This window comes from Thermotoga neapolitana DSM 4359 (assembly GCF_000018945.1).
In the GTDB taxonomy this organism is placed as follows: Bacteria; Thermotogota; Thermotogae; order Thermotogales; family Thermotogaceae; genus Thermotoga; species Thermotoga neapolitana.
In genome coordinates, this window is record NC_011978.1 from 1,090,441 (window position 1) to 1,321,126 (window position 230,686).

The 230,686-nt window shown below is 47.2% G+C and carries 233 protein-coding genes, 11 tRNA genes, 6 pseudogenes and 1 CRISPR repeat array (2 of these 251 running past the window's edge); of the genes and pseudogenes, 116 read left to right on the plus strand and 134 right to left on the minus strand.

Features of this window, described 5'->3' with window-relative positions:
• Positions 1-515, plus strand: partial view of a DUF981 family protein gene (locus tag CTN_RS05565; RefSeq protein WP_015919610.1) — the 3' portion only. Its footprint begins 70 nt before the window's first position; only the last 515 of its 585 coding nucleotides appear in the window; its start codon lies off the left edge, out of view; the stop codon is at positions 513-515.
• Positions 516-588: 73 nt separating this feature from the next.
• On the plus strand, positions 589-1,914 hold the full coding sequence (locus CTN_RS05570; protein ID WP_015919611.1) for a B12-binding domain-containing radical SAM protein: 1,326 nt from the start codon (positions 589-591) through the stop codon (positions 1,912-1,914).
• Here CTN_RS05570 and CTN_RS05575 read toward each other — a convergent pair.
• The 10 genes from CTN_RS05575 to recJ form a co-directional block, all read right to left on the minus strand.
• Entirely contained in the window at positions 1,902-2,171 is a 270-nt protein-coding gene (locus tag CTN_RS05575) for a rod-binding protein (RefSeq protein ID WP_015919612.1), read from the minus strand. The genes CTN_RS05570 and CTN_RS05575 overlap by 13 nt on opposite strands.
• A 9-nt stretch (positions 2,172-2,180) precedes the next feature.
• Positions 2,181-3,173: a flagellar basal body P-ring protein FlgI gene (locus tag CTN_RS05580; protein WP_015919613.1), complete on the minus strand. Its 993-nt coding sequence runs from the start codon at positions 3,171-3,173 to the stop codon at positions 2,181-2,183.
• Positions 3,174-3,184: 11 nt separating this feature from the next.
• Positions 3,185-3,787 (minus strand): flagellar basal body L-ring protein FlgH, encoded by a 603-nt coding sequence (locus CTN_RS05585; protein ID WP_015919614.1) that lies wholly within the window; start codon positions 3,785-3,787, stop codon positions 3,185-3,187.
• On the minus strand, positions 3,784-4,647 hold the full coding sequence (gene flgA / locus CTN_RS05590) for a flagellar basal body P-ring formation chaperone FlgA (protein ID WP_015919615.1): 864 nt from the start codon (positions 4,645-4,647) through the stop codon (positions 3,784-3,786). The genes CTN_RS05585 and flgA overlap by 4 nt, the downstream gene beginning before the upstream one ends.
• Before the next feature lie 6 nt (positions 4,648-4,653).
• Positions 4,654-5,439, minus strand: coding sequence for a flagellar basal-body rod protein FlgG (gene flgG / locus CTN_RS05595; RefSeq protein WP_038067586.1), 786 nt, complete (start codon positions 5,437-5,439; stop codon positions 4,654-4,656).
• A gap of 17 nt (positions 5,440-5,456) precedes the next feature.
• Complete coding sequence (locus CTN_RS05600) at positions 5,457-6,206, minus strand: flagellar hook-basal body protein (protein ID WP_038067589.1); 750 nt, start codon at positions 6,204-6,206, stop codon at positions 5,457-5,459.
• Between the two features lie 5 nt (positions 6,207-6,211).
• Positions 6,212-7,222, minus strand: a complete 1,011-nt coding sequence (gene mreB, locus CTN_RS05605; protein WP_015919618.1) for a rod shape-determining protein — start codon at positions 7,220-7,222, stop codon at positions 6,212-6,214.
• 59 nt (positions 7,223-7,281) lie between these two features.
• Positions 7,282-7,357 (minus strand) — tRNA-Arg (locus tag CTN_RS05610).
• The gene (locus CTN_RS09705) at positions 7,348-7,971 is read right to left on the minus strand and encodes a RuvX/YqgF family protein (RefSeq protein WP_015919619.1); all 624 of its coding nucleotides are present in this window, start codon (positions 7,969-7,971) and stop codon (positions 7,348-7,350) included. Before CTN_RS09705 ends, CTN_RS05610 begins: the two co-directional genes overlap by 10 nt.
• A complete protein-coding gene (gene recJ / locus CTN_RS05615; protein WP_038067591.1) occupies positions 7,968-10,805 on the minus strand; it encodes a single-stranded-DNA-specific exonuclease RecJ in 2,838 nt (945 codons plus the stop codon). Before recJ ends, CTN_RS09705 begins: the two co-directional genes overlap by 4 nt.
• A gap of 81 nt (positions 10,806-10,886) precedes the next feature.
• Between recJ and CTN_RS05620 the strand changes: the two genes are divergently transcribed.
• The 3 genes from CTN_RS05620 to CTN_RS05630 are packed head-to-tail and all read left to right on the plus strand — an operon-like array spanning position 10,887 to position 14,969.
• The gene (locus tag CTN_RS05620; RefSeq protein ID WP_041437684.1) at positions 10,887-12,299 is read left to right on the plus strand and encodes an HD domain-containing protein; all 1,413 of its coding nucleotides are present in this window, start codon (positions 10,887-10,889) and stop codon (positions 12,297-12,299) included.
• Positions 12,293-14,113, plus strand: a complete 1,821-nt coding sequence (locus tag CTN_RS05625) for a polysaccharide biosynthesis protein (RefSeq protein WP_015919622.1) — start codon at positions 12,293-12,295, stop codon at positions 14,111-14,113. Before CTN_RS05620 ends, CTN_RS05625 begins: the two co-directional genes overlap by 7 nt.
• A complete protein-coding gene (locus CTN_RS05630) occupies positions 14,094-14,969 on the plus strand; it encodes a glycosyltransferase family 4 protein (protein ID WP_015919623.1) in 876 nt (291 codons plus the stop codon). The genes CTN_RS05625 and CTN_RS05630 overlap by 20 nt, the downstream gene beginning before the upstream one ends.
• Here CTN_RS05630 and CTN_RS05635 read toward each other — a convergent pair.
• Positions 14,865-15,755 carry a DUF1385 domain-containing protein gene (locus CTN_RS05635; protein ID WP_038067628.1) on the minus strand — a complete coding sequence of 297 codons (891 nt, stop codon included), beginning with the start codon at positions 15,753-15,755 and terminating at the stop codon, positions 14,865-14,867. The genes CTN_RS05630 and CTN_RS05635 overlap by 105 nt on opposite strands.
• Positions 15,756-15,843: 88 nt before the next feature.
• Here CTN_RS05635 and amrA point away from each other — a divergent pair, with 88 nt between their 5' ends.
• The 22 genes from amrA to lepB all read left to right on the plus strand — a co-directional run bounded on the left by amrA (position 15,844) and on the right by lepB (position 30,369).
• On the plus strand, positions 15,844-16,368 hold the full coding sequence (amrA, locus tag CTN_RS05640) for an AmmeMemoRadiSam system protein A (RefSeq protein WP_038067594.1): 525 nt from the start codon (positions 15,844-15,846) through the stop codon (positions 16,366-16,368).
• A gap of 12 nt (positions 16,369-16,380) precedes the next feature.
• Positions 16,381-17,376 carry an AmmeMemoRadiSam system radical SAM enzyme gene (gene amrS, locus CTN_RS05645; RefSeq protein WP_015919626.1) on the plus strand — a complete coding sequence of 332 codons (996 nt, stop codon included), beginning with the start codon at positions 16,381-16,383 and terminating at the stop codon, positions 17,374-17,376.
• Positions 17,343-18,392: an FAD:protein FMN transferase gene (locus CTN_RS05650; protein ID WP_041437689.1), complete on the plus strand. Its 1,050-nt coding sequence runs from the start codon at positions 17,343-17,345 to the stop codon at positions 18,390-18,392. The genes amrS and CTN_RS05650 overlap by 34 nt, the downstream gene beginning before the upstream one ends.
• Positions 18,393-18,396: 4 nt before the next feature.
• Positions 18,397-18,747: a NusG domain II-containing protein gene (locus tag CTN_RS05655; RefSeq protein ID WP_015919628.1), complete on the plus strand. Its 351-nt coding sequence runs from the start codon at positions 18,397-18,399 to the stop codon at positions 18,745-18,747.
• Positions 18,741-19,283 (plus strand): Gx transporter family protein, encoded by a 543-nt coding sequence (locus CTN_RS05660; protein ID WP_144399115.1) that lies wholly within the window; start codon positions 18,741-18,743, stop codon positions 19,281-19,283. The genes CTN_RS05655 and CTN_RS05660 overlap by 7 nt, the downstream gene beginning before the upstream one ends.
• A complete protein-coding gene (locus CTN_RS05665) occupies positions 19,213-19,812 on the plus strand; it encodes a Maf family nucleotide pyrophosphatase (RefSeq protein WP_038067600.1) in 600 nt (199 codons plus the stop codon). Before CTN_RS05660 ends, CTN_RS05665 begins: the two co-directional genes overlap by 71 nt.
• The gene (radC, locus tag CTN_RS05670; protein ID WP_038067602.1) at positions 19,775-20,422 is read left to right on the plus strand and encodes a RadC family protein; all 648 of its coding nucleotides are present in this window, start codon (positions 19,775-19,777) and stop codon (positions 20,420-20,422) included. Before CTN_RS05665 ends, radC begins: the two co-directional genes overlap by 38 nt.
• A complete protein-coding gene (locus CTN_RS05675; RefSeq protein WP_015919632.1) occupies positions 20,419-20,967 on the plus strand; it encodes an HD domain-containing protein in 549 nt (182 codons plus the stop codon). Before radC ends, CTN_RS05675 begins: the two co-directional genes overlap by 4 nt.
• A gap of 10 nt (positions 20,968-20,977) precedes the next feature.
• Positions 20,978-21,724 (plus strand): deoxyribose-phosphate aldolase, encoded by a 747-nt coding sequence (gene deoC / locus CTN_RS05680; RefSeq protein ID WP_041437694.1) that lies wholly within the window; start codon positions 20,978-20,980, stop codon positions 21,722-21,724.
• Positions 21,714-22,322, plus strand: coding sequence for a cyclodeaminase/cyclohydrolase family protein (locus CTN_RS05685; RefSeq protein WP_015919634.1), 609 nt, complete (start codon positions 21,714-21,716; stop codon positions 22,320-22,322). Before deoC ends, CTN_RS05685 begins: the two co-directional genes overlap by 11 nt.
• On the plus strand, positions 22,307-23,416 hold the full coding sequence (tgt, locus tag CTN_RS05690; protein WP_015919635.1) for a tRNA guanosine(34) transglycosylase Tgt: 1,110 nt from the start codon (positions 22,307-22,309) through the stop codon (positions 23,414-23,416). Before CTN_RS05685 ends, tgt begins: the two co-directional genes overlap by 16 nt.
• Positions 23,413-24,210: a hypothetical protein gene (locus tag CTN_RS05695; RefSeq protein WP_015919636.1), complete on the plus strand. Its 798-nt coding sequence runs from the start codon at positions 23,413-23,415 to the stop codon at positions 24,208-24,210. The genes tgt and CTN_RS05695 overlap by 4 nt, the downstream gene beginning before the upstream one ends.
• Before the next feature lie 6 nt (positions 24,211-24,216).
• Complete coding sequence (locus tag CTN_RS05700; protein ID WP_041437855.1) at positions 24,217-25,023, plus strand: mechanosensitive ion channel family protein; 807 nt, start codon at positions 24,217-24,219, stop codon at positions 25,021-25,023.
• Complete coding sequence (locus CTN_RS05705) at positions 24,998-25,270, plus strand: acylphosphatase (protein ID WP_015919638.1); 273 nt, start codon at positions 24,998-25,000, stop codon at positions 25,268-25,270. Before CTN_RS05700 ends, CTN_RS05705 begins: the two co-directional genes overlap by 26 nt.
• A gap of 151 nt (positions 25,271-25,421) precedes the next feature.
• Positions 25,422-26,723 (plus strand): signal recognition particle protein, encoded by a 1,302-nt coding sequence (gene ffh / locus CTN_RS05710; RefSeq protein ID WP_015919639.1) that lies wholly within the window; start codon positions 25,422-25,424, stop codon positions 26,721-26,723.
• A 13-nt stretch (positions 26,724-26,736) separates the two neighbouring features.
• Positions 26,737-27,024 (plus strand): 30S ribosomal protein S16, encoded by a 288-nt coding sequence (gene rpsP / locus CTN_RS05715; RefSeq protein ID WP_015919640.1) that lies wholly within the window; start codon positions 26,737-26,739, stop codon positions 27,022-27,024.
• Positions 27,021-27,248 carry a KH domain-containing protein gene (locus CTN_RS05720; protein WP_015919641.1) on the plus strand — a complete coding sequence of 76 codons (228 nt, stop codon included), beginning with the start codon at positions 27,021-27,023 and terminating at the stop codon, positions 27,246-27,248. Before rpsP ends, CTN_RS05720 begins: the two co-directional genes overlap by 4 nt.
• 4 nt (positions 27,249-27,252) lie before the next feature.
• Positions 27,253-27,783, plus strand: coding sequence for a ribosome maturation factor RimM (gene rimM, locus CTN_RS05725; RefSeq protein ID WP_015919642.1), 531 nt, complete (start codon positions 27,253-27,255; stop codon positions 27,781-27,783).
• A complete protein-coding gene (gene trmD, locus CTN_RS05730) occupies positions 27,783-28,520 on the plus strand; it encodes a tRNA (guanosine(37)-N1)-methyltransferase TrmD (RefSeq protein WP_038067605.1) in 738 nt (245 codons plus the stop codon). The genes rimM and trmD overlap by 1 nt, the downstream gene beginning before the upstream one ends.
• On the plus strand, positions 28,514-29,092 hold the full coding sequence (locus CTN_RS05735) for an RNA methyltransferase (RefSeq protein WP_015919644.1): 579 nt from the start codon (positions 28,514-28,516) through the stop codon (positions 29,090-29,092). The genes trmD and CTN_RS05735 overlap by 7 nt, the downstream gene beginning before the upstream one ends.
• Positions 29,093-29,101: 9 nt before the next feature.
• A complete protein-coding gene (gene rplS / locus CTN_RS05740) occupies positions 29,102-29,449 on the plus strand; it encodes a 50S ribosomal protein L19 (RefSeq protein ID WP_081434654.1) in 348 nt (115 codons plus the stop codon).
• Positions 29,449-30,369 carry a signal peptidase I gene (gene lepB / locus CTN_RS05745; protein WP_038067608.1) on the plus strand — a complete coding sequence of 307 codons (921 nt, stop codon included), beginning with the start codon at positions 29,449-29,451 and terminating at the stop codon, positions 30,367-30,369. The genes rplS and lepB overlap by 1 nt, the downstream gene beginning before the upstream one ends.
• Here lepB and CTN_RS05750 read toward each other — a convergent pair whose 3' ends face one another.
• A complete protein-coding gene (locus CTN_RS05750; RefSeq protein ID WP_038067611.1) occupies positions 30,370-32,181 on the minus strand; it encodes an outer membrane protein assembly factor BamB family protein in 1,812 nt (603 codons plus the stop codon). It abuts the gene before it with no gap.
• Between the two features lie 74 nt (positions 32,182-32,255).
• Between CTN_RS05750 and truA the strand changes: the two genes are divergently transcribed.
• The 6 genes from truA to prfB all read left to right on the plus strand — a co-directional run bounded on the left by truA (position 32,256) and on the right by prfB (position 40,044).
• Positions 32,256-32,993, plus strand: coding sequence for a tRNA pseudouridine(38-40) synthase TruA (truA, locus tag CTN_RS05755; RefSeq protein WP_015919648.1), 738 nt, complete (start codon positions 32,256-32,258; stop codon positions 32,991-32,993).
• Positions 32,993-34,309, plus strand: coding sequence for a PQQ-binding-like beta-propeller repeat protein (locus CTN_RS05760; RefSeq protein ID WP_231556045.1), 1,317 nt, complete (start codon positions 32,993-32,995; stop codon positions 34,307-34,309). The genes truA and CTN_RS05760 overlap by 1 nt, the downstream gene beginning before the upstream one ends.
• Positions 34,288-35,091, plus strand: coding sequence for a TlyA family RNA methyltransferase (locus CTN_RS05765; protein WP_015919650.1), 804 nt, complete (start codon positions 34,288-34,290; stop codon positions 35,089-35,091). The genes CTN_RS05760 and CTN_RS05765 overlap by 22 nt, the downstream gene beginning before the upstream one ends.
• Positions 35,088-36,317 (plus strand): hypothetical protein, encoded by a 1,230-nt coding sequence (locus CTN_RS05770; protein WP_015919651.1) that lies wholly within the window; start codon positions 35,088-35,090, stop codon positions 36,315-36,317. The genes CTN_RS05765 and CTN_RS05770 overlap by 4 nt, the downstream gene beginning before the upstream one ends.
• 1 nt (position 36,318) lies before the next feature.
• Positions 36,319-38,934 (plus strand): preprotein translocase subunit SecA, encoded by a 2,616-nt coding sequence (gene secA, locus CTN_RS05775; protein WP_015919652.1) that lies wholly within the window; start codon positions 36,319-36,321, stop codon positions 38,932-38,934.
• A 5-nt stretch (positions 38,935-38,939) separates the two neighbouring features.
• A protein-coding gene (prfB, locus tag CTN_RS05780; protein ID WP_161595588.1) for a peptide chain release factor 2 occupies positions 38,940-40,044 on the plus strand; the annotation gives its coding sequence in 2 pieces (ribosomal slippage) (positions 38,940-39,377 and positions 39,379-40,044; 1,104 coding nt in all).
• Here the strand turns inward: prfB and CTN_RS05785 are convergent.
• Positions 40,036-41,019: a helix-turn-helix domain-containing protein gene (locus tag CTN_RS05785; RefSeq protein ID WP_015919655.1), complete on the minus strand. Its 984-nt coding sequence runs from the start codon at positions 41,017-41,019 to the stop codon at positions 40,036-40,038. The two genes, prfB and CTN_RS05785, sit on opposite strands and share 9 nt — an antisense overlap.
• A gap of 81 nt (positions 41,020-41,100) precedes the next feature.
• Here CTN_RS05785 and CTN_RS05790 point away from each other — a divergent pair, with 81 nt between their 5' ends.
• From CTN_RS05790 to CTN_RS05805, 4 genes are read left to right on the plus strand one after another with little or no spacing between them, the layout of a single operon-like run.
• Entirely contained in the window at positions 41,101-42,240 is a 1,140-nt protein-coding gene (locus CTN_RS05790) for an alkaline phosphatase family protein (protein ID WP_038067621.1), read from the plus strand.
• Positions 42,185-42,697, plus strand: coding sequence for a ribonuclease H-like YkuK family protein (locus CTN_RS05795; RefSeq protein WP_231556046.1), 513 nt, complete (start codon positions 42,185-42,187; stop codon positions 42,695-42,697). Before CTN_RS05790 ends, CTN_RS05795 begins: the two co-directional genes overlap by 56 nt.
• A gap of 15 nt (positions 42,698-42,712) precedes the next feature.
• Positions 42,713-43,753, plus strand: coding sequence for a hypothetical protein (locus CTN_RS05800; RefSeq protein ID WP_015919658.1), 1,041 nt, complete (start codon positions 42,713-42,715; stop codon positions 43,751-43,753).
• Positions 43,747-44,352 carry a ComF family protein gene (locus CTN_RS05805; RefSeq protein WP_015919659.1) on the plus strand — a complete coding sequence of 202 codons (606 nt, stop codon included), beginning with the start codon at positions 43,747-43,749 and terminating at the stop codon, positions 44,350-44,352. The genes CTN_RS05800 and CTN_RS05805 overlap by 7 nt, the downstream gene beginning before the upstream one ends.
• On the opposite strand, the gene CTN_RS05810 is transcribed toward CTN_RS05805, so the two are convergent.
• Together CTN_RS05810 and CTN_RS05815 are read right to left on the minus strand one after the other, a co-directional pair.
• Positions 44,345-45,577, minus strand: a complete 1,233-nt coding sequence (locus CTN_RS05810; protein WP_041437856.1) for a glycerate kinase type-2 family protein — start codon at positions 45,575-45,577, stop codon at positions 44,345-44,347. The two genes, CTN_RS05805 and CTN_RS05810, sit on opposite strands and share 8 nt — an antisense overlap.
• Positions 45,577-46,194 carry a nitroreductase family protein gene (locus tag CTN_RS05815; protein ID WP_038067623.1) on the minus strand — a complete coding sequence of 206 codons (618 nt, stop codon included), beginning with the start codon at positions 46,192-46,194 and terminating at the stop codon, positions 45,577-45,579. Before CTN_RS05815 ends, CTN_RS05810 begins: the two co-directional genes overlap by 1 nt.
• 27 nt (positions 46,195-46,221) lie before the next feature.
• On the opposite strand from CTN_RS05815, the gene CTN_RS05820 reads away from it, so the two are divergent.
• The 7 genes and pseudogenes from CTN_RS05820 (at position 46,222) to CTN_RS05845 (ending at position 49,601) form a co-directional block, all read left to right on the plus strand.
• Positions 46,222-46,596 carry a hypothetical protein gene (locus CTN_RS05820; RefSeq protein ID WP_038067625.1) on the plus strand — a complete coding sequence of 125 codons (375 nt, stop codon included), beginning with the start codon at positions 46,222-46,224 and terminating at the stop codon, positions 46,594-46,596.
• 9 nt (positions 46,597-46,605) lie between these two features.
• Positions 46,606-47,334, plus strand: coding sequence for a GGDEF domain-containing protein (locus CTN_RS05825; RefSeq protein ID WP_081434656.1), 729 nt, complete (start codon positions 46,606-46,608; stop codon positions 47,332-47,334).
• A 33-nt stretch (positions 47,335-47,367) separates the two neighbouring features.
• Positions 47,368-47,442: transfer RNA gene (locus CTN_RS05830), tRNA-Val, on the plus strand.
• Positions 47,443-47,454: 12 nt separating this feature from the next.
• Positions 47,455-47,530: transfer RNA gene (locus CTN_RS05835), tRNA-Phe, on the plus strand.
• A gap of 219 nt (positions 47,531-47,749) precedes the next feature.
• Positions 47,750-48,370 (plus strand): annotated as a pseudogene (locus CTN_RS10100) (ribonuclease H1 domain-containing protein); the annotation flags it as partial.
• A gap of 417 nt (positions 48,371-48,787) precedes the next feature.
• A pseudogene (locus CTN_RS10295) lies at positions 48,788-49,234 on the plus strand (hypothetical protein); the annotation flags it as partial.
• Position 49,235: 1 nt separating this feature from the next.
• Positions 49,236-49,601, plus strand: a complete 366-nt coding sequence (locus CTN_RS05845; RefSeq protein ID WP_015919664.1) for a type II toxin-antitoxin system RnlB family antitoxin — start codon at positions 49,236-49,238, stop codon at positions 49,599-49,601.
• Between the two features lie 216 nt (positions 49,602-49,817).
• Here the strand turns inward: CTN_RS05845 and CTN_RS05850 are convergent, their stop codons facing one another.
• The 4 genes from CTN_RS05850 to CTN_RS05865 all read right to left on the minus strand — a co-directional run bounded on the left by CTN_RS05850 (position 49,818) and on the right by CTN_RS05865 (position 53,031).
• Positions 49,818-50,069 carry a hypothetical protein gene (locus CTN_RS05850; protein ID WP_161595589.1) on the minus strand — a complete coding sequence of 84 codons (252 nt, stop codon included), beginning with the start codon at positions 50,067-50,069 and terminating at the stop codon, positions 49,818-49,820.
• A 538-nt stretch (positions 50,070-50,607) separates the two neighbouring features.
• The gene (locus CTN_RS05855) at positions 50,608-51,153 is read right to left on the minus strand and encodes a YkgJ family cysteine cluster protein (protein ID WP_015919665.1); all 546 of its coding nucleotides are present in this window, start codon (positions 51,151-51,153) and stop codon (positions 50,608-50,610) included.
• Positions 51,154-51,271: 118 nt separating this feature from the next.
• Positions 51,272-52,732, minus strand: coding sequence for a tetratricopeptide repeat protein (locus CTN_RS05860; RefSeq protein ID WP_015919666.1), 1,461 nt, complete (start codon positions 52,730-52,732; stop codon positions 51,272-51,274).
• Between the two features lie 223 nt (positions 52,733-52,955).
• Positions 52,956-53,031 (minus strand) — tRNA-Glu (locus tag CTN_RS05865).
• A gap of 93 nt (positions 53,032-53,124) precedes the next feature.
• Between CTN_RS05865 and CTN_RS05870 the strand changes: the two genes are divergently transcribed.
• On the plus strand, positions 53,125-53,949 hold the full coding sequence (locus CTN_RS05870; RefSeq protein WP_015919667.1) for a DMT family transporter: 825 nt from the start codon (positions 53,125-53,127) through the stop codon (positions 53,947-53,949).
• A gap of 86 nt (positions 53,950-54,035) precedes the next feature.
• Positions 54,036-54,215, plus strand: a complete 180-nt coding sequence (locus CTN_RS05875; protein WP_038067645.1) for a hypothetical protein — start codon at positions 54,036-54,038, stop codon at positions 54,213-54,215.
• A 19-nt stretch (positions 54,216-54,234) separates the two neighbouring features.
• On the opposite strand, the pseudogene CTN_RS05880 reads toward CTN_RS05875, so the two are convergent.
• The 8 genes and pseudogenes from CTN_RS05880 to CTN_RS05920 form a co-directional block, all read right to left on the minus strand.
• Positions 54,235-55,390, minus strand: a pseudogene (locus CTN_RS05880) (acetylornithine transaminase).
• 2 nt (positions 55,391-55,392) lie between these two features.
• Positions 55,393-56,241, minus strand: a complete 849-nt coding sequence (gene argB, locus CTN_RS05885; RefSeq protein WP_015919671.1) for an acetylglutamate kinase — start codon at positions 56,239-56,241, stop codon at positions 55,393-55,395.
• Positions 56,238-57,431: a bifunctional glutamate N-acetyltransferase/amino-acid acetyltransferase ArgJ gene (gene argJ, locus CTN_RS05890; protein WP_015919672.1), complete on the minus strand. Its 1,194-nt coding sequence runs from the start codon at positions 57,429-57,431 to the stop codon at positions 56,238-56,240. The genes argB and argJ overlap by 4 nt, the downstream gene beginning before the upstream one ends.
• Positions 57,432-57,447: 16 nt before the next feature.
• Positions 57,448-58,467, minus strand: a complete 1,020-nt coding sequence (argC, locus tag CTN_RS05895; protein WP_015919673.1) for an N-acetyl-gamma-glutamyl-phosphate reductase — start codon at positions 58,465-58,467, stop codon at positions 57,448-57,450.
• On the minus strand, positions 58,464-59,660 hold the full coding sequence (gene argH / locus CTN_RS05900; protein WP_015919674.1) for an argininosuccinate lyase: 1,197 nt from the start codon (positions 59,658-59,660) through the stop codon (positions 58,464-58,466). Before argH ends, argC begins: the two co-directional genes overlap by 4 nt.
• Positions 59,657-60,886, minus strand: coding sequence for an argininosuccinate synthase (locus CTN_RS05905; RefSeq protein ID WP_015919675.1), 1,230 nt, complete (start codon positions 60,884-60,886; stop codon positions 59,657-59,659). The genes argH and CTN_RS05905 overlap by 4 nt, the downstream gene beginning before the upstream one ends.
• 734 nt (positions 60,887-61,620) lie before the next feature.
• Positions 61,621-61,981: direct repeats of the CRISPR family, unit length 30 nt; unit sequence GTTTCAATACTTCCTTTGAGGTATGGAAAC.
• Between the two features lie 72 nt (positions 61,982-62,053).
• The gene (locus CTN_RS05915; RefSeq protein WP_015919678.1) at positions 62,054-62,824 is read right to left on the minus strand and encodes an ABC transporter permease; all 771 of its coding nucleotides are present in this window, start codon (positions 62,822-62,824) and stop codon (positions 62,054-62,056) included.
• A gap of 4 nt (positions 62,825-62,828) precedes the next feature.
• A complete protein-coding gene (locus CTN_RS05920) occupies positions 62,829-63,806 on the minus strand; it encodes an ATP-binding cassette domain-containing protein (RefSeq protein WP_015919679.1) in 978 nt (325 codons plus the stop codon).
• Between the two features lie 150 nt (positions 63,807-63,956).
• Between CTN_RS05920 and CTN_RS09975 the strand changes: the two genes are divergently transcribed.
• Entirely contained in the window at positions 63,957-64,100 is a 144-nt protein-coding gene (locus CTN_RS09975) for a hypothetical protein (RefSeq protein WP_162828739.1), read from the plus strand.
• Here CTN_RS09975 and CTN_RS05925 read toward each other — a convergent pair.
• Positions 64,081-65,001 (minus strand): hydroxypyruvate reductase, encoded by a 921-nt coding sequence (locus CTN_RS05925; RefSeq protein WP_015919681.1) that lies wholly within the window; start codon positions 64,999-65,001, stop codon positions 64,081-64,083. The two genes, CTN_RS09975 and CTN_RS05925, sit on opposite strands and share 20 nt — an antisense overlap.
• A gap of 5 nt (positions 65,002-65,006) precedes the next feature.
• Positions 65,007-66,161, minus strand: a complete 1,155-nt coding sequence (locus CTN_RS05930; protein WP_015919682.1) for a serine-pyruvate aminotransferase — start codon at positions 66,159-66,161, stop codon at positions 65,007-65,009.
• Positions 66,162-66,369: 208 nt separating this feature from the next.
• Between CTN_RS05930 and frr the strand changes: the two genes are divergently transcribed.
• The 5 genes from frr to CTN_RS05955 are packed head-to-tail and all read left to right on the plus strand — an operon-like array spanning position 66,370 to position 72,080.
• On the plus strand, positions 66,370-66,927 hold the full coding sequence (gene frr, locus CTN_RS05935) for a ribosome recycling factor (RefSeq protein ID WP_015919683.1): 558 nt from the start codon (positions 66,370-66,372) through the stop codon (positions 66,925-66,927).
• Positions 66,924-67,625, plus strand: a complete 702-nt coding sequence (locus tag CTN_RS05940; RefSeq protein WP_015919684.1) for an isoprenyl transferase — start codon at positions 66,924-66,926, stop codon at positions 67,623-67,625. Before frr ends, CTN_RS05940 begins: the two co-directional genes overlap by 4 nt.
• The gene (gene cdsA / locus CTN_RS05945; protein WP_038067659.1) at positions 67,618-68,430 is read left to right on the plus strand and encodes a phosphatidate cytidylyltransferase; all 813 of its coding nucleotides are present in this window, start codon (positions 67,618-67,620) and stop codon (positions 68,428-68,430) included. Before CTN_RS05940 ends, cdsA begins: the two co-directional genes overlap by 8 nt.
• On the plus strand, positions 68,427-71,021 hold the full coding sequence (gene alaS, locus CTN_RS05950) for an alanine--tRNA ligase (RefSeq protein ID WP_015919686.1): 2,595 nt from the start codon (positions 68,427-68,429) through the stop codon (positions 71,019-71,021). The genes cdsA and alaS overlap by 4 nt, the downstream gene beginning before the upstream one ends.
• Before the next feature lie 6 nt (positions 71,022-71,027).
• Positions 71,028-72,080: a hypothetical protein gene (locus CTN_RS05955; RefSeq protein ID WP_015919687.1), complete on the plus strand. Its 1,053-nt coding sequence runs from the start codon at positions 71,028-71,030 to the stop codon at positions 72,078-72,080.
• Here CTN_RS05955 and hslO read toward each other — a convergent pair.
• Genes hslO through CTN_RS05975 form a run of 4 tightly spaced genes read right to left on the minus strand, consistent with a single transcriptional unit; the run spans position 72,036 to position 76,245 of the window.
• The gene (gene hslO / locus CTN_RS05960; RefSeq protein WP_038067661.1) at positions 72,036-72,908 is read right to left on the minus strand and encodes an Hsp33 family molecular chaperone HslO; all 873 of its coding nucleotides are present in this window, start codon (positions 72,906-72,908) and stop codon (positions 72,036-72,038) included. The two genes, CTN_RS05955 and hslO, sit on opposite strands and share 45 nt — an antisense overlap.
• On the minus strand, positions 72,905-73,573 hold the full coding sequence (gene ispD, locus CTN_RS05965) for a 2-C-methyl-D-erythritol 4-phosphate cytidylyltransferase (protein ID WP_015919689.1): 669 nt from the start codon (positions 73,571-73,573) through the stop codon (positions 72,905-72,907). The genes hslO and ispD overlap by 4 nt, the downstream gene beginning before the upstream one ends.
• Positions 73,570-73,866, minus strand: a complete 297-nt coding sequence (locus CTN_RS05970) for a DUF1844 domain-containing protein (protein ID WP_015919690.1) — start codon at positions 73,864-73,866, stop codon at positions 73,570-73,572. The genes ispD and CTN_RS05970 overlap by 4 nt, the downstream gene beginning before the upstream one ends.
• 6 nt (positions 73,867-73,872) lie before the next feature.
• Complete coding sequence (locus CTN_RS05975; RefSeq protein WP_015919691.1) at positions 73,873-76,245, minus strand: ATP-dependent Clp protease ATP-binding subunit; 2,373 nt, start codon at positions 76,243-76,245, stop codon at positions 73,873-73,875.
• A 77-nt stretch (positions 76,246-76,322) separates the two neighbouring features.
• On the opposite strand from CTN_RS05975, the gene CTN_RS05980 reads away from it, so the two are divergent.
• Entirely contained in the window at positions 76,323-77,330 is a 1,008-nt protein-coding gene (locus CTN_RS05980; protein WP_038067663.1) for a lysylphosphatidylglycerol synthase transmembrane domain-containing protein, read from the plus strand.
• Between the two features lie 6 nt (positions 77,331-77,336).
• On the opposite strand, the gene CTN_RS05985 is transcribed toward CTN_RS05980, so the two are convergent.
• Positions 77,337-77,423: transfer RNA gene (locus tag CTN_RS05985), tRNA-Leu, on the minus strand.
• A 109-nt stretch (positions 77,424-77,532) separates the two neighbouring features.
• Here CTN_RS05985 and CTN_RS05990 point away from each other — a divergent pair.
• Positions 77,533-77,607 (plus strand) — tRNA-Val (locus CTN_RS05990).
• Here the strand turns inward: CTN_RS05990 and CTN_RS09715 are convergent.
• The 17 genes from CTN_RS09715 to CTN_RS06075 all read right to left on the minus strand — a co-directional run bounded on the left by CTN_RS09715 (position 77,586) and on the right by CTN_RS06075 (position 89,696).
• On the minus strand, positions 77,586-78,362 hold the full coding sequence (locus tag CTN_RS09715) for a class I SAM-dependent methyltransferase (protein WP_015919693.1): 777 nt from the start codon (positions 78,360-78,362) through the stop codon (positions 77,586-77,588). The genes CTN_RS05990 and CTN_RS09715 overlap by 22 nt on opposite strands.
• Positions 78,359-78,886 (minus strand): 16S rRNA (guanine(966)-N(2))-methyltransferase RsmD, encoded by a 528-nt coding sequence (gene rsmD / locus CTN_RS06000; protein ID WP_038067665.1) that lies wholly within the window; start codon positions 78,884-78,886, stop codon positions 78,359-78,361. The genes CTN_RS09715 and rsmD overlap by 4 nt, the downstream gene beginning before the upstream one ends.
• Positions 78,838-79,410, minus strand: a complete 573-nt coding sequence (coaE, locus tag CTN_RS06005) for a dephospho-CoA kinase (RefSeq protein ID WP_015919695.1) — start codon at positions 79,408-79,410, stop codon at positions 78,838-78,840. The genes rsmD and coaE overlap by 49 nt, the downstream gene beginning before the upstream one ends.
• The gene (locus CTN_RS06010; RefSeq protein WP_015919696.1) at positions 79,404-79,634 is read right to left on the minus strand and encodes a hypothetical protein; all 231 of its coding nucleotides are present in this window, start codon (positions 79,632-79,634) and stop codon (positions 79,404-79,406) included. Before CTN_RS06010 ends, coaE begins: the two co-directional genes overlap by 7 nt.
• Positions 79,631-80,977, minus strand: a complete 1,347-nt coding sequence (locus CTN_RS06015) for a glucose-6-phosphate isomerase (RefSeq protein ID WP_038067666.1) — start codon at positions 80,975-80,977, stop codon at positions 79,631-79,633. Before CTN_RS06015 ends, CTN_RS06010 begins: the two co-directional genes overlap by 4 nt.
• A gap of 12 nt (positions 80,978-80,989) precedes the next feature.
• Complete coding sequence (locus tag CTN_RS06020) at positions 80,990-81,502, minus strand: adenine phosphoribosyltransferase (protein WP_015919698.1); 513 nt, start codon at positions 81,500-81,502, stop codon at positions 80,990-80,992.
• A gap of 1 nt (position 81,503) precedes the next feature.
• Positions 81,504-82,319 carry a 4-(cytidine 5'-diphospho)-2-C-methyl-D-erythritol kinase gene (gene ispE / locus CTN_RS06025; RefSeq protein WP_038067668.1) on the minus strand — a complete coding sequence of 272 codons (816 nt, stop codon included), beginning with the start codon at positions 82,317-82,319 and terminating at the stop codon, positions 81,504-81,506.
• On the minus strand, positions 82,265-82,864 hold the full coding sequence (locus CTN_RS06030) for an NUDIX domain-containing protein (protein ID WP_015919700.1): 600 nt from the start codon (positions 82,862-82,864) through the stop codon (positions 82,265-82,267). Before CTN_RS06030 ends, ispE begins: the two co-directional genes overlap by 55 nt.
• 1 nt (position 82,865) lies before the next feature.
• Positions 82,866-83,255, minus strand: coding sequence for a hypothetical protein (locus CTN_RS06035; protein ID WP_038067671.1), 390 nt, complete (start codon positions 83,253-83,255; stop codon positions 82,866-82,868).
• A gap of 15 nt (positions 83,256-83,270) precedes the next feature.
• Positions 83,271-83,939 carry a 16S rRNA (uracil(1498)-N(3))-methyltransferase gene (locus CTN_RS06040; RefSeq protein WP_015919702.1) on the minus strand — a complete coding sequence of 223 codons (669 nt, stop codon included), beginning with the start codon at positions 83,937-83,939 and terminating at the stop codon, positions 83,271-83,273.
• Between the two features lies 1 nt (position 83,940).
• A complete protein-coding gene (gene serS / locus CTN_RS06045; RefSeq protein ID WP_015919703.1) occupies positions 83,941-85,218 on the minus strand; it encodes a serine--tRNA ligase in 1,278 nt (425 codons plus the stop codon).
• 26 nt (positions 85,219-85,244) lie between these two features.
• Positions 85,245-86,015 (minus strand): ABC transporter permease, encoded by a 771-nt coding sequence (locus CTN_RS06050; RefSeq protein ID WP_015919704.1) that lies wholly within the window; start codon positions 86,013-86,015, stop codon positions 85,245-85,247.
• Positions 86,012-86,800: an ABC transporter permease gene (locus CTN_RS06055; RefSeq protein WP_015919705.1), complete on the minus strand. Its 789-nt coding sequence runs from the start codon at positions 86,798-86,800 to the stop codon at positions 86,012-86,014. The genes CTN_RS06050 and CTN_RS06055 overlap by 4 nt, the downstream gene beginning before the upstream one ends.
• Positions 86,797-87,900, minus strand: a complete 1,104-nt coding sequence (locus tag CTN_RS06060) for an ABC transporter ATP-binding protein (RefSeq protein ID WP_015919706.1) — start codon at positions 87,898-87,900, stop codon at positions 86,797-86,799. Before CTN_RS06060 ends, CTN_RS06055 begins: the two co-directional genes overlap by 4 nt.
• 14 nt (positions 87,901-87,914) lie before the next feature.
• Complete coding sequence (locus tag CTN_RS06065) at positions 87,915-88,922, minus strand: extracellular solute-binding protein (RefSeq protein WP_015919707.1); 1,008 nt, start codon at positions 88,920-88,922, stop codon at positions 87,915-87,917.
• Between the two features lie 54 nt (positions 88,923-88,976).
• Positions 88,977-89,053: transfer RNA gene (locus CTN_RS06070), tRNA-Cys, on the minus strand.
• A 37-nt stretch (positions 89,054-89,090) separates the two neighbouring features.
• Positions 89,091-89,696, minus strand: coding sequence for a histidine phosphatase family protein (locus tag CTN_RS06075; RefSeq protein ID WP_015919708.1), 606 nt, complete (start codon positions 89,694-89,696; stop codon positions 89,091-89,093).
• 41 nt (positions 89,697-89,737) lie between these two features.
• Between CTN_RS06075 and CTN_RS06080 the strand changes: the two genes are divergently transcribed.
• Positions 89,738-90,730, plus strand: coding sequence for a phospholipase C/P1 nuclease family protein (locus tag CTN_RS06080; RefSeq protein WP_422095793.1), 993 nt, complete (start codon positions 89,738-89,740; stop codon positions 90,728-90,730).
• On the opposite strand, the gene sufU is transcribed toward CTN_RS06080, so the two are convergent.
• The 5 genes from sufU to sufC are packed head-to-tail and all read right to left on the minus strand — an operon-like array spanning position 90,708 to position 95,585.
• The gene (sufU, locus tag CTN_RS06085) at positions 90,708-91,124 is read right to left on the minus strand and encodes a Fe-S cluster assembly sulfur transfer protein SufU (protein ID WP_038067694.1); all 417 of its coding nucleotides are present in this window, start codon (positions 91,122-91,124) and stop codon (positions 90,708-90,710) included. The genes CTN_RS06080 and sufU overlap by 23 nt on opposite strands.
• A complete protein-coding gene (locus CTN_RS06090) occupies positions 91,121-92,362 on the minus strand; it encodes a SufS family cysteine desulfurase (RefSeq protein ID WP_038067674.1) in 1,242 nt (413 codons plus the stop codon). Before CTN_RS06090 ends, sufU begins: the two co-directional genes overlap by 4 nt.
• Positions 92,340-93,443, minus strand: a complete 1,104-nt coding sequence (locus CTN_RS06095) for a SufD family Fe-S cluster assembly protein (protein ID WP_038067677.1) — start codon at positions 93,441-93,443, stop codon at positions 92,340-92,342. The genes CTN_RS06090 and CTN_RS06095 overlap by 23 nt, the downstream gene beginning before the upstream one ends.
• 10 nt (positions 93,444-93,453) lie before the next feature.
• Positions 93,454-94,848, minus strand: coding sequence for a Fe-S cluster assembly protein SufB (gene sufB, locus CTN_RS06100; RefSeq protein ID WP_015919713.1), 1,395 nt, complete (start codon positions 94,846-94,848; stop codon positions 93,454-93,456).
• On the minus strand, positions 94,845-95,585 hold the full coding sequence (gene sufC / locus CTN_RS06105; protein WP_015919714.1) for a Fe-S cluster assembly ATPase SufC: 741 nt from the start codon (positions 95,583-95,585) through the stop codon (positions 94,845-94,847). The genes sufB and sufC overlap by 4 nt, the downstream gene beginning before the upstream one ends.
• 121 nt (positions 95,586-95,706) lie before the next feature.
• Between sufC and CTN_RS06110 the strand changes: the two genes are divergently transcribed.
• Together CTN_RS06110 and CTN_RS06115 are read left to right on the plus strand one after the other, a co-directional pair.
• Positions 95,707-95,796, plus strand: a tRNA-Leu gene (locus CTN_RS06110).
• 46 nt (positions 95,797-95,842) lie between these two features.
• Positions 95,843-96,217 (plus strand): cyclophilin-like fold protein, encoded by a 375-nt coding sequence (locus tag CTN_RS06115; protein WP_015919715.1) that lies wholly within the window; start codon positions 95,843-95,845, stop codon positions 96,215-96,217.
• Here CTN_RS06115 and fliE read toward each other — a convergent pair.
• The 9 genes from fliE to CTN_RS06160 are packed head-to-tail and all read right to left on the minus strand — an operon-like array spanning position 96,198 to position 105,266.
• Positions 96,198-96,482 (minus strand): flagellar hook-basal body complex protein FliE, encoded by a 285-nt coding sequence (fliE, locus tag CTN_RS06120; protein ID WP_015919716.1) that lies wholly within the window; start codon positions 96,480-96,482, stop codon positions 96,198-96,200. The genes CTN_RS06115 and fliE overlap by 20 nt on opposite strands.
• Before the next feature lie 6 nt (positions 96,483-96,488).
• Positions 96,489-96,908, minus strand: a complete 420-nt coding sequence (gene flgC, locus CTN_RS06125) for a flagellar basal body rod protein FlgC (protein WP_015919717.1) — start codon at positions 96,906-96,908, stop codon at positions 96,489-96,491.
• Entirely contained in the window at positions 96,908-97,291 is a 384-nt protein-coding gene (gene flgB / locus CTN_RS06130) for a flagellar basal body rod protein FlgB (RefSeq protein ID WP_038067680.1), read from the minus strand. Before flgB ends, flgC begins: the two co-directional genes overlap by 1 nt.
• 16 nt (positions 97,292-97,307) lie before the next feature.
• Entirely contained in the window at positions 97,308-98,357 is a 1,050-nt protein-coding gene (gene prfA / locus CTN_RS06135; protein WP_015919719.1) for a peptide chain release factor 1, read from the minus strand.
• Positions 98,357-99,430, minus strand: coding sequence for a type IV pilus twitching motility protein PilT (locus tag CTN_RS06140; RefSeq protein WP_015919720.1), 1,074 nt, complete (start codon positions 99,428-99,430; stop codon positions 98,357-98,359). The genes prfA and CTN_RS06140 overlap by 1 nt, the downstream gene beginning before the upstream one ends.
• Positions 99,431-99,434: 4 nt before the next feature.
• Positions 99,435-102,191: an isoleucine--tRNA ligase gene (gene ileS, locus CTN_RS06145; RefSeq protein ID WP_015919721.1), complete on the minus strand. Its 2,757-nt coding sequence runs from the start codon at positions 102,189-102,191 to the stop codon at positions 99,435-99,437.
• Positions 102,192-102,209: 18 nt separating this feature from the next.
• Entirely contained in the window at positions 102,210-102,563 is a 354-nt protein-coding gene (locus CTN_RS06150) for a response regulator (RefSeq protein ID WP_015919722.1), read from the minus strand.
• Positions 102,560-104,818, minus strand: coding sequence for a sensor histidine kinase (locus CTN_RS06155; RefSeq protein ID WP_244857334.1), 2,259 nt, complete (start codon positions 104,816-104,818; stop codon positions 102,560-102,562). Before CTN_RS06155 ends, CTN_RS06150 begins: the two co-directional genes overlap by 4 nt.
• Positions 104,766-105,266 carry a Mut7-C RNAse domain-containing protein gene (locus tag CTN_RS06160; protein WP_015919724.1) on the minus strand — a complete coding sequence of 167 codons (501 nt, stop codon included), beginning with the start codon at positions 105,264-105,266 and terminating at the stop codon, positions 104,766-104,768. Before CTN_RS06160 ends, CTN_RS06155 begins: the two co-directional genes overlap by 53 nt.
• A gap of 62 nt (positions 105,267-105,328) precedes the next feature.
• On the opposite strand from CTN_RS06160, the gene CTN_RS06165 reads away from it, so the two are divergent.
• Genes CTN_RS06165 through CTN_RS06210 form a run of 10 tightly spaced genes read left to right on the plus strand, consistent with a single transcriptional unit; the run spans position 105,329 to position 113,711 of the window.
• Positions 105,329-106,753, plus strand: coding sequence for an RtcB family protein (locus CTN_RS06165; protein WP_015919725.1), 1,425 nt, complete (start codon positions 105,329-105,331; stop codon positions 106,751-106,753).
• A gap of 4 nt (positions 106,754-106,757) precedes the next feature.
• Positions 106,758-107,153: a SoxR reducing system RseC family protein gene (locus CTN_RS06170; RefSeq protein WP_015919726.1), complete on the plus strand. Its 396-nt coding sequence runs from the start codon at positions 106,758-106,760 to the stop codon at positions 107,151-107,153.
• 11 nt (positions 107,154-107,164) lie between these two features.
• Positions 107,165-107,509, plus strand: coding sequence for a DRTGG domain-containing protein (locus CTN_RS06175; protein WP_015919727.1), 345 nt, complete (start codon positions 107,165-107,167; stop codon positions 107,507-107,509).
• 1 nt (position 107,510) lies between these two features.
• Entirely contained in the window at positions 107,511-108,461 is a 951-nt protein-coding gene (locus tag CTN_RS06180) for a CBS domain-containing protein (protein ID WP_015919728.1), read from the plus strand.
• Positions 108,439-108,768, plus strand: coding sequence for a DRTGG domain-containing protein (locus CTN_RS06185; protein WP_015919729.1), 330 nt, complete (start codon positions 108,439-108,441; stop codon positions 108,766-108,768). Before CTN_RS06180 ends, CTN_RS06185 begins: the two co-directional genes overlap by 23 nt.
• Entirely contained in the window at positions 108,765-109,454 is a 690-nt protein-coding gene (locus CTN_RS06190) for a PHP-associated domain-containing protein (RefSeq protein ID WP_015919730.1), read from the plus strand. Before CTN_RS06185 ends, CTN_RS06190 begins: the two co-directional genes overlap by 4 nt.
• Complete coding sequence (gltX, locus tag CTN_RS06195) at positions 109,448-110,863, plus strand: glutamate--tRNA ligase (protein ID WP_015919731.1); 1,416 nt, start codon at positions 109,448-109,450, stop codon at positions 110,861-110,863. The genes CTN_RS06190 and gltX overlap by 7 nt, the downstream gene beginning before the upstream one ends.
• Entirely contained in the window at positions 110,860-111,633 is a 774-nt protein-coding gene (locus tag CTN_RS06200) for an alpha/beta hydrolase (RefSeq protein WP_015919732.1), read from the plus strand. The genes gltX and CTN_RS06200 overlap by 4 nt, the downstream gene beginning before the upstream one ends.
• 1 nt (position 111,634) lies before the next feature.
• Complete coding sequence (locus CTN_RS06205) at positions 111,635-112,651, plus strand: AI-2E family transporter (protein WP_015919733.1); 1,017 nt, start codon at positions 111,635-111,637, stop codon at positions 112,649-112,651.
• A gap of 13 nt (positions 112,652-112,664) precedes the next feature.
• The gene (locus tag CTN_RS06210; protein ID WP_015919734.1) at positions 112,665-113,711 is read left to right on the plus strand and encodes a tetratricopeptide repeat protein; all 1,047 of its coding nucleotides are present in this window, start codon (positions 112,665-112,667) and stop codon (positions 113,709-113,711) included.
• Here the strand turns inward: CTN_RS06210 and guaB are convergent.
• The 5 genes from guaB to CTN_RS06235 form a co-directional block, all read right to left on the minus strand.
• On the minus strand, positions 113,702-115,150 hold the full coding sequence (gene guaB / locus CTN_RS06215; RefSeq protein WP_038067689.1) for an IMP dehydrogenase: 1,449 nt from the start codon (positions 115,148-115,150) through the stop codon (positions 113,702-113,704). The two genes, CTN_RS06210 and guaB, sit on opposite strands and share 10 nt — an antisense overlap.
• 11 nt (positions 115,151-115,161) lie before the next feature.
• Complete coding sequence (locus CTN_RS06220; protein WP_015919736.1) at positions 115,162-116,400, minus strand: M16 family metallopeptidase; 1,239 nt, start codon at positions 116,398-116,400, stop codon at positions 115,162-115,164.
• Positions 116,372-118,495 carry a polyribonucleotide nucleotidyltransferase gene (gene pnp, locus CTN_RS06225; RefSeq protein WP_015919737.1) on the minus strand — a complete coding sequence of 708 codons (2,124 nt, stop codon included), beginning with the start codon at positions 118,493-118,495 and terminating at the stop codon, positions 116,372-116,374. Before pnp ends, CTN_RS06220 begins: the two co-directional genes overlap by 29 nt.
• 73 nt (positions 118,496-118,568) lie before the next feature.
• Complete coding sequence (rpsO, locus tag CTN_RS06230; protein ID WP_015919738.1) at positions 118,569-118,838, minus strand: 30S ribosomal protein S15; 270 nt, start codon at positions 118,836-118,838, stop codon at positions 118,569-118,571.
• A 103-nt stretch (positions 118,839-118,941) separates the two neighbouring features.
• A tRNA-Gly gene (locus tag CTN_RS06235) sits at positions 118,942-119,017 on the minus strand.
• Between the two features lie 104 nt (positions 119,018-119,121).
• On the opposite strand from CTN_RS06235, the gene CTN_RS06240 reads away from it, so the two are divergent.
• A tRNA-Met gene (locus CTN_RS06240) sits at positions 119,122-119,198 on the plus strand.
• A 154-nt stretch (positions 119,199-119,352) separates the two neighbouring features.
• Here the strand turns inward: CTN_RS06240 and CTN_RS06245 are convergent.
• Genes CTN_RS06245 through CTN_RS06255 form a run of 3 tightly spaced genes read right to left on the minus strand, consistent with a single transcriptional unit; the run spans position 119,353 to position 121,454 of the window.
• Entirely contained in the window at positions 119,353-119,790 is a 438-nt protein-coding gene (locus CTN_RS06245; RefSeq protein ID WP_012896509.1) for a pyrimidine dimer DNA glycosylase/endonuclease V, read from the minus strand.
• Positions 119,791-119,794: 4 nt separating this feature from the next.
• Positions 119,795-120,487, minus strand: a complete 693-nt coding sequence (locus tag CTN_RS06250) for a hypothetical protein (RefSeq protein ID WP_038067691.1) — start codon at positions 120,485-120,487, stop codon at positions 119,795-119,797.
• A gap of 1 nt (position 120,488) precedes the next feature.
• Positions 120,489-121,454, minus strand: a complete 966-nt coding sequence (locus CTN_RS06255; protein ID WP_012311161.1) for an aromatic ring-hydroxylating oxygenase subunit alpha — start codon at positions 121,452-121,454, stop codon at positions 120,489-120,491.
• Between the two features lie 123 nt (positions 121,455-121,577).
• Here CTN_RS06255 and CTN_RS06260 point away from each other — a divergent pair, with 123 nt between their 5' ends.
• Entirely contained in the window at positions 121,578-121,880 is a 303-nt protein-coding gene (locus CTN_RS06260; RefSeq protein WP_244857327.1) for a hypothetical protein, read from the plus strand.
• Between the two features lie 283 nt (positions 121,881-122,163).
• On the opposite strand, the gene CTN_RS10110 is transcribed toward CTN_RS06260, so the two are convergent.
• The 13 genes and pseudogenes from CTN_RS10110 to CTN_RS06320 form a co-directional block, all read right to left on the minus strand.
• Entirely contained in the window at positions 122,164-122,415 is a 252-nt protein-coding gene (locus CTN_RS10110) for a hypothetical protein (RefSeq protein WP_015919741.1), read from the minus strand.
• A gap of 206 nt (positions 122,416-122,621) precedes the next feature.
• Entirely contained in the window at positions 122,622-122,954 is a 333-nt protein-coding gene (locus CTN_RS06270) for a helix-turn-helix domain-containing protein (RefSeq protein WP_012311164.1), read from the minus strand.
• A 122-nt stretch (positions 122,955-123,076) separates the two neighbouring features.
• Positions 123,077-123,319, minus strand: coding sequence for a hypothetical protein (locus CTN_RS06275; protein ID WP_004083342.1), 243 nt, complete (start codon positions 123,317-123,319; stop codon positions 123,077-123,079).
• Positions 123,320-123,431: 112 nt separating this feature from the next.
• Positions 123,432-125,152: pseudogene (locus tag CTN_RS06280) on the minus strand (ABC transporter ATP-binding protein).
• Between the two features lie 6 nt (positions 125,153-125,158).
• Positions 125,159-125,875, minus strand: a complete 717-nt coding sequence (locus tag CTN_RS06285) for an ABC transporter ATP-binding protein (RefSeq protein WP_004083331.1) — start codon at positions 125,873-125,875, stop codon at positions 125,159-125,161.
• Between the two features lie 9 nt (positions 125,876-125,884).
• Complete coding sequence (locus CTN_RS06290) at positions 125,885-126,697, minus strand: ABC transporter permease (protein WP_004083333.1); 813 nt, start codon at positions 126,695-126,697, stop codon at positions 125,885-125,887.
• A 161-nt stretch (positions 126,698-126,858) separates the two neighbouring features.
• Entirely contained in the window at positions 126,859-128,223 is a 1,365-nt protein-coding gene (locus CTN_RS06295; protein ID WP_011943908.1) for a radical SAM/SPASM domain-containing protein, read from the minus strand.
• Complete coding sequence (locus tag CTN_RS06300) at positions 128,204-129,532, minus strand: radical SAM/SPASM domain-containing protein (protein ID WP_011943909.1); 1,329 nt, start codon at positions 129,530-129,532, stop codon at positions 128,204-128,206. Before CTN_RS06300 ends, CTN_RS06295 begins: the two co-directional genes overlap by 20 nt.
• 112 nt (positions 129,533-129,644) lie before the next feature.
• Entirely contained in the window at positions 129,645-129,734 is a 90-nt protein-coding gene (locus tag CTN_RS10270; RefSeq protein ID WP_081434642.1) for a zinc ribbon domain-containing protein, read from the minus strand.
• A 93-nt stretch (positions 129,735-129,827) separates the two neighbouring features.
• Positions 129,828-130,349, minus strand: coding sequence for a hypothetical protein (locus CTN_RS06305; protein ID WP_011943910.1), 522 nt, complete (start codon positions 130,347-130,349; stop codon positions 129,828-129,830).
• 11 nt (positions 130,350-130,360) lie between these two features.
• Complete coding sequence (locus tag CTN_RS06310) at positions 130,361-130,552, minus strand: hypothetical protein (RefSeq protein ID WP_011943911.1); 192 nt, start codon at positions 130,550-130,552, stop codon at positions 130,361-130,363.
• Entirely contained in the window at positions 130,549-131,310 is a 762-nt protein-coding gene (locus tag CTN_RS06315; RefSeq protein ID WP_342279237.1) for an ABC transporter ATP-binding protein, read from the minus strand. Before CTN_RS06315 ends, CTN_RS06310 begins: the two co-directional genes overlap by 4 nt.
• A complete protein-coding gene (locus CTN_RS06320) occupies positions 131,199-132,104 on the minus strand; it encodes a radical SAM protein (RefSeq protein ID WP_081434643.1) in 906 nt (301 codons plus the stop codon). Before CTN_RS06320 ends, CTN_RS06315 begins: the two co-directional genes overlap by 112 nt.
• Positions 132,105-132,338: 234 nt before the next feature.
• On the opposite strand from CTN_RS06320, the gene CTN_RS06325 reads away from it, so the two are divergent.
• The 3 genes from CTN_RS06325 (at position 132,339) to CTN_RS06335 (ending at position 134,395) form a co-directional block, all read left to right on the plus strand.
• Positions 132,339-133,901, plus strand: a complete 1,563-nt coding sequence (locus tag CTN_RS06325) for a hypothetical protein (RefSeq protein WP_038067710.1) — start codon at positions 132,339-132,341, stop codon at positions 133,899-133,901.
• A 96-nt stretch (positions 133,902-133,997) separates the two neighbouring features.
• On the plus strand, positions 133,998-134,216 hold the full coding sequence (locus CTN_RS06330) for a type II toxin-antitoxin system HicB family antitoxin (RefSeq protein WP_004083352.1): 219 nt from the start codon (positions 133,998-134,000) through the stop codon (positions 134,214-134,216).
• Between the two features lie 29 nt (positions 134,217-134,245).
• Positions 134,246-134,395 (plus strand): type II toxin-antitoxin system HicA family toxin, encoded by a 150-nt coding sequence (locus CTN_RS06335; RefSeq protein WP_227738448.1) that lies wholly within the window; start codon positions 134,246-134,248, stop codon positions 134,393-134,395.
• Between the two features lie 83 nt (positions 134,396-134,478).
• Here CTN_RS06335 and CTN_RS06340 read toward each other — a convergent pair whose 3' ends face one another.
• From CTN_RS06340 to CTN_RS09940, 5 genes are all read right to left on the minus strand, one after another.
• Positions 134,479-136,173 (minus strand): ABC transporter ATP-binding protein, encoded by a 1,695-nt coding sequence (locus CTN_RS06340; RefSeq protein WP_004083354.1) that lies wholly within the window; start codon positions 136,171-136,173, stop codon positions 134,479-134,481.
• Between the two features lie 19 nt (positions 136,174-136,192).
• Positions 136,193-137,911, minus strand: a complete 1,719-nt coding sequence (locus CTN_RS06345) for an ABC transporter ATP-binding protein (protein ID WP_011943915.1) — start codon at positions 137,909-137,911, stop codon at positions 136,193-136,195.
• 5 nt (positions 137,912-137,916) lie between these two features.
• The gene (locus CTN_RS06350) at positions 137,917-139,308 is read right to left on the minus strand and encodes a radical SAM/SPASM domain-containing protein (protein WP_004083362.1); all 1,392 of its coding nucleotides are present in this window, start codon (positions 139,306-139,308) and stop codon (positions 137,917-137,919) included.
• A 101-nt stretch (positions 139,309-139,409) separates the two neighbouring features.
• On the minus strand, positions 139,410-139,505 hold the full coding sequence (locus CTN_RS10210; protein WP_010865309.1) for a Cys-rich RiPP peptide: 96 nt from the start codon (positions 139,503-139,505) through the stop codon (positions 139,410-139,412).
• Positions 139,506-139,581: 76 nt separating this feature from the next.
• Complete coding sequence (locus CTN_RS09940; protein ID WP_004083364.1) at positions 139,582-139,746, minus strand: hypothetical protein; 165 nt, start codon at positions 139,744-139,746, stop codon at positions 139,582-139,584.
• Positions 139,747-139,941: 195 nt separating this feature from the next.
• Here CTN_RS09940 and CTN_RS06355 point away from each other — a divergent pair, with 195 nt between their 5' ends.
• From CTN_RS06355 to CTN_RS10275, 5 genes are read left to right on the plus strand one after another with little or no spacing between them, the layout of a single operon-like run.
• Entirely contained in the window at positions 139,942-141,591 is a 1,650-nt protein-coding gene (locus CTN_RS06355) for a helix-turn-helix domain-containing protein (protein WP_015919755.1), read from the plus strand.
• A gap of 12 nt (positions 141,592-141,603) precedes the next feature.
• The gene (locus CTN_RS06360) at positions 141,604-141,822 is read left to right on the plus strand and encodes a type II toxin-antitoxin system HicB family antitoxin (RefSeq protein WP_004083352.1); all 219 of its coding nucleotides are present in this window, start codon (positions 141,604-141,606) and stop codon (positions 141,820-141,822) included.
• The gene (locus tag CTN_RS06365; RefSeq protein WP_008195297.1) at positions 141,819-142,049 is read left to right on the plus strand and encodes a type II toxin-antitoxin system HicA family toxin; all 231 of its coding nucleotides are present in this window, start codon (positions 141,819-141,821) and stop codon (positions 142,047-142,049) included. The genes CTN_RS06360 and CTN_RS06365 overlap by 4 nt, the downstream gene beginning before the upstream one ends.
• A 22-nt stretch (positions 142,050-142,071) precedes the next feature.
• Entirely contained in the window at positions 142,072-142,284 is a 213-nt protein-coding gene (locus CTN_RS06370) for a type II toxin-antitoxin system HicB family antitoxin (RefSeq protein ID WP_004079908.1), read from the plus strand.
• Positions 142,274-142,423, plus strand: a complete 150-nt coding sequence (locus CTN_RS10275; protein ID WP_081434644.1) for a type II toxin-antitoxin system HicA family toxin — start codon at positions 142,274-142,276, stop codon at positions 142,421-142,423. Before CTN_RS06370 ends, CTN_RS10275 begins: the two co-directional genes overlap by 11 nt.
• Before the next feature lie 70 nt (positions 142,424-142,493).
• Here the strand turns inward: CTN_RS10275 and CTN_RS06375 are convergent, their stop codons facing one another.
• The 8 genes from CTN_RS06375 to CTN_RS06410 form a co-directional block, all read right to left on the minus strand.
• The gene (locus tag CTN_RS06375; protein WP_004079909.1) at positions 142,494-144,236 is read right to left on the minus strand and encodes an ABC transporter ATP-binding protein; all 1,743 of its coding nucleotides are present in this window, start codon (positions 144,234-144,236) and stop codon (positions 142,494-142,496) included.
• Between the two features lie 62 nt (positions 144,237-144,298).
• Positions 144,299-145,069: an ABC transporter permease gene (locus CTN_RS10280; RefSeq protein WP_011943918.1), complete on the minus strand. Its 771-nt coding sequence runs from the start codon at positions 145,067-145,069 to the stop codon at positions 144,299-144,301.
• Between the two features lie 3 nt (positions 145,070-145,072).
• The gene (locus tag CTN_RS06385; RefSeq protein ID WP_004079914.1) at positions 145,073-145,507 is read right to left on the minus strand and encodes an ABC transporter permease; all 435 of its coding nucleotides are present in this window, start codon (positions 145,505-145,507) and stop codon (positions 145,073-145,075) included.
• A gap of 217 nt (positions 145,508-145,724) precedes the next feature.
• On the minus strand, positions 145,725-146,540 hold the full coding sequence (locus tag CTN_RS06390) for an ABC transporter permease (protein ID WP_010865302.1): 816 nt from the start codon (positions 146,538-146,540) through the stop codon (positions 145,725-145,727).
• A complete protein-coding gene (locus tag CTN_RS06395) occupies positions 146,525-147,286 on the minus strand; it encodes an ABC transporter permease (protein ID WP_004079916.1) in 762 nt (253 codons plus the stop codon). The genes CTN_RS06390 and CTN_RS06395 overlap by 16 nt, the downstream gene beginning before the upstream one ends.
• Entirely contained in the window at positions 147,237-148,013 is a 777-nt protein-coding gene (locus CTN_RS06400) for an ABC transporter ATP-binding protein (RefSeq protein ID WP_004079917.1), read from the minus strand. Before CTN_RS06400 ends, CTN_RS06395 begins: the two co-directional genes overlap by 50 nt.
• On the minus strand, positions 148,010-149,338 hold the full coding sequence (locus CTN_RS06405; RefSeq protein WP_004079919.1) for a radical SAM/SPASM domain-containing protein: 1,329 nt from the start codon (positions 149,336-149,338) through the stop codon (positions 148,010-148,012). The genes CTN_RS06400 and CTN_RS06405 overlap by 4 nt, the downstream gene beginning before the upstream one ends.
• A gap of 185 nt (positions 149,339-149,523) precedes the next feature.
• Positions 149,524-149,763: a hypothetical protein gene (locus CTN_RS06410; protein WP_004079921.1), complete on the minus strand. Its 240-nt coding sequence runs from the start codon at positions 149,761-149,763 to the stop codon at positions 149,524-149,526.
• 367 nt (positions 149,764-150,130) lie between these two features.
• On the opposite strand from CTN_RS06410, the pseudogene CTN_RS06415 reads away from it, so the two are divergent.
• Positions 150,131-150,400, plus strand: a pseudogene (locus tag CTN_RS06415) (hypothetical protein); the annotation flags it as partial.
• On the opposite strand, the gene CTN_RS06420 reads toward CTN_RS06415, so the two are convergent.
• Positions 150,391-151,248, minus strand: coding sequence for an aldo/keto reductase (locus CTN_RS06420; protein ID WP_004079927.1), 858 nt, complete (start codon positions 151,246-151,248; stop codon positions 150,391-150,393). The pseudogene CTN_RS06415 and the gene CTN_RS06420 sit on opposite strands and share 10 nt — an antisense overlap.
• Positions 151,249-151,360: 112 nt before the next feature.
• On the opposite strand from CTN_RS06420, the gene CTN_RS06425 reads away from it, so the two are divergent.
• Both CTN_RS06425 and CTN_RS06430 read left to right on the plus strand, forming a co-directional pair.
• Positions 151,361-152,029, plus strand: coding sequence for a ribonuclease H1 domain-containing protein (locus CTN_RS06425; RefSeq protein WP_038053131.1), 669 nt, complete (start codon positions 151,361-151,363; stop codon positions 152,027-152,029).
• On the plus strand, positions 152,026-152,181 hold the full coding sequence (locus CTN_RS06430; RefSeq protein ID WP_008195324.1) for a hypothetical protein: 156 nt from the start codon (positions 152,026-152,028) through the stop codon (positions 152,179-152,181). Before CTN_RS06425 ends, CTN_RS06430 begins: the two co-directional genes overlap by 4 nt.
• Positions 152,182-152,188: 7 nt before the next feature.
• Here the strand turns inward: CTN_RS06430 and CTN_RS06435 are convergent, their stop codons facing one another.
• Together CTN_RS06435 and CTN_RS06440 are read right to left on the minus strand one after the other, a co-directional pair.
• Positions 152,189-152,920 (minus strand): MBL fold metallo-hydrolase, encoded by a 732-nt coding sequence (locus CTN_RS06435; RefSeq protein ID WP_008195326.1) that lies wholly within the window; start codon positions 152,918-152,920, stop codon positions 152,189-152,191.
• A complete protein-coding gene (locus CTN_RS06440; protein ID WP_015919763.1) occupies positions 152,917-155,001 on the minus strand; it encodes an efflux RND transporter permease subunit in 2,085 nt (694 codons plus the stop codon). Before CTN_RS06440 ends, CTN_RS06435 begins: the two co-directional genes overlap by 4 nt.
• Before the next feature lie 51 nt (positions 155,002-155,052).
• On the opposite strand from CTN_RS06440, the gene CTN_RS06445 reads away from it, so the two are divergent.
• A complete protein-coding gene (locus CTN_RS06445) occupies positions 155,053-155,676 on the plus strand; it encodes a class I SAM-dependent methyltransferase (protein ID WP_008195328.1) in 624 nt (207 codons plus the stop codon).
• On the opposite strand, the gene CTN_RS06450 is transcribed toward CTN_RS06445, so the two are convergent.
• Positions 155,677-156,024 carry a cupin domain-containing protein gene (locus CTN_RS06450; RefSeq protein ID WP_011943923.1) on the minus strand — a complete coding sequence of 116 codons (348 nt, stop codon included), beginning with the start codon at positions 156,022-156,024 and terminating at the stop codon, positions 155,677-155,679.
• Between the two features lie 176 nt (positions 156,025-156,200).
• On the opposite strand from CTN_RS06450, the gene metE reads away from it, so the two are divergent.
• On the plus strand, positions 156,201-158,402 hold the full coding sequence (metE, locus tag CTN_RS06455) for a 5-methyltetrahydropteroyltriglutamate--homocysteine S-methyltransferase (RefSeq protein WP_231556058.1): 2,202 nt from the start codon (positions 156,201-156,203) through the stop codon (positions 158,400-158,402).
• A gap of 108 nt (positions 158,403-158,510) precedes the next feature.
• On the opposite strand, the gene CTN_RS06460 is transcribed toward metE, so the two are convergent.
• Together CTN_RS06460 and CTN_RS06465 are read right to left on the minus strand one after the other, a co-directional pair.
• On the minus strand, positions 158,511-159,758 hold the full coding sequence (locus CTN_RS06460) for a 6-phospho-beta-glucosidase (protein WP_015919766.1): 1,248 nt from the start codon (positions 159,756-159,758) through the stop codon (positions 158,511-158,513).
• The gene (locus CTN_RS06465) at positions 159,755-160,714 is read right to left on the minus strand and encodes an N-acetylglucosamine kinase (protein ID WP_038067725.1); all 960 of its coding nucleotides are present in this window, start codon (positions 160,712-160,714) and stop codon (positions 159,755-159,757) included. The genes CTN_RS06460 and CTN_RS06465 overlap by 4 nt, the downstream gene beginning before the upstream one ends.
• A gap of 44 nt (positions 160,715-160,758) precedes the next feature.
• Here CTN_RS06465 and CTN_RS06470 point away from each other — a divergent pair, with 44 nt between their 5' ends.
• The 3 genes from CTN_RS06470 to CTN_RS06480 are packed head-to-tail and all read left to right on the plus strand — an operon-like array spanning position 160,759 to position 165,398.
• Positions 160,759-161,133 (plus strand): hypothetical protein, encoded by a 375-nt coding sequence (locus tag CTN_RS06470; RefSeq protein ID WP_038067727.1) that lies wholly within the window; start codon positions 160,759-160,761, stop codon positions 161,131-161,133.
• Between the two features lie 3 nt (positions 161,134-161,136).
• Positions 161,137-163,410 carry an endonuclease MutS2 gene (locus tag CTN_RS06475; RefSeq protein WP_015919769.1) on the plus strand — a complete coding sequence of 758 codons (2,274 nt, stop codon included), beginning with the start codon at positions 161,137-161,139 and terminating at the stop codon, positions 163,408-163,410.
• Entirely contained in the window at positions 163,407-165,398 is a 1,992-nt protein-coding gene (locus CTN_RS06480) for a cell division protein FtsA (RefSeq protein ID WP_015919770.1), read from the plus strand. The genes CTN_RS06475 and CTN_RS06480 overlap by 4 nt, the downstream gene beginning before the upstream one ends.
• A 14-nt stretch (positions 165,399-165,412) precedes the next feature.
• Here CTN_RS06480 and CTN_RS06485 read toward each other — a convergent pair whose 3' ends face one another.
• The 5 genes from CTN_RS06485 to gatA form a co-directional block, all read right to left on the minus strand.
• Positions 165,413-166,516, minus strand: a complete 1,104-nt coding sequence (locus tag CTN_RS06485) for an ABC transporter ATP-binding protein (RefSeq protein WP_038067730.1) — start codon at positions 166,514-166,516, stop codon at positions 165,413-165,415.
• Positions 166,517-166,518: 2 nt separating this feature from the next.
• Complete coding sequence (locus CTN_RS06490; RefSeq protein WP_011943931.1) at positions 166,519-166,782, minus strand: type II toxin-antitoxin system Phd/YefM family antitoxin; 264 nt, start codon at positions 166,780-166,782, stop codon at positions 166,519-166,521.
• Positions 166,783-166,902: 120 nt separating this feature from the next.
• Positions 166,903-167,637: a hypothetical protein gene (locus CTN_RS06495; protein WP_015919772.1), complete on the minus strand. Its 735-nt coding sequence runs from the start codon at positions 167,635-167,637 to the stop codon at positions 166,903-166,905.
• Between the two features lie 4 nt (positions 167,638-167,641).
• Positions 167,642-169,090, minus strand: coding sequence for an Asp-tRNA(Asn)/Glu-tRNA(Gln) amidotransferase subunit GatB (gene gatB / locus CTN_RS06500; protein WP_015919773.1), 1,449 nt, complete (start codon positions 169,088-169,090; stop codon positions 167,642-167,644).
• Complete coding sequence (gene gatA, locus CTN_RS06505; protein ID WP_038067733.1) at positions 169,087-170,505, minus strand: Asp-tRNA(Asn)/Glu-tRNA(Gln) amidotransferase subunit GatA; 1,419 nt, start codon at positions 170,503-170,505, stop codon at positions 169,087-169,089. Before gatA ends, gatB begins: the two co-directional genes overlap by 4 nt.
• Positions 170,506-170,720: 215 nt before the next feature.
• Between gatA and CTN_RS06510 the strand changes: the two genes are divergently transcribed.
• Together CTN_RS06510 and CTN_RS06515 are read left to right on the plus strand one after the other, a co-directional pair.
• Positions 170,721-171,188, plus strand: a complete 468-nt coding sequence (locus CTN_RS06510) for a type II secretion system protein (RefSeq protein ID WP_041437736.1) — start codon at positions 170,721-170,723, stop codon at positions 171,186-171,188.
• Positions 171,189-171,355: 167 nt separating this feature from the next.
• On the plus strand, positions 171,356-174,424 hold the full coding sequence (locus tag CTN_RS06515) for an endo-1,4-beta-xylanase (RefSeq protein WP_015919776.1): 3,069 nt from the start codon (positions 171,356-171,358) through the stop codon (positions 174,422-174,424).
• A 23-nt stretch (positions 174,425-174,447) separates the two neighbouring features.
• Here CTN_RS06515 and aar read toward each other — a convergent pair whose 3' ends face one another.
• The 6 genes from aar to CTN_RS06545 all read right to left on the minus strand — a co-directional run bounded on the left by aar (position 174,448) and on the right by CTN_RS06545 (position 179,898).
• The gene (gene aar, locus CTN_RS06520; RefSeq protein WP_038067751.1) at positions 174,448-175,587 is read right to left on the minus strand and encodes a bifunctional L-alanine/L-glutamate racemase; all 1,140 of its coding nucleotides are present in this window, start codon (positions 175,585-175,587) and stop codon (positions 174,448-174,450) included.
• 50 nt (positions 175,588-175,637) lie between these two features.
• Positions 175,638-176,684: a [FeFe] hydrogenase H-cluster radical SAM maturase HydE gene (gene hydE / locus CTN_RS06525; RefSeq protein WP_038067754.1), complete on the minus strand. Its 1,047-nt coding sequence runs from the start codon at positions 176,682-176,684 to the stop codon at positions 175,638-175,640.
• 7 nt (positions 176,685-176,691) lie between these two features.
• Positions 176,692-176,937: a hypothetical protein gene (locus CTN_RS06530; protein ID WP_012311185.1), complete on the minus strand. Its 246-nt coding sequence runs from the start codon at positions 176,935-176,937 to the stop codon at positions 176,692-176,694.
• A complete protein-coding gene (hydG, locus tag CTN_RS06535) occupies positions 176,924-178,339 on the minus strand; it encodes a [FeFe] hydrogenase H-cluster radical SAM maturase HydG (protein ID WP_038067757.1) in 1,416 nt (471 codons plus the stop codon). Before hydG ends, CTN_RS06530 begins: the two co-directional genes overlap by 14 nt.
• 5 nt (positions 178,340-178,344) lie before the next feature.
• Positions 178,345-178,593, minus strand: a complete 249-nt coding sequence (locus CTN_RS06540) for a TM1266 family iron-only hydrogenase system putative regulator (RefSeq protein ID WP_038034365.1) — start codon at positions 178,591-178,593, stop codon at positions 178,345-178,347.
• Between the two features lie 141 nt (positions 178,594-178,734).
• The gene (locus tag CTN_RS06545) at positions 178,735-179,898 is read right to left on the minus strand and encodes an ATP-binding protein (RefSeq protein ID WP_012311188.1); all 1,164 of its coding nucleotides are present in this window, start codon (positions 179,896-179,898) and stop codon (positions 178,735-178,737) included.
• A gap of 225 nt (positions 179,899-180,123) precedes the next feature.
• Between CTN_RS06545 and CTN_RS06550 the strand changes: the two genes are divergently transcribed.
• From CTN_RS06550 to CTN_RS06580, 7 genes are read left to right on the plus strand one after another with little or no spacing between them, the layout of a single operon-like run.
• Positions 180,124-180,948 (plus strand): phosphate ABC transporter substrate-binding protein PstS, encoded by an 825-nt coding sequence (locus CTN_RS06550; protein WP_041437741.1) that lies wholly within the window; start codon positions 180,124-180,126, stop codon positions 180,946-180,948.
• Between the two features lie 49 nt (positions 180,949-180,997).
• Positions 180,998-181,825 carry a PstC family ABC transporter permease gene (locus tag CTN_RS06555; protein ID WP_012311190.1) on the plus strand — a complete coding sequence of 276 codons (828 nt, stop codon included), beginning with the start codon at positions 180,998-181,000 and terminating at the stop codon, positions 181,823-181,825.
• Positions 181,822-182,652: a phosphate ABC transporter permease PstA gene (gene pstA / locus CTN_RS06560; protein ID WP_012311191.1), complete on the plus strand. Its 831-nt coding sequence runs from the start codon at positions 181,822-181,824 to the stop codon at positions 182,650-182,652. The genes CTN_RS06555 and pstA overlap by 4 nt, the downstream gene beginning before the upstream one ends.
• The gene (pstB, locus tag CTN_RS06565) at positions 182,636-183,391 is read left to right on the plus strand and encodes a phosphate ABC transporter ATP-binding protein PstB (protein ID WP_012311192.1); all 756 of its coding nucleotides are present in this window, start codon (positions 182,636-182,638) and stop codon (positions 183,389-183,391) included. The genes pstA and pstB overlap by 17 nt, the downstream gene beginning before the upstream one ends.
• 13 nt (positions 183,392-183,404) lie before the next feature.
• Positions 183,405-184,103, plus strand: coding sequence for a phosphate signaling complex protein PhoU (gene phoU / locus CTN_RS06570; protein WP_015919783.1), 699 nt, complete (start codon positions 183,405-183,407; stop codon positions 184,101-184,103).
• On the plus strand, positions 184,078-184,758 hold the full coding sequence (locus CTN_RS06575; protein ID WP_015919784.1) for a response regulator transcription factor: 681 nt from the start codon (positions 184,078-184,080) through the stop codon (positions 184,756-184,758). The genes phoU and CTN_RS06575 overlap by 26 nt, the downstream gene beginning before the upstream one ends.
• Positions 184,739-185,698, plus strand: a complete 960-nt coding sequence (locus CTN_RS06580; RefSeq protein ID WP_015919785.1) for a sensor histidine kinase — start codon at positions 184,739-184,741, stop codon at positions 185,696-185,698. The genes CTN_RS06575 and CTN_RS06580 overlap by 20 nt, the downstream gene beginning before the upstream one ends.
• Here CTN_RS06580 and CTN_RS06585 read toward each other — a convergent pair.
• The 3 genes from CTN_RS06585 to aspC are packed head-to-tail and all read right to left on the minus strand — an operon-like array spanning position 185,691 to position 190,342.
• Positions 185,691-187,499 (minus strand): ATP-binding protein, encoded by a 1,809-nt coding sequence (locus CTN_RS06585; protein WP_038067760.1) that lies wholly within the window; start codon positions 187,497-187,499, stop codon positions 185,691-185,693. The genes CTN_RS06580 and CTN_RS06585 overlap by 8 nt on opposite strands.
• Before the next feature lies 1 nt (position 187,500).
• Positions 187,501-189,234, minus strand: a complete 1,734-nt coding sequence (locus CTN_RS06590; RefSeq protein WP_015919788.1) for an ABC transporter ATP-binding protein — start codon at positions 189,232-189,234, stop codon at positions 187,501-187,503.
• Entirely contained in the window at positions 189,209-190,342 is a 1,134-nt protein-coding gene (aspC, locus tag CTN_RS06595) for an aspartate aminotransferase (protein ID WP_015919789.1), read from the minus strand. The genes CTN_RS06590 and aspC overlap by 26 nt, the downstream gene beginning before the upstream one ends.
• Before the next feature lie 96 nt (positions 190,343-190,438).
• Between aspC and CTN_RS06600 the strand changes: the two genes are divergently transcribed.
• On the plus strand, positions 190,439-191,089 hold the full coding sequence (locus CTN_RS06600; RefSeq protein ID WP_038067763.1) for an HAD family hydrolase: 651 nt from the start codon (positions 190,439-190,441) through the stop codon (positions 191,087-191,089).
• On the opposite strand, the gene CTN_RS06605 is transcribed toward CTN_RS06600, so the two are convergent.
• From CTN_RS06605 to CTN_RS06660, 12 genes and pseudogenes are all read right to left on the minus strand, one after another.
• The gene (locus CTN_RS06605) at positions 191,073-192,803 is read right to left on the minus strand and encodes an NAD+ synthase (protein ID WP_038067766.1); all 1,731 of its coding nucleotides are present in this window, start codon (positions 192,801-192,803) and stop codon (positions 191,073-191,075) included. The two genes, CTN_RS06600 and CTN_RS06605, sit on opposite strands and share 17 nt — an antisense overlap.
• Positions 192,754-193,347: a hypothetical protein gene (locus tag CTN_RS06610; protein ID WP_015919792.1), complete on the minus strand. Its 594-nt coding sequence runs from the start codon at positions 193,345-193,347 to the stop codon at positions 192,754-192,756. The genes CTN_RS06605 and CTN_RS06610 overlap by 50 nt, the downstream gene beginning before the upstream one ends.
• On the minus strand, positions 193,340-194,284 hold the full coding sequence (purM, locus tag CTN_RS06615) for a phosphoribosylformylglycinamidine cyclo-ligase (RefSeq protein ID WP_015919793.1): 945 nt from the start codon (positions 194,282-194,284) through the stop codon (positions 193,340-193,342). The genes CTN_RS06610 and purM overlap by 8 nt, the downstream gene beginning before the upstream one ends.
• Positions 194,281-195,474, minus strand: a complete 1,194-nt coding sequence (purD, locus tag CTN_RS06620) for a phosphoribosylamine--glycine ligase (RefSeq protein ID WP_038067768.1) — start codon at positions 195,472-195,474, stop codon at positions 194,281-194,283. Before purD ends, purM begins: the two co-directional genes overlap by 4 nt.
• Positions 195,475-195,486: 12 nt before the next feature.
• Positions 195,487-196,845, minus strand: a complete 1,359-nt coding sequence (locus CTN_RS06625) for a bifunctional phosphoribosylaminoimidazolecarboxamide formyltransferase/inosine monophosphate cyclohydrolase (RefSeq protein WP_015919795.1) — start codon at positions 196,843-196,845, stop codon at positions 195,487-195,489.
• Positions 196,826-197,443, minus strand: coding sequence for a phosphoribosylglycinamide formyltransferase (purN, locus tag CTN_RS06630; RefSeq protein ID WP_038067771.1), 618 nt, complete (start codon positions 197,441-197,443; stop codon positions 196,826-196,828). Before purN ends, CTN_RS06625 begins: the two co-directional genes overlap by 20 nt.
• Complete coding sequence (purF, locus tag CTN_RS06635) at positions 197,404-198,699, minus strand: amidophosphoribosyltransferase (protein WP_015919797.1); 1,296 nt, start codon at positions 198,697-198,699, stop codon at positions 197,404-197,406. The genes purN and purF overlap by 40 nt, the downstream gene beginning before the upstream one ends.
• A gap of 6 nt (positions 198,700-198,705) precedes the next feature.
• Positions 198,706-200,517: a phosphoribosylformylglycinamidine synthase subunit PurL gene (gene purL / locus CTN_RS06640; protein ID WP_145971578.1), complete on the minus strand. Its 1,812-nt coding sequence runs from the start codon at positions 200,515-200,517 to the stop codon at positions 198,706-198,708.
• A complete protein-coding gene (purQ, locus tag CTN_RS06645) occupies positions 200,517-201,158 on the minus strand; it encodes a phosphoribosylformylglycinamidine synthase subunit PurQ (RefSeq protein ID WP_015919799.1) in 642 nt (213 codons plus the stop codon). Before purQ ends, purL begins: the two co-directional genes overlap by 1 nt.
• On the minus strand, positions 201,155-201,403 hold the full coding sequence (purS, locus tag CTN_RS06650; RefSeq protein WP_015919800.1) for a phosphoribosylformylglycinamidine synthase subunit PurS: 249 nt from the start codon (positions 201,401-201,403) through the stop codon (positions 201,155-201,157). The genes purQ and purS overlap by 4 nt, the downstream gene beginning before the upstream one ends.
• Positions 201,379-202,072, minus strand: a pseudogene (locus CTN_RS06655) (phosphoribosylaminoimidazolesuccinocarboxamide synthase). Before CTN_RS06655 ends, purS begins: the two are co-directional and overlap by 25 nt.
• A gap of 113 nt (positions 202,073-202,185) precedes the next feature.
• Positions 202,186-202,262 (minus strand) — tRNA-Pro (locus tag CTN_RS06660).
• Positions 202,263-202,390: 128 nt separating this feature from the next.
• Between CTN_RS06660 and CTN_RS06665 the strand changes: the two genes are divergently transcribed.
• From CTN_RS06665 to CTN_RS06680, 4 genes are read left to right on the plus strand one after another with little or no spacing between them, the layout of a single operon-like run.
• Positions 202,391-202,828 carry a hypothetical protein gene (locus tag CTN_RS06665; protein WP_038067777.1) on the plus strand — a complete coding sequence of 146 codons (438 nt, stop codon included), beginning with the start codon at positions 202,391-202,393 and terminating at the stop codon, positions 202,826-202,828.
• A gap of 9 nt (positions 202,829-202,837) precedes the next feature.
• Positions 202,838-203,920, plus strand: coding sequence for a redox-regulated ATPase YchF (gene ychF, locus CTN_RS06670; protein WP_015919803.1), 1,083 nt, complete (start codon positions 202,838-202,840; stop codon positions 203,918-203,920).
• The gene (locus CTN_RS06675) at positions 203,913-204,281 is read left to right on the plus strand and encodes a divergent PAP2 family protein (protein ID WP_015919804.1); all 369 of its coding nucleotides are present in this window, start codon (positions 203,913-203,915) and stop codon (positions 204,279-204,281) included. Before ychF ends, CTN_RS06675 begins: the two co-directional genes overlap by 8 nt.
• 9 nt (positions 204,282-204,290) lie before the next feature.
• Positions 204,291-206,237, plus strand: a complete 1,947-nt coding sequence (locus tag CTN_RS06680; RefSeq protein ID WP_041437747.1) for an ATP-dependent helicase — start codon at positions 204,291-204,293, stop codon at positions 206,235-206,237.
• Positions 206,238-206,242: 5 nt separating this feature from the next.
• On the opposite strand, the gene CTN_RS06685 is transcribed toward CTN_RS06680, so the two are convergent.
• On the minus strand, positions 206,243-207,310 hold the full coding sequence (locus CTN_RS06685) for a radical SAM protein (RefSeq protein ID WP_015919806.1): 1,068 nt from the start codon (positions 207,308-207,310) through the stop codon (positions 206,243-206,245).
• Between the two features lie 141 nt (positions 207,311-207,451).
• Here CTN_RS06685 and CTN_RS06690 point away from each other — a divergent pair, with 141 nt between their 5' ends.
• From CTN_RS06690 to CTN_RS06770, 17 genes are all read left to right on the plus strand, one after another.
• Entirely contained in the window at positions 207,452-208,714 is a 1,263-nt protein-coding gene (locus CTN_RS06690; RefSeq protein WP_038067779.1) for an ABC transporter substrate-binding protein, read from the plus strand.
• Positions 208,715-208,757: 43 nt separating this feature from the next.
• A complete protein-coding gene (locus CTN_RS06695; RefSeq protein WP_015919808.1) occupies positions 208,758-209,603 on the plus strand; it encodes a carbohydrate ABC transporter permease in 846 nt (281 codons plus the stop codon).
• Complete coding sequence (locus CTN_RS06700) at positions 209,600-210,397, plus strand: carbohydrate ABC transporter permease (protein WP_015919809.1); 798 nt, start codon at positions 209,600-209,602, stop codon at positions 210,395-210,397. Before CTN_RS06695 ends, CTN_RS06700 begins: the two co-directional genes overlap by 4 nt.
• Before the next feature lie 13 nt (positions 210,398-210,410).
• Positions 210,411-211,478, plus strand: coding sequence for an ABC transporter ATP-binding protein (locus tag CTN_RS06705; protein WP_015919810.1), 1,068 nt, complete (start codon positions 210,411-210,413; stop codon positions 211,476-211,478).
• Entirely contained in the window at positions 211,475-213,970 is a 2,496-nt protein-coding gene (locus tag CTN_RS06710) for a glycoside hydrolase family 38 N-terminal domain-containing protein (RefSeq protein ID WP_015919811.1), read from the plus strand. Before CTN_RS06705 ends, CTN_RS06710 begins: the two co-directional genes overlap by 4 nt.
• Positions 213,967-215,244 carry a mannosylglucosylglycerate synthase gene (mggS, locus tag CTN_RS06715; RefSeq protein WP_015919812.1) on the plus strand — a complete coding sequence of 426 codons (1,278 nt, stop codon included), beginning with the start codon at positions 213,967-213,969 and terminating at the stop codon, positions 215,242-215,244. Before CTN_RS06710 ends, mggS begins: the two co-directional genes overlap by 4 nt.
• Complete coding sequence (locus CTN_RS06720) at positions 215,241-216,383, plus strand: glycosyltransferase family protein (protein ID WP_015919813.1); 1,143 nt, start codon at positions 215,241-215,243, stop codon at positions 216,381-216,383. The genes mggS and CTN_RS06720 overlap by 4 nt, the downstream gene beginning before the upstream one ends.
• Positions 216,367-217,167, plus strand: a complete 801-nt coding sequence (locus CTN_RS06725; protein WP_015919814.1) for a MurR/RpiR family transcriptional regulator — start codon at positions 216,367-216,369, stop codon at positions 217,165-217,167. Before CTN_RS06720 ends, CTN_RS06725 begins: the two co-directional genes overlap by 17 nt.
• A 156-nt stretch (positions 217,168-217,323) precedes the next feature.
• Positions 217,324-219,324: a glycoside hydrolase 5 family protein gene (locus CTN_RS06730; protein WP_015919815.1), complete on the plus strand. Its 2,001-nt coding sequence runs from the start codon at positions 217,324-217,326 to the stop codon at positions 219,322-219,324.
• Between the two features lie 15 nt (positions 219,325-219,339).
• The gene (locus CTN_RS06735) at positions 219,340-220,320 is read left to right on the plus strand and encodes a glycoside hydrolase family 130 protein (RefSeq protein WP_038067940.1); all 981 of its coding nucleotides are present in this window, start codon (positions 219,340-219,342) and stop codon (positions 220,318-220,320) included.
• 13 nt (positions 220,321-220,333) lie between these two features.
• Positions 220,334-221,440 carry an ROK family transcriptional regulator gene (locus tag CTN_RS06740; RefSeq protein WP_015919817.1) on the plus strand — a complete coding sequence of 369 codons (1,107 nt, stop codon included), beginning with the start codon at positions 220,334-220,336 and terminating at the stop codon, positions 221,438-221,440.
• Between the two features lie 131 nt (positions 221,441-221,571).
• Positions 221,572-223,245: an ABC transporter substrate-binding protein gene (locus tag CTN_RS06745; RefSeq protein ID WP_015919818.1), complete on the plus strand. Its 1,674-nt coding sequence runs from the start codon at positions 221,572-221,574 to the stop codon at positions 223,243-223,245.
• Positions 223,246-223,299: 54 nt separating this feature from the next.
• Positions 223,300-224,289 carry an ABC transporter permease gene (locus CTN_RS06750; RefSeq protein WP_015919819.1) on the plus strand — a complete coding sequence of 330 codons (990 nt, stop codon included), beginning with the start codon at positions 223,300-223,302 and terminating at the stop codon, positions 224,287-224,289.
• A gap of 5 nt (positions 224,290-224,294) precedes the next feature.
• On the plus strand, positions 224,295-225,143 hold the full coding sequence (locus tag CTN_RS06755) for an ABC transporter permease (RefSeq protein ID WP_038067783.1): 849 nt from the start codon (positions 224,295-224,297) through the stop codon (positions 225,141-225,143).
• Positions 225,140-226,120 (plus strand): ABC transporter ATP-binding protein, encoded by a 981-nt coding sequence (locus tag CTN_RS06760; RefSeq protein ID WP_015919821.1) that lies wholly within the window; start codon positions 225,140-225,142, stop codon positions 226,118-226,120. The genes CTN_RS06755 and CTN_RS06760 overlap by 4 nt, the downstream gene beginning before the upstream one ends.
• A complete protein-coding gene (locus CTN_RS06765; RefSeq protein WP_015919822.1) occupies positions 226,117-227,064 on the plus strand; it encodes an ABC transporter ATP-binding protein in 948 nt (315 codons plus the stop codon). The genes CTN_RS06760 and CTN_RS06765 overlap by 4 nt, the downstream gene beginning before the upstream one ends.
• Before the next feature lies 1 nt (position 227,065).
• A complete protein-coding gene (locus tag CTN_RS06770; RefSeq protein ID WP_015919823.1) occupies positions 227,066-228,052 on the plus strand; it encodes a LacI family DNA-binding transcriptional regulator in 987 nt (328 codons plus the stop codon).
• A 26-nt stretch (positions 228,053-228,078) separates the two neighbouring features.
• On the opposite strand, the gene CTN_RS06775 is transcribed toward CTN_RS06770, so the two are convergent.
• Together CTN_RS06775 and CTN_RS06780 are read right to left on the minus strand one after the other, a co-directional pair.
• Positions 228,079-229,926 carry an FAD-dependent oxidoreductase gene (locus CTN_RS06775; RefSeq protein ID WP_038067786.1) on the minus strand — a complete coding sequence of 616 codons (1,848 nt, stop codon included), beginning with the start codon at positions 229,924-229,926 and terminating at the stop codon, positions 228,079-228,081.
• 12 nt (positions 229,927-229,938) lie between these two features.
• Positions 229,939-230,686, minus strand: partial view of an NADH-quinone oxidoreductase subunit D gene (locus CTN_RS06780; RefSeq protein ID WP_015919825.1) — the 3' portion only. It continues 359 nt past the right edge of the window; the window shows 748 of its 1,107 coding nt (coding positions 360-1,107); the start codon falls outside the window, past its right edge; its stop codon occupies positions 229,939-229,941.

Below are 230,686 nucleotides of genomic sequence, written 5' to 3' on the forward strand. Positions count from 1 at the left end.
TTCTCAAGGGTTTGAACGATTCTGAGAAGGCAAAACCCTTCGCTCCGGCTTTTGCGGCGGTTGGTCTTCTGGCGATCGCCACAGGACTTCACATGGTTCTGACCTGGCCGCTTCCTGGAAGTCACAACATCGCCTTCGGTGAACCGTTCCTTCTGTACGGGTTCGTCTTTCTGGCGGCAGCCATAGCCGTTGCAAAGGGATGGGACCTCATGCCCACGACGATCTTTGCTCTGTTTGCGGGAATATACGCTATCATAGTCGGTGGTTCCATAATAGGATACGGAATGACAAGACATCCTGCTACCTCTGGACTCGGCTTCATCGTGGCAGGTCTTGTCGGTGTTCTGAGTCCCGTGGTCTGGAAACTCAGGGAAAACAAGGTTATAAGATTCCTTGGTGTCGTTCTTCTTGCGCTGACGCTTCTTCTGTGGTTCATCACCATGTACGGCTCTGTCACGGGACACATGAACCCGCAGGGAAGCTTTGGAAAGTGGACTCCAATTCCCATGAGGTGATAGAGAGGAAAAATCAGAAGGAGGGGCTGAAGCCCCTCTTTTTTTGTAATAGAATAGCCCTGGGGGTGGTTGTATGAGAGTTTTGCTCATAAACCCTTACAGTGGAGGGTACTATTACAGACTCGGGGCGGTTTACCCTCCCCTTGGCCTCATGTACATCTGCTCTTCTCTCAGAAAAAAGGGATACAGTGTGAACTTTGTGGACATGAACGTGGAGAGATTCGACTGGAAGAATTTCGATTTTGGTGAGTACGATGTGGTGGGAATATCCGTTGATACGGTGCGATTTCCTGTGGCAGAAAAGATCGCAGAAAGGGCAAAGGCCTGTGGTACTACGGTGGTGATGGGAGGGCCTCATGCAACGGCTTTTTACGAAACGATCCTTCGGCAAGGTCTGTGCGATTATGTTGTACTCGGAGAGGGAGAGAGGGCTTTTTCAGATCTTGTAGAAAGTATCGCAAACAAAGAAAAACACCCTCACATACCCGGTATCGCTTACGTGAGAGATGGAGATATCTTTGTGCTTCCTTCTCGGTTCATAGAGAACCTGGATGACCTACCTTTTCCTGATAGAGAGAAAGTGTATCTTTACAGGACTAAATTCGCAGGTGAGAGGGCAACGAGCCTGATCACCTCAAGAGGTTGTCCCTTCAACTGTGAGTTCTGCAGTGCCTCTCAGTTCATGGGAAGAAGAATCAGATGGAGAAGCGTTGAAAACGTGGTCGATGAACTGAAGATCTTGAAGAAGATGGGATACGGTTCTGTGATCTTCTTCGATGACAATTTCACGATAAATCCAAAAAGGGTTGTGAATCTATGCGAAGAGATGCTGAGAAAAGACCTTCGTTTCAAATGGTGGGCGTTTTCGAGGGCAGACGAACTCCTCGGGCATGAAGATATGGTGGAGGCGATGTCGAAAGCAGGCTGCAAAATGCTGTTCATAGGTTTTGAGAGTGCAGACGACGAGGTACTGGAAGAGTATGGGAAAAATCTGAAGTCCGGAATAGCCTTCGATGTGGTGAAATTTTTGAAGAAATACAGGATAGACGTGTTTGCAAGTTTTGTGATCGGAGCGCTGAAAGACACGAAAAAGACCATAGAGAAAACCGTGAAGTTTGCCAGGAAATTGAAAGCGTCCATCGTACAGTTCTCAATTCTCACACCGTATCCTGGAACAGCACTCTTTGAAAAACTGAAACATCTGATCGTGGAAAAAGACTGGAGAAAATTCGATGGGACCCATCTGGTGTTCAAGCACCCAAATTTCTCATCGAAGGAGTTGAAAAGACTTTTTATAAAAGCCTATTATGCTGTGTACACGTCTCCGAGGTTGATATTCAGACGGGGTATACCATTTTTGATTCGACTGCTCACTCGTAGAGAGGCCTACTCTCTTTGAGGAAGACTGGAGAATGTCTTTCCGCCGAGGCTCTTCATCACCATCTCCGTGAGCGGGCTCTGCTTTGCGGCCTGCTCTGCGTATTCGTGAAGGAGCATCTCTTTGAACCACTTCTCTGCGCTTGTTTCAGGGATCAGATCGTACTTTGGAATGGAGTTGTACATCTCTTTGAACAGTTTATAAAACAGCTCACTCACAAACTCCACGCTGGCATCCTTCAGATTTTTTATATTGTGGGAAACTCCCAGAACGTACATCCTTTCACCTCACATGATGATGAGTTCACCGAGTATGTAGCCGGATCTGTGAAGCACCTGAAGAATGGCGATGATGTCCTGGGGAGTGGCACCCGCCGCCTTCAGTGCGTTGACAAGGTTGGCCACGGTTGCTTCTTTGTCTCCAATCTTTCCGGCCGACACGCTCACCGTGAAGTTTCCGTACGTGATCACAAAGTCTGAGAGTTTCACGTCTCCTCCGAAGAGAACGGTACCGGTCCTTTCGTTGACCACTATCTTTGCGGGAAGATCCGGCTGCACCTCTATTTCTTCAACGAGTGAGAGAAAGGTGATGAGATCATCCTGAAAGGCACTCGGAACGGTGAGTCTAATCGCCGAGGGATCCACGGCTTTTGCAAGGTCCATCTCGAATTTTTCGTTTATTGCCCTTGCCACTCTCGCTGCGGTGGTGATGTCTGGATTTCTCAGAAGTATCGTCACACTGTCTCCTTCGAGCATCTCAGAAGGAATATCTCTTTCCACTATGGCACCTTCCGGGAGATAGCCGACCACCTTGTATCTCTTTTGAAGGCTGGCTGAAAGCTTCACATCCTCACCGCCAAGGGTCACAGAACCCTGAGCAACAGCGTAGACCTTCCCGTCTGCTCCGTAGAGAGGTGTCTGTATTAGGTATCCCCCGGCGAGAGACTTTGCATCGGCAATGGAGGCTACCACGCAGTCTATCCTCATACCTTCCTTCGCGAAAGGAGGAATGTCCGCAAGAACCATCACAAGGGCGGTGTTTCTCGATCTCAGGTCCTCCTCTGGAACCTGGACACCGAACTTTTTCATCATCTCAAGAAGGAGCGGGGAGTTCACGTTTCCGGAATCTCCCGTTCCGTTGAGTCCAACGACGAGGCCGATTCCGAAGAGCTGGTTGTCACGGGCTCCCCTGAAAAATGCGATGTCCTTTATTCTCGTGGTGATCGAAAAGAGAGAACTGAGAATCGCTAAGAGAAGAACGAGAAAAAGCGTTTTTCTCACTTTTCATCACCTCACGTGAACAATCCTGCAAGGAACGAGAGCACTTTGTCGAAGAAACTTTCCTTTCCTGGTTCCTCGCTGAAAACCAGTTTCCCGTTCACCCATATCTCCGAGTCTGCCAGTTTGGTAGAATCCACCTCGTTTCCTATTTCTATGTCGTCCGGCCTCACCTTTCCCTTTATGATGATCTCCTGGTAGTCCTTGTCCACCTTTATCGTCTTTCTTCCTTCCACCACCAGATTTCCATAGGGATCGACATCGACGACCACAGCCGAAACCTTTGCCACCACCGAAGATTTCATCTCTCCTCCCCGTGTTGTCTGTGGGGAGGGATTGTTGTTTATCGGTATGAAGTTGTTGAGGTTGAAGTTGGCGGCCGCACTCACCACGTTTCCAAGGATGCTCAGGAGGGTCTTCTGAATTTCGAGGCTTTCTCTTTCTGAAGACAGGTTGTTGTTTTCCCGAATCACTATGGTGACTATGTCACCGACTTTCGAGGCCTTTCGGATAGAGAGGAGATTTTTGTACTCCGACTCTCCCGAGGAGTTCCACATGGAGAAGGGAAAGATCGCTGTCGCCAGAAAGAGTATCAGCAGACACCACGCTTTCTTCATTCCGTCACCCCCAGTATTCTCAAAACGGGTCCTTTCTCAACTCTTCCGAAAACGTATTTTCTGCTTTCAACGTTCATGGCTTTCACAGTCTCTCCAAGATGTCCGTTTTCCAGTATCTCCACGAAGGTGGACACCTTTATGCTTCCAAGATCCACGTACGCCGGAACGATCTGCCCTTTCACCACGTCAGGAGGATGCTCTAACATATTCTTTGTGAGAACGGTACCGGATCTCAGGTATCTCTTAGACACCATCCCCACAACTTCTGAAACGTTGTAGAACGGCTCACCGTTGATTTCAAATATATCCCTTTCTTCCACGGTCACAAAGTCTTCCTTTATCACATCTCCCACGTTTATATTTCTCTTCAGGACCACCACATTCCTTTCTTTTTTGAGTACAACGTTCAGGGTCACGTAGGAACCATCGGTGAATTTCAGAAAAACGTTGATCAGGTTCTTCGATATTCTGGTAACTCTCACGTAGGAGAGGTTTAGATCCTGTGGGAACTTTCCGAAGGTTTTCACGACGAACGCTTCGAAGTCTTTCACGCCCACCTTCTTTTCGATTTCTTCGTGTACCACTTTTCTGATTTCGTCGGGACCTTTTACCGTTATCCTTATCTGGTCTGGTCCTGTGAATTCGTGCTCCGGGAACCTGATCTTCAGGAAACTTTGGGAAATAAGGTATTCAAAGCCCGGAAGTAGGACCATCAGGTCTTTGTCTGTATCGATCTTTTCGACGGTGAGGTCGTTCAGAGAAAGAACTCCTGGCGTGGCCAGGAGTGTTTCTTTCAGGGTGAAGGTTTCAGAGAAGAGGAATGAAGAGAGAAACGTCAACAGTATTAAAAAGAATCTCATAGTTCATCATCTCTTCACGTTGGTGGCTGTTCTCAACATCTCATCGGCTGTCTGTATGACCCTCGAGTTGAACTCGTACGCCCTCTGTGCGGTGATCATGTCCACCATTTCCCTGACGACATCGACGTTGGATTTTTCCAGAAAGCCCTGTTTTATGGCTCCAAAGCCGTCCTGACCTGGAACACCTTCTATCGGATCTCCGGACGCGGGCGTTGCGATGTAGAGGTTATCTCCTATCGATTTCAGACCGGATGGGTTCACGAACCTCACGAGCGTGATCGTTCCGAGTTGCTGTATGGTGCCATCCTGAAGTTCAGCCGAAACGATGCCGTCCGGAGAGACGTTTATCGAAACGGCGTTTTCTGGAATGGTTATCTCGGGTACCAGAAGAAGTCCGTTCGAGGTGACAATTCTTCCCTCGCTATCCACCTTGAAACTTCCGTCCCTTGTGTAGGCGATTCTGCCATCCTGAAGTTGAATCTGGAAGAAGCCATCTCCGGCTATCGCCAGATCGAGGGCGTTGCCGGTCTGCTCGAAGTTTCCAAGGGTGAATATTCGTGTCGTTGCCGCCGTCCTCACACCGTGTCCGACGTACAGCCCCGTTGGAAGGGTGGAAGTGGCGGCTGTTGGAGTTCCAGCGTTCTTCACGTACTGATAGAGGAGATCTTGGAATTCTGCCCTCACCTTCTTGTACCCTGTGGTGTCCACGTTGGCGAGGTTGTTCGCTATGGTATCGAGTTTGAACTGTTGTGCAGACATTCCCGTTGCGGCAGAGTAAAGAGATATCATCATACTCAGACACCTCCAGATCACTTCAGAGTAGCCAGGGAGTTGATGAGTTTTCCGTTCAGTTCATCGTTGACAAGGACCGCTCTCTGAGAGAGTTCGTAGTGTCTCATTGCAGAGATCATGTCCACCATCGCCTTCAGGGCGTTCACATTTGATTTTTCTACATAGCCCTGAAGAATCCTAAAATTTTCTGTGGGGGACGGATTTTCTCCGGTGAAGAGGGTGTTTCCAAACTTCTGAGGGTTTTCCACGGTGTACACACCGATTCTTGTTATCACGTTTCCGTTTTCGTCTCTCACATAACCTTCTCCATCCACCGTGAAACCGTCGAAGTACTCTATTCTTTCGCCGTTTTCATCCAGGAGGTATCCTCCGTAGTTTGTAACGATGTATCCACCGCTTCCCACTTCAAACTCTCCGTTTCTGGTGAAGTACTCCTGGCCGTTGAACTCTATCCTGAAAAACCCCTCACCGTCTATGGCGAGATGGTACGGGACCTTTGTTTCCTCGAGGGGGCCCTGGGAAAGATCACTTCTCACCTCGTCCAGCACGACAGCGTACTCGAGGGGACCTATCGGAACCTTTTCTACCCTCTTTTCGATGGGATCTGGCTCCTGTCTGAAGATTTCCCTTCTCAGGTAGGCCCTGAAGGCTTCCCTGTCCTGTTTGTAGCCAGCCGTGTCGACGTTTGCCAGATCGTTGGCTATTCTGTCCAGTTTTGCCATGTCGATCAGCATGCCCATGGAGGCGTTGTAGATGCCCCTCGTCACGAAGATCACCTCGCAAACGTTTCACAGACCGTCTTCAACAACCTTTCATCCTCCAGGAGAACACCCGTTCCTCTCGCAACACACGTGATCGGATCTTCGGCCACAATCGTCTTGACGTGGATTTCATCGTAGATGGTTCTGTCGAGACCTCTGAGGAGGGCTCCGCCTCCGGTGAGGTGTATGCCGTTGTTTATGATATCGGCAGAAAGTTCTGGTGGTGTTCTTTCGAGGACGTTCTTGATCTTTGTGAGAAGGGCCATGATGATGGGTTCGATGGCTTCTCTCACGTCCTCTGAGTTCACCCGATCTGTTCTTGGAAGACCCGTTACCACGTCACGTCCTTTTATTTCGACTTCGTAGTTCTCAAAGGCAGGGTGTGTCTTTCCGATTCTCTTCTTTATCTCTTCGGCGGTGGACTCTCCTATGACGAGGCCGTACTTTTTTCGAACGAACTTTACTATCGCTTCATCCATTGCGTCTCCTGCCATCCTCACCGACTCTCCAACCACCGTGCCGCCAAGGCTGATCACGGCTATGTCCGTGGTTCCACCACCTATATCCACCACCATGTTTCCTTCAGACGCCATGACATCTATTCCTGCACCTATTGCGGCCGCTATCGGTTCGGAAACGATGTGCACCCTTCGAGCCCCTGCGTTGAGACCAGCCTCAAAGACCGCCCTTTTTTCGACTTCGGTGATCTTCGTGGGAACCCCTATGATGAGGGAAGGCTTCATGAAGCTGAACCTTCCCACTATGCGCCTTAGAAAACTTCGAATGATCGCTTCTATGGTTTTGTAGTCCGCTATCACACCGTCTTTCATCGGACGGATAGCTTTCAATCCTTCAGGGGTCTTTCCGAGCATCTTCTTTGCTTCCTCACCGATTGCGACGATCTCTTCCGTCTTCTCCGATATCGCCACAACGGAGGGCTCGTGCAGAACGATTCCTTCACCTCTTTTGTAAACGATGATAGATGCTGTTCCCAGGTCTATGCCGATGTCTCCCTTTGGCATATCGAAAACCTCCTCGTTCTGATTCTTCTTTCTTCAGGTGGGATATTCCTAAAAAAATCTGGTGTGCCTGGCGGGACTCGAACCCGCAACCTCTGGATCCGGAGTCCAGCGCTCTATCCGTTGAGCTACAGGCACACCAGTTCTCCTCTTTCCGATAGATATTTTTTCAGCTGTTCACACTCTTTTCCTGAGATGATAAGATCGTACTTTTTCTCGGGAACGTTTCTTTCAACGAAGAATCCTTTCTTGTAGAAAAAATAAGCAAGAACAGGGTCCTTCGTTACCACATCGATCTCTTTCGAATCCAGTTTCAAAGAAGGATCAGGAAACTCGTACAGAAGAACCTTCCTGTCTGAAACGCTTTCCAGCGAAAGATTTACCTTCTTTCTTCTGTCTTCGATCTTCGTGCATCCCGCTGGATTTTCGACAAAAGACTGAAATATAAGAGCCGCACTCACCGCGTCGTCTCTTTTCGATACCTTACTTGCGATCCTCGTTGTGAGTCTTTCGTCGCACAGATAGGTCTCGTACTTTTTCGAAAAAGACAGGGCAACTTCGACTGTTTTGAACGTTTGCTGTGAGTATCGACCACTCATCGAAAGGGGCATTCCAAAAACTATTTTATCAGGATTCAGTCTCTCCACGAACTTTTTGAGTTCCCTGGTAGGTACGACCACGCTGTCCTGTGGAAGAATCTTTCCAAAGGCTACACCGCATTTTCTCTCACCGTAATCTATCGCAACGATCACCTTATCACCCTGTCCCTGAAGAAGGAGTACAGATCCTTCAGGTCTTCTGTGAGAACAGAAACCGTATCTTCGAAAACCCTCTTTTCAAGATCGCCCTCCAGAACTCTCCATGGAGTTTTCCCGGAACGCAACTCCTCTATCAGGTCCATGTACAGATCCTTCAAAACATTTCCTTTTATTCCGTAATCGCTTTCGAGGATCTTCTCCAGTTCTGTCCTGTCTTTCGTCTTTTCAGTTGCACAGGCTATCTCTTCCAGTTTATCCGGACTGGGGAACAGTCTTTCCAGTTCAGCCCTACGTCTTTTCATGTCCTGAGATGAATAGCACAGGTTGATGACAGCTCTTCTTCTTAGAAGGTCCACGATCTCGTAGATGCTGAATGGAAAGTCGTAGAAAATAATATCACCCCTGATATGGGTGGGCAGACCATCGGTGTTACTCGTGAGAATTGCCTTTCGAGCAGATCCGCTTTCTATCAATCCTACCACTTTCAATTTTTTCTCCAGATCCATGCCTGCGTAGTAAACGACCGCTTTCTTACCGAGTTTTTTGTAGATGTTCGGGATCAGTCTTTTTTCGGAAACCACTATCGAAAAACCGCTGGAACCTGCGAGTGTTTCAAGGTCGAATCGACCTCTCTGATCTGAAAACAGAAACTCTTCGAGTTCATTTGTTTTGAGATCCACAACCTCATATTCGCTGTTTCTCAAGAAGTCTTCAAGGGCCGGATTTTTCATCGAGGAGACGAAGAGAAATTTCCCGGGGTATTTTTCCAGAAGGTTCAGAAACTCCTGAACCTGACTGTTGTGGCTGTAGGATACAAAATCCTGGAATTCGTTTACAATGAACATATCAAAGTCGTTCAGTGGAAGATGTTTCAGGAAACCCACCAGAGTGAAAACAACGATGTCGTTTTCCAGACCCCTGGTGAAGACCGAATTCACATATCCTGATGCGTTCGATGAGCTGTATCTTGCCAGACAACCTGAGACGTTCTGTGCTGAAGCGTTCGTCAGAGAAATGATTCCAAGCCTTCCGCCGGTTTCTTCCTTCACCGAAAGGAGAAACTTCGTCCTGGAAGGGTATGGAATTCTGACCAGCAGTTTTTTCTCTTTTGCTTTTTTCAGAAGAGAACTCACTTCTTTGCTCTTCACGCGAAAAATCGGTTTCACATCCAGCGAAACAAGGTAGTAAGACAGGCCGTCTCCCATGGGCCTCAGGTTGACGACAACGCTACCCCTTGTTGGAGCAACGGGAAGGGCAGAAAACGAGTTCGAGAGACTCTTGAAGTTGTACCCGATCACTTCCAGTTTCCTTTCTCCATCTTTCAGGTGGAGAAAGACATTGCTGTTGTCTTCTCCGAAGAAGTGTATCTTCTCTATGAGCAGGTTGCTGAACAGGAGCACAGGCTCGGGATTTCCCTGACCAAACGGCATGAGAAGCTGAATGTCCTCGATGAACCTTTCATCGACGTCGTTGAGGCTCACTTCGGCATCCACCATCACTTTCTCGTCTTTCATCTCCAGGGCGACATTTTTCATGTACTCTTTGAAAGATTCCAGATGCTCTTTTCGGAGGGAGAATCCTGCAGCAGAAGAATGTCCTCCTATTTCATCGAATATCTCCAGGACGTCACCGGAGAAGGCGTTCATTATGTCGTAGCCGTTGTAACTTCTTATGGAGCCCTTGGCGTACTCATCGCTGAGAGAGACGACCGCCACGGGTTTTTCGTATCTGTTGGCAAGTTTTGCTGCTACGATACCTATAACCCCCACGTGCCAGTTTTCTCCGGCAACCACTATGATGGGATCTTTCCACAGATCGTTCGCCTCGATCTTCTCGACTGCCTCTTTGTATATCTGCCTTTCGATTCTTCGGCGTTCGTTGTTCAGCTCCATCAATCTTTCCACAACGCCTTCGGTTCTGGCAGGATCTTTCATCGTCAGCAGCACAAAGGCATCCGTTGCACTTCCCATACGGCCCGCTGCGTTGAGACGGGGGGCTATCTTGTAACTGATATCGTGTGAAGTGAGCTTCTTCAATCCCAGTTTCTCCAGGAGTTTTTTCAACCCCAGGCGTTCTGTTTTCATGAGGAGTTCTATACCCTTTTTCACGAAATACCTGTTCTCGTCAAGGAGAGACACCATATCGGCGACTGTTCCGAGGGCCACCAGTTCCAGGTACTTTTCGACATCGGGATATTTCAACACCTGGGCGAGGGCCTGTACGAGTTTGTAGGTCACCCCAACACCCGCAAGGTCCCTGAAGGGATAGTCTTCTCCTGGCACTTTCGGGTTCACAACGGCATCAGCGGGTGGAATGTCTCCATTCACCTCATGGTGATCGGTCACGATCACTCTCATGCCGAGTCTTTTTGCCAGGTCTATGGATTCAACGGCCGTGATCCCACAGTCGACCGTCACAAGACAGGAGACTCCCATCTCCTTGAAAGAAAGAACGTTTTCCTTCTGAACGCCGTAGCCTTCTTCGATCCGATGGGGGATGTAGACGTCCACCTTCCAGCCGTTCTCTTCGAGGAACTCTTTCAGCACGACGGCTGACGTTATTCCGTCCACATCGTAATCACCGTGGATCAGAACGAGTTGACCTTCGGAACGAACTTGAAGGAGGGTTTCAACGGCTTTCTCCATGTCTTTGAAGAGGAAAGGGTCATGCTGGCAGGTTTCATCTGTGAACAGAAAAGATCTTGCAGCCTCTTCTGTGTCGATACCACGGTTCACCAGAACCCTTGCGGCTATTTCGCTGAGATCAAAACGCTGTGAAATTCTTTTCACAGCGTGTTCATCAGGGTGTGAAAGTTCCCACTTTTTCATCCTCCGTAGTCTCCTTTTCTTTTTTAATAATTTTACCACATCTTCGAGTGATACAATTTTAGTTGAAAGGTGGTGGTGAAGGTGTTCAAGAAGGTTTCAAGGGATCCTGTACATTCGGAGATATATCTGTATCCTTTGGAAATACTTGTAGCCGATACGAAGGTTGTTCAGAGGTTGAGATTTCTGTCTCAGCTTGCGGGAGCGACGATGGTGTACCCTGGAGCAACGCACACCAGGTTTGCCCATTCCCTTGGAACGATGCACATAGCGGGTATATACGCCAGGAACCTGTTCGACGATCACAGTCGGATCAGGTTGATACGTCTTGCGGCCCTTTTGCACGATGTGGGACACGGTCCTTTCAGCCATCAATTCGACGATGTGGTCTTCAAAAAGTACGGTTACGAAGACGGCCACGATGAGTTCAGGGATAGACTGATCCTTGAGAAACTACCGGAGGAGATGAAGAGGGTCTACAACACTTACAACTCGAGGTTGAAGCGTGCGGTGGAAGAGGATGTGACGAAGACCGTGGGGGACCTTCCCATCGAGGAGGCGTTCCAGGAGATTGCAAAGAGGGTTGTGGAGATTTTCAGGGGGGAAGAGACGGGAAGCGTTGATTTCAACGTGATACAGGGACCACTGGGAGCAGACAGACTAGATTTCCTTCTGAGGGACTCGTACCACAGCGGCGTTGGACACTTTGCGCCGATGAACGTGGACAGGGTTCTCAGAAACTCCCTTGTCAGAGTGAAGGACGGAAAGGAAATCCTGTGCTATCATGTGAAAGTGGTGGACAACATTTACTCCATACTCTTCAGCAGGTTCATGATGTACAAGAACGTCTATTTCCACAAGACATCGCGTGCGGCAGATCTCATGATCCAGGAGATGCTCTCGTACGCCTGTGAAATTCTCAACCTGGAAGAGCGGCTGAAAGACCTGGATGAATTTCTTGAACTCACAGATTACTCCATTCTCAAAGAACTGGAAATGAAGGGTGACGAGAGGGTCAAAAAACTCATAAACAGGTTCAAGAATCGTGACCTGTGGAAGATGGTGGTAGAACGCCCGTTCTCTGCCGAGGGTTTTGATCCATCTGAGCTGAGCCTTTCGGCGGCACAGAATTTGATCGACAGGATAGTTGAGAACATCCGCAGTGTTTTGGAAAGCGGTGATGTAGAGGACGAAGACAAAAAAATCCTTTCCGACATCTGTGAGAGGAAAGACGATTACTTCAGAATCGACACACCCTACAAACTCACAATCTTTCATCCGGACGAATTTCTGCAGAACAACGTGTTCCTTTACGATCCAGGATCTGACGAGGTGCTCACCGTAGACGAATACGTGAAGAAGTATCCTGCTTACAGGTTGATGGTGAGTAACATGATACAGATAGTCAGGATATACGTAACGGAGGATGTGCGAGAGATCCTGTACAGGTACAGAGTCGTGCCGGAGGACGGAAGAAGGGCGGTCACAAGATGGTGAACATGAGGAAACTGTTGCTGTTTCTTCTGGACGCAGGTCTTACCCTCTTTTCCGGTGTGGTGGCACTCTTTGCGAGGTTTGGGTTCAACTTTCAGGAAATGCTGCGATACGATGAATCGATCCTCATATACACGATCGTATCGATGGTTGTTTACGTTCTGAATGGAAACTACTCCGTTGTGTGGGAGTACGCCAACGCAAGAGACTTTCTTCTGCTGATAAGGGGAAGTGTCATATCGTACATCTCTGCTCTCGCTTTTTTCTACTTCTACCGCGATGTCGTTCTTCCTCGCTCCGTTGGTTTTGCCACCTTCCTTGGCTCCATGATTCTCATCGTTCTTAGCAGGATCACCTGGCAGTGGTTGACGTTGAGCCGCAAAGGACGACCCACAGAAAAGAGGATCATGATCATCGGGGCCGGTGACGCGGGTGTTTCCATCCTGGAAGAGTTCGAAAAGCACCCCCACCTTGGAAAAGTGGTTGCCTTCATGGATGACTCACCACGGAAGATAGGAAGAAGGGTCAGGGGAATTCCCGTCTTTGGCCCCATCGACAGAACGATGGAGTACGTTGAAAGGCTGGGTGTGGATGAAGTCATCGTGGCCATCCCGTCTGCCACAAAACAGCAGATGGAACGTATCCTTGGAAGCATTGACCTGAAAAAAGTCAAGGTGAAAACCCTTCCGAGCATCAGAGAGTTGATGGAGGATCGGGTGAGACTCTCTCACCTGAAGGACATATCGATAGAGGATCTTCTTGGAAGAGAAGAGGTAAAGATCGACGTGCGTGGAATAGAGAATCTTTTGAAAGGAAAGAGAATCCTTGTGACGGGAGCTGGGGGGAGTATAGGATCTGAGCTCTGCAAGCAGATAGCGAAGATGAATCCTGAAGAACTCATCCTCCTGGGACACGGTGAGAACAGCATCTACCTGATAGACGAATTCCTCAGTGAGAATTTCCCGAATCTGAAGAAAAAAAGGGTAATAGCGGACGTTGCCTGTGAGAATCTCATGGAGCTTTGGATGTCAAGGCTGAAACCGGATATCGTCTTTCATGTGGCTGCCCACAAGCACGTACCATTGATGGAGGAAAACCCGCTGGAGGCTTTCCGGGTGAACACCCTCGGAACGATCAACCTGGTGGAACTCTCCAGAAAGATGAAGGTGAAACACTTCGTCTTCATCTCCACCGACAAGGCTGTGAATCCCACCTCCGTAATGGGCCTCACAAAAAGGATCTCGGAGCTTTACATTATGACACAGGATACAGACGATACGAAATTTTCGATCGTGAGATTCGGAAACGTCCTGGGAAGCCGAGGGAGTGTAGTGGAGAAGTTCAGGCGGCAGATAGAAAAGGGTGGCCCGGTGACCGTGACAGATCCGAGAATGAAGAGATACTTCATGTCCATACCGGAAGCGGTATCCCTCATCCTCCAATCTCTCCTGTACTCGTCCGGTAACGACCTTTTCATCCTCGATATGGGGGAGCAGATACCCATTGTGAAACTTGCAGAAACGATGATCATGCTCTCAGGATTCGTACCTCACCAGGACATAAAGATCGTCTACACCGGCGTCAGGCCAGGAGAGAAGATGTACGAAGAACTCACCTATCCTTATGAAAGAAAAGAATTCACACCTCACCCGAAGATATTCAGGGTGAAATCTGATTCTCTACCCTCCAGGGAAACGGTCCTTGAAGCGATTCTTTCCATGAAAAGTGCCCTTGAAAGAAAAGACGTGAATGCCCTCCTTTCTGAGATGATGAGACTCGTTCCGGAGGCAAAGTTGAATGACGGAGTTCTTGACTAGTTTTCTTTTGACCTGCGTACTTGCTTATTTTGGAAAAAAGACTGGTTTTCTCGATCGCCCTTCTTCCAGAAAAACCCACAGAAAAGCGGTTCCTCCAGTTGGAGGAATTGCTCTCTTTTTGACGCTTCTGATGTTCGAAAGGGACAATCCGGTCTTTCTCTACTCAACGCCCATGTTCGTCCTTGGGCTTTTTGATGACCTGTTCGATCTGTCGTACAGGCTGAAACTCATAGTCACCGGTCTTGTTTCGCTGTGGTTTGTGGTTTCGGCTTCAACCGGAACTTTCATCTTTGGGCTGGAGGTTCACCCCGTTTTTCTTCTTGTCTGGCTTGTCGGTATGATGAACGCCTTCAACGTGATAGATGGCCTGGACGGATTGCTGGGAGGGATTTCCGTTGTTTCTTCTTTTTTGATAGGTGAGAAAAGCCTGGCCTTTTCTCTTCTTGGTTTTCTTCCCATGAATCTTCCACCGGCGAAGGTCTTTCTTGGAAACAACGGTGCTTTCTTTGTCGGTGCTTTTCTTTCCATGTCGACTGTGAAGTTCTTTCATGGAGACGTGGGATTTGCCACCCTCTTTCTTGGTCTCCCCTTCTACGAGATAGTCTTCAGCTTTTTGAGAAGGGTGATTTCCGGAAGGAACCCCTTTTCCGCCGATGAACTTCACACCCATCACGTGTTCAGCAGAAGGATGGGGAAATGGCATGCACTCATCGTGCTGGTGGCATTTTCTTCTTTTTGCAACCTGCTGGGTTTAGCCGAGAAGTTCCACGTCCTCTTCCTTTTTCTTTTCCTCTGTAGCGTTCTTTTCCTCTCCTACAGCATGTTTCAGAGCAGCGATCGCAACCTCGATCTGTGAGTCGTCCGGTCTTGCCGTGGTCAGGTATTGAAGAAGATACCCTGGAAGATAGAGGACCTTCACCCATCCCCTTCCGTTGAAAAACGCAACGACTTTCAAAAGTTCGTAAGAGATTCCAGCGACAACGGGAAGCAGAATCAACCTCGAAAGTATCCTCGTCCAGGTGGAAAGATTCACCACACTCCCGAAAACGCTGAGAAGAACGATGGCCACGATCAGAAATATCATGAGAAAGTTGGTCCCGCACCTTGGATGTATGGTGGAATACTTCCTCACGTTCTCCACGCGCAGGTCTTCACCACGCTCGAACGCATGGATCGTCATGTGTTCGGCACCGTGGAATTGAAACACCCGTTTCACATCCCGAAACAGGGAGATGATCCACACGTAGAGGAGAAAGAGTCCAAGCCTGATGAAACCCTCAACGATCGAGTAAAGAAATTCTCCCCTTTTCTCCACAAGGAAGTTGGTCAGAAAGATTGGAACGACGATGAAAAGTCCAACAGCAAGTCCAATCGCAAGAAGCAGTGAAAGAATTTTTTCGCTGTTTTTCATCTGTTCACCGGAGGAGATCTCCGAAGAGAGGTTGAGGGCTTTTATTCCGAAGTAAAGAGATACGAACAGCGAATAAAAACCCCTTATGAAGGGAATTTTTGCCCACTTTGGAAAGTTCACCTTTCCCAGATCTCTGACGACGATCTCTCCGTTTGATTTTCTGACGGCCAGAGACACCTTTTTTGCTATCATCAGGACACCCTCGATGACCGCCTGACCTCCAACCTTCACCCTATCCACTCCTTCCGTGGTCTTCATCTTCAATAATACACCAGAATTTTTGTTGCTCCATAGTATAATTGTTCTGGTGGTGAGAATCATGATAGGTGAACATCCCTATGTAAAATGGGCGATAAGAGTGATAGAGAATTATGTGAAGTATGGAAAGATCTTGGAACCAGATGAATCGGTTCCAAGAGAGCTTTTCGAAAGAAGGGCCGGTGCTTTTGTCACCCTTCACAAAGTGGATGGATCTTTGAGGGGTTGCATTGGGACGTACCTTCCCACAAAGCCGAACCTTGCCCTCGAAATAAGGGACAACGCCATCGCAGCGGCCACGCAGGATCCCCGTTTCCCGCCGGTCACACCCGACGAGCTGGACGAGATCGTGGTTCACGTGGACATCCTGAGCCCTCCCGAGCCCGTCAGAGATATCTCCGATCTGGACCCGAAGAAATACGGTGTGATCGTCGTCAAAGGCTGGAGAAGGGGACTGCTTCTTCCCGACATAGAGGGTGTCGACGCCGTCGAGGAGCAACTTCGAATAGCAAAACTGAAGGCCGGTATCCCGGAATGGGACAACGATGTGGAGATATACAGGTTCACCGTTGAGCGCTACAAGTGAGGAGGTTGGGACATGGAGAGGATGGCCATACACTTTGAACCTCTTGAGGGGAAAAAGGTAAAATGCCTTCTGTGCCCACACGAGTGTGTTCTCAGTGAGGGACAGACGGGTCTGTGCGGCGCGAGGAAAAACAAGGATGGTTTCCTTGTGAGTCTGAACTACGGAGAAGTGACCGCCATTGCCATGGATCCAATAGAGAAGAAACCTCTCTTTCATTTCAATCCCGGTGAACAGATCTTCTCTGTCGGGACGTTCGGATGCAATTTCAAGTGTGGTTTCTGTCAGAACTGGGAAATCTCCCAGGCAAGACCTGAGACCAAGAGGGTGACTCCCGAACAGCTTGTGAAGATAGCCCTGATGAATCGAGAGTCAAAAGGTATTGCCTTCACGTACAACGAACCACTAATCTGGTTCGAATTCGTACTGGACACCTCCCGGGTGGCTGTGAAAGAGGGAATGTACTGTGTGCTTGTGACGAACGGCTTTGTGAACGAAGAGCCGCTGGAACTTCTGTTCCAGTCTGTGCACGCTATGAACATAGATCTGAAGGGATTCAACAGAGAGTTTTACAGGGAAATCGGTGGCGATCTTGACGTCGTTCTCAGAAACATCGAGAAGGTGTACAACGCAGGAATCCATGTGGAATTGACGACCCTTATAATTCCAGGGAAGAACGATGACAGAGAAGATCTGAAGAGAGAATTCGAGTGGATCGCCAGTCTGGACAAAGACATTCCCCTTCACATAAGTCGCTACTTTCCAAACTACAAGTACACCATTCCTCCTACACCCCTTGAGGAACTCGTGGAGATATACGAGATGGCGAAGGAATATCTCAACTTCGTTTACCTCGGCAATGTGTGGGACGAAAGGTACGAAAGCACCTTCTGCCCGGACTGCGGCAGTCTTGTGATCAGAAGACAGGGATACGAAGTGGAGAAGGTGGGACTGGACGAGGAAGGGAAGTGCAAAAAATGTGGCCGTCAGATAGCAACGATCATCGGGTAACCAGAAGAAATGTTGTGATCTTTGCCGTTCTTCTTCTTGGAACCCTCGGAACTTTTCTTGCCTTCCTTCTTCTTCGTGGAAACGAGCAATACTATGAACTCAGAGGATTCGCACTCGGAACGAGTGTACGCATCGTGGTCTCTTCCAAAAAGATAAACCCAAAAACCATAGCTGAAGCCATCTTAGAAGACATGAAGAGAATCACCTACAAGTTCTCCACAACCGATGAAAGAAGTGTGGTGAAGAAGATCAACGATCACACTGGAGAGTGGGTGGAAGTTGACGAGGAAACTTACAGTTTGATAAAGGCGGCCTATGCGTTCGCTGAACTCACAGAGGGTGCCTTCGATCCCACGGTGGGAAAACTCCTGGAGGTGTGGGGATTCACTGGAAACTATGAAAACCTCAGGGTCCCTTCAAACGATGAGATAGAGAAGGCTCTGAGTTCTGTCGGATACCGGAATATTCTTCTTGACGACAGGCACTTTCGGGTGATGGTGAAGAACGGTTCAAAGATAGATCTTGGGGGGATAGCGAAGGGTTATGCCCTGGATCGTGCAAGACAGATAGCCCTCTCTTTCGACGAGGATGCAACGGGATTCGTTGAGGCGGGAGGAGACATCAGGATCATTGGGCCAAAGTTTGGAAAGTACCCCTGGGTCATAGGTGTGAAGGATCCAAGGGGTGATGACGTTATAGACTACATATACTTGAAATCGGGTGCGGTGGCGACCTCCGGTGATTACGAAAGATACTTCATAGAGGATGGCATCAGGTACCATCACATCATAGATCCATCTACGGGATACCCGGCGCGGGGTGTCTGGAGTGTAACGATCGTTGCGGAGGATGCCACAACGGCGGATGCCCTTTCCACGGCTGGGTTTGTGATGGCCGGGAGGGACTGGAGAAAGGTGGTCCTGGATTTTCCACGGATGGGAGCGCATCCTCTGATAGTTCTGGAGGGTGGAAAGATCGAAAAATCCGAGACTTTCAAACTGTTCGAGAGAGAGTGAAAGAATGAGGAAGTTCTTTGAAAAAAGAGATCTTCTCATCTTTTTGATCGTACTGTTTTCTATCGGGCTTTCGTTCGTTGTTCCGAGGGGAAATGGAGAAAAAGTCGTTGTCGAGGGAAAAGATTTCAGGAAGGTTCTGGAAAAGCCGGGACTCTACGACATCACAGAAGACGGAAGATTCCTCATGAGGGTGGAGTTCGACGGGAAAAAGGTCAGAGTGGTTGAGTCCACGTGTCCTTTGAAGATCTGTGTGAAAACAGGCTGGGTTGGCCCCGGTGGAACCATAGTGTGTGTGCCGAACGAGGTGATAATATACTTCGAAGGAAAAACGGATTACGATACAGAAACATGGTGAGAAGAACCGCGTTTCTTTCTATTCTTACTGCCCTTTCTTCCGTTATGTACACGGTGGAGAACTTCCTACCGTTTCCAGTACCCTTTGGAAGGTGGGGATTTTCGAACTCCGTGGTTCTTCTGGTGGCATCGGAAGTGGGGCTTCTGGACGCCCTGATCGTCTCTTCGGTCAAGAGTATCATGGGTTCACTCTTCAGTGGACGGTTTCTCTCTCCTTCCTTTTTGACGGGTCTTTCCGGAGCGGTTTCTGCTGCCGTCGTTGAATCGTTGCTTGCAAGGTTTGGGTTTGGCTTTCTTGGTTTGAGTCTTGCTGGATCGTTTGCAAGCAACCTTGCACAGCTGATGGTGATCTCACTCCTGCTGAAGAGTACAAAGACCTTTCTGCTGTTCAACGTCATGGTGGGGCTTGGTATGATCTCTGCCAGCGTCAACGCTTTCATCGCCAGCAGAATGGGAGGGATCGTGTTTGAGAATTATTCTGGCTTCTTCTTCACCAAGGAGAAAGGAGCTGATGAAACTCCTGGGAATAGAGTTTGAGATCAAACCACCTGAGATCGAAGAAAACGTTTCTGGAGAGCCAGCCGAAGTGGTGAAAGAACTTTCCCTGAAAAAGGCAGCACACGTTTTCCAGAGGAAAGGATCTGAGAACGTTCTGGTCATCGGTTCTGACACGGTGGTTGTTCTGGATGGGAAGATCCTGGGAAAACCCAAAACAGAAGAGGAAGCAAAAGATTTCCTCAGGAGATTGTCTGGAAGATGGCACACGGTGTACACCGGGGTTGCCTTCGTGTCCAGTTCTGAAAAAGACGTCTTTGTCTCTTCAACGGAGGTGAAATTCAGAGATATCCCGGATGAAGTGATAGATTACTACGTTGAAAACTACCATCCTTTCGACAAGGCAGGGGGGTACGGCATTCAGGATTTTGCCGCTGTCTTTGTTGAGAAGATGGAGGGAGATTTTTTCACGGTCATGGGCTTTCCAGTGGGACTCGTGTGGCAGTACCTTTACGAGAAAGGTTGGTGGAAGATTGCTCCCAAGAGAGAGGTTGATAAAGGCAGGACCTGAAGCCCTTTCGAACGAAGAACTCCTCGCCGTTCTTTTGAGAACAGGAAAGAAAGGAAAGCACGTTCTTGAGCTTTCAAAGGAGCTCTTCAGAAGATTCGATAACTCACTGGTGAAGTTGATGAATGCGAGCGTGGAAGAAATTGCGGCCATCGAAGGGGTGGGGATCGTAAAAGCGGTCACGTTGAAAGCCGCTCTTGAACTTGGAAAAAGATTGCACAGAGAGCTGGAACAGGTTCCGGAGAAACTCGACTCTGCGGGCAAGGTTTACAGGTACTGTCAGGACATGGTCTATCTCGAAAAAGAGGTAGTGAAAGTGGTGTGCCTGGACAGAAGATTGAACGTTCTATCCGAATCTGTCATCACGGTGGGAACCTCCGACAGGAGTCTGGTCCATCCAAGGGATGTCTTCAGAGTGGCGATCAGATCGAACGCTTCTGGTGTTATCGTGGTTCACAACCATCCCAGTGGTGATCCCACGCCCAGCAAAGAAGACAGAGCGATCACAAAGAATCTGAAAAGAGTCGGTGAGATCCTCGGGATAGAACTTGTCGATCATGTGATAATCTCAAAGAGGGGATACTACAGCTTCAGGGAGGAGGGAGAGATTTGATAAGCCGGGAAAACGCATTTGCTCTGTTGAAAAAACACGTCAGAACGAAAAATCTGATAAAACACTGTCTGGCAACGGAAGCGGTGATGAGGGCCCTCGCAAGGGAATTCAACGAAGACGAAGAAAAATGGGGAATAGCGGGTCTACTTCACGACCTGGATTACGACTACACCAAAGACAATCCGGACGAACACGGACTGAAAACCCTGGAGATTCTGAAGGAAGAGGACGTTCCTGAAGACGTTCTCAACGCGATCCTCGCACACTGTGGAAAGAAAGAACCCGAAACCCTCATGGAAAAAGCACTCTACGCGGTGGATCCGGTGACGGGGTTCATCGTGGCAGCGGCTCTCATCAGACCGGAGAAAAAACTGGAAGTGCTCGATGTGGACTTTTTGATGAGAAGATTCAAGGAGAAAGCCTTTGCAAGGGGAGCTAGCAGAGAACAGATCAGATCTTGCGAAAAGCTTGGACTGTCGCTGGAGAGGTTTCTGGGGATATCCCTTGAGGCGATGAAGTCCATCGCCTCTGATCTTGGTCTGTGAGGTGGTTTCGATGCTGGAGTACGAAATTGAAAAGGCAATAGTGAGGTACAGAGAGTCTTACGAGTTCAGGCCGTTCAGGGAGGGTGTTTCTCTCGAGGATGTGAGAAGAGCGATAGAGCACACAAACCTGAAGCCTTTTGCCACACCCGATGACATAATAAAACTCTGCCAGGAGGCAAAGGATAACAGGCTCTACGGAGTGTGCGTAAACCCCTGCTATGTTTCGATTGCAAAGAGGGAGCTTTCAGAGACCGATGTAAGGGTTGTCACCGTTGTCGGATTTCCTCTGGGTGCGAACGAAAGCAGAACGAAGGCTCAGGAGGCTACTTTCGCCGTTGAAAGCGGAGCCGACGAGATCGACATGGTGCTTAACATCGGCATGTTGAAGGCCAGAGAGTGGGAATTTGTCTACGAGGATATCAGAAGCGTTGTGGAGGCTGCGCGTGGGAAAACGGTCAAGGTGATACTGGAGACGTGTTATCTTGATCTGGAAGAAAAGATAGCAGCGTGCGTCATCTCCAAACTTGCAGGTGCTCACTACGTGAAGACCTCGACCGGATTTGGTCCAAAAGGGGCAACTCCGGAGGATGTTCACCTTTTGAAATGGATCGTTGGAGAGGAGATGAAAGTGAAGGCGGCAGGTGGGATCAGAACCTACGAAGATGCCGTCAAGATGATGATGTACGGTGCGGACAAGATAGGTACGAGTTCTGGACACAGAATTGTGATGGAGGGGGAGGAAAAGCATGGAGGTTGAAAATCTTTCACTGAAAGAGTTCTGTGAAAAGGTTGCAGAGAGAAAACCCACCCCCGGTGGGGGAGCAGTCGGTTCGGTTGTCGGCGCTCTGGCCTGTGCCCTCGCCGAGATGGTCGCAAACTTCACAAGGAAGAAAAAAGAATACGAAAACGTCGAACCGGAGATGGAAAGAATCGTTGAGGCAATGGAGGAAGCAAGAGAAAAGCTCTTTTCCCTCGCAGAAAAAGACATGAAAGCTTTCGAAAGGGTGATGGAGGCTTACAAGAAATCCGGGGAGGAACTTCAGAGCGCCCTCAAAGAAGCAGCATCCGTTCCGATGGACGTCATAAGGGTCATGAAAGATCTTGGGCACGACCTTGAAAAACTCGCAGAGTTTGGGAATAAGAATCTGGCTTCTGACACGCTGAACGCCATGGATCTCTGTCGTGCGGTGTTTCTGGTTGAAAAAGTGAACGTTCTGGTCAATCTGAAGAGTATAAAAGATGAAAAGTTCAAAAACGAGATGCTGGAAGAACTCGAAGAGCAGGAAAAGCAAATAGAGGGAAGTTACAGAAGAGTCAGAGAGTATCTGGAGGGAATCGTGTGGAGTTCGAAGTGAAAAAGACATCTGGAAAAGCAAGAGTCGGTGTTCTGAAACTACCGCACGGTGTTGTGAGGACACCCGTTTTCATGCCGGTTGGAACGAACGCGAACGTAAAGCTCCTCACACCACGCGATCTGGAAGAGGCAGGAGCGGAGATCGTACTGTCGAACACGTTCCATCTCATGCTCAAACCGGGAGTCGAGATCATAAGACTCCACGGGGGACTTCACAAATTCATGGGATGGAAAAAGCCCATCCTCACCGACAGTGGAGGATTTCAGGTGTTCAGCCTTCCGAAACTCAAGATAGACGATGAGGGTGTGACTTTCAAATCGCCGATAGATGGATCGAAGGTCTTCCTTAGCCCGGAGATTTCGATGGAGGTTCAGATCGCTCTCGGTTCTGACATCTGCATGGCCTTTGATCACTGTCCCCCACCCGACGCGGACTACGAGGTGGTGAAGGAGGCAACTGAACGCACTTACAGATGGGCCCTGAGATCCAAAGAGGCGTTCAAAACGGAAAATCAGGTGCTCTTTGGCATCGTTCAGGGAGGAGTGTATCCTGATTTGAGGAAGAAAAGCGCTCTTCAGATAACGTCGATAGGATTTGACGGATACGCAATAGGAGGTCTCAGCATAGGAGAGGAAAGAAGTCTCACGCTCGAGATGACAGAAATCACCGTGGAATATCTGCCGGAGGACAGGCCCCGATACTTCATGGGAGGAGGATCTCCCGAACTCATTCTGGAACTCGTCGATCGTGGCGTTGATATGTTCGACAGTGTCTTTCCAACGAGGATCGCCCGTCATGGAACCGCCCTCACCTGGAAAGGACGGTTGAATCTGAAGGCATCCTACAACAAGAGATCACTTGATCCTGTGGACGAACAGTGCGGGTGTTATACTTGTAAAAACTTCACCCGTTCTTACATACACCATCTGATAGATCGTGGTGAAGTTCTGGGACAGATCCTGCTCAGCCTTCACAACGTGAGTTTCATGATTTCTTTCATGGACGAGGTGAGACGCTCCATAGAGGAAGGAACGTTCAGAGAGTTCAAGGGCAAAATGATAGATGTCTATTCGTCAGGGGGTGTTAGTGTATGAAGAAGATCTTCCTTCTCTTTTTGATCGTGTCGGGCATGCTTCTTGCTTCTCAACTTGAGATTTTCTCTTCCTCAGGTGAATGGGCTTTCTTTGAAAATCCTGCAAGGGTGTTCACTATAAGCAAACAGGGGCTCATGGGATCTTACAGCGTTCTGTCCGACGGAGAGTCTCTTGGAACGTTTTTGATCGGGCTGTTTCAACCCCCCGAGGCGAACATAGCGGGTGCTCTGTTTTTGAAAAGGAGTGCACTGGAAAGCAGTGAATACGTCACCTCGGTTGAGTACGATGTTGCACTCTCTCCGGAGGAAAATGTAGTGGTTGGAGCTGGTGCTTCCCTCGCAATGGATCAGGATGGAAGGAAGAAACTCGATCTTCATGGCGGTGTCTTCGGGTATCTTCTGAAAGACGTTGGCTATTCTGTGAGCGTGAGAGATTTCACCCTGTGGAGCCAGGAAGGAACCTACATGGGTGGAGTGTACACGCTGAAGCTCTTCTACGACTCGTCCAGAAAGAACAGATTTTCCTACTGTCTTCAGTTCGATCAGGAGGTGCTGGAGAACAGAATAGATTTCGTGATAGGAAAAGAACAGAAGGCTGGCCTTGGCATCTCCATGGTGACCAACACCGACACGGGACAGAACGCTTTCAAGATATCCCTTGGATTCTATGCAAATGTGAACAACGTCTCAATAGGATTCGACACGTTCGTTCTGAGTTCTTCTGTCAGTTCGAATCCCTTCTCCGAACACCATTACACGAGAGGAACCGGTATTAGATTCGCCGTGAGGTGGTGAAAGATGCTGATAACAAGACTGATCCTAACGGCGATCACCGTCGCCCTGTCGTATTTGATTTTCAAATGGCTCTTCAAACTCATCGAAAAAAGCGTTGAAAAACTGGGGAAAGAGCTCCAGATGAGAAACACCATCAGGTTCTTTCTTGGTCTCATCATAGCCGTGATAGCCATCATGGTCGTTCTCGACATCTGGGATCTCAACCTTGCCCCCATGCTGGCGGGTGTCGGGATAGGAGGACTCGTTGTTGGTCTGGCACTTCAAGAGCCACTTTCCAATTTCTTCTCCGGGATTTTCCTGCTCGTTTCCCGGGCGGTGAAGGAAGGAGAAGCGCTGGAAGTGGGTGGGGTTTCTGGAACCGTCGAGGTGGTGAACCTGAACCACACGGTGATCAAAACGTGGGACGGAAAAAGGGTGATGATACCAAACAGATCCGTCTGGAACGACAAGATCATTCATTTTTGGCCTTCCAGTGTGAGAAGGCAGGAGATCACGGTGGGAGTTCCGTACTCTGCGGATCTCAGGAAAGTTGTGGAGATTTTTCAGAAGGCACTTGAGGACGAAGAGACGGTGGAAAAGGATCCTGCACCTGCGATCGTTTTCTCTGGATTCAACAGCTCCTCCATAGATTTCGTAATCAGGTTCTGGGTGAATCGTGATAACTTCTTCGAGGGTGTGAAAAGGCTTGCCTTCAGGATAAAGGATTATCTGGAAAAAGAAGGAATCTACATACCCTTCCCGCAACTCGACGTGCACTTCGACGAAGAGTTCCTGAGGGTGTGGAAACATGAAGGCCCTGAAAATAAGAGTTGAAGGGATCGTACAGGGAGTTGGATTCCGGTATTTTACCAGAAGGATCGCCAGAACCCTTGGTATAAAGGGCTATGTGATGAACATGGACGATGGATCCGTCTTCATCCATGCTGAAGGTGAGGAAGAAAAACTTCGACGGTTCCTGAACGAGGTATCGAAGGGCCCTCCGGCAGCCGTTGTAACGAATATAAGCGTTGAAGAGACCTCTCCAGAGGGGTACGAGGACTTCGCGATCAGATATTATTAATGTTATGTGACGTTGGTTGTGTGTATTAAGTTAAACCACCGAGTCTTTGAAATCGTTTTGTAACAATGATTAAGTCACTCCTTAGGCAATCGGAAAACTGTCATTAATGAGAAGCGTCTAATATCAGAGAAGGCGCTCTGGAGGTGTTTGGATGTTCGAAAATCTTCAGGAAAAACTGTCCAGGGTTTTCAAAAACCTTTCTGGACGCGGAAAGATAACTGAAAAAAACGTAAAAGATGCCGTCAGGGAAGTGAAACTTTCCCTGCTGGAAGCTGATGTCAACTACAAAGTTGTGAAGGAGTTCGTTGATCACGTTTTACAGAAGGCACTCGGTGAAGAGGTACTCAAGAGCCTGACACCGGATCAGCAGTTCATAAAGATCGTAAGGGACGAGCTGATCAAGATAATGGGCGAAAAGAACGAACCTCTGAGATTGATTCACAGACCCGCTCCCATAATGATGGTGGGACTTCAGGGGAGCGGAAAAACTACGACATGTGCAAAGCTCGCAAAACTTCTCAAAAAAGAAGGGAGAAACCCTCTGCTCGTTGCGGCCGACCTTTACAGACCCGCGGCGGTGGATCAGCTCGTGAAACTCGGAAACCAGATAGGGGTGAACGTAGTCCACGATTACAACAAGTCACCTGTTGAGATAGTAAAAGAGGGTATTCAGGAGGCAGAAAGAACGGGAAAAGACGTTCTCATAGTCGATACGGCAGGACGCCTTCACATAGATGAGGATATGATGAGAGAACTTGAAGAGATAAAGGCCATTCTCAATCCCGATGAGATTCTGCTCGTCGTGGATGCGATGATGGGACAGGATGCGGTCAACACTGCAAAGGTCTTCGATGAAAGGCTCGACCTTACAGGGTTTGTTGTGACGAAGATGGACGGAGACGCAAGGGGCGGGGTGATCCTGTCCATAAAGTACGTAACGGGAAAACCTGTCAAATTCATAGGAACGAGCGAAAAACTCGACGGGCTGGAACCCTTCCACCCGGACAGGATCGCAAACAGAATCCTCGGCATGGGAGACGTTCTTTCCCTGATCGAGAAGGTGGAGAGGGAACTCGACCAGGAAAAGATGAAAAAGAGTGCCGAAAAGTTCTTGAAAGCAGAGTTCACCCTGGAGGACTTCAAAGAACAGCTTCAGGAGATGAAAAAATTGGGACCACTCTCTTCCATCCTGGAGATGCTCCCGGGCGCTCCTAAGGTGGACGTCGAAATGAGCGAAAAAGAACTGAAAAAGATAGAAGCCATCATAAATTCTATGACCATAGAAGAAAGAAGAAATCCACGGATAATAGATGCAAGCCGGAAAAGAAGGATCGCCCGCGGAAGTGGCACCACCGTCCAGGATGTGAACAAACTTCTCAAAAGTTATGAACAGATGAAAGTTCTCATGAAGAGAATGAAGAAAGGGAAATTCAAAATACCATTTGGGTTCTGAGGAGGTGTAGGTTGTGGTCAGGATAAGACTCACGAGAATGGGAAAGAGGAAGCAGCCCTTTTACAGAATAGTGGTTGTGGACAGCAGGAAGAGAAGAGATGGTGCGTACATTGAATCTCTCGGCTACTACAACCCCCTGAAAGAAGGGGAGATAAAGATCGATGTCGAAAGGGCCGTGGACTGGATATTGAAAGGAGCCCAGCCAAGTGACACCGTGAGGGATATTTTCAAAAAGTTCGGTGTTATGAAGAGGGTACATGAAATAAAGTACGGAAAGAAGGAGGAGGCAACCTCTGAATGAAAGAACTCGTTGAAAAGATCCTTCGGGGGATAGTGAAACATCCCGAAGAAGTGGTGGTTGTTGAGTTCGACGAAGAAGGGAAAAAGGTGTACGAGATAGTGGTGAACGAAGAAGACGTTGGACAGGTCATAGGAAAAGATGGAAGGACCATAAAGTCTTTGAAGATTCTGTTAAGTGCTCTCCTGGGTGACTCCAAGGGGATCACCATCAGGGTGGTCAGGTGAAAGCATGATAAAGACCGTTCAGGACCTGATCAACGAAAGAATTGCCGTTGGAAAGGTTGTCAACACTCATGGATTGAAGGGAGAGGTTAAGTTCTTCCCCTACACGAACTCGGAAGAGATTGTGAAGAACCTCTCCAGCGTCGTGCTTTACAACAGGGAAAAGAAGGTCTTCTACAACCTATCCGTCGAGTCCGTGAGGAGAATGAACAAGCTTTTCCTGATCAAATTTGAAACGATCGACACAGTGGAGGCAGCAGAGAAGATAAAAGGGTGTGAAGTCTTCATAAAGTACGAAGAACTACCTCCCCTTCAAAACGATGAGTACTACTTCTACGAAATACTGGGATGCGAGGTTTACTACGAATCTGGAGAGTGTGTTGGAAAGGTCGTCGACATAATCGAGACAGGATCGAACGACGTCCTCGTGGTCAAAAAGAAGAACAGGGAAACGCTGATTCCCATGATAAAAGACTGTGTCGTTGAAATCAAAAAGCCTGAAAAGAAGATCGTGGTTAAGGAACTGGAGTGGATCTGATGAGGATCACCATAGTGACCATATTTCCGGAAATGGTCGAGGTTGTGAAGAAATACGGCGTCATTGCCCGTGCGGTTGAAAGAGGCATCGTGGAAATAAACGTGGAAAATCTGAGGGACTACACCACCGACAGGCACAGAACGGTGGATGACTATCAGTACGGCGGCGGATACGGTATGGTCATGAAGCCCGAGCCGTTCTTCAGATTCTACGAAAACTATGTTGAAAAACACGGAAAACCGTACGTGATCTTAACAAGCCCCCAGGGCAGGATTTTCAACTACAGGATAGCCGAGGAACTTTCGAAGAAAGATGACATCGTGATATTCTGTGGCAGGTACGAAGGAATAGACGAGAGAGTGATGAGCATAGTCGATGATGAGATATCCATAGGAGACTACATACTCACCGGTGGAGAGCTTCCAGCGATGGTGATAACGGATGCCGTTGTAAGACTCGTACCCGGTGTTGTAGAGAGAGAATCTGTGGAGAGAGAGTCGTTCCATCAGGGGCTTCTCGATCATCCCGTCTACACCAGACCGTACGAGTACAGAGGCATGAAAGTCCCAGAAGTGCTGCTTTCTGGAGATCACCAGAAGGTGGAACTTTGGAGAAGGAAAGAGAGCATCAAAAAAACCATAATGAAAAGGCCCGATCTTTTTCTGTCAAAAGAACTGGACGAACTCGATAAACTGGCTATAATAGAGTTGTTCAGGGAGTTGATGGAGAAGTGTTAGAAAAGGTGTATGTGGCTCTCATCCATTACCCCATAAAGGGAAAGGACGGCAGCATCATATCGACCGCAGTGACGAACCTCGACGTTCACGACATAGCAAGGACCGCAAGAACGTACAATCTGAAGGGTTATTACATAGTGACCAACCTCAAGGCTCAGCAGGACATGGTCTCCAAGATGCTGAAGTTCTGGAGAGAGGGCTTTGGAAGCCGGTACAATCCATCCCGTGCAGAGTCTTTGAAACTGGTGAAACTGAAACCCTATCTGGAAGATGTTCTGGAAGATATAGAAAAGATCGAAGGGGAAAAACCTCTGATATTCTTCACTTCTGCAAAGAAACGAGAAGGTGACATGTCCTTTGAAGAGGGAAGAAGGATCATAATGGAGACAGATCGGCCTGTTCTCATACTCCTCGGTACGGGATGGGGACTTCCCGATGAGATCCTTGTGATTTCGGATTACATTCTTGAGCCCATAAGGGCGGGATCTGATTTCAATCATCTGTCCGTCAGGGCGGCGGCAGCTATAATAATCGATAGACTGATAGGAGAAAATTACGTGAGGAGGGATTGAAAGATGAGCATGGACCATCTTGTAAGGATCATCGAAAAAAAATACGAAAAGAAAGAGATCCCGGACTTCAGACCGGGTGACACGGTGAGAGTGCACGTGAAGGTGATCGAAGGTGACAGAGAAAGAACACAGGTTTTCGAAGGAATCGTTATTGCCAAGAGGGGATCTGGAATAAACAGAACGTTCACCGTGAGAAGAATAGGAAGCCATGGTGTTGGAGTGGAAAGGATCTTCCCATTTCACTCACCCGTTGTAGAAAAGATAGAGGTTGTGAGGAAAGGTAAAGTGAGAAGGGCAAAACTCTACTACCTCAGGGATGTCAAGGGTAAGATCAGGATCAAGGAGCGCAGGGATTGATGAACCTGAAAAAAGAATCCGTAGAATGGATCAAAGCGCTGCTTTATGCACTCGTTGCCGCAACGATCGTGAGACTGTACATATTCGAAACCATGCTGGTGCCGACGGGATCGATGATACCAACGATCCAGATTGGTGATCGTCTCTTCGTGGAGAAGATCACCTACACCGTTCGAGAACCACAGATAGGAGAAATCGTTGTGTTCTGGTCACCTTTCGTTGATGAACGTGCAAGTCACATGCTCCGCCTCTTTGACAAATTCATGGATCTTTTTTCTCCGGCGATGTTCAGAGGCCACGTCAAGTACGTGAAGCGCCTGGTCGGAAAAGGTGGAGATGTTCTGGAGATAAAGGACGGAAAACTCTACGTCAACGGAAAAATCCCTGATGCTTTGAAAGACAGATACTACGAGCCAGAAGGGATCTTCAAGTACGAAGACTTCTACGAGTGGCTCTACACCGCAAGTAAATTGAGAAAGGACAAGGAAGCATACAGGAATTTCATATACGATCTCGCAAGAGAACACGGAAGAACAGCGGCTGTGCTGGTGTTTTCCCTCATCGGGGAGGAGGGTTTGAAGTACGGTGAACCGTTCCTCCCCGGTTTGCTGAATTACTTCGATCCTTCGATGGTTTACTACGACGAGAAAACCCAGACCTACTACATTCCCGGAATGATCTACCATGAGTTCTACGAGGAGTACTATTCCAAGCTGGATCTCAAGAAATACATCGAGAAAACAGAAGACGGTACGGTGAGGATAAGAGTTCCGGAGGGTTTCTACTTTTTGATGGGTGACAACACGAAAGAGAGTCTGGACTGCAGATATTTCGGTTTTGTTCCAAAAGATCACATCATTGGTTGGCCCATCCTGAGAATTTGGCCGCTTGACAGGTTTGGGCCCATTCAAAAGTACTGATCACGGGTGAGCTGAATCGAAGAAGCAGTAGACGGTTCCATCCCGTGTGGCGACGATCACACGTTCTTCTCCAATGGCTGGCTCAGCGATGGTTTCTCCCACTTTTCTTTCCCATCTCTTCTGACCGTCGATCGTGTAGGAAAAGAGAGTTCCGTTTGAGACGAAGAACAGAAACCCTTCCTTTGAAACAGCAACGGGGGATGGAGACTCTGCGAAGACTACATCCTTCACGTTGCCCTGAAAGTCAACAAGGTATATCCCATCGCTGCCGTTTATGATCAGAAGATCTTTGTAGACAGAGAGTGTGGAGTTGAGGGTCAGAGGAAGTTCCTTCTTCCAGATCACACTTCCGTTCAATCTGTCAAAGCAGAACAGCCACCCGGAGTTGCTTCCGACAAATACGTATTTTCCAACAACAACGGGTTTTGTCGTCAGAAGGTATCCAGTCTTCGTCTTCCATTTTAAGGAACCGTTTGGATAGAGAGAGTAGAGATTTTTCAGTGTTCCAAAGTAGACGGTGCCGTTTTCATCAACGGTGACCCCCGTGGACACCCATTCGTCATCTTTGAACTGCCAGAGCGTTTCAGAACCGTGATCGATCAGATACACCCTTCCTCCATCGGTTGCAAGATAGACTCCATACGAATTCACCTCGAACGGTTTTGAGACGTCCGATTCCAGTTCTACTTTCCAGACCAGATTCCCATTCTCTGAAATCGCGTACAGGAAGTTGTCCCAGCTCGTCACGTAGACTCTATCCAGATAAACCTTCGGGGGTGCTGTTACCACAAAGCCCGTTCTGTATTCCCACAATCTTGTTCCGTTCAGTGACATCGCATGTACAACCCCTTCGACATCCGCCACAAGAACGAGTTTGTCGCTGACGGCAGGAGATGCTCTCACCTCAGAGCCCAGATTCCTCTTCCAGAGAAGTTCACCCGCTGTGATCACTCTCTTCTCGGGTGAAAGGACCAGAAACACCCGCTGAGCCACACCCAGTCTTTTCATCGAAAGTGTTGAATCCATTCTGTAGAGGATATTTCCCGAAGTGAAAAAGATCGATCCATCTGTTTTCACAAACGAAGAGACTCCAACGTTGTACTCTTTAACCACCTCTGGTGTGTTCAGCTTTTCTGTATCCATGATGATCGTTCTGTTCTCAGAAGAAACAAAAAGGAAGTTTTCCAGCCACTCCACACTTTTTGCGTTTTCAACTCCGGTGAAGAACACTATCTTCGGTGCAAGGACGTTTTCCAAATCGACGAGAAAGAGAGTTCCATCTTTCGTGATTCCAGCGAGTACCTTTCTTTTTGCGTTCACGGAGATATCGACAACAGCAGAAGGTGCTTCTATCTTCCAGGTTTCCTCTCTGTTTTTCACAAGGGAGACGTACTTTCCGTAACTCACTATCAGTTCGTCTTCAAATGTTTCCACATCCACCGGATCTTCGGGCAGGTCTACAGCGGTGTAGCTGAATGTGACGGGATCCAGCAGAAGGATCTTCTTTTTGGAGAGAAGTAGGAGGTTTTTTCCGCTCCATCTTATATCCTCCACCCACATCTGGGCCTTTCTGACGATCTCTTCTCTTTCCAGATCGTACTCTATCAGTTCTTTTCCACTCACAAAGTAGGCTTTGTTTGAGACCACGATACCCTTTGATGGCGAAAAGGGGAGCGTGAAACTGGAGATATCTTTCATCTCCTCGTTCTCGATCGTCACCAAAGATACCACGTTATCATGGATCACCATCAACTGGATGGAGAAAGAAAGTGTTGCCAGTACAGCGGAGAAAAGGACAAAAATCTTCCACATCGTTCTCAACTCCGGCTGTTAAAATATCATGGGTGGCCCGAATAAGAATATAGCACAGATCGAGGTGATAAGCGTTGAGAAGGGTAGCGGCAATCGTCGAGTACGACGGGAGCAACTTCTTCGGCTATCAGGGACAGCCAGACGTGCGAACCGTTCAGGGAGTTATAGAGGACGCTCTGGAAAGGATTTTCAAGCAAAGGATTTACACTCAGGCGGCGGGGAGAACGGATGCAGGTGTCCATGCGAACGGGCAGCTGATAGCTTTCAACTGCCCGAACGACAGGATGACCACGGAGGACATCAAAAATGCTATGAACGCAAACCTGCCGGATGATGTGTACGTGAAGAAAGTGTTCGAGGTACCGAAAAATTTCCATCCAAGGTTCGACGTCAAAAAAAGGATCTATCACTATTTCATACACACTTCCAGAGAAAAAAACGTTTTCCTCAGAAAGTATGCATGGTGGTTTCCCTATGAACTGGATCTTGAGGCGATGAGAAAAGCCGCAAAGTATCTGGAAGGAACGCATGACTTCACATCCTTCAAAACGGGAAGCGACGAGAGAGATCCGGTGAGAACGATCTACAGGATCAGGATATTGAGCCTTGGAAAAGACATGATACTCATCAGGGTTGAGGGAAGATCCTTCCTCAGGAGAATGGTGAGAAACATCGTTGCGGCTTTGGTGAAGGTCGGATTGAGACAGTGGGAACCGGAAAAGTTGAAGGAGGTGCTTGAGGCACGAGACAGAAGCGCAGCGGCTGGTACCGCACCTGCACATGGATTGTACTTTTACAAAGTGCTCTTTTGATGTTTGCATTCGACTACAGGATAGAAGAAAACGGTGTTCTCTACTTTCTTGGGGATGCCACTCCCACCGAAGTCGAACTGGAGATCGTCCAGGAGTGGAAAGATCTTCCGGTGGTGACACTCGTGTACGACGGGCCAGATGAGTACGAGGGTCTTGTGGAAAACCTCCTGTCACAGGATGGTGTGCTCACAGGTGTGGGAACGCCTTTGATAGTGAAACTGAGAGTTAAAGAAGATCTTGTTGCCTTTCAGGTCGTGTTCGAAGACAAAGAACTGGACAACTTCGAAAATCCGGTAACTTCAAATTTGTTTCCCGAGCAATTCAGAGAGACCGTGAGAAAGATCTTTCCCCAACTGGAGGTTCCGTCGAGGTTTTTCCTCATCGAGTACAGAGACGGAAAGTTCGAAAAGAAGATCGCTCAAACCCGTGATTTTCCAGGAAAGAAAGCCCCTGTGGTGATAATTCCTGTGTGGAAACAAAAACACGTTCTGGAGATAGGAAACTACAGAGAAGTTGTGGACGAAGGATTCTACCAGATAGGTGGAAAGACTATATACGTGGGAAGGGACATATCGTTGAAGAGTGTACCGGGACTGTACGAAGGGGTCGATATGGTCTTTCTGGATGGAGAGAAGGAGTACATCTACAAAGACGGATTCCTCAGAATGGAAGAGAAAGTTTTGAAGGTTCAAGAACCCGTGGATGTCGTCGATGGGAAGGTGATCACAGGATACAGGATAGGAGAGCAAGAGGTGGATGACACGGTACTCTTCAGATGGAACGACTTCGTTCTGACGGCTTCCGGTGTTCTGATTGGTATCAACGGCAGCTGGACATGGCAGGTCTCCAGAGCACCGGTGGAGTTTTCTTTTCGGGACGGCAGAATGTACATACTGGATGTTTGCGGATTTCTGAGAAGTTACGACTTGAAGACAAGACGCCTCCTCTGGGAGAGAAGGATCGAAGGTGCGTGGGGTCTTGATACATCCAGAGACAGGGTGTTCGTTGGTGCAGGAAGCAACGTGGTGGTTTTGAACGCAGAAGATGGAGAGACGATCGAAATACTGGAGGCGGACGATTTTGCGGTGTGGAAGGATGAACTTCTGATCTACAGAGACGGCAAGATAAACGGAGAAAGCGTTGGAGATGGCTTTTTCATCAGAAACTTTGGAACTCCTCTTTTTGTTTCAGAAGGCAAAGTTCTGTTCTTTGGATCAGTGAAAAAGATTTACAGGAATGTTGAAAAAATCCGGGTGTTTCAGTGGGGAACAGTCATAAAGGAAGGTAATGAACTATGGCTGATAAGAAGAGACTAGATCTGCTCGTTCTGGAAAGAGGCCTTGTGGAAAGTCGTGAAAAGGCAAAAGCTTTGATTCTGGCAGGAAAGATTCTGGTGAACGGCGAGAAAGTAACAAAAGCGAGCAAACTCGTTCCGGTGGACTCGCATTTGGAAGTTCTGGAAGAGCCCAGGTATGTGAGCAGGGGAGGATACAAACTCGAGTCTGCGTTCGAACGATTCAAAATAGACGTCTCGGGAAAGGTTGCATGTGACATAGGTGCTTCCACCGGCGGTTTCACTGATTTTCTCCTGAAAAACGGCGCCCGGAAGGTCTTTGCGGTTGACGTGGGATACGGCCAGCTCCACTGGAAGTTGAGGAACGACCCGAGAGTGGTGGTGATGGAGAGGGTGAACGCCAGATACCTGAAGTGGCAGGATCTGGGAGAAAGGGTCGATATCGTCACCTGTGATGTTTCGTTCATATCGGTGAAGAAGATCCTCCCTGCTATCTACGATATCCTGAAGGACCAGGGTGATGCGGTCATACTGGTGAAGCCTCAGTTTGAAGCGCCAAGAAAGTTCGTGAAGAAAGGAATCGTGAAGGATCCTGAGGTCCATGTGAAGGTGTTGATGGATGTACAGAAAAGCCTGATAGAAAACGGTTTTGTGGTAAAGGGTTGCTGTTTCTCCAAAATAAAGGGAGCGGATGGTAACATAGAGTTTTTCTTCTGGGTGGGAAAAGAGGGGAAAAGTCAAAACGTGGATTTCCAGAGAGTGGTGGAGGAGGCCTGGAAATTCTTCGGGGAGATGAAATCGTGAGGACACTTCTTTTTCTGATGATGATCACAACGGTGGTCTTTTCAGTGCCCGTTTTTCAGGATTACGATTACTTCATATGGTTTAGAGATACGGGTGAGTTTTACTCGATAGTAAAGCAACTTCCTCTCTTTGAATTTCTACTTTCGGAAAAAGGAGCTGGTTTTGAGCAGGCAGCGATCAAATGGGTTGAAAACCGTGCGGATCAACCGGAGAACTTTTTTCAGGCACTATCACAGGAGATCGTTGTCTGTGGAAAAGGCAACCTGGAGGATCTTTTCACCTTCGATATCAACAATCTTCTTTCTCTACCTTACAGGCTCAAAGAAGGTTTCATCGCCTTCAAAACAGACGTTCCACAAAAAATCGTGGAATCCTTTGCAAAACTGAATGCTGCGGAATTTTACGAAAATGATGACCTTTACATCATCGAAAGCGCTACCCCTCTTTACCTGAAAACACTCGGAGAGTATCTTGTGCTTTCAACAAGCAGAAGTTTGCTCGAAAAAGTACAGGACGAAGAAACGTCTTTTGAAAACGCCCCCCTCGTGGCACACGTGAAGAAACTGGAACTTTTCGGGAAAAAGGGCGAGGCATTTTTGAGTGCAAAAGCGAGCACTTCTCAGTTCACGATTGAGATCACACAGAGAGCAGAATCGTTTACAGTTTCAGAAGCCGAAGACATCGGTCAGCTGCCTTACTCCGGTGACCTCTACGCCTTCTCTGGTGCCCCGGAGATTTCAAGAGAACTTTTGAAAGAGATTTTCAGGGGAAGTGACTTCGAAGAGTTCTACCGAACGTTCATCGATGGAAGCATCATGCTTGCTTCGTCACTCTATGGAGCTTCTGAACTTGTTCTTTTCGTCCAGGACAAAAGTCTGAAAGACGTAGAGACCGATCTCATAAGTCGGGGAGCAGAAAGGCTCGGTGAAGAGTGGAGGCTTTCTGTTCAGAACGGTCTTCTTCATTTCTTTGAGTATCGTGGACACCTTGTCGTCTCTTCTATGAAGAAAACGGAGTTTCTCCAGGCTGTCAACAAAAGGAGACTTTCAAACCATCCCAGTTTCAGATTTCTGGAAAAACAGGTGCCAGAAAACGTGTTTCTGGAGATGTTCATAGACCTTGATTCTTTCCTGAACAAACTCCTCGGTTTTTCCCCAAATTCCAGTTTGCTTCTGATTGGATACGTGGAGGGTGAAACCATAAAGTGCAGATTGGAGGTAATGTGACATGTTGTTTTTTGACAAGAACAAGCGCATTTTGAAAAGGTACTCGAAGATCGTCGAAAAGATCAATCAGCTGGACCAGAGCATGAGAAAAAAGAGCAACGAAGAGATAGTTTCTCTGTCTTCTGAGTTAAAAGAGAGAGTAAACTCTCTCGAAGATGCAGACAGGAACCTTGTGGAGGCCTTTGCCCTTGTGAGGGAAGCGGCTCGAAGGACGCTTGGTATGAGACCTTTCGATGTTCAGGTGATGGGAGGAATTGCCCTTCACGAAGGAAAAGTGGCAGAAATGAAGACGGGAGAGGGGAAGACGCTCGCCGCCACCATGCCCGTGTACCTGAACGCCCTCATAGGAAAGGGTGTACACGTGGTCACCGTGAACGACTATCTTGCAAGAAGAGACGCCCTGTGGATGGGACCTGTGTACCTGCTTCTAGGGTTGAGAGTTGGGGTGATAAACTCCCTTGGGAAATCCTATGAAGTTGTCTGGAAGGACCCTTCACTGGTTGAGAAAGCGATAAAAGAAAACTGGAGCGTGTGGCCACAGGAGTTCGATGGGGAAATTCTAAAGGAAGAGCAGATGAACAAAGAGGCTCTGAACGCTTTTCAGGTGGAACTCAAAGAGATCTCAAGAAAAGAAGCCTACATGTGTGATGTGACTTACGGTACAAACAACGAGTTCGGGTTCGACTACCTGAGAGACAACCTCGTTCTGGACTACAACGACAAGGTCCAGAGAGGACACTTCTATGCCATAGTGGACGAGGCTGACAGCGTGTTGATAGACGAGGCAAGAACTCCCCTGATCATCTCCGGACCATCTAAAGAGAGTCCTTCCACCTACAGAAGATTCGCTCAAATTGCAAAGAAGTTCGTCAAAGACAAAGATTTCACGATCGATGAAAAGGCGAGAACGGTCATTTTGACCGAAGAGGGTGTGGCAAAGGCAGAAAAGATCATAGGTGTGGACAACCTCTATGAACCTGGGAACGTCTCCCTTCTGTACCACCTCATAAACGCCCTGAAAGCGCTACATCTCTTCAAAAAGGACGTCGATTACGTCGTCATGAACGGGGAAGTCATCATCGTCGATGAATTCACAGGAAGGCTCCTTCCCGGAAGACGCTACAGTGGGGGATTACACCAGGCCATAGAGGCAAAAGAAGGGGTTCCGATAAAGGAAGAATCCATAACGTACGCCACGATCACCTTCCAGAACTATTTCAGGATGTACGAAAAACTCGCGGGAATGACAGGAACCGCCAAGACGGAGGAAAACGAATTTGTTCAGGTTTACGGCATGGAGGTTGTGGTCATTCCAACGCACAGGCCCATGATAAGAAAGGACCACGATGATCTTGTTTTCAGAACACAGAAGGAAAAATACGAAAAGATCGTGGAGGAGATCGAAAAACGCTATAAAAAAGGTCAGCCAGTTCTTGTGGGTACTACTTCCATAGAAAAGAGCGAACTCCTCAGTTCCATGCTGAAAAAGAAGGGAATACCTCACCAGGTGCTGAATGCAAAGCACCACGAAAAGGAAGCAGAGATCGTTGCCAAAGCCGGACAGAAGGGCATGGTGACCATAGCGACCAACATGGCCGGAAGGGGAACGGATATAAAACTCGGTCCCGGTGTGGCGGAGCTCGGTGGCCTCTGTGTCATTGGAACAGAAAGGCACGAAAGCAGAAGGATAGACAACCAGCTCAGGGGTCGAGCCGGAAGGCAGGGAGATCCTGGAGAATCAATATTCTTCCTCTCGCTGGAAGACGACCTTCTGAGGATCTTCGGTGGAGAACAGATAGGAAAGGTGATGAAAATACTCAAGATAGAAGAAGGTCAGCCCATACAGCATCCCATGCTTTCAAAGCTCATAGAGAACATACAGAAGAAGGTGGAGGGAATAAACTTTTCCATAAGGAAATCCCTCATGGAGATGGACGAAGTCCTGGACAAACAGAGAAGCACCATATACTCTCTTCGAGATCAGATACTTCTGGAAAAAGACTACGATGAGTACCTGAAACAGATCTTCGAAGACGTTATCGGAACAAGGGTAGAGGAATTTTGCTCCGGCAAAAACTGGGATCTCGAAGGTCTGAAAAACTCTCTTTCGTTCCTTCCAAGAGATCTCTTCGAATTCGATGGAAGGCGTTTCGAATCGTCCGAAGAGCTCTACGAGTATCTTTTCAATAGAATGTGGGAGGAGTATCAGAAAAAGAGACAGGAAATAGGAGAAGAATACAGCAAAGTAATCAGGTTTTTAATGCTTCGAATCATCGACGAGCACTGGAGAAGATACCTTGAGGAAGTGGAACACGTCAGGGAAGCGGTTCAGTTGAGGGCGTATGGACAGAAAGATCCTATCGTCGAATTCAAAAAAGAAACGTACCTTATGTTCGATGAGATGATGAGAAGGATCAACGACACGATAGCCAATTATGTCCTGAGAGTGGTCAAGGTGACGGAAAAGGATGAAAAAGAAGCGAAAGAGGAACTTGGTAAAATAAGACTTGTACACGAGGAATTCAACCTTGTGAACAGGGCCATGAGAAGGGCCATGGAGAAAGGGAAGAAAAAAGGTGGTTCACATGGACTTGGTAAAATAAGAGTGAAGAGGTGATGAGAATGATCAGTTTTGAGACGAGAACGAAGATAGAGGAACTCGAAAAGAAGTTCAAAGATGTGCTTTCTATAGTAAACGAGGAGGAAGTCAACAGAGAACTGAAGGAACTCGAAAAGAAACTCTCTGATCCTTCCGTCTGGGACGATCAGAAAAAGGCCCGTGAGTACACACAGAAACTGAAGAGACTTAAGAACATCTCTGAGGATCTAAAGAGAGTAAGATCTCTCTTTGAAGATCTCGAGGTCGCAATAGAACTCTCAGAAGAAGATATGGATATGGTGAATCAGGTGGAGGAGATCGTTCAAGATCTGGAAAAGGCTGTGAAGAAGCTTGAACTGGAGATCATCCTGAACGGAAAGTATGATCCCAACAACGCCTATCTTTCCGTTCACCCGGGTGCAGGAGGGACCGAGTCTCAGGATTGGGCTCAGATGTTGCTCGAGGATGTACATGAGATGGGCAGAAAGGAAGGGCTTTGACGTTGAGATCGTAGAGTATCAGCCCGGTGAAGAAGCGGGTATAAAGGATGCAACGATTTTAATAAAAGGTGAGTACGCTTACGGATACCTGAAGCATGAGTCCGGTGTTCATCGACTGGTGAGAATATCGCCCTTCGATGCGGCAAGAAGAAGGCACACATCTTTTGCATCGGTGAACGTGATACCGGAGATAGAAGACGACGTCCATATCGAGATAAAACCAGAAGACCTGAAAATAGAAACCTTCAGAGCGTCTGGACACGGTGGCCAGCACGTGAACAAGACGGAGTCCGCTGTGAGAATCACACACATTCCAACGGGAATCGTTGTCACCTGTCAAAACGAAAGATCGCAGCATCAGAACAAACAAACAGCGTTGAAGATTTTGAAGGCAAGGCTGTATCAGCTGGAACTGGAAAAGAAGAGAAAGGAAATACAGGAGATCCAGGGAGAGCTGAAGGACATATCCTGGGGAAACCAGATCAGATCCTATGTCTTTCATCCGTACACGCTGGTAAAAGATCACAGAACGGGTGTGGAGACATCAAACGTCGATGCGGTGATGGACGGTGATATCGATATCTTCATAGAAGCAGAGCTCGTTTACTTTGCACGTCATTCATCCTAAACCGTATTTCTTTATCTTGTAGGACAGGGTTTTGTAATTCATGTTCAGGATTTCACAGGCTTTTTTTCGGTTGCCCTCGCTTTCTTCGAGGGCTTTTTCTATCATCTTTTTTTCCACGAACTCAACGACCGTTTCGACGAACTCTTTCAGGTCGATACCTTTTGTTCCCTTGAGATCGCTTACAACGCTCTTGACCTGTTCTGCAGGATCTTTCAGTGTGAGGATCTCGTACGTTTTCTCAAGGAACTCCTGCGTGTTTCCGGGCCAGTGGTAGCTCGTGAGCACCTTGACCAGCCCATCGTCGATTTTGAAGGTCTTTCCTTGAAGCTGGAGGGATCTGAGAACCCCGTCCAGCATGTAGGGAATGTCCATTCTTCTTTCCCTCAAAGGAGGAATTACAACGAATGGAATGTCGATCTTCGGTGGAAGGTTCATTCCCAGAATCACCTTTTTCCCAGAAAAACTTGGAGGTTGGAAATCTGGTGGTGCGTCGTCTATGAACACTGTGCTTGCTCCTGTGTTTATAGGAAGGTCTTCATGGTAGGTGAGTGAAAGGTAATTTCCACCCGTCACGAAATCAACGTACGCGTGTCTGTGAATACCCTTCTCGGAAACAAGAGCAAAGACAGGATAAGAGTTGTAGAATTTCTGTACCTGAAAGAGCGTCTCCTTTATTTTTGCTCCCTGAAGTTCCGGAGTGTACAGGAGAAGATTGTATTTCGTCCTCAGGGATTCGTAGTCTTTCTTGCTCACGACGTATTTCAAAGCCAGTTCCAGTTCCCTCAGCGTTTGAACGAACACCGTGTCATCCATTTCAAAGATCTTCTCGCCGAAGATCACATCCCACTTTTCGGCCAGAACTTTGTCTCTGTAATCCTCACCCTCGTAGAGATCCCAGTCCACATCGTGTGGAATCTTGGTTATCATATCTTTGAAGGCATCGACGATGTCTTTTCTCACGAGCACTTTCAGCACTCTCTCATCCCCATCGTGCTATCATTCTTCTGCGAAACCCCGTTTCAAATCTTACCATATGGAAAGGAGGAACTCGATTCGATGCAGCTGGAAAGACTTGATGAGGGGCTTTTCTATCCACATTATAACGGATACTCCATCGTCAACTTTTCGAACACCATTTTGAGTATATTCGGTGAGAAAACGCTTCACAGACCCTTTCCACTTCCCGAAAGATTTCTCGAAAACGTTCGTAAAGTGGTTGTTCTGGTTGTCGATGCTTTGAGTTACGATGTGTTCTCGAATACCATACAGGACGATGATGTGCAGGTGTTTCCGTGTTCCTCCGTTTTTCCCACAACCACGGCCGCCGCACTTCCCAGTTTGTACTCCGGACTAACCCCCCTGGAACACGGCTTTCTAGGGTACATCCTTTACCTTCGAGAAGTGGGTAGTCCTGTGAACATGATAGAGATGGCTCCTCCGGGTTTTCCGCGGGAAAGTGTACTCAGAATACATGAGTTTCGATTCACAACGATATTCCAGAGGCTAAAGGTTCGATCTTTCTTTCTTGTTCCCAGGTATCTACTGGGAACGGGCTTTTCCAGGCTCATGTCTCAGGGAGCAGAGCAGATCGGTTTTTCCAGTTTCGGTGACATGATCGAGAAAACGCTGGAGATACTGGCAAATCAGGAAACAGTGCTTGTCTTCGCATACTGGCCCTCACTTGATTCAATAGCACACAAATCGGGTGTTGGAAGGGCCTATTTCAGGGAACTCAAATGGCTCTACAGGATCCTGAAGGAAGAACTCATCAGGAGATTGAAATCAGACACCCTCTTTTTCATGGTGAGCGATCATGGACAGATATCAACACCACCGGAGAGGGAAGTGTGGTGGGACAGTTTTTCTGAGGTGATGAGGTTTCTTGACAGACCTCCTGCCGGTGAGCAGAGGATGATGTATCTTTACACAAAAAGAAAGAAAGCTCTGGTAGAATATCTTGTGGAAAAGTACGCCGATTTTGCGATCTTCATTGACGCCAGAAGGGCAACGCGTCTCTTTGGGATAGGAAAGAGTCACCCCGAATTTTTCCACAGAATCGGTGATTTGATCCTGATAACAAAAGAGAATTTTTCTTTCAACTACAGGTACACGGGAAAAGAAGAGAGTCTTTCCGGAAGGCATGGAAGTCTCACTCATCAGGAGCTGGTGGTTCCCCTGGTGGTCTATCGGAGGTGATAGGTTCCGTTATCTGAAGAGTCCCACTTGGGGAAAAGTAGATCATCAGAAGGCAAAGTATCTCATAAAAAAGTTCACAGAGGGGCACAGGTATGAGGTCTTCGTAGGAACGGACAGTGACATCAGAGACGGGGAGGTAGTGTACGCCACAGCGATCGTGGTGTATCGACTTGGAAACGGTGCAACCTATTTCTACACCGTATACAAAGATGGAAAGAACAGAGACCTGTACACGAGGATATTCAAAGAAGCGGAGATGAGCCTGGAGATGGCCAGATTCGTGGAAGAGGTCCTGGAACTGGGAAAACCCGTGGTTCATCTGGATATCGGATACGACGGTCTCACAAAAGATCTGGTCTCTTCCGTGATAGGCTACGTGAAGGGAATGGGGTATCCCTATCAGGTGAAACCGGATTCCTTTGCCGCAACGAAGATCGCCCATAAACACACCAAGTGAGGAGGTTGCCCGTCCATGAGAATCCTGTTGTGTAATCCTGAAAGCAAAGACGAGATATTGAACATTTTGAAAGGCCTCGATGAAGAGTACGAGATACTCTTTCCACAGGAACAGTTGAAGGATTTTGATATCCTCTACGTGAAGTGGAAAAACTTGCCGCTCAGGAAAAAGGAGGAGGAAGTCCTTTCTGTTGTTGACGAGAATGTGATAGGGCTTTTCTTCGAGACGATAAAGAACTACCGGGAAAAAGTGGTGGTTACAGACCTCGATGATCTGAAACTTGCTCTCTCTGAGATAGAACGAACAGGGGATGTATCGCTTCAGACCAGAAGGTTTCTTTTTCTCAAAGCCCTAGCACACTTTATGAATTTCCAGTCGAGGATATTGAAGGATCTGTCCGACCTTTTTTTCATAAAAAGATGGGAAGCGTTCGTTCTAGAAAGGGTGGAGGAGGAAGGTTCCGAAGCAATTGTGAAACAGCTTTCTCAGAAGATACCTGAGGAGAAATCACTGGATATCAGCCTTGTGGTTCATTTCCTCCGGTATCTTCCACACGGTTCGTGCATCCTGGTAAAAGATCGCACCGTTGTGTACGCCTCTTCGAAGGGAGACCTTCCCAATGTGAGCGGTGGTGTTCTGGGGTACAGGGGAACTTTCTCTGAGGAGAAAAATTATGACTTCGTCGTGGCAGAAGATTTCGGAGAGGATACAGAAGGAATCAGGTTGAATGAACTCGACACATTCGAAGAGGGAATGGTCCTTCTTGGAACAGCCGGTGTTCTCAGAGAGCCCGTTCCAACAGACAGCTTCACAGAGGCTCTTTCCATGCATCCTGCCTTTGACTGCTGTGCTGTAACGAAAGATGGCTATCTGGTGGCACACCTTATCGAACTCAACAGAAAGAGCATCTTTGAAAAACTGGAACATCTCGACCTTTCTGAAACGTCCGTGGCCTTCAATTTCCCTGTGGAAGAATCTTTGAGGAACCATCTCAAAGAGAAGGGAGCAGAGAGAATATCCTGGATAGACTCAAGAAGAATCTGGAGAAGGTGCTGAACTTCCTCTACGTGAACACGTGTCTTCTTTGCGGAAGGGAAATTTCTCCGTTTTCTCCTCTCTGTGAAGAGTGTACAACAGAGATCGTAAGAAGAGGACCCTCTTTCTACCATGAGTGTCACAGAAACTACGAAGTTTTTGCCTATTCCACCTACACCGATAAACTGGAAGAGGTCATAAAGCTTTACAAGTACCACCACGAAACTTTGCTTTCGGACTTTCTTGCAGAACTTTTCCTCAGACTTTACAGTTACTTTCAGAGGAAGGCAGATGCTGTCACCCGGGTGCCGTCTTCTCTCAGCTCACTCGAAGAAAGAGGTTTTGACCACATGGAGTTGTTAGCAAAGAAGTTCGCAAAGAAACTCACCATCCCTTCCGTAAAAATCCTCGAAAACGTTTCGGAAGGAAGACAGGTGGACAGAGAAAAGGAGGAAAGAAAGAAACTGGGAAGGTTCGTGTGTCAGAAACCCCCACCCCGCAGGGTCATTTTGCTGGATGATGTGATGACAACGGGAACGAGTGTGAAAGATTGCACTCAAACACTCCTCAGAAGCGGAGCAGAAAGTGTTTTTGTGTACGTTCTGGCAAAGGCTAGATGACAAGGCCGATGATCAGATCGTTGACGTTCGTTCCCGTGGGTCCCGTTTTGAGAAGGGCACCTGCTTTTTTCAGTGCGTTGTAGGAATCGTTGTTTTCAAGATATTCAACAGGATCTTCTCCCATCTCTTTCAGAATCTTTGCCGTTCTTCCATCCACGATGCCACCTGCTGCGTCCGTGGGACCGTCTGTTCCATCCGTTCCAACGGAGCACAGAACAACCCCTTCTACTCCTTCCAGGGCTATCGCCGCCGAGAGGGCAAGTTCCTGATTTCTTCCTCCAAGGCCATTTCCTTTTACATGTACCACCGTCTCTCCACCGAAGATCACAGCGGCTGGTTTCTCCAGGGGTCTATCTCTGAACTTGATCTCTTTCATGATGCTTGCGATGAATCTACCTGCTTCTTTTGCCTCACAATCCAGTGTGGTTGTCAGTATTTCACTGTTGAAGCCTTTTTCTGTGGCTATCTTCTTTGCTGCCTCACACACTTTCTGAACGTTTCCCAGTACATGGATCTCCACGTTCGACAGGTGCTTTGGAGTTTCTTTTAAAAGGGCTTTCTTCACCTCATTGCTCACGCTGATTCTGTACCTTTCCAGGATCCTGATGGCCTCTTCCGAAGTTGATGCATCTGGGGAGGTGGGGCCGGAGGCCACGACGTCGATCCTGTCACCCAGTACGTCGGAAAGAACGAGTGTAACAACTCTTGCAGGGAATATCTTCTCTGCGAACCTTCCCCCTTTTACCTGTGAAAGGTGCTTCCTCACTGTGTTTATCTCTTCGATATTTGCGCCGCTCTTCAGCAATGAATCGGTTATCTTCTGCAGTTCTTCAAGGGATACACCCTCCATGGGCAGTTCGAACAAGGCAGATCCTCCACCGGACAGAAGAAAAAGGACAGTATCTTTCTCATTCAATTCCTCGACTATTTCCATAACCCTTCGAGTTGCTCTCATGGTGTTTTCATCAGGAATGGGGTGTCCCGCCTCGTATATCTCGAAATCATCTATGGGACCTTCGCTGTGTCCGTACTTTGTGATAACGATCCCTTTTCTTATCTTTCCGTTCAGGACATCGAAGGCAGCCTTTGCCATTCTCCATGCTGCCTTTCCAACCGATACGAGGAAGACGTCCTGAAGGTTCAGATCCTTTAATGTGTCCTTCACTGCTCTGTCCGGTAGCACAGACTCTATGGAGTTTTTCACTATCTCAATTGCTGTTTTCATTAGTTCAGAACCAGACAATATGTATCCTCTCCTTTCTTCACGATCTCTGGCTCTCTTTTGAATATCTCCCGTGCGACAAGGAACGCATGTGACAGGGCTATCCCAAGATCCACAGGACTTCTGGAGGAAATGCAGAGTTCTCCACCCGTGAACTTTATTCTCCATGGCTGTCTGTTCATAGCAGAAGGTGCGAGTATTGTCATTTCTACTATCCTTATGATCTCTGGAGGTAGTTCTTCCACATCGTTTTCAAGAAAAGAAGTGATGGGTTTTCTGCTTCTTGTGAAATTTCTTGATCTTGGATACCCGAAAGTGATTATGTAAGGAACGTCTGGATGAGGAGAGCGTGCCATCCAGCACGTTCCAAGTCCCTTCATGGTCAGGAAAAGAACGATCTGTTCTCCCTGGAAGCCGTAATCCACCTGTTTTTCAAAATCTTTCCTGGTTGTTGCATAAACGTAACCTGGAAAAGTGGAAAGATTCACTTTCCAGTCCAGTTTATCTGTGATAGACTTCAAAGAGAGGTTTTCTATTTCTTCCTTTATACTTTCCGGCAGTTTTCTCTCCAGGAAATCCCGCACCGAATGCCTTCTCTCAATCGCCTCGAAGATATCCATATACACCACCTCCGGGGGGTGAATTTTGTGAGGAAGATTCTTTTTTTGACAATCTGTACCCTGGTTTCTCTTTCGTTCGGGTCTTTTCTGTACCTCAAAGAACTCTCTGTGGAGTTTCCCGAAGAACTCTACAAAACAATCGGGACCAGATCTTTCCTGGTGAAATATTTTACCCTTTTCGAAGATGAAACCCAAAAAGGAATCGTCTTTTCCGGTTGGATCTTCTCTCCCAACACTCAAACCACATCGACTCTTGATATAAAACTGGAGAATGAAAAAGAAGTTCACGTTTTTTCGATAAAAACCACAAGAAAGGGTTTCTACCTGATCATTCCTCCACACCTTTTGATATTTCCAAAAAACCTTAAAGTCTTCATCGATGGATACGAAATTGGGGGGTGAAGTTTCTTGATGGAAGAGATTGTCCACGTAATGGCTGCTCTGCTCCTTTTTTTCTTTGTCTTTCTTGTAAGAAATTACGTGAAGAACCTTGGAAGCTACACTCTAGAGATTGGAATCGCAGTAATCATCCTGGGACTTCTGATCGATACATTCAATGAGGCCTTTGGATACAACATCATACTTATTGGGATCGTGGTCGTATTCTTTGGAACGATAAGAATATTCAAGAAATTGAAAGAAATAGCCATAAGAGACTATCTAACTGGGCTCTACACCAGGTACTACTTCTTCGAGGAGTGGCTTCCTCAAGAGATGGAGAGGCAAAAGCGAAAGAAAGGTAAGGGCATAGCGTTTCTTGTGATAGACCTTGACGATTTCAAGATGATAAACGACCGCTATTCTCACAGAATGGGAGATAAACTTCTGAAATTTGCTGCCCAGAAGATAGTGGAAAACATAAGAAGAACGGACTGTGCTGTAAGGTTCGGAGGAGACGAGATACTGGTTGCCTTCCCGGAAGCAGACGAGAAAACAGTGGAAAACATCGTAAAAAGGCTGGAAAAAAAGCTTATGTTCAACCCGTTTGGTCTTCCATTGAAATTTTCCTACGGCATAGAAACATGGAGACCGGGTGAGAATATAGAAAACGTTGTCCAGAAAGCGGATCTTCAGATGTATTCTCTTAAAAGTCTGAAAAAGCAAAAGCAGATCCTGTCTGAAGAAGCAGATGTTGACTAATCCCGAATTTTGATGTAATATACTTAATGCGGTGGGAGCGTAGCTCAGGGGAAGAGCGCCTGCCTTACAAGCAGGAGGTCGTAGGTTCAAGTCCTGCCGCTCCCACCAGAGATATGAGGTGGCCAGGTAGCTCAGTTGGTAGAGCACTGGACTGAAAATCCAGGTGTCGGCGGTTCGATTCCGCCCCTGGCCACCAGCTCTACCTGCCAGTATGTGAACAGCCCGGCCATTTCGGCCGGGTTTTTTGTTTTTTTACACTTCAAATCGGTGGTGAACAGGTGGAAGGAGAAGGGGTTAAAATTATGAGGTGAGGAAATACTCTAACGACAGCCGTGTGATTTATGTAACTGAGATTGATTTGATACTAACTGTTGTATTATATCGTTGTAAGGCCACAAAGGAAATGTATGAAGGGATGTGGGATAAAGTGTCAGGAAAAAAGTACTACGCTGTAAGGAAGGGAAGAGTTCCCGGAATCTATGAGTCCTGGGAAGAGGCAGAAAAACAGGTGAAGGGCTTTCCGGGAGCAGAATACAAAAGTTTTGAGAAGATAGAGGATGCAAAGGCATATCTTGAAGGAAAAGATGAATGCACCTGCCCGGAACTTGACAAAGAAACGATGATCGCCTATGTGGATGGGAGTTATGATGTGGTCTGTGGTTCTGGAGTGGTTCTGTGCTATAGGGGAAAGAAAGAGGAGTACTATTTCTGGACGGACATCGATGAGTTCAAAGACTCAAGGAACATAGCCGGAGAGATCATGGCTGCACTTTTTGCCATGGACTGTGCTTTGAAGAAAGGAGCAAAAAGACTCATTCTCAGGCACGATCTTGAAGGGCTTGAAAAGTGGGCAACGGAAGAGTACAGAACAAAAGAGCCGGTGACGCGTGTTTACAAGTACCTTTACGAGCAGTTTTGCAGGAGCGGTCTTGAAGTGGTCTTTGAGAAGGTGAAGAGTCACTCTGGAGACTTTTGCAACGATGAGGCTGACAGGCTGGCAAAAAAGGCGGCAAAAGGAGAAGCAAATATTGATTGGTTTCCCCTGGAATTGCAGAAAGCCATTGAAAAATCGAAGGAATACACCATTAACACTGAGGTATCGATAAATATGGATCAGAAACACTTTGAGCTGTTGCTTCAGTATTTAGAGGAAGAAGGATATCATCCTGAGCAATCCATAAGACCCTCTCAAAGGATAGTAATGGTAAAAGTAAAAAACAAATATTTTAAAGAAGAACTCACTCTCACATATTACATGAATACCGGCAATTTGCAGATACAAGGAAAAGCCCATGACGTGTTTAAGAATGTCCAATTGTTCCTATCAGAATTCGAGAGTGCTGAAAGATATAAAAACTTCATCAAGCGTATATATGGAATAGAAGATGAACGCAGGCTTGAGGAAACTTTGAACAGAGTAACCAAAGGAGCATATGGATCTGAATTAATATCTGAAGCGTTAAAGAACGAACTGTTAACAGCGTATTTGGCTTACCTTGAAGAACCTACCATGCCCTTCAGAGATTTTTCTTTATACCTAGTACCATCGGTACGCGTGTTGGAAGCATTCATAGAAATGGGACTACAAATGATAACGGGAAAAATAGAAAAGATTAATAGAATCGGAGATTTTTTCAAATGGAGCAAGAAAGACAATTCATACAAAATCAGACCAGATTGTATTGCAAATTATAACCTGGGCGATCTCCTATCCGTCTTAGAGAAGTGCTACAATTTCTACCACGATTACAGACATGCCTATGTTCACGCATCGTCCTTAGAAGGACACACTTCCATTATTCCTGAAAAATCTCAAGTAGATGATCTAATAAAGCGAGCTCTGGAATTGATAGGAGACCTTTTTGAGAAATATGAAAGATCAGTTAGGCAGGTGAAATGATATGAGATTCAAAATCTTCGTAACGGATATGGATTATAAGTACTTTGTCATTATGCTTACTGTAGAGAAACCTTTCGATTTATTGAAAGAAATCACAGGGAAACTAAGAAGACTCGGAAAAGGGGAAGGAAAGGTATTATTCGATACCACCCTTGGAAATCTTAACAAACAGGAGAGATACATAGAAGCCTATTTTGACGGTGAAAAGATAGACGTTTCCTCTTTTAAAGTGGTTAAAGAGCCTCCTGAATATTACCTCAGAAAAAGCTTTGAATATCTGTCCAGAAATTATAGCAAATATGTTGAAAGAAGTCTTCTCACTTCTGCAGAAAAGTTCAGGTACAAGAATCGAATATTCACACGATAAACAAACTTAATATAATCGTGGGAAATTCCTTCTCTTCTGTGCCTCAGCCACACTGCCCCGTCCTGCCGTTTCTCATCCACGGGAGTTCATCAGTACCGCCAGAAAGAGGGAAAGCAAAGCAAAGCAAATTGTGATGGAGCAGACGTAAAGGGATCGTTTGTGGTATTCTTGTGTTGGAATTGCTTCGAAATAGGTGAAGAGGAAGGGGCAGTAGGCTTACTGAACCTTTACGAGGTCAATTGTTTGGTTTTCGCCTATGATTGTGATTCTACCAGAGGCGTAGACACCTTGGCTTGTTGCAGTTACAGTTTGACCTGTTGTTGGATCAGTTAGAGTTACTGTGATTACAATGTTCCCGCCTGAAGTTATTGTACCCGTCATGGGCAAAAAGAATTGTATTCCTGAAGAGAGTTCTACACCACCAAATAGTCCTGTGAAGGTTGAACCATTCTGGTTTTCAACGATCATAACATACTTGCCATATGTGTCTGGTGTTCCATCATAGTTTATGTCTATTGGAAAAGTAGAAGTGCTTTCCCATCTTCCTACAATGTGGTCCACTTGAAGCTACACAACCACTAACAAGTGCCAGAGTAATTGACACAGCCACGAAAAACAGAAAAAGCCTTCTCATTCTCACACCCCCACTTCTCCCTGGGTAAGCCCCTTCCCCAAGGGTATTTTATAACCAAACTTTCTGGTTTTGTTCACTTGCCTCCTCTTTTTCCCAAACTGCCAGCGCAGTTTTTCAAGGACGTTTCAGTCAAGTCTTTTTTCTCCCCCATATTCTACACCAGGAAACACTGTTCACTGTGCTTTCATTATCTCTTCTTTCAGTCCTCTGAGTTGTTCTATTGTCAGGTTGTAGAGTTTCCCAGCTACCAGTTTTGTTTGTCAATTCTGACTTTTTCGAGAAGATCTATACTATCATCAGACCGGAAGTTAAATCCCGGATTTTGTTTTTTCACTCTCCTCGAAGAACCAATCTGTCATGTCAATTGTTTTATCATGCACCTTTGTATCTGAGCTCCGGGAAAAGAGAAACACAGGTGTATTCCAGGGCCTTTTTGAAAGCAATGTTTATAGGGTATCTTTCCTGTGCAAGGAAGAAATCGATGGAGAGCAACCTCAAGTGAACTTTCTGACATTCAGGAAGGCTTTCGTAAAGGCTGGTCAGCTGTGGTTTCAGGTACCTGCAAGCCCACACCTCTGGTCTTCCCTTCCTCAAGATGTAGCTTCCAGAAAACAGTCTGCAAACAAGGGGCCTGAAAGAATGATAAGAGCACCCACCTTGTTCAGAACGAGGATCGAAGAGCACGCACCGGTCTGACTCACCGGTGGTTTCAAGGATTTTCAGCCACCTTTCTATGGAGCCCTCCTTCAGAAGATGAATTGCCAGGGGAAGAAACTCAAGAATCGTCGCTTCGATGTTGATGGAGGGAGTATCACAGCACTCCCTGCACCCGTTGCAGGAAGGAAGTCCTCTCTGGATGTTCTCCAGTTCCCGATACAGCTCCATCACTTTGATAGCCAGTTCTTCCAGCCTCTTCACAGAGAGTATCTATATCGAGTCGAGGTAACAAACAAAGGCTAACTCAGAAAAGGAAAGAAAAAGGAAGTGTTAAAATCAGCGAAGGGAGGAGTAGAAAAAGGGGCACGGCTGTGCCCCTTTATTCTTCGAGTACGAGGAGCCCTCCAAATGCAGGATCTGGAAACTCGTAGTACTCATTTTGAAGATCAAGGGTTGGGAAAAAGGCTTTGAGGTTTTCAAAATTATCAGGATTTTCAGCCAGAATACCAAAATCTATGCCAACGATTGTTGCAGTGAGTGTTTCTGTTTCTGTGTGCTTGTAAGTGAATTGCTCTCCTTCTGGAAGTTCCACCTGCTTCGTTTCTACTATATCCTGCAGGGTGTTTTCCGTGTCTTCGTCAAGTAGCGGCTCTTCAAAGTAGTACCTGCTGGTGAAATCGTGTTCGTCGCCCGGGTCATCTTCTACAATGTCTTCGTTGAGCCACAGAATAGCCTCTAAGCCTTTTACGACGCTATCAACGAGGTCTTCAAGGTAATCTGAACCGTTTTCTCTGAACCTTAAGAACGGATCAAGTTCATTCCACTCACCACCGTCTCCATTGTTGCTTATAATATAGTCATCACCTGCAAGCTGGAGGAGAACAGCTTGTATCCATTCTTCCGTATCTTCGTAATCAGCGGGATTTGGTAGATTTGTCGATAAGGTTAAATCCCACGTTAACAGCAGGTCAGATATTGAAAGAACTGCTTTCACAACGACGAGAAGTGCAGAAAATGCTCCTTTATCCAGAATCAGGTAATCGTTCTCATCGAAAACGATTTCTTCAGGATTTTGTCCACTGATTGTTTCAAAATCGAACCAGGCATCTCCACCGCTCTGCACAACCACAAGTGTTCCTTCAGGGCTTGCGCTGTCGTAAAGTAGGTCCACCACAGAATAAGTATTCGTTCCATCGGAGAGCTCCAATGGTGTTTCAGATTCAAGTACACTATCTCCGTCCCAGTCGAAGTTGTTTGGATGGATTGTGAGACTTGCATTTCCTGTTACTGCGTATTCAAGACAGGTTTCCAGTTCTTTCAGACGCGGCCAGAGTTCTGAGAACATGATATACAGGTTTTCATAGAGCTGGTTCCATGTTTCTATTGGGTTCTCTTCTGGAAGGAAAGGAGGTGGTGGAACTGGTGGTTCGGGTGGTAGAGGTGGTGGAAACTGTTTCATGTTCATGAAGTATTTCATGAGAGAAAAAGAGCGTGTGATTTCTCTGAAAGATTTGAATCTAACAGGAACCATTCTGAAAATACCCGTGAATTGTCCGATCTCATCAGAGTAATCACGAAACAGCTCGTACAGTAAGATTATAGACATACCAGCGTTTGCTGTGGGGTTCTCTGGATCTTCAGCCAGAGCGTCTTCAAAAGCATCTTTTGCTCCGTCAGTGTCACCCGATTCCAGAGAGTCCAGAGCATCTTCCAGTAGGTTTGAAATTTCTTCTTCTGATGTCTCTCCAGGTCCAAAGGTGATTGGTCCGGCACATGAAAACAAAAAGATCATGAGAGCCAGTCCTGACAGAAGCACCGGCAGGACCCTTTTGAAATACACGATAATCCCCTCCTTGTTTAAATCTGCTGATCATTCTACTGGAGGAGATCAAAAAAGAATAAAGTAATTCTGAAAAATCAATGAAAGAATCAAGGGAAGGCTCAAGAAATAAAGAGTATCTTTCACTTAAACAGGTTCCTCGAGGGTGGGAAGATCTTTTATAAAAACAAAAGGGACGCCTCTTATGGCATCCCCCTATCAGGCCAAAAACCATAAAAGTGCCTGGCGCCCCCAAGGGGATTCGAACCCCTGCCTCTGGCTTGAAAGGCCAGTGTCCTAGGCCGCTAGACGATGGGGGCAAAGAACGTGCACCAGAAAGAAATATACTATAAAATGGGAAACAGTTCAAGAGGTCTTGATCGTAAATATACTGTTAAGAAGGATGTGAAACATTGAGACCGGCTTTTTATCTTTTGCTCAGCGTCTTAATTGCTTCTTTTTCCGGTGTACTCGTGAAGATCTCAACTCTTTCTCCGCAAACCATCGCCTTCTACAGGGTATTCATTGCCTCTTTTCTGTTTCTTTTGATCGTAAAAAAAACCAGGTTTCTTCCTTTACAGGATGAGATGCTTTCAGCCCTTGCTGGTTTCTTTCTTGCGATGCACTTTCGTTTCTGGATAGAAGCCTTTGATTATACCACCGTGGCCGGAGCCGTGATACCACTGATGTTGCAGCCTGTTGTCACAGGCTTTCTTTCGTATCTTCTCTACAAAGAAAGACCAACACCGCAGCAGTTCGTCACAGGATCGATCGTTGTAATCGGTGTTCTGATCTCTGCTCTTGGAAATGAGAAGTTTTCTGATGCTACCAGAGGAGACTGGCTGGCGATCACTGGCACTCTTTTTCTCTGTGGCTATCTTGTTCTTGGAAAAAAGCTGAATCAGAGGATGGGGAGCCTCGCGTTCAGTTTGAGAACACACGCTGTGGCTTCGATTGTCCTCTTTGCGCTCTCTTTTTCCTCTTTTGAGATCGTATCATTGAGAGAATGGTTCATACTGATTGCCCTCGGGGCAGGGTGTTCTTTCCTTGGATATCTGTTCATAAATCTTTCACTCAAAAACTTTCCCTCGAGTGTTGTGAGCGTGGCGCTGGTTGGTGAGACCTCCCTTTCCATGCTGTGGGCATATCTGCTTTTGGGCGAAGTTTTGGGTGTTTTCCAGGTTGCAGGATTTTTAATCTCCTCAGCCGGCCTTGTCTTATTTCTTCTAAATGCTTGAAATAAAACGAATAAAGTATTAGAATATACTAAAAAAGCGAAGCGAAGACCCACAAGATCTAGTAACTCTCATGAGGGGGTGGCTTGATGCCGTATATATATAGATGCACAAAATGCGGGGCCATATACTACTCTGCAACGTCCATAGAATATCAGCTGAACAAAAACTGCGAAAAATGTGGTGGAGAATTAGAACAGTTAGGGGAAGAAGGGGAACTGATGAAGAAAGAAGAAGAAGAAAAAGAGAAGGAAGATAGAAAGAAATGAGGGAGGCAACGCCTCCCTTTCAAATTTCCTGGAGCACCTCTTCCAGGATCCTGAGGGCTGTATCGATCTCCCCGTACTCGACGGTCAGCGGAGGAAGGAGTCTCACCGTGTTGTTTCCGGCCGGAACCACAAGCAGTCCCTTCTCAAAGCACTTCATTGCAACATTTTTGTTCTCCACACCGGAAAATTGAATCCCTATCATCAATCCCATACCACGAACATCTTCCACCGCGCTGTACTTTTCTTTCATTCTGGAAAGTTTTTCCAGAAGGTACCTTCCCTTCCTGTCCACTTCGTCCAGAAAACCTTCCTTCGTCAGCTCTTTCATCACCGTGACACCTGCTCTGCATGCGAGCGGATTTCCGCCGAACGTGGTGCCGTGATCTCCCGGCTCCAGCACGTTTGCCTTTTCGTTTACAACGACCGCTCCCTATGGGGACACCTCCACCGAGTCCCTTCGCAACGGTGAGGATGTCGGGTGTCACTCCGTACTTCTGATAGGCAAAGAGTTTTCCCGTTCTTCCCATTCCACACTGAACTTCATCGAAGACGAGCAAAATGTCGTACTCGTCACACAGTCTTCTTGCTTCTTCGAGAAATTCTTTCGTTGCCGGAATGATACCACTTTCTCCCTGGATGGGTTCAAGAAAGATGGCACAGACCTCGTCCGATACCTTTTTTCTCAGGTCTTCAATGTTGTTGAACTCAAAGTAGTCAAAACCCGGAACGAGTGGCTCGAATGGTTTCTGATACTTGGGCTGTCCGGTTGCGGTGAGAGAGCCAAGCGTTCTTCCATGGAAAGAGTTTCGAGCCGAGAGGATCTTGAACTTCTTTTCGCTTTTCATCTTTCCGTACTTTCTTGCGATCTTTATTGCCGCTTCGTTCGCTTCCGTTCCCGTGTTGGCAAAGAACACCTTTCCACCGAACGTGTTCTTTGAGAGGAGTTCTGCAAGCTCCATCTGTGGAAGGTTCCAGTAGAGGTTGGAACAGTGAATCAGTTTTTCTGCCTGGTCCTTTATCGCTTTTACGAGTTCCGGATGGGAGTGACCAAGTACGTTCACGGCTATGCCCGAGGTGAAGTCAAGGTACGCCTTCCCATTGATGTCATAAACCCACGATCCTTTTCCGTAAACAAGCGTTACAGGGAACCTGTTGTAGGTGTTCATGAGAAACATCTTCATCCCTCCGATTCTTTGATCATGGTACCTATTCCCTTTCGACTGAATATCTCAAGCAAGATAGCGTGTTCCAGTCCGCCGTTTATGATGTGTACCGCGCCGACACCCTCTCTCACAGCAGAGATTGCACACTCCACCTTTGGAATCATCCCACCTGTTACGACACCGTCTTTTATAAGGTTTTCTGCCTCCTCTGGGGTCAGGGTGGAAAGAAGCTTTCCATCTTTCAGGACACCGTCAACATCCGTGAGGAGGATGAGCTTTTCTGCCATCAGGCTTTTTGCGATCTCTGCGGCAGCGGTGTCTGCGTTTATGTTGTACGAGTGACCGTCTTCTCCTATTCCAACGGGTGCGATCACAGGGATGTAGTCGTTCTCTATGAGTGCGTGGAGTATTTCCGGGTTGACCTGTTTCACCTTTCCGACGAATCCTAAGTCACCGTATTTTGTTTCCTTTTCGGCCACGATGAGTTTTGAATCTTTTCCACATATGCCGACTGCTCGTCCTCCGTGAAGGTTTATGTTCATGACTATCTCCTTGTTTATCTTTCCAACGAGCACCATCTCCACGATTTCCATCGTCCTCTCATCCGTCACCCTGTGGCCGTTTTTGAAGACGGGTTCTATGCCGAGTTCTTTCATCATCTGAGAGATGGCAGGACCTCCCCCATGGACGATGACAGGTTTTATACCCGTGTACTTCAGAAGGATTATATCCTGTATGAAGGCTTTTTTTGCCTTTTCTTCCTTCATAGCACTGCCACCGAACTTTATAACGAACGTTTTTCCGTAGAACTCCTTTATGTAAGGAAGCGCTTCAAGAAGAACGTTGACGGTGTCGATTCTCATGTCCTGTACCTCCCGTTTATTTCCACGTATTTTTCAGTCAGATCACATCCCCAGGCTCTTGCAAGTTCTTTTCCCTGCTTCATATCGAGGATGATTTTCACCTTCTTTTCGCTCAGTATCTTCTTTGCTGTATCTTCGTCAAAATCCACTCCCTGGCCGTTCTCTGCCACCTTTATTCTACCGGCTGCGCTTTCGAAGAAAAGGTCGAGTCTGTCCGGATCGAACTGTGCACCGGAGTACCCCGCGGCTGCTATCACCCTTCCCCAGTTTGCATCTTCACCGTAGATGGCTGTCTTCACAAGATTCGAAGAGACGATCGCCCGTGCAATCAAACGAGCAGAGTTTCTGTCCGGAGCATTTCTCACTTCCACTTCTATCACCTTTGTGGCACCCTCTCCGTCCTCCACAATTTTTTCCGCAAGGACCTGGTTGACTTCGTGTACGGCCTCATAAAGCTTCCAGAAACCATCGGTTTCCTCCTGAATGGGTGCGTTTCCTGCAAGTCCATTTGCGAGTATGATCACCATGTCGTTTGTGCTTGTATCACCGTCGACATCGATCATGTTGTAGGAATCGTCGACAGAGATCTTCAGAAGTTTTTTCAGAGCATCCTCAGAAACATTCGCATCGGTCGTTATGAAAGAGAGCATCGTCGCCATGTTGGGATGTATCATACCGGAGCCCTTTGCTATTCCAAGGACGGTGATCTCTTTCCCTTCTATCGTCACTTTTTTGCTGTGGATCTTTATCTTCGTGTCCGTTGTCATGATGGCCTCTGCAAAGGGAACAGGGTCTTTCGAGAGGTTCTTCACCGCCTCTTCAATCCCCGACTCCACTTTTTCCATTGGAAGTTGAACACCTATCACTCCTGTTGAAGACACAAGGACGCTTTCAACGGGGATGTTCAGTTCTTTTGCCGTTTTCTCCGCCATCCTTCTTGCGTTGATCATTCCCTGTTCTCCCGTGCAGGCGTTCGCTACACCGCTGTTCACGGTAATCGCTCTGATTCCAGAAGGATTTTTCCCCAGAATCTCCATGTCGTAGATCACGGGTGCAGCCTTCACAACGTTCGTGGTGAAAACCCCGGCGGCGGTGCAGGGCACTTCAGAGAAGATGATACCGAGGTCTTTCCTTTTTCTCTTTATTCTGCAGTGTACTCCCGCGTAGCTGAATCCCCTCGGAACGAACACTTCTTTCCAACCCCTTTCATGGGTATATGGGAAGAGATTCCAGTCCTTCCGTTTCTTTTAGATCGAACATGATGTTCATGTTCTGAATCGCCTGACCCGATGCCCCCTTCACGAGGTTGTCTATGGCACTCATCAGAATGAGCGTTCCGGTTCTCTCTTCCAGCTGCATTCCTATGAAAACGTGGTTCGAACCGTAGCACCACTTCGTCGATGGAAACACCCCTAAAGGTAATACATGCACAAAAGGCTCTCCAGCGTAAAACTCCTGGTAGATTCTGTGGATCTTTTCCAGAGAAGCATTCGTTTTCACGTAGATTGTGGAGAGGATTCCTCGCGTCATGGGAACAAGATGCGGTGTGAAGATCACTTTCACATCCTTTCCGGCTATCTTCTTTAGTTCTTGCTCCATCTCCGGAACGTGTCTGTGCTTTGCCACATTGTAGGGCCTCAGGTTTTCGTTCACCTCGGAGAAGGTGTAGTCGAGTGTTTCTTTTCTTCCTGCCCCTGACACACCCGATTTTGAATCGACAACGATCGTGTCAACTTCCACGATACCTGACTTCAGGGCCGGAGTGAGGGCAAGGATCACGCTCGTAGGGTAACACCCCGGGTTTCCCACAATTCTGGCGTTTTTTATCGAGTCCCTGTAAAGTTCAGGAAGGCCGTATACTCTTTCTGTGCTGTTGTAGTCTTCAAGTTTGTTTCCGTACCACTCCGCGTAAGTGTTCGGGTCGTCGAAACGAAAGTCCGCACCGAGATCGATGATTTTCACGTTTTGAAGTTCCATGGCGAGTCTGTAACTGACACCCGCGGGAAGGGCGGTGAACACCACATCACAGCTTTCTGATATCTTTCTGGAATCGAAGTCTTCCAGAACGGCCTCTTCGAGCGTGGACGGATACACCTCCATCATCTTCTTTCCGGCGTACGTTCTGGAGGACATGTAAACGATCTTTGCAGAAGGATGTTTTTTCAAAAGTCTGAAGAGTTCGATCCCCGTGTAACCTGTGGCTCCCACTATGCCGACTCTGATCAATCCTTTTCCCTCCCGTATTTTTCTGCCACCATTCTGTAGGCGTCACGGAACGGAATACCTTTTTTCACGAGTTCGTATACCCTGTGGGTTGCAAGAACTTCCTCGGTAATACTATCTTCGGATTTTTCCCTGTCTACTTCAATGCGGTCAAAAATTATTTTCATTATTCTTAAGATATTCTTAACGACATCTATTGACTCTATCACCGGCTTTTTCAGAAGCTGAAGATCTCTGTGGTATCCAAGTATCAGGTTCGACGGAAGCGAAACGGCCATCACCATTCTGGAAACAACGAAGTGATGGTATGCCCTCACAAGCTCTAAGGGATCTGGGTTTATTTTGTGTGGCATGATGGAACTTCCCGTACAGAGCTCCTTTGGAAGTTTCAAAAATCCGATCTCTGGAAGAGAAAAGAAGATGATGTCGGAGGCAAATCTGTTCAGATCGTACGAGATTTGGGAAAGAACGTGGAGGAGAAGGTATTCGAACTTTCCTCTGCTGTTCTGTGTGTAGATGGGATTCCACTGAACTCTGGAAAATCCCAGTTCTTTCGCTGTGAACTCTCTGTCCACTTCTATCGGGACTCCGTATCCGGCACCCGTTCCGAGCGGGGATTGATCGATTATGTCGTACACTGTTTCAAGGAGTTTCAAGTCGTCCTGCAGGGCATCCCTGAGTGCACCCGCCCACGTTGCAAAGTCTGTAGGCATTGCCTTCCTGGTGTGGGTGAAGCCGGCAAATTTTATCTGTCCGAACCTTTCGATGAATCCGTCCAGACTTTTTTGTAGTTCGACAACCAGATCTTTTATCTTTTTCAGTTCATCTTTGTACATCAGTCTCAGGGCGGTGAGCACCTGATCGTTCCTGGAGCGCGCTGTGTGGATCTTTTTTCCTGTCTCTCCCAGTTTCTTCACAAGGAAGTTTTCTATAGCGGTGTGGCAGTCTTCGTCTTCGGGTTTTATCTGGAACTTTCCTTCTTCCACAAGATGGAGAAGTTCGTTGAGGGCTTCTTCTATCTTTTTCTGCTCTTCCTGTGTTAGAAGTCCCGTTCGCTGAAGCATTTTCGAATGAACGATGGAAGCCTTTATATCGTACTTTATGATTCTCATATCAACGATGTAGTCGTCCCCCACCGTGAACTTTTCCACTTCTTCATCGACTGTGTAGCCTTTTTCCCAGAGTTTCTCGCTCATTTTTCGTACCCCTTTTTTGTTAGTCTGTACACCTTGAGCCTGAGGGCATGGATGTTGATGAAACCTTTTGAATCTGTTGCATCGAAGCCTCCTTCAACGTCCATGCTGGAGAGTTCCGGGTTGTACAGCGAACACGGTGAGTATCTTGCAACGGGCATGACATTACCTTTGTACACCGACACGATCACCTTCCCCGTCACGTTTTCCTGGGATTTTTTGAAGGCTGCAAGCAGAAACTCCATCTCCGGTGAGAACCAGAACCCGTTGTAGATGAGTTCGGAAAATTTAGGTGCGAGCATGTCGCGAAGGTGCATCACTTCTTTGTCCATCGTGATTCCCTCAAGATCTCTGTGGGCGATCCACAAAATGGTGGCACCGGGTGTTTCGTAAACACCCCTTGACTTTATTCCGATGAATCTGTTTTCCACCATGTCGAGCCTTCCCACACCGTTTTTTGCACCGATCTCGTTGAGGTATTCGAAGAGTTCGAGTGGATCGGTTTTTTCTGTTCCATCTTTTAGGTTCACGACCTTCACCGGCACACCCTTTTCGAAATGAATCTCAAGGAGTGTCTCTTCATCCGGTGCCTCTTTTGGAGACACAGTCCATGTGAAGACATCTTCGTCGGGTATGTACATGGGATCTTCTAACTTTCCTGCCTCGTGGGATATGTGCATGAGATTTTCGTCCTCGCTGTATGGTCTTTTCTTGGAAACTTTAACAGGGATACCCTTTTCCCTGGCATAGTTTATCAGATCGGTCCTTCCTTTGAATCTGGAGAGAAACTCCGGATCTTTCCATGGTGATATCACTTTGAGATTTGGATTCAAAGCGGCGTAGGTGAGTTCGAATCTCACCTGATCGTTTCCTTTCCCTGTGGCACCGTGTGCGACGTACTGGGCTCCTTCTTTTTCTGCTATTTCAACCTGTCTTTTTGCGATGAGAGGTCGAGCGATCGCTGTTCCAAGAAGATACCTTCCTTCGTAGAGAGCGTTGCCAAGAAGGGCAGTGAATATGTAGTCTGTGACAAACTCTCTTCGGAGGTCTTCGATGTAGACTTTTGAAGCACCTGTTTTCAGGGCCTTTTCCTTTATGGCCTCGAAATCATCCTTCTGTCCCACGTTTGCCACATAAGCGATCACTTCAAAACCTTTTTCGCAGAGCCACTTCAAAATAACGGAAGTGTCCAGTCCTCCACTGTATGCAAGGACAACCTTTTCTTTCATAGAAAACCCTCCCTGTAATTCTTGATAGCATAATTATAGAATTTTCTGTCCTGATTTTTATGACGTGTTTTTTCACTGTAATTTTCATTTTTGTAAATACGATGGATTACATATTGTTTTCTGAATAAGGAATATCAATTACAATCTACCCACTGTTCGCATCTCATGTTAGAAATAGTTTTGTTGTACAGAAGTAATCATATTTTATTCACTAAACCAGGGTAAGTTCCATTTATTCACAAGGTGGGTGGTAATTGTAACTGGCATGGAAAGAAGGGTACGGAGTATGCAATTACCGGTAACGAAAAAATTCATGCGGGTTTGAGAGAGGTGATGTATGCAGGAAAAATGGAATAGTAAACGAAAATGTGAAACAGAATATGAGAATATGTCTTCATCTATCATCATATATCTATCATGAATAAAGAAACCACACACTTAGTCTCTAACCTTTTAAGGGGGACCTTTTTGAACAAACTTGTGAAAACAGGAACTAGACGGTTTTCCCTTGAAACACTCCAAAATGCCCTGACCTAGGTTAGGATAATTTATCTTTTGATTTTGTCTTTCTTTAGGCTTTTCATTGACTATGCAATTATTCCATTTTTCCAAACAGTACTTGACTGGGTCTTTCTGTGTGTTAGAATCACCTGTGATGAAATATCCTCTGTATGTTCCCATATACTCTTGCTTTTTGATATGCTTTGTGGTATAATTTCCTTGAAATCCATCGGGTTTCAATACTTCCTTTGAGGTATGGAAACGAGAATCAGATATACCCTGTGAAGGCATATGTGAGCGTTTCAATACTTCCTTTGAGGTATGGAAACCTCCTATTCTTGAGGCAAACCTGAGCCTTGCATCTACGTTTCAATACTTCCTTTGAGGTATGGAAACTATGAGCCCGATTATGACATCTCGGGCATAACGTAAGTTTCAATACTTCCTTTGAGGTATGGAAACTTTCGATCCCGGTCAATCTTGTCAACAGCTCCGCCGGTTTCAATACTTCCTTTGAGGTATGGAAACCGGGAGACAAGGAGCACAAGAAAATCTCGTATCTTGGTTTCAATACTTCCTTAGAGGTATGGAAACGAAGTATGAAAACCACCCAAAAACAAAAAAGGCGGGGAAATCCCCGCCTCTGTTTATTCTGAAAGATCGTTTTCAACTTATCCTTGCCCTTTCGAAACTCTCTGTTGCAAGAAGAAGTCCCACGACCATCAGTATGCTCAAAATGCCCCAGTCCATTCCAAAGGAAAACTTCATCACGTGTGATCCAACCAGGTAACCTCTTGAGGCATCGACCGCATAGGTCAGTGGGTTGATGTAGGCGATCGCTTTCATCCAGTTCGGCATGGAGTCTATCGGATACATGGCTCCGCTCAGGAATATCAGAGGCATCATCAGTGTCATCATTATCATCTGAAAACCTTCTGTGCTTTCCATTTTCAGGGCGAGTGCTATGCCAAAGCTGGCGATCGTAACGGACATGAGGAAACCGACGATGAGAGCCGGTATCAGACCGGAGATCTTCAGGTTCTCCGCCAGAAAGTACGTGAAAAACAGAATTATAAACCCCTGAAGTACCGTGACAAGGCCATCACCGATGATTCTTCCCATTACGCTGAGTCTCCTCGAAGAGGGTGCCACCAGAACTTCCTTGAAAAAACCAAACTGTTTGTCCCATATCAGACTCACACCACTGATGAAGCTCATGTTGAATATGGTCATGGCAAATATACCGGGTGCAAGGTACGTGAGATAATCCACTCCTCCGAACATCATCCTTGCCCAGGGATTGTCAAAAACCTTGCTCCAGCCAAGCCCGAAGAAGACGAGCCATATCAGAGGGTTTATGATCATACCTATCACACGGGATCGAGACCTCACAAACCTGATCAGCTGTCTGTACACCATGGTCACGAAGGCAGCCACGATTTCACCTCCTCATTCTCATCCTTGCGACGGCTTTGAAGAAGTTTTCCGGCCCTTCCTCTCTGAGTTCTCTTCCCGTCAAATGCAAAAAGACATCGTTCAGGGTGGGTTTGTGGTAGGTGATCTCTTCTATCTTCAGTCCTTTTTGCTGGGCAAGTTCAAATATCTTCGGGATGGCTCTGCTTGAGTTTTCAACGTTCAATTCCAGCCTTCCGTCGGAGAGTTTCTTACATGACTTTATGAATTCACCATCGAGGCAGTCCACAGGGTCAGAAAACTTCACGTAGATGATCTCTTTTCCAACCATCTGTTTCAATTCATCGGGACTTCCAAGGGCAATGATCTTTCCGTGGTCTATTATCGCCACCCTGTCTGCGAGTTGCTCGGCCTCGTCCATGTAGTGTGTGGTGAGGAATATCGTCATGTTGTGCTCTTTCTTCATCTTCGATATGTACTCCCATATGTGGGCCCTTGTGTGCGGGTCAAGACCGATGGTGGGCTCGTCAAGAAAGAGTATTTCAGGCTCATGAATGAGAGATCTTGCGATCTCTAGTCTTCTTGTCATTCCTCCACTGAAGGTCTTCACAGGTTTGTCTTTGAACTCCAGCAGTTCTACAAATTCAAGAAGTTCAAGGATCCTCTTTTTCAGTTTTTCACCACCGTATCCGTATATTCTTCCGTGGATGTACATGTTTTCGTAGGCGGTGAGTTCTCTGTCGATTGATTGATCCTGAAAGACGATGCCTATCTTTTTGCGGACCTCCCTGGGTTCTTTCAAAACGTCGTGGCCAGCAACCCATGCCTTTCCGTCCGTTGGCTTTAAAAGGGTGGTGAGTATATGTATGGTGGTGGTTTTTCCTGCGCCGTTTGGCCCAAGAAACGCAAAGATCTCTCCTTTTTTGACGGAAAAAGAGATTCCTTTCACTGCTTCGAAGTCTCCGAACTTTTTGACGAGATTTTCTACCACGATCACGTCTTCCATCTTTTCACCTCCAAGGTGAACAGAAAGTATCTACAAATATATCGATAGATATATCTTTGAAACCTGGATTTGATTGTAAAATATATTTCTGGGTCTGTCAAGTTGAACCTGACACGGAAAAGATCGATCTATAGAGACGGAGGGAGTAATATGGAAAGGATCAGGGATTTTTTCATCCTGATTTTCTGTGTTGTGCTCTTTCTCTACGAGATAACGTCTTTGAGTATGAAGGTGATCTTCAAAAGAAAAAAAAGCCGGGAGACAGCTCCCGGCCTCAGATCCCAAGCTCTCTGAAAATCTTCTCCACAAGTTCTTTTCCGACTCTTTTCTGGGCTTCCGCTGTGGAGGCTCCTATGTGTGGAGTTGCCACAACGTTGTCCAGGCTGAGCAGTTTCCTTCTAAGTTCGTCGCTGGGTGGTTCCACCTCGAAGACATCAAGACCTGCCGCGTACACCTTTCCGCTCACAAGTGCTTCATAGAGTGCTTCCTCGTCGATCGTTCCTCCTCGTGAGGTGTTGACTATTATCACTCCATCCTTCATCTTGGAAATGGTATCTTTGTTTATCATGTGCTTTGTCGATTCGATGAGAGGAACGTGTAAAGAGATGAAGTCGCTCTCTTTCAAAAGTGTGTCCAGATCCACGTATTCAACAGGAAGATCTGTTTTTGGTCTAGCAGGGTCATACGCTATGACTCTCATACCAAATCCCAGGGCTCTTCTGGCAACTTCCTGACCGATGTTTCCAAATCCAATGAGTCCGAGTGTCTTTCCGAGGAGTTCTTTTCCTTTCAGGATTTTCTTTTCCCACTTGCCTTCCTTCAAGGATATGGTGGCTTTCGCTATGTGGCGGGCACAGGCGAGCATGAGGCCAATGGCAAGTTCCGCGACGGATGGTGCACTTGCCCCCGGCGTGTTGAGAATTTTTATTCCCTTCTCTTTTGCCTTCTGAACGTCTATGTTATCGAGACCGATTCCAGCCCTTGCGATGATCTTCAGGTTTTTTCCAGCTTCTATGATGTCTGACGTGACCTTCGTGGCGCTTCTCACAACAAGAACATCCACTTCGGAGATTGTTTTCAGAAGTTCTTCTTTTTCTAGGTGCCTTGATGTGACCGTCAGTTCTTCTTTTTCCATTAAGAGTTTTGTAGCCTCTTCATCGAGTGGATCGTTCACATGTACCCTGTACTTTGCCATTCACATCACTCCCCGATGAATTCTTTCGCAAAGATCGTCTCAGCAGCCTTCACACCCGCACCGAGTTCGAGGTCGTATCCAAGTTCCTTCAAGGTGAACTCAAGAGCAGCGATCGCTGTGATGGTATCGAACGGCGACATGTATCCCAGATGGGCTATCCTGAAGATTTTCCCCTTGAGCTTTGCCTGGCCCCCGGCGATGGTTACACCGTACTTGTCCCTCATGATCTTGGGGATCTGTTTTCCATCGATACCGGCGGGTACCTTAACGGCCGTCACCACGTTTCCAGGTCTTTTGGAGAGAAGTTCAAGGCCAAGCGCTTTCACGGCTGATCTTGTTGCCTCACCGAGCACTCTATGTCTTTCCCAGACGTTTTCAATTCCTTCTTCTTTGATCATTTTGAGGGACTTCCTCAGCATGTATATCATGTTGACCGCTGGAGTGTACGGGTTGTCCGGGTAAGACTTTCTATAGGCTCTCAGATCGAAGTAGTATCTTGGAGATTTTGATTTTTCCACGAGTTCCCATGCCTTATCGTTGAGGGAAATGAGGGCAAGACCGGGAGGAAGCATCAGACCTTTCTGTGAACCCGTGACGACCACGTCCACGCCCCATTCATCCATCTTCAGTGGTTCAGCACCGAGGGCGCTGACAGCGTCCGTTACAAGAACCACATTCTTTTCTCTTGTTACTCTCGCTATTCCCTCAAGGTCTATGACCGTTCCCGTGGATGTTTCACTGTAGGTGGTGAACACAACTTTCGCATCGGGATTCCTGTTGAGGGCATCCTCTATTTGTTCAGGAGTGACGGCTTCTCCCCATTCAAGTGAAATTTCAACGATGTTCGCACCGTAGGACTGGCAGAGTTCCTTCCATCTTTCTCCGAACTTTCCAGCGACGACAACGATCACTTTGTCCCCAGGACTCACGAGGTTTGCAACGGCAGCCTCCATGGCTCCTGTTCCCGTCGAGGCGAAAGCGTAGACGTTGTTCTTCGTCTGAAAGAGATACTTGGCATCCTCAAGAGTCTCTTCCATTATGGAGACGAACTGTGGTGTTCTGTGGTGTATTGTTTCCTTCGCACCTTCTGTTAAAATATCGTTTGGGACTGGTGTTGGACCGGGTGCCATTATGTAGTGCTTTTTGAGAAACTTTCCCATGGAACTCCCCCTTTCCAGGATGGTGGTGCTTGTTATTTTTTTAACTAATTATACCACCGGTATTTTTACAAATCAGTGAAGCATATTTATCAAAAGCTCCCGAAGGTGTGTTTCCGAATTTGCTATAATTTTGGAAGATGTTGGGAATATTATACAACGATCCACAGGGAGGTAAACAGAATATTCACCGGAAAAGGAGGGGAAAAGCATGGTGAATCCGCTCATAAAAGAGGCAAAGGAAAAGATGAAAAAGACACTTGAAAAGATCGAAGACGAGTTGAAGAAGATGAGAACAGGGAAGCCCTCACCTGCTATTCTGGAAGAGATCAAGGTTGACTACTACGGTGTTCCCACACCCGTCAACCAGCTGGCCACGATATCCGTTTCGGAAGAAAGAACCCTGGTCATAAAACCCTGGGACAGGAGTGTTCTGTCTCTGATAGAAAAAGCCATAAACGCCTCAGACCTGGGTCTCAACCCTGTGAACGATGGAAATGTGATCAGGCTCGTATTCCCCACGCCAACCACGGAACAGAGAGAAAAGTGGGTCAAAAAAGCAAAGGAGATAGTCGAAGAAGGAAAGATTGCCATCAGAAACATAAGAAGGGAAATAATGAAGAAGATCAAAGAGGATCAGAAAGAAGGAAACATTCCAGAAGACGATGCGAGAAGACTCGAAAATGAAGTGCAAAAGCTGACGGACGAGTTCATAGAGAAACTGGACGAGGTGTTTGAGATCAAGAAAAAGGAGATCATGGAATTTTGAGAATTCCCCAGCACGTTGCGATCATAATGGATGGAAACGGTAGATGGGCAAAAAAGAGAGGGCTTCCCAGAATAAAAGGGCACGAACGGGGTGCCCATGTGCTTCATAACACAGTGAAGTGGTCACTTGAGCTTGGAATAAAGTATCTTACAGCGTATTCCTTCTCCACGGAGAACTGGAAACGCCCTAAAGAAGAAGTGGAGTTTTTGATGAACCTGTTTGTTCAGATGATAGATCGTGAAATGGATCTTCTCAGAAGAGAAAAAGTGAGGGTGAGGATTCTTGGAAGAAAGGAAGGGCTTCCAGAAAGTGTTTTGAGAAAGTGGAACGAAGTGGAAGAAAAAACAAACTCTTTTGACCGTATGACGCTTGTGATAGCGTTCAACTATGGGGGAAGACGGGAAATTCTGGACGCGGTTGAAAGGATTTTGAGGGATGTAGAGAAAGAAAAGAAAATAGTTCTCAACGAAGAGACGTTCAAGAGTTATCTCTATCTGCCGGATGTTCCCGATCCAGATTTGATAATAAGAACGTCGGGTGAGCTTCGCCTCAGTAACTTTCTGATCTGGCAGTCCGCTTACTCTGAACTCTACTTCACTAGAAAACTCTGGCCGGATTTCACAAAGAGGGATTTTCTGAGGGCGATAGAGAGTTACTCCAGAAGGGAAAGACGGTTTGGGGGTCTGGGTGATGGATGATCTGAAAACCAGAGTGATAACGGCAAGCGTTGTGGCACCGTTTGTTGTTCTGTGTTTTGTGAGTTATGAAAGTCTTGTGGGACTCGTTTCTGCCATCGTGATTCTTGCAGGTTATGAATTGATCACCCTGGAGCTGAAAGAGCGCGATGCAAGGTTTTTCTACGTGATACTCCTTGCGGTCTATCCCGTTCTGTACGGAGTGGCCTTCAAGGAACCGGTTCAGCCTCTTTCTCTGGTGTTCATAATCGGAGTGGTGTTTTCTCTGGCAACCGACAAAGACCCATCCCAGGTGTTCAGAACGGTTTCGGTTTTTTCCATCGCACTTGTGTACGTCTCCTTCTTTTTGAGTTTCTTCTTGCCGATATACAGTGAGTTCGGTGCTGCCAACGCCCTTCTTGTTCTCACATCCACCTGGGTGTTCGATTCTTTCGCTTACTTCACGGGTTTGAAATTCGGAAAAACAAGAATTTCCCCACACTACAGTCCACGAAAGAGCCTAGAAGGTGTGATCGGTGGTTTCCTTGGTGTTTTGATCTACACGTTTCTTTACCGGTTGATCGTCAGCAACATCCTTTCTGTGAACGTGATAGACTACAGGACCTTTCTTCCTTTTGCCAGTGTTGTGGCAGTCATGGACACCTTTGGAGACATCTTCGAATCTGCCCTAAAGAGACACTACAGGGTTAAGGATTCGGGAAAAACCCTGCCGGGTCATGGTGGGATGCTCGACAGGATAGATGGTCTCCTCTTTGTTACGCCCGTCAGTTACATCGTATTCAAAATATTCGAAGGAGTGGTGAGATGAGGTACATGACTTCCGAAGAGATAAGGGAAGCCTTTTTGAGGTTCTTCGAAAAGAAGGGTCACAAGATACTTCCGAGTGCCTCTCTCATACCGGACGATCCCCAGCTTCTCTTCACGGTAGCTGGGATGGTTCCCTTCAAGCCCATCTTCTGGGGAAAGGTGGAGCCCGTCTACACCAGGATTGCAACCTGTCAGAAGTGTCTCAGGACGGTTGATATAGAAAACGTGGGAAAGACACCCAGGCATCACACCTTCTTTGAAATGCTGGGAAATTTCTCTTTTGGGGACTACTTCAAAGAGGAAGCCATAGAGTGGGCCTGGGAGTTCCTCACGCAGGTCCTCGGTGTGCCCGAAGAAAAACTCTGGGTTTCCGTTTACGAAGAAGATGAAGAGGCTTTCAGGATATGGAACGAAAAGATCGGCCTTCCCGAGAAGAAGATCCTGCGACTTGGAAAGGAGGACAACTTCTGGGGACCGGCGGGTCCGACAGGCCCATGTGGGCCGGACACCGAGATCTTCTACGACACCGGGTACTCAAAAGGGTGTCCGGAGGGGGAAGAGTGTACACCCGCAAACTCCGAAGGGCGCTTCGTGGAAATATGGAACCTCGTCTTCACGGAGTACTATCAAGACGAAGAAGGAAAGCTCCATCCACTTCCCAGGAAGAACATAGACACCGGTGCCGGACTTGAAAGGTTCTGTGCGATGATGCAGGGAGTCTACAGCAACTTCGACACGGATCTGTTCCAGCCGATAATAAAGGCGATAGAGGAACTGACGGGTGTTTCCTACAAGACAGATGAAGAAAAAGACATCTCCATCAGGGTCATAGCAGATCACATCAGAGCCATCACCTTCCTCATCAGCGAGGGAGTTTTTCCCTCCAACGAAGGAAGGGGCTATGTTCTTCGAAGGATCATAAGACGGGCGATGAGACACGGAATACTCCTTGGTATGAACGAACCGTTCCTCTACAAAGTAGTTGACGCCGTCGTGGAAAAGATGGGAAAAGTCTATCCTGAGATCGTGCGTGGAAAGGATATGGTGAAAGAGGTGCTTTCTTCTGAAGAAAACAGGTTCCTGAAGACGCTGGAGCAGGGCATGAGGATCTTCGATGAGCTGGTGGAAAAGAAAGGGAAAATAGATTCACAGGATGCATTCAGGCTCTACGATACATACGGACTTCCTCTTGAACTCACCCTGGAGATTGCAAAGGAAAAAGGTGTGGAGATCGACGTGAAGGACTTCGATAGATACATGAAAGAGCAGCAAAGAAAATCCAGGGAAGCCATGGGAAAGGTAGAATTTGCAAAAAGATACGAATACCTGGAAAGCCTGCCAGAAGGGTTCAAAACGGAGTTCACCGGGTACGAACGCCTCGAAGACGAAGCAGAAACGGTTCTCATAGCAAAGGAAAACAGACCGCTGGAAGAGGCAAAAGAGAAAGACACAGTCGAAGTGGTCTTTTCCAGAACACCCTTCTACGCAGAAAAGGGTGGGCAGGTTTCGGATGTGGGCACAGTGGAATGGGAGAGTGGAGAAGGAAGAGTGGAGTACGTCTTTGAAGCACTGGAGGGAGTGATCGTTCACAGAATCAGGGTACTGAAGGGTATTCTTCGAAGAGGACAGAAAGTTTTCTTGAAAGTGGACAGAAAAAGAAGAAAGGATACCATGAGAAACCATACGGCAACGCATCTTCTTCATGCTGCCCTGAGAAAGGTGCTCGGAGAGCACGTGAGGCAGGCAGGGTCCCTTGTTGCCCCTGAGCGGTTGAGGTTTGATTTCACCCACTACAGGGCACTCTCTGCGGAGGAAATAAAGAAGGTAGAAGACATGGTGAACGAATGGATCATGCAGGCAATTCCCGTTGAGGTGAGATACACAAGTTACGAAGAAGCCATCAGATCCGGTGTCATAGCGCTCTTTACGGAAAAATACGGTGACGTGGTCAGGGTGGTGGAGGTTCCTGGTGTGAGTAAGGAACTCTGTGGAGGAACCCACGTGAAGAACACAGGACAGATAGGTCTCTTCAAGATAGTGTCGGAAGAGTCCGTTTCTTCCGGTGTGAGAAGAGTGGAAGCGGTCACGGGTTTTTATACACTGGAGCTGATAAGAAGGTACGAAGATGTGATGACGCGGCTGAAGGAACTCCTCGGTGCCGGAGAAAACGAAATAATAAACAGAGTGGAAAGCCTCAGAGAAAAAGTCAGGGAACTGGAAAGAAGGCTTTCTCAGGGAAGGGTTTCCGAAGAGAGAATCTCCGAGAAGAAGCTGAACGATGGAACGAAACTGTTCTACGGTGTTTTTGAAGGAGTGGAGTCGAAACATCTTGGAGGAATAGCCGACAACGTGCTGAACAGGGAAAAAAGCGGTGTGGTGGTGCTGTTCAGCCGATTTGAGGACAAAGTGTCGCTTGTGGTGAAGGTTTCAAACGATCTTATAGAAAAGTACGATGCCTCTTCGATAGCCAGAAACATCGCAAAAGAACTCGGTGGAAGCGGAGGAGGTAGAAAGAACTTTGCACAGGCGGGAGGAAGGCACCCGGAAAGACTGGATGAAGTCCTGAACCGTCTGGAAGAGTTTCTGGGGTGAAACTTCGTGGAACTTCTTGTTGATTCCCGTGAACTGAAAGAGTGGCTTTTCCTGCTCGACAAACTCGTTGGGACCGTAGAGCCGAGCGCAAGATTCGTCGATTTCTTCTTCAGGGATGGGCTCTGGCTCAGGGCGAGTGACAACTGTGCGAGCGTGGAGGTGTTTCTGGGAAAGATTCCACGTTTTGAGGGTAGCAGAAGGGTCTCTCTGGATCTTCTCAAATTCTTTTTGAGCGATGTGAAAGTTAAAGAGGTGCACGTCACAATTTCGCAGGATCATCTCGTTTTGAAGGCCGGAAACGAAGTGCTGGATGTCAGGTGTAGAGTGGGGGGGGTCCCTCCCGAAGACGGAAAAGAGGAGTTTCTCTGCACTCTTTCAAAACGTGAGTTCGAAAGTTCCATCAATTTTGCGAGTTCGAATCTGGATGAGGGGGAGTTTCTGGTTCTCCTTTTCGAGGAAAAAGATGTGCTCATGTTCGGCCCATCTTCGGAGATAGTGACTCTCTCTCAGATCTCTGCTGTTCCCACAACCTCCTTTTCCCTGAAAATACCTTATGTGACGGTGAGACACGTTTTCAAAGCCCTTCAGAGACTGAACGTTCAGACCCTGGATTTCTACGAAAAGTCGGGAAAGCTGGTGGTGAAATACCCGTATCTTGTGATGGAAGTCTGCGGAGACAGGGTGAGCGTGGAGGAAAGAGAGGCCCTCAAACGCGTCCTTTCAGAAAAAGTCGTTGAAAGACTGGAGTCGAAAAAGGAAGTCCTCGCTAAACTCGTGAGAAAAGCGGCTGTGATCTCCAGAGGATCTTATGCCACCCTCTCGAGAAGAGGCAACGTCATGAGGGTGGTTGTGAAGAAAAAGAACCTGAGCTATACAGCGGAGTTGTTCGTAGAGCCGGGCAGGGACTTTCTCGTGGTTTTCCCCTCTAAAAAGCTGAGGAGTGCCCTCGCCCGGATGGAAGGTGAGAAGGTTGTACTTGAACTCACGGAAAGATTTTTGAAGATCTCAAACCTTTCAGGAACCCGCACCGTTTTTCTTGAGCTTGAGGAGTTCTCTTAATTCTTCCTCAGAAAAGATGTACTTCGTACTGCACCACTTGCAGACCACTTCTCCTTTTCCTTCCCTTCTCATGTCTTCCAGTTCTTTTTCGTCCAGCACAAGGAGGGCAGATTTTGCTTTTTCCCGGCTGCAATCGCATCTGTACTTTATCTCCGCTGTTTCGACGAACCCCACCTTCTCTCCGAAGATCTTCTCAAGAACATCCAGCGGCTCTGTCTCCCGAAAGAGCTCTGTCACGTAAGGAAGGTTCTTTATGTTGGTTTCCAACATCTCCACCTTTTCCTTCTCAAGGGACCTGTCCAGGATCTGAACGGCAAATCCTCCCGCTATCTTTACACCCTCTGAATCCATGAGAACACCGATGGAAAAGGCAGACGGAATCTGTTCAGAAACGGTGAAGTAGTAAGCAAGATCCTCTGCGATCTCTCCGCTCACGAGTGGAACCTGGGAAACAAAGGGCGTTTTCAACCCGAGGTCTCTTATCACCCTGAGGACTCCCTTTCCGACCGCTCCCGATACGTCGAACTTTTTGTTTTCTTTGAGGGGAAGCTCCACATTGGGGTTCGCAACGTACCCTCTGACGGTGAACTCACTCGTCGACTGCGCAACCACCCTTCTTATGGGACCGTCCCCCTCTATATCGAGGGTCCACCGCTCTTTTTCTGCAAGCCACGGTGTCACCAGAGCTGCTCCGATGAGGGCTCTTCCCAGAACGACCGTGGCAAGATAAGAGAGGTTGTGACGGCTCCTTGCCTCCTCCACCACTTCCCTCATTCTCACGATGGAAAACCTCACTCTGTGATCGAACATGGTGCCGTAGTAGATCATGCTATCCTCTCCCATTCCTTTGCGATGAGCCTCGCAAGTTCGAGATCACTTTTGAAGGTCACCTTGAAACAGAAAAGATCTCCCTCGACAACGGATATCTTCACTCCGAGCCTGTGAACGGGTTCGGTGTCGTCAGCCCATTCTTTTTCCTCACTGTGGGCTCTCTTCAGAAGATCGTATGAGAAGGCCTGGGGTGTCTGAACCCTGTAGATGCCCTCTCTTGGAACGTACTCTATACGTGAATCGTCGAGTCTTATGAGCGTGTCTGAGTTTTTCAGAGCGAGGGTGGCGGCTCCTGTTTCCTGTGCCTTCTTTAAAACCTCCTCGATGTGCTTTTTTCTCAGAAAGGGACGTGCTGCGTCGTGTACGAGGACGTACGATGGTTTGATGTTTTCAAGAAATTTGAGGGCGTTTCTCACACTCTGGCTTCGAGTTTTTCCTCCTTCTACGATTCCGAGGATCTTTTCGTGCTTTACTTTCTCCACCACGCGATCCATCCAGTCTCTTGACACCACGATCACAACGGCATCGATGACGTTGCTGTCTAAGAGTGCTTTGAGAGGGTATTCGAACAGCATTCTTCCCTCTACTTCAAGAAACTGTTTTGGGACCTTTTCTCCGAGCCTTTCTCCTTTCCCAGCAGCGAGCAGAATTGCAACGTTCATATCTGACTTTCCTCTTTCTTCTTGTTCTTCTGGTACTGATGGAAGTAGTTGAGCTTCAGTGTTGAGATCACCCCTTCCATCTCACGGCGTGTCTGCTCGTCCACCAGATCCTTGATCTTGTTGAAGATCGCATCCAGCGTGTCTATACCCAGTCGGGCCTCACCGAGGTCCTGGTAGAAGTCTCCGTATTCGTCCTCTGTGAGGCCCAGTCTTGCCCAGCACCTTGCACTTATGGTGCTGAAGAAGAGGAGGATGAGATCCTTCATGGAGAGCTTTTCCTTCTTCTCCTCCATGGATCTTCACCTCCTCTCAATCTTCAAACCGTACTCGTCCGCATCGACAACGATGTGGTCTCCTTCTTTAATTTCACCCTCCAGTATCTTATCGGCGATCATGGATTCCAGTTCGAGTTCGATGATCCTTCTGAGTGGCCTTGCACCGAGTGAAGGAACGTACCCTGCCTCAGCCAGATATTCTTTTGCCCTTTCGGTGAGTTCGAGGGTGATTCTTTTGTCTTTCAAGATGTCTTCAAGCTGTTTCACCATGATCTCAACTATCTTCTTCACCTCGTCCATCGTTAGAGGTTTGAAGTAGACAATCGCATCTATTCTGTTCAGAAATTCCGGTTTGAAGACGTTTCTAATTTCCTTTTCTATTTCGAGCCGGACGTTTTCCTGAGATTCCAGGATCTTTTCACTTCCAATGTTGCTCGTCATGATGATGATCGTGTTTCTGAAATCAACCGTGTTACCCTTTCCATCCGTCAGGCGGCCGTCTTCGAAAACCTGAAGCAGTATGTTGAAGACGTCAGGATGGGCCTTTTCTATCTCGTCGAGCAGTATCACGCTGTAGGGCCTTCTTCTGACGGCTTCTGTGAGCTGTCCTCCTTCTTCGTAACCCACGTATCCTGGAGGGGCCCCTATGAGTCTTGCAACGGAGTGTTTTTCCATGTACTCGCTCATGTCGAGTCTTATCATGGCATCCTCACTTCCAAAAAGCACATCGGCAAGGGTCCTTGCAAGTTCTGTTTTCCCAACACCCGTTGGTCCCAGAAAGAGAAAGACCCCGATCGGCCTTCTCGGGTTTTTGATACCCACCCTGGCTCGTCTGATGGTACGCGCGACCATTCTCACCGCTTCTTCCTGGTTCACCAGGCGCTGGTGGATCAGTTCCTCCAGTTTGAGCAGTTTGTCTTTTTCCGATTCCATGATGCGGGACACGGGAATTCCTGTCCACTGTTCTACGATTTTTGCCACGATGTCTTCGTTAACCACGGGCTCTACCTTTTCCTGGCTTTTTCGTGCCTTTTCGTACTCTTCCTTCAATTTCTGAAGCTCTACTTTCAACTTTGCGGCTTCTTCGTACTCTCCCTTCACCACGGCGGCGTTTATTCTGTCCTCGAGTTCCCTCATTTTCTCTTCCAGTTTCAGAATCTCTTCGGATGGGTACGAGGACTCCAGCCTCACGTAAGAGGCCGCTTCATCGATCAGATCGACCGCTTTGTCCGGGAGGAACCTGTTGGTTATGTATCGGGCGGAGAGTTTTGCGGCCGCTTCGAGGGCGTCGTCCGTTATCTTCACCTTGTGGTGGTCTTCGAAGACCTTTCTGAGTCCCTTGAGAATCTCCACCGTTTGTTCAACGGTGGGTTCCTCCACAAGAACCGGCTGAAACCTTCTTTCGAGTGCCCTGTCTTTTTCGATGTATTTTCTGTACTCTTCAACAGTGGTAGCACCTATTATCTGGATCTCTCCTGTTGTGAGCTCGGGTTTCATGATGTTTGCCGCATCGAGAGCCCCTTCGGCGGCTCCCGCTCCCACCACCGTGTGCACCTCGTCTATGAAGAGGATGACCTCTCCTTTCTTTCTTTTCAACTCATCGAGAAGACGTTTCAGTCTTTCTTCGAAGTCTCCTCTGAACCGTGTTCCTGCAACCAGCCTTCCCATGTCGAGTTTTAGGACCCTGACGTTTCTCAGAAAGAGGGGGACCTTTCCTTCAACGATCCTCTGGGCAAGTCCCTCAACGACGGCCGTTTTTCCAACTCCCGGATCTCCTATCAGAACGGGGTTGTTCTTGGTGCGGCGCGAGAGTATCTGTATCACCCTTCTGATTTCTTTTTCACGATCCACAACGGGCATGAGCTTTTTCTCGCGGGCAAGTTGAGTGAGATCCACGGTGAAACGTGCCAGCGCCTCGATGTTCTCTGCTTCGTCCGTTCTTCCGGTTGCCCTTATCTTTCTTATTGCCTCGTACACCCTCTCCGGCGTCACACCGTACCTTGAAAGGATACGGAACGCGGTGGAATCAGGTGAAAGGACCATTCCAAGAAGAAGGTGTTCGGTTCCTATCTTCGAGTCACCCATTCTCCTTGCTTCCTCTCGTGCCTTTTCTATCACGTGTCTTGCGTCCGGTGTTATGAAGATCTGGGACACGGACGTTCCCTCTGGAACCCTGACGCCGTATTTTCCTATGAACGTTTCCACCTCGTCCTTCAACTTGTTTATGTCCACGTTCATTTCCTTCAGAAGTTCCACACCGACGTTGTTTCCCTCTTCAAGGATCGCAAGCAGTATGTGTTCGCTGGAAAGCTGGTTCTGTCTGTACCTTGTCATTATATCCTGAATGCTCATCATTACTTTCTGGGCCTTTTCTGTGTACTCTTCGAGATTGAACATGCGATCACCTCCTCAAAAAAATATTACCACGTGTGTTAATCTTTTTCTTAGCAGACACCAGTGGAAAGGAGATGAGTATGAAGCGAAGCGTTTTTCTTCCGCTGATCATAGGAGTGGGCGCGGTCGTTCTTGTGGCATCTCTTGCGGGCAGTGGAAACGTGTGGAAGGATTTGAAACAGCTGGATGTGAGGTTCATTTTTCTGCTTTCTCTGAACTTTCTTGCGGTGATCACCATTGATGCCTTGAGAACCCGTATCCTTCTTGAAAACATGCCTTTCAGAACGTGCCTTTCTAATTCGCTGTGGGGCTTCTATGCCAGCGCCATAACACCGTTTGCTGCCGGAGGACAGCCCTTCCAGATATACCACCTTGTGAGATCCGGAATTCCTTTTGAAAAAGCAGCCTCGGTGATAGCGGTGAGATTTTTCTCCTCGTTTTCCTTCACAATCGTGTCTGGTTTTCTCTTTTTCCTTTTCTACCTTGACACATTTCGCTCCCTTGGGATCTTAGGGGATCTCTTCTTCATCGGGATCGTTCTTGCCTTTGTTTTTTACGTCTTCATAATGTTTCTTTCCTTCAGCAGGAGGTTTCTTGAGAGGTTTTTTCTGTCTGGTCCTGTCATGAAGATCGTGATGTTCTTCACCAAAAAAAGCAGGGAAGAGGTGGAAAACCTGGCAAGGGAGAGGATCCTGGGTTACATATCTACCGTGAAAGAGCTCTGGAGGTCTTCAAAGGCAAAAACCATCATCACGATAATTCTTTCAGGAGCGATGATCATAGCGATTCATACGAGTACGTATCTTTCGATGAAGGCGGTGAACCCATCAGTAGAGGTGTCGCTGTTTCAGATAATCACCGTTCAGCTTGCCCTGAGCCTGGTTGTGTATTTCGTTCCCACACCCGGTGCAAGCGGAGCTGTGGAGGTTGTCTACTACGTTGTCTACTCGAACCTCATCAGTAAAACGGATGCGGTTGTGTCCCTTCTCATCTGGAGGTTCTTCAACTACTACCTGTTCATCATTTTGGGGATCATCCTCGGGATTGGCAGGTTAACAAAAAAACCGGAGGAGCAGTCCTCCGGCTGATCTTCCTGGTGCCGAGGGCGGGACTTGAACCCGCACGGGCCGAAGCCCACATGGCCCTCAACCATGCGTGTCTGCCAGTTCCACCACCTCGGCAACTCCGAAGAATATATTAGCACAACTTCTAGCACTTTTCAAGTACCCCTGATGGGAATTTTTGCCTTGACATGGATTCGAGGTTGTAGTATCATAGTTAAACGGTGATGGGTGCGTAGCTCAGTGGGAGAGCGCTTCCTTGACGAGGAAGAGGTCGCAGGTTCAATCCCTGCCGCACCCACCAGAGGAGCCGCAAGGCTCCTCTTTCTTTTTCAGCACGAAGAACACGTGCTCTGCCCTCCATAGAATGGCTCTGTCTCTGGAAAATTCCTTCTCCAGCTCGAAGATGAGATCTTCTTTCTTTCTCACCTGATCCTCGGAGTAGTCAAAGACCCCTATTCCACGCACCTCGATCGTGTCAAAACCCTCTATGGATTCTATATCTTCGGGCCTGAACGCATAGGAGTTGAAAGAAAAGAGCGTGTTTCCCACTTCGATGGTTTGTGTTTTCAGAAAGCGGGGAATCTTCTCCCAGGTATTCTCTTCTATCATGTGCTGAAGAAAGGTGTAGAAGTTGTCCACTGTTGCTATCAGAAGGCCGCCTGGTTTCAGAACCCTCGCTATTTCAGAAAACGCTTTGACTTTGTTTTCGACGTAACTCAGAACATCCCCCATGGCCAGCACGGTGTCGAAGGAATGTGAAGAAAATGGAAGATCTTCCGCACGGGCTTTTAGAAATTTTTTCACACCCTTCTTCTCTGCGATTTTCAACATCTCCTCGGAGGGATCAACCAGAGTCACATCAAAACCTCTCTCCAGAAGAAAAAGACTCCATCTTCCCGTGCCCCCTCCAAGGTCCAGCACCCTGCAGGGCACCTTCAAGTGTTCACTCAGGAAGGATTGAATCAGCCTGTGGTAAAGCCTCCATTTTGGTGTTTCGTACATGGAATCGTACTCTTTTGCGATCCTGCTGTAGTACTCCCAGGGACTCACGATCATTCTTTCACCTTCAAAAAAACGAGTTCCGTTTCGCCGTAATCTTTTTTCTTGACGATCTCAAACCCGGAGAGATCCACATCGATCCTTTTACTCTTTTCAAGAATCGCCAAGCTTTCTTCCTTCATAACCTTTGGAAGAAGATGGAGGGTCTTTTCGATAACCTCGACATCTTCGTAGGGAGGGTCGAGAAAGATGATATCAAATTTTTCGGTGGCTGTCTTCAGATAATCCACGACATCTTTGCAGATCAGTTTGGCAGATCCTCCTATCGTTTCGAGGTTTCCTTTGCATATCTTGAGGGCCCTCTTCGATTTGTCGACACACACGACCCTGTCTGCTCCCCTGCTCAGCGCCTCACAGCTCACAACACAACTACCACAGAAGAGCTCCAGAAAGCTCTTTCCCTCCACGTCCACCATGTTGAAGAGGGCACTTCTCACAGAGGACATGGTGGGCCTGAAGAAGTCGCCTGTTTTCAGCTTTCTTCCTCGGTATTTTCCCCCTGTGATTCGTGTCTCTCCCATATGAGAGCCATCACTTCCTTGACCTTTCTTTCAAGATCAGCGATCGAAGAGTTGTTCGGGATGACGATTCCCTGAGGAATCACATCTTTTTGAAACTTCAATCTCTCTTTCGCAGATTCGTTTCTTTCGATGATCTTCTTTTCTTCCGCGACGACGGTGATGATATGATCACAGAGTGCGTCCAGCTTCATTCTTCTCAAAAGAGCGGCCTCTATCACGACAAGGCCGCTCCTTTTTTTCACGATATCCTCCACCTTTTTTCTCATGAGGGGATGAACGAGCTGTTCGAGTTTTTTCAGTTTCTCTTCAGAGCCGAAGACGATCTCACCCAGTTTTTTCCGGCTCACCTTTCCATCTTCCAGAATCGATTCACCGAACAGTTCGACGAGCCTTTCTTTCACCTCTTCCAGAACCTCATGGCCGATCCTGTCCACGTTCACCACGTGGGCTCCGTAGTCCCTCTTCAGCACTTCACAGACGGTTGTCTTTCCCGTCCCTATCTTCCCCGTGACACCTATCACCATACTCTCTTTGCCTTCTTTTCAAGTTCTGATTTGAACCTCTCGTACTCGTCCACCGCAAGGAATATGACACTCGAGGTGTTCAACTTCTCTATTATCTTCGATATCCTCTCTTCAACGGTGGGATCGTCGGAGACAACGATGTAGGTTCCCTCTTCTCCGAGTGGACCTCCTTCTATGAAGAAGACCATCTCTCCCTCGTGCATTACATTTTCGAAGACGCTCATTCTATGATCACCTTCTTGGTGCGATCTTTTATTTCGTATTCGTAACCTTCCCTTCCCATGAGGGCAAACGTGATCTTCTTTCCAAGTTCCACACCCGGCTGATCAAACGGGTTGATCTCGAGGAGATACCCCATGAAAGCAGTTGCGGCTTCATAATAAGCGAAGAACTGGCCCACATTGTAAGAGGTGAGTCTGTCGAAGATCACCTTCATGTTCGGTCTGTCGTTTTTCCTTAGGGCTTCCTCTGTTCCTGTCTGTTCTGCAAGGAGAAGTTCAGAGAGTCTTTTTCTTGCAAGGTATTTGAGCTCTTCTCTTCCGGTGTCCGGTATTATGATCTCTCTATCGAAGTTTTCCAACCGCAAAAACGTTATCACTTTGTCGTTTGGGCCCTCGTTGTAAAGCTGTATCTGAGAGTGCTGATCGGTGGCTCCTATTGCCTTCACCGGGGTCTGACCCGTGAAGACCTCCTCTCCTTTCAGGTTGTATCTCTTTCCCAGACTTTCTGCCCACAGCTGTCTGTACCAGTCCACGAGGTAGGTCATCCTGTTGGAGTAGGCCATCATGACGGAGATGCTCTTTCCTCTCTTCAGATAGAGATAGTGTGTGAGGGCGATCATCGCCGCTGGATTTTCGAACAGGTCTTCCTTCTTGCATCTCTCGAACGCATCCCGGGCACCGTCGTGGAGTTCTTCTATGTCGATACCCTCCGCCATGGCAGAGAAGAGGCCAACGGGCGTCAGCACGCTGAACCTTCCTCCAACGCCGGGAGGGACCTCAAGACTTCTGAAGCCCTCTTCTTTCACTACTTTTCTCAAAAAGCCCTTCTCTGGATCTGTTGTGATGAGGATGTGTTCTTTCGGGTCCAGACCATTAGCCTCCAGGATTCCCCTTGCGATCGAGTAATTCGCCATAACCTCAGCCGTGGATCCAGATTTTGAGATCACGTTGAACAGCGTTGTCTTCAGATCTATCCTATCAAGGACGGAGGCCATGAGATCGGGATCTACGTTGTCCACCACGAAGACTCTCGCATAACCGTTTCTTTCCTCTCTCGACATCTCGTTCCAGTTCAGTGGTCTCAACGAATAATGAAGGGCAAGGTTTCCAAGACCGGATCCCCCAATTCCCAGAACGACCACCGTGTCGAAGTTCACCACCCACTCCTCGAGTTCCTTCACCGAATCGATCCATTTTCTGTCCAGTCTGGCAAAATCCGGTGTGTTCTCAGTGAAATTCTTTATCGCCTCTATCACCTTTTCTTTTGTGCTTTCCAGATCTTCCTCTCTCAGTCCACCGGAGATGTTCGGTTCAAAAAGATTTGAAAAATCAAATTTCAAAGCCATCTTTTTCACCCCTCAGTAAACTATCAGTGTTTTGATGTCGTAACCTTCGAGCCTCTTTCTCGGGTTCAGGTAGGAAAGTTCCACAAGAAAGGCAAGGGCAGAAACTTCTCCACCGAGTTTTTTGACCAGCCTTATCAGTGCCTCTGCTGTTCCACCCGTTGCCAGCACATCGTCCACTATGAGGACTTTCTGTCCTCTTTCTATGGCATCTTCGTGGATGTGGAGTTGTTCGGTTCCGTACTCCAGCTGGTACTCCTCGTACACGGTTCTGTAGGGGAGCTTCCCGGGTTTTCTCACGGGAACGAATCCCTTTCCCAGTTTGTAAGCCATGGCGGCTCCGAGGATGAATCCCCTCGCTTCGGGGGCAACAACCAGATCGAAATCCCTGTCGGAGACGAGATCACACATTCTGTCGATGGCCTCTCTGAAAGCCCTGCTGTCTTTGAGGAGTGGTGTGATGTCTCTGAAGATGATCCCTTTTTGTGGAAAATCTGGTATGTCCCTGATGAACTGTTTCAGATCCAATTCAGACACCTCCCGTGAACAGGTATTTCCCTTCGTTTGATGGATAGAGTGCAAAGAAAGCGCTCCCACTTCCGGTCATCATTTTTAGAATGGAACCTTCTCCGAACTTTTTCAAATCCTGCAAAACATCAGGATGTTTCTCAAGGAATATCCTTTCAAATACGTTGTACGAGAGTTTTTTTATCTTCTCATAATCTCTTTCCAGATAGGCCCTGTGGAGTTCTTCTATGTTGCCAGGTCCTTTCCCGTACATGTCCGGTGTGAGGAGGCTGTACATTTCTTTGGTCGAAGAGGAAACGAGCGGAACGAAAAGATCCACGGAGTAGCCCGTTATATCCTGAAGTTTTTCTACGATCTCTCCCTTTCCCTTCACCACGGCTGTTCCTCCGTACAGAAAAAAAGGCACATCGCTTCCCACACTTATTGCCATCTCAACGAGTTTCTCAAAGGGTACGTTGAACTGCTTTCCAAGGTACTTCAAAACGGTGGCGGCGTTTGAACTGCCCCCTCCAAGACCGGATCCGATCGGTATTCTCTTTTCCAGTTTCACCTTTAGCCCGAACTCCAGTTTCGTCTCTTCTCTGAAAATCTCGTAGGCTTTCCTGATCGTGTTTTTTTCAGGCAAATCAACGTTGCTTTCCAGAAAGAAACCTTCCTTGCAGATTTCCATCGAAATTGTGTCGTACAGAGAGATCGTTTGAAAAAGTCCAATTATGTTGTGGTATCCGTCTGCCCTTTTTTCAAGGACATCGAGATAGAGATTCAGTTTTGCGGGCGAAACAAGTTCAACAGAACGTTTGCCGCTATCTTCGACCATCCCTCCATCACTCCCAGATATTTTCCCAGTTCATCGAATTCGACGAGGTGCCATTCGAACAGATCTTTTTCTTTCATCGACACGAACCTACCCTTTCCAGCAAAAAGAACACCAAGATGTACCCTGCTCACTTCGGTGGAGGAGGAATTTATCAAACCGAGAAACTCCAGTTCCTTCAGTTCGACCTCTGCCTCTTCATTCATTTCTCGCTCCAATCCCTTCAAAAATGCTTCCTGTGGTGTTTTCCCGTCTTCTTCCCGAACGTGTCCTCCTATTCCAAGGGAATACAGGTTGTGCAATCTCTTCTCCGATTGCTTCGTAGTTCTCTTTGTGAGAAGAACCCTGTTGCCATCCAGTATCACAACGTACGGAATGACCTGCTTTGTTGATTCGTCGTATTCTGCTTCCATCCTCTTTCGAAAAAAGCCGTATCTTTTCAGAAAATCGAGAAACTCTCCCAGACTCGTTTTCAGAAAGCCTTCGAACTTTCCGAATTCTCTATACACATCTTCTGTTTTCACGACAAGGATTTTTTCGTCTTTCATCTCACTCTCTTCCCACCTCGTGGCCCGGTCTTTTGAAGAAATCCGTCTTTTCTTCGTTCGCTTTCAACTGTTTCCATCTGTGTGCGGCTGTTTCACAGAACCTCTGAAGTATGGCAGGAAGGTCGCTCTTTTTGAGAAGATCTTCACCTATTCTTTCCTTCAGTCTCTCACTCAACGTGTACTCTTCTTTCTCTGGATCGAAACTGATGTCTTCTGTGTAGTCCGCTGCGTCGAAATCCTCCAGAACCTTCTCCAGGAATCTGAGGGCAAATTCGATGAAAACATCTCCCACCTCATCGCTTCTTTTCACATCGTGGAGTTTTCTTCTGTAGTCTTCGATCAGTTCCTTTTCCTGTTTCACAAAAGAGAGGATCTTTTCACCTTTTTTCATGAAAAACACCTCCGTTCAGATTTTTTGTTTTCTCAGAGCGATGTATCCTACAGTTAGGATGGCTGCCGTTTCGAACCTCAGGATTTTCCTTCCAAGGTTCACCAGAATCGTTCTTTGCTTCAAAAGTTCTTTTTCTCTCTCGGAAAATCCCCCTTCCGGTCCCACAACGATCGTTATACTCCCGGATACATCCATTTCAAGAAGATTGACAGAACCATCCGGATCAAGGGTGATCGCTTTCTCATCGAAATCGAGATTTTCCACCATTTTCACCTTCGGAAAGAGGTATCTTCTGCATTGCTTTGCTGCCTCTCTGACCACAAGTAACGATTTTTCCAGACTGACACTGTGCTGAGATCTTTCGAACCTGTAAAGCAGTATCTCATCTGCACCGAGTTCCACACACTTTTCTATCAGAAGACGTGTTCTCTCCCACCGGCCAATTGGAACGACCACCTTCAATTTCTCAGAAGGTTCTTCTTCCTTCTTCTCGATTTTCAGGATCTTGGCGACTGCTTCGCTTTTTTTCAGCCTGGTCAGAACACAGGTGTAGGAGAATCCCTCACCGTCTGTTGTCTCTACTGTTTCTCCTTCTTTCAGTCTCACAACTCTCATGTGGTGTGCTTCTCTCTCATCGAAGACGATCTCACCGTTTCGAGGCGTTCCGTAGAACAGGTGCGGCATCCTACGGTATCACCTCAAATCCCGTGTAAGGAACTAGTGCCTCTGGAACCTTCACGCTTCCATCTGGCTGCTGGTAATTCTCCAGAATCGCGACCAGCGTTCTTCCCACCGCGATACCTGAGCCGTTAAGGGTATGAACGAGTGTGAGTTTGCCGTCTGACCTTCTTCTGTACCTCATGTTACCCCTTCTTGCCTGAAAGTCCGTCACGTTACTGCAGGATGAGATCTCCTTGTATGCGTTGTAGGACGGAAGCCACACCTCTATGTCATACGTTTTGGCGGAAGCGAATCCAAGATCTCCCGTGCAGAGAGAGACGACCCTGTAGGGAAGCCCCAGCCTTTGAAGGATGGTTTCGGCATCTCTTACCAGTTGTTCCAGATCGTCGAAGGATCTCTCCGGTGTGGTTATCCAGACGAGCTCCACCTTGTCGAACTGGTGCTGCCTGATCATTCCACGTACATCTTTTCCGTAACTGCCGGCTTCTCTTCTGTAACATGGAGTGTAGGCAACGTATTTCTTTGGAAGGTCTTTTTCTTCAAGGATCTCTCCACTGTGGAGGGCTACCAGAGGAACTTCTGCTGTTGGTATAAGAAACAGGTCGTCTTTTTCTGTCAGGTAAAGCTCTTCTTCGAACTTTGGAAGCTGCCCTGTGATCGTGATCGTTTCTCTTTTCACAAGATGTGGAACCCACACCTCCGTGTAACCGTGTTCTCTTGTATGAACGTCGAGCATGAAGTTTATGAGGGCCCTCTCCAGTCTTGCAAGTTTCCCGTACATCACCGTGAACCTGGAGCCGCTGAGTTTGGAGGCCCTGTCGAAGTCCATGAGTCCCCAGGCAGGTCCGAGGTCCCAGTGTGCCAGGGGAGCAAAGTCGAATTTCCTCGGTTCGCCCCACCTTCTCACTTCAACGTTTTGAGACTCATCGGAACCAACGGGAACGGATTCATGTGGAATGTTCGGCACTCTGAGGAGAAGATCTCTTAGCTTTGACTGAAGTTCTTTTTCTTTCTCCTCGAGTGACTTTATTTCCTCACCGATTCTTTTTCCTTCCTCGATCAGCGCGTTCGCTTCGGAGGACTTTCCTTCCTTCTTCAACTTGGCCACATTCTTGGAAATGTCGTTCCTTTTTGCCCTCAGTTCGTTGAGTTCTGTGGTCACAGAACGCCACTCGCTGTCGATCTTCAGTATCTCATCTATGATATCTGTGTCTTCACCACGTTTTTTCAGGGCATCTTTCACAAAATCGGGATCCTGCCTGATGAGTTTTATGTCTATCATCCTATCCCTCCTTCATTTCAATTCTATCAGAATATGTACTTCACGAATTTTCTGAGTATGAACCCGAGAAAGATCGTGCCAACGATCATGAAGGTAGAGATGGCGTTCACCGTCGGAGAGATACCGAACCTTATCATGGAATATATCTGTATGGGAAGCGTGGTTGAGCCCGGTCCTGCGACGAAGAAGGTGATAACGAAGTCATCGATGGACAGGGTGAAAGCCAGAAGAAACGCCGCCACTATCCCGGGAACAAGGTTCGGTATGATGACCCTGTAGAAAACCTGAAAGTCCGTACTTCCCAGGTCATACGCTGCCTCTATTATGTTCTTGTCGAAGTCCTGAAGCCTTGAGTACACGATCATCATGGTGTACGGAATGGAGAAGGTGATGTGTGCCAGTATGATGGTGAAAAGTCCAAGTTGCATTCTGAGCATGGAAAAGAGCAGAAGAAGGGATATTCCTATGATCACATCGGGCACCACAAAAGGTAGGTAGGTGAGAAACCAGATGGTGTTCTCGACACGTGTTTTCTTCCAGTAAAGCTCGACCGCCGTCACGGTTCCTATGAACGTTGCTATCACGCTCGAGACGATTGCCACTATCAGTGAATTTTTGAAAGAATTCCACACGGAGTACTCTCTGGTGAAAAGCTCCACGTACCATCTCAGGGTGAAACCCGCCCACGCGGGTGATTTTGCCGCGTTGAACGACATGATGATCACTATGACGAGTGGCAGATAGAAGAACACCATCGTCAGGGCAGTCACCGTCTTGATGAATCGGCCCGGCGTCAACTTTTCTCTCTCCTTTTCATCACGATTATGATGCTCAGAAGTGCTATCAGTGTAAGAAGATTTGACATGGCGGATGCGACCGGCCAGTTCCTGATGGTCATAAGCTGTCTGACTATTTCGTTCCCTATCATCCTGGAGGAAACTCCTCCGACAAGATCGGGGATCGCATAAGATCCAAGAGCGGGCACGAAAACGAAAACAAAGGCTGTGAGAAGTCCCATACGAACGTTTGGAAGCAGAACCTTTGTGAACGTGTACATCTTACTGGCACCAAGATCCAGAGAGGCTTCAAGTATGCTGTTTTCTATCTTTTCCATGGCAGCGTAAAGCGGCAGTATGGCAAAAGGCAAATAGGTGTAAACTATCACGAGAATGACGGCGAAGGGATTGTAGAGAAACTGCACGGGGCCAAACCCCAGAAGGTTGAGGAATTGGTTTATTATTCCGTTGTTTCCAAGAACGATCTTCCATGCGTAGATCCTTATGAGTGAGTTGGTCCAGAAGGGAACGACTGTGAGCAGAAGAAGGAAGTTCTTCAGCCGGCTCTTTGCTATGTAGAAGGAAACAGGAAGTGCCACGACGAGAGTGATGAGGGTGGCTATTCCCGCTATCCAGACAGACCTCCATATGAGGTTCAAATACTTTGGAAGATACCTGTAAGCGTCCAGCGTGAAGTTCCACTGGACACCACCGTAGATCTGCGGTTCCAGAAAGCTGTAAACGAAGATGATGGAGATCGGCAAAACGAACAGAAGGATCAGCCACAGAAGATATACGTACCTCATTTCAACACCTCTACAATGAAGCTGTCATCAGGATCCCACGCAACGAAGACCTCGTCTTCCCATTTTATGATCGGCTCGTCCAGTATGTACTTTGCGTGTTGTTTGTAAACTTTCAATATGTAACCCTCGTCGAGACGAACAAAGTACTTCGTCTGGTGTCCCATGTAGATCTCTTCTTCCACGACTCCGTGAAAGACGTTGAGAGTGCCGCTGGATTCGAACTTTTTCTTTGATATCCTTATCTTTTCCGGCCTGAGTGTGATGATCAATCTGTCTCCCTTTCTTGCCTCTTTGTCTTTATAACATCTGAATTCTCCCAGTCCAGGGCTTTCCACAACGTAGTATTCGTCCTCCACGTCCAGGACCTCTGCTTTCATGAGGTTCGTCTCTCCTATGAAGGTGGCGACAAAAACGCTGGCAGGACTCTCGTAGACTTCGTATGGTGTTCCAACCTGTACGATTTCACCTTCGTTCATGAGAGCAACCCTGTCTGAAACGCTGATCGCTTCAGTCTGGTCGTGTGTTACGTAGATGAACGTGATACCAACTCTGTCGTGAAGGTTGTCCAGTTCCACAAGAAGTTCCTGTCTCAGTTTTGCATCGAGGGCGCTCAGTGGTTCGTCGAGAAGGAGGACCCTCGGCTCGTTTGCGAGGGCCCTCGCGATCGCTACTCTCTGTTTTTGGCCACCTGAGAGCTGAGAGGGCATCTTTTTTGCGTGCTCTTCCATCCTTATCAGAGAAAGGAGTTCCTCTACTTTCTGTTTTATCTCGCTTTCGGAGAGTTTTTTGATCCTCATGGGAAACGCTATGTTCTCGAACACGGTGAGATGAGGAAACAGTGCATAGTTCTGAAAGATGATGTTCACAGGCCTTCTGTTAGGTGGCAGGTTCAATATGGACTTCCCATCCAGAAGTACGTCCCCACTTTCCACATCTTCGAAACCTGCTATCACTCGAAGAAGCGTGGTTTTCCCACAACCAGAAGGCCCGAGAACGGAGAAGAACTCTCCCTTCTTTATTGTTAGAGAGACGTTTTTCAGCACGTGGAAATCACCGAAAAACTTGTCAACGTTTTTTATCAGGACCTCTCCGCCTATCAACTTCGTTCACTCCATCACATTATGATTTCAAGCCAGATTTTGTTGTAAAGTTCGAGGGCCTCTCCGACGTCCTCTATGAATTCACAGTTTTTGAGATCTTCTAGAGTGTATATCGGCTCTGTTTCCATGTATTTTCGGGCCTCCACGTTCGGTGAGGGAAGGCCCAGATAATCGGCTATCTTTGCGGCGTTCTGTGGCTCAAGAAGGAAGTTGATGAACTCGTATGCAAGATCCACGTTCTTTGCCCCTTTTGGTATCACCATGTTGTCTATCCACAGTGTTCCTCCTTCTTTCGGTATGAAGAAATCGAAGTTTTCCTCTTCTCCTTCCGGTATCCTCTGGTACACATCCTCAGCGTATCCGTGAACCACCCAGTATTCACCGGTAACCACCCCATCGGCATACGACGTGGCATCGAATTTGGCGATGTTCTTTTTCCATCTGAGAACGACCTGCTTTGCCTCTTCCAGTTCTTTCGGGTTCTTCGTGTTAACCGAGTAGCCGAGGTATTTCAGGGCGGCACCAAGCACCTCTCTCATATCGTCCAGGAGGGTCATTCTTCCTCTCAGATCTTCTCTTTCGAAGATGGACCAGGATTTTTCGTACTCTTTAACGTACTTTCTGTTCACGATGACAACCGTTGAACCCATCATGTAAGGCACACTGTATTCGTGGTTCGGATCGTACGTGGTCTTTGCGAGTATCTCCTTGTCGAGGTATTTGAAGTTCGGTATTCTGGAAAGATCCAGTTTCTGAAGCATACCCTCTTTTGACATGATCGAGACGTAATCACCGGAGGGAAAGATCAGATCGTATCCCTTTCCACCGCCTGCTTTGAACTTTGCGTACATCTCCTCGTTCGATGCGTAGGTGTCGTAAACCACGCGGCAGTTGTACTTCTCTTCGAACGCTCTGATCACGTCTTCAGGGATGTAATCGGCCCAGTTGTAGATGTAGAGCGTGGCTTTTGCAAAGACCATGAAAGACACCAGCATGAACAGGACAAGAAGAAGTCTTTTCATCTTCCATACCTCCTTTCTCCAATATAAAAAGCCAGGCCGTGTAGCCTGGCTTCCTGGAGGCGGCGGTGGGATTCGAACCCACGAATAGGGATTTTGCAGACCCCCGCCTTAGACCGCTTGGCTACGCCGCCGTCCACATAAGATATAATACCATACATGTGTGGGTGTTCAAGTGTCTTCAAGGTGACACGTATCGTTCAGCAGAACGAGTCTTGGCCTGCTCTCCACATCCACAATGCTCAGGGAGGCGTTGTCCAGTTTGAAGTTTCGGTGAAGACGAAGGGGAAGTCCGAGAACCCAGCAGATGAAGGATCTCAAAGAAAGAGAATGCGACACGATCACAACATCTTCTGAGCCATTCAATCTTTCCTGGGAAACGATCTTCATCATGACCTTCACCATTCGGTCCTGAACGCTCTTCATCGATTCAAGTCCTTTCGTTCCGAAGTTTGGATCTGTCGACCATCTCTTGAACTCCTCTGGATACTCTCTCATCGCCTCTTCCACCGTAAGGCCATTCCAGAGGGATATTTCACACTCGCGAAGGTCTTCTTCAACTATGACTTCTTTTTTGAATCTTTCGGCAATCTCCCTGGCAGTTTCAAGACACCTTTTGAGGGGACTGGAATAGATCGCATCCACTCTTTTCAACCTTTCCGCCAGCTTTTTTGCCTGATCTTTTCCTTTTTCGTTCAGGGGAACGTCCGCGATACCCTGCCACAGTCCCTTTTCGTTCCAGATGGTTTCTCCGTGTCTTATCAGATAGAGCCTCATCTATCTCATCACCTCTTTGTGCTAGACTCTAATGGGAGGTGGTGGTCTTGAGAACGATTCTTTCTGTTCTTCTTGCTGCCGTTTCAGTCCTTGCTTTTTCCTGGAGCGGCCACGAGGGCCTAACGTATTACATCGTGAAAGATATTGTACCAGACGAGATGGTGAAAATCACTCCCTATAACTACCAGGAAAAAAGGATTTACAATCTCTCAAAACTCGTTCTCGAAGATGTCTGTGGCAAAGGCACGATGGAAGCGTGGGAGGGAGCCCTGCTTCCACCGAATCCTTCACCAGTTGAGGGAAAGGTTCCTGCATGGCAGATACTGACCGTTTACTCCTCTGAGCCGGACTGGGGAATGGACCAGGGACTGGAGCTTTCACCGTATCAGTTTCTCATAGGGAACAGTCAGGGAGTACGCCACATGAAATATCGCATCATGGGACTTGAGTTTTTCGAAGCAGACAAAAGTTTCTATTACTTCCACGATCTTGCAAAGGAGGCGTTCAGAAGGGGTGACAGATACTGGGGATACAGATTCCTCGCAAGGGCACTTCACTACATAGAAGACCTTTCCCAGCCCTACCACAACACACCGGGAGAGACTGGAGAGATCTTTCAGGCGCTCTTTGACAGATCCATCATGAAGATGTTGATGAACGCACACTACGTGTACGACGATTACCTTGCGTACCTCATCTACTCCGGCGATGAGGAGACGATAAGAACGATAGAGGAGGCAGAGCCCATCTTTCTGAAATCGGAATGGCACCTTGTTCAGGAGATCAGAAAACTTGCGCTTTCGTACTTTCCAAAGATCCACAGAGAGATAAAGAAGGTTTTTGGAGACAGACTGAAAGAAAGAAGCGGTGATTTGAAGAGTTTCACCGTCGTTTCGGTGGAAGAATTCAAAGAAGCAGACGAAAGAGGAGACCTTGCCAATCTGAAACGCTACACTCTGGAACTCGTTGGAAAGGTCTCTTCTTACCTTAAGGGATACCTCATCGATTTTCTCAAGACTGTGAGATCTTTTTGAGCGCTTCTTTCAACGTCTTCCATGCAAGAAGAAAACATTTCACCCTCGCGGGGTAGTTCTTTATGTCGGACATGATCGAGATATTCCCCAGCTTTTGCTCGTCGAAGTCTTCACCCCGCGCCATTTTTTCTGCTTCTTCAACGATAGATTCAACGTTTTCCAGTTTTTCATTTACGATCCTTTCTATCATCAAAGAAGCGGAAGCCTGACTGATCGCACATCCGATTCCTTCGAATCTGGCGTCTTTTATCACTCCATCTTCCACCTTCAGATAGAGTGTGATCTCGTCACCACAGGATATGTTCTTTCCTTCTTCCACGACGCTGGCGTCTTTCAGTTTTCCTCTGAACTTCTTTGAGTTCGCATAGTCCAGAATGGCCTCTGAATAGATCATCTTGAAAACCACTCCTTTACCTTCTTCACGCCTTCTACAAAGATTCTAACATCTTCTTCCGTGTTGTAGAGATAGAAGCTCGCTCTACAGGTGGAGTTTGGAAAGTCCAGAAGGGACTGTTCTTTCAAAAGATTCATCAGAGGCTGTGCACAGTGATGGCCGCTTCTTATGGCCACGCCGAACTCCTGATCGAGAATGTGAGCCACATCGTGCGGATGAACCCCTTTTATGTTGAAGGAAACGATTCCATGCTGTCTTTCATCTAAAGGACCGTAAAGTTCCACACCGTCCACTCTGGAAAGTTCTTCCAGAGCCAGTTGGGTTAATCTTTCCACCCTCTCATGCACCACTTCGAATCCTATCTCTTCAAGATAGGCCAGAGCCTCCTTCGAGGCGACGATGTCGGCTATGTTCGGTGTTCCCGCCTCGAATTTGTACGGGAGTTCGTTGAAGGTCACATCCTCGAGGGACACCCTATCGATCATCTCTCCACCATAGAGAAAGGGTTCCATCTGCTCAAGGAGTTCCTTCCTTCCATAGAGCACACCCACTCCCGTGGGGCCGAGCATTTTGTGAAGAGAGAAGGCAAGAAAATCCACACCGATTTCTTTCGGCTTTACGCGCTCGTGCGGCAAAAGCTGTGCACCATCGAGTACTATGATCGCATTCGGAAAGATGTTGCGCAGTTCTTCAACCGGTATCCTCTGTCCGGTTACGTTCGAAAGGCCGGTTATGGCAAGAACTTTTGGATTCTTTTCTCTGTGGCTCATGAGGTCGTCCATCTCGAGTGTTCCAAACCTTCCAGACGGTTTTATGTATTCGAGTCTGTAACCGTGGAATCTGGAGAGTCTGAGCCAGGGAACGAAATTTGCATGGTGTTCCAGAAGAGAGGTGAGTACCAGATCGTTCTCTTTCAAAAGACCGCTTCTCAGAAGGGACACGGCAACCAGATTTATTGCCATCGTTGTCCCGGAGGTGAAGATAATCTCCTGTGGTGAAACTCCCAGAAACTCTGCGAACCTTTCCCTGGATTCTTCGAGTTCAACCGTGGCACGGGAGGCAAGGGTATGAACGGCTCTGTGAACGTTCGAGTAACTTGTGTAGTAGAACTCTTTCAGTTTTTCTACAACACGCTTTGGCTTCAGTGTCGTGGCTGCATTGTCCAAGTAGACGAGCCTTCTTCCGTTTATCTTCGTCTTCAACGTGGGGAAATCTTCATACAATCTGGTTGACAACATCTTCCACATCTCCCCTGATGGATTCTTCCAGTTCGTCCAGAAGATCCGAAAAGATTCCTCTCACGATGAGCCTTTTCGCCTCGGCCTCGTCGATCCCTCTGGACATGATGTAGAAGAGCTGGTTTTCATCAAGAGAAGACGAACTTGCAGAGTGAGACGCTGTGACATCGTTCTCATCCACCCACAAACTTGGAATAGCGTCCATGCGGGCTTCGGGAGAGAGTATAAGGGTGTGTTCTACTTCTTCAGCAACGATGTTCTTCGAGCCCCTTTTCACGTCCAGTATTCCACGAAAAACGATCTTTCCGGAGCCGTCCACCACACCGTTTCCTTTCAGCCTTCCTTCTGCTTCCTCACCTTCGAACCTCATGAGGTAGAGAAGGTCCGTCACACCCGTTCCGTTCTGATAGAAATAGGATCTCATGTCCGTCTCGCTCAGTTTACTCTTCTTCACAAGAACGTAGCCAACCTTTCTGTGACCGAACGCCCTGAAATCCCTCATCGAAAGTCTTGCTCCTTCTTCGAGCACGATGAACACGTTGTCGAAGGTGAAACCTCCTGAGAGATCTACGTTGATGAATTTCAATGCGGCGTTTCTTTTCACAAGAATCCTCATCACCGTGTTCCTGAATCTTCTCACTTTTGATATCCTGTGGATCTCTGCTTCTTTTTCCACAACCACCAGGACGTTTTCCACACCATCTTCAGATCTGATCAGGTGTTTCCCATCTCCGTATATCCTAAAATCCGTAAAGAATGTGTCTCCAAGAAGAACGAACTTTCTGTGTGATCCCTCAAAGTCGAGTTTTTCAAGAAGGGATGTGTCAACATCGAAGTCCACGTAATCGAACGAAAGCTCTGGAAGGACCATACCGTCAAGACTGCACCTTTTCCACTTCGGAAATCCCCATTCTTTGTATTCCAGGAATTTTTTTCTTCTCCATTCCTTTAAAGGTCCTTCTGTTCTCTCCAGAGCCTTCTCCAGAACATCGTATCCGTAGTCGTTTTCTGAGAATATCTGTGGGGTTTCCCAGATTACCGCTCTTTCTCCATCGTGCTCCAGCACCAGCGTTTTTTCCATATCGAACACCTCACCCTATACTCTTTTCTATTTCCAGTTCGAGGAGTTTGTTGAGCTCGACGGCATACTCAAAGGGTAGCTCTTTCACAACGGGTTCCACAAACCCCTTCACTATCATCGATTTTGCTTCCTGTTCTGACAATCCTCTGCTCATGAGATAGAATATCTGATCCTCTCCTATCCTCCCAATCCTTGCCTCATGACCCACATCCGCCCTGTCCGTTTCCACCTCTATTATGGGAACTGTGTCGCTCTTCGACCTGTTGTCGAGCATCAGAGCCGCACATTCCACGGATGCCTTGCTATTTTCGGCTTCTTTTGTGATCTTCAGAAGGCCCCTGTAAAAAGCCCATCCACCACCAAGAGATATGCTCTTTGCGCTCACAAGAGAGCTCGTGTACGGAGCAAGATGAACGACCTTCGAACCTGTATCCATGTGCTGTCCGGGGCCTGCGTACGTGATGGACATGCTCTCTGCCCTCGCACCCTTTCCCTTCAGTATCGTCATCGGGTACAGCATGGTTTTGTAACTGCCAAGGGATCCAGATACCCACGTCATCGAACCCTCTTCTTCGACGATCGATCTTTTCGTGTTGAGGTTGTACGTGTTTTTGCTCCAGTTCTGTATGGTGAGGTACTTGACCTTTGCGCCTCGCTTGACGTATATCTCAACCATTCCAGCGTGGAGATTGATGACGTTGTACCTTGGAGCCGAGCATCCTTCTATGAAGGTGACTTCACTGCCCTCTTCCGCAACGATGATGGTGTGTTCGAACTGTCCCATCCCGGGATTGCTCATCAAAAAGTAAGCCTGAAGCGGCATGGGAACTTTCACGTTGGCCGGAACGTACAGGAAGGTTCCACCGCTCCAGATGGCTCCATGGAGTGCAGCAAACTTGTGATCAGTGCTGGGAACAAGTTTCATGAAGTACTCCTTCACAAGATCGGGGTATTCCCTCACTGCACTTTCCATATCCAGGAAAATGACACCGAGTTTTTCCAGTTCTTTCTTTATGTTCTGATAAACGATCTCCGAATCAAGCTGTGCTCCAACCCCGGCAAGGTATTTCCTTTCCGCCTCGGGTATTCCCAGTTTGTCAAAGGCCTCTTTCACCTCTTCTGGTACCTCTTCCCAGGAAGTTCCCTTTTTTGCGTCAGGTCTTATGTAGGATACGATCTTTCCCAGGTCGAGTTCAGAGATGTCCACACCGAACCTTGGGTTGTGCCACTCTTTGAATATCTTCAAGGACTCCAGACGGTGTTTCAGCATCCACTCCGGTTCGCCTTTTGCATGGGATATCTCTTCTATCAACCTTTCATTGAGTCCTGGAGGAGCTTTGTAAGCGGTTCTCACTTTAGGAATGAAGTTGAACCTGGAATCGTCGATGATGATCCTTTCCATCATCTCACTCCTTCCAGGCTGTAACCCTTTTCCTCGATCTCGTCGGCAAGATCTGCTCCACCACTTTTCACGATACGGCCATCCACATAAACGTGGACTCTGTCGATCCTTTCAAGATAATCCAGAAGTCTTTTGTAGTGGGTAATGATGAGAAGTGTGACTCCCTCTTTGTTGAGATCGGCGATGATCTTTGCTATGAGTTTGAGTGCATCCACATCGAGGCCCGAGTCTATCTCGTCGAGTATGAGAAGCCTGGGTTTCAGAAAAAGGGCCTGGAGGATTTCTGCCCTCTTTTTCTCACCACCGGAAAACCCAACGTTCAGGTATCTCTCGAGGAAATCCCTGCCGAGTCCCAGCTTTTCTGACTGGTTTTCCAGTTCCCTTCTCAGTTCAAGATAGTTTTTTTCCTCTCCGTGAACCTTTCTGTGCGATGTGATGAGAAACTGGGAGAACTTTACCCCTTCTATCTCGTAAGGGTTCTGAAACGTCATCATGATCCCAAGCTTTGCCCTTTCATCTGGAGGAAGATCTTTTATAGAACGTCCTTCAAAGAGAATATCCCCTTTCGTTACAACGTACTTTGGGTTTCCCATCACAACGTTTGCAAGGGTGGATTTTCCACTGCCGTTTGGTCCCATGAGAACGTGCACTTCACCTTTTTCTATTCTGAGGTTCACTCCTTTCAGTATTTCCTTTTCCTCGTCTCTCAACTTTGCATGCAGATCTTTGATTTCGAGCATCCTGTTCCCTCCTCTTATGTTTTCCTAATTTATTATACCATGTCTTGGGAGGATAACCCTTTCGTTCGAAATTTTTAAGGTTGAAATAATAAGGGAGGTCTGGTGGTATAATAAAAAGTGGGCCGGGGTGGCGGAAGTGGCAGACGCAGCGGACTTAAAATCCGCTGGGGTTTACAACCCCGTGTCGGTTCGAGTCCGATCCCCGGCACCAGACACCAGGGCACCGAAAAGGTGCCTCTTTTTTCTGGAGGGATGTTATGAAGGTGGAGCTGGTTTTCGAAAGTGCAAGGTGTCTCATCGAACTGGATGAATCCTGTGAAGTGGTTGAGAGACTGAAAGAAAAAATCCCCTTCGAAAGCACGGTGAACACGTGGGGAGAGGAGATCTACTTTTCGACTCCTGTGAACGTTCAGAAGATGGAAAATCCCAGGGAAGTGGTGGAGATAGGAGATGTTGGTTACTGGCCACCTGGAAGGGCGCTGTGTCTGTTCTTCGGGAAAACCCCGATCAGCGATGACAGAATAAGACCAGCGAGCACCGTGAACGTGATAGGAAGAATAATCGAAGGACTGGAAGATCTGAAAAGGGTGAAAGACGGCGAAAAGGTCACCGTCAGATCTGCATCCTCATGATCTCTCTGTATGCTTCAACGATCCTGTTTCTCACTTCGACAGTGAGCCTGAGGGCGATCGAAGCCTTTTCGGCCTCTATTATGACTTCGTGGATGTTGCTGATTTTTCCCTGAGCGAAATCATCCGTCATCTTCTCTGCCCTTTTCTGGATGTCGTTTACCTTCTCCAGTGCTTCTTTCAGAGCCTTTGAGAAGTCACCGCCGCTCTTCTTCTGGACCTTCCCTGTGTCTTCTATGGGACCGAGTCCTTCTATCCTATCCACCATGTCCTACTACCCCCTTCCAATCTGAAGGGCACTGTTCACCATGTTCTTGGTTACGTTGAACGCCGCTACGTTGGCATCGTAGGCCCTCTGGGCGTTTATGAGGTCAACCATTTCCCTGACTATGTTCACGTTCGGCATCCTCACGTATCCGTTTTCGTCCGCATCAGGATGTGTGGGATCGTAAACGAGTCTGAAGGGTGAAGGATCCTCCACTATCTTTACCACTTTCACACCCGCACTCTCTATTCTACCATCCTTTGCTCTTCTCAGGTACTCGGCAAAAACGGGAACCTTCCTCCTGTAAGGCTCTCCCATCTCCGTCCTGGTGGTTTCTGCGTTCGCTATGTTCGTGGAAACGATCTCAACTCTGAGTCTTTGTGCAGACATACCAGTTGCGCTGATGTTCATTATATCGAATTCGCTCATTATCTCACACTCCTCAAGACAGCGTTGTATCTGTCTATGTTCATCGACATGAGCCTGGTGAGAACCTGATACCTGAGTCCGTTTTTCACAAGTTGAACCATTTCGTAGTCGATATCCACGTTGTTACCATCGTTTCTCATGGTCGTATCGTTCTGTGTCAGAACACGTGGCTCCACCACCCTTTGAGAACCTCCCAGGTGCTTTTCGCTGGTCCTTGCGAGTTCAAGTCTCATCTTCGATTCCTTGAGAAACTCTTCGAACGCCACGTACTTTCTCTTGTAACCGGGAGTACTCACATTCGCTATGTTGAGTGAATGAATCTTCTGTCTCAGCAGAGAAACATCCATCGCTTGCTTCAGTGTGTAGAAGTTGGAGTTAAACATCTTCACACCTCCACTGTTAATGTTCTGCACTGGGGACGCTCGTTCCTAAAATTTCTTCGATGTTGTTTTCTATATCGTGTTCTATCAGTTTTGCTATGATCTCGTCTAGATCTCCATCAAGAATTTCCTGGAGTCTGTAAGAGGTGTAGTTTATCCTGTGATCGGTGACCCTGTTCTGTGGGAAGTTGTAGGTTCTGATTTTCTCGCTTCTCTCTCCCGTTCCTATCTGTGACTTCCTCTTCTGGGAGAGTTCCTTCTCCAGCTGTTCTCTCTGAAGCTGATAGAGACGTGCACGGAGGATCCTCAAAGCGGTCTGTTTGTTCTGATACTGCGATCTTTCGTTCTGACAGGAAACGACGATTCCCGTTGGAATGTGGGTGATCCTCACGGCGGACTCTGTTTTGTTCACGTACTGACCGCCGTGTCCCGAGGCTCTGAAGGTTTCTATCTTAAGGTCCTCCGGTCTTATCTCGATGTCTCTCTCTTCTATCTCGGGAAGGACCACGACGGTTGCTGTTGAGGTGTGTATCCTTCCTCCAGATTCTGTGATCGGCACCCTCTGAACTCTGTGAACGCCGCTTTCGTATTTCAGAATGCTGTAGGCGTTTTTTCCTTTTACAAAGAAGACCGCCTCCTTCACTCCTCCCAGATCCGTTTCGTGCATCTCAGCGATCTCCACGTCCCAACCTTTTCTTTCTGCGTACCTCGTGTACATCCTGAAAAGATCGCGTGCAAACAGAGCGGCCTCTTCTCCACCCGTTCCCGGTCTGATTTCCACGATCGCTTTGTCTCCTGTTTCAGGAGATAGCAGAAGAAAGAGTTCCTGAAAGAGACTATCGAGTTCCTTTTCGTACCTGTCGATTTCCTGCTCGTCTTCCTCCTCTTCTTTCAAAAGTTCTATGAACTCCTGCGTTTCCCTTATCCTGTTCACGACACTCTCTATCTCTTCAAGTTTTGCGTACTCTATTCCGTAATTTTTCATCTCCTCCGGACTCAGATCGGGTCTGGACAGCTGTTTTTCCAGCTCCTTCTTTTTCTCTTTCAGGACTGAAGAGATCTTTTCCACTAGACCTTCACTCCTAATCTTCTGGCCACCTCCTCCTGGTTTCTGGCGAACTGAATGGCATCTTCTCTCGAGATGTCTCCCCTGAGAGCAGCCTTCACCAGGGCATCGTCGAACAGGATCATACCGTGTCTGGCCCCTGCCTGAATGACGGATTCCAGCTGATGGATCTTGTTTTCTCTTATCAGGTTTCTGACAGCCGGTGTTCCCACCATGATCTCCACGATGGGTGTGAAACCTATACCGTTTGCCTTTGGAACGAGCCTCTGATAAATGACAGCGATCAGGGTGTTTGCGAGCTGAAGGGCGATCTGTCTTTGCTGGTGTGCCGGAAAGACATCTATGATCCTTTCTGGAGCAGAGGCTGCAGAGTTCGTATGAACCGTTGCAAGGACAAGATGTCCCGTCTCCGCTGCGGTGAGGGCAAGCGCCATGGTCTCAAGATCTCTCATCTCTCCGACGAGGATCACATCGGGATCTTGTCTCAGGGCATATTTCAGTCCGTTGTAAAACGAGTCGGTGTCGGAACCGAGTTCTCTTTGATGTATTACAGACTTTTTGTTGGTGAAAACGTACTCTATGGGGTCCTCTATCGTTATTATGTGGTACGGAAAGTTCTCGTTTATATGGTCTATCATGGCAGCAAGGGTTGTGGATTTTCCACTTCCCGTTGGTCCAGCAACCAGTACAAGGCCGTATTTTCTTTCAACGAACGTCTTCAAAATCTCGGGAAGCCCGAGTTCCTGAAACGTTCTGATCTTTTTTGGAATCAACCTGAAGGCAACAGCGGGGTTTTTCCTTTCGTAGTAAAGGTTTCCCCTTACCCTGATCGCATCTCCTACGGTGAAAGAGAAGTCCACTTCTTTTTCTTTCGGAGGAAAGGGGTGACCTATTTCCAGAAAGAGTTCTTTCAGGCTGTTCATCACGTCTTCTCTGGAAAACTTACCGTATTTCTCCTGAGGAACAAGTTTCCCATCGATCCGATAGTAAGGAGGGCAACCGGCTGAGATGTGAACATCGGTCGCCCTCAAACCGTAGGCTTCCGTGATGATCTTCAAAAATGATTTGTCCGTCATGATTTCACTTCCTTTCCCCCTTCAAAACGGCAAGACACCTGGGACAGACGGCAGGAAATTCTTCAGATCTGGAGATCTCGGTTGTGTATTTCCAGCATCTCTGGCATTTCTCTCCTTCTGCGTGTTTTGCGGTAACCTCGACGAGTTCCCCCTTCAGTTCACCCGAACCGTCCGAAAGACTCACTTTTGATACGATGAAGAGTTCTTCGAGAACGTCCCTGTACTCTTCGAGAAGGGCCTTCACAGAGTCGTTTCTGGGAACCAGGATCACTTCAGCGTCCAGGGAGTGTCCTATCACATCCTGCTGTCTTTTCTCTTCGAGCGCTTTCAGAACGTCTTCTCTTATTGAAAGGAGTTTTTCGAAATCCTCCATGATCTTTTTGTCGATCAGATCCTCTCTGTACTCCGGCCAGTACTCGGCTTGAACGGTTTTGTATTTTCTGTCCTTTTCGTGAAGGTGCGAATACACTTCCTCCATTGTGAAGGTCATGATGGGGGCGAGGATCTTCATGAGTGCGATGAGTATTTCGTGCATCACCGTCTGGGCCGACCTTCTGTAGAGAGAATCTTTTGCCTCGACGTAGAGCCTGTCCTTCACAACGTCAAGGTAAAGGGAACTGAGTTCTGTTGTGCAGTACTTCACCACGAGGTTGTAGACTTTGGAAAATTCATAGCTGTCGTAGTACTCTGTGGCGCGCTTTATGATTTCCTGAAGTCTTCCAAGTGCCCATTTGTCGATGGTGAGAAGCTTTTCGTAAGGTACCCTGTCCAGTTCCGGATCGAAGTCCTCAAGGTTTCCAAGAAGGAATCTGAACGTGTTCCTTATCTTCTTGTAAACCTCTGTTTGTTGTTCCACTATCCTCATAGAGATCTTTATATCGTTGAAGTAGTCGCTGCTTGCAAGCCAGAGTCTCAGGATCTCTGCACCGTACTTTTCGACCACTTCCATGGGATCCACGACGTTTCCAAGGGATTTGCTCATCTTCCTGCCGAGTTCATCCTTTATGAACCCGTGTGTCAGCACTTCTTTGTAAGGAGCGGATCCCCTCTTTGCAACGGCAAGGAAGATGGAAGAATGGAACCATCCCCTGTGCTGATCGCTTCCTTCAAGGTACATGTCAAGCGGGAAGGGATGATCTTCCCTCGTGGTTATGTACTCGAAAGAAGACCCGGAATCGATCCACACATCGAGTGTGTCGAGCATCTTCTCGAAGGAGCGCGCACCGCATTTTGGACATCTGAAATCATCAGGAATCAGTTCTTCCACGTCTTTTTCAAACCACGCGTTCGTTCCTTCTTTCTCCACGATCTTCATGAAGTGTTCGATCACCTTCGGATCGAGAGTGACTTCTCCGCACTCTTTACACTTGACGGCCGGTATGGGAGTTCCCCAGACACGCTGTCTTGAGATACACCAGTCTGGCCTTTCTTCCACCATGGATCTGATTCTGTTTCGACCCCACTCCGGTATCCATTTGACCCTGTCTATCTCCTCAAGTACCCTCTGCCTCAGGTTGTTGTGATCCACCGAGATGAACCATTGCTCGGTTGCCCTGAAGATCACCGGTCCCTTACAGCGCCAGCAGTGTGGATAGGAGTGTGTTATGGTGGATGCGTGAACGAGTATGCCTTTTTCTTTCAGGTCCTCTATGATCACCCTGTTGGAATCCTCTATGAACATTCCCCTGTACTTTCCTGCTTCATCGGTGAATCGTCCTTCCTCGTCAACCGGAGAGACGATGGGAAGACCGTATTTCACGTGACCGTAAACGTAGTCTTCTTCACCGTGCCCCGGAGCGATGTGGACACAACCCGTTCCCGTTTCCAGAGAAACGTAATCTGCCAGTATCACGCGGGAGGTCTTATCTTCAAAAATAGGATGCTGGAACTCCTTCCCTTCCAGATCTTTACCCCTTATCTTTTCCACCACTTCGGAGCAGTCAACGCCCGTTTCTCTGGAAAAAGTCTCAAGAAGATCTGTGGCGATCACCCATCTTTCATCTCCAACCTTCACGACAGAATACTCGAAATCGGGATGAAGTGCTATACCAACGTTTGCAGGAAGGGTCCACGGGGTGGTGGTCCATATCACGATGTAGAGGTTTGGATCATCCTTCGATCTGAACTTCACGTATATGGAAGGAGATCTGTGATCGTGGTACTCGATTTCCGCTTCTGCAAGAGCGGTTCTACATCTTGGACACCAGTAGATAGGCTTCAGAGATCTGTAAACGTTTCCCTGTTCGACGAGTGTTTTGAATACATCGAGGATCTTCACCTCGTAGTCGGGTTTGAGAGTGATGTAGGGATTGTTCCAGTCTCCACGCACACCCAGCCTTTTGAACTCTTCCTTCTGTATTTCAACGAATTTCAAGGCAAACTCTTCACACTTCTTTCTTATCTCAGCAGGTGACATCTCTTTTATCCTGTCACCGAGTTCCTGAGAAACCCTGTGTTCTATAGGAAGACCGTGGGTGTCCCATCCCGGAACGTACGGTGCTCTGTACCCTCTCATCGTCTTGTACTTGACCACGATGTCCTTCAGTATCTTGTTCAGTGCCGTTCCGATGTGTATGTGTCCGTTGGCGTACGGTGGACCATCGTGGAGAACAAAGAGGGGCTTTCCCTTCCTCTGCTCGAGGACGTAGTTGTAGAGATCCATCTCTTCCCATTCTTTCAGGAAGGCTTTTTCTTTGTTGACCAGGTTCGCCCTCATTGGAAACGAAGTTTTCGGCAGATTCAGCGTATTTTTGTAATCCAACGCTTCACACCTCCTGCGTCACGAGAGTAGTTTCTTCACCTTTTCTTTCAATTCATCGAAATTAAACGATTTCACAACGTATTCATCGGCAGCCCACGAGGAAAGGTCCGACCTGTAATGAGAATACGCGGTGAGCAGGATGATTCTGGCGTCCTTTTTCATCTCGCGGATCTTTCCCGCAACTTCCAGACCGTTCATACCGGGCATCTCTATGTCGAGTATCACCAGGTCGTAGTCACCTGAAGAGAACTTCTTCAGGGCTTCTTCCCCGTTTTCCGCTGCTTCCACTTCGTATCCTTCTTCTTCGAGTTCTTCTCTCAAGAGTTCTCGCATGTTGGGTTCATCGTCCACAACGAGTATTTTCTTTTTCATTCTCTCACCTCTTTTCCTGGTGTTTTTGGAATCTCAAAAATGAACATGACCCCTCCTTCGGTGTTCTCCACCCATATCTTTCCTCCGTGCTCATCCTCTACGATCTTCCTGCAAATGGGAAGCCCAAGGCCAGTTCCCTGTGTTTTGGTGGTGAAAAATGGTGAAAATATCTTTTCTTTCAATTCTTCCGGAATAGGAGGCCCTGAGTTCCAGACAGAAACCCTTGCCACGTTGTAGACATCCTCCGACTTTATTTTTATCTTACCATTTTCTCCTGTTGCCTCTATCGCATTCTGAACCAGATTTATCAACACCTGCTTTATCCTCGACCTGTCGGCCTTCACCCTCAGATCTTCGTTGTCGGTTTCAAAAAAGAAGTCTATGTTCATCTCCCTGAGTTTTTCCTCAAAGAGAACGTAAACCTCTTTTATGAGTTCGTTAAGGTTGAACTCGGAGAACTCCAGAATCTGTTCTTCTTTACTGTACTCCAGGATTTCCCTGACGATTCCCTCGAGTCTTGAGAGTTCTCCAGTGATGATGTCCACATATTTTTTCAGTGTTTCAGGATCGTCTATGTGTTTTCTCATGCGTTTCACGAAACCACCTATTATGGTGATTGGGTTTCGAATCTCGTGGGCAACCCGAGCTGTCATCTCTCCCAGAATAGAAAGCCTTTCTTTTTTCTTTCGTTCTTCTTCGTACCTGTACAGTTCGGTTACGTCATCGATTGTGATGATCACGCCCTCGAGGAGTTGTGTCTTTGTGTTTCTCAAGGGAGAAAATCTCACGTTGAAGTACTTTTCCTGGAACTTGTAGAAATTGAGGAAGACCGGCTCGTGTTCTTCCATGACACTTTCGGCGATGGCACCTATCTCTTCAAACCCGGGCAGGTTCTTCAACCTCTTTCCAAGCACCTGTTCCTTCCTGTAACCAAAGAGCACCTCCGATTTTTTGTTCCACTCTGTTATTCGACCGTCCCTGTCTAGTGTTATGATGGCGGCTTCCAGACTCTCCAGGATGCTCTCACTGAAGTTCTTGAGTTTCTCCACGAGTTCGTTTTGACGCTGAAGATCCAGGGTTTTTCTTTTCAAATCCTCGTAGTTGATGGCGTTCTCCAGGGCAAGACCCGCACTCTCCGAGAAGAGTTTCAAAACATCAAGATCCAGATCCGTGATCGGTCTTTCACTGAATTTGTTGTCCACCACAACTGCTCCGAGGGTGTCCCAGCGTCCCAGAAGAGGAAAAACAACGAAGCTTTCGCTTCTGAGGGCCTCGAGGACATCTTCTGCTTCATAGCCCATTTTTCTGAGAATGTCTCTGGAGACTCTTACCGTGCTTTTTCTCAGAACTACTCTTTCGAATATGGGATGTCCTCTGTAGTAGAACCTTCTTCGTTTCAGTCTTTCACTGAAACTCGTTTCGAAAGAAAATGTGAGCGCCTCTTCCCTGAGAAACTGAACAAGATCGGTGTACCTGAGGGTCCTTCTTCTGAGGTAGCGCTTCAGTTCTTCGTGTTCCTGCCTTGTTTCCCCACCCAAGGCAGAGACGACCTCCAGGGAGTTCGTAGCATCGTTTTTTTTCAAAAGGACCGCCCGGTCGAAATTGAAAGCCCTCTCTGAAACAAGGCTCAGAAGAATCACCCGATACAGGTTGTTTGGATCGTAAACAGAGCGCATGGCCTGGCTAACGTAGTAGATTATCCTCATTCTTTTTATGTGTTCTTTCTGAATTTCCACCAGCCTTGAGTGCTCCTTCAGAGCCTCCTTCATCCTGTGTATATCCTCTTTGAAGTGCCACCTTTCGTTCAACGATTCAGCCAGTTCCAGAAACTTTCGGCAGAAGAGATCCTCTTCTTCGTCCAGTTCTCTTTCTCTTGCAACAACAAGGTAAAGTCTGTTCTTCAACTCCCTTATGTGAATCTTCGGGTATTTTCTCTTTATCTCATCGAGAGAGAGACTTTCTCCTCTAGAGGAAAAAGAGGTGTGAGTATCGATGAAGAAAACTTCATCCGCACAGAAAAGCCTTTCAACCGTTCTGAGAGATCTCCTGAAGAATTCCTCTTTTGAAAGGCGGCAGGCAAGTTTGAAGAAGGAAAAGAGTGTTCTGTAGGTGGAAAGTTTCCTGAACAGTTTCACCATGAGGGCTGAAGAAGGGTCGTGTGCCACGATCGTAAAGTGCCCGATTTTACAGGAGTACACTCCTTCAGGAACTTCTGTACTGTCTTTCATCACCTCTATTCCCCGTATCTTCTTCAACTCCTTCAGGGTCATGTTCTATCACTTCCTCGATCCATTTTAAATGAGATCCCTTCCAGAATACCCTCCCACATTCTGGACACTTTGAGAATTTTTCCGCACTCAAAAACACGTAGATCGGAACCCTGCCGAGCACTTCTTTTCGCCGAACCGATGTTAGTTCTTCGTTGCAGAATGGACATCTGGGTTTTCCCGTTTTAAAACGTTCAAGGACTATTCTGAGGCCTTCCTCTTCTGTGGTGACAAGCAGACACTCGTGGTTGTATTTCTCGAAGAAGCGGGCAAAAATTCTGTTTCTTGTGAGAAGAACCCTTTTTTCTTTTCTGCAGAACACAAGAGCTTCCGCTGGTGTCTTTGCCTGGCAGACTGCAACGTCCAGTCCGAGCGTTCTCATTTTCTTCGCCAGTGAGACAAGGGACAGGTCCACAGCCAGACGATGCTCTTTCATCCTCTGCCTCCTCGTTCAATTCTATCATTTAATGATAAACTAAGAGTTGGGAGGGATGGACCATGAAGATAGAAAGACTCGATAAATACATGTGGAGGATCCCCAGAGAGGGAAAGATGAGGGTGGACGCCATTGTTTTCACGGACGCTGAGAGTGTGGATGACCCTCAATTCAGAGAGGCCATGAAACAACTTATGAACGTGGCAACGCTTCCTGGGATCGTGAAGTACGCCCTTGCCATGCCCGACATACACTGGGGTTACGGCTTCCCGATAGGTGGTGTTGCAGCTTTCGATGCAAAAGACGGAATCATCTCACCTGGAGGGGTGGGTTTCGACATAAACTGCGGTGTTCGACTGATGAAGACAGATCTCACATACGAAGATGTCAGGGATAGATTGAGGGCCATCGTCGAAGCCATTTACGAAACAGTACCCGCCGGTGTTGGTGCAAGGGGAGACATCGTCCTTGGAAAAAAAGGTCTCAGGAAGGTCCTCGTCGAGGGTGCAGAATGGGCTGTAAAGGCTGGATATGGCCTGGAAGAGGACCTTGAGAGGATAGAGGACGGTGGCAAGATACACCCCGCCGATCCCAACTATGTGTCTGAGGAAGCCTTCGAGAGGGGAAGCGACGAACTTGGAACGCTTGGAGCGGGAAATCACTTCATAGAGGTCCAGATGGTGGAGGAGATCTACGACAGGGACCTGGCAGAGTTCTTCGGCCTGGAAGTGGGTACGATAACGATCATGATACACTCTGGAAGCAGGGGTTTTGGACATCAGGTGGCGACGGACTACATAAGACTCATGAGGGACAGGCTGAAGGAACACAACAGAGATCTACCCGACAAGCAACTCATAAACGCACCGTTCGAGCATCCACTCGGCCAGGCATATTACTCTGCCATGAACTGTGCGGCAAATTACGCGTTCGCAAACAGAGAGATACTCGGGCACCTCGTCAGAAAGGCCTTCTGGAAGGTCTTCGGAAAAGACACGCGCGTGGAACTGATCTACGATGTTGCCCACAACATCGCCAAAGTGGAGGAGTACGAAATAGACGGCAAACGAAAAAAACTCGTTGTTCACAGAAAGGGTGCCACGCGCTCTCTTGGCCCTGGAAACGAAAAAGTTCCGGAAATTTACCGGGAAGTGGGACAACCCGTTATCATACCGGGTGACATGGGAACGGCTTCCTATCTTCTGATCGGCACCAGAAAGGCTGAGGAAAAGACGTTTGGATCGACAGCACACGGTGCCGGAAGGGTTCTCGGTAGATCCGCCGCTCTGAAGAGGTGGAGTTACAGGGAGATCCTCGACGAACTGGAAAGAAAGAACATCATCGTCATGAGCAAAAGTAAAAAAACGCTCGTTGAAGAAGCACCCGAGGCTTACAAGGATGTGGACAGGGTCGTACACATCGTGCACGAGATAGGTATCTCAAGGAAGATAGCCAGAATGGTACCGCTCGGTGTTGTGAAAGGGTGATTCTGTGATTGAAAGGATGTTCGTGAAGGAAGTGAAAGAAAACAAAGTGGTCGTGACCAAAGCCAGAACGAGCGCGTGTGGAAGTTGTCCGGCAAAGAGCATATGTGTTTCTGGAAATGAGATAAACCTCGAGGCAGAGTGGAATGAAAAAGAGCAGTTGAAACCTGGTGATGAAGTGATCGTGGACATTCCCGAGTACGATCCCATGAAGGTATCAGCCATCGTCTACTTTGTTCCTCTTGTGATATTCGCCGCTGTTGTGATAACTGGCTACTCTCTGAACTGGAAAGACTGGTTGACGTTCTTTTCCGCACTTGGAGGAGTCTTTGTCTATTACTCTCTTTTGCGCTTCAGAAAGAAGGACAAAAAACCTCCAAGAATCATAGGAAAAGCCACTTAGGAGGTGTTCCCGTGACTCTGGAAGAGATAGCTTCCACGATAGAAGGGGTGGTTCTCACCGGAGATGGAAAGCTGGAGATAGAAAAGGCCGTTGCAACAGATCTCATGAGTGATGTGCTGGCCTTTGCTGAGCCAGGGGTCCTTCTGATCACTGGGCTTCACTCTCCGCAGGCGGTGAGAACAGCCATGGTGGTGGGCATTCCAGCAGTTCTTTTCGTCAGAAAAAAAGACATTCCAGAAAACATCGTCAAACTTGCGGAGGAATGCAACATAGCCGTTCTGGCGACCAATCTCTCCATGTTCGAGACATGTGGAAGGTTGTTTTTGAAGGGATTAAAACCGATCAGGAGAGGATAGAATGAGTGTTTCCATCATAGACAGACTCCAGGCAGTATTCCAGGATGTGAGGGTTTCCGAGTTCATGAATCCCGATGTGGTTTACGTAACACCAGATAAAACCCTCCTTCATGTGAAGGAGATCATGCGCATCAAAAGAATTTCCGGTGTTCCGGTTGTGGACAGTGAAAAGCGCGTCGTCGGGATAGTCAGTCTGGAGGACATAATAAAGGCCCTTGAGGGAGGTTACATAAAGGACAGTGTGGAAAAACGCATGACCAGAAACGTGGTGTGTTTGAGAGAATCCGACACCCTCCAGGATACCGTGAAGACGTTTGAGAAATACGGCTATGGAAGGTTCCCCGTTGTGAACGACGAAGGAAAACTGGTCGGTATCGTCACAAAACACGACATCATATATTTCCTTCTGGCAAAACTTGGCATCATGTACCTTCACGACAAGAGGATGGAAGAGGTTCTCGAAAAGGGCACATCACTGATCACCGGGGAGACTCTGGAAAAAGGAAAGGCGGACTTCGTTTTTCACATAGATTACTTCGACGTCAACATGATAGGCATCGGCGCTTCCAGGTTGAAGAAGTTTCTTCTGGAGCGTGGTGTGGACGAGGAACTGGCAAGGAAAGTGGCAATCGCAACCTATGAGGCAGAAGCGAACGTGGTCATCCACAGCGAGTCCGATGGATACATATACTGCTTCATAGACGACGAAAAGATCACAGTGAGGGTGGAAGACAAGGGAAAGGGCATTGAAAACCTTGAACTTGCCATGAAAGAGGGGTACTCCACGGCACCCGATCACATAAGAGAACTCGGTTTTGGAGCGGGAATGGGTCTTCCAAATATGAGAAGATACTCCGATAAAATGGTCATCATCTCAGAGGTAGGAAAAGGTGTGATAGTCGAGATGGTCTTCTTCAGGAGGGATAAACGTGAGGATAGGGGAGATAGTTGAGAAACTCGGGCTGGAACACGTGTGTGGAGATCTGAACGTTGAGGTAGAGCACGGTTTCACCTGTGACCTTTTAAGTGAAGTTCTTGGAAGGGCACAGCCGTCCACTCTCTGGATCACCGTTCAGTCCCACGTGAACATAGTTGCGGTTGCCACGGTTGTCGGGATAAAAGGAATCATCCTCTGTGATGGGCACGAGTACGAAAGAGAGACGATTGAGAAAGCCAGAGAAAACGGGATAGTCCTTTTGAAAACCAATGAAAACTCCTTTCTGGTTTCCGGGAAGGTGTACGAACTGGGGTTGCGATGAAGGCAGATCTTCATGTGCACACGTGCCTTTCACCATGCGCAGATCTTCTCATGATACCACCTGTTATCGAGAAGGCGGAAGTGGACATTCTTGGGATCGTCGATCACAACAGTGCAAGGAACGCCCTGGCTTTTTCGAAGATGAAGAAGCTTGTGATTCCTGGTGTGGAGATACAGACTGTGGAGGATGTTCATCTGCTCGGCTTCTTCGTAAATTTTGAGGATGCCCTCAAACTCACAGAAGTTTTGTACGAACATCTTCCCAGGTTGAAGCACGATCATGAGAAAATGGGATATCAGCTTCTTGTCAACGAAGATGGTGACTACATCGGATACGAAAACATGCCGCTTGGTTTTCCAGCGAATCTGACGATATCTCAGGCAGTTGATCTTGTTCTGTCCTTCAGAGGAGTGCCAGCCTACGCTCACGTTGAGAGAAGGTTCGGTGTTCTGTACCAGCTCGGTTTTTTCCCGAACCTCGATGTTCCAGTAGCCGAGGTGGTGAGTGAGGAAGGAAGATCGAAAGCGGAGGGAAGATTCAGGGTCATAGTTTCATCTGATGCACACTTTCCCGATGAGGTGGGAAGAAGGTACATAGAACTGAAGGGAAAACCGGATTCACCGAAGAAAGTTCTGGATCAGATACTGGCCGGTGAGTACACACTGGGAGGTGTTCTGGATTGGTGAGGGTGAGATTCGCTCCGAGTCCAACAGGGTTTCTGCACGTTGGTGGTGCAAGAACTGCCCTGTTCAACTTTCTGTTCGCAAGAAAAGAGAAGGGAAGATTCGTTTTGAGAATAGAAGACACCGACCTGGAAAGGTCAGAAAGAGAGTACGAAGAAAAACTCATGGATTCCCTAAGATGGCTTGGACTCATGTGGGATGAAGGACCCGATGTGGGTGGAGATTTTGGACCGTACAGGCAGAGCGAGAGGGTGGAGATATACAGAAAATACGCGGAGATGCTTGTGAAAGAAGGAAAGGCGTACTACGTCTACGCTTATCCAGAAGAGATAGAGGAAATCAGAGAAAAACTACTTTCGGAAGGAAAACCACCTCATTACTCTCAGGATATGTTCGAAGAGTACGACACACCAGAGAGAAGGAGAGAGTACGAAGAAAAAGGTCTTTCACCTGCCGTTTTCTTCAAGATGCCGAGGAAAGACTACACTCTGAACGATGTGGTGAAGGGAGAGGTGGTTTTCAGAAAAGGTTCGATAGGGGATTTTGTGATAATGAGAAGCAACGGTCTTCCCACGTACAATTTCGCATGTGTTGTGGACGACATGCTCATGGAAATAACCCATGTGATCAGAGGGGATGATCACCTGTCGAACACACTGCGGCAGCTTGCAATCTACGAGGCCTTTGAAAGAAAACCTCCCGTCTTTGCACACGTTTCCACCATACTGGGACCGGATGGCAAGAAACTGAGCAAAAGGCACGGAGCCACCTCTGTGGAGGCCTTCAGAGAGATGGGTTATCTTTCAGAGGCGGTGGTGAACTATCTCGCGCTTCTTGGGTGGTCCCACCCGGAAGGGAAAGAGATTCTGAGCATGGAAGAACTTATCGCTTCTTTCTCACTGGACAGGCTCAGTCCGAACCCTGCCATCTTCGATCCACAGAAACTGAAGTGGATGAACGGATACTATTTGAGGAATGTGCCCATAGAAAGGCTGGTGGAACTTTCCAGGCCATTTTTCGAGAAGGCAGGCTTGAAGGTAGACGATGAGGATTATCTGAAAAAGGTCCTGGAGGTCACAAGGGAGCGGGCGGAAACCCTCGCTGATCTACCAGAGGAGGCACGCTTTTTCTTCGAAGATCCAGAGCCGATGGATATACCAGAAGAGTTGAAGCCTGCGTTTGCCTCTCTGAGGGAAGAGATTCAGAGTGTTGACTGGGAGATGGACCACATCGTAAAGATCTTCAAGAAGGTGCTGAAAAACAGCAAAATAAAGCCCAGAGATTTTTACATGACGCTGAGAAGGATTCTCACCGGAAAAGACGAAGGACCGGAACTTGTGAACATAATCCCCATTCTCGGCAAAGAGGTTTTCATGAGAAGACTTGAAAGAGCACTGGGGGGAGGAACATGAACCTTCAAAAGCACGGAGAGGACTGGAAAGGAACAGTTGTGATCGTCCATGGTCTTGGTGAGCACTCCGGAAGGTACAGAAGACTGGTGAGGGAGTTTGTCTCAGAGGGTGTTCAGGTGATCACCTTCGATCTTCCCGGTCACGGAAAAGCCGAGGGAAGACGGGGGCACCTTCGATTCGAAGATGTTTTCAGGATTCTTGAAGACATCACCCGCGATCTAAAAAGATACGTTCTGTTCGGTCACAGCCTTGGTGGACTTTTGAGCATCAGATACGTTCAGCTCTTCCAGCCAGAGAACCTGAAGGGACTGGCGGTGTCTGCTCCCGCTCTTTCACTCTCGGATCCCCCACTGCCGATCCTTGTTCTTTTCGTAAAATTTCTGTCGATGTTCGTGCCATTTCTCACCATGAGCAACAACATAGATCCAAAAGACCTCTCTCGAAGCAAAGAGGCAGTGGAAGCGTACATAAAAGATCCTCTCGTTCACGACAGGATTTCGTTCAAACTTGCCTCGGATATGCTCACACACATGAAAAAGGCCCTCAGAGAAGCTGAAAAAATAACAGTCCCCGTTCTCATTCTTCATGGAACGGACGATCGTGTGGTGCCTTTTGATGGAAGCAAGAAATTCTACGAAGCGCTGAAAACGGAGAAAAAACTGGTGAGCTTTCCCGGTGGCTATCATGAACTGTTCGAGGATCCCGAGCATCAGAAGGCTTTTTACCAGACTCTGGTGGAATGGAGCGTTGAAAAACTCGGGAGGGAATGAATTGGAGAGGGTCAGAAGATTCGTTGAAGACAAGGCGTTCTTCTTCACCACTTTATACGTTCTGATATCTTTTCTGGTGTTCAAGGTGTTTCCAGAAGTTTTTGCGGTCATCACGATGATGATATTTTTCACACTGCTACTGGATCCCGTTGTGCGATTTTTCGAGAAGATGAGGCTTGGAAAACGGGTTTCCCGTGTTGTGGCACTTCTGTTGTTCTTTTTCGTGGTAGTCTACTCTCTCTATGTTATCATTCCTCCTGTGTTCAACGAGTTCGGCAATTTCATCGAGTTCATAACGGGTGTTTTTGAGAACAAGGTGTGGAGAGATTATGTGAGATCGCCCGAGCTGGTTCCCGTCTTCGACAAGATAATGACGTTCCTTGAGCCAAAGCTCAACGATCTATTGAACTACGTCTTCTCGCTGGTGACCACCAATTTCCTCTCCGTTACCACCGTGGTGGTGTTCACACTGTTTGGGCTTGGCTATACCATCTTCTACGTACGTGAGATTGCCGATTTCTTCGTTGCGATCTATCCAAAGAGTGCCAGAGAGGAAGCAAGAGACTTTCTGATCAGCGTTTACAGAAGTATGGGAAGGTACATAAGGGTGATCTTCATAAATGCCCTCATCATCGGCCTTTCGTACTGGATTGTGTTTGAGACTTTCGACCTGAAGTACAGTGCCATCATCAGCCTCTGGGCGTTCGTGACCAATTTCATACCGATAGTCGGAGTGGTTCTCGAGTACGTTCCCGTTCTGCTCTTTTCCCTCACGCTCGGGGTGAAGGGGGTTTTGCTCATCGCCCTGTTCGCTGTACTCATCCACGCTGCCGCCTTCATCGTGTTCATCCAGTTGATGAAGGGGCTGGAAAAGCTCAATCCTGTGTACATAATTCTTTCCATTCTCTTCTTTGGAAAACTCTTCGGTATGTTTGGATCCTTCGTTGGGGTACCACTTGCCCTGTTCTTCAAGGTCTTCTGGAAAAAATTCCTGGAGCCCCTTCTGGAATCGGGGTGATATCTTGCGGAGGATGGCTTTGTTTTTTCTTTTTCTTTCCTCGGTTCTTCTGGCCACTTCTCTCGATGAAATAAAGGAAGTTTCAAAAACAGACGTACAGAAAGCCATCAGCATGTTTCTGAACTATGTAAAGGAGAACCCTTCCGATCCAGGGATCGAGACAGTGGGAGAGTTCCTCTTTGCAAAAAAACGACTCGTTGAAGCTCATCCTTCACTGTCAGAAGAGATCGTCTCCGAAGACCTTCAGGAACTGGTGAAGAAGCTGAAAGATGAAACTTTCCCAGAAGAGGAAACCGATCTTCTGAAGAGAGTTTTCCCGAATCTGGAATCGTTTGTAAGAAGCCTTCAGAGTCTAAGTGATATACTTGAGTTCCCGTTCTTCTGGAAGCTGAACGTTCCCCTGGAGATAGAAAACCCGGACGCTTTCGCAGAAGAACTCATCAATAGATTCTTTGAAAACCCATTCCTGTTCTCTTACGAAGTGATCACCGCTCTCTCAAAGATCAAAAACGCAGAAGAAATAGGTCTTGCCATTGTGCAGAAGATAGAGAATCTGCCGCTCGAAGAGGAAAAATATCCGTATTTTCTGAGACTCTTTGAGATCGCAAGGGCCATGGGGTACGATCGACCAAGCACACTGGAGGAGGAGATCAGAAAGTACTTCTCTTTGATGGCAAGACTGAATTCTTCCCTCTCTTCCGAAGACTCAAAAGAGATCGTCTCTGAATACGAAAGTCTCACCATTCCAAAAGAGAATCTCAGAAAGAAAATGGTTTTCCTCTTCAACGAAAGGAAAGATAGAACAGTCCATAAGACTCAATACATCTACTTTCTCCTGCTTTTGCCTGTTTTTTTGATATTTTCAACGAGATTCAGGGCGTTTCTTTACAGAACCCTCGGTTTGAAAAAAAGAGCAGCTTCGCTCTATTTGAAGCTGCTCCAGAAGAGTCCAGAGAACGTGAAACTCAGATTGAAACTTGCCAGACTTTACGAAGAACTCGGCATGCATGAGAAGGCAATGGAAGAATACGAGATCATAAAGAAACTCTCTCAGGTTTGAATCCAGTAGTTCGGTGCTTCTTTCGTTATGATGATGTCGTGCGGATGGCTTTCCTTCACACCAGCGGGTGTGACTCTGATGAAGACGGCCTTTTCCTGAAGTTCCTTTATCGTCCTGGCTCCCACGTATCCCATACCGGACTTCAGGCCACCGATCAACTGATGCACCACATCCTTCACGGTGCCCTTGTACGGTACCATGCCCTCTATTCCCTCTGGAACGAACTTGTTCTCCCCTTCCTGACCGTATCTGTCGGCACTGCCAGACTTCATGGCACCGAGGCTTCCCATTCCCCTGTAAGCCTTGTATTTTCTTCCCTGATACAGTATCGTTTCTCCCGGAGCTTCCTCTGTTCCTGCAAAGATACTTCCAACCATCACACTCTCGGCACCAGCCGCCAGGGCCTTTACGATGTCACCGGAGTATCGGATTCCTCCATCTGCTATGATCGGAACATCGTATTTTCTGGCAACTTCGGAACATTCCATGATGGCAGTGAGCTGTGGAACTCCGACGCCCGCAACAACCCTTGTGGTACATATGGAGCCAGGTCCAACTCCAACTTTCACCGCATCTGCCCCTGCCTTTATGAGCGCCTCGGTTCCTTCGGGCGTGGCCACATTTCCAGCCACAACTGGCAGATCCGGATAGTCAGCCTTTATCATCTCGAGGGTCTCGATCACTCTCTTTGAGTGTCCGTGTGCTGTATCTATGACGACAACGTCCACCCCTGCCTTGACCAGCTTTTCCACTCTCTCCATAGTGTCGGGACCTGTTCCAACGGCGGCACCAACGAGGAGTCTTCCTTTATCGTCCCTTGCAGCGTTCGGGTGTTCTATCACGCTCAAGATATCTTTGATGGTGATCAGACCAACGAGTTTGTTATCTCTGGAAACAAGGGGCAGTTTCTCTATCCTGTGTTCGTGAAGGATCTCCTTTGCCTTCTCAAGGGAGATATCAGGCGGTGCCACGATGAGCTTTTCTCTTGGTGTCATCAGGTCCTTTATCTTCTTAGAGAGGTTTCTTTCGAACCTGATATCCCTGTTTGTGAGAAGGCCGACGAGTTTTCCCTCTTCGTCCACGACAGGAAGGCCACCTATTTTGTACTCCGACATGAGATCAACTGCCTCTTTCACGGTCATATCCGGTGTCACCGTTATGGGGTCGTAGATGATGCCGTTTTCTGTCTTTTTCACAATCGATACCTGGTGAGCCTGTTCTTCTGGAGAGAGGTTCCTGTGTATGATCCCTATTCCTCCCTCTCTTGCCAGAGCCTTTGCAAGGGCAGCCTCTGTAACGGTGTCCATCGCAGCGCTCACAAGGGGTATGTTTATCCGAATCTGCCTGGTGAGTCTCGTCTGTGTTTTCACGTCTTTTGGAAGTACTTCACTGTACTGGGGAACAAGCAACACGTCGTCGAACGTTAAGGCCTCTTTCATCACATCCCTCCTCAAACTATCATTTCATGATTTTCAAGAATCCTTCCCGACTCAGGGCCTATGCCGAACACACTCCATTTCCCAGATAAGAATTTTTCGTAAGCTCTCTGGTACTTTTCCTGGGTGACGGTTTTCACTTTTTCCACACGATCTTCTAGGGTTTCCAGCGAACTGTGTGAGAGATTATCGATGACAAAACTCATCATTCCAGCCGGGTTGTCCGTTATCATCTCCAGTTTTCCGAGGTACCTCATCTTTCCGTATTCAAAATTCCTCATGAAAAGATCCCTGCTGGAGAGAACCGCTCTGAGTTTTTCGAAGAACTCTTCTATCTTCTCCGGAGACAGAGCAGCGTAGACGATCAGAATTCCTGTCTCCTTGAGTGTGTAGAGCTGGGAAAACACGTCGTAGACGAATCCTTCCTTCTCTCTTATCTCGTGAAATAGAATCGAACTCATGCCGCTTCCCAGGGCGGTGTTCAAAACAAAAAGAGGGTATATATCCTCGTCTTCTCTTCCACAGACAGGCTTTGCGATAGCGACATGCACCTGTTCCAGATCGTTCCTCACTATATACCTGGGCTCTGAAAAGTGAAAAGATGGCGAAGGAGGAAGATCGTTTTTCCCTTCTGATTTTTTCAGGTCTTTCAAAATGTCCTCAAGGAACTTCAGATATTGATCCTTCACTTTTCCGGCAAGAACGATCTTTGTGTCTGAAGGGCTGTAGTTTTTCCTGTGGTATTCTCTGAGATCTTCTGCTGATATCTTCTCTATGGTTTCTCTTCTTCCTATGATCGGTCTTCCGTAAGGTCCGGGCCAGACCGTTTCGATCAGGGTGTCGAACAGTTTGCTCGTGGGATCGTCCTGTGCCATCTTGTACTCTTCGATTATGATCTTTCTCTCTATTTCCGTGTCTTCTGGTGAGAAAACGGGATGGAAGGTGAGTTCCTTCAAAACATCTGCAGTCTTTTCGAAGTGAAACTCAGGCACTTTTGCATAGTACGCCGTAGCGAGTTTGTCTGTGAAAGCATTCAACGATCCACCAACCACTTCAACAGTGTATTTGAGTGAGAAATGATCGTATTTTTTTGTTCCTCGAAACGCCATGTGTTCTATGAAGTGAGATATTCCTGCGAGTTCCTCCGGTTCGTGTGCCGATCCTTTTTTAATTAAAAAGGCGCAGGAGACCGTCCGCGCCTTGTCGAATGGGATAATGAAGGTTTCAATGTCGTTTATTGTGCACTTCTCCATGCTGGGGACTTTCCTCCTTCACACGCTTGAACTGAAGCCTTCCAAGATCGTCTATGTTTATAACCTGTACCTTTATCGTATCACCGACCTTCACCTTTTTCAAGAACTGTCTCATATCCTCTCCAACCTTGCTTTGATGGAGCAAGCCGATCTTTCCGGGCCTTACCTCTATGAACAGTCCATAAGGTTCTATCCTCGTGATCTTTCCTTCGAGGATCTCTCCCACTTCTATTTCTTTGGCGATTTCCCTTATGAGTGCTATTGCATTGTCAACGTTTTCCTCGGAGTTTCCAACCACCTTGACAAGACCTGTTTCATCGTCGATTTCCACTTTCACGTCGAAATCTTTTATGATCTTCTTTATGACCCTTCCACCGGGGCCTATGACGTCTGCCACTTTATCTGGATCGATCTTCGTCACCTTTATGATGGGTGCGTACCTGGACAGGTGTGGTCTTGGGGCAGAGATCGTTTCGTACATCTTATCGAGGATGTACATTCTGGCCTCTCTTGCCTGCATGAGCGCTTTCATGAGTAGTTCATCGGAAACACCGGAAACCTTACAGTCCATCTGGAAGGCGGTGATTCCGTCTCTTGTTCCTGCCACTTTGAAGTCCATATCACCGTAGTGATCTTCCATTCCGATGATGTCGGTGAGTATGACTTCTGCATCTTCTTCGAGGATGAGTCCCATGGCTATTCCGGCAACGTGTTTTCTGATAGGAACTCCTGCGTCCATCAATGCAAGGGATCCAGAACACACCGTTGCCATGGATGAGGAACCGTTCGATTCGAGGATTTCAGAAACCACCCTTATGGTGTAGGGGAACTCCTCCTCGGGTGGCAACATGTTCTTCAGGGCCCTTTCTGCCAGGTGCCCATGCCCGATTTCCCTTCTGCTCGGTCCTCTCAGAGGCTTCACTTCACCGGTACAGAAGGGTGGGAAGTTGTAGTGAAGCATGAACCTTTTTACGCCTTCTTCAAGGAGTGTGTCTATGATCTGAACGTCCATGGGAGCTCCAAGCGTTACGATTCCAAGACTCTGCGTTTCTCCCCTTGTGAAGAGTGCAGATCCGTGTGTCCTTGGAAAAAGTCCCACTTCGCAGGAGATAGGCCTGATTTCGTTTGGTTTCCTTCCATCTGCTCTGATTCCCTTCTCAACGATCAGGCGTCTCATCGTCTTTTTAACGGCTTCTTCGTAGAGTTCGGAAACAAAGGGTTTTATCTCCTCGGGATCAACGATGGAAAGTGCTTCTGCTGTCTGACTGAGGAGTTTTTCCTCGTACTCTTTGAGAGCAGCCTCTCTTTCTTTTTTTGCTTTCACAAGAATTCTTCTTTCGAGTTCTTCTCTGTCCAGAAGGCTGTTGAATGTTTCAACCAGTCCTTCTGGTGGTTCTGGTTCAACAACGGGGATCTTCTCGACGTTGAACTCCGAAAGTATCTCTTCCTGGAAATCGACGAGCTCTTTTATAACGGAGTGTGCAAATCTCAAAGCCTTTACCATATCCTCTTCTGAGACCTCTTTGGCTTCACCTTCAACCATGGTCACGGCATCCTTCGTTCCCGCGACGGTGATATCCATAAGACCTTTTTCGATGTCCTCCTCTGTGGGGAAGGCTATGAACTGACCATCCCTGTAGCCTATTCTGATGCCAGCAACGATTCCTTCGAACGGAATCTTCGAGACGTTCAGGGCGAGTGATACGGCAAAGATGCCCACTACATCGGGTGGAACGTTTGGATCCGCTGAAAGCACCGTCACGATCACCTGAATCTCATTTCTCAATTTTTTTGGAAAGAGAGGCCTTATTGGCCTGTCGATGAGACGGGCTGAGAGAATGGCAGATTCACTGGGCTTCCCCTCTCTTTTGATAAAACCACCGGGGATCTTTCCAGCGGCATAGAACCTTTCCTGGAACTCAACGGTGAGAGGGACAAAATCGATTCCCTCGATCACCTTGTCAGAAATGTTCGCCGTTGCCAGAACAGCTGTGTCTCCAAATCTCACCAGAACGGCTCCACTTGACTGTTTTGCCACTTTTCCATGTTGGACTACGAGTTCTCTTCCGAGAATCTCTCGTCGCCACTCTTTCATGTTTCCATCACCTCATCCTGTTTAATTTAAATCAGGAAGCGGGCAACAAGCCCGCTTCCCCCTCCTGAAAATTTTATTTCCTGATACCTAACTTGGCAATGAGTTCTCGGTAGACTTCTGGTTTTTTGCGTCTCAAATACTTCAAGAGTTTCCTTCTTCTTCCGATCATCTTCATCAGGCCTCTTCTGGAGTGAAAGTCCTTGGGGTGCTTTTTCAGGTGTTCTGTTAAGTGTTTGATCCTCGCTGTGAGAAGGGCGATCTGTACCTCAACAGAACCGGTGTCGTTTTCGTGAATCTGAAACTCGTTGATGATCTCTTTCTTCTTTTCTGGGTCAAGCGCCACTTCACCACACCTCCATCTTTCAGTCTCCGCCAGTCCAGGTTTCCCCGGACTGGGGTCGAAGATGATTATACCACAAAAATATACCCCGGCGTTTGCCGGGAAATGGAGCGGGCGACGGGATTCGAACCCGCGACCCCCAGCTTGGGAAGCTGGTGCTCTACCAGCTGAGCTACACCCGCTCGTCTGTTTTTAATTTTATCATATACCACAGAGAACTTGCAAGATACCCTCCCCTTGACAGGCAACAAAAGAAATGCTATAGTATAAAAACGGATCTAGACGGTGCGGGGTGGAGCAGCCTGGTAGCTCGTTGGGCTCATAACCCAAAGGTCGTGGGTTCAAATCCCACCCCCGCTACCAGATCGATATGAACAGCCCGGCCGTTTTGGCCGGGTTATTTTGTTTTTATGGGTTCTTGCCTTAAGTGTTCGTGGATAGAAAAGGATATGACTGTATCCAGTGAAAGAAAACGAAGGCATGAGAACGGGGTAAACCAGAAAAGGTTCGTATCCATTCAAGGGAAGACTCCTTTTTCCCAGTGTTCTACTTTTCCCTCGATGATCAGAAACACAGGACTGGCGTGGATATCCTTTTCGCTTTTCAATGTTTCATATCGCTCTGGATCTCTTTTCTGAAGTTTCTTGAGGAGGTGGTGAAACTCATATTCAAGTTGGCCCTTCGTGACCGGGATCTTTTCCTTGAGTTCCACTACCTCTATCTTCCTGATGTCAAAGCGGTAGCCCCTCCTTTCCGCTTCCCTCCATACCTCAAAGAGGTAGGCGTTTATGGCCTTTAACGGCTCTGAATGGTTTTTAAAACGTTCAAGCTGCGGGTGGTTTCTGTACCCCCTGGTCTTTCCTTCGAGCACTTTTTTAGCCAGTAAACTTTCCCTCCAGAGTGCCACGAGCCCTTTGGCGTCAAGGTATTTTGGGTGGAGCGACCAGAGACGCAGGTTCTCACCTCCACAGGTATGGTACTATGCTATAGCCCGTCCAGAAGAGCAGGCCGAGGTTCAGAAGAAAGTGTGGTATGAACGTGAAAACCATGTTTCCGGACTGACGCCATACCACTATGTGGATGAACCCTGAAATGGTCGTCATCAGCACAAACGCCACCCCAAAGAATCCCTCGGGACTTGCTACATGGAGGAACTTTGTCCAGAACATCGTGTGTATTAGCCCCACGAAGGCGGCGAAGAACACCAGGCCTGCAAGGCGATATCTGAGCCTGGGTTTTTCAGGGTACAGGTCCCATGAATCAAACAGGTAGAGCCAGAGTATCTGTTCGGTCGAAGCATTCACCGGAGCCCACAAAAGTGCCGTAAGGAGAACACCAAACCGGTCAACTTCCTCAACTCTAATCCGTGCCTGGTAGGCAAAGAATAGGGCCGTGAGTATTACAAGGACGTTCACATAGAACCACTTGGGAGGCTTTTTCGGGAAGGGTGTTCCATAGCCTACAACGCCTCTTCTCAGCTTCACAAGGCCCCAGGCGAGGGAGTAGTAGATAAGCATGGGAATGAGGACCCCGCTCAGATCATAGAGCCATCCCGCCACAGCAGGGAGAGAGAAGGCTATTACAGCTGAAAGCAGGAGGTCAAGGTGCTTTGGTCTCCATGAAGTCGGGTCATAGGTTTTCACTCCGGACATCTCACTGACCTCCACCAAACAGGAAATCAATCAGTTTCTTTTCCTTATAAAGCCTTTTGCGAAACTCCATTATGGGCAGGTCACCCTGGACGAGGACATCTTTCCTTATGTCCCTCTCCTGGGTCTCCACAACTCTCCTATCCTGGTGGAGGATTATCCTGTTTAAGGGCATGCTTAAACGGGCTATGATGGAATCAACGGGTTTCAATCCCGTCATTTTCACGTAAAAGCGGAGGTATATCATGGTTTTCTGCCTGTCCACGGGAACAAAAAAGGCTACCACTCTCGTACCTTCACTTATGTGGTTCTGCCAGAGGTTGGGAAATATGAACTCAAGGTAAACCCTCGACTCCTCCCCGCTGAGTTCCTCGGGTCTTTTGACCCTCTGCCCCCTATCGACCTCGTTGAACACGTAAAAAATGAAACTGTCTTCGTCTATCCACTTGACGACGGGGCCGTGGACCAGGGTCCTGTTTCCCCGGCCTATGGTGGTTCTGTGGACGAAAGGTAGGTGCATGACGTCGAGCTGGTTCTCAACCGCCCTCGGGAACGGGACGTTCCAGAGCTCCCTGAACTCCGCATAAGCGAAGTCCTCATCTATATCATCGAAGAACTTTGGCTCCTTCTCTGGCTCTCCTTCTCCGAACCAGAGCCATATTATGTTATTTTTTTCGTAAACCGGGTATGAATTAACCCTAAATCTATCAGGAACTTTGTAGTTCTTCCCGAGGGCCGGTATAAGCCTCACCCTGCCGTTACCGTCGTACTCAAACCCGTGAAAGGGGCACTGGATTCTATCGTTTATAACCTTCCCCGCTGAGAGCCTAGCCCTCCGGTGCACGCAGAAGTCTTCCAGGGCGTAGACTTTTCCCAAGCTGTCCCTCCAGAACACCAGGTCTCTCCCGAGTCGCCTAACTCCAACGGGTTTTCTCCTCACCTCATTCGATGAAAGAACTGCAAACCACATTGAAGACACTTCTTGCGGCGGCCCCCCATCGTCCGTTGTTTGTTTTTTCTTAATGATACCATAGTTTTGGAATTGGAAAAAACGAGAGTGATCTCAGAACGGTCGAATGAGGAGGTGATTGTGGTGATCAGAAAAACTGTGAGAGGAACAGACGGCAGAGAGTACACTTTTGTGGCAAAAGAAGGAACGTTTGAAGAGCTTACAGGGCTTGGTACGACCATCAGAGGGCACATACCTGGAACGGACTCTCCTTTCTACGGCGTTTTAGAAGACGGAGAAGAAGGCCTCAGAGCCTGGATTATGACGTTTCGTGTTGTAAACCGTGTTCCCATCGACAGTGAGACAGAAGAAGAACTTGTTCGTCTCTTTTTACCACTAGTGGAACGAAGAAGAATAGACCGTTCTATCTTGCTGTACGTTGAATGAAGCCAGATGGATGTCCGGTCTTTTCTGGGACAACCTCATTTACAGAAAACACATCCCCTCCAGGAAATTGTGATAAATATCTCTTGATGTGTTAACATAAAAACACAAAGTTGGATCATATGCGAAAAGCTTAGAAATGTTATGAAGATAGAAGTGCCCGAATGATTTCAAACTATCCTATGTTATGATTGAAATAACGCATCTTTTAAATATGGCAATTTAACTAGGTTCGTTCAATATGTTGCATTTATTGATAAACAATCCGCGAAGTTAACTCTGGCGACTAATTTTTTATTTCAACTTTTGTGAGGTCCACCATTGGGATAAGTATAGGATGAATTCCCATTTGAGCAGTCGTTGTAGCGATGAAAGAACGGGCTATAACAAGCAAGTTCATCAAACCGTTGTACCTGCAGAGATTATCAAATAAATCCTTTTCGCTTTCTTTGAGATCAGCTTCGAAATTACCTTTTATTCTCACATAAATATCATGAACCTGCACGTTTTCTTGCTTTCCTTCTATGTGAACACCCAAAATAATGCTTCTAAAAAACTGTTGCCCTGTCGAACTATTTCTTTAAATTCTGGTTCGAGTTCGAGTTGGTAATCAATAAAATTGCCTTTTACTTCTTTTAACTGAAATCTTGCTTCTTCAATGAAGTAACCCAGCATTCTGAAAAAACTCTTTGAAGGGATAATACTATTTTTTTGCTTCATCACGCAGCGACACTCCTTTGAGTTTCAAAAGCCATATCTTGGTGATTTATTTTCCTCTTCTTCTGGCAGTAACCCAAGAGATATTTTGATTTTACCACCAAGTGCAGCGACTATCTTTGCCAGCACCCTAATAGATATGTTTTTCTCTCCTGTTTCAATTTTTGAAACCATAGACTGGGATACTCCAAGCTTTTTGGCCAGATCTTTCTGGGTCAGGTTGTGCATCTTCCTATAGGCTAGCAGCTGACCTCCTATCTGAGACATCACTTCGATAAAAACTTTTTCCTCTTCAGAATGATGAAATCCCATTTCTTCGAACAATTCAAAAACATCGGAATACTTTTTGAATTCCTTCACCTCCGTCACCTCCTCTTAGATCTTTCACAATATTCCCGTGATCTTTTGTAATCTTTTCTTTGCGTTGTTTATAGCTCTGTCATAATCGCTGCTTTCCTTTTCTAAAAAAGCGCAGAGAAAAACTACATAGTTCTTTTTGGATTTTTCTTTTCCAACCTAAGAGCATATAAATTCACATCACCAATCCCTTTGAGTTTTTCGAAGTAAGGTTGCACTAAGACTTTTTCTCCTTCAATGGCCAGAGTATTTATCAGACTTTCATATTTCGATATCAATTTATCCCTTCTTCGTCTTGGAACATACCTTTTTATCAGTTCTTCGAATTCTTTCTGAAACTCGTCCAATGTTATTATCTCTTTTTTCATGAACACCGTCCTTTCCCCTATACACCCGTTAGCGGTTATAACCTAAATAAGTCATAATTTTACAAATGGACGATTTGTTACAATTCAGTTGACGTGTGGCAGAAAAATCGAATCATCTCATCAGCTGGCTCTTCACAATTTCTCTGTAGAGAGGAGATTTCTTCATGAGTTCTTCGTGGGTCCCTTCAGCTTCCACCCTTCCATCGTTCAGTACAATGATTCTGCTGGCCTTTTTTATGGTAGAAAGTCTATGAGAGACGATGATCACCGTCTCGATCTCATTCAGAATTTTTTCAAGGATCTTTTCCTCTGTTTCGCTGTCAACACCAGATGTAACCTCGTCCAGAATCAGAACCTGCGGCTTTCTTATCAGGGCCCTTGCAAGGACGATTCTCTGTCTCTGGCCGTCTGAGAGTCTTGTCCCTCTTTCTCCAACAACCGTGTCCATTCCATTTTCCAGTTCCTCAACAAAGTCACACTCACACATTTTGAGAACTCTTTCCACTTCCTTTTCCGGGAAATCTTCAAAAAGTGTCACGTTGTTTCTGATCGTTGTATCAAATCAAAGAGTATATCGTTCGAGCGAATAAGAACGATGTTTCTTCTGAGTGATTGAAGAGAGTACTGTTCGATGGGAACACCGTTTATGAGAATTTCACCCTCTGTGGGAGACAGTAGCCTGTTGAAAAGAGAAACGAGCGTGCTCTTTCCTGCACCAGATCTTGCCACAATTGCGATCTTATCCCCGGAGTTTATCTCGAAATTCAAACCAGTGAGAACAGGTGTTTCATCGTATTTAAAATGCACGTTTTTCAACTGCAGTTTTTCGAACCTTTCAAGATCTATTCCGCTTGCTCTTTCAAAGGGCAGGGAAAACACTCTTGTAAAATTTTCCCAGTTTGGAACTGTAGAGAAAAACGTCGTCAGACCTGTGAGTGCCATTCTGACGATGTCGTATATCCAGTTCATATAGGATTCAAAAGCCAGAAGCGTTCCAACACTTATCTCACCCTTCCAGAGAAGGTAAACACCGAAGGCAAGGACAATGGTACTCCCGACCCATCTGTTCATCTCGATGTTCCTGTTCGAAAGTTCGTTTACCGTGCTGTGGATGATGCTTGCCCTGCTCCACTCTCTGGCACTTGAATCGAGGAAATCTCTGAGAAACAAAAGGCCAGAAAACTGTTTGAGAACCGGTGTTCCTTCCACCACTTCTCTGGATCTTTTCAAAAATCTCTGGTAGGCTTCCTGATCTCTCTGAGATGTCCTGATGACCATCTTTTTCAGGATTGAAGTCGATACAAAAAACAGAACGATGCTCGCCAGAACCACAAGGGCAAGTTTCACATTCAGAATGAACAGAAGCGAAAGAACAACAAGAAAAAATCCCAGATTGAAGAAAAACTGAAGCCTCGCAAGATAAACCCCCGAGGCCACCTTCGGAATATCCCTCATGAAGATCGAAAGATAATCACCGGTGTTTTTCGAGTTCAGAAAAGATAGTGGAAGTGTCAGGATTTTCGCATAAACCCCCTTTGATTCCTTAGCCCGTGATGCGTTCAGCAGGTGTTTCGCAACTGAGAAGTTCAGTCTGTACATGATGAAGGACTGAGACACAAGAACGACAAAATAAAGTATGGAAAACAGAGCGACTTCTTCTACAGAACCCCTGTAGAACGCACTGTCGATGGTCTTTTTTATGAGAAGTGGAGTGAGAACGTTGGTGGTTAAAAACAGGCTCTCCAGTAACAAGAAGATCGGATAGTACCTTTTGTATTTCCTCTCGAATTTTTTGATATCGTCTCTGACGTTACTTGCTGAGAAAAATTTCATAGCCTCTCAATCCCCCGGAAATGCCTGTATCTCTAAAATACCTCTCAACACTGCCGCCAAATCTTCCTTTTTTGGAGAAAATTCGAGAACTTTTTCGCCCTTTTTCAAAACGATCACCCTGTCTGCGATCTTTAGATCCTCCAGGTCATGACTTGCAAAGATGACGATTCTACCACTCTCTTTGAGTCTTTTCATGATCTCGTGTATCTTCAATCTCGTTCTGAGATCAACTCCACTGCACGGCTCATCGAAGATGTATATGCTCGCCTTTTTCATCAGGGCTCTTGCCACATCAACTCTTTTTTTGTACCCGGTGGAAAGTTCCATGTACCTCTTTTTCCTGCACTCCAGAAGACCCAGTTCCTTCATCACTCTTTCTGTTTCTCTCTTCAGCGTTTTTCCAAGAAGGTCGTTCAACATACCAAAAAACTTCAGATTCTCTTCCACACTCAACCTGTAGTAGAAGCTCCTCTCATACCCGGTTGATATGCTGACCTTTTCTACTGCAAAGGAAGGCTTTTCCACGATGTTCACACTGTCTATGAGAACCTTCCCTCTGTCAGGAATGAGAAAGGAGGCTATAACCTTCAAAAGCGTCGTCTTTCCAGAACCGTTCTCGCCGAAGACCGCCGTGATACTTCCTTCTTCCGCCTCAAAACTCACTTCCCTTAAAGCCTGTGTTTTCGGAGGGTATTTCTTCCAGACATCGATCACCTCTAGCACGTTTTCACCTCAGTACCAGCTCAGACTTCCTCTCAATCGGGCCTGATTGAAGGATCTTTTGAACGCAACGATTCCCGCTGATATCAATACTGTTCCTGTTGCTGCAAGAAGAACCAGTCCTTCCGACACACTGGAAAGGTGTTCGCCTCTCATGAGGACTCTTCGCAAAAGGTCTATGCCATAAGTGCTGGGAATGAGGTACGAAACAGGTCTTATCCAGTCTGGAAGAATTTCCACGGGAAAGTAGATACCAGAAAACAAGCCACTGAGTGTGGTGTAAAGCCACCCCACAGGATCTCCTCTTTTTGTGACGAGAACGATGGACGCAGAGAGAAGGCCAATACCCATGAGAGGAAGCATTACAGTGAAAAGAACAACCAGGGCTTCAAGAAAGTTCGGTGTGATATGAACCGAGAAGAGATAGACCAGTCCCAGAAAAATCAGTGTGATGTTCAGCGTGGTGAAAAAGAAGGAAGACACGAAACTGAAGAGAAAAAGCTGCCAGAGAGGTGTCTTTGAAAGAAGGATGTACTCGAGAGTTCCCATGCTCTGTTCTCTCTGTATGACACCTTTGAAGGTCATGAGGGCAAGATTCGTGTAAGACATGAAAACAGAACCAGTGATGAAGTACGCCAGAATGTCACCGCCGTATCGCTCTATCAGGGGAAAGTAGTTCCCCTGTGCGATGAATTTTCCAATGAAACCGAACTGAACAATTCCCACAAAACCGGATAGGAGTCCCAAAACGAGCTGTGTTCTGTAAGAAAGCCAGATGAGGATATCTTTTCTAATGAAGTACAACGTTTTGATCAGAAGTTTCAAATGACCTTCACCACCAGAGGAAAATTCGCTTCCACCATGGAACATGATCACATTCGGTGTTGCAAAGGCCCACACAGTGACTGTTCGTACATTCATCACAGTTTCCCACTCTGTCTCCACATCGGTCTTTCAGACTATCGCAGAAACTCAGATAGACCTTTTCATCCACCACTGGATCGTTGAGAAATTCCATGAACGGCACTCCTCCTTTTGTAATCTGCAACTATCTTTATAAACTCATTTAAATTGTACCTCAACGGGATGCATGTGTGAGGCTTTTTTACCTTTGAGGATTTCAGGGTTCTATAAACCACCCTGTTGAAAGCACATCCACCCATACAGAAAGGAAGCACAAGGCATCTTCTGCATTCTTCGTCTTCAAGTGGGTCATACGTCAACCACTTCAAATACGATCCAGTGAATTCGACTCCGGTTTCTTTCAAAAAACCTGAACAGTTCTCCATACCAAGTTCTCCCCAACATTTGTACACTCTTCCATCCACATCGACCACGAAACTGTTCTTACACATGGCATCACATCTTGCAAAACGTGGTTTTTTGAAATATTCAAAAGGATACTCAGGAATTTTCTCCCTGATGTACCACCACAGCTTCGTTTCTATCTCCGCAAACTCTTCTGTGTTCAGTGCTGTGTCCTGAAAGCCTGTGGGATTTCCCTCAACGATCTCTATGGGCTGGAAATTGAACTCCACTCTCAACTTTTTCTCTGCTATCCTATCGATGAGTTTCTTCACATCTTCAATGTTCTCTCTAGACACGTTCACTCTGATCTGAACGAATAAGCCTTTGTTGACAGCACGAAAGATATTTTCGAAAATGGTGCTGAAAGTTGGAGCACCGTTTCTGGCTTTCCTGTACCGATCGTGGTACACCTCTGTACCGTCCAGTGTTATGTCCAGTGCCTTTATTCCTGCTTTCTGAAGATCATCTACCATCTTCTCCGTCAGAAGGTAGCCATTTGTCACGATGAAGGAATCGTACTTCACACCATATTTTTCGCAGAGTCTTTTCAGTTTGCTGCTCAGATTCACCACTGTTTCTTCCAGAAGCAAAGGTTCTCCCCCGTAGAAAGTAACGCTCAGCAGGTTTGGTTTTTGGTATTCTAATTTTCTTTCCACATCCAGGAGGAAGTTGCTTTGCACTTTTTCAGAAATGTAGGATCCTGAGGAAATATGAATTACCTTCTGATAACAGTAAACGCAATCGAAGTTGCAGGAGTGGGTTAAAACAATTGTGTATCTCAAAAATCTATCACTGTAGCGATACGTGTTGAAGCGAAATTTCAGAAACTCCAGTTCATCGAAGTTGTCATCAAGCAAAAACATTCCCCGTTTCAACTTTTCAACTTCCGCTTTCGAAAGTTCTGCCGAGGAAGGATCTTCCAGGGTCTTCAGTACCTTGTTGGTGTTTTTCCTATCTATCCACAGAAGGGCTTGAGAAAGCGTGTTGAACAAAAGTGTGCCATCGCTTTCATTTATTACCAAATTAAATCTCGAAGGCTTCATGTCTTTCGACCTGCCTTTCAAGGAGTTTTATCCTGTACCATTCCCTTGCGAATTTCTCCGGATCCTTTTTCTCTTCAGGGCATCCCGTTTTGCCATCGAACCTGGCACTTCTACATCCTCCCATGCACACAGGAAGGAGTTTGCACCTCATGCATTCTTCGCTTTCGAAAGCATCGAAAGAATGCCATCTGAGATATTTTTTCCTGTCGTATTCCAGTCCTCGGTTGGTCAATCTTCCTATCTCCATGCCTTTTCCCACTCTCACTGTGCATGGATACAACTCTCCCTGTGGACCTATCACAACAGAAGACACACAGTCGTACTCACAGTATCTGTTTTGCACAAGAACGGGAAGAAACACATTGAAGCCTCTTTTCGCAGCACTTTCGTAGAAATTGAGAATGTTCAGAGACTCCCGATCTCTGATCTCATAGACCTTCCTGAAAAAGAATTCCCTGCTGTTCGATCCAAAAATCCACCTGAAATATACCCTCGTTCTGTCTTTCGGAAATCGCTCCAGAACGTTCAGAAACTCTTCTACACGATGGAAGTTGTCAGGTCCCACATTCATTCTGAACGTGACCTGAAGTTTCTCCGTGACCCTGAAGAGATTCTCCAGATTTTCCACAATGGTGTCGAAAGTTCCCTTGCCACCTTTCAAAGGCCTGTATTTATTGTGAACATCTTCTGGGCCATCGATCGTTATTTGAACGTTTCTTATTTCGAGCCTGTCAAACCATTCCGCTTTTTCTTTGTCGAGAAGGTATCCATTCGTTGACATGGAGGAGTGAAAATCCACATTGTTTTCTCTGCATGCTTCTATCAGCGATGAGTTTACGAACTTCACCACGTCAAAACACAGGAGGGGTTCCCCGCCGAACCAGCCTACACTTATAGATCTTCTGGTTCGAATCAGCCTTTTCAGATATTCTACGATCCTTTCTGCCGTTTTCGCTGTCATCGAAGGTCCTGTTTTCGATTCATAGCAGTAGATACAATCAAAATTGCATGCCAGGGTGGGTATGATTGTGACCATAACCGAGGAAGAATCATAGCGGGTCATTCTGTTCATAAGTTTCAGATGCTCTATTTCGTCGAAGTCCTCATCAACGATATACCCACCGTAGATCAAATCTTTCTTTATGGAAAGCCATTCTTCAGGGATCTCTTCGTCTGGATCTTTGAGAATCTTCTCTGCAATTTCTGCTTTGCTTTTTTCCAGACGAGCGATCGCTCTGGTTAGAAAGTTCACAAACACAACGTAGTCGCCATCTCTGAAAATCACATTGTATCTTGAAGGTTTGAACACGAAAGATCCCCCCTTAGTTTTTCGCCAAACAGCTGGTACAGTTCACGTTTGGAGGACACACCAGACAACCAGCATACCCTTATAGAAACCGTACTCTCAGCAATTGACATCCTCAGTCTGGTCCCATGAAGTTCCTCGTCGAAGTCTTGTGTCTTTTACCGCAGACAGGACACGTCTGTGAGGTGTAGGACTCGTCCAGCAAGTTTTGATAGTTCTTTGCTTAAGTTCATCATAATTCCTGAAAGGAATGTGCTTTATGGCTTGTTTTTTGTAAGGACTAGGAAAACGATTTAATTTACTCTGGAATCGTGAGAACAACTGTTTCCTCATCCACACCTTTTCCAAAAAACATACCCAGTGCGAAGAATACTCCACCCATGATAAGCGAGAAAGTTAGCAAAAGAGAAAAGATATCACCTTGAAAGTTTTTCACCGTAGAGTTTATCAGAACGTTTCCACCATATCCCAGAGCGAATACGCTCGCTATCGTTACGAATCTCATGAGAGCGGCCCTTCTGATTTTCATCACCACGCTGCTTATGAAAGTCGACACGCCTGTGTTCACTATGGTTCCATATATGAAAATCTTGGTCACATCTGTCGGAAACGCTTTGATGTTGAAAGTCCTTGCAAGAAACACAAAAACTATGAAAAAGATCGCAAGATAAATCTCACCTGAAAGCCACATGGACAGGATAGCACTTTTCAGATAGCTTTTTATCCTAAAGCCGTTTGAAAGCAGAAATTCGATCCTTCCACTCTCTTTCTCCGGGATTATAACCTGCTGAAGAATTGTGAAGATTCCCATCATGATCATGCTGAGGGACATCACATAACATAGAGCATTTCAGCGATATAAATTCTCGCGATACTCTCGTTTGCAAGGATCTGCTTGGTTGTTTCGTCTGCGAAAAGCTGCGCAAGAGTGAAGGAAAAAAGCGCCATTATGAAGATCATCACAAAGTAAAAGGGAGGCTTTTTAAAGTTCATTTCAAAGAAATATCCAAATTCCCTCTTCATGACCTTCCCTCCTTTACGAAATCGAGAAAGAGTTTTTCCAGAGATTGATACTTTGAAAGAGCATCCCATACCAAGTTGTCCGCCAGTATCTTGCCGTCCTTTATCAGGACGAATCTGTCAGCGAGTTTCTCTACTTCAGCAAGGTCATGCGAAGTTATGAGGACACCCTTTCCCGCTCTTTTGAGCTCTTTTATCGTTTCCCTCATGTTTATCCTCGATATTGGGTCAAGTCCGCTCATCGGTTCGTCAAGTATCAGAAGATCGGGATCTGGAAGTAGAGAGAGCAGGAAAGAAAGCTTTCTTCTCGTACCCTTCGAATATGTGTGAACCTTTTTGCTTAGAAACTCTTTCAAGCCGAGTTTTTCCGAGTAATAATCGATCATGTCTTTGCTGAGTTTTCCTTCAAAGTATTTGTAAAATCTCTCTACATTCTTTTGCCCGGTGTCTCCTTCCCAGAAAAAGTCCTTCTCGCTCACTACAGAAACCCTTAAGTTTGGATTTTTTATAATAGTGCCAGAATCAACCTTGAAGATCCCAGAAATGCACCTTATGGTAGTCGTCTTCCCCGCACCGTTGGGACCTATCAATGCAAGAATCTCATTCATGAAAATGTCAAAGGAAACATCTTTCAAGATGTGTTTTTCACCTATCTTTTTATTAATTTTTCTAAGAGTAATGGCTTTGGTTCTAAAATCTCTTTTCTCCATAGGCATCTTTCCCCCTTCTCTGATGCTTTTTGCATGCCCCTTGTTATACATCCGTGACAAAACCATAAATCGTTGCAATTTTTGCATATTTTATCGTTGGGAGCAGGAGTTTCTGATATTGTCTGCAAAAGATCTGAATTTTCAATTAGAAAATTTCTGTACGAGTATCCATATCTTCTAAGATTTTCAATATATACACTTGCCATTTGACAAATTTTCACATCAAAGTTTGGAGAAATCGTCAAGCTGTTCCAGCCTGCTCCGCAGTTAATAGCATTTGGCCTTGATTCAAGAGTGGTTATGAAATCTTTTCCATATACGTTGATAAGCTTATTCATATTGGAAACGAATTTTTTAAAAGAATCCATACTCAGAATCAAGTTCTTATTGACTTTTGCTCTTCCCAATGGAGCAATCGGTCCGAATGCAATTGATGTAGCTCCAAGCTTATGGGCAGTTTCTGCTATTTCGAACATATGATCCACATTTTTTGGAGTCACATTGCAAGCAATTCTGACAGGTACACCGGTATCTGTTACTTTTGAGATAGTGTCCACGGCTTTCTCATAAGCATATCTATTACCTGTGAACCATTCATAATATTCTGGATAAATACTATGTAGATCGATTTGAAAAGCCACTCTTTCTTTATTCTCCTCAATCAATTTCAAAACTTCAGCACTGAATCCTGAACCATTCGATAAAATGCCAACCAATTCAAGATTATGTTTAAATATCTCCTCTAACACTGTTTTGAAGTCCAGAAATATGGTTGGTTCTCCACCAGTTAATTCTATGACTTTTACACCTAAATCTTCAAATTTTCTGAGAATGTGTTTCGTTATCTGCCTTCACTTTGTCAGCGAAAATGGTTGTGGACAAGAGGACAAATATCAAAAAGATAATCATCAGAACCTTTCGCATTTCTGATCACCTGTCATCACCTTATCAAACCTTATATGGTTTTCAAGTTTTGGCTGTTCCAAAATCCTCTCTAGAAGCACATTTTCAGCACCAAATTTTGTCGAGTTCGAAACAATTTGATTTTTTGGGGTATAACTATAAAGAGGTGATTGAAAATGAAAGGTATTGAGAGTCTCAAAGAAATCTTCAAGTATGGTGCATTTTCTCTCCCGGTCGCCAATTATCTTCTCTGTGAGGGAAACATTCCAGGAGATTGTAAGGGAATTCTCGATGTTTTAAAACTCGCGTGGAAAGGGAACTTCAAAGAAGCGATTCGGAGAGCAGACAAAGCTGTGGAGAACAGCAGGTCTGAAACTGCGAAGTACTTCCTTTTAGCGAACAAACTGGCATTTTTAAAATATACAGGTAAAACGGATGTGAACTTATACAGATACCTGAAAAGAAACCTTCCCAAAATGTCAAAATCGATAAGAGATACTGTGATCGTTACTTTAATAAATTTTGAAGCAAGCGGAGTAAAGCCACTGCGGAAGATGAGGGTGTGGAAGAACAACTACAGAAAATCCACACTTTCTTTTTTATATCTCTCCCTGGCAAGAAGGGAAGCAGATTCTGGAGACCTCTCTGAAGCGGTGCACGGTTACATACAGGCTTACAAACTGTCCAGAGAAATTCCCCATCCAACCTGTATGGTTTCCTCTTTGAACGATCTGGCATGGGACATTAAGGAAAAACACCCAAAACTCGCCTACGATCTTTCTAAAGGAGCTGTTTTCTGGCTTGGATACTACAAGGAAGCACCGGGGAACCTCTTTGGAACACTGGATACCCTGTTTGTTTTGGAAAAAAGCATAGGATCACCTTTCATTCACAGTACTGCACATATCATCGTTTCGATTTCTGTGCCAAAGAATTATTTGCCTCTACTCAAAGAAGCAAAGAAATTTGTGCTGGACCATACGCGATCGACTTATCCGAACACAAGTGAGGTGAGAGAGTACATTAAAAATGTCATTCAGAAAAGAAGACCTCTCAGTTCCAAAGGTATCTCAGATATATTGAAGGGAAAAACAAGAACGATTCGTGCAGATACGATAAGAAGACTGTTGACATTCAGTGTCGATCCAAGTGCGCCTTTTCCCATTTGGAACGAGTGGATAAAAATGGAGATTGAAAGAAAATACAAGGAATCATCAGAAAAAATAAAAGGATTCTCCCTCCATCAGAGACAAATCCTTTTTCTTTCCACCTACACGGCTCTTCTTGATAGGGAATTTCTTTCAAGGAAAGAAAGGCTCAAAAAGACATACACACTCCTTGAAGATATTGAGTCATTCGCTGATTTCATGGCAAAAGATTATCAGACCATGGAATTTGTTGTTTCAATGGTGAAGGCTCATCCTTTCGTTGAAGGAAGAAAAGAAGCAGTGAAGAGAGCCCTTGCAAGGATGAAAAGAAAGAGACTGGAAAGATTTGTTCTGAGATACATCGAGATGAAAGAGTCAGACAGAAAGCTCCTTGATAGATTTCTGAGGAACTACGGAAGGTACGATGGTGTGAGGTTTGGCATCAGGTTAAAAGGTCCAGAAGTAGTGAGAGAATTTGCAAAAAAGTACTCTCTCAAGGTTCAGCCCCTGTTTGCTGCCTTCTGGTGTGAAGAGGATGGAAGAGTGAGAAGAAGACTGGAAAGAGTCTTGAAGCATATGGTCCTGAATTGAACCCGGAGTTCCAGCCTTAGAATCTCTTTCTCCTGCTATAATTTAATCGAAATTGCCATATCATTTGTCATGATGGAAAAATGAGGGGTGAAAAACGTGCGCAAAATTTTCACAGCTATCATTGAATACGATCCTGAAACAAAGCAATATGTTGGAATGGTTCCAGATGTTCCAGGTGTGCATACTGTAGGTAGTTCCTTAGAAGAAGTGAGAAGGAATTTAAAAGAGGTGCTTGAGCTCGTATTGGAGGAAGCAGGAGATGAAATAAATCACCAGGAATTCGTGGCTCTTGAGATGATAGAGGTGGAAACTTGAGTCGTCTTCCAATAGTTGATCCAAAAACTATGGAGAAGGTTTTACTGAAACTTGGATTTCAACGTGTTCGCCAAAAAGGAAGTCATGTGTTCTACAGGCACAGCAATGGAAAGTATACGACCATCCCATTTCATGCAAGAGACTTGCCCAAGTCACTTAATAAGAAAAATCATCCGTGAAGCGGGTATATCAGTGGAAGAATTCAAGAAAATACTCGAAAATCTATATCAGTACTTTCCCCACACAAACATTTCTACTGTTCTTATACCTCCAATTGACTCCTTACAATCTCCCTGTAAAGGGGAGATTTTTCCATGAGTTCTTCGTGTGTTCCTTCGGCTTCCACTCTTCCATTATTCAGTACGATGATCTTCTTTGCTTTTCTTATTGTGGAAAGCCTATGGGAGATTATGATCACGGTGTTGATTTCCTTCAGAATTTTTTCAAAGATTTTCTCCTCTGTCTCGCTGTCCACACCAGAGGTGGCTTCGTCCAGGATGAGAACCTGTGGTTTCCTGATCAAAGCCCTTGCAAGGACGATCCTCTGCCTTTGACCGTCCGAGAGTTTTGTTCCTCTTTCACCAACAACGGTGTGTATCCCGTTTTCCAGTTTCTCGACGAAATCGCACTCACACATCCTGAGAATACGTTCCAGCTCATCCTCCGGGAAGTCCTCAAAAAGCGTGATGTTGTTTTTGATGGTAGTATCGAACAAGATGTCGTTCGATCGAACAAGGATGATTTTCTTTCTGAGTGAAGAAAGTGAATACTGCTCGATAGGGATGTCGTTGATGAGGATCTGACCTTTTGTGGGTGTGAGAAAGCGGTTGAAGAGTGACACAAGTGTGCTCTTTCCCTCCCCAGAACTCGCCACTATGGCCACCCTGTCGCCTGCGTCTATCTTTATGTTTAAATCAGTGAGTATCTCCCCGCCATCTGGATATCCAAAGGAAACATTTTGCAAACTCATCTGTTTGAAGTCTCCGAGCTCTTTTCCACCACCTTTCTCAGCGCTGAGTTCCATAACCTCTGAAATTCGTTCTTTATACGTCCTTGATCTCATAATGTCTAGAACAGAACTGTAAACGTTGCTTATTGATGAATAAAAACCGCTGATGAAGTAGAAAAACGATATCGCACTTCCGATTGTTATTTCCTTTTTCGCGATGAGAAAAGACGATAGAGCAACAACGAGTATCGGGAGCAATCCGTTTAAAAACGGATAGAGACTCTCCGTTTTCGCCACCACATTGAAGAGCGTATTCGACGTGTTCAACCACAGGTTAGTTAATTTTCCGAATTCTTTGTAGAAAAATCTCTTCGATTCGAATGCCTTGATAACCGCCGCCCCACTCAACGTCTCGTTTATAAACTTGACACATTTCTCAAAACTCGAGCGTTCTTTTTCCTGATGTTCCATTATTCTCCGTCTGGGACTCGATAGTGGAAAACTGTAGAGAGGAGACAGAAGCAGGGCAATGAGAAGAATCCTGGGACTGAGCTGGTAGAACACGAAAACGAGCAGTCCTACTTTGAACGATGTTGCCACAAGGTCTGGAATTGTAGAGGAGTACAGACTGATTATATACCACCCATCATCGAACATGCGGGTTATTATCTCTCCTGTGTTTTGCTTTTTCAGTTCAAGCATATCAGCGTCGAGCATCAGTCTTATCTGACTTCTGACCAAATTTTTGAACATACCGACGTTGTTGACAGCGGACATGAAACTGGCCAGGAAATCGAAAATAATGGTTAACAAGAGGAACACAAGAAACAACAGAATGTCTCCAAGGAAAGATGAAAGTTCTTTGCTGTGAATCGCTCTGTCAACGGCACTTTGAAGCAAAGTGACCCTTCTGGAATAGAAAAAACCCGAGGCAACTAAGCTCGCAGTTGTCAAAACGGCAAGTGCTATGTGATTCTTCCTCAAGAGCCGAAACTTTCCAGTTTTCATGCCCACTTTTCCTCCCAATTCATTCTACAAACTGCTCCTTTAGAATCTCTGTGTATTTTTCACACCTGACGATCAGCTCCTCGTGAGAACCAGAGTCCAGAATCCGTCCGTTCTCCATGACGTATATCTTTTTGGCCTTTCTCACAGTGGAAAGCCTGTGTGAGATGATAATCACAGTTTCTATTTCCCTCAAGATTTTCTCGAAAATCCTCTCCTCCGTCTTGCCATCAACACCAGAGGTGGCCTCGTCTAGGATGAGAACCTGTGGTTTTCTTATCAAAGCTCTCGCGAGGACTATTCTCTGCCTTTGACCATCTGAGAGTTTTGTTCCCCTCTCTCCTACGATCGTGTCTATTCCGCTTTCCAGTTTCTCAACAAAGTCACACTCACACATTTTGAGAACATTTTCGATTTCATCTTCTGGAAAGTCTTCAAAAAGGGTGATGTTGTTTCTGATTGTTGTATCAAAGAGTATATCGTTCGAGCGAACAAGAACGATGTTTCTTCTGAGTGATTGAAGAGAGTACTGTTCGATGGGAACACCGTTTATGAGAATTTCACCCTCTGTGGGAGACAGTAGCCTGTTGAAAAGAGAAACGAGCGTGCTCTTTCCTGCCCCAGATCTTGCCACAATTGCGATCTTATCCCCGGAGTTTATCTCGAAATTCAAACCAGTGAGAACAGGAGTTCCGTCGTATTTAAAATACACATTCCTCAATTGCAGTTTTTCGAACTTTTCAAGATTTATACCGCTTGCTCTTTCAAAGGGCATGGAAAATATTCTCGCAAAGTTTTCCCAGTTTGGAAGCGTCGAAAAGAACATTGTCAGGCCTGTGAGCGCCATTCTGACGATGTCGTACATCCAGTTCATGTAAGATTCGAAGGCCAGAAGTGTTCCGACACTTATCTCACCCTTCCAGAGAAGATAAATACCGAAGGCAAGAACGATGGTACTCCCGATCCATCTGTTAATGTCGATGTTTCTGTTCGACAGTTCATTTGCCGTACTGTGAGCGATACTCGCCCTGCTCCATTCTCCGGCACTTGAATCGAGGAAGTTTTTGAGAAACGAAGATCCAGAAAACTGTTTGAGAACAGGAATTCCTTCCACCACTTCCCTGGATCTTTTCAAAAACCTCTGGTAGGATTCCTGATCTCTCTGAGAAGCCCTGATGACCATCTTCCTCAGAATCGAGGTTGACACAAAAAACAGAACGATGCTCACCAGGACCACAAGAGTGAGTTTTACACTCAGAATGAACAAAAGGAAAAGAACAGCAAGGAAAAATCCCAGGTTGAAGAAAAACTGCAACCTTCCAAGGTAAACTCCCGAAGCTACCTTCGGAACATCCCTCATGAAAACCGAAAGATAATCACCGGTGTTCTGTGAGTTCGCGTAAGTCAGTGGAAGCGCCAGGATTTTTGCGTATGCGCTCTTCGATTCCCTAGCCCGGGATGCGTTCAGCAAGTACTTCGCAGCTGAGTAGTTGAGTTTGTACATGATGAAAGACTGGGCCACAAGAACGATGAAGTATAGTACTGAGAACAGAGCGATTTCTCCCACATCACCTCTGTAAAACGCACTGTCGATGGTCTTTTTGATGAGAAGTGGAGTAAGAACGTTGGTGGTCAAAAACAGGCCTTCCAGTAAGAAGAAAATCGGATAGTGTTTTTTGTACTTCCTCTCGAATTTTCTGATATCGTCTCTGAGATGACCTGTAAATAAGAAGAGGTTCATAGTTTTCATCCTCCGTTAAAATTATCCATTAAAGGTAATAATGTCCATGGATCAAATTCCAAAATTGTTTCTATTATTTTCTTTTCAACATCACATGCTTTGAACATATCTTTTTGGTAATCACGCTTAAAAATGCATCTACTGCAGTAAAACAAGAAATAGCAATCCTTGCACTTGCTGTATCTAGCTTTGGTAAATAATCTCAAAGCTTTATACCTCCAGTCTTTCAAATTCTTTAGTATTTTTTCTTCATTATCTTTTACAACATTCGATATTCTGTATTTTAAATTTCCTACAACCAGCTGGCATGGGTATATGTTTCCAAAAATATCTACAATAAATGAATTCGACCCAGCAGGGCAAAATGTACTAACAATTATCTTGCCAGAAGAGTCACTAGGGTTGAGATAATTCATCAGTAATTTACACAGCAGGGCACGATCAAAGTCATTTAAATCTCCTCTGCGACTTTTTTCTAACAGAGAAGCTATTATTTCATAATATTCTTGAGCAATGGAAATATCGATTCGTAAATTTTTGTCTAAAGAACCATTCCAGTCGTACACCGGAGAGATAATCACATTTGCAGCATTGAATTCGGTATAGAAATATTTGTATATTTTCAAAATATTCCAACCGAGTTGCTTGTGTAACTTGGTGTAGGTAACTTCAAATGATATAGAAAAACCTTTCTGTTTAAGCAAATTTATGTTATTCTTTATCCGATCAAAACTGCTAGACTTGCTATCAAGACTAGGTCTTGTATTATCTTGTATTTCTTTCGGCCCATCTAGACTAACAACCATATAGATTTGGAATTTATCCTTATAGGACTCGTAAATTTTAATAAAGCGATTGATAGTTTCCTCTGAAACAAATAAACTTGTAGCTACGGTTATTCGCAGATTATTGAATTTTTTAGCATACTTTGATGTCAATATTCTGAACATTTCTTCTATCATTTCAATATTTAGGAGAGGTTCTCCACCAAAAATATGTATATTGTGCACATTATAATTCGAAAGAAAGAAATCAAGGGTCCGTACTAATACATTTCTCTTCATAAAGCCAGGATTACCATATGTTCCAGCGTTAGCATAACAGTATCTGCATTTTAATCTACAAACCTGAGATACATTTAGCGCTAAACGCAAAATATCATTATCTTTAACCAACTTTCTTTTCAGAGAAATTAAAGTATTTTTCTTTAACTTTTCGAGCTCTTCTATGACATTTTTGGCTTTAGTGCGAACTAGGTAAGAAGAAGCCTTTCTTGTTATTTGTATACTATCATCTAATTTGTAGAAATCAAAATTAACCTTGTCTAGAAGATACCTATTATTGCGAGGAGCTTCGATCAATGAGAAAAAGACCTTGGGTAGATTAATGGTTATCATCTCTTAAAACCTCCTTGGTAAAATGAAATAGAGCCTCTTGATGAACCCCTTCCCCTGGCCTTTCGCCAGGGGAAAGGGAAAAAAGCGGCTGCTATTTTTCCTTAACCACACCAACCACAGACGAGACCAGCTCCTCCACATCCTTTTCCTGGGTTCAAATAATCATTAGGAACAACTGGTTTTGGCATCTTCTGCATAGCATCCCCTCCTTTCGTATGTGGTTTCCGAACACCGGTGTTCGGATTCAGAATTACTTAATAAACAAAAGAAACCCTAATTTCCAACAGTTAAATCTTCCGAATGCAACTTCTCTATCAGGAAGGTGTGAACAACAGTTTTTTTCCTCACTGTCGTTTGATAATCATCAGAAGGACTGGGAAACACAAGCGTGTATAGGAGAGAGAGCAGAATAACTATTGTGAGAATGATCCTTCTCACGATTTTCACCCCCCTTCCTTATTAAGACAGATCTTTTGTGATCTTTCAAACTTTTCCGGTTCTGAAAAGCCATTTTTAAGGCATTCTACGATAGAGGATTTTTATTGAGATTTCATATTTTGTGTAATTTCACTCCTAACGTTACACAGCAGTGTGATAAAATAGCGTAAAAATAATAGTTTTGGAGGGAAAGGATTGAAAAGTCATCAACTTTTGAAAGCACCATTTCAGCATGGATTTCTCTTCTCACGACCACTTGTTATGTACTGCTTCAAAACATGCCATGATTCAGCCTGGAAACATTACATAAGATTTCTGAAATACCGTCATGAAAAGCTTTACGAGGAAGCTCTTTCAGAGATAGATAACGCAATAAAGGTTTGCAACTCGATCGCCTTTCGCTACTTTCTTCTTTCAGAAAAACTCACCGTGCTCGGTTATATGGGAAAACACGAGGAAGGAATAAAACTTTACTCTCATTTACGCGGTAGAATGAGAAACGTTTCACCGAATCTCAGGAGCATATTTATTGGAAACCTTCTGAACTATTGCTCCATGTATCTACACAACGCTTTTGAATGTTTAGGGAGAATAAAGCCAGAGGCTCATCATCTGGAGAAATCCTCTTATGCTTTTATACTGATAGGAAAAGCAAGATATATGGCAAGAACAGGAAACGTCAAAGAAGCAATAGAGTCCTATGAAAAAGCATTGAAAATACTGCAAGAAATTCCTCATCCTTCTGGAATAATTGCCTGTCTTAACGATATGGCATGGTATACAAAGGAGAAAGATCCAGAAAAAGCCAAAGATATGGCAGAAGAGGCACTCTACTGGAATGGATACTTTTTTGATGCTCCGCGTTTCTATGCGCTGGACACATTGTTTGAGGTTCAAAGGACAACTTCTGATCCCGCAATCGTTGAAACTGCCAGACTGATTGAAATCGCTTCTGAAGGATTAAAAGACAGCGCAAGTGATCTCTTGAAAAAAGACCAGAGACTGTTTTTGAGATTGAACAATTCTCTCTATAGGAACACAAAATCTCTCCAGAGATTTCTGAGAAGAAACACCACATCCATCAAACACCTCTCAGAAATAACAGGAGTTGCAAGAAACAGACTGAGCGACATATTAAACGGGAAAACACAAAAGATTCGGGGAGAGACGTTGAGGAAAATAGCAAAAGCTTTTGAAAAGTCCAACATTTTGTCTTTTCCTCCTCCCTTATTAAGTGAATGGGTAAAACTGAGGATAGAAGAGAATTTCTCGGCTGCATTGAGAGAGATAAAAACAAAAAGATTGGAGGAAAGACAAATCCTTTTCCTTTCCACCTACACGGCTCTTATTGATAGGAAATTCCTTTCAAGGAAAGAAAGACTCAAAAAGGTATACACACTCCTTGAAGATATTGAGTTGTTCGCTGACTTCATGGCAAAAGATCACCGGACCATGGAATTTGTTGTTTCAATGGTGAAGGCTCATCCTTTCATTGAAGGAAGAAAAGAAGCGGTGAAGAAGGCCCTTGGAAAGATGAAAAGAAAGAGACTGGAAAGATTCACTTTGAAATACATCGAGATGAAAGAATCTGACAGAAAGCTTCTTGACAGATTTCTGAGGAACTACGGAAGGTACGATGGAGTGAGGTTTGGGATCAGATTGAAAGGTCCAGAAGCGGTGAGAGGGTTTGCGAGGAAGTACTCTCTCAAGGTTCAGCCCCTGTTTGCTGCCTTCTGGTGTGAAGAGGATGGAAGAGTGAGAAGGAGACTGGAAAGAATCTTGAGGCATATGGTCCTGTATAATTTAATCGAAATTGCCATATTATTTGTCATGGTGGAAAAATGAGAGGTGAAAAACATGCGTAAAATTTTCACAGCTATCATTGAATACGATCCTGAAACAAAGCAATATGTTGGAATGGTTCCGGACGTTCCGGGTGTGCATACTGTAGGTAGTTCCTTAGAAGAAGTGAGAAGGAATTTAAAAGAGGTGCTTGAACTCGTATTGGAGGAAGCAGGAGATGAAATAAATCACCAGGAATTCGTGGCTCTTGAGATGATAGAGGTGGAAACTTGAGTTATCTTCCAATAGTTGATCCAAAAACTATGGAAAAGGTTTTACTGAAACTTGGATTTCAACGTGTTCGCCAAAAAGGAAGTCATGTGTTCTACAGGCACAGCAATGGCAGATATACGACCATCCCATTTCATGCAAGAGCCTTGCCCAAATCACTTATAAGAAAAATCATCCGTGAAGCGGGTATATCAGTGGAGGAATTCAAGAAAGTACTTGAGAATCTGTGATCTCCTCAGGGAGATTGGGAAGATGGAGACGCAAAAGGAGATAGTCTTCATCGCCGTGGAATCGGAGGACGGAGGATACATCGAAAAAACTGAGAGGTATTCGATATTCACGCAGGGAGATACCTGGGAAGAGCTCCTTGAGATGATAAAAGATGCGGTCAAATGCCATTTCGATGAGGGTGCTCCTAAGTACGTACATGCTCGCTTTGTGAAGGATGTGACGATTGCGGTATGAAACTACCGAGGGATGTATCTGCGGATCGTTTGATAAGTTAGAAGATCTAGAATATGAGGTTGTCAGACAACGAGGGAGTCACGTACGTCTCTCCTATAGAGGAAAACACTTCATAACCGTACCGGTTCACAAGATGTAGTTGCGTACCATGGAATCAGCATTGAACAACCCCCATCCCCCCTGGATTGGAAGGTTGTTGTAGATTGATTTCAGACATCTTTATCAGCGATCCTTTTCGATTCATTCACGTACGTTTCTATTATCCTTCTGAACGTTGTGTTGTTTTGCATCAACTCTTCGAACCCTCCGACAGACGAAACTTTTCCGTTTTCAAGGAAGATTATCTTACTCGCAACCCTTATGATATTCGGTTTGTGCGATATCATGATGGCTGTTTTTTCTTTCAAAAATTCAATCAATTTCTCCAGTAAGAATTTTTCTGTTATCGTGTCCAGGTTTGTGAGAGGTTCATCCAGAACAACAACTGGTTTGTCTGCATAGAAGAGTCTGGCAAGTTGTATCCTCTGTTTTTCTCCTCCTGAGACGAAACTTCCTCCTTCTCCAAGTTTTCTTCCTCTCAGATGTTCTATTCCAAGTTCTTTTATGATTCTTTCGAGTTTTTTCTCATCGTACTCTCTTCCAAGAACTATGTTGTTTTCCAGAGTGTCGTTGAATATACCGACGTTCTGAGAATAAAAAGCAACATGTTCGAAAACAGCCGAGGGCATTACCTGCTTCAGATCGTTTCCAAAGAGTTTCACCACACCTTCGTAGTTCTGTTCCAGGCCAAGCAGTATGTTCAGCAGAGTGGACTTTCCTTCTCCGGAAAGTCCCACTATGGCAGCAATTTCACGGGGTTGAATCGTGAAACTGACCTGCTTTAAAATGGGTTTTCCTGGCTCGAAGCCAAAAGTAACGTCTATCAGTTCATAAACAGGACTTCCGGGAACGGGTTTTATTTCACGTTTTTTGAAGGTCTCTTCAGCACGTTTTACCTCATCGAAGTAGTCAAGTACAGCATCGAGGTTCGCCGACACTCGTGTTATGACACGTGCCAGTTCTCTGAACATGTACAGAGGTGCCGTCACAAAAGAAAAGTATGTCCACAGTGCCCATATCGTTCCCACGGTCATCTTTCCGTCTATCACAAGGTATGCTCCGTAGGTGAGAATGAAGAGCCGTGTGAAATACTCCGGCAGGTTCACCATCAGTTTGTCGAATCTTGAGCGGGGAAGTTCTGCCTTCAAAACGGTGTCTGCCACCTGCTGATACATCGTCTCGCACTCTTTCTGACGTTTCTTTTGAGCTTCTCCGGCAAGTACTTCGTGGATGTTTTCAAACGTCTCGGTGATGAAACCTGTTACACGACGTAGAATTTCATACATCTGTGCGTACGGCCGTTCGGTTACTCTGCCGATGATGTTCAGATAAATACCGACTATCACAGCGTTTGCCACAAACAGGCCAAAAAAGGCTTTGTTCCATACGAAGACGGTTGCCAGTATGAATACACTACGTATTATCACCAGAACGTTCTGAAAAAATCCGTAATCCAGCAGGAAAAATGCGTCGTTGAGTTGATGGTTTATCAGAGTGGCATAGTAGGCAGAGCCCTGTTGTTTTAGCTTTTGCCAGGGAAAGAAAAACGACTGGCTGAAAATGCGACTGGACAGATCTGCTACGGCTCTGTACTTTGCTTTCAGGTAGATCTGGTCTCCAGCGTACGTAAGAACGAAAGACAGTGCATAGAGAAATCCAAGAAGGTAGATCGTGTTTAACCTCAGTTCCAGTCCGGCCAGCCCATCGATGACATCTCTCACAAGAAGAGGGATGAAGAAATCGAACACGACCGAAGACGTTGCAAGAAAGCCACCTATAACTATGAGCACCAGAAAACGCTTTCGAATCAGAGAGTAAAAGCGAAGAATTTTCTGGATACTCCTGAGATTCATGACTTTCCCTCCCTGGTGTTCTGGAAGATTTTTCAGAAAGGCCTTCCCATCACCAATGTTCGCTAATACATATCGATGTTTCCGTACTTTCTTGCTGCAAATTCAATCAACCGCAGTGTGAAATAGGCCAAAACGAGGTATGCAAGACCTACTGCCGCTTCCCAGGCACTTGAAATCCAGGCCTTCATTTTAAATCCTTGCAGAGCGTATATTATGCTTTCGACCGAACGCGAAAGCGGCAAAAGCTGTGAAAGCCATCTGAAAAACACGGGCAGTCTTTCTATAGGAAAACTTGCACCGCTCAAAATGAAAACCAACATCTCTGCAACACCAAGAAGCATGTTGATATCTCTCGTCAGCAGTCCAAGAGCTGCCACCGTCATTCCGAAACTGCTCAGAGCCAGTACACCTATCGTCATATGGGCAAAAAGGCTCGCAGTAATGGAGGGATCAAGTTTTAAAAAGCAAAATGAAACAGCCAGTCCCAGAATCACCGTGGCCAGTGCATCGATTATGTGAAAAGGCATCTTTTTTAGCATTACTTTGAATTTCGATGAAGGCGAAACAACGAAGAAAATCAACGATCCCTGATCTCGCTCGGAGAAAAATATTATGCCGAGCCCTTTAAAAACGCTTATTGAAGACAGAGCCATGATATTTGCTATTATGAAAGCTCTCGCATCGTGCAGCGTTTTATATCCATATGCAAGAAGTGTTGAGTAAAAGAGCAGCCGAAAAATCGGATTGATGATCTTTTCAGCGGCATAGGCTTTCCAGTTCAGCCACAGGGAAACCCCTTTGTACGAAATCCAAAAATGTCTGAGCAGCCTCACTTCTCAAACCAGCTCCCCTTCCGCTCTGCTTTTTCTTTCTATCTTTTTGAAAAGAACATGTCCTAAAAGAAAGTAAAAAAGCGTGAGTAAAAGTGCGTTGAAAATCAAATCCTTTCCAGCACTGCCAACTTCAAAGGAATCTCTCATCAGCGTAACTGACCAGCTTATGGGAAGGAAACTGGAAATCACTCGAATCCATTTTGGAAGAATGTCTATCGGAAAGAGCATTCCCGAGATGAAATACACCGGATACTGGATCGTTGACATCCATGAAAAGGCGTTCTTTGAGAGTGTCAAAAGCGTTGCAAAAACGAAAGAGGTGGAAATGAAGGAAAGGACCAGTATCAGAAACGAACAGGCAAACATCACGGGATTCGAAATGGCAAACTCCAACTTCAAGACAAAATAAGAATAAGCCACAACCACGGCGGCTTCCATCTAATTCCCCCGCTTCAATCAATATCAGCGGATTCTGATAATGCAGAAATTTTTGCAAAGTAGCAGCCTCTGGCACTCTTTTCCAGAAAGATTGCGACCACCAACACTGCCACCAAACCACCCGCTTGCACGAGACCTATTTTCATTTGATAAATTCCCACGGTGATTGCTACTTATCCACTGTTGAACAATATAGCAATGGGACGTGAAAGAATCATCAAAAACCCTGCAACCCATTTTTCCTTCCTTTGGTTTGAAGTACCTTAAAAGAAATGGTGCCAAAAGCTAAGTACAGTAAAGATAAAACAATCAAGATGATGAATTCTTTTTTCAAGTCAAGCAATGTGTTTGTTTTCATGAGAAAATAGCGTGTGAGGTCCAACCCCCACGTAAATGGAAAAGCATATGCAAGATATTCCAGCACTTTTGGAAGAACATTCACAGGAAAAAACATACCACCAATCAGAGGAGCGGCATTACCAAGCAAACTCACCAGTTCGTCCCCTTCTTTGAATCTCAACGTGATGCCAAAAAACAGAAAGACAAGACCGAAAGAAGCGATTATGGAAAGAATAACAACACCCGCTGCAAGGGCAAACTCAACCAGGTTGAAGGTCATCAGATTCAGCAGCACTGCCAGGACGATTATCGGAACAGACTCCACGGTAACTTTCACAAGACCAAAAACCGACCACGAGAGGATGTACCCTATGGAACTCACGGGCATGATGAACAGTTCTTCCAGCTGTCCTATTCTCATGTAGTACCTCAAAGCAAAGACAGATCCCCAGAGTACCTCAACGTAGTTCCAGTAAGCTGCCCCTAGCAGGAGGTATCCGATGATGTTCTTCGTGTTCGTCGCACCGTAGAAAAACCGTACAAGGCCTGATTCTGTGCCAAAGTAATAGAGCAGGACAACGGGCATTATCGTCAGAAGGGGTGTGAGGAAAGCTCCATACCAGTCTATTCTGTATCTTTTCGCACTCAGGAAACTGGCTTTTGCAAGATACAGACTTCTCACCATGATTCCCATTCTCCTTTTTTTCGAATCTCGTTTTCTGCCTTTTTAAGCAACCATACTCCGAGGATCAGATAGGCAAAACTCAAACCTGTCAGTATCAGGAGTTGGGGAACAAAGCCACTCATGTTTCCGTTTTTTATTATGCTTCTTCCTATGGAGATGAGGTAGGTGAGCGGTATCATGTACGAGATGAGTCGAACGTAAGAAGGGAAATTCTCAACAGGATTGACCATCCCTGAGAGGACGCCAAAAAAGAATTGGGCAGTGGAATTTATGCTTCTGATTCTCTTCTTCCACAACGACAACGCTGCGAAAAATATCGAAAAGAATGTTATGTAAACACCGCTCACCGCCAGCAAAAGAAGAAAGTAAAGATGGATCTCAAGCTTTATACCGGAAAGGTAGAAGAAAAGCAATGTGAAGAATGTTATGTACAGGTTCATTAAGAATGTGTCAGCGGCTTTTGAGAACAAAAAAGCCAAAAGACTGATTGGAGCAAGTACCACGGAGATGAGGGCACCTTCTTCTCTTTCTTCTGTGAATCCGTCTCCCACCCCAAAGAAGTACTGGTTCAGCCAGTACCAGAGCAGGGCTCCTATCAACACGTTCTCTGCAAGCGAGTTCACATCAGCGATTCTGGAAGAAAACACATAAGGTCCTATGATGAAAAATGGTGTCAGAGCCATGTTCACCCACACGAACCTGTATTTAAGCCTTATCTTCATCTCCTTCAGAACCAGATGGAGTATCTTCCTCATCCATATTTCGCCCCCTGATGAGGTTTTCGAACACCTCATATACTTCGCTTCTTTCGCTGCGGATATCCTTGTATCTCACTTCCATCTGTACACGACCGTTTCTAAGAAGAACAACGCAGGCATTCTCGGGAAGAACGTGAAGTACATGACTTATCATTACGATAGTCAATCCCCTCCTGTTCCGTTCATCCAAAAAACCGACCATTTCACGCACCGACGGTGGATCCAGACCGTTGAGTATCTCGTCGATGAACAGTACCTCTGGATCGTGAATTAGCGCTTTACAAATCATCAACTTTTTCCTCATGCCCGTTGAAAACTCTTCGACGGGTTTGTCTTTGTATTCGAACAGACCGAATCTTTTGAGAAGCTCTTCCATTCGTTCTCTTCTGACTTTTTTCGGTACGCCGTATACACCCCCAAAGATATCGAGGTTTTCCCAGGCAGTGAGTTTCCAGTACAGACTTCTCTCGTTTGCAAGAACCACCCCTATTCTCGCAGATAGTTTCTTCCAGTGCTTTTTCACATCAACGCCGAGAACCTTCACTTCCCCATCGTCAGGAAGCAAGAGACCTATCATGATTTTCAGCAGTGTGCTTTTTCCCGAACCGTTCTCGCCGACGATTACCTTGAAGTCTCCCTCTTCTGCGTAAAAATCAACTTTATCGAGAACTCGAAGTTCTCCGAAGGATTTCCTGACACCGGACACTTCTACGACTTTTCTCATACCAACTTCACCCTTTCACGGAACTTTGAAAATAATCTCAAAAGTTCTGGATAAGAATTTTGATGAAAAACTTTCCAGCAATCTTTCTTTGTTTTCAAAATATAGGCGTTAAACCTACAGCCACCATTACATATAGGTAAATAGATACAGTCCTTACACTCGTTGTCAGTATTATCGTTTTCCATGAATTGAGAGTAACGCCTCAAAAAGTCTATTGGAGAATTAAGAAATTCACTGTAGGAACATATCCTAAACTCCTCTCTTCCCACTCCCGAAATACAATTGTACAAATCTCCGTTAGGAGCAACAACTAGATCTGTTTCCTTATGGTAGGTACATGGCCAGATGTTGAGAAAATCCAATAGGAAAATGTCCCGTTCTAGAGCAACTTTTATAGTATTTACATAAATATTTGCATACTCTGCAATATCAGGTATATTCTCGATCGTATAGGCACAAGAACTATTTGGATGACTTAGTAATCCAATGTTGAACAAAAATCTCTCTTTTATCGTATTTTTACCGAAGATGTCTATGAGCTCATCTATCATCATACCGTATTTTTCCTCTGAATTCATTCTGTCTAAAACAGTATGGATAACTATTGTTAAATTTGTTTTATTAAGTAATTTGTTTATGTTATCTATTATTACTTCCCAAGTCCCGTCGTAGTTTTGCGAGATCCTTCTTTTATCATGAATGTTTTTTGGCCCATCTATGGTTATTTGAATAAACCTGAATTTGGAATTACTTAGTACTTCAAACATATGATTAGAAAAACTCACACCATTTGTTATTATATTGTACTGCTTGATCGGCACTTGCTCTTTTTCAGCAATTCTAATAATTTCACTCAACTTTTCAGGATAGAGAGAAGGCTCTCCACCAAAAAATGTCACAGCAATGGTCTTCGTGTCAAACAGATCCATCAAGGCTAGCCATAAATTTACTCTATCTTGAGGAGAAAGTGAACCATTTCTTTCTTTATTATGTGGTTTGATACCTTGCTGCATACAATAAATGCAGTTTAAATTACAGTTCAATGTTATGACATCTGTTATTGATAAAACAGAGCGGTCATACTTGATTTTATTCGAAATATACTTGAACAATGCATACTCATTAATATGATTCTCCAATACAATACCTCTATCTACAAAAGTTGACAAGAGAAACTCCTCATTAGCACCGTTGAGTGCAGCTTGTAATCTTCTCAGCTCATCCACATTGGTTTCCGCATAACTTCTTAACAACACGTTATAAAGAAGGATCCGGTTCTTTTCTTGTACTTTAATGAGAAAATCCGAGAATTTGTACCCTGACATACAACCACCCCATTTTTGTAGAGTACTTAATAATCAAATATTCCTAGATATTCCTAATAGAGAAGGCGGCCGCCTTCTTTAAAAATTTCTAACCTCAGTCTAAGGAGTTACTACTGCACATCTTTGACTTCTGTTAGTGCATCCACCTAAAGGAATAGAATGGTTCGCGATTCGCTTAAGTACATTCATCCTTTGTCCCCCCTTTCATTCGATATTAGAAGCCTCGCGAGGCTTTTATTAAACCGTAAAATTTGATTTCCAGCCGTTAAATCTTCCGAGTGTGACTTCTCTAGCAGGAGGGTGTGAACAACAGTTTTTTTCCTCACTGTCGTTTGATAATCATCAGAAGGACTGGGAAACACAAGCGTGTATAGGAGAGAGAGCAGAATAACTATTGTGAGAATGATCCTTCTCACGATTTTCATCCCCCTTCCTCATTAGAACAGATCTTTTGTGACCTTTCAAATCTTCCTGGTTTTGAAAAGCCCTTTTTAAAGCGTTCTGCGATAAAGGATTTTCATTGAGATTTCATGTTTTGTGCAATTTCACTCCTAACGTTACACAGCAGTGTGATAAAATAGCGTAAAAATAATAGTTTTGGAGGGAAAGGATTGAAAAGTCATCAACTTTTGAAAGCACCATTTCAGCATGGATTTCTTTTCTCACGACCACTTGTTACATACTGCTTCAAAACATGCCATGATGCATCCTGGAAACATTACATAAGATTTCTGAAATACCGTCATGAAAAGCTTTATGAGGAGGCTCTCTCAGAAATAGATAGCGCAATAGATGAAAAGAAAGAAACTAGAAAGATTCACTTTGAAATACATCGAGATGAAAGAGCCTGACAGAAAATTCCTTGATAGATTTCTGAGGAACTGCGGAAGGTACGATGGAGTGAGGTTTGGGATCAGGCTAAGGAAGCCGGATGTGGTGAGAGAGTTTGCAAAGAGGCACTCTCTCAAGGTTCAGCCCCTGTTTGTTGCCTTCTGGTGTGAAGAGGACGGCAGGGCAAGAAGAAGACTGGTGAGGATATTACACTGGATGACTCAAGAGTGATCGAGTGGGAAAACGGGTGTCAGTTTCTGTGCTTTTTCTTTCAGTATCTGCAGTTCTTCTTCGCTGATTTTTGTTCCCTGATTTTCAACGATTTGACACATCCACCAGAGAAATTCCTGGTGACTTGGACTCACAGCTGCGGTGACGGGCAGTGATAGTGTGAAGCGAAGTGCCATGGATGCTTCTTCGAAATCATCCACAGGATGATACCAGCATTTTTCCCAGCGTTTTTCTTCTCCTTCCTCCAGACGTCTTTTTGCCAGAGCCTTTATTGCCAGAATTCCCATGTTTTTCTCCCGGGCTTTGCTGTAAAGTCTTTTGCCAAATCCTTTTCCCAGCCAGCTTGCCCAGTTCAGTGGAAAAAGTACCGTATCGAAATCGAACCTTTCCAGCATCGAAAGTGCAGCTTCCTCACTGTGAGCAGAAAAACCGATGTACCTTATCAGTCCTTCTTCTTTTGCCTTCAAAAAGGCCTCTATAGCTCCATTCGGTGAAAAGATGGCCTCCACCTCATCGAGCGTGGTCACAGCATGGAACTGATAAAGGTCAAAGTGATCCGTCTGGAGTCTCTTCAGAGATTCGTTCAATTCTTTCCAGGCACCTTCTTTTGTTCTCTCCATCGTTTTACAGGCCAGAAACACCTGGTCTCTGTAAGGCTTCAGCGCTGGGCCAAGTTTTTCCTCGGCGTCTCCGTAGGAAGGAGCAACGTCGAAGTAGTTTATGCCCCTCTCGATCGCTCTGGCAACTATCTTTTTTGCAGATTCCACGGACTCGTTCATCACAACGATTCCGCCGAATCCGACCACAGAGAGCTTTTCACCTGTTTTCCCCAGAACTCTTTTTTCCACGGAAAATCCCCCCTTCAACGACTGGGTCTATTATACATCCAGGACCTTAATTTCTCCAAATTGTATCGATTTTAAATGGACATGGTATAAATGGGTTTGAGAGGTGATGAAGTTGGCAAAAAAATACTACGCTGTGAGGAAAGGAAGGGTACCAGGAATCTATGAGTCCTGGGAAGAGGCAGAAAAACAGGTAAAGGGCTTTCCGGGAGCAGAGTACAAAAGTTTTGAGAAGATAGAGGATGCAAAGGCATATCTTGAGGGAAAAGATGAATGCACCTGCCCGGAACTTGACGAAGAGACGATGATCGCCTATGTGGATGGGAGTTATGATGTGGTCTGTGGTTCTGGAGTGGTTCTGTGCTACAGGGGAAAGAAGGAAGAGTACTACTTCTGGACGGACATCGATGAGTTCAAAGACTCAAGGAACATAGCCGGAGAGATCATGGCTGCACTTTTTGCCATGGACTGTGCTTTGAAGAAAGGAGCAAAAAGACTCATTCTCAGGCACGATCTTGAAGGGCTTGAAAAGTGGGCAACGGAAGAGTACAGAACAAAAGAGCCGGTGACGCGTGTTTACAAGTACCTTTACGAGCAGTTTTGCAGGAGCGGTCTTGAAGTGGTCTTTGAGAAGGTGAAGAGTCACTCTGGAGACTTTTGCAACGATGAGGCTGACAGGCTGGCAAAAGAAGCAGCGAAAAAAAGATCAAACGTTGAGTGGACTTTGAAGGATTTTGAGAGTACAATGAAGATACTGGATCAAAAGAGGAGATGGGCAGAATGAAAAAGATGAGTATCACGGGTGGAACGGCCCTGATAGGGCTTGGAGTTGGTTTTATTCTTTTCAAACATTCCGTGTTCTATTTCATTGCGTCTCTTTTCATAGGAATCGGTGTGGGTTTACTGATCGAGTATCTCACGAAAAGAGAAAAATAGAAATCGTTCAGACTTTCTCTGGATTGTACACCAGAACTGCCGTGCCGCATGTTGCATAGAGACCCTTGAAGTTTCCATAGGGATACGGCTCGCCCTTCAGTGACCCATCGATAACACCTTCCACAGCCTTTATGAGGTCTTCCAGATAATCTGGTCCAAAAGGTTTCAACTGTGTGCCACTCAGATGCCCATGGTAGATCTTCTCGAAACCGTCGATCTCTCTGAGTTTTTTCAGGCTTTTAAGGTACTCTCTCAGTGGAAGACATCCCGGAAGATGCATCCAGGTGTGTCCTGCCCCCACCGAATCCCCGCTGAAAAGCAGCCTGTTTTCTCTGTCCAGAAGAGCGATCGACCCTGGTGTGTGTCCCGGGACTTCGATCACCTCGAGCGTTCTTCCACCAAGATCGAAACTGTCTCCCTCTCTCACGTCCAGAAAGTTTTTGTAATCCACCTGTATTTTGAACAGTTCTATGATCTGAAGGTCCCTGTGGTTGAGATACACCTTTTCGAACTGGTTTGCCTGCATGATGTGATCCCAGTGGGCGTGGGTGAGAACAACTTCGATGGGTTTTTCCGTGATGGATCTTATGAAACCTTTCAGGTCACCTTCTCCCATACCGGTGTCTATGAGGAGGGCTTTCTCTTCTCCCACTACCAGGTACATACTGTCTCCCCTGTAGTCGGCGATGTGCCATACACCGGGCTCGAGCAAGGTGCAGGTGTACTCGTTTTTCCTCATCTTTTCACCTCCAGAAGTTTTGGCAAAACCACAAGACTCATGAAAGAGCTCACGGTCATCGTGACCCACATGATTGCGACAAGATAAGTGTGGAACGTGAAGGGTGACAGAATCAGAGCGGAAAGCCCCACAGAAAGACCAAAGGCGTTTGCCAAAACGGGTGTGGATGCGATCTTTACCGTCTTTTCCAGATCCCTGTAATATCTGAACAGCTCCGTCACATGTATGGCGTAGTCTATACCAACCCCGATCACTATTCCGGCCATGTTTGCCGTGATCAGGTTCAGAGGAATCCCAGAAAGCCCCATGAAACCAAAAAGAGACACAAGCGAGATCAGAACAGGAACGATCGCCTTTGCTGGAATGACAAAACTTCTCTGAAACAGAACAAGAAGGAGAAAGACCATGCTGACAGCAAGCACCACCGAAAGTACCTGCTGATGAACGATCGAGTCGTTCATCTCTTTTATGATGTAGGGAAGCCCCGTCACCTGAAAGCCGCTTTCTTTCACTATGTGTTCCACTTCCTCGAGAGTGTTTCTGTCGAGGTTATCCAGAAAGATAAAAGCTCTTCCTGTGCTTTCGGATAGAAAGTTGCTCGTGTAATCCTCTGGAAGAAGTCTTTTGAGTATCAGCGCCCTTGCAAGGATTTTCGGGTAACCTTCTTCTTTGAAGAGATGTTCGTTCATCCTCACAAGGATGTCGTAGACGGAAAAGGCATCGTATCCTTTGCTCTTCAGTTTTTCCTCCATAGAAAGGACCTTCCGGGCAAAGTCTGGAGAGAGCAGATTCTCTGACTCGAAAACGGCATAAACAGGCAGAGCCCTTCCGAAGATCTCTTCTATCTTCTCCACGTTCTTTCTGACCCTTGTGTAGCCTTTGTAGAGTTTCAGAATGTTGAGGTCTGCCTTCAGAAGGAATGTGCCTGGAAGGAAGGCGAAAAGAACCACCAGTGTGATGATCCACGCTCGCTTTGAAAGTCTTTGAAAAAGCCGGGCCAGGCTGCTTTCCTTCTTTTTGATCTCAACATCTTCCATTCCTGACAGTATTACGGGAAGTACGATCCACGTTGAAACTCCCGCAAGACCGATTCCAGCAGCAGCGAGGAGTCCCATCTGTTTCATGGACTGAGAGTTCAAAGTGAGAAAAGAGAGAAATCCTGCCATCGTGGTGAGTGTGGTGAGGATCATCGCCCTTCCAACACTCTCGAGAGTATCTTTGATGGCGTTGAACGTACTCTCTCCATCTTTCTTTCGTTCCAAAAAGTGCGAAACGAAGTGAAGCCCATCGGCACTTCCCATGACGATGGTGAATATGGGAACCAGAACCGTGATGATGGAAAGGTTCTGGCCCATCCATCCCATCACGTAGCCAAGCGTCCAGAGGGCGGCGAATCCCGCCGGTATCAAAGATAAAATGGCGTATCTGAACCTTCCAAGTTGTACTCTGAAGACGTTCAGAAGAAGAACAACGGCGAGTGGGGGAAGTGTGAATATCATGAACAGAAGATAGCGAAATATCTGGTCTTCCAGATACTGTGTTCCAGAGAGGTAATGTTCATATCCTGAAAGAGTACTTTCGATTTCATTGGGATTTACACTGTTTCTGGGAAGTATCATGAATAGGGAGTAGTATCCATCTTCCATTTTCCTCACGTTGAGGAAGTCTTTCATGTTTTCAACATAGCTCAGAAAGTCTCTGTACTGCTCTTCGGACATGTTCTTTGTCTCCACCAGTCTGAAGCCAGCGGGAAACTTCTCCGGAATGGGTGGTATGACAGTCTTTACACCTTCAACGGAGGAGAGTTTTTCCTTTATTTCAAAGATCTCATCTATTCCCTCTCTGCTCAGGGGATCGACGTTCGTCTTCACCATCACCACAAGCTGTTCTCCTGTTTTGAAGACGCCGTTCATCTTCTCGTATATCTCTTTCTGACGGGATTTCTGAGGCATCAGAATGGAAAACTCAGTTGTGAAGTGAAGTCTGAAAAGCCCAAAGAGTGCTAAAATGTTCAGTACCAGCACCACCGCGAAGATCTTCTTTCTGTTTTTGAAAACAAAAGAGGTGTACTCTTCGAACAAAGGTGTCACCTCCCGTGGACTTTATTTTATCAGGAAGGACGGTGAAAAAGCATGTGGGATGTCTTTGAACACTTCGTGAACGAGTACGAGGAGTGGTTCTTAAAGCATAAATTCGCCTATCTTTCTGAACTCAAAGCGGTGAAGGCCCTTCTTCCAGAGGGAAGGGGAGTGGAGATAGGAGTTGGTACAGGAAGGTTCGCTGTTCCTTTGAAGATAAAGATCGGGGTGGAACCTTCAAAACGCATGGGAAAGATAGCAAGAAGAAGGGGAATACTGGTGATAGAAGGAACAGCGGAAAATCTGCCACTGAAGGATGAAAGCTTCGACTTTGCACTGATGGTCACCACGATTTGCTTTGTGGATGATCCACTGAGGGCTTTGCAGGAAGCAAAAAGAGTGATCAGAAAAGGAGGACACATTATCGTTGGTATTGTGGGCAGAGAAAGTTTTCTGGGAAGAGAGTACGAAGAAAAGAAGGAAAAGAGCCTCTTCTACAAACGTGCAAGATTCTTCTCCACTGAAGAGATAGTGCACCTAATGAAAATGGTGGGTTTTGGGGACTTCAAAGTGGTTCAGACACTCTTCAACCATCCCTCAAAACTCACCGATGTTGAGCCTGTCTTAAAAGGATACGGCGAAGGGGCTTTTGTGGTGATCGCGGGGCGAAAAAGTTAATCAGAGCAAAACGATTATCGCCAGAAACTCAAGGTCTTTCTCTCCTGTGTTCTCTATGGAATGTGACTCTCCAGAATCTGTGAAACACACGTCTCCTGCCTTTATGGGAACGTCCTTTCCGTTGTCGTGGAAGATGCCTTCTCCGGAGAGGATGTAGTATATCTCGAACTCTCCATCGTGCCTGTGCAGTCTCACAGAAGACCCCGGTGGAAGTTTCATTTTTGCGAAGAGTCTTGCCCTGTTCCTCATGGTTTCTTTGGAAAGAAGGTGTGTCATCTCCACCTCACCCTTTCCGCCGCGCATGTTCGATATCTTTTCAGGGGTGAGTTCAGAAGATTTCACAACCATATTGTTCCCTCCTTCAATGATTTTTCTGATAGTATATCACACATCATGATCTGAGATGACCTGGCCTTTCCCTCGGAAATGTCGGTTCAAATTTTCCTGTCGTTAACCACGTTACACACAACATGTGGTATTATGATTCCAAATCATACAACAAATGGAGGTGAAAGAAATTGAAGGTGTACGCGTTCGGCTTTCCAAAGATAGGTGAGAAAAGAGAGTTCAAGAAAGCACTGGAAGATTTCTGGAAGGGGAAGATCACAGAAAACCAGTTCAAAGAAGAGATGAGCGAACTCAGGATGTACATGGTGGAGAACTACAGAACGAACGTGGACGTTGTTCCTTCGAACGAACTTTCCTACTACGATTTCGTTCTCGACACAGCCATAATGGTGGGGGCAATTCCGGAGCGGTTTGGAAAGTATGAGGGCCTTTCGACTTATTTTGAGATGGCACGTGGAAGAAAAGCCCTTGAGATGACAAAGTACTTCAACACGAACTACCACTACCTTGTTCCCGAGATAGAGAGTGGAAACTTTGAACTCCTTGAAAATATACCTCTTGAAGATTTTCTCTTTTTCAGGTCGATGGGAATTGAAACCGCACCAAGAATACTGGGACCGTTCACCTTCCTCTATCTTTCCAAAAAAGACGGGATGTGGATCAGAGAACCCGGTGAAATGGAAAAACTTTTCACCAGGCTCGTTCCTGTTTACAGGAAAGTTTTTGAAGAACTCGTAGAAAACGGTTGTGGAGAAATCCTCGTGGACGAGCCTGCCTTCGTGTGTGATCTTCAGAAAGACCACTGGAATTTGATAAAAGATGTGTACAGCGAGTTTTCAGGGTTTCCTTTGACGATTTTTACCTATTACGATAGCGTCTCTGACTACGAGTCTTATGTGTCCCTTCCTGTGAAGGGCCTTCACCTGGATTTTGTTTCAAACACAGAAAATCTCAGAAACTTCGAAAAACACGGTTTTCCATCGGACAAGACTCTCATAGCCGGTGTCATAAACGGCCGTCAGCCCTGGAGAGCAAATCTCAAGAAAGTGGCAGAACTTGTGGACAAACTCGGTGCGAGTGCCATCTCGAACTCCTGTCCGCTATTTCACCTTCCCATAACTGCGCAATGGGAAAACAGCCTTCCTGATGGTCTGAGGGAAAAACTTGCCTTCGCAAAGGAAAAACTTGAAGAGCTGAAAGTACTGAAAGAGTTCTTTGAAGGGAAAAAAGTAAATCTTCCAGAGGTTAGTTTCGAAGACTTCGCCGTCGATGAATCAGTTTCTAAAAAGATAAAACAGCTCACACCTGACTCTTTCAGAAGAGAGAAGGAGTATCAGGAGCGTGACAGGATTCAAAGAGAAGAGCTGAAACTTCCTCTTTTTCCGACCACAACAATCGGATCTTTCCCTCAGACCAGCGATGTGAGAAAGATGAGGGCAAGGTACAGAAGGGGAGAAATCTCGGAAGAAGAATACGAGTCCTTCATAAAAGAGCAGATAAAAAAGGTAGTAAGGATCCAGGAAGAGATAGGGCTCGATGTTCTGGTACACGGTGAGTTCGAAAGAAGCGATATGGTGGAGTTCTTCGCGGAGAGACTGAACGGAATCGCCACCACACAGAACGGCTGGGTTCTTTCTTACGGTTCAAGATGCTACCGCCCACCCATCATATACGGCACGGTTTCAAGGACAGGGCCCATGACACTGAGGGAAATCACCTACGCTCAGTCTCTGACGGAGAAACCTGTCAAGGGAATGCTCACAGGGCCCATCACCATCATGGGCTGGAGTTATTACAGGGAAGACATTCCAGAAGAGGAGATCGCCTACCAGATCGCCCTTGCAATAAACGAGGAGGTGAAAGACCTGGAAAAAGCCGGAATAAAGATCATCCAGATCGATGAACCTGCGTTCAGAGAGAAGGCACCCATCAAAAAGAGCAGATGGCCGGAGTACTTCGAGTGGGCAATAAACGCCTTCAATCTGGCTGCGAATGCAAAGGCTGAGACGCAGATCCATGCCCACATGTGTTACTCTGATTTCAACGAGATAATAGAGTACATCCACAGGCTGGAGTTCGATGTGATAAGCATCGAGGCTTCAAGGAGCAAGGGAGAGATCATCTCAGCCTTTGAAAACTTCAAGGGCTGGAAGAAACAGATTGGTGTTGGTGTCTGGGACATTCACTCTCCCGCTGTTCCCTCCGTTGATGAAATGAAGAGTATAATAGAAAGAGTCCTCAGGATACTTCCGAAGGAACTGATATGGGTGAACCCCGACTGTGGCCTTAAAACAAGAAACTGGGAAGAGGTCGTACCCTCTTTGAAAAACATGGTGGACCTTGCAAAGAAGTTGAGGAAGGAGTATAATAACACTTGAACGGACAGAAGATGAAAATACCTACTTGACAAATCGGAGTAACATGTGGTATAATATACGTTGGCCGACCAAAAACAGGAGGGGGAATTTCCCCCTCCTTTGTTTTTTTTACTCCAGTTTCACGTGTTCGCTGTTTGCCTTCAGTATCTCTTCGAGAAGATCTTTCGCGTCCTCCACATCCGGCCCCAGAGGATGAGAAAGAAGGGCTTTCAGTGCCAGTTTTTTTGATCTCTTAAGATACGCTTCTATCGTAAGGCGCTCGTACATTTTCACAGCATGGATGAACGAGAGGGCAAAGAGATCTCCCTTTCCCTGAGAGATCGAAAGTGCCCTGCCAGACCTCACGTAGCATGGAATCTCGAGAACATAATCGTTGGGGAGATTTTCGATCGATCCGTTGTTCCTCGTGTTCACTATGTGGATCTTTCCTTCGTCCTTTTCAAGGTCTCTTATCAAATGGGCCGCCGCTGTGGAGTACATGCTTCCTCCACGCTTTGAGAGTTCCTCAGGAATTTCAGTAGCGGTTCTGTACTTTTCGAAGAGCTCCTTTTCTATCTTCATTACCTCTCTTGATCTGAGTTCGTGCGAGGTGATTTTTTTGAACATCTTCTTTTCCATCAGGTAATATCTCAAATACGGATTCACGAGGAGCCTTACAGAGTCGTAGAACCACTCTGGAAAATCTTCATCGGGTATGTTGGAAAGTTTCAGTTTCAGGTTCTCAAAGACCTTTTCTGTGACATCCTGGCCTTTCACGAAGACCCTCTCAACGAAACTCAGGTGGTTGAGCCCGTAGTACTTGAGAAACACGTCTTCAAGGTTTACTGAGAACATCTCCGAAATCTCCCGGATGAAATTTATCGGAACGTTGCAGAGTCCTATGAACTTTTCATAATCAAGGTAGTTTCTGACAAACTCGGTGATGTGCCCGGAAGGATTGGTGAAGTTTATTATCGTTGCGTTCGAGACCTTTCTCACTGTTTCGACGTACTCTTCCACGACGGGGAAGGCCCTCAGGGCCGCCGAAAATCCCCCCACCCCCGTTGTTTCCTGTCCGATGAGGCCGTACTTCAGCGGTATGCCCTCGTCTTTTTCCCTTCCCTTCAACCCTCCTGGTCTGAATTGAAAGATCACGTACTTTGCATCCATCACCGCGTCTTTGAAACTCTCGGCGATCAGTACCCTGAACCTGTCCTTCACGAGCCTTCTCACAAAATCGACCACGATCTTCTGTTTTTCTTCGTTTATGTCGTAGAAGATCACCTCATCGATCTGAACGTCACCGGAGATGTCCAGGAGCCCCTTTATCAGCTCCGGGGTGTAACTGCTTCCACCACCTATCACCGCAATTCTCATCTCTTCACCTCCTTCAGGTAGTTCTTCACCAGCCTGTTGTAGAGTTTTTCCGTCACCTCGATTCCAGAACGCTCCATGGCAAACAGTACCGCACCGATCACTGGATCGTGCTCCGGGATTGTGACTTCGTATTCCTTTCCGACGGCACTTTCTATCATCTTTATGAGAAGGGAAGGAGCGTTCTTGAAGAAGCTTCCCTCCAGGATCAGCCTGATGGGTGGTGTGAAGTTGAGGGATTTTCTGTGGGCGTCGACGATCTTTTTCACTTCGGTCACGATGTCGTTGAATATTCTGAGAGAAACAGTATCTCCACTTTCGGCACACCTGAAGAGGATCTGGTTTACCTTTTTAACAATCTCGCTGGTGTCTCCACCTTCGTAATCGTACCTCAGAAGAGTTTCGACCGGCCCGATCTCTTTTTCAACCTCGTCAACGAGAACCGTCCAGTCGTCCCTTCCGTCTTTTGCCCTCACAACGGCGGATGTCACAAGGGAAGCGATGTAGTGAGAGCCAAGTCTTTCACCGAGGGAGAAAGAGAGCCCTCCTATTCTGTTCACCCTCTTTCCATCGGATGCGTACGAGATACTGCCCGTTCCGCAGCTCACCATGATCCCCGTGTCGTCGAAAGAGCCGGACCTGAGGGCGATTCTTCCGTCGTTGTCGAAGTCGAATCTTTTGAGGCCGATTTCTCCCAAAATCTCCCTCACGATCTTCATCTCGTACTCAAAATCCGCTCCGGCATATCCGAAGAAGGCAAAATCCACGTCTTCGAGAGTCTTCTTTGACCTTTCCAGAACGCTGTTTATCACATCTTTCAGATTTTTCAGGGCGTTCTCTTTCCCAACGACCTGGTAGTTCGCCCCGCGACCTCTGTGAACGGCAAGGATGTTCCCCTCTTCATCGCTCAGGACCGCCAGTGTTTTCGTTCCACCAACGTCGCATCCAAGAAAGATCAAGTCTTTCACCCCCATCATAGTATAATCGTTTCGGGGTGGAAAACGTGAAAGGATTTTTCTTTGCTCTGCTCTTTGTTCTTTCCACGTGTGTGATGGGAGGAGCCTTTGTGGGCTTTTCGATCGACTTTTCCGGAACGACCTCGATGGCCTTTGGTGTGGACAACGGAAGGTTCACAGCGGGAGTGGAACTGTGGGATGTTTCAAATTTCTCTTTCTTTGTCGGTGCTCTGAGGAATGTAGATTTGAAGGACTTCATGCTCACTCTGGAAACGAGGGTGGGACTTTCCATAAAACCCTTCTTTGGCCTTGTCACGTTCTTCTGGAAAAAGTACGGCAAGGTGAGGTGGGGATTTGGTTACAGAGTACTTCTGAAGGATTCTCAGATCAGTTTGCCTGTGTTCATCAGATTGGGGTGGTAGAAAGTGGATTACCTTGAGGTTCTCGATTTTCCAAAGGTTGTTGATCTGGTGAAGAGACACACCTTTTCCGATCTCGGGAAAAGACACCTCGACACGTTAAAGCCAACCGTGAACCCGTGGAACGAGTTGGAACTGGTGGAAGAACTTCTAAACTACCTCACAAGGTGGGGAGAGCCTCCCATAAAAGGCTTGAGCGACATCACACCGGAGATGGAAAAGTTGAAAGCGGGATCCTCTCTGGAGCCGTGGGAACTTCTGCGCGTTTCCAGCTTTCTTGAAGGTTGCGACATCCTGAAAAATGATCTCACAAGACGGGAGTACCAGAAACTGAAGGAGACGTTCTCTCAGCTTGTGTCGTTTGAAGAATTCGTGAAAGAAGTGAACAGGTGCATAGAACAGAATGGAGAAGTCTCCAACAGGGCAAGCCCGAAGTTGAAGGAGATAAGGAGCGAAAAGAGGAGTCTTTCGACAGAGATCAAGAAAAGGGCAGACGACTTCGTGAAGAATCACTCTCAAATCCTCCAGGAGCAGATGTACGTCTACAGGGATGGAAGGTACCTCTTTCCCGTGAAGGCCTCCATGAAGAGATCGGTGAGGGGTATTGTGCATCATCTGTCCTCTTCTGGTGCCACCGTTTTCATGGAGCCTGAGGAGTTCGTTGAGCTGAACAACAGGATGCGCCTTCTGGAAGAAGAAGAGAGACTGGAAATCAGTCGCATTCTTCGCCATCTCACGAACATGCTCCTTTCGAACCTGAAGGACCTTGAAAAGAACATAGATCTGATCGCCCACTTCGACTCCCTCTACGCACGGGCAAAGTTCGCAAAGGAAAACAACGGCATCGTTGTGAAACCATCCTCGAGGATAAAACTGGTGAACGCAAGACACCCGCTGATACCGAAAGACAGGGTCGTTCCGATAAACCTGGAACTTCCACCGAACAAAAAGGGTGTTATCATCACGGGACCGAACATGGGAGGAAAAACCGTCACCGTCAAAACGGTGGGGCTCTTCACCGCCCTCATGATGAGTGGCTTTCCGCTCCTCTGCGATGAGGGAACGGAGTTGAAGATCTTTCCAAAGATAATGGCGGATATCGGTGAAGAGCAGAGCATAGAGCAAAGCCTGAGCACGTTCTCCTCACACATGAAGCGAATCGTTGAAATCGTCAGAAACGCCGACAGCGACTCTCTTGTCATTCTCGATGAACTGGGATCTGGAACGGACCCAGTGGAGGGGGCTGCTCTCGCCATCGCGATAATAGAAGACCTTCTGGAGAAAGGAGCAACCCTTTTCGTGACGACTCACCTCACACCCGTGAAGGTTTTCGCGATGAACCATCCTCTTCTTCTGAACGCCTCGATGGAGTTCGATCCGGAGACGCTCTCACCAACCTACAGGGTCCTCGTTGGTGTTCCGGGAGGGTCCCATGCGTTCCAGATAGCAGAGAAACTGGGCCTCGAAAAGCGCATAATAGAAAACGCCAGATCCAGGCTTTCACAGGAAGAGATGGAGCTTGAGGGCCTCATAAGATCGCTCCACGAAAAGATCTCCCTGCTCGAGGAGGAAAAGAGAAAACTCCAGAAGGAAAAAGAAGAGTACATGAAACTCAGAGCAAAATACGAAGAGGACTACAAAAAACTCAGAAGAATGAAGATAGAAGAGTTCGACAAAGAACTGAAGGAACTCAACGACTACATCAGGAAGGTCAAAAAAGAACTCGATCAGGCAATACACGTGGCAAAGTCCGGCAGCGTTGAAGAAATGCGAAAGACCGTGAAGACACTGGAGAAGGAAAGGGAAGACCTGAAGAAGAAGGCCATCGAAGAGGAGGCAGAGGAAGAGATCAACGTGGGAGACCACGTGAGGATGGAGGGAGGAACCTCCGTTGGAAAGGTCGTGGAGGTGAAGGGAAACACCGCCCTTGTTGACTTTGGCTTTCTGAGGGTGAAGGTACCACTTGGAAAGCTCAAAAAGGCAAAGAAAAAAGAAGAGGAAGACAGGGAAAAGGGCACTCACTTTGTTTCCTCTTTCAGAACGGAGATAGATATACGTGGCATGACCGTTGAAGAGGCAGAACCCGTCGTGAAGAAGTTCATAGATGATCTGGTGATGAACGGCATCAAAAAAGGCTATATAATCCATGGAAAAGGAACGGGAAAACTGGCAACGGGTGTCTGGGAAATTCTCAGGAAAGACAGGAGGGTGGTTTCCTTCAGGTTCGGCACTCCATCGGAAGGGGGAACGGGTGTTACGGTCGTGGAGGTGGAAGTGTGATCTTTGCCCTGGACGTTGGGACACGCAAGATAGCGGGGCTGCTTGCAATCGAGGAAAAAGGCGTGATCAGAATCGTCGACTCTGAACTCATAGAGCACAGAAGCCGCACGATGTTCGATGGACAGGTGCACGACGTGATGGGTGTTGCAGAGACCGTCGAGGAAGTGAAGCGAAGGCTTGAGGAGAGAAACGAGTTGAAACTCGAGGAAGTGGCGGTCGCACTTGCAGGAAGGTTCCTGAAGACAAAAATCGGTGAAGCAGAGAGAGACCTTTCGAAGTTGGGGCACATCACAAGGGAAGACGTGATGAAACTGGAGATAGAGGCTGTCAGCAACGCACAGAGCGATGTGGAAGAGGACTTCTTCTGCGTCGGATACTCTGTTGTGGAGTACAGGCTGGACGACATGTGGATGAAGAAACTGGAGGGCCACAGGGGTGGAAGGGCTTACGTGAAGGTTGTTTCTGCGTTTCTTCCCGTGCACGTTGTGGACTCTTTGATGAGAGTTCTGGAGACGGTGGGACTCACACCGATGCACGTGACATTGGAGCCCATAGCTGCCATGGACCTTGCCGTACCGGAGGATCTGAGATATCTGAACATCGCCCTCATCGATGTTGGGGCAGGAACAAGCGATATCGCCATATCCAGGGAAGGTACTGTTGTGGCATACGGAATGATTCCACTCGCAGGTGACGAGATCACAGAGGCAATAGGAAAAAGTTTCCTGCTGGACTTCCAGACGGCAGAACACGTCAAGCGAAGTGTTTTCACTACAGGGAAGATGAAGGTGAAAAACGTTCTCGACAGAGAGATCGATCTCACAAGAGAAGAGGTCGAGTCCGCCATAAAACCCGTTGTCGATCAGATCACGTCTGAGATTTCTTCTACTGTGATGGAACTCAACGGAGAACCACCCTCTGTTGTGATGGTGGTTGGAGGTGGAGCGAAGGTTCCGGGGTTTGTGGAGGCGCTGGCCGAAAAACTGAACCTTCCGTCTGACAGGGTTTCTCTGAAGAGTGTGGAAAGCACGGGTGTTGTGGAGGACATCACTGGGAAGGTCAGAGGAAGCGAATACATCACACCCGCCGGGATAGCGTACAGCGCCATGAGAAACAGGGGGTCTGTCTTTTCTCAGGTCGTCGTAAATGGAATTCCCGTGAGACTCATAGGGGCCGCCGGAAAGTACTCCGTGATGCAGGTTCTCATACAGGCAGGCTACAGGTTCTCTTCGCTCGTCGGGGGAGATACGATCTCTGTCGTTGTGAACGGAAAAACTATCCTGAGGCCAAGAAGAAGAACCTCCGTGAGGATACTGGTGAACGGCCAGGAGGCAAGCCTATCTTCGAAAGTGAAGCACGGAGACAGGATCGATGTTCACATCGAGGAAAAGACCGTCACTCTCAGGGTAAAGGACGTTGCAAAACCCGTGAGGGTGAAACTTCCATCCGGAGAGATCGAAGAAATTTACCCGGAGATCCTGAAAAACAACTCCCCGGCATCTCCTGAAGAACCACTTGGCGAAGAAGACGTTATCAGTTTTCCAGAGAAGATGAAGGTAAATGAGATCAGAAAGAAACTATCCTACGGCAAGGTGACGGTCGTCGTCAACGGAGAAGAAAAGAGAGTCTGCGTTGTGGATTTCGATCTTTTGAGAGAAGGCCAGGTTTTGAAGGATGACGAAGAAGTTTCCCTCGGAAGTGAACTCGTTGTGGTGGAGAAGGGAAAAAAGTCCCTGGAAGAGGCACTGGAGGTTCCCCACATCACAGTCAGTTTCAACGGTGTTTTGAAAAGGATTCCTCTGAAGATCATCCACAGAACCGGTGAGACTGTGGAGATGAAGGACTTCAAACCGATGGTGATAGATCTTCTGAAAGATGTGAAACTGGATGGTTTGAAGGATTACGAACTTCTCAGAAACGGGAAAAAAGCGATGTTCACCGATCCCCTCGAAGACGGAGATGTGATCGAGTTCAGAATAAAAAAGTGAGGGGGCCGGCCCCCTCAGATGATAGCCTTCTCCGTTTCTTTATCGAAGGCATGCATTCGCGTCATGTCGAACACAAGATCGATCTTCTGTTCCTCTTTTGCCTGTGTCCTCGGGTTGACGGATGCCGTGATGATGTCATCCCCCACCCTCACATGAAGGATCGTTTCGCTTCCAAGAGGCTCGACCACATCGACGATTCCCGTTACCGTGTTCTCCGGGGTTGGGGCAATCGCAAACAGTTTGTCGTAGATGTCTTCAGGCCTGATACCGAAAATGATCTCTTTGTCTATGTAGTTTGCGAGTTTATCTTCGAACTCCTTCGGCACCTTCACCTTGAAGCCGGACGCCTGTATCCAGAGACCACCTTCTCCTCTCACAACCCTTGCGTTGATGAAGTTCATCGGAGGACTTCCGATGAAGCCGGCAACGAAGACGTTCGCGGGGTTGTTGTATATCTCATGGGGGGTGCCGATCTGCTGGATCTCTCCGTCTTTCATGACAACTATCTTGTCTGCCATCGTCATCGCTTCCACCTGGTCGTGTGTCACGTAGATGATCGTTGCCTGAAGCCTGTGGTGGAGTTTTTTGAGCTCACTTCTCATCTGAACCCTGAGCTTTGCGTCGAGGTTGGAAAGAGGCTCGTCGAAGAGGAAAACCTTCGGGTTTCTCACGATCGCTCTTCCAACGGCAACCCTTTGCCTTTGACCACCGGAAAGCTGTCTTGGTTTTCTGTCGAGCAGGTTCTCAATTCCGAGTATCTTTGCGGCTTCTCTGACCCTTCTGTCAATTTCATCCTTGGGGTATTTTCTCAGTTTCAAACCGAAGGCCATGTTCTCGTAGACGGTCATGTGCGGATACAGAGCGTAGTTCTGGAACACCATGGCGATGTCCCTGTCTTTTGGTTCGACGTCGTTCACAACTTTGCCGTCGATGTAGATCTTTCCATCTGTGATCTCCTCCAGTCCAGCTATCATCCTCAGAGTGGTCGTTTTTCCACAACCGGATGGTCCAAGGAGAACCACGAACTCCTTGTCTTCGACGACGAGATTCGCGTTTTTCACAGCGACGACTTTGTTTTCGTAGACCTTGGTGACGTTTTCAAGGACAACCTGAGCCATTCTCACACCTCCTGTGAATCGTTGAATTCAAAATACTTTTTGAGCTCGAGATACTTCTCCACGTTCCCGATGTCCAGCAGATAAGTATCAAGGATCTCATCCATGAATTCCATGAGTTTTCTGTATTTCTCGTAGTCAATGACAGCAACCGCGGGCACACCGTTCTTTGTCACGACCACGTCTTTCGTTTTCGCTTCTTCGACAACCTGGGAGAACCGCGCTTTCGCGTCCGCAAGACTGTAAAAAGAAACCCTGCTCAGATCCATTTCATCACTCCCTGACCAGAATTATAGTCAAGTTTACAAAAAATTACAAGTGCCGTTTCAGATGAAAAAACGGGGATATCCAGGATTATCCCCGTTTATGAAGAAATATGAGGTTTTTTCTTAAAATTTCACGCTGAAGTAGAACCTGCCCGTGTTGAAGACGAAGGTTAGATCGGTGGTTCCTTTTCTGACACGGCCCATGAAACCGAGGGCAACCTCATCTCTGGAGGCCGCAACGAGGAGTTTCAGGTCGACTCCGTTGATGGGCCTGAGGTTGAAACCCGCTCCACCGGACAGTTTCCAGTTGAGACCACCCACTCCCATGAAGACCACGTTGTCTGGATCCGACACACCGAAGAGAAAGGTGTTGTTCAGAGCCCTGTAGGCAAAGGAGGTGCTTCCCATGGAGAGGTGTCCACTGCAGAACATGACGGTGTCCTCGGACATGTACGAGAAGTTGTCGAGAGAGAGCCTGTAACCACCGAGTTTCATGTTGTAGTTCTGTTCAAGAAGGGCGTATCCTCCGAATCTTCCCAGGAAGAATTCGTAGTGGAGACTTCCGGGAAATGGAACAAGATCCCTCTGGTCGATGAAGAAAGAGACGTTCCAGGTGTTTCCGAAAGAGATGCCTACCTTCAGTACCGCCTCCGAGGTTTTCACCTTCAAAAAGCCGAGTTTCTGAAAGTTTGCCTCACTCTTTGTTACAGACGCTCCAATGCCCCATCCATCCTTGAAAGCCTCGAAAAAGAGCGTATCTCCGAATCTGACATGGTACCCACTGGAAGTCCACATGAAGGAGGCAGAAAGTAAAACTCCCCCCACGGTTAAAAGGAAAAGAAGAAGATATTTTCTCAAGATATCACTCCCCTTCCAGGAGTTTCTGAACGATTTTGTTTGTGAGTTCTGGATTTGCCTTTCCCTTTGTCTCCCTCATCACAAAGCCAACGAAGAAGCCAGCCGCTTTCTTCTTGCCCGCTTTGTAGTCCTCGACTGCCTTTGGATTCTGTTCCATCGCCTTTTTGACGAGTTCTTCTATGAGCTTTTCATCGTTTATCTGAACAAGGCCCCTTTCTTCCACGATCTGAGAGGGCATCTTCCCCGTTTCGAAGACCTCCGGGAATATTTCCTTTGCGATCTTTATGGAGATCTTTCCTTCGTCCATCAATTTGAAGAGATCAGCGAAGTGCTGAGGGGTCAGTTTTGACTCTGTGATTTCGATGTTTCTTTCGTTGAGTTCTCTCAAAACTTCCGTCATGATCCAGTTGCTGAGATCCTTCGGCCTGTTCACCACCTTCACACACTCTTCGAAGAACTCGGCGAGTTCTTTACTCGAGGTGAGCACCTTTGCGTCGTACTCCGGAAGATCGTACTCTCTCATGAAGCGCTTCGCCTTCTCGTCTGGAAGTTCTGGGAGTTCCTTTTTCACCTCTTCGAGATACTCGTCAGAGAGAACAACGGGCGGTATGTCCGGTTCCGGGAAGTACCTGTAGTCGCTTTCTTCTTCTTTTCCTCTCATGGAAACGGTGGTCTTCGTGGTCATGTCCCAGCCTCTCGTCTCTCTTTCCACGTCTTCTCCTCTCTCCATCGCCTTCACGATTCGCTCGAACTCGTACTCTAAAGCCTTCTCGACGAACCTGAAGGAGTTCATGTTCTTCACTTCCACTCTGTTGCTCTGTCTTCCCGTTTCTGTGTCAACGACGGAGATGTTCGCGTCGCATCTGAGCGCTCCCTTTTCCATGTCTCCTGTGCTCACGCCGAGGTACCTCACGATGGATCTCAACTTCTCCATGAAAACACGAGCCTCTCTTGGGGAAGAAATATCGGGCTCTGTAACGATCTCAATTAGGGGAACACCGCATCTGTTCATATCGACCAGAGAGTAGCTTGCGCGGGTGATGGAGTCCCCTTCGTGAACGAGTTTCCCAGCGTCTTCCTCGAGGTGGAGTCTTCTGATTCTGACTTTTTTCCTTCCTTCGTCTCCGTCTATCTCCAGGAAACCCTCGGTTGCGATCGGGTAGAAGTACTGACTGATCTGGTACCCCTTGGGAAGGTCAGGATAGAAGTAGTTCTTTCTGTCGAATCTGGAGTACTTGTGAATCTTGCAGTTCAATGCGAGGGCGGTCTTCACGGCAAACCTGATCATCTCTTCGTTGGGAACAGGAAGGGCTCCCGGCTGGCCGGTGCAGACGGGACAGATCGCCGTGTTCGGGGGAAGCTCGAAGACATCCGCTGGGCAAGAGCAGAACGCTTTGGTCTTCGTTGAAAGTTGAACGTGTATCTCAAGACCTATGACGGGTCTGTATCTCATGCTTTCACCTCCGGGAGCGGGAACATGCCGTTTTCGTTGTAGGGGGAGTTCTTCTCTATGGCTCTCGCTATTCTGAAAACTTTCCCGTCCGCGAACCTTCTGCCAATTACCTGAACACCAACGGGGAGGTTGTTTGAGAATCCAAACGGCACACTGATCGCGGGAAGTCCCGCGAGGTTTGCGGGTATCGTGAAGATGTCCATGAGGTAGTAGGTGAGAGGATCCTTTATCTCTCCGATCTTGAAAGCCGTCACTGGGGAAGTGGGGGTGAGGATCGCGTCGTACTGCGAGAGCACCTCGTTGAGTTCATCGGAGATCTTTCTTCTCACTTTCATGGCCTTGTTGAAATAGGCTTCGTAGTAGGCAGCGCTGAGGGTGAATGTTCCGATCATGATCCTTCTTCTAACTTCTTCACCGAACCCGACGTTTCTGGTCTTCATGTACATCTCTCTGAGTCCTTTCTCTTTTACCCTGAGGCCGTACTTGACACCGTCGAACCTGGCGAGGTTGGAACTCGCTTCAGCGGGAGCGATGACGTAATAGACGGCGACGGAATATTTCATGTGCGGGATGCTGACCTTTTCCACCTTCGCACCGAGTTTCTCGAGGAGTTTGAGGGACTCTTCGAATCTCTCTGCCACACCGTCTTCTATCTTGTGCTCGTAAATCTCCTGCGGAACGGCGAATCTCATACCTGCGACGCCGTTTTCGATCTCCGAAAGGAAATCAACTTTCCTATCCATCGTTGTGGCGTCGTTCTCGTCTTTTCCGGAGATGATTTCCATAAGTATCGCCGCATCTTTCACCGTCTTCGTGATGGGACCTATCTGGTCGAGAGAGCTTGCAAATGCCACAAGGCCGTACCTAGAGACGAGTCCGTAGGTGGGTTTGTACCCGACCACCCCGCAGAGCGAGGCGGGCTGTCTCACAGAACCTCCTGTGTCGCTTCCGAGCGCCGCAACGACCATTCCCGAAGCGACCGCAGCGGCAGATCCTCCACTGCTGCCACCGGGAACTCGCTCGAGATCCCAAGGGTTTCTCGTGGGAAAGAACGCGGATCTTTCGGTGCTCGAGCCCATCGCAAACTCATCGAGGTTTGCCTTCCCAACCACGACAAAGCCTGCTTCCTTCATCTTCTTCACCACTGTGGCATCGAAAACGGATTCGTAGTTTTCGAGTATCCTGGAGGCACAGGTCGTTCTCATGCCCAGTGTGAGAATGTTGTCCTTGATCGCAACTGGAATTCCCCAGAATTTTCCCTTCTTCTCAACGGAAACATTCTCTCTTACGGAGATGAACGCCTTCACGTGTGGATCGAGTCTTTTGATGGTTTCCAGGGAAAGTTGTGGGAGTTTCTCCCTTTCTTCTTCGGAAAGTTTCAGACACTCTTCTATTGTGAGTTTTCTGAAGTCCAAATCGATCACCTCCTCTCGTGGATTATAGCAGAAGTATGTTATAATCTGTAACAAGAAATGTACCGGTTTGTCTTTGAGGCGAATTTAACAATTTTCTTCTGTTCTTAGCGGGTGATATTTCAACATTAAAATCTTGACATTCTACCATGTCAAGGTGTATAATGCAAAATGTGAAAATCTATATTTAACGATTTTTAACCCGGGAGGTGGATTTTATGAGAAAGAGAGCGGGTTTCACGTTGATTGAACTTCCGATCGTTATGGCAATCATCGCAGCCCTGATGGCAGTGTTGATCCCAACGGCAACGGGTGCGATGAGGAAAGCAAGGGCTACAAGATTGGCCGTGCAGCTTAGAAACTACGTAACAGGTCTTCAGCAGTGGATCACAGCAACATTACCGGCATCAGATGATGTTGCCGATTTGGACGTTGACAATGCAGTTTCCATGGGATTTGTTGGCCAGGCAGAAAGAGATCTGTTTGCAAATGGCACAGACTTTAACGCCGACGCTGCTAACAGCCGCATAGTGATCACCGTTGATTACGACACAAATGATTCAAACATAGCCAACCTGGTCTACAACAGTTTGAAAGACGTATTTGCTGGAGGTACTGGGAGTGCAACTGTGACGAATGACACTGAAATTGGAATAACCGCTTATGTCCAGGCCTTCTGGTGGTAACACTCCCGCCTGAAAGAGAGAAAGCCCCCGTCCGGGGGCTTCTGGTTTTTTATAGATCACCCCTGTCTGGTGTTTTTTAAAATTTGAAAATTGATTTCCATATATGATACAATATCTTTCAAAGAAGTTTTTTCCTTTCTGAAAATAACAAGAGGGGGGGTGTTTCCATGAGGTCTCTTCTGAGATTGTGTCTTTTCCTTGTTCTTGTGAGCGCTCTTGTCACTGGAGGTGAAATCATGAACTTTGAAAGGGAGGAAGAAGGGGTTTCACCCTTTGGAAGGGCAGTTGTTACACTCTCACAGGACGTTTCCTTCAGAGGAGTTTACTCCCTGAAAGTGGATGGCAGAACTTCACTCTGGGATGGAGTGGAGTTTGACCTCACTGGAAAGGTTTCACCGGGGAAAGAGTACAGGGTTTTCTTTTATGTGTACCAGACGTCGAACACACCTCAACTCTTCAGCGTTCTTTCCAGAGTTGTGGATGAAAGTGGAGAAAGGTACGAGATACTCCTCGATAAAGTCGTCACACCGGATGTCTGGAAGAAGATGGAACTGATCTTCACGTCACCTCAGAGAGCAGAAAAATTCTCGTTGATCGTTGCCTCACCTGAAAGAACGAACTTTCCGTTCTACATCGATGAACTTCAACTCTCCAGTCCGGATGAAGTTCAGGAACCTCCGCCGGTTCTTCACTGCTCCTTCGAGAGTGAAACAGCCGAAGGCTGGATACCCCGGGGAAATGCAAAACTTCAGGTCACTTCCAGGGTTTCTCACACCGGTAGAAACGCCCTTTTCATCTCTGAAAGGTCTGCCAGCTGGGAGGGAACACAGTTCGATCTGAAAAGCATCGTAAAACCAGGAAAGACCTACACCTTTGAGATGTGGGTGTATCAGGATTCTGGAAGCCCTGTCGGTATCCTCATGAGGATGACACGAAAGTTCGAGAACGAAATCACAACGAAGCATCCTATCTGGCTGTACGGGAGAACGGTTCCGTCAGGAAAGTGGGTGAAGCTGTTTGGTATCTTTGGACTCCCAGAAGGAATAGACGTGGATCAACTTGTTCTTTACGTCTACACGGATGGCTCGAACACAGACTTCTACGTCGACGATGTGAAGATCTACGACAAACCGCTTGTATCGTTCGAAGAGGATGTACCTTCCCTGAAAGAGATCTTCAAGGATCAATTCAAAATCGGTGCCGGGATCTCCGAAAAATCCATCCTCACTCCCTTTGACCTTGAGTTTCTCAAAAAGCACTTCAACAGTGTCACGGAGAGGAACAACATGAAACCGGTGAATCTGCTCGCCGGTGTTGAAAATGGCAGGCTGAAGTTTGACTTTTCACTCGCTGATCTGTTCGTTGACACAGCGCTTAAGAACGGGATCTCCGTGAGGGGCCACACACTGGTATGGCACAATCAGACACCCGAGTGGTTCTTCAAAGACGAAAATGGAAACCTTCTGAGCAAAGAAGAGATGACAGAAAGGCTCAGAGAATACATACACACCGTTGTTGGACACTTCAAGGGGAAGGTCTACGCATGGGACGTTGTGAACGAAGCGGTCGATCCGAACCAGCCGGATGGGCTGAGAAGATCGACGTGGTATCAGATCATGGGGCCTGACTACATAGAACTTGCGTTCAGGTTTGCAAGGGAAGCAGATCCCAATGCGAAACTCTTCTACAACGACTACAACACCTTCGAACCCAAAAAGAGAGACATCATCTACAACCTTGTGAAGAGTCTCAAGGAGAAAGGACTCATCGATGGAATAGGCATGCAGTGTCACATCAGTCTTGCAACGGACATCAGGCAGATCGAAGAGGCCATCAAAAAGTTCAGCACTATCCCCGGTATAGAAATTCACATAACCGAACTCGATATAAGCGTCTACAGAGATTCCACTTCCAACTACTCAGAAGCACCAAGGACAGCTCTCATCGAGCAGGCCCACAAGATGGCACAACTTTTCAAGATCTTCAAGAAGTACAGCAACGTGATCACGAACGTCACGTTCTGGGGTCTCAAAGACGACTACTCCTGGAGGGCAACAAGAAGAAACGACTGGCCACTGATCTTTGACAAAGATTATCAGGCAAAACTCGCTTACTGGGCGATTGTGGCTCCCGAAGTACTTCCACCCCTTCCAAAAGAGAGCAAGATCTCCGAAGGAGAAGCAGTGGTGGTGGGAATGATGGACGATTCCTACATGATGTCGAAGCCGATAGAGATCTACGATGAAGAAGGGAACGTGAAGGCAACGATCAGGGCGATATGGAAAGACAGCACGATCTACGTATACGGAGAGGTTCAGGACGCGACGAAGAAGCCAGCGGAAGATGGAGTAGCGATCTTCATCAACCCGAACAACGAAAGAACACCATACCTGCAGCCGGATGACACCTACGTTGTGCTGTGGACGAACTGGAAGAGTGAGGTCAACAGGGAAGACGTAGAGGTGAAGAAATTCGTTGGGCCTGGATTCAGGAGGTACAGTTTTGAGATGTCGATCACGATACCTGGTGTGGAGTTCAAGAAAGACAGTTACATAGGGTTCGATGTAGCGGTGATAGACGACGGGAAATGGTACAGCTGGAGCGACACGACGAACAGCCAGAAGACGAACACGATGAACTACGGAACGCTGAAACTTGAGGGAGTGATGGTGGCGACGGCGAAATACGGAACACCGGTCATCGATGGAGAGATCGACGATATCTGGAACACGACGGAGGAGATAGAGACGAAATCGGTTGCGATGGGATCACTGGAGAAGAACGCAACGGCGAAGGTGAGGGTGCTGTGGGACGAGGAGAATCTGTACGTTCTTGCGATAGTGAAGGATCCGGTTTTGAACAAAGACAACAGCAATCCTTGGGAGCAGGATTCGGTGGAGATCTTCATAGACGAGAACAACCACAAGACAGGCTACTACGAAGACGATGATGCGCAGTTTAGGGTGAACTACATGAACGAGCAGTCGTTTGGGACGGGAGCGAGTGCGGCGAGGTTCAAGACGGCGGTGAAGTTGATCGAAGGAGGCTACATAGTAGAGGCAGCCATCAAGTGGAAGACGATCAAGCCGAGTCCGAACACGGTGATAGGCTTCAACGTGCAGGTGAACGATGCGAACGAGAAAGGTCAGAGGGTTGGTATCATCTCCTGGAGTGATCCAACGAACAACAGCTGGAGAGATCCTTCAAAGTTCGGAAACCTGAAACTCCTGAAATGAAAAGAAGCCCCCGTCCGGGGGCTTCATATTTTTTTGAGTGCCCGATCGAGGTCTTCCACGAGTTTCTCAGGATTTCCGATGCCAACATGTATCCTGATGAGGTTCACGTCCTCCTTAGGACAGTCACCGTACGCTACTCTTGGAACAACGAGGTTTTCATGACTTCCCCAGCTCACCGCCATCCTGAAGACCTTCAAACTCTCGACGAACTCCTTCACCTTCTCCACACTCTCTGTTTTCAGTCGAAAACTCATCAGACCAGACCCACCGCTCATCTGTGACGAGGCAAGTTCGTACTGGAGTGATCTTGGATTCATCGGATAGTTCACTTCAAGAATTTTCGGATGATCCATGAGAAAGTCAGACACCACGAGAGCGTTCTCGTAGTGCTTTTTCATTCGGATCTCCAGTGTTCTGAGTCCTCTCAGAATGAGCCACGACTCTATTGGGGAAAGAACAGGCCCGATGTTTTTGAACTCCTCCTGGAAAATTCCGATCATGTCCTCTTTGTCTCCTGCGATCACACCCGCCATCACGTCGCCATGGCCTGAGATGTACTTCGTTGCAGAGTGAACCACCACGTCCACTCCGAGGATCTTCGGGTTCTGGAAAATGGGAGAAGCCCACGTGTTGTCTATTATGGTTTTTATTCCAAGTTCTTTTGCTACTTTCGTGACCTTTCTGATGTCGATGACCCTCATTCTCATGCTCGTGGGGCTTTCAAGGTAGATGAGTTTTGTCTTTTTCGTGATCGCCTCAAGAACTCTGTCTGCATCCGGGGGAACGAAGGTTACCTGGATGCCGAACTTCCTGGAAAGGTAATTGAAGAACCTCTTTGCCCAGGAGTACGCCTCGTCCACACAAACCACGTGGTCTTCCGAGTTCAAAAAATGAAGGATGGAAAGGGAGATGGCACTCATTCCAGAGGAGACAAGGCGGGCATCCTCACACCTTTCCAGAGTGGCAAGTTTCCTCTCAACCAGCCTCGTCGTTGGATTGCTTCCCCTGTTGTATACGTACTCGTAGTCTCCGTTTCTGAGGGCCTTCGACATCTCGTCGAAACTGTCAAAATAAAAATTCGTGGTCTCGAAGATGGGAAAAGACAGCGCTTTGAAAGGGACATCTTCTTCCCCGTACGAGAACAGGATGTCGTCTATGTTCATGAGAAAGCCTCCTGTTGAGATTGTGTACCGAACCATATTTTAACTCATGTTCAGACCGTTTCAAAGACCCTTTTTCTACTGCCCCAGTCTCTTCCCGGTCTTCTTCCAAGGTGTTCTATCATCTTCATAACACAGGGGATGCACGCGGTGTCCTTTTCGAAGACACAGATCTTTCCGGGGTAGAGCTGGTAGAGCTGTCTGTACGGTGAAGGGGTCCAGTTGGGCATGATGACGTTTGCTCCACACCTGAGCGTGATCTCTCTACCACCTGGAACGATCGTTCCCATGGCGGTAGTTGCCGGGATGTTGGAGTCTGGAAGAAGGATTCTTGTGAGTGCCACCATCTTCAGTGTGAGGATGAAATCTCCCTTCTTTTCATTCGCAAGTGGTGTATCCGGGTGAGGGATGAAGGGGCCTATTCCCACCATGTCGAAATCGTATTTCTTCAGAAACAGAAGGTCATCCACAAGGTCATCTATCGTCTGTCCCGGAAGGCCCACCATCGATCCGGCTCCCGTTTCATAGCCGAGTTCCTTCAGGGTGAGAAGGCACCTCACTCTGTTTTCGAAGGATGTGTCCGGTCTCAGTTTTTTGTGAAGAACGGGGTTTGCCGTTTCGTGCCTCAGAAGGTACCTGTCTGCTCCTGCCTCCTTCCACTTTTCGTAAAATTCTCTTGGCCACTCTCCAAGACTCAGCGTGACAGCAACTCCCATCTTCTTTATCTCTCTCACTATGTCTGAGATCACATCCGGCATGTAGTAGGGGTCTTCTCCGGATTGAAGAACGATCGTTTTTGCTCCGAACTGAACGGCAAGTTTTGCTCTCTCGATGATCTCTTCCGGTGTCATTCGGTATCTCTTCAAATTCTTGTTGTCTCTTCTCAGGCCGCAGTAGAGACAGTTCTTTCTGCACACGTTGGAAAACTCTATGATCGCCCTGATGTGAACCTCGTCTCCGACGTATTTCTTTCTCACCTCATCGGCGAGTTTGAAGAGCGCATCGTTGAACTCCTTGTCATTTCTGGAGAGTGCCTCCTTTAAAACTTCTCTTGTGAACTCTCTTCTTTCGAGTCTTTCCAGAATTTCATGTCCTGTCACGGCTTCATCACTCCAGTTCTTCCAGAATCTTCTTCAGAAGAGGAATCACTTCGTCCTTTCTGTCCTCGGGGAAGTCTTCTGCGAAGACACCGAACCTTCCGTTTTCAAGGAGGATCTGGGCGGGGAGAAACTTTTCCCTCCCCGCTTTCAGGTCTTTATAGAATGACCATCTTCTTCCGATTCGCTCGGATATCCAGATCTTGCAGTCGTATTTCTCTGCAATCTCCTCGAGGATCTTTTTAAAATCTGACATCCCTCTCACCGCGCTTTATTCTTTCAAGGCCTTCTTTCACTCTCTCTCTTATCTTTGGATTCATCTTCTGGAGTTCTTTTTCTATGACCTCTTCTCCTATTCTTCTTGTTTCCTCCGTTGCGTAGTCACAGAGGTACTCCTGGAGCGTGAAGAGAGCGTTCGGTGTACAGAAGTTCTTCACAAAACCGGGGATTGCAAACTCCATGAAGTGTTCTCCCGTTCTTCCTGCCCTGTAACATGCGGTGCAGAAGGATGGGACAAAACCTTCTTTCAGAAGACTTCTCATCACCTGGTCGAGAGGTCTTGGATCTTCGAGTGTGAACTGCCTTTTCCTGTCCTCGTCGTCTTCTCTGTGAGAGTACGCTCCGATCCCTATTCTTGAGCCGGCGTCTATCTGTGAGACACCGAGTTTTATGACCTCATCCCTGAGTTTTGCGGGCTCTCTTGCCGTGAGGATCATTCCTGTGTATGGAACAGAAAGTCGTATGATGGCAACGAGTTTTTTGAAGTCCTCATCGCTCACGATGTGTTCCGGCCTCTGTGAATATGGGGTGTTTATGGCAGGTTTTATCCTTGGGAAGGAGATGGTGTGTGGTCCCACTCCGAACCTCTCCTCGAGGTGGATCGTGTGGTAGAGAAGTCCCATCACCTCGAATTTCCAGTCGTAAAGGCCAAAGAGGGCGCCTATTCCTACGTCGTCGATACCGGCCATCATCGCTCTGTCCAGACCGTAAAGTCTCCAGTTGTAGTTCGATTTGGGACCCCTGGGATGGAGTTTCAGGTACGTCTTTTTGTGGTACGTTTCCTGAAAGATCTGGAAAGTACCGATTCCCACGGACTTTATGATCCTGTAGCCCTCTATCGTCTGGGGTGCAGCGTTGACGTTCACCCTTCTGATCTCACCGTTGCCGTACTTCGTGTTGTACACGATGTCGATCGTTCTTGCGATGAACTCCGGAGAGTACTTTGGATGCTCTCCGTAGACCACTATGAGCCTTTTGTGGCCCTGGGAGACGAGGGCTTTGACTTCTTCTTTCAACTGTTCTTCCGTGAGCGTTTTTCTTTCCACCACTTTGTTGGAGACTCTGAAACCGCAGTAGACACAGTCGTTGACGCAGTCGTTTCCTATGTAGAGCGGTGCAAAGAGAACGATCCTGTTTCCGTATATTCTCTCCTTCAGAGTGCGGGCCGCCTCGAATATCTCCTGAAGAAGTTGAGGATCTTCCACGTTCAAAAGTGTTGCGGTCTCTTCTGGCTCTAGTCTGTTCTTATCCAGTGATTTCTGGATGATCTCCCTGACTCTTGCAGGATCGGGATTTTTTGTCTTTTCTAGAAGTTCGAAGATCTTTTCTTCTGGTATGAAGGATTTGCTCTCCACACGCTCTCTTGTGAACACGTACATGCACATCACCTCTTCAGTGGGACCGTCTTCACACGGACCCCGGGAATCTGGCCGAGTTTTCCGGAGAGGGCCCCCATCGTGTCGTTGTCTGTCTTCAAAACGAGGAATATGATCGCCATGTTCTCCTCTTTGACGGGGTATCCAACCCTGAGGAGTATGTCTTCAGAGAAGTTGTGAAGAAGTTCGTTCACATGTCGGTAGGCTCTTTCTCTGTCTTCCACGACGATAGTGAGTATGTAGAATCTCTTCTCCAAAACGAAATCCCCCTCTCCGCTCACCGGGAGAGGGGGTATACTTCCATCTATCCCCTCCCCCGGTGTCAGGATTTTTCCCTCCACCTCAGGAGGTTTGTGATTTTTCTCACTTTCTGTTTATATTATACCACCTTTTGAGAATCACCACAACATTCCAAGCACCCACATGGGAATGGAATTTCTGACGGGAAGATCGATGTCGTCTCTGATCACGAAATCACTGGATTTTCTCTTTTTCCTTTTTCCTCCAACCTCGAGTTTCATCCCCTCGAAAATGAAATCGGCCTCTTCTTCGTTTTTCGAAGCGTATATTTTCCCTTTCTCTTTCAGGGCGAAAACAACGAACGCTTCTCTGAAATTTCCCGTTTCTCCTTCGAAGACGTGGTACATGGAGGGATCTGCCAGGAATATCTTCGAGCCTTTCGAAAACGGTTTTTCTGCTCTCTCTTTCCGGACGATGTTCACAAGTTCTATCTCCTCCATCACATGAAGGAGTTGGTACAGTTTCTGCTTTCCCACACCCCATTCTCTGCTCATGGACTCGATGTTTATTGTGGGGATTCTGGAATAGAGAAGATGCCCAACGATTGCCTTCATGACCCCGATGTGATTCTCAGTTACGGTACCGATGAGGTGCGGTATATCGTAGTATATGGTTTTGTCCAAAATGTTCATCATTCTCTCCCTGAAGTTCCCCTCCCTGTAAAAGGGTCTTGTTCCTTTCTCACGATAATCCCTGAATAAACTCATCACATCGACCTGTTTCATTAAACTGGCTGCATAATCCGAGAGCGGTACGAATGGGGAGTTCAATTTCTCCAGAACTTTTCCGGTCTCAAAATGAATGAACTCTCTGAAGGACATGAGGGGAAGCTTCATCAGGACGAATCTTCTTGAAAGATCTGAGGTTCCCTTTTTCATCACTATAGAACTGCTGTCGCTCACCCATATCGTTTTGCCCGGGAAGGTATCGTACAGGACCTTGAGGATAACACTCCAGTTTTTCAGGAAATGGACTTCGTCGATCACAATTCCCGGGTAATTCTTTAAAATCTCCTGTGCAAGTTCGTGGAAGGAAACGTTCAGCAGTGATAAATCATCACCTGAGACGTAGAGGAAACCGTTCTTTTTTGCCATGGACAGAAGAAACGTGGTTTTTCCTGTGCCGCGTGGACCATAGAGAAGAATCGCCCTGGGCGTAAACCTCTCCTCCAGATCCTGAAAAAACAATCTTCTCTTCTCAGGTAAGTAACTGATCATTCTGTTCATTTGAATCTCCAATCTCTCTATGATCTGATCGTACATGTTCCTCCCTCCTTCGGAACGAATTTTATCATATTTCGTTCTGTGATAGAACTATTATTCAAAATATTCCAAAAATCGTTTCGATATAGAACGATTTTCGCCAAAAAACGTTCTACCACAGAACGCTCTCTGGAACTTAACATTTCTTAACAAACAACGGATAATGGCATAAAGAAAGTCTGGAAACTACAAAATGGTGAAACCCATTCTGAGGAGGTGTCCTTTATGAAGAGGCTCTTTGTTTTGCTCTTTGCGATGGTATCGGTTTTCCTTGTAGCAAAAACGCTCGTCATCAAGGGCTCCAACACGGTCTTTCCCATCGCACAGCTGTGGATCGAGGAGTTCAAGAAGGTTCATCCCGATGTTCAGGTGACGCTCGAAGGTGCAGGATCTTCCACGGGGATAGCCGCCCTCTTCAACGGAACCGCAGACATCGCCAACTCCAGCAGATGGCTCAAACCTGAAGAGATCGAACGAATGAACAAAGAAGGAAAGTACTTCATACCGTTCCTCGTTGGATTCGACGGGATAGCCATCGTCGTGAACAAAAAACTTGGAATCGACGACATCTCCATAGAGACGTTGAAGAAGATCTACACCGGTGAGATCCAGTACTGGTCTCAGGTGAACCCGAATCTTCCAAGAAAAAGGATCGTCGTTTACTCGAGAAACACCGCCTCTGGAACCTACGAAACCTTTGAAAACAAGGTCCTCGGTGGTGCGAGGATGGCACCCTACGTGAGAATGGTCGAGAGCACCCAAATCGAGATAGAAAACGTGGCACGAAATCCTTACGCCATCGCCTACGTCGGTGTTGGATACGTCACTGACGACGTGAAAGTTCTGAAGGTGAACGGCATCTACCCGACGAAGGAAAACATCCTGAAGGGGAAGTATCCGCTAGCAAGACCGCTCTTCATGTTCGTCGATGCGACGAACGGCTTTCCTGAAATGGGAAGTCTTGTCTTCGAGTACATCATGTTCGCATTCTCGAAGAAAGGACAGGAACTGTTAGAAAAAGCCGGTTACGTGGCTGCTTACGGTTGGTAAGGAGGGATTCACTCTGAACAGAGAGGTAGCGAATTTCTTCAGAAAATCTGTGATATTCGTCTTTTCCATCATTGGTATCCTCGCTCTTTTTCTTCTTGTGTTCTTTCTTGTGAAGGAGGCCTGGCCCGCCCTCGTGAAAGTCGGGGGCGAGCTTTTCACGAGTGTCTACTGGTACCCAACGGCAGATCCACCGGAGTACGGAATGCTCGCCATGATCGCGGGAACGCTTCTTTTGACGGCATTCTCTTCTGCCATTCTTCTTCCCCTCGGTTATCTGGTAGCGTTCTTTCTCCACACGTACGCCAGAGATCTCGAAAAAAGCCTTGTAAGGACCACGGTGGAGTTCCTTGCTGGAACTCCTTCTGTGATCATAGGGCTTTTTGTTCTGTTCTACATCGCACCCATTCTGCTACACTTCGACATCTGGTCCACAGAGAATTTCCTTCTGGCCTCCATCGGTCTTGTTCTCACAGCACTTCCCTACACGGTTTCACTCTCACTGGAAGCGCTCGACTCTGTTGACATAGCCCTCGAGGAAAGTGCGCTCGCTCTCGGTGCCACCCGTTTCACAACAACTTTAAGGGTGACCACAAGGGCTGCCCTTCCCGGGATTCTCAACGCCTTCGTTCTCACCGTGAACAGAGTGGTTGGTGAGACCATGATAGTCCTCATGGTGGGAGGAGGGGCCGCCATAATTCCACGTTCGCTCTTCGATCCCGTAAAACCCCTGACAGCAGCGATCGCTAGCGAAATCGGTGAGGTTGCCGTCGGAAGTATGCATTATCATGTGCTCTTTGCGGCAGGTTTCATCCTTCTTGTACTCTCTCTTGTTCTGACGGGACTTTCCAGATACATATCGAGGAGGCAGACAGGATGAAGAAGGACCTGATCATCTCTTACGTGTTTCGTGTAGTTAGTTACGTGGTCTTTGCCGTTGTTTTGTTTCTTTTCGTTTCCATTGTTGCAGGAGGAGCGAAGTATTTCTCTCCCTCCTTCTTCCTGGACTATCCAAGAAGCGGTATGACAGAGGGAGGCATCTTTCCTGCCATCCTCGGAAGTTTCTATCTCATGGCTCTGACTTTCCTGATCTCGATTCCTCTTGGTATCTTCACAGGGGTGTTCCTTTCCGAATACGGAGAAAACGTTGTTGCAAGGTGGATAGATATCTCTCTGACGGCCCTGAGCGGAATTCCCTCGGTGGTTTACGGACTTTTTGGACTGGCGTTCTTCTGTGTGGCCCTTCAGTTTGGAACGTCCATGATCGCCGCTGCACTGACTCTTTCACTCATGACACTTCCTGTCATCGCATCTTCAACGAAGGAAACCCTCAAGGCCATACCCGTTGAGATAAGGGAAGCCGCACTGGCCCTCGGGGCAAAGAAAGAGGAGGTCATCTTCAAAGTACTCCTTCCAGCGGCGAGGAGAGGTATCATCACGGCCGTTCTCGTTGGAGGTGGGAGAGCCCTGGGAGAAACCGCTCCCGTTCTGCTCACGGGTGCGGTGTTCTACTCAACAGAACTTCCAAAGGGACTCTTCTCACCTGTCATGACTCTTCCAACCCACATCTACTACATCACGGCAGCGTACGGTGAGTCCGCTCAGTGGATGGCAAAGGGAACAGCAGCCTTTCTGATGATAATAGTTGCTCTGATATACGGTGCAGCTTTCTTTCTGAGGAGGAGAGAGAATGGAACCAATAATTGAGATCGAAAACTTCAGCGCTTACTACGGTGATAAAGTGGCCGTCAAAAACGTGACGATGAAGATCTTCAAAAATCAGATAACCGCCATAATAGGACCATCCGGGTGTGGAAAGACCACGCTCCTCAGGAGTATAAACAGAATGAACGATCATATACCCGGTTTCAGGGTGGAAGGGAAGATATACTTTAAAGGGCAGGACATATACGATCCGAAACTCGATGTGACGGAGTACAGAAAAAAGGTGGGAATGGTCTTTCAGAAACCCACTCCCTTTCCGATGTCGATCTACGACAACGTGGCGTTCGGTCCGAGGATCCATGGGACAAAAAGCAAGCACGTACTCGACAGAATCGTTGAAGAATCTTTGAAGAAGGCTGCCCTCTGGGATGAAGTAAAATCGGAGTTGAACAAACCCGGAACGAAACTTTCTGGTGGCCAGCAGCAAAGGCTCTGTATAGCGAGGGCACTTGCAGTGGAACCCGAGGTGATCCTCCTCGACGAACCAACATCGGCCCTCGATCCGATTGCGACTCAAAGGATCGAAAAGCTTCTGGAAGAACTCTCTGAGAACTACACGATCGTGATCGTCACCCACAACATAGGACAGGCCATAAGGATCGCCGATTACATAGCCTTCATGTACCGGGGCGAACTCGTAGAGTACGGCCCCACGAGGGAAATTGTAGAAAGACCGAAGAGCAAACTCACCGAAGAGTATCTGACAGGAAAAATAGGATGATGGAGGCGAAAGGATGGTGGACCACGTTCATTTCGAAAGGGAACTGACCCTTCTGAAATCGGACGTTTCAAAGATGCTCTTTCTTGTTTCAGAATCTCTGAACGATGCGATAGAAAGCCTCGAAACCATGAACGAGACCCTCGCAAAAAAAGTGCTCGACTCAGACGATATGATAGATGAACTGAACAGGGAGATAGAGGAAAAGGCCTATCAGATCATAGCAAGGTACAACCCCATCCTCAAACAGCTCAGATACATCATCACTATCCTGAAGTTTTCCAACGACCTGGAAAGGATCGGAGACCTTTCCTGCAACATCGCTGAGAAATGTCTGTTTCTCTCCGAAAGGAAGATCCGGTTTGAGATGCTGAAGGAAATAAAGGACATGTTCGGAAGTACACTGAGGGTGGTTCAGGACTCTTTCAAGGCCTTTGTCGAAGAAGACGTGGACTCTGCCTACAGGCTCTGGAAGTTCGACGACGTGATCGATGAGATGGAAAGAAGGATCAGAAGGCTTGTCGTGGAGAAGATAAAAGAGGACGGAATACCGGCTGAACTTGCCCTGGTGTACATCCTCATAGCACGGGACCTGGAGAGGATAGGAGACCATGCGAACAATCTCTGCGAGGAAGTCATATACATTGAGACGGGAAAAAACATGAGGGAATTTTTGCGGGGTGTAAAGGATGGCAGTGAGGGTTCTGATAGCTGAGGACGATGAGGACATAAGAGGTGTTTTGAAGAGGTACCTTGAGGCTGAAGGATACGAATGTGACGAAGCGGGTTCACTCTTTGATCTCAAAAAGAAACTCTCAGAGGGCGCCTACAACGTTCTCATTCTGGATCTTATGTTTCCAGACGGTGTTGCCATGGAAGAGATCCCGGAAATGAAGGTGTCTCACCCGGAAATGGCCATCATCATCGTTTCTGCAAGGGACAGAGACATGGATCGCATCTTTGGAATAGAACTCGGAGCGGATGATTACGTGACAAAACCGTTCAACCCCAGGGAAGTGATCGCCCGGGTGAAGGCTGTTCTGAGAAGAATGGGCAAAGATCAGAAGGTGTTAAGATTCGGAAAACTCGAGATCTTTCCCGAAGATTACGTTGTGAGATACGACGGTAGAAACGTTGAAATGACAGCGAAGGAATTCGAACTGTTGAAACTTCTTGCCTCCGCTCCTAACAAGATCTTTTCGAGGGAAGAGATCCTGAACAGAATCTGGGGGGATGACTATGTCTCCGACAGGGTGGTAGACGTTCACATCAGTGCCATTCGTTCCAAGATAGGAAAGAACTGGATAAAGACCGTAAGGGGCCTTGGATACAAATTCTCAACCCGGGGTGATGAGGGTGATCGATCTTGAAGATCTCGACACCATCAAAGAGGCGGTAGTGGTTTTGAACGAGTTGAAGGTGGTTTCGGCGAACAGATCCGGGGAAAGGTATGGTTTCAGAACGGGAAAGAGTCTGATATCTGTTTTCACCTGCAAAGAGATGGACAGAATCGTCAGCAGTATTCAGGAAAAGAAGGATTTCTCCATGGAAACCGATGCCTACTTTTTCGAACTTCAATCAAAAAGATTCGTTTCTTTCCATTTCCTTCCTCGAAAGAGCCTTCTTGTTGTGAACGATCTCACCGAGGAGAAAAAACTCAACGAAGCAAAACTAGACTTCGTTATGGCGGTGTCCCATGAACTCTTCACACCTCTTTCCGCTTCGAAGGCAAATCTGTTTCTTCTGAAGGATCTGGAGAAAGATCCTGAAAAACTCAAAATACTCGACAGGATAGACCGCTCCCTGGAGAGGATGGAGACGATCATCAGACAGCTGAAACTTCTCACTATGATACAGCTGGGCCTCTACGAACTCAAAGTGGAACAGGTACATGTGAAGGAAGTGTTCGAGAAATCCGTTGAGGATCTTCGCGAGAAAATAGAATCCAGAAAGATCAGAGTGAAGTTTTCTTCGGAAGTGGAGTCGATCAAAACCGATCGCTTCGTCTTTTACACGATCCTGAAGAACCTTCTCTCCAACGCCGTGAAATACTCGTACCCAGAGTCGGAGGTGGAAGTTTCCATATCGGAAAAGAAGATGACTGTGAAGGATCAGGGAATCGGGATAAAAGAGGAAGAGAAGGAAAGGATATTCGAGCGTTTCTACAGGGGATCGGAAGCTCCAAAGATGGCTCCTGGATCGGGCCTTGGACTTTCCATCGTGAAACACCTGTGCGACATGATGGGGTACAGGCTGGAATTCAAATCCCAGTGGCTTGTGGGATCAGAATTCACCGTCTGGTTCAGATGATGTATTCGTCATCTTCGTCTTCACCTTCTAGAACGTAGCCATCCTCTCTTGTGCACCAGGCCGGAAGTGGAAACTTCACCGTGAGAGGCAGGTTCAGAAACGGCTGATCCACTATCACTTCACCCTGCTTCAAAAGAGATGCTTTTCGTTTGTAGTGATCTGCAAGGTGCGAGTACTCCGGTTTCAGAAGTTCTGCTCCTTTTTGTCTTCCAACCACAACCGTGGCGGCCTGTGTGATCACCCTGTAGTCGACCTCGGAGGCGGTCTGTTCTGCTCCAATGAGGATCACCCTGAAAGACCTGCCGCGCTCTGCCACGTCTCTGAAGATGTTCGCAAGCGCACCACCACCGTGTCTTGGTGCGTACTTGTTGAGTTCATCGAGGAAGATGAAAACGGGCTGGGTGAAACCGTTGTTTGTCTCCTTTTCTCTCATCACTTCGGAAAGGATCGCACCGACAACGAACGCCTGGGCACGAGTTCTGAGTTTTGAGATGTCCACGACGGTCACCCTTCCGGGCACGTTCCAGTTGATCCTGTACTCCACCCCACCGATGGGATTCAGAGGAGGTTTTATCCACAGTCTGTCGAAGTCCATCTTCTGGGCGGTCTTCAGCCTTCGAATCAGCATGCTGATGGTCTGACGCTGGACGTTTTCTTTTTCCAGGTACTCTCTTGCCTTTCCTTCCTTCAGCTGGGTTATCAGATCATCGAGGTCAAGGGGAATGTCCACGATCTCTCCTTTAGAGGCAACGATTTCCCTCAACGCCTGAGAGGGAAGTTTCTGTTTGTCTTTGATGTAGCCCTTCCTCAGGAATTCCTGGTAGATCTCTTCCATTCTCTGGGTGAGATATTCCTGAAGTGACCACACCGCCAGCTGGAAGTTCTGGTTTTTGGCCATCTCGTCCGGATCGAACATGAGTTCCAGAAGATTCATTTCAACTATGTCGAAGACGTCCCAGCCGTAAACCTTCACTCCACTCATACGCTTGTTCACGGCAGGAACGTAGGTGCCCTTCTGTCTGCTTGGAGCGTAAAAGACCGCGTTTTCAAACGGTTTTGGCTCTATTCCGAGCACCCTGTACATCTCTTCCCACTTTTCCTTCTCCGCTGCCCATTCCTTTGAAGGGCGATCGAGAAACATCAAACTTTCTCCCTTAACGTTGAAGATGATGTACCTTGCTTCCCTCAGAAGTTCCATCAGTTCTCCCTGTGTTTTTCTGGACGTTTCCATCATCGACTTCACCAGGAACGTGGTGTAGGAGGTCTTCGCAGCCACACCGGACTGTCCCGAAACGTTGATGTGTGCCCCGTTGTCTCCCAGTATGTACCTCAGATCCAGGTAGGCAGGTTTGCCGTTCTTGAGGATGCCCACGGGGAGCGCCACGTTCTTGCTTTTCAGCTCGTCGAACCCAAGGGCTATGTCTATTTCTTCACCTTCCGCAAGGAACACGGGAGAACCAATGGCAGGAGGAATCTCCGGGGCCGTCTCGGAGAGTTTCCCATCTTTTTTCAGAAAGGACCTCGTCACCTTCACCCGTGCGATGTATATTGGGTAGGCTGGCTTCAGTCCTTCGAGTGCCACGTCCTCTTCGTAACCGTTTCTCAGTTCACCATCCCATCTGTTCTGTATGTCAACAACCACACCGTAGGTTACCACATCTCCGTAGCCCGATCTGTACTCCACCCTCACGATGTCCTCTATCTGGGCATGAGCCTGATGATCGCCTTCAGATACCATTCTCACGAAGAACTCGTAGGGATTGGATTCGAAGATACCCGTTACAACACCAACTCGTTTCATCTCATCCCCCCTCGATGAGCTGTTTCCTGTACATTCTGCTGTAGATCCCATCTCTGCTCAAAAGTTCTTCGTGCCTTCCTTCTTCTTTGATGAAACCATCGTCGAGAACGTATATCCTGTCGGCATCCTTCAGGACCTTCAGTCTGTGCGTTATCACGATGATCGTTTTTCCCTTCATGCTGTTCCTTATAGAGCTTATTATCTTTTCTTCTGTTTCTGGATCCACGGCGGAGAGACAGTCATCGAAGATGTAAACCTCGAAATCTCTGATCAGTGCTCGGGCTATCGTGATCCTCTGCCTCTGTCCACCCGAAAGGGTCACTCCGCGTTCACCAACGACGGTGTCGAATTTCTCTGGAAAACTCATGATGTCTTCATAGACAGCCGCGAGTTTCGTCACCCTCTCGATCTCTTTCTCGTCCACGTTTTTCATACCAACGGTTATGTTGTTTCGTATCGTGTCGGAAAACAGAAACGTTTCCTGAGGGACCAGGGTGAAGATTCTTCTCAGATCCTCAGAGGAAATGTCGTTTATATCCACTCCGTTTATGAATATCTTTCCCCTTTCCACAGGATACAGTTTCATGAGAAGCTTTGCGATCGTTGTCTTTCCGCTTCCCACACTTCCAACGATGCCGATCATCTCTCCTCTCTTCACCTTCATGTTGATGTTCTTCAGGACGGGTCGATCGGTTCCGGGGTACCTGTAGGTCAGATCTCTTATGATCACACTTTTGAAGTGATCTATTTTAACTGGTCTTTCCGGCTCTTTCACTTCCGGCTGGGCGGTGAAGATCGTGTCCATGCGACGCATGGCTGCCCTTCCTCTCTGGAACAGGTCCACCATGAAGCCGTAGGCCATCATGGGCCATATCAACATTCCCAGGTAGGAGTTGAAGGCGATGAAATCTCCAAGCGTGATCTTCTCGTTTATGACTGCTCTTCCTCCATAGAGAAGCGCAAGAAAGAACGAGGAAGAGGCAATCAGGGTGATGAGAGGACGAAACACACTGGAAACCTTTACCGCCCGGAGGGTATCCCTGAAGTTGACGTTTGCCTTTTCTTCGAATATCCCGAACGATACGTCCTCCGAGGAAAAGCTCTTCACGATTCGAATACCGTTTATCGTCTCTTCGGTGAAGCCCGAGAGTTCCGAAAACGAACGCTGGACGTCTGCCACCCTCCTGTGTATCAACCTTCCAAAACTCATGGAAGTTGGAACGAGAAGAAGGAGAGGGGCGAAACTGATCCATGCGAGCTTCCATCCGACGTTTCCTATCATGAAAATGAACACCATCAGGACCATGATGAAGGAGTCGAAAAGCAGAATGGCCCCCTGTCCGAGTACTCTCCTCAGAAGGCTCAGATCGTTGGTGAATCTTGCCATCAACTCTCCGCTTCTCATCCTGTCGAAGAAACCGGGAGTGAGGCTGAGCATCTTGGAGAACATCCTGTTCATGGTCTCAAGGAGGAAATACCTGGAAGCGCCACCGAGGAAATACCTCCAGAGAAACCTTCCAAGGAACATTCCGGATGCGGCCGCCATGATCCAGCCGATCATTATCTTCAGTTCTGCAAAGTTCATGGTCTCGGTGTTCAGACTGTCGACGATCTTTCCAACGATACGCGGAACGTAGACCTGCAGAAGGTCTACCATCACCAGTGCCAGAAATCCCAGAAGGTACTTGTACCAGTTCCTCTTCAGAAAATCAATGAGAATTGAGGAAGTCTTCAATTCTGTCCAGCGCCTCCGCAAGCCTTTCTGTGGAAATGGCAAAGGATAGTCTCACAAAACCAGGCTTCAGGAAAGAAGAACCCGGAACCAGCGCCACCTTTTTTTCTTCAAGAAGCCTCTCACAGAATTTCACATCGTCACCCGGCACCTTGAAGAAGAGATAGAACGCTCCCTGTGGCTCCACGAACTTCACGCCCATCTTTTTCAAGCGTTCCACCACGAGGTCCCTTCTCTCTTTGAAGACCTGAACCATATGGGAGTTGTCTACTTCTATCGCTTTGAGAGCGGCATACTGGGCAACCGTGTTGATGCAGGAGGTGGTGTGGGATTGAATCTTTGAAACAGCCGAAGCCAGTTCTCTGTTTGAGATCAGATATCCCACTCTCCAGCCGGTCATGGAGTGAGACTTTGAAAAGCCGTTTATGTACACCACCCGTTCGAAGTCTTTCGCTATGTCCAGTATCGACGTGTAGTTGTCTGTGTACACCAGAGAGTCGTAAACCTCATCGCTCACGATGTAAAAATGCATCTCCTCAGAAAGTCTCAGAAGCCCCTCCAGAAAGGATCTGCTGTAGACGACACCGGTGGGATTGTTCGGCGAGTTGATGAGAACGGCCTTCGTTTTTCCAACAAGAAGCCCTTCTACCTCTTCAAGACTGGGATGGAAATCGTTCTTCATGAACGTTTCCACGACCTTCACGGTGCCACCAGCAAGAAGTATCTGTGGAATGTAACTCACCCAGACAGGAGAGAACACGATCACTTCGTCACCGGGATCGAGCAGTGCCATGAACGTGTTGAAGAGTGCCTGCTTTGCTCCGTTCGTCACAACCACCTGATCCGGTGAGATTTCCTTTCCGTACCTTTCTCCTACCTTCTTCGCGATGGCCTCTCTCAGTTCGTAGATACCCCGAGGGTCCGTGTACTTTATCTGTCCCTTTTCCAGAAAGCTCTTTGCCGCTTCGAGGACGGGTTCTGGAGTGGGAAAGTCGGGCTCTCCTGCTGTGAGGTTTATGACGTCCTCTCCTTTTTTGATCAGTGCCTTGGCTTTTGCATCCAGTTCCATGGTTTTTGAAATGGGTATCTCTGAAATTCTCCTTGCTATCATCCGGAACCCTCCTGGTCATGTTTTCATAATTAATACTACCACAAAAAGACGATTTAAACTGTTTATGTTATCTTTGAATTGAAAGGAGGCGGTCGAATGGAAGCGGTGATTTTCGACATGGATGGAGTTTTGATGGACACAGAACCGCTCTACTTCGAGGCCTACAGGAGAGTCGCTGAAAGTTACGGAAAACCCTACACCGAGGAGATTCATAGAAAGATAATGGGAGTTCCGGAGAGGGAAGGTCTTCCCATTCTGATGGAACTTCTTGATATAGATGACTCTCTGGAAAACTTCAGAAAAAAGGTTCATGAGGAGAAAAGACGGGTCTTTTCCGAACTTTTGAAGGAAAACCCGGGAGTGAGGAAAGCCCTGGAGTTTGTGAAGAAAAAGGGCCTGAAACTCGCCCTTGCAACTTCCACTCCGCAGAAAGAGGCAATCGAAAGGTTGGAAAAGCTCAAACTGAAAGATTTCTTCGATGTGATGGTGTTCGGCGACCAGGTGAAGAGGGGAAAACCAGATCCAGAAATCTATCTGGTCACCCTGGAAAAGCTGAACGTGGATCCGAAAGAGGTGATCGTTTTTGAAGACTCAAAGAGCGGTGTAGAGGCCGCTCTCGGAGCGGGAATAGAGAAAGTCTACGGAGTGGTTCACTCTCTGAACGATGCTCAGGCGCTTCTTGAAGCGGGTGCGATACAACTGGTGAAACCGGAAGATATCCTGAGGGTTCTCAGAGAGGTTCTCTGAACCTGTTCGTTATGGGCATCCTCCAGTCCTTCCCGAAGGCCCTGGTTGAGATCTTCGTTCCGATGGCGGCCTGCTTTCTTTTGTACTCGTTCTTTCGTACCATCTCGGTCACTTCCACCACCATCTTCTTGTCGAATCCCTTGAGGGCGATCTCTTCAGGATCCAACCCCTCTTCTATGTAAAGTTTCAGTATCTCGTCAAGGATTTCGTAAGGTGGAAGTTTCTCCTGATCCGTCTGTCCTGGCCTGAGTTCGGCGGAAGGGGGCTTCACGAAGACGTTCTCCGGGATTATTTCCCTTCCCTTCCACTCGTTGTACCATCGCCCTATCCTGTACACGTCCGTCTTGTAAACGTCCTTTATGACTGCAAAACCGCCTGCCATATCTCCGTAGAGTGTGGCGTACCCTGTTGCCATCTCACTCTTGTTTCCTGTGGTGAGAACGAGCCAGCCGAACTTGTTCGAGAGTGCCATCAGGTAGTTTCCTCTTATTCTTGCCTGGATGTTCTCCTCCGTTATATCCGGCTCTTTGCCGGCAAAAACTTCCTTCAGGGCATCGAGGTACGACCTGAAAACATCGGTGATGGGTATGATGAACGTCTCTATTCCGAGGTTCTCTGCGAGTTTTTGAGCGTCCTCAAGGCTCGATTTTGAGGTGTACATAGACGGCATGAGAACACCTTTCACGTTCTCTTTTCCCAGGGCTTCCGTTGCTATGACCGCAACAAGAGAAGAGTCCATCCCTCCGCTGAGACCGATCACAACCTTTTCGAATCCGTTTTTCCTGACATAATCCCTCACACCTGTGACCAGTGCTCTGAACATCTCCTCTTCTCTCTTCGGTATCGGATGGATCAGTGGATCGAAGTGTGAAGACTTTCTGCGAAGTCCTCCCACATCGACGATCTTCACAGGGTAGTTCTGGGACCTCATGTACCTTCTTCTTGGGTCGAGAAGGGAAACTCTCAGATTTTCATCGAGATCAAGGTCCACCGTGATGATTTCCTCTTCGAAAAGTTTTCCGTAACTGATCACCTCTCCGGACGCGTCGACGACGATGCTTCCTCCGTCGAAAACGAGTTCATCCTGCCCTCCCACCATGTTGCAGTAGGCTATCGCCGTGTGGTAGTCGTACGCCTTCATCGAGAGATATTCTTTTCTCAAGCGTGGTTTTCCCACGTGGTAAGGCGAGGCAGAGAGGTTCGCCACGAGATGTACCCCTTCTCCGAGGGACAGGGATGCACTCGGCTCTACCGGATTCCAGATGTCTTCACAGATGGTGACACCTATCTTGACGTCGCCCATCTTCAAAACAAGAAGTTCTTCTCCTGGCTTGAAGTACCTTCTTTCGTCGAAAACACCGTAGTTTGGAAGGAACATCTTTCTGTAGACTCCAAGTACCTCTCCCCTCTTCAGGACGGCCGCGGCGTTGTACGCGTCTTCGTCGCTATCGATGAATCCCACAAGAACGGTCACTTCACAGCTTTTCGTGTGCGAGGCAAGTTCCAGAAGGTACCGCCTGTTTTCCCTCAGGAAAGAGAGCCTCAGCATGAGATCCTCCGGAGGATATCCGGGCAGGAAGAGTTCCGGAAAGATGAGAAGGTCACTGCCCCTTTCTTCCGCTGTTTTGAGGGCCTCTATCGCCTTTTTCAAATTTCCCTCAAAATCACCGAGAGTCGGATTGAGCTGAGCCAGTGTTACCCTGAGCTGTTTCATCTTTCATCCCCTCCAGAGAGTGAAAGAGGGCGTAGACAAACACCGTTCTCAGAAAGTTCGATGCGATGGAACCAGCAAAGGGTATGAACCACACGACGAACACGACTGCTGCTGCAAGGAACACTTCTACCGTTTTCTGCTTTCTGAAAACCAACCTGTAGCTTTCTGTCAGAACGGCTGAAACAGAATCGGTCTTTGCAGAAAGAAGCGGTACGAAGAACAGAAACATGAAGACCACAAAGGCTGGAAGAACAAAGAGAGAAAAGCCGATTCCCATCGCCATTCCGTAGAACGCGCTGAACACGAGGAGACTGAGAAAACTCTCTTTCTTTCGCTGTACGAGGATACTTCCAATCAGAACGGCCAGTATTGTTTCTTCGAAGAGCTTTATGGCGAAGAAGTCAAGATCCAGGAAATCGTACTTTCCAGCGAAAAGGTAGAGAACCTCTGCGACGAACCCCAGAACGAGCGCCAGCACGCTCACCACAGCAAGTTTCGTGTCCCTGATCAATTCCTGAAAACCCCTTACGATGTCCTCAAACACACCTATCCCCCCCACCTCCGTACTCTATCCTCCAGTCGGTATCGACCCTGCCAGCCACAACACCGTCCACTTTGCCGAGAACGTACTCTACGTTTTCCTTCTCCACGATCAAAAACATGCCGATTCCCATGTTGAAGGTGTTGATGGCTTCTTCGAATTCAACGTACTTCAGGATCCAGTCGATGAAATCCCTTCCCGGAAGAGAAACATGTGCCCCGAGGTTTCCAAGAACTCTCTTTAAGGCTCTGATGATACCACCACCGGTCACGTGTGCGATTCCCTTGACCCAATCGAACACATCGATGACTTCTCTGTATATTCGCGTTCCTTTCAGAAGGTCGAAATCCAGGCTTTCAGGTTCTATCTTCTCTTCTCTCAGTATCCTCCTTATGAGTGACCAGCCGTTCGAGTGAAAACCGGAAGAGGGAATTCCGACGATGATGTCTCCTTCCTTTATCGTATCAACCGGGATCTTCCTTTCCAGAACGCCAACGGCGAATCCCACGGCGTCCCAGTCTCCATGGTAGACGTCTGGCATCTCCGCGGTTTCTCCGCCGACCAGTTTGACACCCACGTTTTCAAGAACGTCCACGAGTTCTGTTATAAACTGCTCGTGTTCTTCGGATATCCTTTCCACACCGAGGTAGTCGAGGAAGGCAACGGGTCTTGCCCCAACACAGACCAGATCGTTGTAGTTCATTCCGACGAGATCTTCGGCGGCGTAGCGCCAGGTTCCATACTTTCTGTGGAGGATGAGCTTTGTTCCGATGCCGTCTGCCGTGACAGCGATCGGAGGTTCTGCGATTTTCAGCACAGCAGCGTACCCCGTTGGTTCCTTCATCAACCACTCTGGCAGTTTCACCACACTCTTTATCTTTCTGGAAAAGTTCTCTCCTCTTTCGACGTCAACTCCGGCATCCCGGTAAGTGTACTTCACGAGGCGATATCCCTCCTGTACATCTTTCCTTCGAATTGTACCCTTTCAGCGAGTTCATAGGCTTTTTTTCTTGCCTCCTCTCTGGTTGCACCAGATCCCATGCAGTGAAGCACCCTTCCACCTGCTGTTACCAGTTTCCCGTCTTTCTCCGCAACTCCAGCAAAGAAGATGAGACCGTCTTCTGGAAGTGTGATTTCCTTTCCTTTTTCAGGGTTGTCCGGGTAGCCCTTCGATGCCAGAACCACGTCCACGGCGAATCCGTTTGGTCTGATCGCTTCCATTCTACCACCTCTGTAGCCTTCCAGAACGGCGTTAACGAAAGCTTCAGGATTCAGAACCACGATCACTTCTGTTTCAGGATCTCCCAGTCTTACGTTGTATTCAAGGATGTAGGGATCACCGTCGTGCAACATCAGGCCGAGATACAGAAAACCCCGGTAGGTATAACCTTCTTTTTCCACTCCCCAGAGCGTCTTATCGAAGAGTTCCTCTATCTTCGAGACCGTCTCCTGCGATACGCTCACGGGACCCCACGACCCCATACCACCCGTGTTGGGTCCTCTGTCGTTGTCCAGCAGCCGCTTGTAATCTCTGACGAAGGGAAGTATCACGAAATCTCTTCCGTTGACGATCGCCATGGCGGAAAGTTCTTCTCCCTCCAGGTATTCATCGATCACCACGGGTCCTTTGACACCTTTTATGAGCTCTCCCGTGATGAGTTTTGATCCCTTCTCGATTGCCTCTTCTTCCGAGTCAAGGATCAGGACACCCTTACCGCGTGCCAGACCGTCTGCCTTTATCACGTACGGAGGGGAAAATTTCTTTATCTTTTCCTTCAATTCCTCCGGGGTTTCTGCCACTTCGAAGCGAGCGGTTCTTATACCGTACTTTTTCATGAAACGCTTGGCGAAGACCTTGGAACCCTCAAGCCTTGCAACTTCCTTTATTGGACCGAAAACGTTCGATTTCCAGTTCGCAACACCTTCTACAAGGTATTCTTCAGAGCCCGGTATGATGACGTCTTCATCTGATATTCCCTTTATCGTCTTTTCTCCTTCGTAGGGGTGGTTTGTTCCATCTCTTTTTGTTCCGGCGTTTCCCGGATAAAAGTGAACCTCATAACCCTGCTGGGAGAATGCCCATCCTATGGCGTGTTCTCTTCCACCTGATCCAAGGATGTGTACCCTCATACGTCTCACCTCTCAGTGTCTGAAGACCCTGCTGGGGGCTTTGTAGAAGGTGAGCCCGAGTTCTTTGGCCTTTGAGAGAACTTCTTCGTCCCTTATGGATCCGAGGGGCGCGACAACGGCCTTCACCCCAGCCTGAGCGAGTATCTCCAGCGAGTCGGGGAATGGGAAGAAGGCATCGGAAGCCGCTATTGCTCCTTTTGCTTTCTCTTTTGCCATCACCGTGGCGATCCAGGCGGCTCTCTTCCTGGAAGGCTGCCCGCTTCCTATTCCCACAGTCACACCGTCCTTGACTATGAGAACGGCGTTCGACTTTACACCTTCCACCACCCTGTAAGCGAAATCCAGGTCTTCGAGTTCCTTCTCAGAAAGGGGTTCTCCCACGACGAGTTCGAAATCTCCATCCGGATATTTTCTTTCACTCAGAACGAGGGCACCGAAGGCCATCTTTCCGGCCGTAGGGGTGTAATCTTCGGGTTTGAGAAGTCTCACCTTTTTCTTCGACAGTATCTCGACGGCCTCTTTCGTGAAGGATGGGGCAACGATCACCTCGAGGTACTTCTTCAGGGATGATGCCACCTCGTCGTCCATCTCGAAGTTCACAGCGAGGATACCACCAAAGCTCGACTCGTCGTCTGCTTCTATGGCTTTCTTCACAACCTCCACCCTGTCTTCACCGATCGCAGCTCCACAGGGGGACTGGTGTTTCACAACGACTGCCCCCGTTTTTGGCAGATTTTTTGCCACGAACCATGCATTCTCCGCGTCCAGGATGTTGTTGAACGATATTGTCTTTCCCTCGTGGAGAATCTCAAAGGCGGGTTTTCCATACACGAAAGCCCTTTCGTGTGGGTTTTCACCGTATCTCAACTTGAGATCCTCTCTTCTGAAGGAAAGGGACACTCCTTCGATGAACTGGTTTGCCCTCACGGAATCGTATGCGCTGGTGAACGCGAAGGTCATTCCGGCAAGATACTTCCTTGTTTCCTCATCGTCCTTTTCGATGGCAAGTTTCAGGGTTTCCATGTCAAAAGCGGGTTTTACCTTCCTCCAGTTTTTTGCCGCCGCACGAAGAAGAGCCACACCGCCTATGTCGATATCAGGAGGTGGATAGAGGTCCACGAAGACCACATCCCACCTTGGCTCTGGTCCCAGGATCCCCGCGAATATTTCCGGATGCAGCGTTTTCACCAGCCCGCCGAGGAGGTTTTCAAAGCCCGTGATGGTGCTCACGTCGTTTGCCTCTACGCCGTTTTCTTTCAAAAACTTCGCCGTCCCAGAACTTGCCCAGATCTCCCATCCTTCCTCATGGAGTTTCTTCAACACGTCCAGGTACTTTTCTTTCTCGTACAGACTAACCAATATCCTCTTCAAGGATAACCCTCCTTCCTTCTGTTCTCCACTTTCCTTCGAGGACCTTCTGTATAACTATCGGGTAGTAACGGTGCTCTATCCTGTGTATCTCTTCCTCGAGTTTCTCCAGTGACCAGTCCTTTTTTATCTCCAGGGCTTTCTGGAAGATGATGGGGCCGGTGTCCACACCCTCGTCAACGAAATGGATGGTGATCCCCGTGACCTTCACACCGTATTCGTAGGCCTTCTCTATGGCGTGCATTCCAGGAAAGGCAGGAAGAAGCGATGGGTGGATGTTCACTATCTTCCACTGCCATCTCCTCACTATCTCCGGTGGGAGAATCCTCATGAAGCCAGCAAGAACGATCAGATCTGGCTTGAGTTCTTCGAGTCTTTCGCTCAAAGACTTCTGCCAGGGTTTTTCCAGTTTTTTCCAGCGCACTTTCAGTTTCTTTGCCCTCTCGATGGCAAAGCACTCTCTGTCCACCAGAAGTTCCTGAACTTCTGCCTTCAGGACTCCGTCCCGTGAGGCCTTCACGATCGCTTCGAAGTTGCTTCCGTTTCCCGATGCAAGCACCACTAGTCGTGGAAGTACTCCCCGCTGAAGCACGCCACACACAGTTCATTCCTCCCGATGGCTCTCTTCAAACCTTCGAGTGACAGGTAGAAGAGAGAATCTGCGTTGACGATCTTCTTGACTTCCTCCACATCCCGTTCTCCTGCGACGAGTTCCTTCTTGCGGGCCGTATCGATGCCGTAGTAACACGGGAAACGAACGGGTGGGGAATGGATCCCCACGTGAACTTCCCTTGCCCCAGCCTCCCTCAGTATCTTCACAATGATTCCCATTGTGGTTCCCCTGACGATCGAATCGTCTATGACCACAACCCTCTTTCCGCGCACCACGTCTTCTATTGGAACCAATTTTTTCTTCACTATCTTTTCTCTGTCCACGGGCATTATGAAACTTCTTCCCACGTATCGATTCCTCATCAGTCCGATGTCCAGAGGAATGCCGGAAGCGGAAGAAAATCCCATGGCTCCGGAGAGTCCAGAATCGAGCACAGGAACAACAACATCGGCCTCTATCGGGTTTTCTCTGAAGAGTTCTTCACCCATTCTGTAACGTGCAATATGAACACTCTGACCGAGGAAGTGACTGTCTGGTCTTGCAAAGTAGATGAACTCGAACGAACAGAATCTCCTTTCTTTGCTGCTGAATTTCACTTTTTCTTCACCTTTGTTTGTGAAAAACACTACGGTTCCAGGAGGGATCTCCTCCACATCCTCCACTCCTATGGCCTTCAGCGCAGCATCCTCAGATGCCACCACCACACCTTCTCCGTATCTTCCATAGAACAGAGGACGGATGCCGTAAGGATCCCTTGCTGCTGCGAGGAATTCTTCGTGGAGGATCAAAAGGGAGTACGCAAGAGGAATCTTTTTCAGTGCCTTGACGATGGAAGTTTTTATATCACCCTCACTCATCGATATGAGATGAAGGAAGATTTCAGTATCAAGGGTGCTCTGGAAAACGGCACCTTTTTCCTGAAGCATATCTATCCATTTTTCTCCGTTCGGTATATTCCCGTTGTGGGCAACCGCGATCCTTCCCTTTCGTGTGAAAGCAACGATGGGTTGGATGTCTTCAAGAGAGCCAGCCGTCGAATATCTCACGTGTCCTATTCCTTTTTCCGCATCTTCCCATCTGTCCTCTGTGAGAACGGTGTCCACAAGGCCTTTTCCCTTTATCGTTTTGAAACCGTCGACGACCACACCTGCACTTTCCTGCCCTCTGTGTTGAAGACCAAGGAGGACATCGTGAAGCACTGAGAAGGCGTCTTTCACGTTCCAGACCCCTGCGATTCCGCACATTTCAGGTCACCTCGAAACGGTACCTATCTCCCTCACAGGAACACTCACAGCGGGAGTTTTTTCGGAGAACACCAGGATCATCTGATGTGCAGGTTCTACCTTTAGAAGTTTCAAATCGATCTTCAGTCCGAACTCTTTGAAACTTTCCACGTGCGTTTTCGTCAGAAGGTGAGATGAGGCAAGGATGAAAGATCCCTCGTCTGCGAGTTTCTTTATGACCTTCCAGAGTTCTTTCTCCCTTTCCAGTTCGAAATCCGGCCAGCCAACTGCGAAAACTCTTGAGGGCCCTGGTTTTACCACCTTCTGTGGATCCACCCTTCCGAGCATTCCCACAACTAGTGTGGGGGGTATGGGTTTTCCCCTGTACGTGTTGTAGAGTGAGGCGTTTCCAGAGGCCACGGGCACACCGGAAAATTCACAGGCATCTTTCAGAGCCGTCATCATCGCAGAGAGCCCAGCTGGATCGACATCGGGATCTCCGTAGTTCACACAGTTCGTTATGGCAAGGGGAGTGGCACCAACTGCAAGAGTCTTTCTCACGCTCTCCAGAACGGCTATGAAGGTACCCCAGTAGGTGTCCTGAATGGCCAGGTCTGCCCTGCTGTGTGTGACGAGGGAGTATCCACTGTTTCCCTTTATTCTCATGACCGCAGCTCCAAATCCTGGAGGAAGAACGGTGTCTGTTCCCACCATGTGATCGTACTGTTCGAAGACCTCTCTGGCGTTCACTTCCTCGAATTTCAGCGTATCGAACTTTGGGATCTCTCCAGGTTTGTACTCTACGATCTCCTCTTCCGGTGCGTTCGCAAGAAGTTGAACGGGTACCTCCATCACTAACTGATCCTTGTAGAGTACCCTGTAAATGGGATCTTTGATCACTTCAGCGACGACACCGCCGAAGAGAAGGTGTTCTTTTGCAATCTCCAGTATGCGAACTGCCTTTTCAGGGGAGGTGACCACCGCCATTCTCTCCTGACTTTCGCTTATGAGGATCTCCCAGGGTTCCATATCGGGTTCCCTGAGCGGTACACGGTCAAGGTGTACAATTGCTCCAAGACCGCCCTTTGCCACGAGTTCGGACGTGGCAGACAGCACACCACCTGCTCCAAGGTCCTGTGCTCCCTCAACGAGGCCCTCTTCCACCATCTTTAAAAATGCTTCTATGAGCATCTTTTCAGCGAATGGGTCTCCAACCTGTATCGAAAGCTTTGTAGCTTTTTCTCCCGTGAGGTCTTCCGAGGCAAAAGACGCCCCGTGTATTCCGTCTCTTCCCGTTGCCCCACCGAAAACGACGATGACCTGTCCCGGTCTGGTTGCTTTTGAATCGACCAGCATATCGTTTCTCACGACACCCGCTGCGAGCACGTTGACGAGTGGATTGTGTTCGTACAGAGGTGATATCCTGAGTTCTCCTCCGACCGTTGGGACCCCTATTGAATTTCCGTAGTCGGCTATTCCCTCGATGATACCGTCTATGATCCGGGCCATATGCAGTGAGTCGAAGATCGCTGTGGGACGTGCACCCATTGCGAGCACATCCCTGATGATGCCCCCAACACCCGTTGCCGCTCCGTTGTAAGGTTCGATCGCACTCGGGTGGTTGTGGCTCTCTATTTTGAAGGCGATCGAATAGTAGTCGTCGAGATTCACAACACCCGCATTTCCTTCAAAGCCCGTTTTTGGAAGCTTTTTTATGTACTTCTTCGTGTGGGAGTATCCGCAGTGTTCACTCCACATGACAGAGAACGCCTGAAGCTCGACGAAGGTAGGTTCCCTTCCAAGCTCCCTCTTCAGGATGTCCAGATATCTCAACTTCATCACCTCTTCAAGTAGTTGAGGATGGACTGAAAAACCTTTCTGCCGTCTTCGCCACCGAGGAGGTTCTCGACGGCCCTTTCGGGATGGGGCATGAGTCCGAAGATGTTTTTCTCTTCGTTGAAGATTCCTGCGATTCTCTCATCGGATCCGTTCACGTTTTCAACGTATCTCAGAGCCACGTTCACCTCGTCTATCTTCACGTACCTTCCAAACCTGTGGGCAATTGGAATCCTGATTCTTTCGCCAGGAGTGAAGGCGTTTGTGAAGGGAGAGTTCGTGTCTTCAACGGTGAGATCAACCCACTTGCAGATGAACTTTCCCGAGGAGTTTTGAAGAAGCGCCCCCTTGAGAAGTCCCATCTCTATGAGGATCTGAAAACCGTTGCAGATTCCCATTATCAGTTTTCCTTTTTCTGCCGCTTTCCTGATTTCGGAGGCGATCTTTTCTCTTGCAGCCACAGCACCGGGACGCAGGTAGTCTCCATAGGAAAAGCCTCCGGGAAGAATGATCAATTCGTAATCGTCGAGCCTGTCATCCAGTCCCACGAACCTGGGTTCGAATCCGTTTATCTCGAGGGCATAGTGAGCGTCTCTGTCGCAGTTGGATCCCGGGTAAACCACCACACACGCTTTCGGTTTCACAGCTCCCTCACCTCATACTCTTCCACTACGGGGTTTACCAGGAGTTCTTCGCAGGCTCTCTTCACGATTTCGTACGCCTTTTCTCTGTCTTCTGCCTCCACTTCCAGGTGGATGGATTTTCCCAGCCTCAGCCTCTTCACGGGCAGGTTTTTCTCTTCTCTCAACACGCGCTCGATCGTCTCTCCACGTGGATCCCTGATGTTGCTTCTGTACTGAACGTCTACTGCAAACTTAAAGATCGGCAAAGTTCAAGCACCTCCCTGTACTTTTTCATGGGATCACCAAGGTCTCTTCTGTACACATCTTTATCGAAGATCTCACCCTTTTTTCTCAGCCTGAAGGTATCGGGAGAGATCTCGTCCCCCAGAACGACTTCACCGTTTTTGTCGAGCCCGAACTCGTACTTTATGTCCCAGAGTTCAAAGCCACCTTTCTCGAAGAACTCCTTCAGGGCGAGTGTGGCCTTCACGGGCCGTTTCTTTCATCTTTTCTGCCTGATCTTTCGTTGCAATTTTCAGTATCTCCAGATGATCTACACACACCATCGGGTCGTGTCTTTCGTCGTCTTTTATGAAGAATTCCACAAGAGGAAACGGCAGGTCTTCACCTTCAACTCCTCCATACCTTCTCACAAAAGAGCCTGCCTTCTTCAGCCTCACAACAACTTCTAGCGGAAACATTTTGAGGGGAACGGCTTTGAGGGTTCGTGGAGGGACGTACTCGATGAGGTGGGTTCTGATACCTTTCTTGGAGAGATAATCCATGAGGATCGCTGTCGTTTCTGCACAGATGGAGCCCTTGTTGGTCATCACATCGTGTTTCAGTCCATCACCGGCCGTTATATCGTCTTTGAACTCGATGAGGGCGTGGCCTTCAACGACCTTAACAATTTTCGTCTTGCCCTCGTAGTACACACGCTCGCCTCCCCGCCCTTTTTGAAGATTCTATACTCGCATCATGAATGGAAATTACATGGCAGGTAAACTCTTTGAAAAAAACAGAAAAACGGGAGCAAGGCTCCCGTTTCTGGTCGGGGAGGCGGGACTTGAACCCGCGACCTCCAGATCCCGATTCTGGCGCTCTGGCCGTCTGAGCTACTCCCCGCTTCCTCTGGTATTATAGCATAGGGTATCAAACTGGACAATCGTTTAACAACCATTCCCCTTGACTTTTAATACTCCTACTGTATAATTCGAAGAGCGTAAAAAAATTTTCGCAGGGGAGTGAAGATCGTGGATTTCAGGTACATCTTGAGGGTGCACATCGATGAGGCGTCTGCACAGGAGATTCTCAACAGTAGCAGGATCCAAAAGCGCGCTAAAGAGGTGAACAACAACCTCTACTACGATGATGCCCTTGTGATCGAGTCAGAGCCCGGTTACGATGTGGATGATGATCTCGTCATGATGGTGATCACCTCCTATGGGAAACCCGCCAAGGCAGAAGGGTACATTATCGTCAACGGCAAAGAGAGAAAGGTGTTCGATGGTATGCTCGATCCAAGAAAGCCTCTTTCCATCCATCAGACAGGTACTGAGCAGAAAGTGGAGGAAGAATACGAAGAGGAATTTGAAGAAGAGGAAGAAGAGGAATTCGACCTTTTCAACGAAGAAGACTTTTATGAAGAGGAGGAAGATGAGGACTTTTACGATGAGGAAGAGGAATACTGAGGTGATAACTTGGAGAGGGTGGGAATAGTAGGCCTTCCGAACGCTGGAAAATCCTCTTTCTTCAACTTTCTGACCGATAACGATGTACCTGCGGAGAGTTTCCCGTTCTGTACGATAGAGCCAAACGTGGGAGTTCTCGTTGTGCCAGATGAGAGGGTGAAGATTCTTGCAAAAAACGAAGGATCAAAAAAAGTGGTCCACCCGTTCGTGGAGATCGTGGACATAGCGGGCCTTGTGAAAGGGGCAAGTAAAGGTGAAGGGCTCGGGAACCAGTTTCTCGATCACATAAGTAAAGTGGATGTCATAGCACATGTGGTGCGGGTGTTCGAGAGCAAAACGGTCTCCCATCCCTATCAGAGTGTAGACCCAAAAAGAGACATAGAGATAGTTGAGACCGAACTCATACTGAAAGATCTTGAGACCATCCAGAAGCGCCTGGAAAAAAGAGTAAAGGTTGCACGAACGGGTGACAGAGATGCAAAAAGAGAAGTGGAACTCCTGGAGGCTCTCCAGGAGTTTCTCTCTCAGGGAAACAGGGCATCGAAGTTTCCAAGACGTGACGAGTTCGAAGAAAACTTGATACGTTCCCTTTTTCTTCTCACCGACAAGCCCCAGATCTTCGTCTTCAACGTCGATGAACTGGACGAAGAGAAGAAAAAGTTAATAGAAGATGCAATTAAGGATAGAGAAGAAGAATACATTATAATAAATGTAAAGCTCGAGGAAGAACTCAAGTCACTCCCGGAGGATGAGGCAGAACTTTTCAGGGCAGAGTACAACCTTCCGGGTAACAAGAAGAAAGAGTTTTTCGAGAAAATCCTGAAACTGCTCGATCTTGTGAGGTTTCTCACCGCAACACAGAACGAGGCAAGAAGCTGGACCATAAAGAGAGGAGCCACCGCTTACGAAGCCGCTGGTCTCATTCACTCAGACATACAGAAGGGGTTCATAAAGGCAGAAGTCATCCCCTTCGAGAGATACCTCGAATACGGCTCTTTCAAAAAAGCGCGTGAAGCCGGTGCTGTGGAAGCCCACGGAAAAGATTACGTTGTAAGAGAGGGGGATGTGATCCATTTCCTATTCCGTGCTTGATGTCTGGAAGATATTTCGAAGCACGCCGTTCACAACGGCAGTTGTTTCATTCCTGGTGGCACAGTTCATAAAGTTTCTGATCAAAAGAGACGTTAAGATGCTGAAAAGTTACGGAGGCATGCCCAGTGGACACGTTGCCACCGTGTCCGGACTTGCGTGGTCGCTCGCTCGAAGCACGGGGTTCGACTCTCCCTACACGTCGATCGCTTCCATATTCCTTGTGATCATATTCATGGATGCCATCGTTTTGAGACCTGCGGTGAAGAAGGATCTTGGGCACAGTTTCCTTGAAGCGCTCGCTGGTTTTGGTCTTGGTATGCTCATAGCCCATCTTTTTCCGGCCCGGCTCCATCTCTGGTGAGGTGAAGTGATGAAAGAGTACAGGATAAAACCGAAGAAGACGGACCTTTCGTTCCTGGAAGATCTCGATGAAGAACAGAGAAAAGCGGTTGTTGAATCAGAAGGAAGGTGTATTGTAATAGCGGGACCGGGATCTGGAAAAACCCGTGTCATCACCTACAAGATAGCCTACCTTCTTGCTAACGGTGTGGATCCCTCCAGAATCCTTCTTGTCACGTTCACAAGAGCCGCCGCAAGAGAGATGGTGGAGAGGGCAAAGATGGTGACGGGAAGAGAGCTTTCAGAAATGCTCGCCGGAACGTTTCATCACGTGTGCAATTACTTCTTGAGAAAGTACGCACCGTACGTTGGACTGGACAGGAACTATTCCATCCTGGACAGAGAAGACTCAGAAAGCCTGATGAGACACGCAAGAAGCAAATTTCTGGAAAGAAAGGGAAGGGAAGAAAGAAAAAACTTTCCTCAGCCTTCTGTTTTGATGTCCATATACTCCTACATGAGAAACACACTCAAATCTCTGAGAGAAAGCATCATTGTGAAAAACCCAAAATTTCTGGATTTCAAGGAAGAGATCGCTGAGATCTTTGACCTCTACGAACAGGAAAAACGCTCTCAAAACGTGGTGGATTACGAGGATCTTCTTTTTTTCGTTTACAGACTCTTCGAAGAGCACAGAGAGATACGGGACAGAGAAGCAGAGAGGTTTCTGTGGGTTCTGGTGGATGAGTTTCAGGATACAAACTACGTCCAGTACAGGATGATCGAGCACCTGTCTTCCAGACACGGAAACGTTCTGGCGGTGGGGGATGATGCGCAGAGCATCTACTCTTTCCGTGGAGCAAGATACGAAAACGTGGAAGACTTCATAAAGGTTCCGGGCACAAAGATCTTCAAGATCCAGACGAATTACAGAAGTACAGAAAGCATCGTGAAGTTCATAAATGCGATGCTTCCAACCAGGGCCGTTCCGAAGGTTCTGAAGCCTGTGAGAAAAGACGGTATGAAACCCGTTGTGGTCAAGACCTGGGACAGATACGAAGAGGCACGTTTTGTGTCTCAGCGAATCCTGGAGCTCTTCGAAGAGGGATTCAAACCCGAAGAAATAGCGGTTCTCTACAGATCACACTCACATTCTCTGGAACTTCAGATGGAACTGGCAAGAAGCAGGATAGACTTCAGGGTTCTTTCGGGGCCGAGGTTCACCGAAAGCGCACACGTGAAGGACGTTCTCTCCTTCTTGAGGATAGTTCAGAATCCCAGGGACAAATCCGCCTGGTTGAGGGCTGCAAAGCTCTTTTACGGTATCGGAGACAGGACAGCATCCAAGATCGCAGACCTTGCGAGTGTGTACGTGGAGGAGGGACTCGATCCCTTCGAAGAACTGAAAAAGGTGAACTTCTCCGGTGAATACGCGAGATTCATGGAAATTCTTGATCATCTCAAAAAGATGGAACTTCCGGGAGAGATGATAGAATACGTTCTCACTTCCTTCTACTCCGAATACCTTGAAGCGCGGTATCCTGACTTCCGTGAAAGAGAGATGGACATAGAGAGACTGGTCGAAATAGCCTCCCGTTACACAGATCTGGAAAATTTCCTGACGGACCTTGCCGTGACGGAGGACGTTGAGATACAGAGAGAAGCCTTTCAGAAGGAGGGAAAGGTTACCCTCACCACGGTCCATCAGGCAAAGGGTCTCGAGTGGAGAGTAGTCTTTGTCATATCCGTGAATCCGGGAGACTTTCCAAACTATTTTGCGATCTCGGAGGGAAACCTTGACGAGGAAGAGAGGATCTTCTACGTGGCCATAACGAGAGCCAAAGAGCAACTTTACATCTCCTACCAGGTCACGGGTGCTTCGTATCCCTATCGCGGAAACAGATTCATCATGAGAAGTGGAGAGAACTTCATCGACAGGATTCCTCCTGATCTTGTGGAGATGTGGGAAGTTAGATGAAAAGATCAACTCAACAGCCAGACGTTCTCTACGAACACCCTTTTCAAACCTTTTTCGATGGCCTTCTGTTTTACCCTCTCCATGTGCTGTTTTCTGGTGGTGGGAAGGTCACTCATCAGATGTTGAGGTGCAAAAGCCAGAAGCACGAAGGGAATATCTGGATCCACCGATGAAACGTATTCTGCGATTCCCTCTATTTCTTCTTCATCGATGTAGTGCGGTATCACAAGGACGCTGACGACAAGAAGGGGCATCTCTCTTCCTTTGCCCATGGATGCGACCAGACGAACGTTCTCCTTTATTCTCGAAACAGCCTTTCTGCCATCAACTCCTGTCAGTGCCTCATAAACTGTGGGTGAAAAGGCCTTCCAGTCTATCTTCACTGTGCCTCCTGTTTCAAGGCTGATTCTTGCCATGTTCTCCATGATCCTGGGATGAGCAAGTCCGTTTGTTTCCCAGCAGATTCTTCTCTTTTTCTTCAACTTTCTTGCGAATTCCAGTGCAAAAATGCTCCACGGTGTGGGATCTCCTCCAAAAAAGCACACACAGGACACGCGGGGATTCATGGCAACTTCTATCAGTTCATCGAGGTCCACTACTTTTCCTTCGGAGATTCTCCCATCTTTCACCATGTACTTGTGATCTATGTTTTGGCAGAAGAGACAGTCCAGGTTGCACCCTGCAAAGAAAACGGCAAGATTGTAGAAGCCTCTGTGATCCTTTTCCGGGCACACAGGCAAGGCGACGCAGTTTGTGGGATGAGGATCGTAGTACCAGTGAAGGAGAGCCTTTCTGTGAGAGCCGGTGATGTAGATGAGTCTGTTTCCTTCGTTTCTGAGAACTCCGCAGAATCCCACCTCACCTTCTGGTATGGCACATGCATTAACACAGAGAGGACACTTCAGGCCCTTTTCATGTTCTGCAGCATCGGATGGAAGACCTATCTCCTCTCTCCATTTTCTGTGTGAGTTTCTTGCAAATTCCAGATTTCCCTTTCTCAAGCAATTTACGCAGACTCCTATAGATTCACAGATCTCTTCAAAAGTTTGTCCACACACTCTGCAAACTCTCATGATCCCACCCCATCGAATCTCACCACGTTGTTAATGTTACCACCACTTGACAGAGGAGGTAATTTTTTGTTATCATCCATATGTAGAAAATTTTCTTTTTAGTTATGATATACGAAAAACTTTTTCAAGGGGGTGTTCATGGTGAGAAAGTGGTTGCTTTTCATGGTGATTCTGGCAGTTGTCGGTGTCGTTTTTGGTAAGGTGAACTTCGCTTCCACACAGATGACACCGGCGGCAGAGAGGGAGTTCATGCTGAACAAACTGGCAGAATTTTCGAAGTCATCGGGCATCGACGTGGAATTTCTCAACTTCGAATATCCACAGCTTTTCAGCAGACTCCAGGCAGAAATCAGGGCAGGAAGGACCACGTTGAATCTTGTAGCAGATCTTCAGGGAAATCTCTACATAATGGCATCTGAAGGACTTCTGAGTGATCTCAAAGACCTCAAATTCGAAGGGAAGACCTTCATTGAAACCCTCGAAAAGTTCGCTTACGTCAACGGCGAAAAGATCTTCGTTCCCTGGCTTCAGGCAACGTACGTTATGGCTATCAACAAGAAGGCGTTTGACTATCTGCCTCGCGGACTGTCCAGAGATGATGTGATCAAAGGAACGGAAAAATGGACCTATGAAGCTCTGCTTGAGTGGGCAAAGAACATCTACGAGAAAACGGGTCAACCTCTTCTTGGCTTCCCGATCGGACCGAAAGGTCTCTGGCACAGATTCCTCCATGGTTACATCTATCCTTCCTTCACGGGAGCCCAGGCTCTGAAATTCGACAGTGTGAGAGCCGTTGAGATGTGGAACTACCTGAAAGAACTCTTCAAATACGTTCACCCTGCAAGTTCCACCTGGGACGGTATGGCAGATCCTCTTTTGAGAGAAGAGGTGTGGATCGCCTGGGACCACACGGCAAGACTCAAGCCTGCCATCGTTGAAAAACCAGACGCTTTCGTTGTCGTTCCCGTTCCCAGGGGACCGATGGGAAGAGGATACATCATCGTTCTTGTGGGACTTGCCATTCCAAAGGGAGCAGATTTCGAAGAACCGGCGAAGGTGATAGACTACCTCACCTCTCCGGAGATGCAGGTTGAGATCCTCAAGAACGTGGGATTCTTCCCCGTCGTCCAGGAAGCGGTTGGTGCCGTGCCGGAAGGCGCTCTCAAGGTCCTGGCTGAAGGTGTGATAAACCAGTCTGCCACGAAGGATTCTGTGGTGTCCTTCATACCGAGTCTGGGACCAAAGAGCGGAGAGTTCACCGAAACTTACAGAATGGCGTTCACGCGAATCGTCTTCCAGGGTGAAGATCCAGCGAAGGTAGTGAAAGAACTCGGTGAGCGAATCAGGCAGATGTTCAAAGAAACCGGAGCGGAACTTCCGGAACCGGACGCAAGTCTCTTCTGAGAACCCGGGGTGGGTCCCCCCACCCCTTTTCTGGGGGTGTGTTATGAGAGGAAAATGGATTCCCTTTCTTCTGATACTCCCTGCAGTTCTTTACCTTGTTGTTTTGATGGGATATCCTCTCTTTGAAACGTTCAGACTCGCTTTTACAAGCAACGAGGGGTTTTTCGGAAACTTCAAGCGTCTCATGGAGAGTGGAGAGTTCTGGAACGCCATGAAGAACACACTACTTCTCACAGCGGTGATCGTTCCAGCCCAGCTCATTCTTGCCCTGGGACTTGCTCTCTTTGTGAACTGGAAGTTCAGAGGTTACACGATGATCCTGTACTTCATAGCGATTCCACTTGCCCTGAGTGACGTCACAGCGGCCCTCATGAGTTACACGATATTTTCACCCAACGGATATTTGAACAAGATCCTCATGAGTCTGAACCTGATAGAAAGGCCTCTTTATTTCTTTGGGTACATGTTCAAGGCCAGAGAATTCTGGGTGATAGCCCTCACAGAAATCTGGAGAGCAACACCGCTTGTTTTCATCATCATCCTTGCTGGTCTTCAGTCGATAAACAGGGAATACCTGGAAGCTGCCGATCTGTTCGGTTTTTCCAGATGGAAGAAGTTCACAAAGATCATACTTCCGCTTTTGAAGCCATCCATCATGTCGGCACTTCTTCTGAGGACCCTCTTTGCGTTTCAGATATTCGGTGTCGTGTGGCTTCTTGCGGGAAGGGACATCCCGGTTCTGGCTGGTGAAACCTACTACTGGTACACCTTCATGAACGACCCGAAGATGGCCAGCGCTTATGCACTGGTGATCGCCCTCGTTACGATCATCGTCAGCTGGTTCTACATAACGTTCCTCAGGGCAAAACACCTGGAGGGGGCGCGATGATGAGAAGATTTTTCATCGTCTTTCTATCTGTGATCGTATCTCTGTGGTTTTTGACTCCGGTGTTCTTCATCGTCCTTGCATCACTCACACCTTCGTCGGATTACTACGATCCGCACAGGATATTCCCGAGCAGTCTCACCCTTGATCATCTCTACAAACTCTTCGTCACACTGGGAGGTGGTAAGGCAACGCTGACCAGTATCCAGGTGGCCCTCGTTTCGATAGGAATTTCGTTTCTTCTTGGGCTTCCCGCTGGATACGCCCTCACAAGGTATGTCTTTCCGGGAAAGAATGCCATCAGGCTCTCCATGCTCATGACAAGATCGATTCCCCTCATCGTGGTCGCAGTTCCTCTTGTGGTTCTTTACATGAGACTGAATCTTGCAGACACCACACTCGGTGTGGCACTGGCACACGCTTCGATGATACTGCCCTTTGTTGTTCTCATCACCTCCAGTGTGTTTTCCGGGATCTCTGTTGAATACGAGGAGGCGGGGATGGTCTTCGGATTGAGCAGGTTCCAGGCTTTTTTGAGAATCACACTTCCCCTTGCACTTCCTGGGCTCGCCGCTTCTGCCATATTTGCCTTTATCATGTCTTGGAACGAAGTCTTTGCCTCTTCGATTCTGACACTGACGAACAGAACGCTTCCCGCACACATCCTCAACACCGCCATGGCATCACCCGATTACTTCAAGTTCGCTGCGGGAACGATCATGGCGATCCCTGCAATGGTGTTCATATTCTTCATTCGAAAGTACCTCGTGAGCATGTGGGGTATCACCTTAAAGTGAGAGGTGATAGAAATTGGCTCAGGTGAGAATAGAAGGAGCGAAAAAGTACTTCGGGAACGTGAAGGCACTCGATGGTATCGACCTCACCGTGAACGAAGGAGAATTCCTCGTTCTGCTGGGGCCTTCAGGATGTGGAAAAACCACCCTCTTGAGATGCATAGCGGGCCTTGAGCAGGTAACAGAGGGAAGAATCTTCTTCAACGACCGTGAGGTGACGAACCTTGCACCGAAAGACAGGAACATCTCAATGGTTTTCCAGAGTTACGCAGTCTGGCCCCACATGAAGGTGAGAGACAACATAGGGTATCCCCTCAAACTCAAGAAGGTTCCAAAGGAAGAGATCGAAAGGAGGGTGAACTGGGCGGCAGATCTTCTTCACATATCAGAACTTCTCGACAGATACCCCGCACAGCTTTCGGGAGGTCAGAGACAGAGGGTTGCCGTTGCCCGCGCGATCGTTCATGAACCAGAAGTGCTCCTGATGGATGAACCCCTTTCGAATCTCGATGCTCTCCTTCGTGTGAAAATGAGAAGCGAATTGAAAAAACTCCAGGAAAGAATCGGTGTTACAACAATCTACGTGACCCACGATCAAACGGAAGCGATGACAATGGGAGATAGAATCGCCGTGATGAATCAGGGAAAACTCCAGCAGGTGGGAACACCCTCTGAGATATACCATCATCCTGTGAACATCTTCGTTGCAGGATTTGTGGGATCACCGCAGATGAACTTTCTGGAGATGGAAGTGAAATCTCGGGGAACCAGTATCTTCCTTGAGAAAGATGCCATATCGATTCCCCTGAAGACCGATCCAAAGATTTCAAGGGTTGTCCTCGGTATTCGTCCCGAAAACGTCTACCTGGAAGAGAGACCAAACACCGTCAGACTGGAAGGAGAGGTCTATTTTGCCGAAAAACTCATGTCGGACACGATACTCCACCTGAACGTTGGGACTGAGAAAATCGTTGCGAAGATCCCCGGTGATGTTGATTTCAAAAGTGGAGAAAAAGTTGAATTCTTCATAGATCCTGAGAAGATACACCTTTTCCATCCGGAAACAGGAGAGAGGCTTTCATGAAGGAAAAGGTGATCGTCCACAATCACTGGGACAGGGAGTGGTTCACCACATCCGAGGTGACCTCCCGCTGGCTGGGAGAGTTTTTTTTCAGAGTGAAGGACCTTTCTGAGAGAAATCCAGACTTTGTCTACGTGATGGACGGCCAGACGGCCGTGATCGAAGACCTTCTCACGGAAAACCCGCAGGTGGAGGAAGACCTCAAAAAACTGGTTGAAGAAGGGAAGTTGCTGATAGGACCCTATTACACGCAGATAGACTGGAGGATACCAAAAGAGCCGTCCATACTGAAAAATCTGGAGATAGGGTTGAAGGATTCTGAAAGATTCGGAAAGTGCATGAAGGTGGGATGGCTTCTTGACAACTTCGGTCACATATCTCAGGGCCCACAGTTGCACAGACTGTTCGGTATAGAGAAGGTCTTTCTCTGGCGGGGTGTTTCTTTCGAGAACGACGAGATCTCCCAGGAGTTTCTCTGGAAAGGAAGCGATGGCACAGCGGTTCAGGCCATATTTCTTGTGGGAGGCTACAGAAACCTGTACAACCTGAAAGAGACGAAAGAGATGGCAGAGAAAAGACTGAAGCACGAAAAGAAAAAACTGGAAAGGTTCTCAAGATCTGGTGAGGTGCTACTTCTCGATGGATACGATATAGACCTCTCTCCAGAAGATCCCCAGGAGTATCTGAGGATTAAGATCGTCTCGCCAGAAGATTTCCCTGAAAGGTTTCCCGGGGACGTACCTGTTCTTTCTGGAGAACTCCTTTCTGGAAGATACGCCTGCACCTTTCCGGGAACACTTTCCACCAGGGTGTATCTGAAACTGGAAAGCGACCTCATCGAAGATCTTCTGAAACTGGAGGATATCCTTTCTGCCCTGAACGGTGAAAAGCCTCAGGAAATCCTGTGGAGGGAGTACCTGAAGACCCTTGCGCACGACAACATCTGTGGAGTGTGTGTGGATCCTGTCCATGAAAAGATGGGGAGAACATACAGGAAGATGTACTTTCTTTTAAAAAGATCCGTGGAAGAAAAGTTGAAAGAACTTTCCGGGAAAGCAAGACTGAAAAGTGGTCTTTATGTTTTTTCTCTTTCTCCGTTTCCTTACAATCACTGGTACTGCGACGGTGAGAGAACAGTTCGGCTAAGAACAGACGGTGCGGGATTTTTCAGAGCCGAAACCGCCAGTCAGAAGAGAGAGTCGAACAAGGCCCTGTCGTGGAAGAACGACTACTACGAGGCACACTTTGAAAAAGACGGCTCTCTTCTCCTGAACGGAAAAAGAGCAGGTGTTTTGAATCTGTTCGAAGAAAAGGGTGATACCTACTCCACCTTCGTTGAAAAAACGGATTTCTCCGTGATTCTGAGAAGACTTGAGATCGTCTCCAGAACGGAACATTCCATGGTTGTTGAGATGGAAAGATCTGTTCAGTCACACCTGTGCCATGTTGAAACGAAAGAAAGAATCGTCTTCGATGAAACACCACTTGTGAAATGGAATCTGGTTCTGGACACAAAAGGGAAGAACTACAAACTTTCGATGAGTTACGAGACAGGAACAGGAGAGATCTTTGCAAAGATGCCCTTCGATGTGGTGAAAAGAAAGGAAAAAGACGATTGTCTACTACCAGAATCACTCCCTGAGAGTTTGAAGGGGATTCTTCTTGCAGCAAGAGAGACGGGTGTGGTGAGGGAATTTCCATTCCAGGGTTTTGTCTCCATATACGATGGCAAAATGTCGAAAACCTTCCTTGCAAAAGGTCTGAGAGAGTACTGGATGGAGAACAAAAGGGTGCACGTAACACTTGTGAGGTCGATCGAGTGGATAGCAAAGGATGTAAAGGGCAGAGTGGGGGACGCAGGTCCCATGATGTACGTTCCCGGAGCAAAGTGTGAGGGAAGCTTTTCGATGAGGCTTTCCTTTATGGAACTTGAGAGCCATCCAAGAAGCGAGGAGTTCTTCAGGTGGTACACCCTCTTTGACTGTCCTCCACTGTTTCTAGAGATCGAATCCGATGGAGAAGAAAGCGAACGTGTCCTTTTCAAATCAAAACTCCCGTGGGTTGGTGTGAAGGACTCTTCCCTCTGGGTCTTCAATCCATATCTGGAAGAAGTGGAAGGTTTAAAACCCCTTCAGATAGGAACAAGACGGATCGAACCGCTCTCTGGTGCGGTGCGACCTTCTGAACTGTCCATCTTGAACTTTCCGGAGTTTCCCGTTCTGCGTCTTGAGAGTTCACCAGAAGACGAAGCGGTGGACCTTTTGAAAAAGACCATTTCTGAACTCGACGCGGAAGCCTCCAGGCTCTCTGGAAAAGATGACGTGAAGTCAAAACACAGGTACTTTTCTCTTCTCAGAACGAAGAAAGAAATGGAACTTTCACTTTTTCACCTTCAGAGCGAGGAAAAACTGGCAAGGGAGTTGAACGAACTTCGAATGAAGAGAAGAACCTACGATTACCTGCTGGAACTCTTTGAAAGCGAGGAGAAAGCATGAAGATAGCCCTCCTTCACTACCGCGGTGGTCTCATGGACGGTGTTTCTCTCGAAATGGAGAAGTGGAAGAAGGTCCTGACGAGGATGGGACATGAGGTTCACATCGTGGCAGGAAACAGAAAAGAAGGAGTCGACGTGGTCGTGGAGGAGATCGGGTTTGAAAATCCAGACTTCGCTATGATGAACAGGAACTTCTTCGGAGGTGTGACGGATTTCTCCAATGAAGAGGATTTTCTGAGTTTTATGAAAAAAAAAGAGGAAGAACTCTTCCATACTTTAAGTGAGGTTTTGGAAGATTACGATCTTGTTGTTCCGAACAACATCTGGTCCCTGGGACTCTTTCCACCACTCGGCCTTGCCCTTTCGAAACTGAAAAAGAAATTCATCGCACACCACCACGATTTCTGGTGGGAGCGAAAGCACCTGATTCCAAAAAGCGAAAGGTTGAGAGAGATACTGGAAAGACACTTCCCACCGGATCTTCCAAATGTGAAGCACGTGGTCATAAACTCGATCGCAAAGAAAGAACTTCAGAAAAGAAAGGGCATAGATCCAGTTGTGGTGCCGAACGTTATGGATTTTGAAAGGCCACTTACCTCCGAAGATATGTATCACAGGATGAGAGAAGAACTCGGTATAGATCCGGGAACGATCGTTGCCCTTCAGGCAACAAGGATCGACAAAAGAAAAGCGATCGAACTTTCAATAGACGTTGTGGCTTTATTGAAAAGGACCCTGAAGAGAAAAACTCCTCTATACAACGGCAGTGTGTTCAGTGGCGAGATTGTCCTCGTGTTTTCCGGTCTCTGTGAAGACGTATCTTACCTTGAAGAGTTGAAAGAGTACGCTTCCCTGAAAAGTGTTCCACTTTTGATCTTCAGCGAGAGGGTGAAAGAAGACACCTCATTTTTCTGGAAACTCTACAACGTTGCCGATTTTGTCACGTATCCCACCATCCTTGAGGGGTGGGGAAACCAACTCCTTGAAGCGATAGCGGCGAAAAAACCTGTTGTTCTTTTCGAGTACGAGGTGTTCAGGTCCGACATAAAACCGGTGGGGTTGAGGTACATCAGTCTGGGAGAGCGATTTTTCAGAAGAGAAAATCTTGTGAAGGTTGAAGAGAGCGTTCTGCAGAAAGCGGTGGAGGAACTGTCAAAACTTTTGTGTGATCCTTCTCTTTACAGAGAAACGGTGGAGCACAACTTCGAAGTGGGGAAGAAGCACTTCAGTCTGGAAAGACTGAAAGAGATACTGAGCAGGGAGGTATTGGTATGAAGGTTGTCGTTGGGATACCCAGTTTCAACAACGCAGAGACGATTTCCCACGTTGCAAAAGTGGCGGCGAAGGGTATCATGGAGTTCTTCGATGGAGACGGCATGATCGTGAACTCGGACGGTGGCTCGTCCGATGGTACAAGAGAAAGATTCATGGAGACGGACACTTTCGGTGTTCCAAAGGAGAGTTTTGTCTACGAGGGAATTCCGGGAAAAGGAAGTGCCATGAAGGCCATCATGGAGTTTTCTCTTGAGCAGGGAGCGCAGACGGTGGTGTTTCTTGACTCCGACCTGAGAAGCGTGAAACCGTGGTGGGTGGAAAGACTTGCAGGACCAATACTGAGAGGAGAGGCAGACTACGTCACACCGTTTTATCTGAGACACAGATTCGATGGCACGATCACAAACAACGTCTGTTTTCCCATGACGTCTGCTCTTTACGGAAAGAAGGTGAGACAGCCCATCGGGGGAGACTTCGGTGTTGGAAAAAAACTCCTTGAGATTTACTTAGAAAAACCGGAAGAGACGTGGAAAACGGACGTTGCAAGATTCGGTATCGATATCTGGATGACCACAACCGCCATAAACGAATCTGGAAGGATCCTTCAGGCGGCCCTCGGTACCAAGATCCACGATGTCAAGGATCCCGGAAAACACCTCAAGGGAATGTTCCTTCAGGTGGTGGGAACACTCTTTGAGTTGATGGTCACCTATCAGAACAGATGGATGAGTGTGTGGAACATTGAAGATGTGCCCATTTACGGTGAAACACCAGAAGAAGAAATTCCACCGATGACCATAGATGTGGACAATCTAAAAAAACTCGCAAAAGAAACACTGGTTGTACCAGAATACGTGAACGAGAGTGCCGTAAGAGAAGTGAAAGAAGATGGCACACTCAGCCTCAATTCCTGGGTTGATCTTCTCTACAGAAGTGCCGTTCAATACAGAAAGACGAGGGACAAAACGGTGGTGGAGAACCTTCTGCCGTTTTACTTTGCAAGAACCGCCAGGTTCGCAGAAGAGGTAAAATCTCTATCGGACGAAGAGGCCGAAAGGTACGTTTACGAGCAACTCGGGGTATTTCTGGAAAGGAAACGCCTGTTGAAGGAGGAGTGGGAGGTTGAAGATAAAGGATAGGATACTGAACATATACACACAGTTCAGCCCCGCCGAGCGGAGGGTGGCTGATTACATCCTGGAAAAACCGGATGATGTCATACACTACTCGATCACGGAGTTTGCAAAGATCGTGGGTGTGAGTGAAACCACGATTCACAGGGTGATCAAAAAACTCGATTTCGACGGCTATCAGGCCTTCAAGATCACCCTGGCAAGAGAGTTGAGCGGTATAGAAGAGGAGATAGAAAGACACGATTTCATAGATGAGGAAATAGAGATACTGAAACGTCTGAAGAACACACTGAACATGAAGGATGTAGAGCAGGCGGTGGAGTGGATCCTCTCAGCCCGGCGGGTGCTCTTTTTTGGAGTCGGACTTTCTGGGGTGGTATCAGAGTATGCGAGTTTGAAGTTTTCGCTCCTTGGTTTCCACACGTTCTTTTCCAACGACCCACACGTTCAGGTGATAGAGGCGGTGAACCTCACAGAGGAGGATCTGGTGATTTCGATCAGCCACACCGGAAACATAAGGGACACGGTGAAATCCACCCAGGTGGCAAAGGACATGGGAGCGAAAACGATTGCCATCACAACGAACAAAGACTCTGAACTGGCAAAGGTGGCCCACCTCGTTCTTCAGAGCCCTCCTGTGAAGTACGATACCTACGAGTTTTTGAGGGAAAACATCGGTGAAATCGCCGTTGTGGACGTTCTCTTCAAAGAGACCTTCCAGAGGATCTATCAGGAGAGAAAAAAGCACTTTGAAAACCTGGAGGATGTGTTCAAACCGAAGAGATTTTGAGATTTCGTCTTCCAATCCAGAATAATCTCGGATAGTTGGCTTTAAAAACCGAAAATCAAGAAAAATGACACTTGACTTTACAGAAGGGAAGATGATACATTTTTTCTGAAGGAGTTATAAATAAGTACAGATTACTAATTAACGGAGGGGATTCATATGAGAAAACTTGTGTTCTCATTTTTGATTGTGACATTGCCCATCGTCCTCTTTGCAAACAGTGATTTCGTGAAAGTGGAAAACGGCAGGTTCATACTGAACGGAGAAGAGTTCAGATTCGTTGGAAGCAACAACTACTACATGCACTACAAGAGCAATCGAATGATAGACAGTGTCCTTGAAAGTGCAAAAGCCATGGGGGTGAAGGTGCTCAGAATCTGGGGATTCCTCGATGGTGAGAGTTACTGCCGTGACAAGAACACCTACATGCACCCCGCACCGGGAGTATTTGGATTGCCAGAGGGTACGAACGCTCAGGACGGTTTTGAAAGACTCGACTACACGGTAGCGAAAGCAAAAGAACTGGGCATAAAGCTCATAATCGTTCTTGTGAACAACTGGGACGACTTCGGTGGAATGAATCAATACGTGAGATGGTTTGGGGGCATCCATCACGATGACTTCTACAGGAACGAGAAGATCAAAGAAGAATACAAAAAGTACGTGTCTTTCCTCATAAACAGGGTGAACACCTACACGGGTGTTCCTTACAGGGAAGAGCCCACCATCATGGCATGGGAACTGGCGAACGAGCCCAGGTGTGAAACGGACAAGTCTGGTAACACACTCGTTGAATGGGTAGAGGAGATGAGTGCTTACATAAAGAGTCTGGATCCAAACCACCTGGTTGCCGTGGGAGACGAGGGATTCTTCAACAACTACGAAGGCTTCAGACCTTACGGTGGAGAGGCTGAGTGGGCCTACAACGGATGGTCCGGTGTTGACTGGAAGAGACTTCTGGAGATAGAGACGGTGGATTTTGGTACGTTCCATCTCTACCCCTCCCACTGGGGTGTGAGCCCTGAAAACTACGCACAGTGGGGGGCAAAGTGGATAGAAGATCACATAAAGATCGCAAAAGAGGTTGGAAAACCCGTCGTTCTGGAAGAGTACGGTATTCCCAAAAGTGCCCCGGTCAACAGGGTTGCCATTTACAAATTGTGGAACGATCTGGTCTACAACCTCGGTGGAAACGGTGCCATGTTCTGGATGCTCGCAGGAATCGGTGAAGGATGGGACAGAGACGAAAAGGGTTACTACCCCGATTACGACGGCTTCAGAATAGTGAACGATGAAAGTGAAGAGGCAAAGTTGATCAGAGAGTACGCGAAACTGTTCAGCACGGGTGAGGATACGAGGGAAGATACCTGCATGTTCATCACACCAAAGGATGGTCAGGAGATCAAAAAGACTGTGAAGGTGAGAGTGGGTGTCTTCGACTACAGCAACACGTTCAAAGGAATTTCCGTCGGGGTTGAAAATCTGCTCTTTGAAGATGAGATAAAACATCTCGGATATGGAGTTTACGGATTCGAATTTGACACAACGCGGATTTCAGACGGAGAACACGAGATGTTCCTTGAGGCACATTTCAGGGGAGAAACGGTGAAAGACACAATCAGGGTGAAAGTTGTGAACAGAGCGCAGTATGTACTCGCAGAAGAAGTGGATTTTTCCAGACCCGAAGAAGTCAAGAACTGGTGGAACAGCGGAACATGGCAGGCTGAGTTCAAAACACCCGATATAGAGTGGAACGGTGAGGTGGGGAACGGTGCTCTCCAGATGAACGTGGTGCTTCCCGGAAAGGGTGACTGGGAAGAGGTGAGGGTGGTCAGGAAATTCGATCAACTCCCCGTGTGTGAGATCCTCGAGTACGATATCTACATACCAGACGTTGAAGGGCTTACAGGAAGGCTCAGACCGTACGCGGTGCTGAATCCCGGCTGGGTGAAGATAGGGCTCGACATGAACAACACCTCGATTGACAGCGGAGAACTTGTCAGTTTCGATGGCAAAAAGTACAGAAAGTTCCATGTGAGGATCGAGTTCGACAAGACACCTGGAGTGAACGAGCTCCACATAGGTGTAGTTGGAGACCACCTGGAGTATGATGGGCCGATTTTCATCGATAATGTGAGGCTCTATAAAAAATCTTCTTGAGGAGGCTGAATGATGTTGAGGGTTTTCAGTGAAAAGATCCCAAACATTCCCTGGGAGGAAAGGCCAGAGGGTCACACAGGACCTCTGTGGAGGTACAGTAAAAACCCCATAATCGGAAGAAATCCCGTTCCGAAGGGTGCGAGGGTGTTCAACTCTGCCGTTGTGCCGTACAACGGAGAATTCGTGGGAGTTTTCAGGATCGATCACAAAAACACCAGACCTTTTCTTCACTTCGGGAGGAGCAAAGACGGAATTCACTGGGAAATAGAACCAGAGGAGATCCAGTGGGTGGATCTGAACGGTAATCCTTTCCAGCCCAGTTATGCTTATGATCCAAGAGTGGTGAAGATAGAGGACACATACTATATAACCTTCTGCACAGATGATCACGGTCCCACGATTGGAGTGGGAATGACAAAGGATTTCAAAACCTTCGTGCGTCTTCCGAATGCCTACGTTCCATTCAACAGGAACGGAGTGCTCTTTCCAAGGAAGATAAACGGAAAGTATGTGATGTTAAACAGGCCGAGTGACAACGGTCATACTCCGTTTGGAGACATCTTCCTCAGTGAAAGCCCGGACATGATTCACTGGGGAAACCACAGATTCGTGATGGGAACAAGCAGTTACAACTGGTGGGAAAATCTCAAGATAGGAGCGGGCCCATATCCAATAGAAACGAGCGAGGGATGGCTCCTTATCTACCATGGTGTGACTCTCACCTGCAATGGATACGTTTACAGTTTTGGAGCCGCTCTTCTCGATCTGAACGATCCCAGTAAGGTTCTTTACAGGTCGAAGTACTATCTTTTAACACCGGAGGAGGATTACGAAACGATTGGATTTGTTCCAAACGTGGTTTTCCCCTGCGCTGCGCTCTGCGATTCTGAAACAGGAAGGGTAGCGATATACTACGGTGCGGCAGATACCCACGTTGCTGTCGCGTTTGGATACATAGACGAGATCGTAGAATTTGTGAAAAGAAACTCCATGTGAGGAGGATGAAGATTTGCTGAGGTCCATAAGAAAAGACAACACGTCGAAAATCCTGAAACGAATAATGAAATCCCCCGTATCTCGTGTTGAGATCGCAGAAGAACTCGGTCTCACGAAGACCACCGTGGGAGAGATCGTAAGAATTCTTCTGGAAAAGGGCATTGTCACTGAGGAAAAGGACTCTCCCAGAGGAGTGGGAAGACCAACTATTTCTTTGAAGATAACACCGGATTGCGCTCATGTCCTGGGTCTCGAGGTAACAAGAGACGAGATAGCGATCTGCCTCATGAACGCCAGCATGAGCATTCTCATATACGAAACGTATCCTCTACCTTTCCAGCGTGACAGGGAAGGCACTCTGAAGATCGTCTACAGAGGGATAGATCGTGCAAAGAACATGCTGGAGAAACTGGGCAGGAAACTTTCGGCTCTGACTGTGGCAGCACCGGGCCCAGTCGATGTTGAAAAGGGTATCATTATAAATCCAAGGAATTTTCCTCTGTCTCAGATTCCCCTTGCCGATCTTCTGAAAGATAAATACGGTGCTGAGGTCTGGGTGGAAAACGATGCTGACATGGGGGCAGTTGGAGAAAAGTGGTACACAGGGCGGGACGATTCCTTCGTCTGGATTTTGACGGGAAAAGGAATAGGATCCGGGATCATCATCAACGGGGAACTCTATCGGGGCGAGAATGGCTATGCGGGAGAGATCGGATACACCAGAGTCTTCGACGGAGAAAGATACGTTTTCCTGGAAGATGTGTGTGGAGAAGACACCGTCCTGAAGCATGTTCGTTCCATGGGCTTTGAGTCTCTCGCAGAGGCCATAGAATCTGAAGACGATCGTGTAAGAGAGTATCTGGACAGCATTGCCGAATTTTTCAGTACAGGCCTTTTGAACCTGATACACCTCTTTGGCATCTCAAAGGTCGTCATAGGAGGATTCTTCAAGGAGTTTGGAAACGATTTTCTGAAAAACCTGAAGATGAAGGTGGAAAGGTACCTTCTCTACAAACACGAAGTGGACATCAGTTTCTCTGCGGTTCAGGAGCCGGTGATCGCTTTTGGAGCGGCAGTTCACGCACTGGAAAATTATCTGGAGAGAGTAGCGACGAGTTAAAGAAACGTTTTTGAAAATATTCGGAAATAAATCAGGATAATCGAGGAATATCGGATTTTGGATGTAAACATTTTCACTGTATCTTTACACATGGATAAAACCATTTCACATCTCTTTAAGGGGGTGTTCCTATGAAAAGGTTTTTAGTTGTTCTCGTTCTGGTCCTGGCACTGGTTTCTGTTTTCGGTCAAACTTTCGAAAGGAACAAGACACTTTACTGGGGTGGAGCTCTCTGGTCTCCTCCATCCAACTGGAACCCGTTCACACCCTGGAACGCTGTAGCAGGAACCATCGGTCTTGTCTATGAACCCCTGTTTCTCTACGATCCTCTGAACGACAAATTCGAACCATGGCTTGCAGAGAGCGGACAGTGGGTCAGCGACAACGAATATGTGCTCAAACTCAGAAAGGGTCTCAGATGGCAAGACGGAGTACCTCTCACGGTGGACGATGTGATCTTCACCTTCGAGATCGCAAAGAAGTACACCGGTATCAGTTACAGTCCCGTCTGGAACTGGCTCGACAGAATCGAAAAGGTTGATTCCTTCACATTGAAGTTCGTCTTTTCCGATCCAAGATACCAGGAATGGAAACAAATGCTCATCAACACACCGATTGTTCCAAAGCACATCTGGGAAGGAAAGACAGAGGAAGAAGTGCTTCAGAGCGCCAACGAAAATCCAGTCGGATCCGGTCCTTACTACATTGAAAGCTGGGCAGACGACAGGTGTGTCTTCAAGAAAAACGAAAACTGGTGGGGCATCAGGGAACTCGGCTACGATCCCAAACCCGAAAGGATCGTTGAACTGAGAGTGCTCAGCAACAACGTAGCGGTTGGAATGCTCATGAAAGGAGAACTCGACTGGAGTAACTTCTTCCTCCCGGGTATTCCTGTGTTGAAGAGAGCCTATGGAATCGTTACCTGGTACGAAAACGCACCTTACATGCTTCCGGCCAACACCGCAGGGATCTTTGTAAACGTGAACAAGTATCCTCTCAACATCGCTGAGTTCAGAAGAGCGATGGCGTTTGCCATCAACCCGGAAAAGATCGTGACCAGAGCCTACGAGAACATGGTCACCGCTGCCAATCCTGCAGGAATACTGCCGCTTCCTGGTTACATGAAGTACTATCCCGACGAAGTTGTTGAAAAGTACGGTTTCAGGTATGATCCAGAGACGGCAAAGAAGATCCTCGATGAACTTGGATTCAAGGATGTGAACGGGGACGGATTCAGAGAAGATCCCAACGGAAAACCGTTCAAACTCACCATCGAGTGTCCTTACGGCTGGACTGACTGGATGGTCTCCATACAGTCCATCGCAGAAGATCTTGTGAAGGTCGGAATCAACGTGGAACCCAAGTACCCTGATTACTCCAAGTACGCAGACGACCTCTACGGTGGAAAATTCGACCTGATTCTCAACAACTTCGTAACCGGTGTCTCTGCAACCATATGGTCCTACTTCAACGGTGTGTTCTATCCAGATGCAGCAGAATCCGAGTACTCTTACTCTGGAAACTTCGGAAAGTACGCCAACCCCGAAGTTGAAACACTCCTTGATGAACTCAACAGAAGCAGAGACGATGCTAAAATTAAAGAGATAGTAGCCAAACTGTCGGAGATTCTGCTCAAAGATCTGCCATTCATACCGCTCTGGTACAACGGTGCGTGGTTCCAGGCTTCTGAAGCCGTCTGGACCAACTGGCCAACAGAGAAGAATCCGTACGCTGTGCCGATAGGTTGGAACGGCTGGTGGCAGCTCACAGGAATCAAGACACTGTTTGGTATCGAAGCAAAATAATACGGTGCCCCGCCCTCCGGGGCGGGGCTTTAAAAAAAGAAGGAGGTAGGAGTCTTGAGAAAATATCTCACAAAGAAGATCCTGGTCTACATCCTGACCTTCTTTTTTGCTGTTACCATCGACTGGGCGATTCCTCGATTCATGCCGGGAAATCCCATCAACTTTCTGATCTCCAGATTCGCGGGGCTTCCGGAGTCCGTCAAGGTCCTTCAGAGTTACTTCACACAGGCTTTTGGTCTTGACAAACCCCTCTGGGAACAGTACATCAACTTCTGGAAGGCTCTCTTCAAGGGAGATCTCGGCATAAGCATCTACATGTATCCTCAGCCGGTTGCAAAGATAATAGCAAGGTCCCTTCCGTACTCTCTGATTGTCCTTCTGCCTGCTGTTCTTTTGAGCTTTGCGATAGGAAACAGGTTCGGAGCCTTCGTTGCAAGGAAGAGAAGACTCGATAACTTCGCTCTGCCGATCTTTTATACCCTGACCGCATCTCCGTACTTCTGGTTCGGTATCCTCCTTGCCTGGATATTCGGTGTGGTGATACCCCTGTTTCCCCTCGCAGGCGCCTACAGTTTTGGAACGACACCATCCCTGTCCTGGCAGTTCGTTCTTGACTTTCTTCACCACTGGGTACTGCCATTTGGGTCTCTGTTTCTTGTGATGCTCGGTGGCTGGGCAATCGGAATGAGAAACATGATCATCTACGAACTGGAAGCGAACTACTCCAGATACCTCGAGGCACTCGGCTCTTCCCAGAAGCTCATCAGGCGATACGCTTACAGGAACGCCATACTTCCTCAGATCACCGGTCTTGCCATCCAGCTTGGAACGGTGGTCGCAGGCGCCCTGACAACGGAGATCGTCTTTTCGTATCCTGGAATAGGATACCTTCTCATGCAGGGAATTCTGAACCAGGACTACTTTTTAATCCAGGGGTGTTTCCTCTTCATCATCCTTGGTGTTTTGATTGCCAACTTCCTGGTTGACATCTTCTACGTGATCATAGATCCCAGAATAAGAAAATCCTACTCAGGAGAGGTTTGATAGCCATGACGAGAAAAGAATTCGTCCACTTCTTTTTGAAGAATAAAAAGGTCATCTTTGCTATATGTGTGTACGCTGGTCTGATCTTCCTTGCTCTTGTAGGGCCCTACCTCACTCCTTACAAGGATCCTCTTGCCTTTGTAGGACCTGGATATCAGCCTCCAAGCAAGGAACACTGGCTTGGTACGAACACGTTCGGCCAGGACATCTTCACCCAGCTCGTCTACGGTCTCAGGAGTTCTCTGTTCGTTGGACTTCTTGGCGGAACCCTGGCAACGGTGATAGGTCTTCTCATCGGTTTCGTTGCCGGGTACAGAGGTGGCTGGTTTGACGAGCTTCTCATGATGTTCACGAACATCCTCATGGTGATACCAACGCTTGCACTACTCATCATCATCGCAGCGTACCTTCCTTACAGGGGAGTGTTCATCGAGAGTGTGATCATAGGATTCACTGCCTGGCCTTGGACTGCAAGAGCAGTTAGAGCACAGACGCTCTCTCTGAAGACAAGGGAGTTCGTCGATCTTGCGAGGATCACCGCCAGAAGTTCCATGAAGATCATCTTTGGTGAGATCATGCCCAACATGATGTCTTACGTTTTCATGGTTTTTATCCTCCAGTTCGGAGGAGCCATCCTCGCCGCCACAGGGCTTGACTTCATAGGCCTTGGTCCAACGAGAGGCATCTCGCTGGGGATAATGATGCAGCAGGCCACACTGTGGAACGCCATACAGCTCGGTATGTGGTGGTGGGCTGTTACTCCGGGAGCTGTGATCACGCTCATGGTAGCGACCCTCTACGTCATGAACGCGGGTCTTGACGAAGTCTTCAATCCTAAACTCAGGGAGATGTGATAGGCGTGGCGGAAGTGGTACTGAATGTCAAAGATCTGAAAATCTACTACAGAACCCTCTACGGCTATGTGAAGGCCGTCGATGGGGTGAGTTTCGATATAAAGAGAGGAGAGATTCTCGGAATAGCGGGTGAATCCGGTTGTGGAAAGTCCACCCTTGGAAACGGTTTGATCCTGCTGAAACCTCCCATGAAGTACATGGGTGGTGAGGCGATCCTTGACGGAAAGAACATCATGACACTCTCACCGAGAGAGCTGAGAAAAATTCGCTACGAAAAGATCTCCATAATTCCTCAGTACGCAATGGATGCGATGAATCCCACAAAGAAGATAAAACAGATCATCGACGACCTTCTCCACGAACACGGTGAAAGTTTTGAACGAAAGAGGGATCTCATCGAAGAAAGACTTGAGATCGTCAATCTCGGAAAAAAGGTTCTCAACATGTATCCGATCGAACTCTCCGGAGGCATGAAACAGAGGATGGTGATGGTGATCTCCACCTTGATGAACCCCGACGTTCTCATAGCAGACGAGATCACTTCGGCTCTGGACGTGAGTTCCCAGAGGTCCGTAATACAGATGCTCTACGAAATGAGGGAAAGAAAAATCATGGGTTCCCTTGCCTTCATAACGCATGATCTTTCCGTGCTCTATCAGATCGCAGACAAGGTGATGGTGCTTTACGCAGGAAGGGTTGCGGAGATCTCACCCATGGAGAACATCGTAAAAGAACCCCTTCACCCGTACACGAAGATGCTCCTTTCTTCTCTTCCGAAGATAGGTGTCAGGTACTCTCAGACAAAACTCAAAGGAATACCCGGCTATCCACCGAGTCTTCTGAACATAGGACCTGGCTGCAGGTTCAGAGACAGGTGTCCCTACGCATTCGAAAAGTGCGAGCAGGATCCCCCTGTGTTCGATGTGGACGGAAGAAAAGTCTCATGCTGGCTCTTCGAAAGAGGTGATGCAAATTGAGTCTTCTGAAAGTTCAGAACCTGACAAAGGAGTTTCCTCTTGGTTTCTTTGGAAGAGAAAAGTTGAAGGCAGTCGATGACGTGTCGTTTGAGATAGACCGCTCCAGGATTGTGTCGCTCATAGGAGAGAGTGGAAGTGGAAAGACCACAGTGGGAAAACTCATTTTGAAACTCATAAAACCAACGTCGGGTCAGATCCTGTTCGATGGAAAAGATATTTCCCAGATCAAAGGAAAGGATCTGAAGGAGTACTACAGGAAGGTCCAGGGGGTTTTTCAGGATCCGTTCTCGTCCTTCAATCCCATATACAAAATAGACAGGGTACTGAACATGGTGTTCGAAGAGTTCTTCCCGGACACACCGGCTTCTGAGAGGCGCTCCAGAATGGAGGAGGTTATCGCCTCTGTTGGAATGAACCCGCGGGAGATACTCGGGAAATACCCCCACCAGCTGAGTGGTGGACAGCTTCAGAGAATCCTCATTGCAAGAACACTGCTTCTCAACGTGGAACTTCTAATCGCAGACGAGATCATCAGCATGCTCGATGCCTCAACGAGGGTGGATATCCTGAACCTTCTCGGCGATCTTCGAGAACGTGGGATGTCAGTAATCTTCATAACGCACGATCTCTCTCTCGGTTACTACATCAGCGACGAGACCTTCATAATGTACAGAGGGAACATCGTTGAGATGGGAGACACAGAAAAGGTGTTTCACAACCCGATTCATCCCTACACGAAGATGCTCCTTGAATCCGTGCCGGAAATAGACAGAAAGTGGGATCTCAGCAAAAGATTCATACCGGAACTCGTTTCATCTTCGAACGCTCCGTGTAAGTACTACGACAGATGTCCCATAAAGGACAAGGAATGCCTTTTTGAGAAACCTGAACTTGTGGAAGTTGAAGAAAACCACAAAGTTCTCTGTTTAAAGGCGGGGAGGTAGTATGGCCTCCATCAGAGATGTGGCCAGGCTCGCAGGAGTTTCCATAGCGACCGTGTCTCGGGTGATAAACGGTTACAACAACGTCTCTGAAGAGACGAGAAAGAAGGTCATCGACGCCATCAGAAAACTGAACTACCATCCCATATATGCTGTGAAGAACGCTGTTTTGAAAAGAACCATCGGTGTTCTTGTCCCGGACTTCGGGGGTTTTCACTACAACGAGATCCTGACCGGAATAGAAAAAGAGGCGATAAAAAGAGACTTCACCCTAATGATCTCCACCACTCTTCACAGAACTTCTGTGGAACTGGAAAGGCTCGAAGTTTTCTTTGCAAAGAGAGTGGATGGAATCATCGTTTGTTCGTCGAAGAAGGACGAGGAACAACTGGAAAGACTGATCAAAAGTGCCATACCGGTTGTCGTGGTTGACAGGGAAGAGCCAGAGATCAGGCTCGACAACGTGGGAATCGACAACTACGCTGCCGGCAGAATGTGTGCAAAGTACCTTCTGAGCAAGGGTCACAAAAAGGTCCTGCTTTTGAAGGGAAGGAAGGATATCTACTCTTTCTCCGACAGAGAAAGAGGGTTCATCGACTACAGCACAAGACACGGAATAGATGTGAAGATCACACCGTGTGGTTATTTACCTGAACACGGCTACCACGCGGTGGAAAGGTATCTGAGGAAACAAGGGATAGATTTCACCGCTATCTTCGCCATAAACGATCTGTCAGCTGTTGGAGCGCTCAAAGCACTTCACGATCTTGGGGTGGCAGTTCCAGACGAGATTTCAATAATGGGATTCGATGACGATCCCATATCGAACTATACCATCCCTGCTCTCACCACCGTGAGGCAACCAAGGGAAGAGATGGGAAGAGTGGCCTTCGAGATACTCCATGAGAGGCTTTTGGGAAAAAAAGGAGTCGCAAGAAGAGTCATTCTTCCCGTTGAAATCATCGAAAGAGAGTCCGTAAAACAACTGTGAAAGCCCCTCCAATTGGAGGGGCCTTTTCATTCTGCTTTCCTCAGGTACATATCGATTCCTCTGGCAGCTGCGTACCCATCTGCAACACCGTGTATGATATCGGGCCCGTGGACGATGTCTCCTCCTGCGAACAACCACTCTATGGATGTCTGACCGTACTCGTTGGTCCTGATCCTTCCTCTTACGAATTCGAGTTTTTCTTTTATCTCCTGGGGCAAATAGGAGTAGTCAGGTGCCTGCCCTATCGCCTCGACCACCATGTCCGCTTCCACAAAGATCTGGATGCTTTCATCGAACTTTGGATTGAACCTCCCTTCATCGTCGAACACCTTCACACACTTTTTGAACCTCACACCTTTCACTCGATCGTTTTCTATCACGACCTCCACCGGTCCCCATCCGGGTTTTATGACCACACCTTCTTCGAGCGCCTCGTCGATCTCTTCCATGTCGGCTGGCATGTCCTCAAAACAGCCCTCCAGTGAGAGCACCTGAACGTTCACAGTTCCATACTCCATGACCTGAAGCCTTGCCATCGATCTAGAGATATCCATGGCAACGTTTCCACCACCGATGACGACAAGTTTCTCCGGAATCGGTGGTTTTGGACCGTCTCCCCTGAGATAGTTTCTGATCATCTTCAACATGGGAAGTGCCTGCTTGACATCTGGATGGTCCGTTCCGGGTACCCCCGTTGATCTTCCAAGACCAAATCCTGTGGCAAGAAAGATGGCATCGTGTTTCTTTCTAAGTTCTTCAAAGGGAATATCCTGACCAACCCTTGTGTTGAGGACGAATCTCACACCGAGAGCCTCTATGAACGCTATGTCTTTGTCGAGTGCTTCGTCCGGGAGCCTGTATTTCGGTATACCGTATCTCATGACACCACCCGGTCTCGATTCCGCTTCGTACACCGTGACGTCATACCCCATTGTAGCAAGAAAGTACGCGGCCGAAAGCCCTGCCGGACCGGAGCCTATTATACCGATGCTCTTTCCTTTCTTTTCCGGTTTCATGTCCAGTATCCTGCTGTACTCCTCGAGTGGGACACTGTCCACTATGTACCTCTTCAACCACTGAATCGCAACAGGTTCTCCCCTCACACCGATGGAACAGGCGGTTTCACATCTGTGTGTACAGACTCTACCGCAGACCATGGAAAGCGGGTTCGTTCTGTAAAGCCATCTTAGTCCTTCTTCCAGGTCGTCCTCATAGATGGACTTTATGTACTGAGGTATATCCATGTGCTCGGGACATGTGTAGGTACATACACCACATTCCACACACCTTGCGGCTTCCTGCATTGCCTGTTCCCTGCTGTACCCTTTCACGATCTCTATGAATGATCTAACCCTCGTTTCCGGTGGTTCTTTCGTCATCTCTACCCTTTCAAGGTCAAGAAGTTCGGAGTCTTTGTCCCTTGTCCATCCAAGTGGAGCTTTTCCCGGTTCGTAAAGACCTCTTTTTGCGTTCAGTCCTTTGTCTGTTGGCATGAAAACGAAATCTTCTGGATCCTCCGAGATGTGAATGTATTCCCTTGTCATCTGGAGAGAGCCAGTCGTGCATATGTCGACACAGAGGGCACAGAAAGAGCAGCGGCCGTAGTCTATCACAGGTCTCTGTGGGAGTTTCCCATCTTCCTGGGTGAGATCCGGAACCTCCACCATGGTTATGGCATCCGTGGGGCATATTTTCGAGCATGTACCGCATCCGATACATTTTCCCCAGTCGTTCACGTGGAAACCCCTGTATCTTTCCGAGGCTTCCCTTTTGGTCTTGTTCGGAACCTCAATTGTAACGGGCTTTCTGGCAAGGAACTTCCAGGCTTTCAAAGGAGCGAAAAAATCCTTCTTCGGCAGTTCCTGGATGGCCATCTCTCTCACCCCTCATCTGTCTATCTCCGGTGCACAGACATCCATCGTTGCAAGCCAGATGGGAACGTCCTCGATTCTTGTTCCGGGAAGATACTTTTCTATACCGTAAAGGCCCTGTGGGTAAGATGCACCCCTCACTGCAACCCTGTAAGGTTTGTTCTTTCCATCTGATACAACGAAGAACCCGTATTCACCGCGCGTGGACTCCACGTGTGCGTAAGCCATCCCTTTTGGAATAACCCTTCTCAGTCCACTTCCTTTGCCAGCGGGTACGTTCACTCTGTCACTCTGTGGCATCTTCTCCAGAGCCTGCCTGATGATCTTTATGCTCTGGGGAATCTCCTTGAACTTCAAATACACCCTGCTGAAGGCGTCTCCTTCTGTTGCCGTTGGAACTTCGAACTCCACCCTGTCGTAGAACAGGTAGGGATCGACTTTCCTGATATCGTACTCCACGCCTGTTGCCCTCAAACCCACACCTGTGACTCCCATCTCCATCGCCTGTTCTCTGGTCAAAATGAGTCTTCCCCTGAGTCTCGAGTGAACGATTCTGTTCTTGAAGATGAGATTTTCGTAATCGGGCAACCTGGACTCTATGTAATCCAGTGTCTTCCAGATCATGTCCTCTACCTTAGGTGTCATGTTCTTCCTCACGCCACCGATGATTATGTACATGTGGTATATCCTGGCTCCGGTGAGGGCTTCGAAGATGTCGAGAATTCTGTCTCTGTCCGCAACACCCCAGTAAGAGGCCGTGTAG

What these genes read in the sequence shown, in the direction of transcription:
- CTN_RS05570 (WP_015919611.1), top strand. Translation starts at nt 589, where the DNA reads ATGAGAGTTTTGCTCATAAACCCTTACAGTGGAGGGTACTATTACAGA.
- CTN_RS05575 (WP_015919612.1), bottom strand. Translation starts at nt 2,171, where the DNA reads ATGTACGTTCTGGGAGTTTCCCACAATATAAAAAATCTGAAGGATGCC.
- CTN_RS05585 (WP_015919614.1), bottom strand. Translation starts at nt 3,787, where the DNA reads ATGAAGAAAGCGTGGTGTCTGCTGATACTCTTTCTGGCGACAGCGATC.
- flgA (WP_015919615.1), bottom strand. Translation starts at nt 4,647, where the DNA reads ATGAGATTCTTTTTAATACTGTTGACGTTTCTCTCTTCATTCCTCTTC.
- flgG (WP_038067586.1), bottom strand. Translation starts at nt 5,439, where the DNA reads ATGATGATATCTCTTTACTCTGCCGCAACGGGAATGTCTGCACAACAG.
- mreB (WP_015919618.1), bottom strand. Translation starts at nt 7,222, where the DNA reads ATGCCAAAGGGAGACATCGGCATAGACCTGGGAACAGCATCTATCATC.
- recJ (WP_038067591.1), bottom strand. Translation starts at nt 10,805, where the DNA reads ATGAAAAAGTGGGAACTTTCACACCCTGATGAACACGCTGTGAAAAGA.
- CTN_RS05625 (WP_015919622.1), top strand. Translation starts at nt 12,293, where the DNA reads ATGGTGAACATGAGGAAACTGTTGCTGTTTCTTCTGGACGCAGGTCTT.
- CTN_RS05630 (WP_015919623.1), top strand. Translation starts at nt 14,094, where the DNA reads ATGACGGAGTTCTTGACTAGTTTTCTTTTGACCTGCGTACTTGCTTAT.
- amrA (WP_038067594.1), top strand. Translation starts at nt 15,844, where the DNA reads ATGATAGGTGAACATCCCTATGTAAAATGGGCGATAAGAGTGATAGAG.
- amrS (WP_015919626.1), top strand. Translation starts at nt 16,381, where the DNA reads ATGGAGAGGATGGCCATACACTTTGAACCTCTTGAGGGGAAAAAGGTA.
- CTN_RS05650 (WP_041437689.1), top strand. Translation starts at nt 17,343, where the DNA reads ATGTGGCCGTCAGATAGCAACGATCATCGGGTAACCAGAAGAAATGTT.
- CTN_RS05655 (WP_015919628.1), top strand. Translation starts at nt 18,397, where the DNA reads ATGAGGAAGTTCTTTGAAAAAAGAGATCTTCTCATCTTTTTGATCGTA.
- CTN_RS05660 (WP_144399115.1), top strand. Translation starts at nt 18,741, where the DNA reads ATGGTGAGAAGAACCGCGTTTCTTTCTATTCTTACTGCCCTTTCTTCC.
- deoC (WP_041437694.1), top strand. Translation starts at nt 20,978, where the DNA reads ATGCTGGAGTACGAAATTGAAAAGGCAATAGTGAGGTACAGAGAGTCT.
- CTN_RS05685 (WP_015919634.1), top strand. Translation starts at nt 21,714, where the DNA reads ATGGAGGTTGAAAATCTTTCACTGAAAGAGTTCTGTGAAAAGGTTGCA.
- CTN_RS05695 (WP_015919636.1), top strand. Translation starts at nt 23,413, where the DNA reads ATGAAGAAGATCTTCCTTCTCTTTTTGATCGTGTCGGGCATGCTTCTT.
- CTN_RS05705 (WP_015919638.1), top strand. Translation starts at nt 24,998, where the DNA reads ATGAAGGCCCTGAAAATAAGAGTTGAAGGGATCGTACAGGGAGTTGGA.
- ffh (WP_015919639.1), top strand. Translation starts at nt 25,422, where the DNA reads ATGTTCGAAAATCTTCAGGAAAAACTGTCCAGGGTTTTCAAAAACCTT.
- CTN_RS05720 (WP_015919641.1), top strand. Translation starts at nt 27,021, where the DNA reads ATGAAAGAACTCGTTGAAAAGATCCTTCGGGGGATAGTGAAACATCCC.
- rimM (WP_015919642.1), top strand. Translation starts at nt 27,253, where the DNA reads ATGATAAAGACCGTTCAGGACCTGATCAACGAAAGAATTGCCGTTGGA.
- trmD (WP_038067605.1), top strand. Translation starts at nt 27,783, where the DNA reads ATGAGGATCACCATAGTGACCATATTTCCGGAAATGGTCGAGGTTGTG.
- rplS (WP_081434654.1), top strand. Translation starts at nt 29,102, where the DNA reads ATGGACCATCTTGTAAGGATCATCGAAAAAAAATACGAAAAGAAAGAG.
- lepB (WP_038067608.1), top strand. Translation starts at nt 29,449, where the DNA reads ATGAACCTGAAAAAAGAATCCGTAGAATGGATCAAAGCGCTGCTTTAT.
- CTN_RS05750 (WP_038067611.1), bottom strand. Translation starts at nt 32,181, where the DNA reads ATGTGGAAGATTTTTGTCCTTTTCTCCGCTGTACTGGCAACACTTTCT.
- CTN_RS05760 (WP_231556045.1), top strand. Translation starts at nt 32,993, where the DNA reads ATGTTTGCATTCGACTACAGGATAGAAGAAAACGGTGTTCTCTACTTT.
- CTN_RS05765 (WP_015919650.1), top strand. Translation starts at nt 34,288, where the DNA reads ATGGCTGATAAGAAGAGACTAGATCTGCTCGTTCTGGAAAGAGGCCTT.
- secA (WP_015919652.1), top strand. Translation starts at nt 36,319, where the DNA reads ATGTTGTTTTTTGACAAGAACAAGCGCATTTTGAAAAGGTACTCGAAG.
- CTN_RS05790 (WP_038067621.1), top strand. Translation starts at nt 41,101, where the DNA reads ATGCAGCTGGAAAGACTTGATGAGGGGCTTTTCTATCCACATTATAAC.
- CTN_RS05795 (WP_231556046.1), top strand. Translation starts at nt 42,185, where the DNA reads ATGGAAGTCTCACTCATCAGGAGCTGGTGGTTCCCCTGGTGGTCTATC.
- CTN_RS05800 (WP_015919658.1), top strand. Translation starts at nt 42,713, where the DNA reads ATGAGAATCCTGTTGTGTAATCCTGAAAGCAAAGACGAGATATTGAAC.
- CTN_RS05810 (WP_041437856.1), bottom strand. Translation starts at nt 45,577, where the DNA reads ATGAAAACAGCAATTGAGATAGTGAAAAACTCCATAGAGTCTGTGCTA.
- CTN_RS05815 (WP_038067623.1), bottom strand. Translation starts at nt 46,194, where the DNA reads ATGGATATCTTCGAGGCGATTGAGAGAAGGCATTCGGTGCGGGATTTC.
- CTN_RS05825 (WP_081434656.1), top strand. Translation starts at nt 46,606, where the DNA reads ATGGAAGAGATTGTCCACGTAATGGCTGCTCTGCTCCTTTTTTTCTTT.
- CTN_RS05845 (WP_015919664.1), top strand. Translation starts at nt 49,236, where the DNA reads ATGAGATTCAAAATCTTCGTAACGGATATGGATTATAAGTACTTTGTC.
- CTN_RS05850 (WP_161595589.1), bottom strand. Translation starts at nt 50,069, where the DNA reads ATGATCGTTGAAAACCAGAATGGTTCAACCTTCACAGGACTATTTGGT.
- CTN_RS05875 (WP_038067645.1), top strand. Translation starts at nt 54,036, where the DNA reads ATGCCGTATATATATAGATGCACAAAATGCGGGGCCATATACTACTCT.
- argB (WP_015919671.1), bottom strand. Translation starts at nt 56,241, where the DNA reads ATGAGAATCGACACCGTCAACGTTCTTCTTGAAGCGCTTCCTTACATA.
- argH (WP_015919674.1), bottom strand. Translation starts at nt 59,660, where the DNA reads ATGAGCGAGAAACTCTGGGAAAAAGGCTACACAGTCGATGAAGAAGTG.
- CTN_RS05905 (WP_015919675.1), bottom strand. Translation starts at nt 60,886, where the DNA reads ATGAAAGAAAAGGTTGTCCTTGCATACAGTGGAGGACTGGACACTTCC.
- CTN_RS05920 (WP_015919679.1), bottom strand. Translation starts at nt 63,806, where the DNA reads ATGGAAGACGTGATCGTGGTAGAAAATCTCGTCAAAAAGTTCGGAGAC.
- CTN_RS09975 (WP_162828739.1), top strand. Translation starts at nt 63,957, where the DNA reads ATGGAAAGGATCAGGGATTTTTTCATCCTGATTTTCTGTGTTGTGCTC.
- CTN_RS05925 (WP_015919681.1), bottom strand. Translation starts at nt 65,001, where the DNA reads ATGGCAAAGTACAGGGTACATGTGAACGATCCACTCGATGAAGAGGCT.
- CTN_RS05930 (WP_015919682.1), bottom strand. Translation starts at nt 66,161, where the DNA reads ATGGGAAAGTTTCTCAAAAAGCACTACATAATGGCACCCGGTCCAACA.
- frr (WP_015919683.1), top strand. Translation starts at nt 66,370, where the DNA reads ATGGTGAATCCGCTCATAAAAGAGGCAAAGGAAAAGATGAAAAAGACA.
- cdsA (WP_038067659.1), top strand. Translation starts at nt 67,618, where the DNA reads ATGGATGATCTGAAAACCAGAGTGATAACGGCAAGCGTTGTGGCACCG.
- alaS (WP_015919686.1), top strand. Translation starts at nt 68,427, where the DNA reads ATGAGGTACATGACTTCCGAAGAGATAAGGGAAGCCTTTTTGAGGTTC.
- hslO (WP_038067661.1), bottom strand. Translation starts at nt 72,908, where the DNA reads ATGATCTACTACGGCACCATGTTCGATCACAGAGTGAGGTTTTCCATC.
- ispD (WP_015919689.1), bottom strand. Translation starts at nt 73,573, where the DNA reads ATGAACGTTGCAATTCTGCTCGCTGCTGGGAAAGGAGAAAGGCTCGGA.
- CTN_RS05970 (WP_015919690.1), bottom strand. Translation starts at nt 73,866, where the DNA reads ATGGAGGAGAAGAAGGAAAAGCTCTCCATGAAGGATCTCATCCTCCTC.
- CTN_RS05975 (WP_015919691.1), bottom strand. Translation starts at nt 76,245, where the DNA reads ATGTTCAATCTCGAAGAGTACACAGAAAAGGCCCAGAAAGTAATGATG.
- CTN_RS05980 (WP_038067663.1), top strand. Translation starts at nt 76,323, where the DNA reads ATGAAGCGAAGCGTTTTTCTTCCGCTGATCATAGGAGTGGGCGCGGTC.
- CTN_RS09715 (WP_015919693.1), bottom strand. Translation starts at nt 78,362, where the DNA reads ATGATCGTGAGTCCCTGGGAGTACTACAGCAGGATCGCAAAAGAGTAC.
- rsmD (WP_038067665.1), bottom strand. Translation starts at nt 78,886, where the DNA reads ATGGGAGAGACACGAATCACAGGGGGAAAATACCGAGGAAGAAAGCTG.
- coaE (WP_015919695.1), bottom strand. Translation starts at nt 79,410, where the DNA reads ATGGTGATAGGTGTCACGGGGAAGATAGGGACGGGAAAGACAACCGTC.
- CTN_RS06010 (WP_015919696.1), bottom strand. Translation starts at nt 79,634, where the DNA reads ATGAGCGTCTTCGAAAATGTAATGCACGAGGGAGAGATGGTCTTCTTC.
- CTN_RS06015 (WP_038067666.1), bottom strand. Translation starts at nt 80,977, where the DNA reads ATGGCTTTGAAATTTGATTTTTCAAATCTTTTTGAACCGAACATCTCC.
- ispE (WP_038067668.1), bottom strand. Translation starts at nt 82,319, where the DNA reads ATGGTCGAAGATAGCGGCAAACGTTCTGTTGAACTTGTTTCGCCCGCA.
- CTN_RS06030 (WP_015919700.1), bottom strand. Translation starts at nt 82,864, where the DNA reads ATGAAAGACGAAAAAATCCTTGTCGTGAAAACAGAAGATGTGTATAGA.
- CTN_RS06035 (WP_038067671.1), bottom strand. Translation starts at nt 83,255, where the DNA reads ATGAAAAAAGGTGAAAAGATCCTCTCTTTTGTGAAACAGGAAAAGGAA.
- CTN_RS06040 (WP_015919702.1), bottom strand. Translation starts at nt 83,939, where the DNA reads ATGCCGCACCTGTTCTACGGAACGCCTCGAAACGGTGAGATCGTCTTC.
- serS (WP_015919703.1), bottom strand. Translation starts at nt 85,218, where the DNA reads ATGATAGACATAAAACTCATCAGGCAGGATCCCGATTTTGTGAAAGAT.
- CTN_RS06055 (WP_015919705.1), bottom strand. Translation starts at nt 86,800, where the DNA reads ATGAGGTACGTATATCTTCTGTGGCTGATCCTTCTGTTCGTTTTGCCG.
- CTN_RS06065 (WP_015919707.1), bottom strand. Translation starts at nt 88,922, where the DNA reads ATGAAAAGACTTCTTCTTGTCCTGTTCATGCTGGTGTCTTTCATGGTC.
- CTN_RS06075 (WP_015919708.1), bottom strand. Translation starts at nt 89,696, where the DNA reads ATGAGGCTCTATCTGATAAGACACGGAGAAACCATCTGGAACGAAAAG.
- sufU (WP_038067694.1), bottom strand. Translation starts at nt 91,124, where the DNA reads ATGATCTATTCAGAGGCCATTCTGGACTATGCGAACTCAAAGAAGTTC.
- CTN_RS06090 (WP_038067674.1), bottom strand. Translation starts at nt 92,362, where the DNA reads ATGTTGTCAACCAGATTGTATGAAGATTTCCCCACGTTGAAGACGAAG.
- CTN_RS06095 (WP_038067677.1), bottom strand. Translation starts at nt 93,443, where the DNA reads ATGGAAAAAACGCTGGTGCTGGAGCACGATGGAGAAAGAGCGGTAATC.
- sufB (WP_015919713.1), bottom strand. Translation starts at nt 94,848, where the DNA reads ATGATGGAAAGGATCATCATCGACGATTCCAGGTTCAACTTCATTCCT.
- sufC (WP_015919714.1), bottom strand. Translation starts at nt 95,585, where the DNA reads ATGCTCGAAATCAAAGATCTGCATGCAAAGTTGAGAGACGAGGAAAAG.
- CTN_RS06115 (WP_015919715.1), top strand. Translation starts at nt 95,843, where the DNA reads ATGAAGGTGGAGCTGGTTTTCGAAAGTGCAAGGTGTCTCATCGAACTG.
- fliE (WP_015919716.1), bottom strand. Translation starts at nt 96,482, where the DNA reads ATGGTGGATAGGATAGAAGGACTCGGTCCCATAGAAGACACAGGGAAG.
- flgC (WP_015919717.1), bottom strand. Translation starts at nt 96,908, where the DNA reads ATGAGCGAATTCGATATAATGAACATCAGCGCAACTGGTATGTCTGCA.
- flgB (WP_038067680.1), bottom strand. Translation starts at nt 97,291, where the DNA reads ATGTTTAACTCCAACTTCTACACACTGAAGCAAGCGATGGATGTTTCT.
- CTN_RS06140 (WP_015919720.1), bottom strand. Translation starts at nt 99,430, where the DNA reads ATGACGGACAAATCATTTTTGAAGATCATCACGGAAGCCTACGGTTTG.
- CTN_RS06150 (WP_015919722.1), bottom strand. Translation starts at nt 102,563, where the DNA reads ATGAAAAAGAAAATACTCGTTGTGGACGATGAACCCAACATGCGAGAA.
- CTN_RS06160 (WP_015919724.1), bottom strand. Translation starts at nt 105,266, where the DNA reads ATGAAAGAGCATCGTCTGGCTGTGGACCTGTCCCTTGTCTCACTGGCG.
- CTN_RS06165 (WP_015919725.1), top strand. Translation starts at nt 105,329, where the DNA reads ATGAAGATAGAAAGACTCGATAAATACATGTGGAGGATCCCCAGAGAG.
- CTN_RS06180 (WP_015919728.1), top strand. Translation starts at nt 107,511, where the DNA reads ATGAGTGTTTCCATCATAGACAGACTCCAGGCAGTATTCCAGGATGTG.
- CTN_RS06190 (WP_015919730.1), top strand. Translation starts at nt 108,765, where the DNA reads ATGAAGGCAGATCTTCATGTGCACACGTGCCTTTCACCATGCGCAGAT.
- CTN_RS06200 (WP_015919732.1), top strand. Translation starts at nt 110,860, where the DNA reads ATGAACCTTCAAAAGCACGGAGAGGACTGGAAAGGAACAGTTGTGATC.
- CTN_RS06210 (WP_015919734.1), top strand. Translation starts at nt 112,665, where the DNA reads ATGGCTTTGTTTTTTCTTTTTCTTTCCTCGGTTCTTCTGGCCACTTCT.
- guaB (WP_038067689.1), bottom strand. Translation starts at nt 115,150, where the DNA reads ATGAAAGAGGCCTTAACGTTCGACGACGTGTTGCTTGTTCCCCAGTAC.
- CTN_RS06220 (WP_015919736.1), bottom strand. Translation starts at nt 116,400, where the DNA reads ATGGAGAAGTGCACAATAAACGACATTGAAACCTTCATTATCCCATTC.
- pnp (WP_015919737.1), bottom strand. Translation starts at nt 118,495, where the DNA reads ATGAAAGAGTGGCGACGAGAGATTCTCGGAAGAGAACTCGTAGTCCAA.
- CTN_RS06250 (WP_038067691.1), bottom strand. Translation starts at nt 120,487, where the DNA reads ATGTCCGGAGTGAAAACCTATGACCCGACTTCATGGAGACCAAAGCAC.
- CTN_RS06255 (WP_012311161.1), bottom strand. Translation starts at nt 121,454, where the DNA reads ATGTGGTTTGCAGTTCTTTCATCGAATGAGGTGAGGAGAAAACCCGTT.
- CTN_RS06275 (WP_004083342.1), bottom strand. Translation starts at nt 123,319, where the DNA reads ATGAAAAAAGAGATAATAACATTGGACGAGTTTCAGAAAGAATTCGAA.
- CTN_RS06295 (WP_011943908.1), bottom strand. Translation starts at nt 128,223, where the DNA reads ATGAAGCCTTCGAGATTTAATTTGGTAATAAATGAAAGCGATGGCACA.
- CTN_RS06305 (WP_011943910.1), bottom strand. Translation starts at nt 130,349, where the DNA reads ATGATCATGATGGGAATCTTCACAATTCTTCAGCAGGTTATAATCCCG.
- CTN_RS06310 (WP_011943911.1), bottom strand. Translation starts at nt 130,552, where the DNA reads ATGAAGAGGGAATTTGGATATTTCTTTGAAATGAACTTTAAAAAGCCT.
- CTN_RS06315 (WP_342279237.1), bottom strand. Translation starts at nt 131,310, where the DNA reads ATGTATAACAAGGGGCATGCAAAAAGCATCAGAGAAGGGGGAAAGATG.
- CTN_RS06325 (WP_038067710.1), top strand. Translation starts at nt 132,339, where the DNA reads ATGAAAGGTATTGAGAGTCTCAAAGAAATCTTCAAGTATGGTGCATTT.
- CTN_RS06335 (WP_227738448.1), top strand. Translation starts at nt 134,246, where the DNA reads ATGGAGAAGGTTTTACTGAAACTTGGATTTCAACGTGTTCGCCAAAAA.
- CTN_RS06340 (WP_004083354.1), bottom strand. Translation starts at nt 136,173, where the DNA reads ATGAAAACTGGAAAGTTTCGGCTCTTGAGGAAGAATCACATAGCACTT.
- CTN_RS06345 (WP_011943915.1), bottom strand. Translation starts at nt 137,911, where the DNA reads ATGAACCTCTTCTTATTTACAGGTCATCTCAGAGACGATATCAGAAAA.
- CTN_RS06350 (WP_004083362.1), bottom strand. Translation starts at nt 139,308, where the DNA reads ATGATAACCATTAATCTACCCAAGGTCTTTTTCTCATTGATCGAAGCT.
- CTN_RS10210 (WP_010865309.1), bottom strand. Translation starts at nt 139,505, where the DNA reads ATGCAGAAGATGCCAAAACCAGTTGTTCCTAATGATTATTTGAACCCA.
- CTN_RS06360 (WP_004083352.1), top strand. Translation starts at nt 141,604, where the DNA reads ATGCGTAAAATTTTCACAGCTATCATTGAATACGATCCTGAAACAAAG.
- CTN_RS06370 (WP_004079908.1), top strand. Translation starts at nt 142,072, where the DNA reads ATGGAGACGCAAAAGGAGATAGTCTTCATCGCCGTGGAATCGGAGGAC.
- CTN_RS06375 (WP_004079909.1), bottom strand. Translation starts at nt 144,236, where the DNA reads ATGAATCTCAGGAGTATCCAGAAAATTCTTCGCTTTTACTCTCTGATT.
- CTN_RS06385 (WP_004079914.1), bottom strand. Translation starts at nt 145,507, where the DNA reads ATGGAAGCCGCCGTGGTTGTGGCTTATTCTTATTTTGTCTTGAAGTTG.
- CTN_RS06390 (WP_010865302.1), bottom strand. Translation starts at nt 146,540, where the DNA reads ATGGGAATCATGGTGAGAAGTCTGTATCTTGCAAAAGCCAGTTTCCTG.
- CTN_RS06395 (WP_004079916.1), bottom strand. Translation starts at nt 147,286, where the DNA reads ATGAGGAAGATACTCCATCTGGTTCTGAAGGAGATGAAGATAAGGCTT.
- CTN_RS06400 (WP_004079917.1), bottom strand. Translation starts at nt 148,013, where the DNA reads ATGAGAAAAGTCGTAGAAGTGTCCGGTGTCAGGAAATCCTTCGGAGAA.
- CTN_RS06405 (WP_004079919.1), bottom strand. Translation starts at nt 149,338, where the DNA reads ATGTCAGGGTACAAATTCTCGGATTTTCTCATTAAAGTACAAGAAAAG.
- CTN_RS06410 (WP_004079921.1), bottom strand. Translation starts at nt 149,763, where the DNA reads ATGAAAATCGTGAGAAGGATCATTCTCACAATAGTTATTCTGCTCTCT.
- CTN_RS06430 (WP_008195324.1), top strand. Translation starts at nt 152,026, where the DNA reads ATGAAAAAGATGAGTATCACGGGTGGAACGGCCCTGATAGGGCTTGGA.
- CTN_RS06435 (WP_008195326.1), bottom strand. Translation starts at nt 152,920, where the DNA reads ATGAGGAAAAACGAGTACACCTGCACCTTGCTCGAGCCCGGTGTATGG.
- CTN_RS06445 (WP_008195328.1), top strand. Translation starts at nt 155,053, where the DNA reads ATGTGGGATGTCTTTGAACACTTCGTGAACGAGTACGAGGAGTGGTTC.
- CTN_RS06450 (WP_011943923.1), bottom strand. Translation starts at nt 156,024, where the DNA reads ATGGTTGTGAAATCTTCTGAACTCACCCCTGAAAAGATATCGAACATG.
- CTN_RS06460 (WP_015919766.1), bottom strand. Translation starts at nt 159,758, where the DNA reads ATGAGAATTGCGGTGATAGGTGGTGGAAGCAGTTACACCCCGGAGCTG.
- CTN_RS06485 (WP_038067730.1), bottom strand. Translation starts at nt 166,516, where the DNA reads ATGGCTCAGGTTGTCCTTGAAAACGTCACCAAGGTCTACGAAAACAAA.
- CTN_RS06490 (WP_011943931.1), bottom strand. Translation starts at nt 166,782, where the DNA reads ATGGATCTGAGCAGGGTTTCTTTTTACAGTCTTGCGGACGCGAAAGCG.
- gatB (WP_015919773.1), bottom strand. Translation starts at nt 169,090, where the DNA reads ATGAGATACAGACCCGTCATAGGTCTTGAGATACACGTTCAACTTTCA.
- CTN_RS06510 (WP_041437736.1), top strand. Translation starts at nt 170,721, where the DNA reads ATGAGAAAGAGAGCGGGTTTCACGTTGATTGAACTTCCGATCGTTATG.
- CTN_RS06515 (WP_015919776.1), top strand. Translation starts at nt 171,356, where the DNA reads ATGAGGTCTCTTCTGAGATTGTGTCTTTTCCTTGTTCTTGTGAGCGCT.
- aar (WP_038067751.1), bottom strand. Translation starts at nt 175,587, where the DNA reads ATGAACATAGACGACATCCTGTTCTCGTACGGGGAAGAAGATGTCCCT.
- CTN_RS06530 (WP_012311185.1), bottom strand. Translation starts at nt 176,937, where the DNA reads ATGTCAGATTTTAAAAAGATCCTCGAGGAGATTGCAGAGAAATACGAC.
- hydG (WP_038067757.1), bottom strand. Translation starts at nt 178,339, where the DNA reads ATGTACGTGTTCACAAGAGAGCGTGTGGAGAGCAAATCCTTCATACCA.
- CTN_RS06545 (WP_012311188.1), bottom strand. Translation starts at nt 179,898, where the DNA reads ATGTACGATCAGATCATAGAGAGATTGGAGATTCAAATGAACAGAATG.
- CTN_RS06550 (WP_041437741.1), top strand. Translation starts at nt 180,124, where the DNA reads ATGAAGAGGCTCTTTGTTTTGCTCTTTGCGATGGTATCGGTTTTCCTT.
- pstA (WP_012311191.1), top strand. Translation starts at nt 181,822, where the DNA reads ATGAAGAAGGACCTGATCATCTCTTACGTGTTTCGTGTAGTTAGTTAC.
- pstB (WP_012311192.1), top strand. Translation starts at nt 182,636, where the DNA reads ATGGAACCAATAATTGAGATCGAAAACTTCAGCGCTTACTACGGTGAT.
- phoU (WP_015919783.1), top strand. Translation starts at nt 183,405, where the DNA reads ATGGTGGACCACGTTCATTTCGAAAGGGAACTGACCCTTCTGAAATCG.
- CTN_RS06575 (WP_015919784.1), top strand. Translation starts at nt 184,078, where the DNA reads ATGGCAGTGAGGGTTCTGATAGCTGAGGACGATGAGGACATAAGAGGT.
- CTN_RS06580 (WP_015919785.1), top strand. Translation starts at nt 184,739, where the DNA reads ATGAGGGTGATCGATCTTGAAGATCTCGACACCATCAAAGAGGCGGTA.
- CTN_RS06585 (WP_038067760.1), bottom strand. Translation starts at nt 187,499, where the DNA reads ATGAAACGAGTTGGTGTTGTAACGGGTATCTTCGAATCCAATCCCTAC.
- aspC (WP_015919789.1), bottom strand. Translation starts at nt 190,342, where the DNA reads ATGATAGCAAGGAGAATTTCAGAGATACCCATTTCAAAAACCATGGAA.
- CTN_RS06600 (WP_038067763.1), top strand. Translation starts at nt 190,439, where the DNA reads ATGGAAGCGGTGATTTTCGACATGGATGGAGTTTTGATGGACACAGAA.
- CTN_RS06605 (WP_038067766.1), bottom strand. Translation starts at nt 192,803, where the DNA reads ATGAAACAGCTCAGGGTAACACTGGCTCAGCTCAATCCGACTCTCGGT.
- purD (WP_038067768.1), bottom strand. Translation starts at nt 195,474, where the DNA reads ATGAGGGTACACATCCTTGGATCAGGTGGAAGAGAACACGCCATAGGA.
- purF (WP_015919797.1), bottom strand. Translation starts at nt 198,699, where the DNA reads ATGTGCGGAATCGCAGGGGTCTGGAACGTGAAAGACGCCTTCTCAGTG.
- purL (WP_145971578.1), bottom strand. Translation starts at nt 200,517, where the DNA reads ATGAAGTTGAGATATCTGGACATCCTGAAGAGGGAGCTTGGAAGGGAA.
- CTN_RS06680 (WP_041437747.1), top strand. Translation starts at nt 204,291, where the DNA reads ATGAAAGAGTACAGGATAAAACCGAAGAAGACGGACCTTTCGTTCCTG.
- CTN_RS06685 (WP_015919806.1), bottom strand. Translation starts at nt 207,310, where the DNA reads ATGAGAGTTTGCAGAGTGTGTGGACAAACTTTTGAAGAGATCTGTGAA.
- CTN_RS06695 (WP_015919808.1), top strand. Translation starts at nt 208,758, where the DNA reads ATGAGAGGAAAATGGATTCCCTTTCTTCTGATACTCCCTGCAGTTCTT.
- CTN_RS06700 (WP_015919809.1), top strand. Translation starts at nt 209,600, where the DNA reads ATGATGAGAAGATTTTTCATCGTCTTTCTATCTGTGATCGTATCTCTG.
- CTN_RS06710 (WP_015919811.1), top strand. Translation starts at nt 211,475, where the DNA reads ATGAAGGAAAAGGTGATCGTCCACAATCACTGGGACAGGGAGTGGTTC.
- mggS (WP_015919812.1), top strand. Translation starts at nt 213,967, where the DNA reads ATGAAGATAGCCCTCCTTCACTACCGCGGTGGTCTCATGGACGGTGTT.
- CTN_RS06720 (WP_015919813.1), top strand. Translation starts at nt 215,241, where the DNA reads ATGAAGGTTGTCGTTGGGATACCCAGTTTCAACAACGCAGAGACGATT.
- CTN_RS06730 (WP_015919815.1), top strand. Translation starts at nt 217,324, where the DNA reads ATGAGAAAACTTGTGTTCTCATTTTTGATTGTGACATTGCCCATCGTC.
- CTN_RS06745 (WP_015919818.1), top strand. Translation starts at nt 221,572, where the DNA reads ATGAAAAGGTTTTTAGTTGTTCTCGTTCTGGTCCTGGCACTGGTTTCT.
- CTN_RS06755 (WP_038067783.1), top strand. Translation starts at nt 224,295, where the DNA reads ATGACGAGAAAAGAATTCGTCCACTTCTTTTTGAAGAATAAAAAGGTC.
- CTN_RS06770 (WP_015919823.1), top strand. Translation starts at nt 227,066, where the DNA reads ATGGCCTCCATCAGAGATGTGGCCAGGCTCGCAGGAGTTTCCATAGCG.
- CTN_RS06775 (WP_038067786.1), bottom strand. Translation starts at nt 229,926, where the DNA reads ATGGCCATCCAGGAACTGCCGAAGAAGGATTTTTTCGCTCCTTTGAAA.